Source organism: Pseudoalteromonas sp. OANN1, from assembly GCF_024124685.1.
GTDB lineage: Bacteria > Pseudomonadota > Gammaproteobacteria > Enterobacterales > Alteromonadaceae > Pseudoalteromonas > Pseudoalteromonas piscicida.
The window spans coordinates 1-230,686 of record NZ_JAMXSE010000001.1 but is presented as its reverse complement, the minus strand read 5'-3'; the positions used below and the strand labels follow the sequence as shown (position 1 = coordinate 230,686).

Genomic DNA, 230,686 nt, shown 5'->3' with positions numbered 1-230,686 from the left:
GTCCTCTAAAGCGAGCAGACACTCGCAGTGGTTAACACAATTTGCTATCGCTAGAAAGCCTGCCTCGGCTATGGCTTGGGCATTGATTGCTTTATTGCGAGTAAAACGGTAAGCCGCTTCAATATCTGCTGGAGAAGTAGGTGATTGCACGAGAGGTTGCCCTAACTTAGTTAGAAGTTTAGAGGCCAATACAATCAATCTTTTTGCTCTGCGAATATCACCTAACTTTGCTTGAGAAAATGTTTCTGATGCCCATTGCTCTGAACTTTTTGAAAATACCATAACTAACCTCGTAGTTATATCAAAACAGATCAGATCGAGAACAATCAGCTAAGTTCAAAAAATCCCCGATTTTCATCGAGAGATTTGTGTATGAAAGACAGTCTGTTGATGCCTTTGTTTTCTTATTTATAATTGTGTTTTTTTCAATTTTTTATTTTTGAAATTTCTGGGTTTTATGCTTTTCCTTAACCAAGGCTTTTATAGTTATTATGTGTTTTACTTTGTATTTTATGTGTTCCGTATTTTTATTGCTGTTTTTTATTTGATAATCCAGATTTGTTTGTTTTTATTTTGCTTTAATTGTTAATTTTTTGTTTTTTTATTTTGGTGTTGACTGTGTTTTTTTGTTGGGTTTAAATACGGTAAATTTCTATTTGGAGTTCTGATTTGGGTGGTTTTAATAAAATACTGAAAAGTACTTTTTTTGTTTTTTTTTCTTTCTTTGCGTTACAAGTTGAGAGTGCGAGCTTTAAGCTAGATAAAACGAGGGTTGTTTTTGAAAAAAATGATAGAAGAGCCGAATTTAGAATTTATAATGACTCAGATAAGTTACAAAGTTTCAGAGTCAATTTGACTGAAATGCAAATGCATGAAGCAGGCCATTTAGAAATGGTAGATGAGTATCCTCTATCTGCGAAAGAATTTTTGCGAATTGGACCACGAATCGCGCGTGATATACCTCCGAAGAGCTTTGCTCGAATTAGATTAATAAAAAAGAGTGTAAGAGAAAAAGGCGAGTTTCGCTCACATGTTTTAGTCGAATCTTTAACATCAGAAACGGTTAAGCAAGTGTCTGGGGTATTTGTTCAGCCTAATATAAAATATATCATTCCTGTTTTTATACGCAATTATTCTGACGAAGAGAGAGCGAGCGTGGCGCTCAAAAATCATTTTTTTGATGATGCTGATGGAAAATTAAAATTAACTTTCTTACGAAAGGGACTTGGCTCATTTAGTGGAAACTTAGTAATAAAAGATGAGGAAGGGAAGGAGCTATATCGTGCCAATCAAATCAGTATTTACCCAGAGTTAAATCAAAGAACTTTTAGAACGGAACTAAAGCGAGAGCAGGTAAGTGGTACTTTATCTATTTTAATGGAAAGTTTAGAGGAAGATGTAGGTTTGCAGTACCAAACCAAAATATAAATTTTAAATGGAATTTTTATGAAAAAATCTATTTTTGTTGCGTTATTTTTAATCACTCCAGTTATCAGTGCTTATGCAAAAGAGTTTGGTTTGTCGGTAACTTATGAATCTTTAAAGTCAGCCTTGGAAATTGTCGAAGTCAAGGCACTAGAGTTCCCAGAATTATTATCCGACGGCAGTACTAAAGAAGGAGCTAGCTGCAAAGCCTCAGGCATGCCTAACCCTAGCAGCTCAGTACAGTCTTTGTGTCCAGGCCTTATCGGACAGCCAGGAACTTATGAGATTATTGGTGCTGCTAATGCTACTGTCGTGTTGACGCATAGCGCTGATCATACAATTAATGGCTTGCGACTATCTACAAATGAACAGGCGGTGCCAATCATTAGAACACTGCAATTGGATGCTTCGGGCAAAGCACGCTATGTCGCGCAAAGCATGATCACGTTGGTAGATAAAAGTACTGCGAAATCAAATGACTATCATTTTATCTTTGATATCTCTGTTGCATATCAATAATAATGAAGAACTGCTCTTAACTATATAACTTAAAAAGGAAATATATATGAAAAAGCTATCGACACTTGCCTTAGCACTTGCTCTTTCTGCAACCGCGAGCGCTGAACAATATACAGTGCAAGTCACTTTGAAAAAGGAAGAGCTGCCACTAACCATAACACAAACTCAACAAATGGCATTTCCAGAGCTTGTTGTAACTCGTGCAACGAATTTAGGCGCATTTTGTACTTCACAGCCTCGTCAGCCTGGACGTGTACCTGCGGAAGACAGATTATGTGGTGGTGCAGGTGCATATGCTCACTTTAATTTAGGCGGTGTACCGTATGCCGACGTAACATGGACAGTTCCAGCGCAATCTCAAGAGCTAGACGGTTTGCGTTTTACTGTTGACGAGTTGACCTCTTCAACTCACCCTGAACATCAAAAGTTGGGCGCAGATGGTAACTTGGCATTAAGCCAATTTGGCAAGATCACACTGATTGATCACGCTGCAGCGATGCAAAGTGCAGGTGAAAAATCTTTCACTTATGACATTATCGCGGCATATCAGTAAACCTATCAGATGCTAGCTACAGTCGTAGCTAGCATATCTTCTTTGTCTTCAATAGTGCGCGTTTGAAAACCAATACATTACGTTCTCTACTGCTACTAATTAGCATACTTTATATATCAGTGAGCTCTGCTCAGGAGCAGGTAGATTATATTTTTGCTGATCTAAAAATAGATGAGCGTCTAGTGCAAGGTGAAATAGAGCTAGTTACCCGAGATTACCAGCATTACTATATATTATTAGATACCTTTAATCAGCAATTGGCGTGTACGTTAGAGCTTGATGTTAAAGAGGGACGCTTACACGGCGAATTTTGGCAGAACACAATAGATGTGTTACTTGAACCAAATCTATTTACTATAGAAGATGGGGATGTTTACGTATCGATCGAAACATTACGAATCTTGTCGCTGGAATATAAATTTAACCAAGCAAAGCAATGGTTGCGCATTACAACACATGGTAAACATCCCAAAACGCAAGAGCTAATCGCTCAGCAACGAAAAGAGTTAATTGCGGCGATAAAAGAGCACAGACAGTCTAGGTTGATAAAAGATAATGATTACCGACTTTTCACTTTGCCAAACATAGATATAAACCTTGCATTGAAACATAAAAACACGGTTAACCATCAGGTATATACTCAACTTTCTCAGGACATCCTATTTCATCAGGCGGATATCCAGTTAAGCCACAGCGCTGAAAGTGACCTGAGAGGTGAAGCGCTTTTATCCCGAAAGTTACAAATAAATGCTGTGCCTATGACATATAAGGTCGGCGATATGCGAGTTTCTCAAGCGACATTTTCGTCCAATGTATCAAAAGGTGTAGGGGTATATTTTGGACAAGATGAAAGAAGTAGTCAAAAGCTTAGGGAAAATATCAGCGGGTATGTTATGCCAGGTACTGAAGTGGCCTTATATCAAAATGATTATCTACAAGACTTTATGGTGGCAAACGATGATGGGTTTTACGAGTTTAAAGAACTTAATTTTAGAGACAGTCGGGTACGCTATCAACTTTTCTTTACCTACCCTGATGGCCAGCAAGAAAGAAGGGATATTGAGCGTCCCAGCAGGCTCGGTCTTCGAGCGGGGCAATGGAGTTCTGAATTTACCATGATTGATTCTGGTACACGCTTGATAGGAGAAAATAGAACGAACACTGGACAAAAGTTTGCGATGGCAAACGCAACTTACATTGCTAATCAGTCTACTTTGATGCGCTTCGGATCGGAATGGACTCATGATGAAAGCCAAAATAGAGTACTACCGTTTTCAGATATAGAATGGCGCAGTAATGATGGGTCAGCGTTTATTGGTAAATTAGGCTACGGCGAGAAGCTTGTTTACGACACTCAGCTAAATTTAGCGCTGGATAAACATATGTTATATATGCATCGTAGTCGCAAGGAAGTTATCGAAGATACGATTCAAAGCCAATCTTACAGTTACACGTACACTGAAGGTACATTTAAGTTTGACAGTTCCTACTATGAAGGAAAAAGCAATAATTTTGACACCGTAGAACGAACCGTGGAGATGAAACTAGGTTACTCGACAGACACATCGAGCCATTTATTTAGTTGGAATAATCAAATAGGCGGCTCTAAGGCAGAAAAAGTGTCATTCGTCTCTTCATTAAGTAGCCGTTGGGGGTCCATTAATCTTTCGGCTAGCAGAGAGTTTCAAAATCAGGCCACTGATCAGCTTACTTTGTCATATAATCGCTATATGCAAGGTTATAATATTTCAGCCTCACTCCGTCACGATAGTAACCGACATGATACGACTGCAAAATTTAGAGTTGCAAAATCGTTTAATACTGCGGCGTTGAGTCTCGCGTTATCCCATAGTACCCAAGGAGATACAGTTGCAACATTAAGCCTTTCATTTTCGTTCCATGGGAAAGCTCCGATCGCAACTTTGAGTAGTTCTTCACTACGACGAGGTAGCCTGGTTAACAACTTTGCATTTTTAGATGAAAACTATAACGGTTTATGGGATAAGGAGTTATCAGAACCTTTATTAAACGGAGTAAAGCTTAGAACAGCAAATCAGCGACCAAAAGAATTTTTTGACGGAGAGAAATCATACTTAGTGGGCATTGATGCTTATGATCCAATCTTATTTCAAGTGGATGCGGAAGCGCTAGATAATCCTTTTTTAGTATCAGCTTTTCCAAGTGTGCAGCTAGAGTCCCACCCTGGTGGAGTTATTGACGTCGCTTTACCTTTTTATCAAGTCTACGAAGCCGAAGGTGAAGTATTGAAATATTCAGTGAATGGAATAAAGCAAAGAAATAGCGGATACGTACCAATGGAAATCGTTGATATCAATGACGGTAAGATGATTAGAAAAGTATCTACAGAACAAGATGGCTTCATAATTATTGACCGATTGAAGCCGGGGAAGTACTTAATGAGGGTGCCAGAGCAGTATTTACAAGATCAAGGTTTACAATGCAGCGGTTGTGAACAAGTGATTGATACAAACTTAGCACAGGATTATATTGTTTACTTAGCTCAGATTAAGTTGTTTGAAGCGGAAAAATAAGAGTATTGTCAGTGTTATTTTTAGAGTGGCTAGTTTTCATTGAATAATAAAAAGCCGCACAGTTATGGCGGCTAAGTGCTATTTTAACATATGCTAACTGTGATATTTTTCACACGCTTCTAGCGTATTTTCGATTAAGCTTGCGACGGTCATTGGGCCCACACCACCTGGCACTGGGGTAATAAAGCTCGCGTTTTGTTCTGCGATGTCGTATTGCACGTCACCTACCAGTTTGCCTGATTCTAAGCGATTAATACCTACATCAATAACAATCGCGCCTTCTTTAACCCAGTCACCCGGAATAAACTCAGGTTTACCTACGGCCACAACCAATAGATCGGCACGACGCACATGGGTTTCGAGGTCTTGCGTAAATTTATGGCAAACGGTTGTAGTACAACCAGCAAGTAGCAGCTCTAGTGACATAGGGCGACCAACGATGTTTGAAGCACCAACCACAACAGCATGCATGCCTTTATAATGAACACCGGTAGAGTCGAGTAGGGTGATGATCCCTTTTGGCGTACAAGGTCTCAGTGCTGGCATTCTTTGGGCAAGACGGCCTACGTTGTATGGGTGAAAGCCGTCGACGTCTTTATGAGGATCAATACGCTCTAACACTTTTTCTGCGTCTAGGCCTTCAGGTAGCGGCAATTGTACTAAGATCCCATCAACTTCAGGATCTGCATTAAGCTCATCAACAAGCGCAAGTAATTGCTCTTCGCTTGTGTCACCTGGTAAGTCGAAAGATTTAGAAACAAATCCGACTTCTTCACAGGCTTTACGCTTTGAACCAACATAAACTTGGCTCGCGGGATCCTGGCCTACTAATACCACAGCCAAGCCAGGCGCTCTTAGACCTTGCGCTAGTCTGTCTTGAACTCGTTGTGCAACAGTAGAACGAACTTGTTTCGCGATAGCTTTGCCATCAATGATGTTTGCCGTCATGATTGACCTATATTAAGGGTTAAAAAACTTGAACGATGATAGAGCCTTTAAATTCTTCTATACAAGCACTTTCATGTATTGATGAAATGATTGCTTATAAAGATGAAAAATGGGGTCGCTCTATTTATATGTCCCTTTAGTTACTACAAAGGAGGACATTTGCCCGCTATTTTCTCAAAAAACAGCCAGTCCGCCAAGTTTGCATTGCGTAAAAGCAAAGGTTTTCATGATCTGTTCTACAAGAAGCGTTCAAAAATTGTTTAAGTCAGCTGTTTTATCAACAATTTGTGGCAAAATTAGGCAGTTGAAACAAAAACTAAAAAAAATATTTGACCTACTTCGGGCAAATCACTATTATGCACCCCGTTGCCAACGAGGACTCACCGATAAAAAGGTTCTTAGTTCTCCAAGGTCACAGTCGGCGATTAGCGCAGCTTGGTAGCGCACTTGGTTTGGGTCCAAGGGGTCGCAGGTTCAAATCCTGCATCGCCGACCACTTTTAAAATAAGAAGTAGCATGAAGATGTTTACGAGTTTGCGCCCTTAGCTCAGCTGGATAGAGCAACGCCCTTCTAAGGCGTCGGTCGAAGGTTCGAATCCTTCAGGGTGCGCCATCTTATTTTAATCCACATGTAGTGGCGGCTGTAGCTCAGTTGGTAGAGCCCTGGATTGTGATTCCGGTTGTCGTGGGTTCAAGTCCCATCAGTCGCCCCATATACATGCCAAAATTAGTCGGCGATTAGCGCAGCTTGGTAGCGCACTTGGTTTGGGTCCAAGGGGTCGCAGGTTCAAATCCTGCATCGCCGACCACTTCTACAAAATATATATGTTCGGCGATTAGCGCAGCTTGGTAGCGCACTTGGTTTGGGTCCAAGGGGTCGCAGGTTCAAATCCTGCATCGCCGACCACTTTCTCTCTAGTATCTCATTCATTTATTTCAAATTTACTAACTTTTAATCAATTAGCACCAATATGCCTAATTATTTAACCTGATTGCTCGACTCCGTCGTTGAATAGGTTATAATGCCGCGTCTATTAATTAACGTAGTGCCCGTAGGGCAGGCAACAAGCGTCACATGCAACGGAGAGTTTGGCAATTTAGCCGAAGGCCCATAAAAAGCATGATGGTTGTCTTGTTAGTAAGGAAGGCGCTTTGTCGCCCAAAAATGAAGATTGAGGTAAATCATGCAAGTTTCTGTTGAGACGACTCAAGGCCTTGAGCGCCGTCTGACCATCACCGTTCCTGCAGAGAACGTTGAGACTGAAGTTAAAAAACGCCTACAACAACTGTCAAGAACACAGCGTATCGATGGCTTCCGCCCTGGTAAGGTTCCAGTGTCAATCATCACTAAGCGTTACGGCGCAGCTGTACGTCAAGAAGTTGCTGGCGATCTGATGCAGCGTAACTATATCGAAGCAATCATTGCTGAGAAAATCAACCCTGCAGGCGCACCATCTTTTGCTCCTAAGTCACTAGAAGCTGGTAAAGATCTAGAATTCGATGCAACTTTTGAAGTATACCCAGAAGTTGAACTTAAAGATCTAGACAAAATCGCGGTTGAGAAGCCTGCAGTTTCTGTAACGGATGAAGACCTAGCGAACATGCTTGAAACGCTTCGAAAGCAACACGCTTCTTGGACTGAGAGCGATGCTGCAGCTGGCGAAAAAGACCGTGTAACGGTTGATTTCGTTGGTACAATCGACGGTGAAGAGTTCGAAGGTGGTAAAGCTGAAGACTTCCCTCTAGAGCTTGGTCAAGGTCGTATGATCCCAGGTTTTGAAGACGGTATCGTTGGCAAAAAAGCAGGTGAGGAAGTTGTTTCTGACGTCACTTTCCCTGAAGAATACCACGCTGAAAACCTAAAAGGTAAAGCGGCTCAATTCACAATCACTGTGAAGAAAGTTGAAGTTCAAGAGCTTCCTGAACTAACTGACGAGTTCGCAACTAAGTTTGGTGTTGCTGAAGGCGGCGTTGACGCACTTAAAGAAGAAGTTAAGAAGAACATGGAGCGTGAGCTAAACCAAGCGGTTAAAGCGAACGTGAAAGATCAAGCGATCAAAGGTCTTCTAGAAACTAACGAAGTTGAAGTGCCAAAAGCACTAATCGACCAAGAAATCGATGCACTTCGTCAACAAGCTGCACAACGTTTTGGCGGCAACGCACAAAACATGCCTGAGCTTCCTGCTGAGCTATTCCACGAGCAAGCAGTAACTCGCGTGAAAACTGGCCTACTACTAGGTGAAGTGATCAAAGCGAACGACATCAAAGTTGATGAAGGCAAAGTTGCTGAACTAATCGACACAGTTGCTTCTGCATACGAAGATCCAAGTGAAGTAGTGGCATACTACAAAGCAAACGATCAGCTAATGCAGCAAATGCGCAACGTTGCGATGGAAGAGCTAGCAGTTGAAGCAGTACTTGCTGCTGCATCTGTTTCTGATGTTGAAAAGTCATTCGACGACATCATGAATCCACAGGCTGCTCAATAAGTCTTTGAAGAAATCATTGACTTACAGCTAAGCTGAAGTTTAAATGGCTCGAGTTACTCTAATAGAGAATTCGGGCCATTTTTGTTTTTAAGCCTTGATATTGAAGCATTAAGTACTTATATCTTGAGGCATGGCTTATTTTATTAGCTATACTTATTTTACGAGTCAGGTTTCGTTGAGTATTACTGCTACAGTTATATCTACTCGTTTCAATTCGCTCAAAAAAGTATTAGCCTAAACACCGATCACAGAATGTTTTTATGGACCGCGCTAAGTCCAATAAAATTGTTGCGAATACGCAATAGATTCTGTGCTAATAAGGAATAAAAAACATGAATGATGGTATGATCGATCCAATCAATGCGTTAGTACCTATGGTCGTGGAGCAAACGGCTAAAGGCGAGCGTTCTTATGATATTTACTCACGACTGCTAAAAGACCGTATTATTTTCTTAACTGGTCAAGTCGAAGACCATATGGCCAATCTAATTGTGGCGCAGATGCTGTTCTTGGAATCAGAAAGCCCTGACAAAGATATATTCTTGTATATCAACTCGCCAGGTGGTTCTGTGACTGCTGGGATGTCAATCTACGACACGATGAATTTTATCAAGCCTGACGTTAGTACGGTTTGTGTTGGTCAAGCTGCGAGTATGGGGGCATTTTTGCTATCTGGCGGTGCTAAAGGTAAACGTTATTGCTTGCCAAACTCGCGTGTGATGATCCACCAACCTTTAGGTGGTTTCCAAGGTCAGGCTTCTGATTTTGAAATTCACGCCCGTGAAATCTTGGCGATCAAAGAAAAATTGAATCGCTTAATGGCGGAACACACTGGTCAACCTTATGATGTGGTTGCGCATGACACAGATCGAGACAACTTTATGACTGCAGATCAAGCGTTAGAATATGGCCTGATTGATGCGGTTCACTCTCGTCGAGAGCTTAAGTGATTATGAATTAGCCGATGAATTGAATTCATCGGCTTCTACTGTGCCAAAGCCAAATTTCTTTGGTATAGTTAAAAGAAATACGATGTTATCTAGAGATAACAGCAATTGAATGAGGTAGCTGAATGTCAGACACTCCAACAGACGGCGATAAGAATAGCAAGCTACTCTACTGCTCATTTTGCGGTAAGAGCCAGCATGAAGTTCGTAAGTTAATTGCCGGTCCATCTGTCTATATATGTGACGAGTGCGTTGAACTTTGTAACGACATTATTAGGGAAGAAATCAAAGATATTGCGCCTAAGCATGACGCGTCTGATAAATTACCTGTGCCAAAAGAGATCAGAAATCACTTAGATGATTATGTGATAGGTCAAGACCACGCTAAAAAAGTCTTGTCTGTTGCTGTTTATAATCACTATAAGCGCCTGCGTAACCAAGGCGGCAAAGGTGATGTAGAGCTTGGTAAGAGTAATATTCTACTAATTGGTCCAACGGGTAGTGGTAAAACCCTTTTAGCAGAAACGCTTGCACGTTTACTTGACGTTCCATTCACAATGGCAGATGCAACGACATTAACCGAAGCCGGTTATGTGGGTGAAGATGTTGAAAACATCATTCAAAAGCTTCTGCAAAAATGTGATTACGACGTAGAGAAAGCACAGCGTGGTATCGTTTACATTGACGAAATCGACAAAATTTCAAGAAAATCTGACAACCCATCAATTACCCGTGATGTGTCAGGTGAAGGTGTACAACAAGCACTACTAAAACTGATTGAAGGCACGGTTGCATCTGTTCCGCCACAAGGTGGTAGAAAGCACCCGCAACAAGAGTTTTTACAAGTAGATACTTCTAAGATCTTGTTTATCTGTGGTGGTGCGTTTGCAGGCCTAGATAAAGTCATTGAGCAGCGTAGTACAATAAATACTGGAATTGGGTTTGGTGCTGAAGTTAAATCTAAAGACTCTGAGCGCTCATTAAGCGAAACGTTTAAAGACGTAGAGCCTGAAGATTTAGTTAAGTACGGCTTAATTCCTGAATTTATTGGTCGTTTGCCTGTAGTCGCGACTTTGACTGAACTAGACGAAGAAGCACTAATTGAAATTTTAAATGAGCCTAAGAATGCACTTACTAAGCAGTATGCGGCGCTATTTAAGATGGAAGGTGTTGACCTTGAATTCCGTGAAGATGCGCTACGAGCGATTGCTCATAAAGCGATGGAGCGTAAAACGGGTGCCCGTGGTCTGCGTTCGATTGTTGAAGGCGTATTGCTTGATACTATGTATGAGCTTCCTTCACTAGAAGAAGTGAGTAAAGTCGTCATTGATGAAACAGTGATCAAAGGCGAATCAGACCCTATTATGATTTACGAAAATAACGGTAAAGAAAAAGCGGCGTCTGAATAGCTCAGTATGAAATTGAAAAAAGGAGCCTAGTGCTCCTTTTTATTTCTTAGTCCACATCAGATAGAAACCAATATGGTCAAATGGCTATAACGATCAAAGGCAATAGTGAGACAAGTTTTTAGGGTGAATTTTTTATACATTTCACCATGGTAAATTGAGTGTCAACACTAAGCTTTTTATATGTTAAATTGATCTCTACTTGATGCGGATTACTATAAACTATTGAACTTTATCTGCGTTATCCCCATATAGCTCAGTATTCCCAAAATTAATTGAAGTGCGAAGAGAACATAATGACGCTTGAAAGAACGGATCGAGTAGAAATTCCTGTGCTAGCGCTACGCGATGTAGTGGTGTATCCGCATATGGTGATCCCGCTGTTTGTAGGTCGAGAAAAATCAATAAAATGCCTAGAAGCTGCGATGGACAATGACAAGCAAATCTTTTTAGTTGCGCAAAAAGACGCCTCAGTTGATGACCCAAGCACTGATGATGTCTATCAGACTGGTACCATTGCAACGGTACTACAGTTACTCAAACTACCTGATGGCACAGTGAAAGTGCTGGTTGAAGGTACTCAACGCGCAAAAATAGATGAGTTTCTAATTACAGACGAATATTTCTTGGCGCAAGCTCAGTATATTCCATCTCAGGATGTAGATGAGCAAGAGCAAGACATATTAGTTCGCAGCGCAATTAGCCAATTCGAAGGCTATGTGAAGCTAAATAAAAAGATCCCACCAGAGGTACTAACGTCAGTATCGGGTATTGATGAAGCTGCACGCTTAGCGGACACGATGGCTGCTCATATGCCAATTAAAGTACCTGAAAAACAAAAGGTGCTAGAAATTAACGATGTGACCGAACGCCTCGAGTATTTGATGGCGTTGATGGAAGGCGAGATTGACCTACTTCAAGTAGAGAAAAAGATCCGCTCACGCGTTAAAAAGCAAATGGAGAAATCCCAACGTGAGTACTATCTGAATGAGCAAATGAAAGCTATTCAGAAAGAACTTGGTGAGCTGGATGATGTACCTGACGAATTTGAAGCCCTGAAAAAGCGTATTAGCGAAGCGAATATGCCGCAAGAAGCGGAAGAAAAAGCGCTTTCAGAGCTTAACAAACTTAAAATGATGTCACCTATGTCTGCGGAAGCGACGGTTGTGCGCTCGTACATTGAGACGATGATCAATGTACCTTGGAAAAAGCGCTCAAAGGTGAAAAAAGATCTAGCTGGTGCGCAAAAGATACTTGATGCGGATCATTATGGTCTTGAGAAAGTGAAAGACCGCATTATCGAGTATCTAGCGGTACAGCAGCGCACCAATAAGCTTAAAGGTCCTATCTTATGCTTAGTCGGCCCTCCAGGCGTTGGTAAAACCAGTTTAGGTCAATCTATCGCGCGTTCTACGGGTCGTAAGTACGTACGTATGGCGCTCGGTGGCGTGCGCGACGAAGCTGAAATTCGCGGGCACAGACGAACTTATATTGGCTCAATGCCGGGTAAACTGATCCAAAGCATGTCGAAAGTTGGCGTGAAGAACCCACTTTTCTTGCTGGATGAAATCGATAAGATGTCATCGGATATGCGCGGCGACCCTGCATCGGCTCTACTAGAAGTGTTAGATCCAGAGCAAAATAGCAACTTTGCAGACCACTATTTAGAAGTGGACTACGATCTGTCTGATGTTATGTTTGTTGCGACTTCTAATAGCTTTAACATTCCAGGTCCATTATTAGACCGTATGGAAGTCATTCGTCTTTCTGGTTACACCGAGGACGAAAAGCTGAATATTGCCAAGCAGCACTTAATTCCAAAGCAAGTGAAACGCAATGGATTAAAAGAGTCTGAAATCAATATTGAAGACAGCGCGATCATTGGCATTATCCGCTACTACACGCGTGAAGCGGGTGTCCGTAATCTAGAGCGCGAAGTTTCTAAGTTATGCCGAAAAGCAGTTAAGAACATCTTGCTAGATAAAAATGTTAAGCAAGTTGTGATTAACCAAGAAAATCTTGAAGACTTCTTAGGTGTACAACGTCACGATTACGGCAAGGCGGAAGACGGCGATAGAGTTGGTCAAGTTACTGGTCTTGCATGGACGGAAGTAGGGGGTGACTTACTCACTATCGAATGTGCGGCAGTACCAGGTAAAGGTAAACTTGCTTACACCGGCTCGCTGGGCGATGTGATGCAAGAGTCAATTCAGGCGGCAATGACGGTAGTGCGCAACCGTGCTGACAAGCTTCGCATAAATGATGATTTCTACGAGAAACGTGATATTCATGTTCACGTTCCTGAAGGTGCAACACCAAAAGACGGTCCGAGCGCTGGTATTGCGATGGTAACAGGCTTAGTATCAAGCCTTACTGGCAATCCAGTACGTGCAGATGTTGCGATGACAGGTGAAATTACCCTGCGTGGTGAAGTTCTGCCTATCGGTGGTCTGAAAGAGAAATTATTGGCAGCGCACCGTGGTGGAATTAAACGAGTTTTAATACCGAAAAAGAACGAGCGTGACTTAAAAGAAATTCCTGAGAATGTTCTTGAAGGGCTTGATATTCATGCGGTGTCATGGATTGATGAGGTATTATCACTGGCGTTAGCGCACCCAATAGACAGTTTTAGTGTGGAATCGCAAAAAAACTAAGAAAAAAGCCAAAAAATTGAGTGAAAAGGCTTTTCAAATCTAAAAGGTGTGTTAAGTTAGGCACTGTATTCAAGCCTGCTGGTTCGGAAGCCCCGTAATCACTAGGCTTGAGAAAGATTTCGAGAATTAGAGAGTCGCTGTGATGTCTCTAAATGAATAGCAAAAGTTACCAGTAAGAAGTAACTTTTGACAATAACTATGGAAGAGGATGATATTGTGAATAAATCTCAATTAATCGATCAAATCGCAGCTGATGCTGACATTTCTAAAGCGGCTGCTGGTCGTGCGCTAGATTCATTCATTGAGTCTGTAACGGGTGCACTAAAAGACGGTGACTCTGTTGCACTTGTAGGTTTTGGTACTTTCTCAGTGCGCGAGCGTGCTGCACGTTCTGGTCGCAACCCACAAACTGGTGAGACTATTCAAATCGCAGCAGCTAACATCCCATCTTTCAAAGCGGGTAAAGCGCTTAAAGACGCAGTAAACTAATTCAATTTGAATTAGGCGGTGCAGAGTCATCGCGAACTGCTTCAAGATAAAAGGCGTATCTGCTAAGATACGCTTTTTTTATACCATCACTAATCTGATTGGTGTAATGCTTAACCCAAATCTAGCAAACACAAAGTGCTTAGGTGCTTTGACTTAGATAAGAGAAACAATAAATGCTTGAAAAGATCAGAGAAGGCTCGCAAGGCCCGGCGGCTAAAATCGTATTAGGTTTAGTCATCTTATCTTTTGCGTTAGCAGGGATCGGTGGTTACCTAGGTCAAACCACAGAGCAGCCTGTCGCAGAAGTGAACGGAGTAAAGATTTCACAAACTAAGTTTTCTCGTGCTTACTCAAATGAACGTGCACGACTAGAGCAACAGTTTGGCGAATACTTTGCACAGATTGCAGCCGATCCTAATTATATGGCCCAAATTCGCCAAGGTGTTGTTGACCAATTAGTACAACAAGAATTACAAACCCAACTAGCCAAAGAGCTTGGTCTTCGTGTAAGCGATGAGCAGGTTAAAAAAGCGATTGTTGAAATGCCATATTTTCAAATTGGTGGAGAATTCAGTAACGACCGTTACCTACAAGTTATCCGTCAAATGAACTTCCAGCCAGATAGCTTCCGCGAATATCTTCGTGACGAGATGACTCGTGCGCAGTTAATCTCTGCGGTTGCAGGCACTGATTTTGTATTGAAAAACGAACTTCAGCAATCTATTGCGCTACAGCAACAAACTCGTGCTATCGACTATGCAGTATTAAGCAAAGAGTTGGTGAAAGATGAAGTGTCAGTATCAGATGAAGAAGTTCAGAACTACTACGACTTGAATCAAACTCAGTTCCAAGCTCCAGAATTAGTCGCGGTTAACTATATCGAGCTAAAAGCTGAAGATTTAGCGCCTGCAGAACCAGTGACTGAAGAAGCGTTAAAAACGTATTACGAAGAGCAAAAAAACCAATATCTTGAACCTGAAAGACGCCGCGTGTCACACATTCTTGTTGATGCAAGCGAAGATGCTGAAGCCGCTAAACAAAAAGCAGATGAAATTCTGGCTGAATTGAATAACGGTGCTGATTTTGCCGTTGTTGCAGAAGAAAAATCTGACGACGTGGTGAGCGCTGAGCTTGGTGGAGACCTAGACTGGATTGAAAGAGACATGATGGATCCGGCGTTTGAAGATGCAGCATTTACACTTGCCGAGGTAGGTGATGTATCTGAAGTGGTTGAATCTGAGTTTGGTTTTCACATTATCAAGCTAACAGACATTCAGCGCCAACAGGCACAATCTTTTGAAGACGTAAAAGACGACCTTCGTGCAGAGCTTGAAAAAGCTGCCAAGATCGATGCGTTCTATCAAAAGCAAACCCGTGTAGCTGAACTTGCTTTTGAAATGGCTGACTCGCTACAAGACGCTGCTGAAGCCGCTGGCGTTGAAATCAAATCAACTGAGCTGGTAAGTCGTAATGCGCTTCCTGAGCCACTTAATTCACCAGCGATAAGCAATACTATCTTCACGCCAGAGCTGCTAGAAGACCGCGTAAACTCAGAAGTGTTAGAAGTTGCACCTGAGCATATCGTAGTCGTCCGTGTTGCTGAGCATAAAGCGGCTGCGACGAAGCCTCTTGAGGAAGTCAGCGCGCAGATCAAAACGCAGTTGAGCAATGAAAAAGCGTCGACATTAATTGCAGAGAAAGCAAAGTCGCTATTTGAGCAACTACAAAGTGGTTCTACTTTAGCTGAGATTGCCAAAGCACAAAGCATCGAAGTGAAGAGCGTGACTGAGCTTAAGCGTCGTAGCTACGACGTGCCACCAGCAATTGCAGCTGAAGCATTTAAATTGCCTCAGCCTGGTGTTGCAGAGACAGAGTCTGCACTTGTAGAGCTTGGTAATGGTGACTCGGCATTTGTGGTGCTGAAGTCAGTCACAACGCCTGAAGTTGATGGCAAGGTTGATGCACAGCAGAAGCAGTCAATCACCGCTTCTTACGCAAACAAAAACTATCTTGAGCTACTAGCAGCACTTGAAGCTAAGTCTGAAGTAAAAAGACCACAGTTACAGGTCACAGAGCAGCAATAATCGCTTTTAGATAGAAAAAGGGCGCCAACACGGCGCCTTTTTTGTTTTTGGCCTCTCACTATATACTTGTTTGTTGAATTTTATTTGCTAGTGAGTATATTTGTTGTTAATTTCATAAGTGGTTAATTTATAATAATAAATTCCTAGTTGTTCCTATGTTGACAAATATTGTTCTCTTATTTAACATGTCCGATTTTCGGAACGGTGTATTTTAAATAGGAACTTTATGAAATATAGATATAGCGCATGGATTGTAGCCTTATTGCTATCAATATCGGGATGTAACAGTGACAGTAAGACTGTTATAGAGTTACCTGTAGAGGGAGGCCAAGGAGATAACACTTCAACGGACAATAATGGAACTAATACTGATAACTCCTCGGATACAGATAATTCAGATAAAGATAATACCAATACCGACGATTCAAATTCAGATAATGCTAATTCTAATAATCCCACAAAAGAAACAAAAGAAGAGGTAATTAAGCGTATTCTGAGCGCACAAGGAGCAGAAAGCACTACCTCTCTTGCTTTAAAAGATTTTGAGATTGCTGAATTTGGATGTGTAACCGCGACAAATCTATCTGTAATTCAGGGATATTTTAATACGACACAAGATGAATTACAGTTGGCGGCTCTCAAACATCGATTATGCAAAGTTGTCGAGCTTTTTGAATTAAATAGTAAATCTTTACTCACACCTAATAGACTGAAGGAAGTTGGACTTCGGGGCTTATTTTTTGAAGATGGTAAATTGGATGAGTGGGCATATGATGAGCTGATTTTAACGATACCAGAGAGCCACTTTGAGTATGCTGCGCTTCAGGGAGCAGTTGAGGACTTCCATCATAATCAAAGCTCTGTTTGGCCTAAACAGATTAATATTTCTTTTGACGATGGTGGCGCATTAAACTCTATCCATGACCACCTTGACCTATTTGATAAATATAACGCAACATTTACCTATTATGTTAGCCATTACTCCACTATTGATCATTCAAAAGTGGCTGATATAGAAAACCGAGGTCACGAAATCGGTCATCATGGAGTAATTCATCGTCATGCGAAGATTTACTCCGAAGAAAATGGTGTTCAGAAGTGGATAGCAGACGATATCACACCACAACTTGACGCGATGAGAAGAGATGGCTTGACGGTAACGTCTTATGCGTACCCATTCGGAGCTTATACGAAAGAAACTGATCGTGAAATCAAGAAATATTTTACTCATGTACGTAAGTTTGCTTCTTGGTCTTCTGTTATTTATAGAGGTGAACGCAGTGATAGACCAATCACAACGGGATTATCTATGGACTCACATCGCTTTGATTTGGACAAGATCCAGAATGCGATTGATACCTTAAAAGGTGGTGAGACGCTATATTTAGCAACGCATGTCATTGGCAAAACTGGGAATGAGTGGTATATCACTCCAGAAAATCTTGAAAATGTATTGGCTTATGCAAGTGCGAAAGGGTTAAAGTTTTGTCATACCAGTGAGTGTATGAATTTTAAGGGTAACACGACTAATTAATCTGAACTGCGGATAAATAATGCCTTGCTAGCAGCCAGCTTTAGCAGGACGCGGAAACGGTGTTACCTCTAAAATTCTCTTGCTAGACAAGGGGGGTATATTAAGGTGAAATTTAAAAACAATAAGTTAGCTCATTCCTTATCCAAACCTAAGGTTAACTAAAAGGGTGATTGAATAGGGCGGTCAATATTATAGCCGCCCTGATATTCAAAATAGAGTCAATACGGCCCTTGCTACGGCCTGCGAAGATTGATAATTCTGCCCTGTCACTATTCGGCTATCTACCTTGATAAAAGACGCATCCCGCTCTCCATACACAAAACTCCCTCCAAGCTCTTCCACTTTAGGCTGAATTTGAAAAGGAAAATGCTTGAAATAGGCTCTATCTGGATTTTCAAATGCGGTAGGGTAACCGGTGATTTGCTTTCCTTTGATGAGATACTCGCCATTTTTCAAGCGCAAATTAACGATACCTGCTGTACCATGGCATACGGCGGCAACAACACCTTGGTTTTGTTCATATATATGCATAGCAATACGCTGTAGAGTAGGGTTTTCCGCTACTTCATACATGGCATTGCTGCCGCCAACATAATAGATTGCCGCATATTGGCTAGGGTCGACTTCAGCTGGGCGCATTGTGTTGCTGAGCGCATACATATAGTCAGGTTGGTAAAGGTACTTTTTATGTTCGCCGTTTGAAGTATTTATATAGCTCAGGTTTAACGCGCCACCTTGTGTGCTGACGAAATCAACAATTAGTCCTGCTTGAGTAAATACGTCATAGGCACTGAATAGCTCTTCGAAGCTCGTGCCAGCTGGCAGCTTGCTATCGCCATGAAAGGCCTTGCTTGATGCGACAATGAGCACCCGGCGACCTAAGTTCGTTACTTGCTCGGAAGTTAGCGTGGTTTGCTGCGCCGATTTACTGATGATTTGCCATGTGCCAGCTATTTTCTTTAGGAGTAGGTGATCGATGTACTGCACGTTTGACTTCAATATATCAATACGGATTTTGGCCTGTGCAAGGTGGTCATTCACGCTGATATTTAGAATTTTGGCGCGCCTGCCAGTGTCTTTTTTAGAGCCTTTATACCAACTCAAATACTCTTTCAACGGGACTTGCCACATCGCTTGGTCTGACTTTTCTAAAATAAGCATCGCATCGGGATGAAACGCTTTTCTTATCATTTCAGGCTGGTTATTCGCGGTGCCACTGATGTAGTAGTTTAGTGTTGCAGTAATTTTAGCGGTCTCATCCTCAAAAGCGATGGCGATGCTGGTTTGGATAAGTAGTAAAAATAACAATGGTACTAGTTTTGATAGGGTCATATGTTTCTCCTGTAATGACTCAGAAGAAACATAAACTTATTGAATTAAAGCAGTCACCTAGAGTATGTTTTAGGAGTCTGAGAGTATGTTTTCGGAGTGCTTAAAGCTATTTGGAGAGTACCCCGTGAGCTTCTTAAATGCGGCAAAAAATGTGGATGCAGAATTAAAACCACACTCCAGTGCAAGGTGTTCCAGCGGCATGTTGGTGATCGAAAGCAAGTGTTTCGCATATTCAACTCTCAAGCCATTGAGATATTGTTTAAAGTTACAATGATAGTGACGGTTCACTATTTGCGATAATTTGTTGTGGCTTGTTCCTAATCGTTTAGCTAATCGGGGTAGCGTTAAATCCGGCTCAGTAAATAGCTTGCTTTCTGACATTAGCGACTCAAGTTTGGCTACGAGCTGATTATATTCATCGTCGCTTATGTGCGTATTGGCATATTTCTTTTCATTAGCAGTTGGTTTTCGTAGTAATTTGGGTGCGAAAAGGATACTTAAATAGAGCACAAAACTGAACGTGAGTGCTCCTGTGATGTAAGAAGTGAATGACGAAAAGAAATACGCGGCCCAAATGAGCCAGCAACCGCAGATCACAACCAAAGATAGATGAAACTCGGCGTTGTTATTTGCGCTTTTAGATGTTGTTAAGCAGTAAAAAGTATAAGAACTTATCAGTAAATAACCTAGCCAAAAATAGGATGTGCCTTTGTAACCCCAAGTTTGCCAAATTTCAGGGTGAAGTTGATAGGGCATAAATATACCAAATCCAATAATAAAGCCGCTTAAAGCCAAAAAATGCATTGTTAGATAACGATTTCTGGTTTTACTGTAGCTTGCAAGTACAAAATTGAGCAGGCAGGGGCCAAGCAAAAAGTAGGCACTCAAACCTATTTGTAGAATCGTTTTATCCAGCTCTGGGTTAAAGTAAAAAAGGACTGATTTACCAATTCGAATGCAGAGTAAAATGAGCAGCACCGACACCCAGCGCAGTGCCTTTGCCTCCTGAAATTTTACTAGCAGTAGGGCGCTGAGAATAAAGCCGTTAAATACTCCAACAAGTGAGAAGAAAAATAACAGATGGGCGCTAAAATCCATTTCTCATTCCCTCGTGAAATTAAGCTGACAGCAGCTTCTGCATAGTTTTAGATTTTGGAGTATTGAACACACACTCCGTTTCGCCATATTCGACGACTTTGCCGCGATTTAATACCAAAATCTCATCACTCATGTGACGAACCAAACTCAAATGATGTGTGATAAGCACGTACGCAAGTCCCGTTGCTGCTTGTAATTCCAGCAGCAGATTCACAGTTTGTGCGCGTACGGATGGGTCTAATGATGACAACGCTTCATCCAATACCAGCACTTTAGGGTCTAAAATAAGGGCTCTCGCTAAGGCAACCCGCTGTAACTGCCCACCACTAAACATATGAGGATAATAGTCTATGTGTTCGCCAAGTAGCCCGACGCGACTGAGTGTGATGCGGATTTTCTTATAGCGCTGCTCTTCGGTGAGTTCTGTATTGTATTGCAGACAATCATCAAGTATGTCCCCAATGGTGAGACCCGGGTTGAGCGAGCGAGTTGGGTCTTGAAAAATAAGACGAATAGTACGGCAGTCATGATTGCGAATACCAGCGTCTTCTACAATTTGGCCGTTTAGTAATATTTGTCCAGAGTCTGCCATGTCGGCACCGGCAAGTACTTTGGCGAGCGTACTTTTACCAGAGCCGGTCTCGCCTATAATTGCGAGGGTTTGTCCGGGAGCAAGCGCAAACGACACATCTCTGAGTACCTGCAACGAGCGGCGTCTGAACAGTCCTTGGCGAGAAGTGTAGGACTTGTTTAAAGACTGTACTTTTAAGACGGGTTGCATTTTTGCTTCACCTTAATTAACGGAAAGTGGCAAGCGTAACTATGACCATGCGAGCGACTTTGCCTTGGCGTGACGACACATTCTTTTTGCGCTTGAGGGCATCTAGGCCCCAAGCGACATCCTATGGGTAAATGCTGTAATGGGGGAATAGTGCCTTTCAGGGCATAAAATGCTTCTTTATGGCCGAGCCCTTGACCAAAGTCCGGCAAACTCTTAACCAGCGCTTGGGTGTAGGGATGTAATGGCTGTTTAAAAATAGCCTGAGTAGGGCCTGCTTCAACCATCTGTCCGCAGTAGAGCACATGCATTGCATGAGACCAGTCGGAGATCTCTTCCAGCTCATGCGAAATCATTAATATCGACATGTTCTTAAGCTGGTTTAATGCCTTGAGCAATCGAAATACTTGCGCACGGGCGGTACTCTCAAGTGCGGTGGTAGGCTCATCGGCAATAAGTAGTTTAGGGCTTCTGGCTATGGCCATCGCAATCATGATCTTTTGACACATCCCCTCAGAAAGTTCATGTGGGTAACTGCTACAGATCTTTTTATCGTCTCGGATCCCTGCTTTGTGCAATAGCGCTCGAACCTTTTCTTTTCGTTCTTTTCTACGACCAAAAAAGCCACCTTTTAAGCCGCTATCGGGAATAGATTCCGCGACTTGGTCGAAAATAGTGGCGGTTGGGTCAAGGCTTCGACTTGGCTCTTGGTAAATCATCGCAATATCTTGGCTGACGAGCTTTCTGCGCTTTTCTGAAGACAAGCGCATAAGATCGACACCACGCCAATGCATGCGGTCTGCGGTTACTGTCCAGCGCTGATTGAGCACCCCCACAATGGCTTTGGCGATTAGACTTTTACCAGAGCCAGACTCGCCGACAAGCGCATGTACTTCGCCTTCCTTAAGGCTAAGGTTGACCTTATCAACCGCGCGAATAACACCGTCTTCGGTACGTAGTTCAATGGTGAGGTTCTTAATGTCTAGTAATTGCATTAATCTGCCTTACGTTGTTTCAGTGCTTCACGCAGTCCATCACCAACCAAGTTGGTAGAAAGTACTGCCAAAAAGAGCAATACACCTGGGAGGCCTACAGTCCAAGGCGCGAGATAAATTAAACTTAAGTTTTCTTGTAGGATAGCACCCCACTCGGTAGATGGAGGCTGCGCACCGAGCTTTAAGAAACCAAGTGCCGCAATATCCAAAATAGCAGTCGACAGCGCCATGGTGAAGATAACCACGATATGCTCGTAGATGTTAGGCAGTATGCCACGGACGAGCAGTTTCCAGCGTGTTGCACCATCAAGCTTAAAGGCGATGATATAGTCTTTACTCAGCTCAGTGACCACTAAGTTTCTAATCGAGTGGATGTATTGTGGCAATAGCGCGAAGATAATCGCCCACACCGTATTCATCAAACCTGGCCCTAATATAGCAATGATGATAATGGCCAGCAGTAACGAAGGAATGGCGAGCGTAATATCCAATAAGTGATTAAGAAAGCTAGATTTCAAGCCTCGACTGGCGCCAGCAAGCGTACCAAGTACGACGCCGAGTGCGGTGGTAACCAAGGCCGCAATGATAGATAAACCAAACGTGTATGTTGCCCCGTTCATTAGGCGCGATAAGATGTCTCGTCCCAAATCATCTGTACCAAGTATAAAGCGCACATCGCCATCATCATGCCAAGAAGGTGGCAGCAACAGGGCATCAGCATGCTGCTGGTTAACACCATAGGGCGCGATCAGCGGAGCTGTTAAAGCCAATACCGTCAGGGCAACAAACAGCCATAAACCCACTAGCGCAACGTGATTTGAGCGGAATTTGCGCCATAACCTAAATAAAGGTGAGCGATTTGACTCTTCGGTAAATAGGTTAAACTTTGCCATGAGCCTGATTCCTTGCGAGCGGATCGAGTATTGAGTGAATAAAATCAGACAACATGTTGGCAATAATAACAAAGAAAGACACCGCAAGTAGTCCCCCTTGGATAGCTGGGAAATCACGTTGATAGATGCTTTCAATTAACCATCGACCGATCCCAGGCCAAGAGAATATTACCTCAGTGATCATCGCAAGTGTGATGAGCGTGCTAAATTGGAGACCAATTTGCTTTATCACTGGTAGCAGCGCATTCCTCAGCGCGTGGTGGATGATCAGCTGGCTGCGATTAAGGCCTTTTGCTCTAGCTGTTTTAATATAGTTCTGGTCGAGGACTTCGAGCATAGAGTCGCGAGTAAAGCGGATTAAAACTGTCGTTGGATACATAGCCAGCACAACGGTTGGCAGCGCTAAATGATGAAGTGCATCCCAAAATGCGGCACCGCCATAGGGGAAACCTTCAAGATAAATATCAATCAGAATAAAATGAGTAACGGGCTGTATTTCATAAAGTAAGCCGATTCTACCGGACATGGGGAAAAGCCCAAGACCCAGACAAAATGCCATAATAAGCAGCAGGGCTAACCAAAAAACTGGAATGGAAAATCCCATCAAGCTTAATGAGTTAATGAGCTTATCTGGCCACTTTTTATGATAAGCGCTGGCTATTACTCCACTTGGTACGCCAATAATGACTGCAACCGTCAAAGCGTATAAGCATAGCTCAAGCGTTGCTGGAAATAGATGTTTCACATGAGAAAGCACGGGTTGGCCCGACGATAAAGATAAACCCCAGTCGCCTTCAAACATACGAGCCATAAACGCGCCATATTGCACAAAGATATTTTCTTCAATACGGTATTTTTCAACTAGCGCCTGCGTTTGGGCATAACTTGAGTTGACTTCGCCACTGAAGTTGGTGATCAACTCACCTGGGAACAGGTAATTGAGGGCAAAAGTAAAAATCGTCAAGGTAAACAACATAAAGCAAAGCAAGCTCAGTCGTCGATAAGCGTATTTTGCGAACATGTTAGTCTCTCCTTGCCTCAGCGAGCGAAATACCACCAAATGGACGTAGTGAGACGCCCTTAATATCAGAGCTAGTTGCTTGGAACCTTAGCCCGTGAGCAATTGGAACGAGAGGCAATTGCTCAATGACCATTTTTTGTGCTTGCTGATAATAGTACTTTCTTTCTTCCATATCGTTGGTGTCTAATGCTTGAGTGAGCAATAAATCAAACTCCGGATTACACCAGTTGGAAGGGTTTTTGCCACTAAATGTTGCAGTGCAGCTCAATAATGGGCTGAAGAAATTGTCTGGATCAGGCGTATCTGCTGCCCAGCCTAATAACACGCTATCGTGCTCATGACGGCCAACGCGTTCAATAAAGGTATTCCATTCGTACTCGACGATTTTGGCGTTGACGCCAATATCACGTAAATCACGTTGAATAAGCTCAGCCATTTTCCGCGCGTTAGGATTGTAAATTCGCGACACCGGCATGGCCCATAAGGTCATGGAAAAACCGCCCTCAAGACCAGCCTGTTTCAAATACTCTTTGGCTTTTTCAGGGTCATATGTTGGCATTTTTTGCTGTGCTTCAAATGCCCATGAAGAAGGGGGAAGCATCGAGCGGGCTAAAATCCCATTGTTGTAAAATACCGCTTGCATGATTTTTTCAAAATCTATGCTGTGCGCCAGCGCTTTGCGGACCAGTGGATTATCAAATGGTGGCTTTTCGGTGTTGAATGCCCAGTAACCTATATTCAGATTTGCGGCCTTTTCAACTTCTATGTCTTTTCGTTGCTCCAGCACGGTGAGCTGGGTAGCACTGGGATGCGCCGTAATATCACATTCTTTTGTTAGCATTTTCGCGATGCGGCTAGTGCCATTGGTGGTGATATCGTAGACCAATTGCTCCATGTATACTGGGTGTTTCCAGTAATGCTCATGGCGATAATATCGGATCAGGTTATCACGTAAAAATTCACGATACTTATACGGGCCTGTGCCGACGGGCTTTTGATCAAAATCTTGCTTATGTTCAAGCTCTATAAGCTGAACGGCATATTCTTTAGAAAGAATGACGGCGAAGTCGGTGGCGATATTGGATAAAAAGCTACTTTCCGCATTGAACAGATCAAAGCGAACGGTATGTTCATCCACTTTTTTTACTTGGCGGATCAGTTGGTCGAGTCCAATACTTTGAAAATAAGGATAATTTGCATCACCAACAAAGTGGTATGGATTGTAAACATCAAATAAACGGTTAAATGAGAATACCACATCATCGGCATTCATTTTTCTTGTTGGGGTGAAGTAGAGGGTATCGTGAAATTGGACATCATCCCTCAGGGTAAAAGTGAAAGATTTACCGTCTTCGCTGACCTGCCAAGACGTTGCCAACTCTGGTAAGAATTCGCCGCTTTCAGGATCAATACTGATCAAGGTGTCATAAAGCTGATTGGCAATAATATCAATCGTAGACCCTGTTGTGGTCACTTGTGGATTAAATGACACAGGGTTTGCCTCTGCACAATATACTAAGCCTTGTGACTTATCATTCACTTTATTTGGCGTCTGATCTGTACAGCCAAATAAAGCGGTACACAGCACACCAAAAAACAATTTACGCACCACTATGCCTCTTGTTTTTGGTTTTGGTCCAGTAGGTTGTATTTTTTCAAATAACCTCTCAGTTGATGATACGTCAAACCAAGGTTTTGTGCAGTTTTCTTTTGATTAAATTGACTAAATTCAAGCGCTTTTTGCAGCATTGTGATTTCATAGTCGTTGGAAAGCGATTTTAAATCACAAGGGAAGTCGAATTCGAGGGCAGGATCTGCCTGTTGTTCGTTACTCGGTTGTGCTGCAGGCAAAGGCTCAACTTTATGAGTGGCTGAAGTTGCTGGCTGGGCGCTTGACGCTTTGATCCGTTGACTCGGCCTAAATGGACTAGCAAAGGGGTCAAACACAATATCATGAACCGGAATTTGGTCATTGCCATGACGATATAAACTACGCTCCACCACATTTTTGAGCTCACGGATATTACCGGGCCACGGGTAATCAAGCAGTTTCTCGATGGCTTTGCGGGTAAAGCCGCTAAATAACTCCCATCCTAAATCCCGAGCCATATTTATCGCAAAATGTTCGGCCAATAATAAGATGTCTTCTTTTCTCGCTCTTAATGGCGGTAAGGTGATGACGTCAAATGCGAGGCGGTCCAATAAGTCGTGTCTGAACTTTCCAGCATCGGCGAGTGTGGGGAGATCTTCATTGGTAGCGCATACCAGTCGAGTATCTACTTTTACGGTTTGCTTGCCGCCAACTCGCTCGAACTCACCGTATTCAATTACACGTAAGAGCTTTTCTTGCACCATTGCAGAGGTATTAGCTAACTCATCCAAAAACAGTGTGCCACTGTTAGCGCGTTCAAATCGACCTTCATGGCGCTTGCTTGCACCAGTAAAGGCACCACTTTCGTGACCAAATAACTCACTCTCTAAGAGGTTTTCGTTTAGGGCTGCGCAGTTTAGTTTGACGTATTCCTGATCCCACCGCTCTGAGAGATAATGCAAACGTGCCGCAATTAACTCTTTACCTGTGCCACGTTCGCCAATAATAAGCACGGGCTTTTCTAAAGGAGCGAGCTGTGAAACCTTGTCTAGCACAGCTAAAAAGCTGTCAGATTGGCCTAATAAATTATCCTGTTGGCGAAAACGGCTCATATTGCCTAACTCTTAGTGGTTTTTACTAATAACTAGTGTATTTCAAAAAAAGGGATAACTAAAGACTTTTTAAAGATAAAATAACCTTATGATTTTATTGTGTTTTTAAATTTGTTAAAGTTGGCAAGCTATTTGATACATAGACAGTAAGCAATTTAGCTATTAACCAAAGAGGTAACCACTATGGGAATTTTTTCTCGTTTTGCAGACATAGTGAATTCTAATATCAATGCTATTTTGGATAAAGCCGAAGATCCAGAAAAAATGGTTCGCCTAATTATCCAAGAAATGGAAGATACACTAGTCGAAGTAAGATCGACCTCAGCAAAAACACTCGCTGAGAAAAAGGAGTTAACACGCCGTCTAGATCAGCTAAAAGCACAGGTAGATGATTGGCAAACCAAAGCAGAGCTTGCACTAAGTAAAGAACGTGAAGATTTAGCACGTGCTGCTTTACTTGAAAAGCAAAAGTCTGCGGAGGATGTTGCAGCCCTTGAAAAAGAGCTAGAGCATGTAGACACGCATATTGAAAAGCTGCAGCAAGAAGTCAGTACATTACAAGATAAATTGGCCGACGCAAAAGCGCGCCAAAAAGCGATTGTTCTGCGCCAGCGTTCAGCTGAATCTCGTTTAGAGGTGAAAAAGGCACTCGACAGCAGTAAAGTAGATGATGCACTAAATCGCTTTGAGCGTTATGAGAGCAAAATCGATGGCCTAGAGTCACAAATCGAATCTTACGATCTAGGTAAGAAATCTTTAGCGGATGAAATTGCTGATCTGCAAAAGAACGAAAAGATTGATGACGAGCTTGAACAGCTGAAAAAGAAAATGGCTGAAAAGTGAAAATAGCCGCACCTACTGTCAGGGTAGGTGCTAACCAACTACAATAATAACAGCCAGGTTGAAGGCAGGAGAAGATTATGTTTGACGCAGAAGTTTTGATGGCTCCGTTGATTATTTTTATGGTCATCGTGGCACCACTTTGGTTAATTTTGCACTACCGTAGCAAAAAGCAGGTAAGCCAAGGGTTAAGTGAACACGAGCATCGTCAGCTTATCGAATTAGCCAGCAAGGCAGAAAAAATGGCAGATCGTGTTGAAACGTTAGAAGCTTTACTTGATCAAGAGTCACCACAATGGAGACGCAAGTTATGAGTAGACTAAAGCGAGAGCTATATCGTGACCCAAGTCGCGGCAAGGTAGCCGGAGTATGCGCAGGTCTTAGCGATTACTTCAACATGGAGTTATGGCTGGTTAGGATTTTATTCATCACAGCCGTGCTATTATCTGGTGGTCCATTATTTATCGTCGTGTATGTGGCTTGCTGGTTTATTTTAGATAAACGTGAAGTGACACCAAACCGTTCGCCTGATGCGAAAGATGAGGATAAAGTATCGGTGAAGTTTAAGGTGTGGCAAAAAGGCGAGCCGCCAAGACAGGCACTTTATGACCTAAAAGACAGATTATCACGACTTGATGGTCGCATTCAGAACATGGAACGCTACGTAACTTCCCCTGAATTTACGGTTAGCAGAGAAATTGACAAGCTATAAGGCGGTATTGGCCGCCTTGGCATTTTCTTGAGGGGCACTTTTCTACTTATGACTACGTCACGTTTTCGAACCCCATCTTCCCTAGATAAGTTAAAACAACAAGCCAAAAAAACGCTCCACCGCTCTTTTGATAAGCATATCAAGCTTGCCGTGACCGGGTTTAGTGGCAGCGGAAAAACTGCATTTATCACGGCTCTTATCAAGCATCTGACTACCCAAACGAGCACCGACAACTTACCGTTTTTAGATGTCGTGAGTGAAGGTCGTCTTGTTGCGTGTCGTCCTGAGCCGCAGAAGGCACTGGCGGTACCAACTTTTGACTATCAGCAAGCGATAACTTGTTTGTTGGAAGAGCCGCCAACATGGCCTGCGTCAACCAAACGTATCAACACCTTAACACTGGCGTTTAGGTATCATAGTGAACGCGGACTCAAACAGCACTTAGCGCAAACCCATACACTATACCTTGAACTATATGATTACCCAGGTGAATGGTTAATGGACTTGCCGCTACTTAAAATGACTTTTCCCGAGTGGTGTGAGCAGCAATTTGCATTATTAAATAAGCCTAAATATCAGCCATTTGCACAAACGTTTTTACAGCTCCTCGAACAGTTTGATGGGACGGAAGCTGTGGATGAAAGTAAGCTAAAAATGCTTGCACAAAGTTACCATGCGCTTTTGGCGCAGCTGCAGCGGGACACGCGTTTATCTAACTTGCAACCTGGCCGAGCGTTGATCCCGGGCGACCTTGAGGGAGCGCCAATATTGCTGTTTTTCCCGGTACAAGTTCACCCAAACGACATTACCCAGCATTCACAATATCAACAGCTTGTGGAGCGTTTTGAAGCCTACAAAAAGCAAGTCGTCGCACCTTTTTACAAAGATTACTTTTGCCAGTTTGACCGCCAAGTCGTGTTAGTTGATCTGTTGGGCAGCTTAAGTGATGGTTATGACACACTGAAAGAGCAAGAAGTTGCGTTAAAGCAGATCCTCGCCATGTTTTCTCACGGTAAAAGTGGCTTTTTGTCTCGTTTATTTAACCCAAAAATAGATAAGGTGCTATTTGCCGCCAACAAATGTGATGGTGTCTTGAACGAGCAGCAGACCAATTTGACAAGGTTGTTAAATGAAATGCTGGTGGACAGCGCCAATGAGCTTCGCTTTAACGGGGTAACAGTGGACACGATGTCTCTTTCTTCGGTGAGAAGTGTTGAGTCAAGGGCGGTGAAAGAGGGGACGCAACATCTGCAATGTATTTACGGCAAGCCAGTCGGCGAGCAGCAGTTTATTAATTATGTGCCACCAACCCCGCCTGATCACGTCCCAAAAGCGCAGGCTTGGCCTCAAAATGGGTTTGAGTTTTTAGCGTTTGAACCGCTAACTGCGAGGCAAGGAAACTTATTGCATATCAGGCTTGATCATGCTTTGCAGTTCTTAATTGGAGATAAATTAAGATGACAGATCAGACAAAATCTTACCAAGGTTCGGGTAGACGCTTAAATATCGACACTGAAAGCCAAGATGAGTCTCAACATTTGGGTGGTGAAGGCAAAGTTCTCGGCAATGAGCTGGTTGTGAGTGAGAGCCTTGATACTGTGCCTGAACCCGAGCTACCGAAAATTGAACGTATTTACGAATCGCCTTGGCGATTCGGCTTTAAACAGTGCTTTTTGTTCGCGCTATTAGTACTTATTATTGTGGAAGCAGCACTGACCTTGATAGAAAGCTATGAGCAAAATATTCTGCTGTTTAGTTTATACACCACCGTGTTGTCCCTTGGTTTACTTGCGCTATTTAAGTTCTTATTTTCAGAAGTCATCGCACTTAGCAAGCTTAAACAACATCAGCAAATTAAGCATGATGCCCAGCGCTTATTACAAAGCGATCAGATCGGCGAGGCGCGAGCTTGGCTTGCGCCGCTATTAAAAGCGCACCCAGAGCAAAAGGTTGCCGCATTTGAAGAAGCATTACAGCCTCACCACACAGACAAAGAAGTCATCACTTTATATGAAAAAACTTTGCTCCGAGGCCAAGATGCTGAAGCTAAAAAGCTAATCCAAGAGCATGCGACAACATCGGCGCTCTTAGTTGCTTTAAGTCCACTTGCACTTGTGGATATGCTGGCGGTGCTTTGGCGCGGAGTCGTGCTGGTGGAAAAGATCAGCAAACATTATGGTATTCGATTAGCGTATCGCAGCCGCATCACGTTGTACAAAATGTTGTTGAAGCAAATGGTGTTTGTTGGCGCAAGTGAACTGGTAAGCGACCTTGCTGCTACCAGTGTGGGGGCTGAATTACTTGGCAAGCTTTCTACCCGTTCAGCACAGGGCTTGAGTGCTGGGATATTCACAGCTCGTTTGGGCTATAAGGCGATGGAACTTTGTCGACCATTACCACGCTTGGAGCACAAACAAAGCCTTTTGAAAAGTGCGATTAGCTCAGTCGTTGATGTGCTACTAAGGCGTAGCAAAAAAGACTAAACGGCAACAATTTTATACACCTCTTTAAGTAAAATAGGCTAGTCACAATAAGTGAACTAGCCGTCTCCCCATCTGGCATGCTTGTCTATTTTTCTAAACTGCCCTACATATTGGTTATTACACAAAAACGACGCTAATCAATTCACTACCATGTTTATTTGGTTGGCAATAATAAAATCAGCAGGCAAGTATGAAAAAATTAAGAGATGACAGTCAGTGTATTCACGGACCCAATCATTTTGACGACCCACATGGGGCGTTAACCGCTCCTTTGTATCAAACCTCAACATTCCACTTTAAAGACGCAGCGCAAGGTGCGGCACGTTTCGCTGGAGAAGAGCCCGGTTACATCTATACTCGTTTAGGCAACCCTACGACGCGAGAGCTAGAAGAAAAAGTAGCCCGACTTGAGGGAATGGAAGATGCTGCGGCGACCGCCACAGGTATGGGTGCCGTGTCTGCATCGGTGCTGAGCTTTTTGCAGCAAGGCGATCATATGATTGCATCAAGCGCATTGTATGGCTGTAGCTTCGCACTATTTGCGCATATGTTGCCTAAATTCGGTATTGAGGTGTCATTTGTTGACTTAACCGATGAGCAAGCGTTACGTGATGCGGTACAGGAAAATACAAAACTATTGTTTGCTGAAACGCCGATCAACCCTAACATGACGGTATTAGATTTGAAAATGTTAGGGGAAATCGCTAAACAGCACGAGCTCCTGTTTGTCGTTGACAATACTTTCATGACACCGCTTTTACAAAAGCCTGTGAATTATGGTGCTGATCTTATTGTGCATAGCGCAACCAAGTACCTAAATGGTCATGGGGATGTGGTAGCAGGGCTCGTGTGCGGTTCAAAAGAACACGTAGAACTTATCAAATTAACTGTGTTAAAAGACATTGGCGCTACAATCAGTCCTCACGATGCTTGGTTAATCAATCGAGGGTTGAAAACCTTAGCTTTACGTGTACAACGCCACTGTCAAAGCGCACAAACGGTAGCAGAGTTCCTAGAAGCGCACCCTAAAGTGAATAAAGTCTACTACCCAGGTTTACCTTCGCACCCGGGCTACCAATTTCTTGGCGAACAAATGAAAGGTGCTGGTGGAGTAATTGCTTTTGAAATCAACGGCTCGCTAGAGCAGGGTGAACAATTTATCAATGCGACTGAGCTGTGTACGTTAGCGGTAAGTCTAGGTGACCCAGAAACGCTCATTCAACATCCGGCATCAATGACACACTCTCCTTATACACAAGAGGAAAGGTTAGCTGCGGGAATTTCCGATGGACTAATTCGGATTTCAGTGGGGCTTGAAGACGTAGAAGACATTATTGACGATCTTAAGCAGGCGTTTGATAAAATATAGCTGTAAGTTAATTTTTACAAAGGGGCTGTTTATAGCCCCTTTTTATTATGTGTGTAATTTTAATTTTACAGGTGTGTATTTTGTAGTTTACGAAAATGCTTGTTGTGCGAAATGTGATAAACATGCTCACTATTAAACTTTCCTTCACTTTTACTTAGTATCAAAGTCACAAGTTGAAGCGCTCCGAACCATCAACAGGACGGCAATTGAAATTGCAAGATCATAAACTCGGGGTGAAGTAAGTGAGAATGTAAAATGGCTAAAGCAAGTAAATATGTATCTAAGCAGCCAGATGAAAATGGCGTTATTGCTTGGACAGATGAAGAGAATCAAATTTGGTCAGAGTTAGTTGCACGTCAGCTAGCGTGTATCGAAGGCAAAGCCTGTGATGAATATTTGGCAGGTCTTGAGAAAATTAATTTACCAAAAGACCGTATTCCACAACTAAGTGAGTTAAACGAAGCACTAGCGAAAGAAACGGGTTGGCAGGTAGCGCCAGTACCGGCACTGATTGATTTTGATGAGTTCTTTCGATTACTTGCCAACAAACAGTTTCCTGTAGCGACCTTTATTCGCTCAAGAGAAGAGTTTGATTACCTGCAAGAACCAGATATCTTCCATGAGATTTTTGGTCATTGTGCAATGCTAACGAATCCAGCATTCGCCGAGTTTACACACAAGTATGGTCAACTGGGCTATGCCGCTGAGAAGAAAGATCGCGTATACCTTGCACGCTTATACTGGTTTACCGTTGAATTCGGTTTGATGCAAACCGAGCAAGGTTTGCGTATCTACGGTGGCGGTGTGCTATCAAGCCCAGGTGAGACTCAATATGTTTACTCTGACAAACCAGAAATTAATCCGCTTAAAGTGTTAGATGTGTTACGTACACCTTATCGCATCGACATTATGCAACCTGTTTACTATACAATTAACTCAATCAACGACTTATTTGAGATCTCTAAAATGGATATCATGTCGCAGGTTGAACAAGCAAAAGAGCTAGGGTTATTTGAACCTAAGTTTCCGCCAAAAGAAAAACTAGCAAGTTAAGGAATTATCAATGTCTGATTTAAGTGCACAAAAATGTGAAGCGTGTCGTGCGGATGCGCCTAAAGTATCAGATGAAGAACTAGCGGTTCTAATCAAACAGATCCCTGATTGGGTACCTGAAGTACGTGATGGTATTATGCAGCTTGAGCGTGTTTACAAGTTTAAAAACTTTAAACAAGCAATTGCGTTCACAAACAAGGTAGGCGATATGGCTGAAGAAGAAGGCCATCACCCAGGTCTACTTACCGAATGGGGTAAAGTAACGGTAACGTGGTGGAGCCACTCTATTAAAGGTCTTCATAAAAACGATTTTATCTGTGCCGCTAAAACCGACGAAGTATTCGCAGAGTAGGTCGACATTTATGTCGACAAATATCGATAAATAGCAATAAATATCGACAATCCCATGTAATTTTTCGACCTACAAAATAGAAACGGCGCTGAACAAGCGCCGTTTTTATTCATCATTTAGGATAAAAGCCAAGCAAAGCTTTGTCTTTTCGTTTTCCAACCAAATACAACTAACGCTAGCAGAAATAAATTAATCTATTTCTTATCCCGCCCTCAGGTTACGTAAACGTAGGGCTAATTATGCCGTTAGTCCACAAGATTGCGGTTGCAGCAAGAATGATGACTAACAGCACTAGGCCACAAGTCACAACCGAGCTGGCATATATAAAACCACGCTCTTCAGGAATATGCATCAGAATAGGCACGCCCGTATAAAGCAGATAAACGGAGTACGCGAGTGCAACCATCCCAACCGATACGACAAACCAAAGCTCAGGATAAAATGCCGCAAAAGCAGACATAAACATTGGTGTTGCCGTGTAAGCCGATAACTCTAGAGTCTGTGTATAGGTCGGTGTTGAGCCAAAAGTGATGGCCATCCAGTGGGCGAGATACGCCAGTATAAAGACGCCTGCGATTAATGCGCAGTACATTGCAACACCAATTAATATTGCCGACTCATGAGTTAAATAGACAGCATCCCCAGTACCAACACTCCAGCCTAAGTAGACTGAAGAATAGTACCCCATAATGCTTGGGATCAGCGCAACAAGTGCAATATGTGACAAACTGTAAAACATGCTTTCGTGACGGTTATCGATTGTTTGCCACTCTTCGTGCGGGTGAGCATATAAGCCCCAAAGATGATTAAAGATCATAGTTAGCCCCTCAAATATAGGTTTGTACTATTTTTGTACAATTCAATTAAGTTATGAGAGATGAGTTAATTTTTGTCAAGAAAATGTAGTTGAATAGCAATATTACTATTTTCAGAATAGTCTAAAACTTCTTGGGGAATAGCCTTGTGGTGCACCTTGCAGCGAGAAGTTATGATAAAATGGCGCAAACACATTAGTCTTTTGTTGTTATGTTAGAAAAGTACACAGATTTACTTACGCCTATTAACCAATTTTTAGGCTGTGAAACCCCGCAAGCTTGGATTGAAAAAGCAAAGCAAAGCGAGCACTTACCATTATTGCTTATCGATCATATGCATTGTGAGTTAAAAGCGGCGCAAAGTGCGGCCTTCTTAATTCGTAAATATGCAATAGATGATGCGTCTGCAAAAACATTGTTAAGTTGGTTGCAACCTTACGAAGATTTTATTTATCGCAGTGTTGGTGATGGCGAGTTTTCAGGCAGTAAAAATGAATTGATCGGTGAGCTAACTGCACGACCTGAATATGCCTACAATCAAGATATTTTGAGTAAGATGGTGAGGCTTATCAAAGAAGAGCTACATCACTTTGAACAGGTACTGGAAATCATAAGGGCACGTGATATTCCTGTTGAGTACGTACAAGCATCTCGCTATGCGTCTGGAATGATTAAACACATTCGCACTTATGAACCCGCAGCTCTGGTTGATAAACTGATCATTGGTGCCTACATTGAGGCTCGTTCATGTGAGCGTTTCGCTAAACTTGCGCCACACTTAGATCAAGAAATTGCTAAGTTTTATGTGTCGCTATTGCGCTCTGAAGCCAGACATTACCAAGACTATATTGATTTGGCGCATCAAGTTGCCAACGCAACCGATCCTAAGCGCTGTGATGTAGCTGGGCGCATTCAACTATTTCAACAAGTAGAAAACGAGCTTATCAGCTCGCCGGACCCCGATTTCAAGTTTCACTCAGGTGCGCCTATTTAAGCACTACATTTATTCAAAAGGATGGCAAAGGAGCTGCTGTTTACCGCTTTCGTCAACGACGATATATGAGCTTTGTGAATACCAATCGCCAAGTACAGTACGTACCTTGCCATCTTGGTAGGTGTGCACTTTTGGTCTGTGGGTGTGGCCATGGATCATATTGTTTACGCCATGTTTTGCGAACATGTGTGCCACCGCTTCTTCGGTGACATCTAAAATCTCGAGGGGCTTGCCTTTTTGGTTTTCAATGCTCTTACGTCTTGCATTTACAGCGACTCTGCGACGATACCAAAGTGGCATAGCAAGCATCAGTCTTGGCCACCACCAACCGCGACTCTTCCTGCGAAACTTTTGATAGGCTTCGTCTTGTGTACACATTTCGTCGCCGTGCAAAATCACCGTTGGTGTGCCGTATAGATCTATCACCGCTTGTTCAGGGAGCAAAGTCATTTGGCATTCGTCAGCAAAGGCTTGTTTGATTAAAAAATCACGGTTACCGTGAATAAAAAAGACTTGAATGCCAAGGTGACTCAAGCTTCGCAGTTTTTGTGCAATACTTAGGGCGTAGGGGCCTTTTTCATCGTCTCCAATCCACACTTCAAAAAAATCACCCAGAATATATAAAGCGTCGACATCAGCGGTCATATGATGGTCGAGAAAAGCGAAAAATGCGTCGGTGATATCAGTGCGGTGCTCGGTTAAATGCAAGTCGGCGATAAAATAGGTTTTACCCATGGGACCTCAAAACTAATAAGGCCAGCATAAATACTGGCCTTGAATAAAAAGTAGTATATTACTCAGCAACGTATGCTTTTTCGATGATCACATCTTCAAGCGGTACGTCTTGGTGGAAACCAGAAGAACCAGTAGCAACACCTTTAATCTTATTTACTACGTCCATGCCTTCAACAACTTCACCGAATACACAGTAACCCCAACCTTGCGATGTTTCGCTTGAGAAGTTAAGGAAGTCATTGTCGTTAACATTGATAAAAAATTGTGCAGTTGCAGAGTGTGGATCTGGCGTACGTGCCATTGCTAGAGTACCCACTTTGTTTGCAACACCGTTGTTTGCTTCGTTTTTGATCGGTGCTTCAACTGGTTTTTGTTCCATACCCGATGCGAATCCGCCACCTTGAACCATAAAGCCGTCGATTACACGGTGGAAAATAGTACCGTTATAAAACTCGCTGTTTACGTAGTTTAGGAAGTTAGCTACCGTTTCAGGCGCTTTGTCAGCGAAAAGATTAATACGGATTTCGCCGTGATTTGTTTCTAAAACAACCATGTTAGTGTCCATCGTGTTGAATGATAAAAGCCTATTTTATATCAACTGGGCTTTTGTGAAAAAGCATTCCTTGAAAATCTGCGTAAAAAATCAAAAAACTGCTGTAATTCGTTATTAAAATCTAGAGGCGCTGCTATGCAGGTGGTATGATTAAAAGCACTTTTGTTAAAAAATGAACCGTACTTAGGAAGAAAACTACATGTTGCAGATTTTCAACACACTCACTCGCCAAAAAGCCCCTTTTAAACCGCTCAAAGAAGGCAAGGTTGATATGTACGTGTGTGGTATCACTATCTATGATTTCTGTCATGTAGGACACGCACGCACTTACGTTTCATTTGACGTAATGAACCGTTATTTACGTTATTTAGGTTATGACGTCACGTATGTGCGTAATATTACTGACGTGGATGACAAAATCATTAAACGCGCCGCGGAAAACAACGAGTCGATTAATGACCTAACGGTTCGCATGACTAAAGCCATGCATGAAGACTTTACCGCATTGAACATGTTACCTGCGGATATTGAGCCGACGGTAACAGGGCATATGGACGAAATCATCGAGATGATCGCGCGCTTGATTGAAAAAGGCCATGCTTACGTTGCGAAGGACGGGGATGTATTGTTTGATGTTTCAACGTTTGAGCAATATGGTCAGTTATCTCAGCAAGATTTAGAAATGCTACAAGCGGGTGCACGCGTTGAGGTAGCGCAAGACAAAGATGATCCGCTCGACTTTGTATTGTGGAAAAAAGCCAAAGCGGGTGAGCCTGCGTGGCAATCTCCGTGGGGCGAAGGTCGTCCAGGTTGGCACATTGAGTGTAGCGCAATGAGTTCAAAGCATTTGGGCGAATTTTTTGATATTCACGGTGGGGGGTCAGATCTGCAGTTCCCGCACCATGAAAACGAGATCGCTCAATCTTGCTGCGCAAATAACGGCCGTTATGTGAACACTTGGATCCACACCGGCATGGTACAAGTTAACAAAGAGAAAATGTCTAAGTCTCTTGGCAATTTCTTTACCGTACGTGAAGTGCTTAAAGCCTTTGATAGAGAAACAGTACGCTATTTCTTGATCAATGGTCATTATCGTAGCCAGCTAAACTATTCACAAGAAAACCTTGAACAAGCACGTTCGTCGCTTGAGCGTATTTACACTGCGCTACGTGGCGTTGAACTGGTGGAAATCGAGCTTAAAGGTAATGCTTACGCTGAACGTTTTGAGACAGCAATGAACGACGACTTCAACACGCCAGAAGCACTGCCAGTGATTTTTGAATTATCAAAAGAAGTGAATCGCTTAAAAGATAGTGACGCAAAAGCTGCTGGTGAGCACGCGTTTATTCTTGTGAAACTGGCGGAAATCTTGGGTATTGCGCAGCAAGACCCTGAATCTTTCTTACAGGGCGAACAAGACGACGACGAAGTGGCGCAAATCGAAGCATTGATTGAAAAGCGCCGCAGCGCTCGTGAAAATAAAGATTGGGCTGCAGCGGATGAAGCGCGTGATGCGCTAACTGCTTTAGGCGTTGTGTTAGAAGATAGCGCGGGCAAAACAACTTGGCGTAAAGCTTAACCTTCTTGGTACCAACACGATACGCAAATAAAAATGCCTTCACATCAATCGGTGTGAAGGCATTTTTATTTATAACACTACTATTATTTTTAAGGCGTTAATGTCGCCTTAAACTCAGGTGCTTTGCGTGCATTAGTCAACTGCTCGAAAGCATAGGCAAGCTTGATTAATTTCGCTTCGCTATAAGCCTCAGCGAAGAAAGAAATACCCAGCGGTAGCTCATGATGAAAACCCATCGGCACTGTAATGCTTGGATATCCTGCAATCGCGGCGGGAGATGACGAAGAGGCGGAGAAATTATCACCGTTAATGATATCGATACTCCAAGCTGGGGTATTAGTTGGTGCGATAAATGCGTCAAGGCGATGTTCTTGTATTATTTTATCAATGCCTTGTTGGCGGGCAAATTTTTTAACCAAAGCTTGGGCTTCTTGATATCGGTGTTCCGTGATATCGCCTTTTTTTGCAGCTTCCTCTATCAAATATTGGTCAAAGTACTTAATGGTGGAAGGGTGTTGCTGGTTGAATTGGATGAGCTGGTTTAAGTTTTTTACTTTTACCTGCTCTGGTGTCGTGGCAAGGTAAGCATTGAGATCATGCTTGAAGTCATAGAGCAAAATATCCAATTCGGCGGAGCCTAACGCTTCCAGCTCAGGTAAGTCTAACCCTTCAATTATTTCTGCGCCATTTGCTTTCATGGTCGCAACGGCTTTTGCAAATACCGCTTGAACTGCAGGCGGAAACTGACCTACATGACTGGTGATAGCAATTCGTTTGCCTTTGAAACTGGCGGTATTTAAGCCTTGAGTAAAGTCAATCGGCTGTTTTGCATCGGTAACGATAGCATTGAGTAACAAAGCGGCGCCCATCACCGATTTTGCCATAGGACCAGCGCTATCTTGGCTATGACTGATAGGAATAAAGCCTTCGCCAGAAACCAAACCGACAGTCGGTTTAATACCTACAATACCATTATGTGCTGAAGGACAAACAATAGAGCCGTCAGTTTCCGTGCCAATGGCGAGCAGTGCAAGACCTGCTGAGACGGCAACGGCTGAGCCTGAACTTGAGCCACATGGTGTTCTATCTAACACATACGGGTTTTTGGTTTGACCACCGAGCGTGCTGTAGCCGCTCGAGCTGAAACTTGATTTAAAGTTTGCCCATTCACTTAAATTGGCTTTGCCAAGGATGATAGCGCCGGCTTGTTCTAACTGGATGATAAGCGGTGCAGCTTGGGTTTTGACATTGTGTTGCAGGGCGAGCGCACCTGCGGTTGTTGCCATTGGCGCTCTGGTGTCGATATTATCCTTAACTATAACTGGCAGGCCATGAAGTGGCCCTCGATATTTTCCCGCGAGTAGTTCGTCGTCAAGCTTTTTAGCGTCTTGTAAAGCATTGGGATTGAGCGTGATCACGGCATTGAGCATAGGACCACTATCGTCAAGTTGTGCAATTCTTTTTAAGTAAAACTCAGTGAGTTGCGTTGCCGATAAAGTTTGATTTTGTATTTTGGTTTGCACTTCGAGCGTGGTAAGGTCCGCAAGCGATTGACTATAAGCTGGCAACGCAAGCGCGAGACAAGTGGTTAAAGCGAGTAGGGATTTTTTCATGACGTATTTTACCAATCCGCAGTAGTATTATTGTTATTTATTTGTCCTTTATTTAGTCACGAGCCCTGTAAAAGGTCAAGCGAGAAGCCTGAACAAAGGCGTCTTTAAAACTTGTATTTTTGCTGCTAGCCACACACACTTAACTTCACGAGATAACAAAAAATATAACCATGATAAAAGCACCATTAGATATAGACGTAGATATTCCGTGGCTTGATCAAAAGCTATTTTCATTAGGTAAATTTTCATTAGAGGTGGGAGAGGCACTCTCATTTATCGCTGTGATCGTTGCGACTTTGGTGATCTCTAAGATCCTGCGACTAGCATTTAATCGTCTCGCTTCAAGGCAAGGGGTGATCCAGCATACTTCCGCCTATGTGATAGGCAGGATCATTCACTACATCGTGTTATTTATCGGTCTTATTATTGCGCTGACGGCCTTAGGAATAGAGATCACTGAATTAGCGCTTGTTGCCAGTGCACTCGGCGTTGGGATTGGTTTGGGGCTACAAGGTCTGGTGAATAACTTTGTCTCTGGTCTGGTGTTACTGCTAGAGAAAACCGTCAAAGTTGGGGACTTTGTTGAGCTGACCAATGGGGTGGTTGGGGAGGTGATAGCCATTCACATGCGCTCAACTTGGATCCGTACAAATGACAACGTCGACCTACTTATTCCTAACTCGGAAATGGTGTCAAATACAATTACCAACTGGACAATGTCGGATAAATATCGTCGTTTCCGTATTCCTTTTTCGGTGGCCTATGGCAGCGACAAAGAGAAGGTGAAGCGTGCCGCATTGGAAGCGGCCAAAAATGTTCAATATACCTTGAATACGCCGGGGCGAGAAGCAACGGTATGGATGACAGGGTTTGGTGATAGTAGCTTGAATTTCACGTTGGGAGTTTGGGTGCAACCTGAGCAGGTAAAGCGGCCAACGGCACTGGTCTCTGATTACCTTTGGGCTATCGATGATACCTTTCGAAAATATCAAATCGAGATCCCGTTTCCACAGCGCGATCTTCATTTACGCAGTGGCTTTTCTATGGAAAAGCCTGATGAAAACTGAGGGTAGAATAACGGCTAGGGTGCTAGCCGTTATTGAGTTTACTCACTGAATGATTTTAACCACTCGTTGCGGAAATGGAATTTCGATTTCCGCATTTTTAATCGCGGCAAACACCGCTTTATTCACTTCTAATTTAGTTTCGATAAGTGAAGTCGTAGGCACCCAGTAGCGGTAGCTCAATATCACTGCACTGTCGGCAAATTCCTCAATCCCCACCTGAGGCTTAGGGTCTTGACTGACCTTTACATTATCAGCGAGTACCTGATTGATAAGTGTTAATGCGCCTTGATAATCAGCATCATAGGCTATCCCTATTTCACCTTTAACCAGAGAGTTTGCAAACGAGTTATGGAGAATTTCTCCCACCACATGTTTATTTGGGATAGTGATCTCTACTTTGTCTTCGTTGATGAGCGTGGTATGTCCAAGCTCAATCATTTTAACTTGGCCGTTAACGCCTTTGATGCTGATGGTATCGCCAATCACAAATGGGCGGGTAGCAATGATGGCAAGACCAGCGCCATAGTTTGCTAGCATACCTTGTAGTGCAAGACCTGCACCTAAAGACGCGGCACCGATGGCGGCAACAAAAGGTGTGATACTGATGCCAACCTTGCCAAGAGAAATAATCACAAACATGGCGATGATAAGGACTTTTATCACATTGCCAATAAAGTTGGTTAAAGCAGGATCGATATTGTGTTTTAGCATCAAGTTTTCAGTCGCTTTAGACAGCTTTCTTGATAACCACAAACCGAGAAGGAAGATGAATATCGCAGCGAGCAATTGGAAACTGTACGTCACCAGATACTCTCGAATAATGTTGTAATAGTGTTCTATTTGCTCGATTTCTTGATTGATCACAGTCGTATCCCGAGTTATTAAATTAGAGTAGCCAACCAATGATAAAACAAAGGCACCCAAAGTGCAGTTATCATGGCGGTAATTGTCATCGCCGCCGAAGCAAAAGCGCCAGCCATGGGATGATGCTCTATCGCTGCGGCTGTGCCTATTGCATGGCAAGCAACACCAAGCGCAGTGCCTTTCGCTTGCATATGGTCAACTTTACACCAGTGCAAAATATGTAGTCCAAACACGCCACCAAATACACCAATTAGTATCACCATAATCGCTGCAATAGCGGGGATCCCCCCGAGATAATCACTAATGAGTAGGGTGATTGGTGTTGTAACCGACAGAGCTGCCATTGAAGCTGAGAGCTGCGGATCGGCTGCAAAAAATTGACAGATAAGAAAAGCGCTTAACGTAGACAGTGAAACACCCAACCAACTGGTTAAGCACAATGCAAAAAATACCGGTTTAATTTGGTGAAATTGTTTATACAAAGGGTAAGCGAGTGCAACGACCGCTGGTTCTAACAAGTAATGAATTGGTAGCGTTGCTTGTTGATATATCTTGTAGTCGAACTTCGTGAATAGTAGAAATGCCGAAATGGCCAAAATGCAGATCAGCACAGGGTTTAATACCGGTAAGGAGATACGCTGATATAGTTTGCGTGCACTAAAAAATAACAGCACAGTGAGCGCTGACGCCATAATCATATTAATCACGAAACTTTATGCTCTTAACGATAGGGCTTAACAATACAAGACTTATTGTTGGAACACCAACTAGCAATAACAGCAGCATAAGCCAGTGGGATTGAAACAAACTGAGATGCTCTACCAAGCCCACTCCGGCGGGAATAAAAAACAGCGCCATATATTTTAAGATGGGTTCTGCTGCGGGGGCTAACCATTCTACTTTAATGATTTTTGTGGCAAGGAGTATTACGAGAAACACCATGCCAAGTAGGGCGGCTGGGATCTGTAAAGCACTAAGCTGAATTATCCATTTAGCGCTAAAGAGACACGCCAAAATGATGGCAAAGCCTAGTGCAAATCGTAATATCAACTTCGCTCTGTGTACCATTAAATGTAAATCCTCAGCACTGCAATGGCGCTAACATGTATGATGCCTAATTGTACGCTCTCGTATTGCGATGACCATTATACTTTGGGCAAACAAGCATTCAACCTAACGTTACCACTTCATGCGAGGCAAAAATGGCTTTTTATTCTCATCAGCTACAGAGACATTCTTCATCGCAATTTTGGTATTTTTAGCGGCGAGCAATTTAATTTGTGACCACGTTTCTATCCATAACAGTTTACGGGCGGGCTGGTTGTAGGCTCGATTATGCACTTTCTTAATTGCTGCAATGGCATCGGGCGAGCGTGCGCTAAACTGAGTGAGTAACTCTGAGAGTCTTGCGTCAACATCATCACAGAGCTCGGTAATGAGACCGTCCTTTAGTGCTTGCTGGGCATCTATTCGCTGTGCATGGATTGTCATCAGCAGTGCCTTATCCTTGTTCATTGTGGCAGGCAAAAGTAAGCTGCCACCCATGTCAGGGCAAAGTCCCCATTTGGCTTCCATAATGGCAAACTGTGCACTGCTGTCGGCTAAACGAATATCCGCGCCTAATGCAATATGACAGCCTCCACCTAAACAATTGCCTGTGATCTTGGCGATGACAGGAACAGGCAAAGTTTGCCAGCCGAGTACGACTCTTTGTACTAAGTTAGCATTGCCAGGTAACCATTTTTTAAGTAGCTTGATGATCCCAGAAGGTTTATTCAGTACGCTTTTTACATCTAGACCAGCACAAAAATGTGCGCCTTCTCCTTGGATCACAACAGCTCTAATTGATTTGCTTTTTCTAATTTTCTTTATCGCATTATCTAAACCAACAAACATTTCAACAGACAGCGCGTTTTGTTTTTCTGGCCGAGATAAGGTCACAAATGCGATGTTGTTCGCTTCGGAAAATGAAATCATGATGAGATGCTCCCTGCGGGTTTTATGCGATAGTTTTAGAGTAATAACTCAAAAGCGACGTAACATTCAACTTTTACTGATAATTTGTTCGCCATTTAGCGTTATTTTCTGTTTGATTATCGCGACTATGTATTTATGTTTTACCTCATTTTGCTATCATTGCGCCAATTTTAAAACAACAGGCTAGCGTCCATGACAGCAAGACTTTGTAGCATAGAAGAAGCCACTCACCAAGCATATGATATCTTCCTTGAGTTGGCCCCTGATAATCTTGAAGAACACGATATCAATATGTTCAACGAACATCGCGAAGATCGTGGTTTCATTGAAGAAAGTGAGCCGGACGAGAGTTGGTCGAGCATAACTGCTTATGAACAAGAAGCAGAACCAGAGCACTTCGTTCAGGTTTTGGTCGGTATCGAGTTTGATGACTCAGATCAGGTGTACGCAAAGATCCTAATTAGCAGAGATTTAGATGCGCCGTTTTGTCATATCATTTGGAAGCAATAACCGGAAAGTAGTTGTCAGTGCCGTTTTTTAGAACTTTCGCTTTATTTGCAATTGGCTTGGTTTCGCTACCAAGCTTAGCTACGGATCCATTCGAAGATTTTCACGAATATGGCAAAATGCCCGATGACGAAATTCATCAAAAGCACAAGGGCGAAATGCTGTACGGTGACGTTGAATTTGGCTTTATCGTTAATAAAGGTAATACGCAAAACACGTCATTTAAGTTAAAAAGTAATCTTTACCAAGATTTCCCCAAGTGGCGTAATCAATTCAAATTCAATGGCCTTTATCGCCGCGAGCACAATACAGAAACGGATGTTGAGGATGTCTCTGCGTCGCGCTACTTTGGCTCTGCGCAAGGTAACTACAAACTAGGGGACGATAACGCCTCGTTCTTTATGTACGGCGACTATGAGCGTGACAGGTTTAATGGCAAGGAATACACCACAACATTTGCGCTAGGTTATGGCAATCGTGTGTATGAGGGACGAAAGAACACGGTAGATATCGACATCGGTCCCGGTATGTCTATCTCTCGTGTGGACAACGAAATCGAGCTTGAGCCGGAAGAAGATAGAACCGAGCAAGGCCAGCTTTTGCGTATGGCATTGCAGTGGGAAAGAAACGTTTCAAAGCGTACCCGCTTTAATCAAGACGTCAGTTTTGAGCAATCGCTGTCAGGTTTAAACTCCCGATTGTTTGCTGAGTCTGCGCTAGTCACACAAGTGATTGGTGGTATTGCGCTGAAGTTTGCGTTTATTTACCGTTATAATTCGCAGCCAGAAAATGAAAAAGAAAAGGTAGACACCGAACTTGGTGCTACATTAGTTTACAGCTTTGATTAAGAAGACTATCGATGTATAAAAATACACAGTTTGCATGGGTTATATGGCTGTTTCTAGCCTTTATCGCCAGTTTTACCATATTGGCAATTTTCCTAACAGGTAGCAATCTCGCCTTTGTCAGCTTTTTGGTGATCCTCGCGCTTGTTGCGTTTATTTTTTACGGTTTAACCATTCAAGTGAACCAAGAGCAACAAACGTTAAGCTGGTGGTTTGGACCGTCGGTCGCCAAAATGACCTTAAAGTTTGACGATATCGATTATGTTCAACCCGTGACTAATTCTCTACGTCATGGCATTGGCATGCGGATCAGTACAGACGGTTGGGTATACACAGTTGCTGGATTCAAGGCACTCGAAGTGGTGATGAAGGACGGCACTAAATATCGCTTAGGAACTAATGACCAAGCCAACTTGGTTACGGCAATGGAAAGTAAACTTAAACAAGAAAAAAGCGCTGAATGATCAGCGCTTTCTATTAGTAACTTGACTAATCTTAGTGGTCGTGACCACAACCGCCTTCGCCATGAACATGCCCGTGGGCAACTTCTTCAGCTGTAGCTTCACGTACTTCAAGCACTTCAACGTCAAAGTTCAGCGTGATCCCAGAAAGCGGGTGGTTCGCGTCAACGATGACTTCTTCGTCTTCGATACCAATGATCACAACGATTTGGTCGCCTTCGTCGGTGGTCGCTCTAAATTGCATACCCACTTCGATTTCCATATCTTCAAACATTGATTTAGGAACCGCCTGAGTCAGTTCGTCAAAGCGTTCACCATAGCCTTCTTGTGGCTCGATGGTCACACTGAAAGTGTCACCAGCTTGTTTGCCTTGTAGGGCATCATCAAGACCTGGGATCAGATAGCCTGAGCCAAGCATCGCTATCACAGGCTCATCATCAAATGTGCTATCAATCGTGTTGTTGTCTTTGTCTTGAACTGAGTAGTGGATTGTCACTACCGAGTTAGGGCCAATAATCATATAAGATCCCGTTAGTTGTCTTCTAAAGAATAAGGTAGAGGTTGAATAGTAAGACTCACCTCTGGTGAATTTTTTGCTCTTAGCACCGCGTCTTGTGGTGTGTCATTTGGCATCACAGCCAGCGCATAATAACGGCCGCTGTGAGCATCAAAGGTTTGTTGAATAACCTTGCCACCACGACGCCAGTTGTCTTCAATCTGCAGCTCAATGTCTGCCTCTTCGATGCGCTCTGCAGCATTGCCTGTCACTATGTACATGGCACGTTTGTTTTTACCAAGATAGCGCATACGAGCTACGGTTTCTTGACCAGTATAGCAACCTTTCTTAAAGCTGATCCCGTTAAGGGCTTGAAGGTTAACCATTTGTGGTACAAATTCGTCCACGTGATCTGCATCAAGGCTTGGCTCTCCTGCTAAAATGCTGGCCGCAATAAACGGTGCTGGATTGCTTTGTTGTTCCACGTCCGCGGGTAAACTTGCGCCTTCGAACGCGATGAAAACAAAGCGCTCGTCTGCGAGTTTTAGCAGCTTGCCGTTGGCAACATCCACAGCACTTGCGTCAGACGAAAGCTCAACGCCAAAGGCAGTAGCAAGCGCTTTACTGTCCTGAGTCATTAAGCCAAAGACTTCGCAGTCAGCAAAATCAATGTCAACTTTGGCAAAAACGCCGTACTTTTTTAGCTCACGAAGTGATGCTTCAGCTTCGGCTACACCAGCAAGCATTAAGTAGTCGTCTTGATAGCGAGTTAAGCGCGACACAGACCAAAGCTTGCCTTTAGGGCTACAATGCCCAGACCACATAAAATTATCTTCTTTGATAAGGTTAATGTCTTGAGTAACCTGACCGTGCAAATAGCTAAGTTTATCTTGTCCTGAAATGCGAATAACCTTGAACGGAAGCGCATAAGCACGAGCAATTGACATAATATTGATCCCTATTAAAGTGTTTTCGTAATGTTACCGTAAAATCATAAGTGGAGATAGGGACGGACGATTTCAATGTGCCATTTCTATAAGTTTTATGGCATATGTTCTGCACAGTGGGTATAATTTTCTCAATAGTTTATGAGGGGTTAATCAGTTTATGGTTGAGTTACTGCCTAAAGCTCGAGTTAAATGGGCTTGCCGTCGTGGCATGTTAGAGCTGGACGTTATTTTGGAGCCGTTTGTTGAGCAGGCTTATGACGCGCTATCCGACGAAGGTAAGTACGTGTTTCAGCGTCTAGTTACCTGTGAGGATCCAGATTTATTCGCTTGGTTTATGGGTCATGAAGAATGTCCAGATCCAGAGCTAAAACGCATGGTTAAGTTAATCCTTGATCGGATCCGCGTGTAGAATCGACTTTCAACACAATCTTCAGAACCACGCCTTCTTTGTGGTTCTTTTTTCTTGCCTCGCTTTTATCCTGTTTCTGCTGTTTCCTACGCTGTGGTGGTTAGTGGCAATCGTGTTTGCCGTGACGGGTTATTGCAGTTGGCAAACTGTTCTATCTCGTACGCCAAAAGCGGGTACTGTACTCATGCTCCCAAAAGAAAACTTCATTGAAATACAGTCGCAAACGATAAATTGCAAAGGGCAGCTTATTGGTGCGACCATATGGTTTGATAGTCAAATAGCGCTAAAAATCATGGATGCGAACCAAGCTAAGCAGCAGATATTTTTGACTCGACAGGCAATACCAGAAGCGGACTGGCGTTTACTCTGTCGCACTGCGCTGCAAGCCAATTAGAAACAGCGACCAGAGCATGGCGATAAAAATCAGCACATGCTCTACATGCAAATATTATTATTTTGTCGGTGACAAAACGGTCGGTGTGGAGTTTTCAGCCATGTCTGGGAAGTCAATGGTATAGTGCAGTCCACGACTTTCTTTACGTTCTAACGCGCTGCGAATAATCAGTTCAGCTACTTGTACTAAGTTACGTAATTCAAGCAGGTTGTTACTCACTCTGAAGTTGGCGTAATAATCATGGATCTCTTGCTGTAATAACTCAACGCGGCGTAGCGCACGTTCTAACCGTTTAGTTGAGCGAACAATGCCAACATAATCCCACATAAACAATCTAAGTTCGTGCCAGTTGTGGGTAATCACTACTTCTTCGTCCGAGTCGCTGACACGGCTTTCGTCCCAATCTGGTAACTTAGATGGCTCAGGACGATTATCGATTTTAGCTAAAATATCTTTTGCGGCAGCGTGGGCAAACACAATGCATTCTAACAACGAGTTACTCGCCATGCGGTTTGCGCCGTGTAGACCTGTGTAAGCCACTTCGCCGATTGCATATAAATTGTCGATGTCAGTACGACCGTTAAAGTCAGTCATAACACCACCGCAAGTATAATGCGCCGCTGGCACTACGGGGATTGGCTCTTTGGTGATATCTAAACCAACACTTAAGCACTTAGCATAAATCGTAGGGAAGTGCTCTATGATGAACTCTTTGTCTTTATGTGAGATATCAAGATAGACGCAATTTGCGCCCAATCGTTTCATCTCATAATCAATGGCACGGGCGACCACATCGCGAGGGGCGAGTTCTTCGCGCTCATCGAAGTCAGGCATAAAACGTGTGCCGTCAGGACGTTTAAGCAGCGCGCCTTCACCGCGCATGGCTTCGGTAATTAAAAAGTTTTGTAGCTCAGGGTGGTATAAGCTGGTTGGATGAAATTGGTTAAACTCCATGTTGGCCACACGACAACCCGCACGCCACGCCATTGCGATGCCGTCACCCGAAGAAACATCTGGATTTGAGGTATACAAGTAAACTTTACTTGCGCCACCCGTCGCTAAAGCGACAAACTTAGCCGAGATGCTCTCAACTCTATCCGCTTTGCGATTATAGACGTAAACGCCTTTGATATCGCTTGAGTCGCCATGTTTATCTTTGATGAGATCGATGGCGTTGTATTGCTCAAGTATATTAATTTTTGGGTGTAACTGCACTTGGCTAATTAATGTGGTTTGAACGGCTTTACCCGTTGCATCAGCTGCGTGCAATATACGACGATGTGAATGCCCACCTTCGCGGGTTAAATGAAAGCGCTCTTTCCCTTTGCTATCCACTTCCATATCAAATGGTACGCCTTGTTCAATCAGCCACTTCAAGCAATTTTTTGCATTTGATGCGGTGTAGTGCACCGCATCGCGGTCACACAAACCAGCGCCTGCCGCAAGTGTGTCTTCGACATGTGATTCAATACTGTCATTTTTCTTATCGAATACTGCGGCAATGCCACCTTGAGCATAAAGTGTGGAGCCTTCTTTTAACGCCCCTTTGCTTATCACGGTAACCTTACAGTGGTTTGCCAAAGAAAGCGCAAGAGAGAGTCCAGCAGCGCCACTACCAATAATGACTACATCAGTATTGTGGTGAGTCGTATTTTTCATATTCGAAGATCTTTACTGTTTTTGCGTTTAATTCTGCTATTTATACCACATCTGCTATCATAGAAGGCAGAGAGTTTGTTCCGTTTAATGAGAATCATTTAGAACATTTTGTGTGACTGCTAATGGAATAATGCGAAAAAGCAGCCAAGAACTAGTACGCAAAGATGGATGAATTCGTTTATTTTAAAAAAAAATACAAAAAAACAGAACTTTTTATTCAGTACTAAGTCAGAGTAGCTGTGAATGATGGCAACTAGATACGATTTAGAAAAGCAAAAAGAGGAGTACCGGCTCGAATGAGCGAGCAGGATTTAGATCTAGATATAGTTAAACGCGTTCAACAGGGAGATAAAAACGCATTCAACCTGTTAGTTGCCAAGTATCAAAATAAAGTCGCAGCGCTAATTTCTCGTTATGTAGCGAATCAAGGCGATGTGGCAGATGTGGCACAGGAAACGTTCATTAAAGCTTATCGAGCGTTGCCTAACTTTAGGGGCGAGAGCGCATTTTATACTTGGTTGTATAGAATCGCGGTTAACTGTTCAAAAAATTATTTGGTGGCGCTTGGTCGAAAGCCGCCAGCAAACGACGTAGATGCGGAAGAAGCTGAGTTTTATGATGGTGCAGACCAATTAAGATCGAACGCTTCACCGGAAAATCTATTGTTAAGCGACGAAGTGAAAGCAGTGATTTTCAAAACTATCGAGCGCTTGCCTGACGATTTAAAAACCGCAATTACTTTGCGTGAAATCGAAGGCATGAGCTACGAGGAAATCGCTGTCATTATGGATTGTCCTGTAGGTACAGTTCGTTCGAGAATTTTTCGCGCAAGGGAAGCGATAGATAACAATTTGAACCCATTAATAGGTGAGTCTTAATATGGCACAAGCTGAAAAACAAGTGACAGAAGATTTAACGACATCGCAAATTTTTGACGGTGATCTGTCACTCAACGCTGAAACTGATGTTCGTTTAGACGAACAAAAGTTTGCTCGGTATGCCTTGATTGGTGATGTAATGCGTAGTCAAAAGCAAGACACACCTTGCATTGATATCACCAGCAGCTTTGCGGCGGCACTTGAACAAGAGCAAACGTATAGTGAGCCGGCCGTTGAGCAAGTGAAAGAAACGACGCCGAAGAGTAATGTGATTGAGCTAAGTGCATGGCGTAAGCCGTTTGCGCAAGTGGCTATCGCGGCAAGTGTGTCATTGTTTGCTGTGCTTGGGGTTAATACGCTAAGCACTGACACGACTTTACCTGCGGGCGATGCGTTACAGTTGCAATCTACTCCTTTTGCTGGAGGCGTTTCTCCTGTGAGCTTATCAACTGAGCCTGCGCTTGAATCAGCGGCTAAAGGCATTAGAGAGTTACAGCAACAACGCATTGGTGCATTGGTGCTAGAGCATCAAAGGCAGTCTCGCATGGCATATGCGCTGCAGCAATCTGGTGAAAACAACACAGCTGAAAAGCAAGAGGAAAAAGAGCAATAAATGAGAGCACTGTTAGTTGTAGTAAGTGTATTTTTCTCTAGTTGGCTGTGGGCAAATGAAAGCGTATCAGCCAAACAACTGCTAAAAGACATGGCCGAAGCGGTGCATCATAGAAACTTTGATGCATCGTTTGTCGTGGTGAAAGGAAAATCTATGGAGCCTTACCGTTGGCTTCATGGTAACCAAGATGGGACTGAATTTGAGCTTTTAAGTTTGCTCAATGGTGCTGGACTTGAAATGATCCGCATTGGTGACAAAGTGACTTATTTTGAACCAAAGTCTGAGCCTTACACCATCCAAACAGATTCGATAGCAGGCCCTATTCCCGAAGTTTTATTCAAAAATATCGACAGCCTCAAAGAAAGCTATGATTTTGTCTTAGGTGGTAAAGGTCGGATTGTTGACAGACCTGCTCAGCTTGTCAGATTAGAAGCAAAGGACGACGCTAAATACAACTATTGGTTGTGGATCGATACCGAGTCATCTCTGTTGCTAAAATCCGCTTACGTAAACCAACAAGGCGAGTTGTTAGAACAGCTTCAGCTTACCCATATCAGCGTGACTGAAACCCCAGCCGAGCAATTGTTAGAACTTTCCCAAAAGCAGTTTCCTGAAGCCGTATCTGGATTGTTGAAGACACTTGAGAATGGCACGAAAAACAATTGGCAAATTGGTTGGTTACCTCAGGGCTTTGAGCTGCTAAAATCTGACAGACATAAGTTAGATTTAAACAATGAGCTGGCAGACTACTACTTGTTTTCCGACGGCCTTGTCGATATTTCGGTATTTGTACAACGTCCTTTACCGGGCCAGCGCCCAAGTGGAGCGCTTTCGTCAGGTGCGACAACGGTGTACGTACACAACACTGGTGCCTTTGACGTATCCGTAGTTGGAAATATTCCAGCAATGACCGCAAAAGCAATCGCTGAGTCTGTGAAAAGACCTTTATGATAGAACAAACTCTGACAGTTGCCGCCATAAAAGGCGCAACTGTCTACTTAGAAGCACAGCCAAAACCCGCTTGTGAAGGCTGTAACGGCAAATGCGGCTCCCAAGTATTTGCCAAACTCTTTGGCACCCACAAAAAACAATTCCCTGTAGATTTGACGGAATCTGTCGAAATTGGCCAAAAAATTAAGTTGGCATTAGACGACACTAATGTGGTGAAACATGCGTTTTATGTTTACATGATGCCATTGCTTTTTGCTTTTGCCGGCATGTTTATCGCGGCCCTCGTACTTGGTCTCAATGAACCTTTGCAGATACTTATTGCATTTACGAGTGCTGCACTCGGTTTATTTTTCGCCAGAGTCCAAGGGGATAAACTCAAACATCAGGTAAAAGTGATAAAAATTTACCCAATTAGCCTACCAATAACGCAAATAGATGGTGATTGTACTAAATAAAATGTAAAATCGAGGCCTTAATCTCTATTTGTGACTAACAGAAGTATTGAATCCAGTATATGAAGCATATCCGTAACTTTTCTATTATTGCCCACATTGACCATGGAAAATCGACGCTATCAGACCGCTTAATCCAAGTTTGTGGAGGTTTAACAGACCGCGAAATGCAGCAGCAGGTACTGGATTCGATGGACATCGAACGTGAGCGCGGTATTACCATCAAAGCACAGAGTGTAACGCTTAACTATCAAGCAAAAGATGGTGAAACCTACCAGCTAAACTTTATCGATACACCGGGACACGTTGACTTCACTTATGAAGTTTCGCGCTCTCTAGCCGCTTGTGAAGGTGCGTTATTGGTTGTTGATGCGGGTCAAGGTGTAGAAGCACAAACACTAGCGAACTGTTACACTGCACTTGAGATGGACTTGGAAGTTATTCCGGTTCTGAACAAAATTGACTTACCACAGGCTGATCCACTTCGCGTTGCCGAAGAAATTGAAGATATCGTTGGTATTGAAGCATTAGAAGCGGTTCGTTGTAGTGCGAAAACGGGGATCGGCATTGATGAAGTGCTCGAAGTGATCGTACGTGATATTCCGCCACCAGAAGGTGAGCCAAATGCGCCACTACAGGCACTGATTATCGATTCATGGTTTGACCCGTACCAAGGCGTAGTGTCATTGGTACGTATTAAAAACGGTGAATTAAGAGCGGGCGAGAAGATCAAGATCATGTCTACAGAGCAAGCTCACCAAGTAGATAAGGTTGGTATCTTTACACCGAAGCAGACTAATACCGGGGTGTTGAGAACGGGTGAAGTAGGTTTTGTTATCGCAGGTATCAAAGACATCCATGGAGCACCAGTTGGTGATACCATTACCATGGCTCGTGATTCTGCAACAGACCGTTTGCCTGGTTTCCAAAAGGTGAAGCCTCAGGTATACGCGGGAATGTTCCCAATTTCATCTGATGACTACGAAAACTTCCGCGATGCGCTTAATAAATTGAGCCTCAACGATGCATCACTATTCTTCGAGCCTGAGAACTCAACAGCACTAGGTTTTGGTTTCCGTTGTGGCTTCCTTGGTATGCTCCACATGGAGATCATTCAAGAGCGCCTTGAACGCGAATACGACATGGATCTGATCACCACAGCTCCAACGGTAATCTATGAAGTAGAAACTAAGCACGGTGTGGTGAAAATCGATAACCCATCGGATTTACCACCGGTAAACGACATTATTGAAATTCGTGAACCAATCGTTGAAGCAAATATTCTCGTTCCGCAAGAATATTTAGGAAACGTGATCACGCTGTGTGTTGAAAAGCGTGGTATGCAGACCAAGATGACCTATCACGGTAAGCAAGTTGCGTTAACCTATGAATTGCCTATGTCGGAAGTGGTGATGGATTTCTTTGATAAGTTGAAGTCTACCAGCCGTGGTTTTGCATCACTAGATTACAACTTCAAGCGTTTTGAAGCATCAGACATGGTGCGTGTGGATATTCTGATCAATGGCGACCGCGTTGATGCGCTTGCAATAATTGTTCACCGCGATGGTTCACAAACGCGTGGCCGTCAGTTAGCTGAAGCGCTGAGAGAATTGATCCCTCGCCAAATGTTTGATATTGCTATTCAAGCTGCAATTGGTAATCACGTTATTGCGCGCAGTACAGTTAAACAGTTACGTAAAAACGTAATCGCGAAATGTTATGGTGGTGACGTGAGCCGTAAGAAAAAGCTACTGCAAAAGCAAAAAGAAGGTAAGAAGCGTATGAAGCAACTTGGTAACGTTGAAGTGCCACAAGACGCATTCTTAGCAATATTGAAAGTAGGTAAGTAACAGGAAATACAAATGGCAGGTTATTTTTCAATTTTATTGGTGCTACTCACGGTCGGTTCAGGCCTTATTTGGTTGATCGATCATTTGGTGTATGCACCAAAAAGACAAGCTAGGCTTGCTATTGCGCAAGGTGCGTCTGACACTCAGTTGGATGCCGACATCATTGCGGAAATAGCACCTGAACCTGCCATTGTTGAAAACGCGAAATCAATTTTTCCTATGATTGCCGCAATCACGATTTTCCGGTCGTTTATTTTTGAACCGTTTCAAATTCCATCAGGCTCAATGATGCCAACCTTATTGGATGGCGATTTTATTCTAGTGGAAAAATATGCTTATGGGATTAAAGACCCCGTGTGGCGTAGCAAAATTGTTGAAACGGGTACACCTGAGCGTGGTGATATTGCGGTGTTCAAGTTTCCGCTAGACGAGCGTATTGATTTCATCAAACGTATTGTTGGTTTACCGGGCGATCATATTGTTTATCGCAATCGTCAGCTTTACATTAAACCTAAGTGTGAAGACGGGCAGAGCGAAGCAAACGGGTTGACGTGTGGCGAATATAATAAGATTGATGTAGATATTGTAAATCGTGACGAGTTTACGCAAGGCCCAATGCAGTTAGTGCGTCTAACCGAGCATTTGCCAAACGTAGAACATGATATTTTAATTAATCCTGAAGTGTTAGAGTTAACCGATCGCTACTATCAACAACCAGGTACTCGCCGCGATGAGTGGGTAGTACCAGAGGGAAGTTATTTTGCGATGGGTGATAACCGTAATAACAGCCAAGATAGTCGTATGTGGGGTTTTGTACCTGATGAAAACTTGGTTGGAAGAGCGGTATTTATTTGGTTAAGTTTTGATTTTGATAATGGCCCAGACAGCATTTTGCCAGGGTGGGTTCCAACTGGTGTTCGTTTTGAACGCCTAGGTAGTATTCAGTAAAAATGAAAAGAAACGTAGAAGAACTTTATAATAAAATAGGGTACAACTTCTCTGATAAGGCGCTGCTTGAGCAGGCTTTGACGCATCGCAGTCACAAAGGCCAGCACAACGAGCGTCTCGAATTTTTGGGCGACTCTATTTTAAGCTTTGTGATTGCAAATGCTTTGTATCACAAGTTTCCAAAAGCGCGTGAAGGTGATTTAAGCCGCATGCGTTCAACGTTAGTGCGTGGTCAAACGCTGGCGGAATTCGGTGTGGAATTCGCGCTGGGTGATTATCTGCGCCTAGGTCCAGGTGAGCTGAAGAGCGGCGGTTTTCGCCGTGAGTCAACGCTCGCAGATGCAGTAGAAGCCATAATTGGTGCCGTTTTCTTAGACTCTGACATCGATGTGTGTAGAGATTTGGTACTAAGTTGGTACGAATCACGCTTAACTGCGATTTCACCTGGTCATAATCAAAAAGACCCGAAGACGCTGCTGCAGGAGTATCTACAAGCTCGAAAGTTACCTTTACCGGGCTACACTGTAATAGATACCAAAGGGCAAGCTCACAACCAAACATTCACGGTCGAATGTATAGTGGAAGGGATGGAAAGTATAATTTCAGTAGGCAGCTCGCGACGTAAAGCTGAGCAAAAAGCTGCCGAAAAAGCGCTTAAGATATTAAAGAATGACGCTTGATACACATTGCGGCATGATTGCCATTGTCGGTAGACCTAACGTAGGTAAATCGACACTATTAAATAAATTGGTTGAGCAAAAGGTAAGTATTACCTCGCGTAAACCACAAACCACTCGTCACCGCATCATGGGGATCCATACAGAGGGTAACTATCAAGCGGTGTACGTTGATACGCCAGGACTTCATATTGAAGAAAAGCGTGCAATTAACCGCTTAATGAACCGAGCAGCATCAAGCTCAATCGGCGATGTTGAACTGGTTATTTTTGTCGTAGAAGGGACGCATTGGACGCCTGATGACGAAATGGTACTGGCTAAAGTTAAAGACAGCGGTCGTCCTATCTTGGTGGTGATGAATAAAACCGATCAGGTAAAAGATAAAGACTTGTTGATGCCACATATTCAGTGGTTGAGTGAACAGGGGGATTTTATCGGGATCGTACCTATCTCTGCGAAGCAAGGTAAGAACGTTGAAATGATCAGAGAAGAAGTGCACAAGCGTTTACCTGCGTGTGAATTCTATTTCCCTGAAGATTATGTTACCGATCGCTCGATGCGTTTTATGGCCGCAGAGATCGTGCGTGAAAAGTTGATGCGCTTTATGGGCGATGAGTTACCGTACTCGGTGACGGTAGAGATCGAACAGTTTAAGTGGCAAGACAACGGCGTTTGGCAGATAAACGCATTGATCCTTGTTGAGCGCGAATCGCAAAAACGCATGGTGATCGGCAACAAAGGCGAAAAGCTCAAAGTTATCGGTCGCGAAGCGCGTAAAGATCTTGAGAACATGCTAGACAACAAAGTCTATCTCGAATGCTGGGTTAAAGTGAAATCTGGCTGGGCAGACGACGAACGTGCTCTTCGTAGCTTAGGGTACGGAGAAGACTGATTGGATAGCGACTTTCGACAGGCCTATCTGTTACATCGCAGACCTTACAGCGATTCTCAGGTACTGCTTGACGTGCTGGTCGAAGGCGTTGGACAACTTAAAATGCTTGCCCGAGTAAAGGGCAAGCAATCCCTCAAACATAATGCCCAGTTGCGGCCATTTTCATTACTTTTACTGCAATATGCAGGCAGATACGATTTTAAATACCTAAACCGTTTTGAACCCACAGACAATCAAATCCAACTCGTTGGGCGGCAGCTATATTGCGGCTTGTATCTCAATGAGCTAACGCAACGCGTGGTACCAACGAACGAACCGCTAGAGCAGATCTTTGCGCTCTATCAACTACATTTAATGCGTTTGGCTCAAGATGAAGATGTGGAACCTATCTTACGCAGCTTTGAGTTGCAATTGTTGGGTGAGCTGGGTTTCGGGGTGGAACTGGAATTTGACGCTGAAGGTAATCCAGTGCGGCCAAAAGCCGCGTATAAGTACGTATCTGAGTACGGTTTTATTGCAGTCGGTCGTGAACCTGATACGATACCGGGCAGTATGTTATTGGCCATTGCCAATCAAGATTTCCAAGACCTTGCCGTGAGAAGGGCGGCTAAGCTATTAACACGAAAATTAATGGCACCGCTGGTTGGTAAGCAAGGGCTGAAAAGTAGAGAACTATTTATTTCAAAGAAATAATACCAATTTAATCAAAAGTATAAATCGGTAAATTGGTATCGCGGTAATAAGTGGGTGATCCACTTGCTACGTCATATTATCAAGGGATAAACGATGAAAGATATTTTACTTGGCGTCAACGTAGACCATATTGCAACGCTTCGTCAGGCGCGTGGCACTAGCTATCCTGATCCAGCACATGCAGCTGCAGTAGCTGAGCACGCAGGTGCCGACGGCATTACTATTCACTTACGTGAAGACCGTCGCCATATTCAAGATCGCGATGTTTACGTGATGGCAAAAACCCTCCAAACACGTATGAACCTAGAAATCGCAGTGACTGACGAAATGCTCGATATCGCTTGCGAAGTAAAACCTGAATATGTTTGCCTAGTGCCAGAGAAGCGCGAAGAATTAACCACGGAAGGTGGCTTAGACGTTGCGGGTAATCTAGATAGGATCACAGCGGCAACTCAGCGCCTAGCTGATGCAGGTATTAAAGTAAGCTTGTTCATCGACGCGGATAAAAAGCAGCTAGATGCTGCAAAGCAAAGTGGTGCGCCTTACATTGAGATCCACACAGGTGCTTATGCTGATGCTGAGAACGACACCGAAATGACCGCTGAGCTTGAACGCATTCGTGAAGGCGTTAAGTATGCTCATGGCCTAGGCCTTATCGTCAACGCCGGCCATGGTTTGCATTACCATAATGTTAAACCGATTGCACAAATGCCAGAAATCTACGAACTTAACATTGGTCATGCCATTGTTGCTCGAGCGGCAATTGATGGACTGGAAAAGGCAGTACGAGATATGAAGCGTTTGATGTTAGAGGCAAGACAAGCATAACGCTTAGTGGTAAAGAAAACGAAAGGGCTGTGCAGCCCTTTCTTTTTGCCTTGTAATCAGGCTAATACAAATGGTATCAAAATGAAAAAAATGGTGTTGGTCTTTGCAAGTTGTGCCCTTGCACCACAACTTAGCGAAGCGACAGAGAACAACGAATTTGAAATCATCACTACTACGGCATCTAGATTGGCTGAGACAGCAGGAGAGCGCCCTGTAAGCCTCTCTTCGCTCACAGAAGCTCAATTAGATGACATAGGTGTCACACATATCGAAAAGGCGTTGAGGCTCGTTGCTGGCGCAAATATACAGCATGGTAATGGTCAAGAGTATCTGCCTGCATTGCGTTCACAAGTGCTCTCTGGTGCAGGCGCATGTGGCGGCATTTTAATGGCTGAAGATGGTATTGCACTCAGAGCCGCAGGCTTTTGTAATATTAATGAACTCTTTGAATCGCATTTTGAAGCCGCTGAGCGTATAGAAGTGCTAAAAGGACCAAACAGCGTATTGTATGGCTCCAATGCGGTGCATGGAGTGGTTAATGTGATCACTTCAAACAGCATTCAAAAGACACCTAGGGTAGCATTAGATATCGGCTCCTATGGTTATAGCCGAACCCGGATACAAGCTGGCGATAAAGCCCTTGGCTTGGGGGCTGCGTTAACCCTTACAAAAGATACGGGTTATCGTGACGACGAAAGCGTCGAGCAACAAAAGTTGAGCGTCAAACATCAATATGAAGGCGAGAAGATTGGTATCGTATCTGGGATGACATACACCCACTTAGATCAGCAAACTGCGGGTTATATAACAGGAGTGGACAGCTATAAAAATAAGCAATTGGCAAAGCAAAACGAAAACCCTGAAGCATTTAGAAAGGCTGAGTCATTTAGAGCTTGGACAGAAATAACCGGGCACTTTGATGATAGCAACACCGTGATGATAAAACCTTATGTACGCTGGCAAGAGATGGAGTTTGTTAAGCATTTCTTGCCGGGTAAGCCGTTTGAAGAAAATGGTCAAACTGGTGTGGGGCTGCAAACGCTTATACACACTGAGTTAAGTGACTCAATACAACTAGATTGGGGAATGGATGCAGAATATACCCAAGGCGAGATGTTGCAGTATCAGCCTACGCCGACTGAAGGCTCTGCATTTTTACACTCGACTATTCCCACAGGAAAACACTACGACTATGAGGTAGATGCAAGGCAACTCGCGCCTTTTGCAAATCTCAGTTGGCGACAGGGTAACTGGTTAGTTGAACTGGGCGGTCGTTTTGAGTCAATGAAATACGATTATCGCAACTTTTTGCCTACTGGGCGTACCAAAGAAGATGGTTCGGTGTGTGCAATGGGAGGATGCCGTTATAGTCGCCCAGCCAGTGGCAAAGATAGCTTTGCTCATTTTTCACCAAAATTTGGCTTAAGCTACGCGTTTACTGAACTGCATATTGCCTATGCTAACGTGTCCAAAGGCTATCGCGCACCACAAACTGCTGAGCTTTACCAATTGCAGCGAGAGCAGCTAAAAGCATCGCTAGAGGAAGAAAAGGCGGACAATATCGAACTTGGCCTAAAGGGGAGTGCAGATAGCCTTGACTATCAGGTCGCGATTTATGACATGGAAAAAGAAAATTTGATCTTCCGAGATAGTGACTTTTTCTATATCAACGATGGTCGTTCAAGACACCGAGGTGTGGAGTTGGAGCTGAGTTATTCATTTTCAGCACATTGGCAACTAGATCTCGCCGCAACGCGTGCCAAGCATACCTATGAACAAGATAATATTCTTGATGGCATCAATATTAACGGCAACGATCTAGATTCAGCACCAAGGAACGTCATTAACGCCCAATTACGCTGGCAAGCACTGGATAATCTCAGTTGGTCTTTGGCTTGGCATCATGTAGGAGAGTATTTTACTGACCCCGAAAATCTTCATCGTTATTCTGGTCACGACTTGCTGAGCTTACGAGGAAAGTGGCAGGTAAATCCGCATTTGGCGTTGACGATGAGAGTGAAAAACCTAACCGACGAACGTTATGCTGAGCGTGCCGATTACACTTCATTTAGTGGTGAAAGGTACTTTCCAGGAAGACCAAGAAACATTCTGGTTTCACTGGACTACCGCTGGTAATACATGAAAAAGGGAGCAGAAAGCTCCCTTTGTGAAACTATCGTGATATTTAGTCGTCTAGCGAGCGAAGTAGTGCATTGATCCCAACTTTTTCGCGGGTTTGCTGATCTACTCTTTTCACAATAATTGCTGCATACAGGCTATGAGAGCCATCTTTGCTTGGTAGTGAACCTGGTACTACCACCGCACCGGCTGGCACGCGACCATAATGGGTTTCGCCTGTTTCACGGTCGTAAATACGAGTACTTTGTGAAATATAGACACCCATGGAGATAACCGCACCTTCTTCAACAATCACACCTTCTACGATTTCAGAACGTGCGCCGATGAAACAGTTATCTTCAATAATCGTTGGATTGGCTTGTAGCGGTTCTAATACGCCACCAATGCCCACACCGCCAGATAGGTGTACGTTTTTACCGATCTGTGCACACGAGCCCACGGTTGCCCAAGTGTCTACCATAGTGCCTTCGTCGACGTAAGCACCAATATTAACGTAAGACGGCATAAGGACCACGTTCTTACCGACAAAGCTGCCCTGACGCGCTACCGCGTTTGGTACTACGCGCATACCCCCTTGTTGGAACTGCTCTGGCGTATAGTCTGAGAATTTTAATGGTACTTTGTCGTAAAACTGGTTAACGCCATCGCTCATTGGTTGGTTGTCACGAATTCTAAAAGATAGGAGTACCGCCTTTTTCAACCATTGATGTACGACCCACTCACCACTAATTTTTTCAGCAACACGCGCTGCACCTGAATCTAGCATTTCCAAAGCGTTGACAATCGCTTGTTTTACTTCGTCTGATACCGTGCTTGGAGTAATGGTATCGCGGTTTTCCCACGCGGTTTCAATAGTCGTTTTTAAATCAGACATAAATTCCTCGTTAATCTGTTTCTGCATTTAATTTTTTGAGTAGGGCGCGATGAAGCTCAGCTTTTTGTACTTCATCTAGTGCCTTGTAATCTTTGTTTGAGACGACGAAAAAGTCTTCTGCGCGTTCGCCGACGGTTGTAATGCGCGCGGCATGAATATGTAGTGAATAGGCCTGAAATACCTCAGCAATTTTAGTCAGTAACCCCGGAATATCAATGGCCTGAATTTCAATTAGGCTGCGATCGTCGCGTGCATGCGGGCGCAGTATAATTTTAGGTTTGATATTAAAGTCTTTAAACTTCTGTGAGCGGTTTTTCTTAACCCGGATCTTTCTTTTTGGATCTTTCAGTAAAGTTTCCAAGCCTTTTCTTATCCCAGCTGCTCGGCCAGTACTGAGTGGGTCGCCATTCACTTCTAAGATAACAAAACTAAAGACAACATAGCCATCTTTTGTGGTCATGACCTGAGCATGCTGGATCTGTGCTTTCTTAGAACCAATTACACTGACCAATTTGGCGAATAACGCAGATTCATAAGGACTGTATACGAATACTTGCGTCCCGCCATGCATGGGCTTGTCAGAGACGATCACGCTTGGCTGACTTAAATCATCAGACTGTAATAAGTGCTCAGTATGCCAAGAGATCTGCTGTTCACTAAAGGCAGTAAAATAATTGGCCTTAAAGCGTGACCAAATAAGGTCAATGTACTCTTCGAAGTAACCCAAATTAATCAGCCGTTGCTTGGCTTGGCGCTTCTTATCACGGATCTGATCGCGCATATCCATTGGGTTTTCAAGGCCCAAGCGCAATGCCCGTTGAGTATGTAGATATAGCTCGCGTAAGAGGGTGTTTTTCCAGTCGTTCCAAAGGTTGTCGTTGGTGGCACGAATGTCGGCAACCGTTAAGCAATAGAGATAATCTAGCTGACGTTCGTTTTTCACTTTTTGTGCAAATTCAGCAATAACATCGGGGTCGTTAATATCTTTACGCTGGGCTGTGACAGACATCAGGAGGTGATTTTGCACCAGCCAAGCTACCAATTTAGCGTCGGAAGCGGTAAAGCCGTGCATTTTGGTAAATGCCATGGCGTCAACGGCACCAAGCTCGGAATGGTCGCCACCTCGGCCTTTGGCAATATCGTGAAAGATCCCTGCTAAGTAGAGTAGCTCTGGTTTGTCCATGCGGGCAACAATCTCAGAACAAATCGGGAATTCACTAATATGCTCTTTATCGAAATAGCGGTAGATGTTATTGATGAGCTTATGGGTATGCTCATCTACCGTGTAGGCGTGAAACAGATCGAACTGCATTTGACCAAAAATATTACGCCACTGCGGTAAATAGGCGGCGATGATCCCGTGTTTATGCATCAGAGTAAACGCTCGCCCCATGCCATTAGGGTGTTTCAATAACCTTAGAAAAGCGTCACGACAGCCTGCGTAATCTTGCAAGTCGCCTAATAAACGGCGTCTGACTTGGCGCATAGTACGTATGGTACTTGGGTCGATCTGATTGATTTTAGGGTTGTCTGCTATATGTTCAAAGAGGACAAACAAATTCTCTCGACGGAAAAAGACCGAGGGGTTCTTAACGCGAATTTTATTGCCAATACGCTCAAAGTTTCTGTCGAGTGGCACGGCTTCTTGTTCCAACTGCTCAGGAAGAATACTTTGTTCGAAATAGGAGAGCAGCATCTGGTTCATTTCGCGCACTCGGCTCATGATCCTAAATAAGCGTTTCATCATACGCTCAACTGAAGCTTTACCTTCAGAGCCGAAACCGAGGAGCTCTGCGGCATGTGGTTGATGGTCAAACAGTAAGCGGTTCTCACTGCGACCAGCGGCCAAATGTAGTGCAAAGCGAATGTTCCACAGGTTTTCGATGCACTCTAACAGCTCTTGATATTCTTCATGGGTCAAATAACCGTGATTGATTAACTCTTCCAAAGTTTCAGCGCGGAAGTGCTTTTTAGCGACCCAAAAAATGGTTTGCAGGTCGCGCAGGCCACCGGGGTTTTCTTTAATATTAGGCTCAAGGTTATAGGCGGTACCATGGCATTTTTTATGGCGAATATTCTGCTCATTGACCTTAGCGATAAAAAAGTCACTAGATTGCCAAATTGGGGTTTCAACGATATGCCGTTTGAGGTGTTCATATTCAATATGGTTACCACAAATGAGGCGGCTTTCCAGCAGGCTAGTGGCAAAATGAACGTCATTTTGTTTTTGTTCTAGGACTTGTTCATGGGTTCTTACGCTATGACCGATATCTAGACCTAAATCCCATAGATAAGTGACAAAACGCTCTAAACTGCTGGTCACTTTTTCACAGGGAACGGATTTGGTCAGCACCAAAAAATCGATATCAGAGAACGGGTGTAACTCACCACGGCCGTAACCACCAATGGCGATTAACGACAAGTCTGGTTGATGCGCCAGTCCAGTTTCATTAAACAGTTTAATCAACAATCGGTCGATAAATTCAGCGCGAGAGTTAATTAGATTTCTAACGGGTTGCTTGGCAAATTGATTGCTTAACCATTTGTAGAAAAAAGCAAGACAATCACGGTAATCGGTAAGTTCTTGTGCTTCATCAAGAAGCGTCTTCACTTTGTTCGGTAATGCCACTTAGGATCCTGTGTCATGCGCGCAAAAACAGTAGAGTCCTGTTTTACACTAAATAAATAAGAATTGCGAGTGACGGGGAGGTGAAGGGTCAAGGATTGGGCAACTAGCATCGCGTGTAACTGATATCTAAACACAAAGGGGTTGTAACCACTGTAGCGTGAGTTGTGCAATAAAAAAGCCAGCAATCTGGCTGGCTTTGATAAATGCTTTTTGCAATTAAGCTGAATGCGTAATAACGCGGTCTATCGTTTCGTCATTGCGCAGCGTTAAAATCTCAACGCCATTATCTGTGACAAGCAGCGTGTGTTCCCACTGCGCCGAAAGACTACGGTCTTTGGTAACGACAGTCCAATCATCTTTTAGTAGCTTACATTGGCGCTTACCTGCGTTAACCATAGGCTCGATAGTTAAACACATACCGGCTTTAAGTACCTCGCCAGTGCCTGGTTTGCCGTAGTGCATTACTTGTGGCTCTTCATGGAATTCTTTACCAATGCCGTGACCACAATATTCACGCACGATAGAGTAGTTAAAGCCTTCTGCATACTTTTGAATTGCAGCGCCAATATCGCCCAAACGCACGCCCGGCTTTACCATTTTTATCGCAAGGTATAGGCTCTCTTGCGTGATTTCGCTTAAGCGCTTACCTTGGATAGTTGGTGTACCGACGTAAAACATTTTTGACGTATCACCATGATAACCATCTTTGATCACAGTGATGTCGATATTGATAATGTCGCCTTCTTTTAGCGGTTTATCGTTTGGGATACCGTGACAGATAACGTGGTTAACTGAGGTACAAATAGACTTCGGAAAGCCGTGATAATTTAGCGGTGCAGGAACAGCACCTTGCTCATCAACAATGTAGTTGTGACAAATGGTGTTTAATTCGTCGGTGGTCACCCCTGGCTTAACATACGGCTCGATCATTTCCAGTACTTCCGCGGCTAAACGCCCGGCAACACGCATTTTTTCGATTTCTTCAGGGGTTTTGATCACAGCACTCATTTAGACTCCAAGTCAATTTAGATGAACATTTATTATGCACAAATTTTACGCATAAGATTGAGTTAATTCTTTATATATGGTATAAAGCGCGCCGTCTTTTTACAAATAATTCTTCCTCACACGATGAGAGTGAATGTTTGTAGTTAAGACAACACACTTATTAATATTAACACACACACATATCGACACATACACTTGGGTGCATGCAGTTATAAAAACTTCGTGTTGGTGCTATGGGATATGTGGAGGCCTAACCCTAACTTTTAGAGGAAAAATACAATGGCAAACGTTTCAATGCGCGATATGCTTCAAGCTGGTGTTCACTTCGGTCACCAAGCACGTTACTGGAACCCTAAGATGAAGCCGTTCATCTTCGGTGCACGTAACCGCGTTCATATCATCAACCTAGAAAAAACTGTTCCTATGTTCAACGATGCACTTAAGTTCTTACAGAACGTAGCATCTAACAAAGGCAAAATCCTTTTCGTAGGTACTAAGCGCGCTGCAAGCGAAGCAGTTAAAGAAGCGGCTATCCAAAGTGAGCAGTTCTACGTAAATCACCGTTGGTTAGGTGGTATGTTGACTAACTGGAAAACAGTTCGTCAATCAATCAAGCGTCTTAAAGAGCTTGAGACTCAAAGCCAAGACGGTACTTTCGAGAAGCTTACTAAGAAAGAAGCGCTAATGCTTACTCGTGAAATGCAAAAGCTTGAAAAAGGCCTTGGCGGTATCAAAGATATGGGCGGTCTTCCAGACGCTATCTTCGTTATCGACGCTGACCACGAGCACATCGCTATCCGTGAAGCTAACAACCTAGGTATCCCAGTAGTATCTGTTGTTGATACTAACTCAAACCCAGATGGTGTTGATTTCATCATCCCAGGTAACGACGACGCTATCCGTGCAATCCAGCTATACACTGGTGCAGTAGCGACGGCTATCACTGAAGGTCGTGAAAGCAACATCGTTGCTCAAGCAGAAAACGACGACTTCGTTGAAGCTGAGTAATTACCTGATTAGGTATTAGCTGTCATCAAGTCTTCATCAAATTATTGGTGAAGACTTGATATTCTTTATAAGCGATTAACTGCTTATCCCGTTGTTTGCCAAGCAGACCTTGAAAGATAACGGATTTTTATCAAATTGAGGCGAGCTGTACTTGATTTGATATTCAGCCAACCAAAGGTTGGTTTTATCAAGAACTGAATTCAGATTTGAGGATATTCTAATGGCTGTAACTGCTGCCCTAGTAAAAGAACTTCGTGAGCGCACTGGCGCTGGCATGATGGATTGTAAAAAAGCACTGACAGAAACTGGCGGTGATATCGATCAAGCAATCGAAAACATGCGTAAAAGTGGTGCTGCTAAAGCTGCTAAAAAAGCAGGCAACATCGCTGCTGAAGGTACAATCATCATCAAGCAAGGCGAAGGTTTTGCTGCACTAGTAGAAGTTAACTGTCAAACTGACTTCGTAGCAAAAGATGCAAGCTTCCTTGCATTTGCTAACGAAATTGCTGACGCAGCTGTAGCTGAGCAACTAACTATCGAAGACTTACAAGCTAAGTTTGAAGAGACTCGTGTTGCACTAGTAGCTAAAATCGGTGAGAACATGAACATCCGTCGTGTTTCTTACATCCAAGGTGACAAGCTAGTTGCTTACCGTCACGGCGAGCGTATCGGTGTTGTTGTAGCTGGTGATGCTGACGAAGAAACACTTAAGCACGTTGCAATGCACGTTGCTGCTTCTAAGCCAGACTACCTAAACCCAGAAGACGTACCTGCTGAAGTAGTTGAAAAAGAAAAAGCGGTTCAAGTTGAAATCGCAATGAACGAAGGTAAGCCAGCTGAAATCGCTGAGAAGATGGTTGTTGGTCGTATGAAGAAGTTCACTGGTGAGATCTCTCTTACTGGTCAAGCTTTCATCATGGAACCTAAGAAATCAGTGGGTGACTACCTTAAAGAGAAGAATGCATCTGTTTCTTCATTCGTTCGCCTAGAAGTAGGTGAAGGTATCGAGAAGAAAGAAGAAGACTTCGCAGCAGAAGTTGCAGCACAAATCGCTGCAGCAAAAGGCCAGTAATCACTTATTGTGATGCCTAATGACGTAAAAGCTGACATTAGCTTTGCGTCATTGCTGAAAATTCTCTAAAATAACCGCGCATTTATGTCTAGCATAAGCGCGGTTATTTTTTACCTCACTTTTAATTGGCCCGGATATTATGACTATCAATAAAAAACCTGTTTTTAGACGCGTTCTTTTAAAGCTTAGTGGTGAAGCTTTAATGGGAGATGAAGGCTTTGGTATCGATCCAAAAGTATTGGATCGTATGGCACAAGAAATCAAAGAGTTAGTAGAACTCGACGTAGAAGTGGGTTTGGTTATCGGTGGCGGTAACTTCTTACGTGGTGGTTCACTTGCAGAAGCGGGCATGAACCGAGTTGTGGGCGACCACATGGGCATGCTAGCGACCGTCATGAATGGTCTTGCGATGCGTGATGCGCTGCACCGTGCTTTTGTAAACGCACGTTTGATGTCTGCTATCCCGCTAAATGGCGTGTGTGATGCTTACAATTGGGCGGAAGCAATTAGCCTATTAAAATCTGGCCGTGTTGTTATTTTCTCTGCAGGTACGGGCAACCCATTCTTTACCACGGACTCAGCAGCATGTTTGCGCGGTATCGAGATTGAAGCGGATACCGTGATTAAAGCCACTAAGGTTGAAGGGGTATTTAGTGACGATCCGGTGAAAAACCCAGATGCTACGCTATACCGCACGTTGACTTACAACGAAGTTATCGACAAAGAATTGAAAGTGATGGATTTAGCTGCATTTACATTGGCACGTGACCACAATATGCCAATCAGCGTATTCAACATGAATAAACCGGGTGCATTGAAAAATGTCATCATGGGTGAAGAGGAAGGTACCCTTATCTCTTCTCAAGCAGCAGAATAACCTGACGACTATTTCAGCAACTCGTAGTTAAGTAGCGAATCTCTAAATTGCGAGTATAATCTGGCATAACAAGAACAGACTAGGAAAGTATTGTGATCGAAGATATTAAAAAAGACGCTCAAGAGCGCATGAAAAAAAGTGTGGCTGCGCTTGGAAGCCAGCTTTCTAAAATCCGCACAGGTCGTGCACACCCTGCGCTACTAGATGGTATTTCTGTTTCTTACTACGGTGCAGATACACCGCTAAACCAAGTAGCAAACGTAACGACGGAAGACTCTCGTACACTGGCTATCAGCGTATTCGACAAATCGCTTGCACAGGCGGTTGAAAAAGCAATCATGTCTTCTGACTTAGGTTTAAACCCAATGTCTGCAGGTACTGTGATCCGTGTTCCACTTCCTCCACTAACTGAAGAGCGTCGTAAAGATCTCATCAAGATCGTACGTGGTGAAGTTGAAGGTGGGCGTGTTGCAGTACGTAACATTCGCCGTGATGCAAATGGTGATATTAAATCATTGCTAAAAGACAAAGAAATTTCTGAAGACGAAGCGCGTCAAGCTGAAGATGATATCCAAAAATTGACTGACAAGTTCATCAAAGAAATGGATACACAACTAAGTGCGAAAGAAGCAGAGTTGATGGAAATCTAAATGTCTATGTCCTAGCGTTTATGTTTACGCACTGTTTACGTATTGCAGAAAATTCTGCTTTGTTTCTGAGCAGTTAGCGTTTTTTGGGCTGGGTACACTGACAAATTTATTAGGTTTGAAGCGCCGCCTAGGGTATACTAGGCGGCGTTTTTTTTCACTTAAATTGGAATTATGGTTTTAGAAGCAGAGGTTATTTCGCAGCAATCATTGCCAAAACATGTTGCGATAATAATGGATGGCAACGGTCGTTGGGCTCAAGCTCGCAGGCGTCCTCGCGCCTTCGGACACAAGAAGGGCGTCGATTCGGTTCGCAGTGCTGTACAATTCTGTTCCAAGTTAGGTATAGAGTCTCTGACGCTATTTGCCTTTAGTAGTGAAAACTGGCGTAGGCCAGAAGATGAAGTCAGCACGTTAATGGAATTATTTATTTATGTGCTGTCTAAAGAAGTTAAAAAATTACATAAGAACAACGTAAAGCTAACCATTATTGGCGATCTTTCTCGTTTTCCTGACAGCCTCCAAAAGCGTGTTCATGAAGCTCAAACATTGACCCAGGACAATACAGGGCTTAACTTAAACATTGCAGCAAATTACGGTGGACGTTGGGATATCACACAGGCAGCACAACACCTCGCAAAACAAGTTGCAGCAGGTGAATTGCAACCAAGTGATATAACCGAAGATGCCTTGACAGAGCAGATGACGATGGCCGATCAAGCGAATCTCGACTTGCTGATCAGAACGGGAGGCGACTTCCGCATCAGTAACTTCTTGCTATGGCAAGCTGCGTATGCCGAACTCTATTTTACCGACACGCTTTGGCCTGATTTTGACGAGCAAGCATTCTCTGAAGCCATTGCTTGTTACGTGTCTAGAGAGCGACGCTTCGGATGCACAGGAGAGCAAATAAAGCAGCTCCTCGCAGAGAAAGACGCAACAAGTTAAGGGTTCAAATTTGTTAAAACAACGTATTCTAACGTCAGCGGTGCTTGCACCTCTGGCTCTACTTTTGGTGTTTTATACACCGCTGGCAATGTTTAGTACGATTGCCGCACTAATCGTTTTGCTTGGTGCATGGGAATGGTCGGCGCTTGCGGGCCTTTGTCAAAAGCGTCAGCGTTTTACTTTCGTTGGCGTTATGGCGGTGTTAATTCTATTGCTTAACACCCATTGGCCAATACAGGATTTATGGCAGCAAGGGCGTTTAGTCGCTGATGCTAATTACGTATTTACGCTCGCTTTTGCGTGGTGGTTGGTTGCTACTTTCTTGGTGATTAAATACCCACGAGCAGCTCGTGCTTGGAATGAAGGGATCATGATGCGCTCCATCGCCGGTGTACTGACGCTAGTCCCGCTGTGGCTTGCGTTAAACGTGATGCGTAGTGCCGGATACGAAGATGGCGAGCACATAGGCTCAGTCCTTATCATGGTGGTATTGGGCATAGTGTGGAGCGCGGACATTGGCGCTTACTTCGCTGGAAAGAATTTAGGTAAGCATAAGCTTATGCCTAAAGTGAGCCCTAATAAAACGATTGAAGGTCTTGTTGGTGGCGTGATCACCGCAGTTGTTTTTGTGTTAGTGTTTTGTCACTTCGCCGCAATTGATCTCAATATGTGGCCAATTTACGCTGCAATGACCATTATTATCGCGCTATTTTCTGCCGTTGGTGATTTGCTTGAAAGTATGTTTAAGCGCGAAGTAGGTCTTAAAGATTCAGGCCGTTGTTTGCCAGGTCACGGCGGTATTCTAGATCGCATTGATAGCTTAACGGCTGCAGCACCCATTTTTGCTTTTTGCTACGCTTGGACGGTTGTGCTATGAGCGAGCAAAACTTGGTAGTACTGGGAGCGACAGGCTCTATTGGACTATCAACCTTAGACGTCGTTAGCCGCAATAAAGAACAATATCGTGTATTTGCCTTAGTCGCAGGGCAAAACGCGGAAAAGATGGCTGAGCTTTGTTTACGTCATCAGCCTAAATACGCGGTTATGAGCTCTGAGCACGCAGCTCGGCAACTTTCTCAACGTTTGAGGGGCACTACTACCACCGAAGTACTCCATGGCGTTGAAGCAATGGCTGAGATGGCTCGCCATGTGGATGTGGATATCGTGATGTCCGCAATCGTTGGTGCTGCAGGGTTGTTACCGACACTAGCGGCAGTCGAAGCGGGTAAAAAAGTTCTGCTGGCGAACAAAGAGTCGTTAGTAATGAGTGGCCAGCTGTTTATGGATAAAGTAAAAGCGCATGGTGCGACTTTACTCCCTATCGACAGTGAACATAATGCTATTTATCAGTGCCTACCAGCGACCATTCAAACGGGACAATCTTCAAACCTAAGTCACAGCGGTGTTAGTAAGATTTTATTAACCGGTTCTGGTGGACCTTTCTTGCAGCGCTCATTGGCTACCTTAGCTTCAGTAACAGTCGAAGAAGCGGTTGCGCATCCTAATTGGTCCATGGGCAGAAAAATCTCTGTCGACTCTGCGACTATGATGAATAAAGGGCTAGAGTTTATTGAGGCTAAGTGGTTATTTAACTGCTCGGCTGACGATATTGAAGTGGTGATCCACCCACAAAGTATGATCCACTCTATGGTGCAGTATCGCGACGGCTCGGTGTTGGCACAAATGGGGCAGCCAGACATGCGAACGCCGATTGCGTATGGGCTTGCCTACCCAGAAAGAATCGACGCGGGCGTTGAACCATTAGACTTTTCTCAGATTGTCGATTTCACTTTTACCAAACCAGATTTTAACCGTTATCCCAACCTCAAATTAGCGATTGACGCATGTCGTAGTGGTCAGGCTGCAACAACAACAGTGAATGCTGCAAATGAAATCGCCGTTGCGGCATTTTTAGAGGGTAAGATAGGGTTTTGCGATATCTATCGAGTCAATGCCTTAACGCTTGAGCAAAGTGAGCTAAGCGTATTAGAATCCGTTGAGTCTATTATGGAAACAGACCGAACGGCCCGCCACCGAGCGCAGCAAATTATCGCCACATTGAGGTAACTATGTTTGAATTTTTCTGGCACTTAGGCTCATTTATTCTTGCTTTAGGGATTTTAGTTACCGTTCATGAATATGGCCATTTTTGGGTTGCCAGAAAAGCCGGCGTTAAGGTCTTACGTTTTTCTATTGGTTTTGGTAAGCCTTTAGTCAAGTGGTATGACAAACATCAAACCGAATACGTTATTGCCGCAATTCCACTTGGCGGCTATGTCAAAATGCTCGATGAACGCGTTGATGATGTGCCAGAGCAGGAGCGCCACCTTGCCTTCAATAATAAGCCAGTACTTTCTCGTATCGCTGTGGTAGCTGCAGGCCCCATTGCAAACTTTTTGTTTGCCATTGTCGCGTTAGCGGCAATGTATATGGTAGGGGTTCAATCAGTAAAACCCGTCGTTGGTGGTGTGACACCAACCAGTATCGCGGCGGATGCTGGATTTCAATCTGGTGACCACATCATTGCACTGAATGATGAGTTAGTACACTCATGGCAAGACGTCACGTTTGAATTGATGGCGCATTTAGGTGAACCATCTCTGGTTGCCAAAGTACAAGATGAAAAAGGTAGTTTGGCTATTCGCTCGCTACGTTTGAGCGATTGGAAACTGGAAAAGCAAGATGAAGCGCCACTGACCTCAGTCGGCATTACGCCTTATAGGCCACCGCTGACGCTGCAGCTCGGTTATATCGAAGAAGGTGCAGCTGCCGACAAAGGTGGCTTACAAGTAGATGACACGCTGGTTGCGATAAATGGTGACAAACTGGCATCGTGGCAACAGCTGGTGAGCCGAGTTCAAAAATCTGCAAATCAAGCCATAAGCATTGATATTCTGCGCGATGGTCAGCCACAAACCCTAACGATAACACCTCAGGCAAAAACTTCACCAGAAGGTGTCGTACAAGGCTATTTGGGCGTTGTGCCTGTGATGGAAAAATGGCCAAATGGTTATATTGAAACTAGACAATACGGCATCCTAGATAGTATGGTGCTTGGCATTCGTAAAACTTACGACTTGATTGCCTTAAGTTTCGACATGATCGGCAACTTAATCACGGGCCAAGTCTCGGTAAAAAACTTAAGCGGGCCTGTGGGGATCGCGGTTAGTGCCGGAAATAGTGTTAGTTACGGGTTAGTTGCATTTTTAGGCTTCTTAGCGCTTATCAGCGTGAATTTAGGAGTTTTTAACTTATTACCGCTCCCTGTCCTAGATGGTGGGCATTTAATGTATTACTTAATTGAACTAATTCGCAGAAAACCAGTCTCTGAAAAGACACAAGAGTTTGGGTTTAAGATTGGAGCGGCGCTTCTTCTTGCCTTAACGTTTTTTGCACTATTTAATGATGTTTCTCGGCTTTAAGCCGTGCGGTGCTAAAAAGCGCACATTATATGCAATTTAAATGTTTGCATTTTTGTTCAAGCATACAACGGATAACATAATACAAAAGCTGTAACGTTTGAATGTTGTGATGTAATGGGCCTTAGCGTATCGCGCCAAAATTGTTGTAAAGGATAAAGATAATAAAATGCCTATAAAAAAACACATTGCAGTAACCAGTTTACTGGGCGCTAGTTTTGCTGCCTTAGGGCAAAACTCCTTTATCGTAGAAGATTTAAAAGTAGAAGGGCTGCAGCGCGTTGCACTAGGTGCTGCATTGACACATATTCCGATCAACGTTGGTGACAATGTCGATCAGTTTACTATTTCACGCACAATCAAGGCGTTATATAAGTCTGGCCACTTTGACAACATTGCGGTATTCCGTGATGGTAATCAGATTATTTTTAAGGTTAAAGAACGTCCAACTATCAGCTCAATCGAATTTGATGGCAACAAAGACATCAAAGACGAGCAGCTAAACGAGAGTTTAGAGCAGCAAAATATTCGCCAAGGTGAACCGTTAGACAGAACGGTACTTGATAGTATCGAAAAAGGCTTAACGGAATTCTTCCACAGTATTGGTAAATACAACGCTAAGGTTGAGGTGAGCATTGTTGAATTGCCACGTAACCGTGTGAAGCTGATGCTGAAGTTTGAAGAGGGTGATGCTGCTTCTGTACGTCAAATTAACCTCGTTGGTAATGAGCTGTTTTCGGACGAAGAACTTCTTAACCTAATTGAATCTCAGCAGGACTTACCTTGGTGGCGCTTCCTCTCTAATGACCGTTATCAAAAACAAACCATTGAAGGTGATTTAGAAAAGATCCGCAGTTTTTACCTAGACCGTGGTTATTTACGTTTTAATATTGATTCAACACAGGTTTCAGTAAGCCCAGAACGTGAATCAGTTTATGTTACGGCGAACATCACCGAAGGTGAAAAATATACCGTTAAAGGGTTTGATTTCATTGGTGACTTATTAGGTCGTGAAGACTTAATTAAAGGCATAGTACCACTTCGCGCTGGTGAGCTTTACAACGGCTCAGTTGTAACGGCAACGGAAGATTTCATTAAGAGTTATTTGGCGCGTTTTGGTTACGCCAATGCGGAAGTACGAACTGTTCCAGAAATCGATGATGAAAACAAAGAAGTACAATTAACACTATCTGTTGATCCTGGAAAGCGCGTATATGTGCGTCGTATCGTGGTTAACGGTAACCAAAATACAGCAGACGAGGTATTACGTCGTGAAATGACGCAGCTTGAAGGTGCGTGGTTGTCTAACCAAAACCTAGAGCGTTCAAAGCTTCAAATTCAACGTTTGCCATATATGGAATCGGTAGAGTTTGAAGTCAAGCCAATTCCTGGTGTTGAAGATCAGGTTGATGTTGACTTTAAAGTAAAGGAACAGCCAGCAGGTAGTTTCCAAGCGGGTGTTGCTTATGGCTCTTATGCGGGCCTTCAGTTTAACATTGGTGTTAGTGAGTCTAACTTCTTAGGATCTGGTAACCAAGTTGCTTTCAATATCAACACTTCGCGTGGTTCTGAGCGTTATAGTGTGTCTTATACCGATCCTTACTTTACGCCTGATGGTGTCTCGCAAGGCAGCAGTATCTTCTACAGTAAGTTCGATGCGAGCGAATTTGGGATTGTAGATTACAAATCGACGAGCTACGGTATCGGCACTAACTTTGGTTTTCCAATCAATGCGATTAACCGCGTTAACTTTGGTATTCGTTGGATTGAAGAAAGCCTTTCGCAAATTTCAGACTTTGAGCAAACACGAGTACTTCGTGAGAGCTTCTTAAACGAAAGCGATCCAAATGCCGATTATGACTTCACTAAATATGAGTTAAGTGCAGGTTGGTCACGTGTAACGGTTAACCGTGGTATGTTCCCAACAGCAGGTTCTCGTCAAAGCTTGAACTTAAGTATTACTACACCAAACTCAGATCTTAATTTCTTCAAGATCAATTACGATTCACGTTTTTACTGGCCAATCAGTAATGACCATCGTTGGGTATTTTCAGCGAGAGCGGGTTTAGGCTATGGTAATGGTTATGGCGAGACCAATGGCTTTGAGCAAGTGTTGCCATTCCAAGAGTTCTTCCGTATTTCAGAGCAAGAACTACGTGGTTTTGACCGAAACACAATTCTACCTCGAGCGGTACAGCGTGCGCCTAAGTGTATTCCGGGCACACCTAAACCAGATGGTACAACAGGTAGCTGTATTGGCGGCGATCAGCAATTTGATACGCTAAATCTAGGTGGTCGTATCGGTGGTAACGCAAAAGCACTAGCAGGTCTTGAGCTTATCGTACCAACGCCATTCCTAGACGAAGAAAACACGAGCTCAGTAAGAACGAGTTTCTTCGTCGATGCGGCAAACGTTTGGGATACTGAGTTTGATGTAGACCGTTATAACAACTTGCCAGAAGATCAATACAATCTACTTTCTGATTTCTCTGATCCATCAAGGTTCAGAGTATCAACGGGTTTATCGATTCAGTGGATCTCGCCTATGGGACCTATGCTGATCAGTTTCGCTTACCCACTCAAAAAAGAAGAAGAAGACGATACGAAGACGATCAGCTTCAATATCAGTAATACATTCTAAGGAGTTTTATTGTGAAAAAATTTATTAAATCATCAACACTAGCCATGACTGCAGCACTAATGATGGGTGCTTCAGGTAGCGCATTTGCACACAAAGTAGGCATCGTAGACATGCAGGAAGTGTACAAGCAAATTCCACAAATGGCGAAAATTGAACAGACACTACAAGCTGAGTTCGCTGAGCGTCGTCAAGAGCTTGAAAAAATTCAAGGTGATATTCGTTTCGAAGCTGAAAAGTTTAAGCGCGAAGCAACGACAATGAGTGAAGAGCAAAAAGAAGCGCTTCGTGAGAAGATCCAAGGCATGCAAAAGACACTTGCTGAAAAAGGTCGTCCACTAGAACAAGAAATTAAAGTTCGTCAAAACCAAGAGCTTGCAAAAGTACAAAAGCTAATCGTAGATGCGATTGAGTCTGTTGCTAAAAAAGGTAAGTTTGACGAAGTTAAAGTAAAAGATACGACAATTTACTTCAATCCTGATAAAGTAGCCGACCTTTCTGAAGACGTGGTAAAAGCGGTTAGCAATAAGTAATGACAAAACTTCACACCTTATCTCAACTTGCTGAGTATCTAGGTGCTCAGCTGCAAGGTGATGGCGATAAATCAATTCGAAATATCGCCACTCTCGCACAGGCAAAAGACGACCAAATCGCGTTTTTAGCCAACAGCAAATACCGTGGTCAGCTTGAAAGCACGACTGCGGGAGCCGTGATCTTGAGTGAAAAAGACGCGGATTATTTTGCGGGTAATAAACTCATTATCGCAGATCCTTATGTAGCCTATGCAAAACTTGCACAGAAGCTAGACTCAACACCTAGCGCAGCATCAGGAGTTCATCGTACAGCAGTTATCTCTGATACCGCAACACTTGGTGCAAACGTCAGTGTGGGTGCGAACGCTGTAATTGAAGATGGCGCTGTGATTGGTGATGATGTTGAGATAGGGCCAGGCTGTTTCATTGGAAAACATGCCAAAATAGGCGCAAAGACTAAACTCTGGGCAAACGTAACCGTCTATCATGAAGTACAGATAGGCGAACAATGTCTATTCCAGTCAGGTGCCGTAATAGGAAGTGATGGTTTTGGCTACGCCAACGAGAAAGGCGAGTGGGTTAAAATCCCTCAAGTTGGCACCGTAATTATTGGCGACCGTGTCGAAGTTGGCGCGAGTACTTCTATTGATAGAGGTGCGCTAGAAGACACCATTATTCATAGCAACGTCATTTTAGATAACCAGATCCAAATTGCCCATAACGTTGAAGTTGGTTACGGTACAGCCATCGCAGGCTGCACGGTACTGGCGGGCAGTGTTAAAATCGGCAAGTACTGCCAAATTGGTGGCATGACAGCAATCAATGGTCACAACGAAATTTGTGATGGGGTTGTCATTACTGGTATGAGCATGGTTACTAAAGGAATTACTGAGCCAGGGATCTATTCTTCTGGTTTACCTCACCAAACGAATAAAGAGTGGCGTAAGTCTATTGCACACTTACGCAATTTATCTGACTTTAAGTCGCGCCTGAAGGCACTTGAGCTGCTGACAGCACAGCTTAAAGATACTGATGTAGAATAAGGAAGCTATTTTGGCTAACGAATTAAACAGCTTTGATATCCAAGAGATTTTAAAACTTCTTCCGCACCGCTACCCAATGTTGCTTGTTGACAAAGTGGTAGACTTTAAGCCTGGCGAATATCTTCACGCGATTAAAAACGTGACGATTAATGAGCCTATTTTCACGGGTCACTTTCCAGAACAACCTATTTTCCCAGGTGTGTTGATCCTAGAAGCGATGGCTCAGGCAACCGGTTTACTTGGTTTTAAAACGGTCGAGAATCGCAGCGAGAATGAACTATACTTATTTGCGGCAATTGATAATGCACGTTTCAAACAACCTGTTCTACCGGGTGACACGATGCATTTGCACGTTAAGTTCGAAAAAGAACGCCGTAATATCTGGAAATTCAGTGCTGAAGCTAAAGTAGAGGGCAAGACTGTGTGTTCAGCTGAAATTATGTGTGCTAGAAGAGAGTTTTAATGGCTATTCATCCTACCGCAATTATCGAATCAGGCGCGCGTTTAGGCGAGAATGTTTCTGTAGGCCCTTATAGTTATATTGGCAATGACGTAGTCATTGGTGATAACTGTAAGATTGAATCACATGTTGTGATCAAAGGCCCATCTGAGATTGGTTCAGGCAATCACATTTTCCAATTCGCGTCAGTAGGGGAAGCCTGCCAAGATAAAAAGTACAAGGATGAACCAACTAAGCTAATTATTGGTGATAACAACGTTATTCGTGAGTGTGCGACTATCCATCGTGGCACAATTCAAGACGAAGGGATCACTCGAATTGGTAGCAACAACCTATTTATGGCTTACACCCATGTGGCACACGACGCGGTTATTGGCAGCAATGTGATTTTCGCCAATAATGCGAGTGTAGCCGGACATGTACATATTGGTGACTGGGTTATCCTTGCGGGTAATTCAGGTGTACACCAATTTTGTAAAGTGGGTTCACATGCCTTTATTGGTATGTACTCTGGTGTGAACCAGGACGTGCCGCCATTTGTTACAACGACTGGCACGCCAGCAAGACCCGTTGCAATTAATACTGAAGGCTTAAAGCGCCGCGGCTTTGAGTCTGATGAAATCATGGCAACAAGACGCGCATACAAAACGTTGTTCCGTAAGGGGCTGCGTTTAGAAGATGCGTTAGAAGCGCTAAAAGAAGATGCTTCTGAGTTCGCAGCAGTTCAGCAAATGATTGATTTTATTGCGACTTCTAATCGTGGTTTGATCCGCTAAACTTGAACCGCAATACAGGTTATACTTACGCCATACATTTTGTATGGCGTTTTTTTATACTGAAAAATAACAATGGCTAACGAAAAAAATATCACCATTGGCGTGGTCGCAGGAGAGTTATCGGGCGATATACTCGGCGCAGGCCTGATAAATGCGCTAAAACTTCATTACCCCAATGCCAATTTTGTCGGGATAGGTGGTCCTAAAATGCAACAAGCTGGTTGTAAAAGCCTGTTTGACATGGATGAACTGGCTGTCATGGGGTTAGTCGAAGTGCTTGGTCGCTTACCTCGCTTGCTAAAAATTAAAAAGCAGTTGGTGAACTACTTTATTGATAATCCTCCTGATGTATTCATCGGTATCGATGCGCCGGATTTTAATTTGCGTGTTGAAAAACCGTTGAAAGCGGCAGGAATTAAAACCATTCAGTATGTAAGCCCGAGTGTGTGGGCGTGGCGTCAAAAACGCATCCATAAGATTGCTGAAGCGACTAACTTAGTGCTGTCTTTGCTGCCATTCGAAAAAGCCTTTTATGATAAACATGAAGTGCCTTGTACATTTGTGGGTCATACGCTAGCGGATGAAATTCCACTTGAGCCGGACACTGCAGGTGCACGTGCTCAGCTGAACTTAAGTCAAGATGATACGGTTTTAGCACTGCTTCCTGGTAGCCGGGGCTCTGAAGTTGGCTTATTGAGCCGCACTTACCTTGCGACTGCAAAAAAATTAGTCGATAAAATTCCTAACTTAAAAATAGTCGTGCCTTTGGTAAACGAAAAGCGCAGAGCGCAGTTTTTGGAAGCCTTGCAAGAAGTCGCGCCAGAATTGAACCCAATTATGCTTGACGGTCAGTCAGCACTGGCAATGCAAGCAGCGGATACTGTTTTACTGGCCTCGGGTACAGCCACACTTGAGGCGATGCTATATAAAAAGCCAATGGTGGTAGGGTATAAGTTAAATCCTAAAAGTTATTGGATTTTTAATACCTTTTTTACCTTTAACATCAAATACTTTGCTTTGCCGAATTTATTGGCTGACGCACCACTTGTGCCTGAGTTTTTACAGGCAGAGTGTAATCCTGACGCACTCGCTGATGCACTTTTCCCGATGTTAAAAGGCAATAATAGCAAGCTTGTTAGAAAGTTTTACGAGATACATGAGAACATTCGCCTAAATGCCAGCAAACAAGCTGCTCAGGCTGTAATGGAGTTAATAGATGCAAATTGAACGTCCTGATGTGCAGTATATTGCAGGCGTTGACGAGGTAGGACGTGGCCCGTTGGTGGGTGACGTTGTGACCGCCGCCGTCATTTTAGATCCAACCAAACCAATCGTAGGCTTAACCGACTCGAAAAAACTGTCAGAGAAAAAGCGCATTGCATTGGCAGAAGAAATAAAAGAAAAGGCATTATGTTACTGCATTGCGAGAGCATCAGTTGCAGAAATTGACGATTTGAATATTCTTCACGCAACAATGTTGGCGATGACACGCGCAGTTGAAGGATTGGAAATTCAACCTGATCATGTATTTGTTGATGGAAATCGTTTACCTAAGCTGAGTGTTTCTGCAACTGCAGTTGTAAAAGGGGATAGCCTAGTTGCCGAGATAAGTGCGGCATCCATATTGGCGAAAGTCACCCGAGACAATGAGATGCTAGCACTCGACGCGGAATATCCTGAGTTTGGTTTTGCAGGCCACAAAGGTTATCCAACCAAAGCCCACTTTGCCGCGCTCGAAGCACATGGTGTTACTCCGCATCATCGTACAAGCTTTAAGCCTGTGCAACGAATTTTGGCCGAGAAGGAGTAAGCATGCCAGCCCCGCAGTTTGTCCATTTGCGTGTACATAGTGACTTCTCAATGGTGGATGGTCTAGCGAAGACCAAACCAATTGTGGCAAGGGCCGAAGAGCTTGCAATGCCTGCGCTTGCCATCACCGATCAAATGAACTTATGTGGTTTGGTGCGTTTTTATGGTGGCGCACACGGGGCAGGGATCAAGCCAATAATTGGTGCGGATTTTTGGCTAAAGTCAGATCAATTTCCTGATGAACCAAGCCGAATTCTCGTTCTCGCTAAGAACAATCAAGGGTATAAAAACCTCACCTTGTTGATCTCCGATGCGTATCTTCGTGGTCATGTATTCCATCGCCCTGTAATTGATAAAGAGTGGCTTGCAAAATACAAAGAAGGGCTGATCCTTATCTCTGGCGCGAAAGATGGCGACTTAGGTAAGGCCATCTTAAAAGGCAATCCTAAGCTAATTGAAGAAACGCTGGCGTTTTACGAGCAACATTTTAGCGACCATTTTTATATTGAGCTGCAACGCACTGCACGTGCACAAGAAGAAGAATATCTCCATGGTGCTGTAGAGGTCGCGGCTGCGCGTAATATACCGGTTGTGGCGACGAATGAAGTGGTGTTTTTACATGAGAAAGACTTTGATGCCCACGAAATTCGCGTTGCTATTCACGACGGTTATACATTAGAAGACAAAAATCGACCAAAGCGCTTTTCTAAAGAGCAATATTTAAAGACTTCTGAGCAAATGCAAGCGCTCTTTAGTGACATTCCAGAAGCTTTAGAAAACACCGTAGAAATCGCTAAGCGCTGTAACGTGACGGTACAGCTTGGCACCTACTTCCTACCAGATTATCCAACTGGCGATCTGGCGATTGAAGATTTCTTGGTAAAAGTATCGCGAGATGGTCTAGAAGAACGTTTGCAGTTCTTATTCCCTGATGAAAATGACCGCAAAGAAAAGCGTGGTGAGTATGACGACCGTCTGCAGGTTGAACTCGACGTTATCAACCAAATGGGATTCCCAGGTTACTTCTTAATCGTAATGGAGTTCATTCAGTGGAGTAAGGATAACGGCATCCCTGTAGGTCCTGGTCGTGGTTCCGGTGCCGGCTCTTTGGTGGCATATGCGCTTAAGATCACAGATCTTGACCCACTTGAATTCGATCTCCTATTCGAACGATTCCTTAACCCAGAACGGGTTTCGATGCCAGACTTTGACGTCGACTTCTGTATGGATAGACGAGACGAGGTAATTGACCACGTTGCTAAACTGTACGGTCGAGACGCAGTATCTCAGATCATCACCTTTGGTACGATGGCGGCAAAAGCGGTAATTCGAGACGTCGGTCGTGTGCTTGGTCACCCTTATGGCTTCGTAGATAGGATCTCCAAGCTTGTACCTGGCGACCCTGGTATGACACTTGCCAAAGCGTTTGATGTTGAACCTCGCCTGCCAGAAGCTTACGATAGCGATGAAGAAGTTCGTGAACTGATTGATAAATGTCGCATTCTTGAAGGCTGTACGCGTAACGCGGGTAAGCACGCCGGTGGTGTTGTTATTTCGCCTACCACCATTACCGACTTTGCAGCGCTGTATTGCGACGAAGAAGGTAAGTTCCCAGTTACCCAGTTTGATAAGAACGACGTAGAAACCGCAGGTCTGGTTAAGTTTGACTTCCTCGGTCTAAGAACGCTAACCATTTTGCAATGGGCGCTCGACATGGCGAACGAACGCCTTGGCAGAGAAAGTCGTGAGCCGATTGATATCGCTGCGATCCCATTGGATGACCCTGCAAGTTTTAAAGTGTTACTAGACGCACAAACAACTGCGGTATTCCAGCTGGAATCTCGTGGTATGAAAGACTTGATCCGTCGCTTGAAGCCAGACTGCTTTGAAGACATGATCGCACTGGTTGCGCTATTCCGTCCGGGTCCTTTGCAATCGGGCATGGTAGATAACTTTATCGACCGTAAGCACGGTCGTGAAGAAGTATCGTATCCAGACGCACAATACCAGCACGAAAGTCTACAACCTATACTGGAGCCGACTTACGGGATCATCCTTTACCAAGAACAGGTAATGCAGATAGCGCAGGTGCTTGCAGGTTATAGCCTAGGTGGCGCTGACTTGCTTCGTCGTGCGATGGGTAAGAAAAAGCCCGAAGAAATGGCGAAGCAACGTGCAACGTTCGAAGATGGTGCTAAAGATAATGGCGTCGAAGGCGAACTTGCGATGAAAATCTTCGACTTGGTAGAAAAGTTCGCGGGTTACGGCTTTAACAAATCACACTCCGCAGCCTACGCGTTAGTGTCGTACCAAACGCTATGGATGAAGACCCATTTCCCTGCCGAGTTTATGGCGGCGGTAATGTCAGCGGATATGGATAACACCGACAAAATCGTAACCTTGGTAGATGAATGCGAAAACATGAAGTTGACGCTGCTACCACCAGACGTGAATGCCGGTGTCTACAAATTTGCTGTAAATCGTCAAGGTGAGATCGTCTATGGTATAGGAGCGATTAAAGGCGTAGGTGAAGGTCCAGTTGAAGCGATCCTTGAAGCGCGAGCCCAAGGGGGAGAATTTAAAGATTTATTCGACTTCTGTGCGCGAGTTGATTTAAAGCGTCTAAATAAACGCGTGATTGAAAAGCTAATATACGCAGGAGCGCTTGATAAGCTTGGCCCAGATAGAGATCAGCCTGGGCGCGCGACTTTACTGGCAAGCTTAAAGGATGCCATGAAGTCGGCAGAGCAGCATCACAAAGCCGAATCACTTGGACAGAGCGACTTATTTGGTTTGCTTGCGGTTGAGCCTGAGGAGGTTGAACAAGCCTTTATCAAAGCCACGCCGCTTAGCGATAAAGAATGGTTAAATGGGGAAAAAGAAACCTTAGGTCTTTACCTAACTGGCCACCCAATTAATCAATATCGCAAAGAATTAAAATATTATACCTCTGGCAAGTTAGTTGACTTACAACCCGGTAATCGTGATACGGTAGCAACCGCGGCGGGACTGGTTATCAATGCTCGTACCTTGATAAACAAAAAAGGAGCGCGTTGGGGACTTATCACTTTAGATGACAAAAGTGCCCGAATTGATGTACGCTTATTTCCTGAACAGTTTGAAATGTACCAAGAAATGCTGCAAATTAACCAAATCTTGGTAATATCTGGACAGGTCAGCTTTGATAACTTCTCTGGTGGCATTACAATGACCGCAAGAGAAATCTCTACCATTGCTCAGGCGCGAGAAAAGCGTATTAGTGCAATAAAAATGACGCTAAATATGGCTCAAATTGACGCGAACTTCTTTGATAATTTCAAAAAAGTGCTAGAACCATATAAATTTGGAACGTGTCCGGTAAAAATTAAATATCAGCGTCCTGATGCATTAGCAGAGTTAACATTAGGAACACAATGGTGTGTGACGCCAAGTGATGAGCTTTTAACTCGTTTATCACTGTTGGCGGCGCAGGAATTAGAATTAGAATTTAACTAAACAGGTAGTTTAGAGCATGAGCCTCAATTATCTTGAATTTGAACTTCCAATCGCTGAATTGGAAGCAAAGATCAAAGAATTACAAAACGTTAGTCGCTCTGGCGATTTAGATCTTAGCCTTGAAGAAGAGATCAGCCGCTTAAAAGACAAAAATGTTGAGCAAACAAAGAAAATTTTCGACGGTTTAGGCGCTTGGCAAGTGTCTCAATTAGCACGTCATCCGCTTCGTCCATATACTCGTGACTATATTGAACGCATTTTTACCGAGTTTGACGAGTTCGCAGGCGACCGTACTTTTGCTAACGATCCGGCTATTCTTGGTGGTGTTGCACGTCTTGACGACAAGCCAGTAATGATTATCGGTCAGCAAAAAGGTCGTGACACGGCTGAAAAAATCAAACGTAACTTTGGTATGCCAAAGCCTGAAGGCTACCGTAAAGCATTGCGCTTAATGGAAATGGCTGAACGCTTTAAGATGCCAATCATTACTTTTATCGATACACCGGGAGCCTATCCGGGTGTAGGCGCTGAAGAGCGCGGTCAAAGTGAAGCGATTGCACGTAACCTTAAGGTGATGGCGGCGCTAAAAGTACCAACCATTTGTACCGTAATTGGTGAAGGTGGCTCTGGTGGCGCATTGGCTATCGGGGTTGGTGACAGAGTAAACATGCTGCAATACAGCACGTATTCTGTAATTTCACCTGAAGGTTGTGCTTCTATTCTTTGGAAGAGCGCAGACAAAGCGTCACTTGCCGCTGAAGCTATGGGTGTATCAGCCTCTCGCGTAAAAGAGCTGGATCTTATCAATAACATCATCGAAGAGCCGCTAGGTGGCGCACACCGCAATTACGATGCGATGGCGAAAAACCTGAAAGTGCAGCTTAAACGTGACTTGGCTGATCTTGAAGCACTAAGCACCGAAGAGATGTTAGATCAGCGTTATAAGCGCCTGATGTCATTTGGTTATTGTTAATACGGGTTTCTGCTCGTATTGATATCAATGCTAATTTAAGTTAAAAAGCCGCTATTGAGCGGCTTTTTTTTATTGATTGTAAGAAAACATGATTAATAGTCGGGTTTACCAACAAGTAGAGTCAAGTTTAAAGGTATTGAGTTCCAGCCTTGACGCCAAAGGGTTGTGCATTGCTTTATCTGGTGGTGTGGATTCGGTTGTGTTGCTCCATCTTTGTCGAGAATATGCAAATAAGCATAACATTGCACTCCAAGCGGTTTATGTTAATCATGGCTTATCTCAGCACGCTTCGCAGTGGCAGCAATTTTGCCAATCACTTTGTGAAACACTCAATGTTCCCTTTGTTGCAAAACAGGTTTCGATTACTCGGAAAGCCCGTACTAGCCTTGAAGCGCAAGCACGCGAAGCTCGCTATCAAGCATTAGATGACGCGGCCAAAGCAGGTTTTGCAATCGTACTTGGGCAACATGCCGATGACCAAGTAGAAACTTTCTTACTGAGATTAAAGCGTGGGTCAGGGTTACTCGGGCTTGGAGCGATGAGAGCGATAACTCAGCTGGCATCTGGGCGATATTGTATTCGTCCGTTACTTGCCGTTAGTCGTGGCGAGATTGAAGCATTTGCACAGCAGTGTGGCCTTGAGCATATTACTGATGAGTCCAACGCCGACGATGCGTTTGACCGTAACTTTTTACGCAATCAGGTGATCCCGTTACTTACCTCTCGATTCAATGGTTTTGTAGGTAACACACTGCGTAGTATCGATATTTTACAGCGCCAACAAACCATAATTGATGAGGTGAGTGAAGAAGATTTGCAAAAGTGTCGTTGTCGGATGGCGCTAAACATCACGGCTTTACAACAGCTCTCTTGTGCAAGAAGAGATAATGTCATCAGACTGTGGTTATCAAAGCTGGGCATAGAGATGCCGAGTCAAAAACAGTTGGATGAAATTGTACAACAGGCGTTTTCATCACGCCAAGATAGCCAACTTGAAATACGTTTTAAGCAAGGCGCGGTGAGGCGTTATCGTGATGCACTTTATTGGGTAACGGAAACTAGCCAAAAGCATGATATTGAGACCGTGAATCTCAACGAACTCAGCGGGCAAAGTACACCTGTCGCTATGCAAACGGGCAAGGGGCTCCGCAAACCTTTCTCGGACGAAATCGTTAGCATTCGCTACGGCAGACTTAAAGATAAAATCAAACCACAGGGCAAACCTGGCTCTAATACCTTGAAACATTGGCTAAAAGATTTACACATTCCAAGCTGGGAGCGTGATTCTATTGCGGTTGTTTATTACAATGATACACCGGTTGCGGTGAACGGACTGTTTGTGAGTGCCGAGCACGCAGAGGATAATGGCATTATTTGGGTAGTAAAAGATGACTGAAAGTAAAAAAATTGGCCAACAGTTAGCGCAAAAAGCGCCTTATGCGGTGGTGTTCACTGCGGTGGTGTTTATCGTACTCTTTATGTCGAGTGAAGTGGTGTGGCTGAATCAAATATTTGCTTCGGCATCTGGCATTATCAGTATTGTGTTTTTACTATTGTATTGGCATGGTAAGGGCGGAATGTATTTTATTCTTGGTCTACTTGCGCCAATGCTTGCGGTGATGTTTTCAGAGTTACCCGATTTCCTTGCGCTTGCATGGGTAATAAATGGATTTTTTAACGGCGCGGCGCTTGCCCTGATGGCATACCTATACTTAGGAAAAGATGCTCAGCGTTAACGCATAACACTGAGCAAAAGGGGAAGTGGTTTTTTTATACTGCGCGAGCGCAGTTTCGTCCGGCTGCTTTTGCGCGGTATAAGCCGCTATCCGAACGAGCAAATATATTGTCGGCAGTATCATGGCTCGATGCCAGCGTAAAGCCAATGCTTGTGGTCACCGTGTATTTAGCCAACATGCTCGACTTTCTTACGGCTTCCATAATTCTTTCTGCGATCACTTTGTTGGTCGTAAACGCAGGGTCGTCAATTAAAATGGCAAACTCATCACCACCGAACCTAAATACCGAATCAGTTGCGCGTGTTGAGGTTTGCAAAATACGTGAAAACTCAACCAACACTTCATCACCGGCTTTATGGCCATGAACATCATTCACCTGCTTAAAGTTGTCTAAATCTAAAAGCATTAAGCTGAAATTACGATGTTGACGACGGCATCGTTCAAGCTTTTCTTCTAAGTTGTCAGCAAACTGACTGCGATTGTAAAGTCCAGTTAGTGAGTCCTTGGTTGCTAGTTGCAACACACGGTTATACATCAAAGCGTTACGCATTGGGTAAATTAAACAGGCGTGTAATTTTGACAATTTTGCCTTGATAGCTTCACTAAATGGAAACTCACTGAAATACACCAGCTGGCCTAAGTGTTCTTTTTCGAGCTCAAGATCAAACGTACTAGCCGGAAATTGGCTATCGCTGTCCTTCATCTGAAAGACACCAAGGCTACAATGGAACTGGAGCCCCGAAATTTTTGAAATTCTTGCCACGTGCTCCGCGTAAATAGTCAACAGCTCTTCAATGTTGAGTGTTGTCTGAAGTTTGTCGACTAATCGCGCGTAGTGTTCACCGCCTTGCGTACTATACTGTTCAGAATTGAACGGCAAGTAATCGCCTCTGGTCGGCAATCTCTGTGTCAAAATATGGACATTTTCCATATTTCTTCCCCTTAAATACAACAATACATGATTAATATGCGAACTTTGTGCCAAAAATTTAAACTGGCTTAAAAACAAACGCTTGCTATATTTAAGAGAAAGAAAAAGAAATCCACCTTTATTCCCCGTCAATTTTTTCGCTCAGGAGGCAGATTGCAAAGTATCTTCGCGCAGGTTTTTGCCTTGCTGTTATGTGCAGTGATTTTAGTCTGGTCCTTTAAGCGGATTGGCTTGCCGCCTATTCTGGCTTATTTGCTCACTGGAGTCATTGCAGGCAGTCACGGCATTGGATGGATGAGTGACAGCCAAGAAATCCACTTTATGGCCGAGCTTGGGATCGTGTTTTTACTGTTCAGTTTAGGGCTTGAATTTTCCGTGCCAAAATTAATGGCAATGCGAAACGTAGTATTCGGTTTAGGGAGTTTGCAGGTCATCGTTACCACGATCATTGGTATGTTTGTGTTGCGTTTTATGCAATATGAGTGGGTGGGTGCATTTGTGATTGCGAGCCTCATTGCTCTCTCTTCTACAGCGGTTGTGGTTAAGCTGTTAAAAGAGCTGGGGATGCTCAACACACGCCATGGTCAGCTCGGTATTGGCATGTTGTTATTCCAAGATATTGCCGTTGTGCCACTGCTCATCGCGTTTCCGCTTATTTCCTCTGCGAGTAATTCAGAGCTGGCGTCAGCGCTTCTTTTTGCGTTTGCCAAGGGAGCGGTTGTGTGTCTGGTTTTATGGGCAATAGGTAAGTGGTTACTACCTAAAATATTTAACGAAATCGCATTAGTAAGAACAGATGAGCTCTTTGTTTTATCTACCTTGGTTGTTGCCCTGTGCGCGGGGTCGCTCACTTATGCGTTCGGACTTTCAATGGCGCTCGGCGCATTTTTAGCGGGCATGATGTTAGGGGAAAGCCAATATCGGCATCAGCTTGAGGCAGAAATTAGACCGTTTCGAGATATTCTAATGGGACTCTTTTTTGTCACAGTGGGTATGCAACTAGATATTCCTTATGTGCTCGACCAGTTTATTTATATTGTTGCAGCACTTGGCGCTGTGCTTGTGATCAAAGTGTTGATCATCGTTGGCGTTGCGCAGTTAATGGGAGAGCGTAAAAAAGACGCTTGGGGCGCTGGTATTTTGATCTGGCAAATGGGGGAATTTGGCTTTGTATTGGTTGCTCTTGCCAGTAAACATCAATTATTAGACAAGAATGAAGTGTCCTTCTTGATCACGCTTGGCGTGTTGTCTATGGCGCTAACGCCTTATCTTATTAGTAAAACCGCGTATATTCTCAATATCTTGGGAATAGAAAAAGACTGGCAACCCGAAGCGCCAAGTGGTTATAACGCGGCTGATTTAAAAAATCATGTTGTGATTTTTGGCTACGCGCGTGTTGGTCAAACTATCGCACGATTTTTACGTCCAGAGGCTATTCCATATATTGCGGTAGAGCGCAACCCGCAAATTGTACAAGACGCACAAATTGCGGGTGAGCCCGTGTTATTTGGTCATGCGGCACAAAAAACGCTGTTAAAGTCAGCAAATATTGATAAAGCGCGCTTGGTTATCATTACCTTTGATGACTTTGAACAGACGCAGGTGGTTGTTGACGCCATTCGTCGGCGTACCCACGAAGTGAAGATCTTGGTACGCATGAAAGATGACAGCTACATGGAGCAATTAAAAGCCATGGGCGTCGCAGAAGTTGTGCCAGAAACTTTAGAAGCAAGTTTGATGCTGGTTTCTCATGTGTTGTACATGTCTGGCGTGCCAATGCGCAGGATTTTTCGTCGCGTCAGTAAAGAGCGAGAAAATCGTTATCCGTATTTACATGGTTTTTTTGCTGGAGACAGCAGTGATCTGCATGAAGTCACAGGCGAGCGACTAGAATATTTGCATGCCATTGCTTTGCCTGACCATGCATTTGCCGTTAACAAGTCAATCGCTGAGCTTGAGCTCAAGGTTAAGCGCGTTGATATTACTGCATTAAGACGGGACGGCGAAGAAATTGCTCAACCAGATGAGCAAACCATTTTACGCGTTAATGATGTTTTGCTGTTAAAGGGGAAACCCCGCCGCGTTGAACGTGCGGAGCAGTTTTTACTCGATGGCCTGCCATAATAACGTTTCTTAAATTTGTGCTTTTTTAACAGATCGCCGCGTAAAGCGTCTCCTACGACACGGGGTAGGAGCAGGTTCACCCTGCGATCTTGCGTATTGTTTTTTGTTGTCACTGCTCGCCGCGTAAAGTGTCTCTTACAACACGGAGTAGGAGCAGGTTTCCCCTGCGTCTTGAGTATTGTTATGTGGCCACTGCTCGTCGCGTAAAGTGTCCCCTACAACACGGAGTAGAAGCAGGCTTTCCCTACGTCTTGAGTATTGTTATGTGGCCACTGCTCATCGCGTAAAGCGTCCCCTACGACATGGAGTAGGAGCAGGTTCACCCTGCGATCTTGAGTGTTTTTGTTGTCACATATCGCCGCGTATAGCGTCTCCTCCAACACGGAGTAGGAGCAGGTTCACCCTGCGATCTTGAATGTTGTTTTTGTTGTCACAGGTCGCCGCGTAAAGTGTCTCCTTCAACATGGAGTAGGAGCAGGTTTACCCTGCGTTCTTGCTCTATCTATGTGCCTTGATCATCAGGTGTATTAAATGACACGATATGCTTTTGCATCAAATGCATTTGAGTAAACAAAAAGGTTTCACCGTTAAAATCTGCCAAGTAACGGCTGTTACTGGGTACCTCTGCAAGGTGTTGATATATCCCTGCACTGAGATGATAAGACCATAGTTGGTTGTCGTTGTTTACGCCGTACAATATACCGTCTTTATAAACGGCAAATGGCTGCGCTAACTGAGCGCGTAACGCATTGATCTCAGTCGGTATAGGAGCTGTGTTTGTGTTAACAAGCCAAAAACGCTGATTCATATCTTGATACAGAAAATGCTCACTATCTACTTGCGTGGCCCAAACTACATTTTCAGAAACAATGAGTGAGGCCTCTTTGGTATCTTTATTAAGAATGTAAAGCCCCGCGTTTCCATTCTCCCTTGCTGTGACCAACAACGTTTTCGGCGTTAGCCACTGCAGGACAGAATCAATGGCAAGCGAATTAGCAATGAGGTTTTTTTCACCATTTAAAGACCAAATAGTGAGTCCCTGTTGTGTTGTGCCCGCTATCTCATTACCCGCAGGAGACCACACAATTCGTTTGCTGATATTGTCTTGCTGTGAATCGGTAAGCTGTGAAACACCTTGGTCATTGTAAAGCCATAATTGCCTTGAACCAGTACGTGTAGATGTAAAAGCAATATGATCACCATGAGGTTGAAACTGAGGGTTGTCTTCCTTCATTGTTGTTCTGGCTATCTTTGCTGCCGCAGCGGTTTGGTGATTTCGTATTTGAGCAAGACTTAAGGTAAAAATATCGGTATCGGCATTTATCTGTGTCGCTAAGATCTGTTTTCCATCAGCTGAAAAAGAAGCCTCTCTTAGATTCTTTCTGCCCCCAGTATCAAGAGCAATCATTCTCCCGTTGGTTTGCAGTTTATAAAGTCCGTTGGTCGTCGATGCGAGCAAATACTCGCCGCTTGGGTGGTAACTGACTTCAATTGGCTGCAATGGTGACAATTCGTGCGGTAGTACTATCTTTGCCGTGATCGTTGGCGTCTTATCGGGATTGTAAATATTCAGGTGATGAGAGTTGTGCTCATCAATGCTTACCATGGCGAAAACATTTTGATTTGCAAGGTAGTCAAGAGTGTAGTTTTCAAAGTTTGGCAAATACTCGGTAGTGCGGCTTTTTCTTGTTTTTAAATCAAAAAGGTAGGGCACTGCTTGTTTAGGACGCAAATGAGATAAGTAACTTATCTCGCCATTTTTCATCCAATTTGCACGCCACATGGGCTTTTCTTGGCAAGCGATAACGGCATGTGGATTTTGTGGTGAGTTGATTGCGGTATCGACATCTAGTGTGTTTAAAGACCAGCAAAAGGGAGACGTCTCTTGAGCCTTGCAATGACTCCGTTCGGTAAAAGTTAGTTGCTTTGCGTCGTGTGACCAACTTGGTTTTCCGTACACGCCTTGGCGAGCGGTTAAGCGAGAGGTGTTGTGCGAGGCTAGATTTTTTACCCAAAGCTGACTATGGCAATTATCGCTAAAGCGCTGAAAAACAATCCATTGGCCATCAGGTGAGTAGCTGGCATTTGCATCCCATGCGTCACTTGTGGTCATTAGAGTAAAAGTAGGTTGAATAGGTACTCTGGGGTTGGTCTCTGGTTGAATTATAACCGTAAAGAGATAAGCCGTGATAACTATGGCTAGGGCCGCTACACCAAGTTTTGCAGCGCGTGGGCGAGATTTTTGAGTCGCTTTATGCGCGCTCGGCTTATCGTTTATCGACGTAACGGGTGCCTCTAAACTATAGCCTTTTTTACTGTGCGTTTTTATAAACTCTAACTCACTATCAGCATATTTGAATACTTGGCGAATTTGGAAAATGCAGCGCTGCAATGTATTGGGAGAAACAACTCTGTCGTGCCAAACGGTGTTAAGTAGTTGCTCAAAGCTCACCACTTCTCCTGGTTGTTTTGCCAATTCACAAAGCACCGCTATTGCTTTAGGGGGGAGCGCATAAGTCTGTTGGTCGATAACAATATGATTGCGATTTACATCTACAAGGTGATCTGCAATCAAAAACTGCTTTAATTCCATTTTAAAATTCTTTTTTCAGCGAATTATCAGCGAAAAATCAGCAAACTTTGCTGTTTTATCGCCCTGTTTTTTCCTAATGTAACACACTGATAAAAATAAACTAAAAAGGAAAGTCATGCGTTTTATTATTTTGCTAGTGTTAATGCTACTTGCTGCATTGAGCAAGGTGTATGGGCAAACATTAGAACAACAAGCCATCACGATTGGGTCTAAAATAACCTTTGCATCTAAGATATTAAGTGAGAATAGGGAGGTCATGGTTTATACGCCAAATGATTATGACCCTAAGAAACAATATCAAGTGTTGTACTTACTCGATGCTGAATTCTTTTTTACCCAAACCGTGGGTATTGTGGAGTCTTTGGTTAGCACTGGAAAAATACCTGCTACCATCGTTGTTGGGTTGAAAACCACGGTGAGAACTAGAGACTACTTACCGCCAATTAACGGTGAGCCCCAAAGTGATAGACAGCGTTGGATTAAAGAGAAGTTTCCTCAATTTGGCAAGACAGCCGAATTTACAGCCTTCTTAACTCGGGAGTTATTTCCTTTCATTGAGTCGCAATATTCACTCAAACCTAATCGTACGTTAGTAGGGTATTCCAATGGTGGGATCTACGGACTACACACCTTTTTAAATAAGCCAGAGATATTTACCAATTATCTGCTCGTTAGTCCGCCAGGTTGGTGGGGTGAGGAAGAGCTGGATCAGCAATTTAAAGCACTTAGCAACTCAACGCATGATTTACGTCGCAATCTGTATATTAGTATCGCAGGGGAAGGTGGCGACTTTTACACCAACGGTATGCGAGTTGCGTCAAACCTGAAAGCACTCAGATCAAAAGAGGTAAATTGGCAATTTAGCCTTAAAGAATTGGAAACGCATCAAACTACGTTTTATCCAAGTCTCTATGAAGGATTAACGAAACTTTTTGACGATTTCTACTTTGAGCTCAATGAAGAAGCCGGAAAATATGCGCATATCTCTGATATTGAAGATTATTATCTAAAGCTTTCTAAGCGCTATGAGTTTGATGTGTTAGTGCCAGAGTCTATATACAGAGCACTTGCTGACGCGCAAACCAGCCATAAACGCCTAGACGCTGCGCTCGCGACTTTAAATGCATTTGTCACGCGTTATCCCGACTCGTCTTATGCCCATGCCAGCCTAGGCCATGGATATTTAGAGAACAAAGCGTATAACAAGGCGCTGAAAAGCTTTAATCACGCCTTGCAACTTGCGAAAGCACAGCAAGTCGACGATCCGTCAGTATATGATTATTTCGAAAGCATGATAGCTCAAGCAAAAAGCAAAATCGTGCAGTAAGCTATACAGATCGCCGCGTAAAGCGGCTCCTACAACACGGAGTAGGAGCAGGTTCACCCTGCGATCTTGTGTGCTGTTTTTGTTGTTACTGCTCGCTGCGTAAAGCATCTCCTACAACACAAAGTAGGAGCAGGTTTACCCTGCGAGGTTGTGCTATGTTCTGTTTTTGTTGTTACAGATCGCCGCGTAAAGTGTCTCCTACAACACGGAGTAGGAGCAGATTTACCCTGCGATCTTTTATGCTTTTACTACCTATCTGTCGAGCTTGCTCAATAAATGCTGCTTAACGGTGGGCCATTCTGAGGCGATAATCGAATACACAACGGTGTCTCTTAGCTCGCCGTTTCTACCGAACTGGTGGCTGCGCAAGATACCATCGAGCTTGGCGCCAAGTCGCTCAATGGCATTGCGAGAGGCATGATTAAAAAAGTGGGTTCTAAACTCTACGGCAATGGCGTCAAAATCTTCAAAAAGTTGCTGTAACAGCAAAAACTTACACTCCGTGTTAACCGCTGTTCGACGCACTTTATCGCTGTACCAAGTATAGCCTAGCATGGCACGGCGATTGGCTATATCTGCATTGTAATAGCGGGTGGTTCCCACGATTTCGTTACTGCTATTTAGCCTTACCGCATACGCAAGGTTGCCTTCAGATGCTTGGCTTATCGCAGTGTTAACATAGCGCTCCATATCGTCTGGGGTGGGGACATTGGCATACCAAAGCTTCCATGCTTCACCATCTTTTACTGCCTGTTGCAGGGCATTAATATGGGTTGTTGATAATGGTTCAAGGGTAACATGGTGTCCTATCAGTGGTTTATCAGTTGGCCACATGCGTTACTACTTCCTTATTTTGAGTATTTTGATGGTATCTTGTTTTGCAAGAGATACGGCTAAATGATTTGCGTCAGTCACAAAAGCCAAGGCCGATATATTGGCTAAGGGATTGGTCAAATCATCAAAAGTTGCGATATGTGTGAGCTTGCCCGTTGCGGTAACGCTAAACTCTGCAATACCAGAGCTACTCTCAGAGGCTGCGAACAACCTTTTGCCATCAGCAGCAAGTAACAAGGTGGAGACACCGTTAAGTGGCTTGCCAACTTGGTTTGCATCAATGGTCTGAAGCAAATGATATTGGCCGTTTTGTTGACGCTCAAATGCTAAAATGCTGTTACTGCCCGCCGCTGCAACATAAAAAACAGTGAAATCTGAGCTTGCAACCAAGGCTTGTGGTTTACTGAGTGCGAGCAGGTTAGTGTCGTTTTTAACGATGCGCTGCTTAACAGTATAAGTACCTTGTTCCTGTTGCCACAGCGTAATGACATCGCCTTCATAACCTGCGACGATAAGCGCGTTAGCCTCTTTATTTACTAGCACATCCACAGGCCCACCCATATCAGTTTGCTCAGCGCTATCAATTGGGCCGAGCCACGTCACGCTGTTTGTAGGAGTGATCCTAAAAGCAGTGACGGTATTGCTTTTATAACTTGGGATAAATGCATAGCGCTTGTCGCCACTTAAACTAATTTTCCAAGGTGCAAACAAGCTAAGGGTGTCATGAGTAGAGGCATTTTTGGTTGGATCAAACACCAATTTGTAAGACACTTCGTCAGAAAAGGTTTGCACAAGGTTAAACTTACCCGCTTTATCTTTTGCAAACACATTTAATGCACCATCGTAAAAGTTAGTGTTAAGAATGAGGTTGCTATTGACGAATACCGCATCGGATGCGCCAGTAAGTAAAAGCGGATGCGCGTCGCTCGATTGAAAGAGTTGCTCTTGGACTAGCTGTTTATTTGCATCAAGCGTAAATGTAACCACTGCGTTATCGTCGCCACTTACTGCAACGGCCTGCGTACCTTGGTGATTAAAACGCAGCTGCCTTGGATTATCTAAGCCGCTAAACCCAGCGGTGTTATTTTGGATGATTTGAACAACATCGAACGTTTGGCTGTATGCGCTAAATGAAATTGACCCAAGTGCGATAAGCAAAAGTGCGCTTATAGTAGGTTTATACATCTTTACTACCTATTTTTATTATTGTAAATCTTACTTGAGCTCCAAAAACTCTCTCATTTCGTCCAAGCGGTTTATGCCGTCTTCAAATCCAAGCTCAATGAGTTTTTGTGTATAAGTACGCTCAAACAGCAAGTAACTCGTTAAACTCGACGGCGAATGCTTTTTAACCCCCATGGTTCTGAGCAACAGCTTGATTGCCAACGGCATATCTTCGTAATAATGATCTGCGACTTCATTAAAATTAACCGTTGGCTTGATGAGCATATGATCTACTCGCCTAAGCTCTTTGTGCTTTTCTCTGGCCGGTAGCAAACTTACCGTACGGTTGACGCGGTCGAGCCGTTCGATGTCTGAATTTAAGGTATCGCTAAACACACTGTCTAGCAGGTGACCGGCGACCACAGACATTCCTGGAAAATGCGGTTCATAACCGAGCGGCTGTGGTAGTTTAGGCTGCTCAACACCGATCACAAAGATTTTATCCGCACCTAAGTGAATGGCAGGGCTAAGCGGGGAAAGCTGGTGGATAGAGCCATCACCATAGTAATGATGCTTAACGCGCACGCTTGGAAACACCATAGGTATAGCCGAACTTGCCATGAGTAAGTCGAGCGAAATTGTGCCCGGAACGCCTTCGCGCTTTGAGCGCTGCCAAGGTTCAGCATTGTTCGCCTGATAAAACGCCACTGATTTACCAGTAGAATAGCTCGAAACCGTAATCGCGATTGCATCAAGATAATGGCGGTGTAGGTTGTGATCGATGCGATTTAAATCAAGCACATTGGCCAGCAGCTTTCGAAGCGGCGAGTTATTTAACAAGCTGGCTGGTGGCTGATTAAGGTATTGCGCTTGAAAGCTGCGCATCATATTGGCAAATAAATGGCCGTATGCACCCGTAAACGAGCTTTTGTACACCATGTCGGTGCTAAAGTTCTTCCAAATATATTCAACTTTTTTCACCGCAAGGTGAAAGCAAGATGCGTAACAGGCAATCCCCGCCGAGTTAATTGCGCCGGCAGAGGTGCCAGTAATGATTTCAAAAGGGAGGGGAGAAGTACGAGGCATACTCTGCGCAAGCGCCTTTAATACCCCGACTTGATATGCGGCCCTTGCACCACCTCCAGTCAGTAGTAAGGCAATTTTTTTATCACTCGTTCTGTGCTTTCTCAAAAGAGGCCATCCTGCTGTTAAATTTTATTAATTTAAATTTGGTCTTTTTATGCGTTATTTATCTTTGTTGATGTTGTAATGCTTTAGGTGCAAAGAGTTGATAACTCCAGTAAATGCGTTATTTTTAGTAGTAAAGTGCCACTTTGCCCTTAAGCCGCTTATAGGTTGTATTATTTATTCTAGTTGAACCTAGCTAAAACCCAAGTTGTCTGAGTGCACATACCCGCGCAACATATTAGGCTATTATTTTGAAATTTAAGCACTAAAGCGCTATGGTGGCACAAACAAATTTTAACAAACTAGCGGTTTAATTTAGTCGCTAATTGGCGCGATTTTGTATTTAATAAAGTGGCAATTTAGCTTAACTTCAATGTACTGAACTTAAGTTCGGTGCTCAAGTATTTTTATTAAGATCAAATGTTTGAACAAGGTGTAGCCAGAGTTTGCACCACAACGCATTTTTTTAGGGTTTCAGCGCGCATTAAGTTATTAGTCAAGTATTTGGTGATAGTTTTACATTAACGCGTATCAACAATGACGAAGAGGGAGTCCCCATGTCAGAGAATCATCAAGAAGGTAATAAAAGACCTTCTAACAGCCAGTTGTTATTTGCCGCAGTAGTTGTACTAGCGTTGATTATTGTGGCTGTATTTGTGCTAGCACAAAAAGACACTCCATCGACGGAAAACCAAAAGGTAAAACAAGATATTGTTGTGCCTGAACAAACCGAAACGCCACTGGTCAATACCGCAAGAGAAACACCACCTGAGCAAGTGGTTGAGCCTGAAGTAACCTTGCCACCGCAACGAGAGCAAATCGAGCCAGAGCAAGTAGAACCGGTTGAACCTGAAGTAACGCTACCACCGCTTTCACAAAGTGATACAGAAATTAAAGAAGCGGTATCGAATTATCTTTCTAATCAAGCGGTAAAATTGCTGGCAGATGACGACGTGATCCGCCGCACGGTAGTTTATGTAGATAACCTAGCAAAGGGTAAAGTGGCAGAAAACCACGCACCAGTGGTGAAGCCGCAAGATGGCTTTAGCGTAATTGATGACGACATTATTATTACCGATCCTAACAGCTACGAGCGTTACACACCTTATGTCGCCATGTTCGACACCATGAGTACCGCGCAAGTGGTTAGACTATATGACCAATACAAACCATTATTTGAAGAAGCATACGAAGAAATAGGCTACGAAGGAGATGCATTCAACGGCACGTTAACGGATGCAATCGACGAGTTGTTGGCAACACCCATTCCAGACACCGCACTGCCTTTGGTAAAAGACTCAGTTACCTATAAATATGCTTATGCAGAATGGGAGCAACTTTCTCCGGCGCAAAAACAGTTTTTAAGAATGGGCCCTGAAAACATGAAGAAAGTGAAAAAGCGCCTAGAAGAAATCAAAATTGCGTTGAACAAATAAGCGCACAGCCTCATAAAATCCACAAAAGCTTGGCAAACTGTTTAAACATCACCCAGTTAGTCAAGCTTTTTGACTTTTCCCTTGCATCCCCCTGCAATCTTCGAGATAATTCTTCCCGCGCCAAACAAGGCCCTCAATGGTAGTCTTATTGGTCCTCTCGCAACAATAGTACGTGAATCTGGTCAGGTCGGGAACGAAGCAGCCACAGCGTATGACTTGTGTGCCGGGATGTGGCTGGTAAGACTGCCACCCAAACCTCTATATGTGTTGTTTGAAGTATAAGTTGTCATATTAGCCCTTCAAACCTGTCAGAATTTGCATAATAACCTGTCATAGTCTAATTATTAATGAGCACAACTCGTTGGATCTAATAATGATTAGGCGGAAGCTCAAACATTCCAGAGTAAAAAACTTATACAAATTTGCCAGCGCAAAGAACAATTGTATGTGTTTAGTCGAAAGCTCACTTGAGTATGATGCATGCTTTCATTTTGAATACTCCCCTAAAATAAAAAGTTTTGAAGCGCAGCCCCTAGGTTTCATGTATGAATTTGAAGGGAAAAGCAACAGGTATACACCTGACTTTCTGCTTACCAATACATCAAATAAACAGCAACTGATTGAAATTAAGCCTAAATATAAAACGGAAAGCTCAGATTTTATTGCTCGATTCACTCAAAAACGCAAAACAGCTAGAGAAGATCTCGGAATTGATCTTGTCTTAGTGACAGATGCACAGATTTGTATTGAACCCATGCTGGATAATCTTAAGCTATTACATCAATATGCAGGGTATCAAGCACTTACAGAGTTACAACTTACTATTCTTAATCTACTTGCTCGTTATAAAAAACTTCGTGTTGGTGAACTTACCCAACTTATCAAAGTAACCGTGGGTGATATCTTTTCTTCAATTTGTAGGCTGTTAACTCTTGGTAAAATTAGCTCTGATCTTTCTTCTAAGCTCAGCTTAGATTCACTGGTATGGCGTGATGAATAAAGATGATTTTGGTTTTGAAGATGAGTTTACTAATGAGCCTGCACTATTTAAGCCCATTGAGTCGAAGTCAATTAATCGAGACTTAGCTACATATCCTAAAAACATCCAACAAACAGCAGTTGCTCGAACTAAATATTTGCAATGGATTTCAAAACGATTGATTGGAGGATGGACGGAGAAAAACTTAACGTTGTTGTTAAAAGATATCCCAAGCTTTGAAGGTGAAAAGGTTCCATCATGGCGAACGCTAGCAAGATGGCACAAGTTATATGTAGAGTCAGGCGGAAACATACTTTCACTCGTTCCGAGGCACGACCGCAAGGGCAATAGAAATACACATTCAGAGACAGACAAATTTTTTGAGATGGCGTTAACTCGATATCGCACAAAAGAGCGCCTATCTGTTGCGGCGGTGTATAGATATTACAAAGATCTCATAACATTGGAGAACGATTCGGTAATCTCTACGCCTTTAAAAGCTTTGTCTTACAAAGCATTCAAAAACAGAATAGATAGCTTACCTCAATATGATCTGATGGTGGATAGATATGGCAAACGGCTTGCAGATATTGAGTTTGCCACAGTTGATAGTCACACCTTACCCCTACGGCCTTTAGAAAGAGTAGAAATTGATCACACTCCATTGGATGTAATTTTGCTTGATGATGAAACACTCGTGCCTTTGGGGCGGGCCAATCTAACATTGCTGATGGATGTATATAGCCGGTGCATTATTGGATTTCATATTGGTTTTAAAAGCCCGGGCTATGTCGCTGTAATGCAGGCTATACGGCAAGCAATGATACCAAAGGAGTCTATCGTAAGTAGATATCCTGATATAACAGGTGATTGGCCGTGTCATGGAAAGATAGGTACTTTAGTGGTTGATAACGCCTGTGAGTTTTGGTGTGACTCGTTAGACTCTGCTTGCCGTCAGGTAGTTACAAATATCCAATTTAACAAAATAGAACGTCCTTGGCATAAGCCTTTTGTAGAAGGTGCATTTAAGACGATCAACAATAAGTACAATGGTGATATCCCCGGGAAAACCTTCTCAAACATAGCTGAAAAGCATGATTATGATCCAAAGAAATATGCTCATGTTCGGTTTAGTACATATGTTCATCAGTTTCATAAGTGGGTTATAGATGTTTATCATAAGGAGCCTGATTCACGTTACCGCTATATACCATATGAATTGTGGCAAGAAGGGAATGAGAAAACGCCAGTGTATACGTTAGATGCTCAAGAAATAGAAGATTTAGATGTCGTTCTAGGTATTACCACTGAGCGCACCATACGCAAAGGTGGTATTACATATGAACACATTAGGTATGATAGTGATGAGCTTTCTAGCCTGCGAAAGCTAATGGCACGAAAAGAATCAAGAAAAGTAACTATCAAAATAAATCCAAACGATCTCTCTGAAATTTACGTATTTATAAAAGGTGAAGATGGCTATATTACGGTGCCAAGTGTGAGCCCGAAGCAAGAACAAATTCAAGGCCTTTCGCTTGATATGCATAAGATAAATGTTCGCCTTTTAAGAGAAAATACTTATGAAAAAGTTGATGAAGTAAGTTTAGCTAAGGCTAGGCTCTACATTAACGAGCGCATTGAAGAGGAAGTAAAAGAAGTTTCCCAAGCCCTCAGAAAAGCAAAAGTTAAAGGTGTGAAAGCAATTGCTAGAGCTAAAAATATTAACAATGAAAACCTGACCTCTATTGCAGCTCCAGCCTTACCCCCTAAAAACAAAGAAGAGATAAAAACGGTTCAGCCAAAAGACGATGACAACTGGGATGATTTTGTCTCAGATCTTGAGGCGTTTTAGTTATGCTGACCGAGGCTAAAAAGGCAAAACTCAATCAATTCAAAGCGGTGTTTATTGAATACACCATACCAAAGACCATCATAAACGATTTTGACAAATTGCGTTTGCACCACGACCTTGCAGGTGAAAAGCCGTGCATGATGTTAAGTGGCGATACTGGCTGTGGCAAATCGGCACTGATTCAACATTATTACGATAACAACCCACCACACTTTGCTGATGGTAGGCGCAAAGTACCTGTACTGCTGAGCCGAATACCGAGTAACCCATCAATTGAATCCACCTTAAAGCAGTTACTGCACGACCTTGGACAGTTTGGTGCTAAATCTAGCAAACGACTTAAACATGGCAATGAAATAGCGTTGGCTGAAAGTTTAGTTGAGCAATTAAAGCGTTCAGGTACAGAGCTAATTATTATTGATGAGTTTCAAGAGCTTGTTGAAAACAATCTAGGCAAAAAGCGCCGAGACATCGCCAACCAGTTTAAATACATCAATGAAAAAGCGGGGATCTCCATTGTACTAGTCGGTATGCCTTGGATAGATCAAATAGCCGATGAGCCTCAGTGGTCATCACGTATTTTTATTCGCCGCTTTATTCCTTACTTTAAAATATCAGAGAAAAAAGAGCTTCAACTATTTATTCGTGTTCTTAAGGGGTTTGCAAATCGATTGCCATTTTCAGACAAGCCTCGTTTTGAGGATTTGGATATCGCATTATCACTTTTTGCCATTTCAAATGGTTGCCTTAGAAAGCTGAAAAACTTCTTAGACTCAGCACTTACTGAAGCACTCATCTGTGATGCAGTAACGCTCAACAAGCAATGCTTAAGTTCTGCGTTTAAGGCATGGCGGCCAGAACTCGACAATGTATTTGAGATGAATGTTAATAAAATTCAAGGCTGTGAGGTGGAACAGTATTCCACGTTTAAACCCGATGGGCCTCATGATGAAGATCCATTTATAGATACCCAGTTTTGTAAGAAAGTGCCGTTGGTGCAGTTGTTGAAGAAGTGAATTGTACAGACGCCAAAACGCAAAGGTTTGACTTTAGCTTACGCAAATAAGATAACATTAAAAATCAACAGCTTTTAACTCAAGAGTTAGTTTGCACTTCATATATCAAAGCAGTAAGGAGCTTATGGAAAACTACATAAACTTAAACAGAGCTTTTGCTTTGATACCTGAAAATCAGGAAAAGGAATACCAAGATGAGTGGGGTTCTTTTTTTGGTAGTTCTAAGGAGAAAGGTTGGCGCGATGTACTAAAAGAATACCGTTGCATCATACTTGCAGAGGCAGGAGCAGGCAAAACCGAAGAGTTTAGGCAGCAGGCTTCCAATTTGATGAAGCGAGGTGTTACATCTTTTTTTATTCGTATCGAAGACATTGATAGCGACTTTGAGGAAGCGTTTGAAATAGGTTCTCAGCAGGAGTTTAGAGAGTGGTTAGATGGGAGTGGCGAAGCTTGGTTTTTTTTAGACTCAGTTGATGAAGCTCGATTAACAAACCCAAATGCTTTCAAAAAAGCTATTAATAGATTCGCCACATGCATCTCAAATGCTAAACACCGAGCGCATATATTTATTTCCAGTCGACCTTATGCGTGGAGGCCAAAAGAAGATAGAAGTATTGTAGAAAATAAATTATATCTACCTCAGTGCCAGAATACGAAAGAGCCTTCAGTCCATGATGGTGCCGAGGCCGAGAATGATCTTAGTGCGTTAACCGTGGTGATGCTTAAGCCGCTAGATAGTGACAGAGTAAAAAGTTACTGTGAAGCGCGTGATGCACAGAGTGTTGACTCTCTTCTAGAAGAAATAGAACGGTTGAATTTGTGGGCCTTAGCAGAGCGCCCTTTTGATCTGGAAAACATCATTGATAAATGGCGAGAGGCAGGCGTTCTTGGTAGTCGAATAGATCTTTTAAAGCACAATATAAAATCAAAATTGACCGAACAACACTCTGTTGATAGAGCCGGCAGCCAACACTTGGTTTTGGAACAAGCCTTAAATGGGGCCCGTAAGCTAGCGGCTGCAGTTATATTAACTGATACCGCTGGCATAGTTATTCCAGATTCAATATTAAAACTGAAAGGAATACACGCCTGTGAAGTATTAAGTGATTGGGCTCCAAAAGATATTCGAGCACTACTAGAACTGGGTATCTTCAATGATATTATTTACGATACGGTTAGATTCCGTCACAGAGAAATCAGAGAGTTATTAGCAGCAGAGTGGTTTTACTCTTTGCTGCAATCTGGAGCTGGTAGAAGCTCAATCGCCGCGCTTTTTTTCAAGGAGCAATATGGCGAACAAATAATTACACCAAGGCTTCGCTCAGTTTTAAGCTGGTTGATTCTATTTGATGATACTTTCTATCAGCAGGCAATAAGTATTGCACCGGAAATAGCTGTTGAAGGCGGCGATCCAGCCATATTGCCACTACCGACACGAGAACAGTTGCTAGAGAAGATTGTGTTTGAAATTGCAACTAATGAAGATGGCCGTGGTGCTAGAGACAATTCTGCTATAGCAAGAATTGCCGGAGAAGACTTAACACCTAAAACGGTCGAATTAATAAAAGAGTATTTTGATAACGATGATGCCATTTTTTTTCTGGGGCGTTTAGTATGGCAAGGAAAAATGGTTGATGCTTTAGCGTTGTTTGAGAAAATTGCTCAGGATGCTAACAGAGATAAATATGCCAGAGTAGCTAGTGTGAGGGCAATTGCAACATTGGCTGAACCCAACCATAGTGCAGAATTATGGGCTAAATTAAATAACTCAGATCATGCTATTGAGCAACGTCTATTAGCTGAACTGTTGGAAGAGGCCTGCCCTAATGTACACAATGTTGAACACCTACTAAAGTCCCTTGAAGTAATTGATTGTGATAAAAGAAAAAGTGACTTCTACTCTTTGCGCAATGCAATGGATGACTTTATATGTAAAGTTACAATTGATAATAACGCTGAGGTGCTAAATAAGCTACTAGATGGCTTGGATAGGCTGTTTAGGTGTACACCATTCATAGACGATGAATATTGCAAGGTTTCAGCAAATCATGCTTGGTTGATTAGTTATGCCGCATTGATGTTGGAAAAAATGATTGAATCAAAGTGTGAGTTGGCTTTGTCACAAAGAGCCTTGTCTGTACTAATCTATATTTCACAAGTTAAATCTTGGGGATATAGGGAATATGATGATTATGAAGATAGTCTAGGAGAGCTAATCCCGAAGTGGTCAGCACTGAATGATGCTTTATATTGGGAGACTATACATCAAACACGGACTCACCTTCAGAGAGAAGGGCAAAGTGTTACAGATAATTGGGATGTGTCTAGTCACAATTGTTTTTGGGAGTTTGATGAAAGTTCATATACAAGACTATTGAATAGTATTCCTAGTCTAGAGTTTCTGGACGATCAGTTGGTCGCGTTGAGTACGGTGATTAGACTTTACTGGTGGGCCGATAAACCTAAAAAGATATTAGATGAGTTGAAAGTAGCAGCTCAGACTAACTCTTCCTTGCAAGGGTTAATGCAAGCAAGGCTTGGTCCAACACTAACTGAAATTAGTGACACTCAAAGGCGACTTTATGCCAGAAGAAAAAGGCAAGAAGTTGTAGAAAAAAAAGAACAGCAGCAACGGCAAGAGTGGATCCAGAGCCTACGTAGTGCACCAAATCAACTCGTGGCGAAATCGCTTCTTAACAATGGTGAAATATCCAATAACATTGTATGGCTTTACTCCGAAATTGTTCAAGAAGGGCTAATTACGACAAGAACAGGTGGAGCTGATTGGCAAAAACTTATACCTGAGTTTGGTGAAAAAGTGGCAATGGAGTACCGAGAAATAGCACAAAAGTTATGGCGCAGTTTTAATGTGCCTCTGCAGTCAGAGCACAGGTCGTATATAAATAGTCACTCTTATGCTCTTATTGTTGCCCTTGCTGGCCTTGAAATCGAATCGCGCGAGTCATCAGCATTCCCTCATAACCTCTCAGACACCGAATTAAATCAAGCATTGAGGTTTCTAGGTAAAGAACTCAATGGCTTCCCTAGTTGGCTTGAAGATCTATTCAAAGTTTATCCATTAGCAACGACTGAGGCGATGGCAAAAGAAGTCATCTGGGAGCTTGAATATGCCTCTAAAGATGACAAAGTGCACTACATATTAAGTAATATACTGCACCAAGCTCCATGGGTACATGAAGCTATTGCTCCCGCGATATTCGACTGGCTATATAACAACCCAGAAAAAATCATTAAGTTTCCAGAGTATTGTGTCCAGATCATGGTTGGTGGGAAATATCCTAGAGAAGCTCTGGTCGCATTGGCAAAACGCGAGATAAGCAGAGGAACTCCTACTGAAATTCAGGCTCGTTGGTACGCCATGTGGGTCGACTGGGAAGCCGAGCAAGCAATACCAGAGCTTGAAGTGTGGTTAGAAGGGTTATCTGTTGAGCAAGCTAAAGTTACCGCTGAAACCTTTGTAGCTTATTTGGTTGGTGATAGAAGTGGTCGCGGGGGAATTGGGGGCATGGAAACATACATTACCCCTCGATACTTAAAACAACTTTATATTTTAGCGTATAGGTTTATCCGAGCTGAAGATGATATCGACAGATCTACAGGTGGGGCTTACATGCCTGGACTTCGAGATGATGCACAAGCTGCTAGACACCGCCTTTTCTCACTACTATCTGAGTTACCAGACAAAGCTGCTTATGATGCGATGAAAGAGTTAGAACAAGAGCATCCAGAACCTAATTACCGTCATTGGATGAAAAAGCAAGCATATAAAAGAGCTGAAGCCGATGCCGATTTGGAGCCATGGAGTTGTGAGCAAGTTTGTCAGTATGCTACCTATCAGTTAGTCACTCCAAGAACCCATAAGCAGTTGTTTGAGTTGGGAGTCTTGAAACTGAAGAACATGAAAATTTGGCTAGAGCAAGGAAACGATAGCCCATGGAGAACTTGGCAAAAGGCCGAGCAAGAAAATGAGGTGCGCAACTTAGTAACTGGTTGGCTTAATCAAAATTGCCGAGATCAATACACAACTGCTCAAGAACCTGAATTAACAAATGGTCAAAGAATGGATATTTGGCTCAACAGCAACTACGTCAATGCGCCAGTACCTATTGAATTGAAATTATTAGACAAAAGCTGGTCAGGAAACCAGTTGTGTGAGCGACTAAGAAACCAATTAGTTGGTGACTACCTCAGAGCCAATGGAGCATCTTGTGGTGTATTTCTCTTGGTTTCAGCCAATACAAATAAGAGTTGGCAAATAGATAACCAAAGTGTTTCTCTTGATGAATTACGTGATGCGCTGATGAATTATTGGACTTCAATATCCAAAGAATATCCAACAGTTAGTGCAATAGAAGTGATTGTCATAGACCTGAACCGAAGGGGGGCAGCTAGTGCACATTAAAATGCATAATACAGGCTTGCTCAATTTCTACCTCTACTTTACGGTTTCGAATAGTACGTTTATTTACTGTTCGGTACGGGCAACGAATGAGCTCCGGTAGATTAAAACCTGCCAAGGTTATATGAGTTTGTGGAAAACTGACATGATAGAAAAATTAATAATTTTGATAATAGGTAGTTGCTTAGGCTTCTCTTTTGCCATTTTAAAAGATTGGATTAATGAGAGGGGGAGGTTGAAATCTGAACAATATTATCTAGCGATTATTGTAACAGCTTACCTTGAAAACTTCCTATCCAAATGCACTGAAGTCGTATGTGACAATGGTAAATTAGATGCTGAGGGTGAGCGCCGTGTTACAGCTGAGCAACCTGAGCTTTCTCTAATAGATTTAGATGTAAATTGGAAGTCATTAGACAAGGAGCTTTTATATGACCTGCTGCTGATTCCAGAGAAGGTGAATGATGCAAAACTGAAAGTTTCTGAAGCTATTGAATATGCTTATAACCCACCAGATTTCGATGAAATATTTGATGAAAGGAAATTGCAGTATTCAAAGGTAGGTTTATTGGTTTGCTCATTAATTGAGCGCCTTCGCAATACTTGCAACCTTCCTGAAAAAGAAGCTTCGAAGTGGTCGTTTGAGCAGGTTTTTAATGAAGTAAAAACGGAAGTCGAAACCTCTATTAAAAACCGTAAAAGGATTCAGTGTGACACGGATAAAAAGCTTATGCGAAGTATTGAAAAGGACAAGTGAGCAGTTTGATAAGGCTAGAGCTAGCCACAATTTAGGTATAGCTCTCAAAATATTCGAGTGATTCACGTTTTAGCTGTTTTGCTTTAAGTTGAGCCTGTTGCAGCTTATGAGGGCTTGGCTCAGGGAATGATAGCCACTTATAAGGATAGCTTCCTTTTCTAAACAATCTGCAAAGTACTGCAGAGTTAGGCACAGGTTTAAAATCTCGTAATGCACTGTTATTAAAAGGGAAGAGTATATAAAGTTTATTACCTTCCTTTCCTTTTTTGCTCAGCATTTGGCAAGTCGCTAATATGTAGTCATCAGTCTCGATAATCACATTGAAGTTGTTGAAGTTCCAAGAAGCAGCATTGAGTACTTTCGCTTGTAATTTATACTCTCTGGCCCCGATAAATGTTGTAAATGGGAACTCTTTTGCGGGTAAACCGATAGCGCTATTCCTAGTCAGGTTATCAATTGCTCGCTTGGTTATTTTTTTCTTGCGCTCTACTTCTAGGTCTAATGCTCGTTGGGCAGCGAGCCGTTCAGCTTCGACCTCTTTTTCTATCTCATTTTTGAGAGCGTCATCACACCAGCAATAAATCCAATTTGAGTAAAGCTCTATATTACGAAGCGCATCAATAACAGCTTCCAAGGGCTGCTCAATGAATTGAGATAGGTCGACTTCTAGCGTTGGTACTTTGTTGCTTTTTATAAAGTTTACTTTCTCATCGCTACAGGGAGCAGTGACTTTAACTTCGATGAATATTTTTCCCACAGATGTTTCCAGTTCAACATCCATTTTGTATTTATCCAAGGGCGACTCTACCGAACCTTGTAAGATTTTGACGGGTTTTGGAGGCCGTACTTTGGTTTTATTCATGTGTTTACATTCAACGGAAGGAAGTAATATTTGCTCTTGAGCGGCTAAATATTCTTGCGCGAACCTATGTAGAGCAGTCATTAAGCAAGAGCTTTTCTCGGGCTTTGAGGTGTGCGCAAAGGAGTGTGCTTTTATCTTCCCTCTGTTTCTTGCTATGAGTTTATCATCACAGCCAGGACATGTGCATTGACATAACTTGCCATTTGGAACGTCATTAATTGAGACTAGTTTACCTAGTTTGTTGCGTGCAAAAATGAGCAATGTTTCATTCCTTGCGCTCTTTATTACAGTCGATTTAAAAATATACTTAAAAATTACGCCTTACTTAACTAAGTATTCCTTAGTACCAAAGTGGGCGCTATACTAAGAGAATCTTAGCTATTGAAGTTAGTAGCTAAGGTACTCATGGAATCACCAACGCCCTTACGCCTTAAAGAAGCCCGCAAAGCTGCTGGCTACACACAACAGCAGCTAGGCATTGCTTTAGGTATGGAGCCCAACACGGCCAGCGCAAGAATGAACCAGTACGAAAAAGGTAAGCATGCACCAGACTTTACAACCATGAAGCGTATTGCAGATGAATTGGGCGTGCCTGTCGCTTATTTTTATTGTGAAGAAGATAAACTAGCCGAACTAATACGTGGGTGGAGTAATATGAGTGGAGATGCGAGAAATCAAATTATTCAAATAGCGAAAGATAACTCTGGTGAGTCAGATTTATCGTGATGAACTTCACAGCTAACACTCAAATTGAGTTGCAAGAGATACTCGAGAAGCTAAAGGTAAAAGTTTTGCCACGAGGAAAAGGTAGGACTTCAGAGCAATGTGAGCAATGGGTTTTTCGTGAATCATTGAATCTACTTTTTTGCTTTAACAAGGTGCAATTACCGCTCAATGTGACAAAAAGAGAAAAACCGGATTTTCACGTTGAGATGGCTGGAGCTAATTATGGAGTTGAATTAACTGAAATAATCCATCCAGATCACGCTAAGGCTTTGACTTTGCCGCAAGCAAACGTGGTAGATCCTTCACTTTTTAAGTGGAAACAACCGCAGAGAACGAAGCAAGAATTAAAGGAAGTTGCTTCGAGGAATCAGCTGACCGGTGCTCCTTGGATAGGAGACAGTGTTGAGCGTGAGTTTGCCCAATCTGTTTACGACACCATTTTGAAGAAGCATAAAAAACTCAAGTCACATTATACTCAATACCCTTCAAACTGTTTGTTAGCTTATCATAATCATTCAAGCCCATGCCTAAGCTACGAAAAAGCCCTTAAATTTACCGAAGAAAAGCTTAGCTTATACTGGGGAGATGGTTTTGATTTCGTTCTAGTTTTGAAATATAAAAGCTTGTTTATTTTTTCCAAAAGCAAAGCGTTCATATTAAACCCAAATGAATTTGACGAAGTAATAAATACGAACTAAACCTAAACTAAGCTTTCCTTAGTTTAGGTTTAAAATGCAACTCCTTTCTCAAACAACTCCTTACCCTGATGAAACCATTGAAAGCTACTTGCTTCGTTTGTCACAAGACAATGGTTACCTTGGTTTTGCTGATATGGCTGATATTTTGTGGGATTGGCTGGTAACGCTAGATCTCGAGCTTGAAGGGGCTTTTCCAAATGAGTTGCAATCGGTTGATGTGTATAAGGCGTCGCAATCGAGTAATTTTCGAGTTCGAGCGCTGCGGTTGGTTGCGCAGTTAGCAAGGATTGAAGCGTATGAGCTGCTCAACTTGTGTTGGCTCCGCAGTAATACACAGTTTGGTGCTATTACGGCGGTTTCTCGTGGTGGGTTATTAGTGCCTCGTCAGTTACTTCGCAAGTCTGGGATTCCTGTTTGCACGGAATGTTTAAATCAAGATGCGCACATACCTTACCTTTGGCATTTAAGAGCCTATAAAGCTTGTCATAAGCATAATCAGCAGTTAACTAGAATATGTGGGCAATGTGATGCTGAAATTGATTACAGAGCGTCTGAGGCGTTTTTAGAGTGTGAGTGTGGTGCTGCAATCAAGCAAGGCCCAAAGGCAAATCAAGCAGATTTAAAATTGGCAAATGCCCTTGCAAGTCATGCTGCTGCAAAGCTCGTTGGGCTTCTGGCTTGGTTTAGCCAGTGGCAATCTATCAGCTATGATGACGATGAGTTTAGCGAGTTGTTTGTAAGCTACTTTTCTAACTGGCCCAGTGGGTTTGAGGATGAACTAAGTAATACCGCTGAACTTGCTAAAGTAAAGCAGCTTAGACCGTTTAACCACACCGCATTTAATGATGTATTTGGTAGCTTGCTTAAAGACAGCAAACTGGCGTGCGCTGGCTCACACGGCTATAACACAGTGCAGTTGGCCATCATTGCATTTTTAACCAAGCTTGTTGAGCAAAACCCAAAGAAAAAACACCCAAACTTAGGTGATCTACTACTCTCTATGCTCGATGCCGCCGTAATTCTTGGCACAAGTACCGAGCAAGTGTTTAGGTTATACGAAGAGGGCTTTTTGGCAGCTGCTCAGCAACCTAAAAAGAATACGTTTTTAAAGTCTAGCGATAACGTGTTTTACCTCAGACAGGTTATTGAACTACAACAGTCTTTTGCACCGAACATGCCTAATAACCAACAACAATTTGTACCACCATGGTGATCAATGGAACTGCACACTCTACTTCAAAGTACCTCAAGCAAAGAGCTTACCCAAACGCTACGAGCCGCATTTGCACCGTACTCTGAACATGTTGATATTACAGGGAATGAACCTCAAGCATTGGTGATTCTAATTAACCTCACCTACAAGCGAAAAGACATCAAAGACTTAACGAGCGTGAGTGCCGCCAAAGCCGCGTTGCGTGATGAGCAACACCTTAAAATTTGTATTGATGAAGTAAAGTGGTATCACACTCATAATTTGAAGTACCCAGATATTCGAGTCAGCCACCAAAGGCTATTGGCGCAAGTAGTTGATGATGGGTTTAGGGTAGTCAGCAGCGCCAGTTACCCAATGCAATTTGGCTGGTCGCACGACAGCGCTAAAATCAATCATGCTAAGTTGTTTTTAACAGGCTTTGTTTGGCGTGGTGAACAAGTGTGTTTGGCACAGCTGCTTGCAAAACAAGAGGGCTTTTGGGTAGCACAGTTTAGAGCGCTAGGGTTACTAAAAAGAGATGTGATTGCAGTGTGTGAGCAAATAGCTGCGCAGCTCCCTAATGAAGAACTGCCCGAGCAAATTAGTAATTACACCCCTCAGTTACTTATTCCAATTGAACATGACTACTTAAGTATTTCCCCTGTTGTGAGCCATGCCGTTTTAGCTGCGCTGCAAATGGCAACGCGCAGCGGTTTGCTTAAACGTGGGGTTATTGAGCACAATCGACCCGCAAATGTGGGAGAGCTGCCTAGCGTACTGGGCGGCAGAGTGAACGTGCTTAAGTATTTCGCCAAAACTTACAGTGCGACAACCGTTAACGACTACTACAGCCAAGACGATCAAAGGCTTTTTAATGTGGCGGCATTAAATAGCAAAACAGTGACTGAGGCTTTGCTGGTGCTATCAAAGTCAAAGCAGTTTAATACGCTTAGGCAAAAGCGCTTGGCACGTATTGCTGCAACTAAAGCGTTACGAACAGCACTTTATGGATGGTTAGAAAAGCTCATAAAGTTGGCGCAAAACGAAGCGATAAATAACTCAGATCCTGAGCCAGTAAAGCTTTTAGCCACGCAAGAATTTAAGCAGTTAGAGCTTGTTTTAAGCCAAGAGTTAAACAGGCAAATGAGTGGGCTTAAATGCTTAAAGCGTTACGCTTATCACCCAGAACTAATGCCTATCTTAAAAGCGCAACTTAGCTATGTGCTATCGCATCAAAATAATCAAGAAGATGAATTTGAGGCGGAGCATATTCAGTACGTGCATTGTCAGAATTTACGCGTCTATAACGCCGAGGCAATGCCGAATCCTTACCTAATGGGTATGCCGTCAATCACCGCACTTGAGGGTTTGGGGCATCAATTTCAACGTAAGCTGCAAAAGTTGCTGGGCGGTGGCGTACATGTGATTGGTGTGGCCGTGTATGTTCGCTCGTACCAATTGCACAACAACAAGCAGTTACCAGAGCCCAACAAACTCAAAAAGGATGGTCAAAAGCGTGTGCCGCTGCGCTCGGCAATTATGCAAATACCTAAGTGCGATATATGTTTTGATTTGGTGTTTAGGGTGCAAACCAACAATCAAGCCGTTGCTAACGACTTGTCTGAAAACCTGCTAAAAGCGGCATTTCCATCGCGCTATGCGGGTGGTACGCTCCATCCGCCATCGTTATATGATCAAGTGGATTGGTGCCAAGTTTATGCAAAACCACAGGCATTGTTTGAGCATATTCGCTCTTTGCCTAAAGGTGGTTCGTGGCTTTATCCAACCTCGGTCGAGGTAAGCAGTTTTGAGGAACTGGCTGAGCAGTTAACGCTGCGACCTACTATGCGGCCAGCTGCACTGGGTTACTTAGCTCTTGAAGAACCAAAACCAAGGCAAGGCTCAATCACCCAGTTACATTGCTATGTTGAGCCTGTTATTGGGTTGCTTGAATGTGTAGATGCGGTTACTGTTCGGCTCTCTGGTGCTCGGCATTTTTTTAATCATGGGTTTTGGGCCATACATTGCAAAAAAGCATCTATGCTTATGAAAAAAGCCAAGTTTGAGTACGACTAATGAAACTCCCGCGCCAGCTCTCATACACCCGCTCGCTCTCGCCAGGTAAGGCGGTATTTTTTTATAAAACGACTGAAAGCGATTTTGAACCACTACAAATTGAACGGCAAAAGATCCGAGGTCAAAAGTCAGGGTTCGCCGAAGCCTATAAAAATGAAGCCACACCCAAAGAACTTGCACCGCAAGATTTGGCGTTTGGTAATCCGCACACCATAGAGCTTTGCTATGTGCCGCCCACCGTGCAACAACTCTATTGCCGGTTTTCACTCAGAGTAGAAGCAAACAGCCTAGAACCTAACGTATGTGGAGAGCCAAAAGTAAGTTATTGGCTCACACGTTTTATGAACACCTACAAGCAGCATGGTGGCTTTGGGGAGTTGGCAAAGCGCTATGCCAAAAATATCCTCATGTGTGAGTGGCTATGGCGAAACAAAACATCACCCAATGTGGATCTAGAGATAGTTGGCGAAGGGTTTGAACCTATCAGTATTACCAAAGCAAACCGTTTACACTGGAATGGCAAATGGCGCGAGGCTGAAGATGCGTTGCATACACTCACAGAAGTGATCCAAACAGGGTTAGAAGACCCTTACAGTTTTTGCTTTTTAGAAGTAACCGCCAAGCTCGACACCTACTTTGGGCAGGAGATTTACCCAAGCCAATCATTCGCAGAAAAAGATGACTTAGCAAGAACTTACGCTTATACCCAAGTAGCGGGTAAAGACGCAGCCTGTTTTCATTCTCAAAAGGTAGGGGCTGCCATTCAAATGATTGATGACTGGTACGATGAAGACGCAAACAAACGGTTAAGGATTCACGAATATGGCGCAGACTACAAAAACGTGATTGCCAGACGCGCACCAAGCAACCGTTTAGACTTTTATTCACAGCTACAAAAAGTGGCTATATACGTAAAAGAAATGGAGCAAAGCGGCCTAAAAAACCAAGAGCAAGCCAGCCATATTCACTACATAGCAGCCGTTTTAATCAAAGGCGGGTTATTCCAAAGGACCAAAGAATGAGCCGAGCATATTTCACCATTACTTACCTACCAACAAATTGTGATGTAACCCTATTAGCAGGCCGCTGCATTGGCATATTGCACGGTTTTATGAACAAACGAAGCTGCAACCACATTGGTGTAAGCTTCCCTAAATGGACCGACAAACACCTAGGTAATCAAATAGCTTTTGTGAGTGAAGATAAAACCACACTTAAAAACCTAAGCCAGCAAAACTATTTTGAAATGATGGCCCACGACAAGCTATTTGAAATAACTGCCATAAAGCCAGTACCAGCTGAAGCCACTGAAATTCGCATTATCCGTGATCACAGTCTGGATAAGTTATCTATGGGCGAAAAACGCCGCCGAATGGAACGCGCAAAACGCAGAGCCGAAGCTCGCGGTGAAGAATACATCCCACAGTACGTGCCGACCGGCACAGAAATTAGCGCATTTCACAAAATCCCCATCGCCAGCAAGAGCAATCAAAATGACTTTGTACTGCATCTAAGGTTAGAGCCAACAAATTCAATACAAAGCACATATAACAGCTATGGCTTTGCAACAAATGAAGAGCACAAAGGCAGTGTTCCGTTGTTAACCTTTTAAATAACAATAGCTTTAGGAGTGCAGCTGTATATCAAAGAGTTACGAGCTGTTGGTAAAACAAAGGTTATTTGCCGAAAGTAGGTTTAATCGTATGGAATTTATAGAGTTTTAAGCTAACTTTAATAGTGACCTGCCGAATAGGCAGTTGGAAATACTACAGACCGCCAGGAGCTATCTGTCATGGTGTGACCTGCCGCATAGGCAGTTGGAAATTAGCATTGAGGGTGGTGCAACAGTTGCTCAGTGTGACCTGCCGTATAGGCAGCTGAAATTAGGCCAGGAAGTAAACAACCACATCGTATGACATATAACTGCCGAAAAGGCAGAGGCCAATTCAAAAGCCCCAGAATTTACTGGGGTTTTTTGTTTTACGTACAACTAGCGTGCTACAAATTGATGCTTTTTGGTTGTCATATTTGTTTTTTATGTAAACATAGTGTTTTCTTAGGATTGCCCACCAATGCAGTGAAACTTTGTATATGGGATAGGGTTGAAGGAGAATCGATGGAAGTTGATGGGAAAATAATTGCTGCTTTGATAACACTATTTGGAATCTTTTTAACAACTTTGTTTGGGGTTGTGGGGTATTTTTTCAAAGTAATGCAAGACCGCCAAAAGAGCGCTAGAGTAGTGTTGTATTTATTACTAGAAATTAGATATTCACTATTAAAGTCTGCTTTTAACCCTCGCGCTGCTGCTAAGAAATACATGGTGTATTCGCAGAATAAACTAAGGAAAGTTAGCAACGAAACAAGTTGGGAAGATCACAGCCTTAATGAGCTATTTGAAAAGCTTATAATTCAATATTTAACCAATTTAAATAATTCTCAAAAATTAGATATCAAGGTTAGGCTATTAGAGCCATATGAAAAAGCTTTAAGTGAACTAGCTACTATAAACCCTATTCTTGCGTATAAGTTGAAAGGGCATGATCAATTAGAGCAGCTCATTTCTCATGTCGATGAATATTTAAAAAATTTAAACGTTCTATCAGATGAAAATTTAGGGCAAGAACTGGAAAAACAGCTAGTTCATGAGTGTTCAAGTATGATGAACGAAGAAGCTATAGATATTGTTTTTGAAAGACTTGAAGCTGATATTTTATTAGTTGCTAGAAGTTGTTCAAAAGAAGACTTCAAACAATGTAAAGCGCTACTTGATGAAGGGAGTAATCGAGATAACCTAGTCGACTTTGAGCAGTTAGATGACTTCTTAGAGCCTGTGTTTTCTAAAATTAGCTCCGAAACTCTACAGAGCAAAACCTTCTCCCAAACGCCCACTAATTCATTGGGTGTGTAAAGTGATACGATCAATAGAATATTGGCAACGAGATCTAGCAAAAGCAGCTCACAAGTTACTTATGCGAGTCATTCAAAGACAGTGGCGAGAAGCATCTTATTATTTATTGGAGAAAGAACTCTTTACTGGCTTTTTTGCAGCAAGGAAGTTACTTGAGTGCGGTAATTTTAAAGATAGCTGTCACAATAAAAAATATAAGGTTATTGAACTGCCATTCTCAAATAAAGAGCTCCGGTCCGAAAAGGATCAACAAATTGCGATTGAAAAAGGTAAAGCAGTTGGACTCACAGCTCGTGAATTAAGTAATCAGTTTATTCATAGCTATTATTTTACCCCTATAATCCTTGATGGTATCTTAATCGGTTTATTATTAGTTCATATTTCAGAATAAAGTCTGGTATTTATTTTATAACGATTTTTGAAGTTGTTGAGTTATTTAGAAATGTTGCAGGAAAAAACGGGGTCAGTGATTGGTTTTTAAATATTACAGCGTGCAGTGTAAATGTAATCCGTTTGCTTTTAAGGGTGACATAGGTAAAGTGTTTGAATATATTGAAAATTCAAAATGCAACTGATTTTAACAGTATTTTTACACGGCAAATAATTATCTATTCTAGAGAGAATGAAAATAGATGTGGGTGTATTTAAATAATGAAAATGAAAGCAAAAGTTTATGAGCGATGGGTAGACATAAATACAAACCCAGATCGTATTTGTGATTTAAACCTCAGAGGATGCCAGATTACAGACGAAGACATTGAGATACTTGCTAGTTCAGGGGTTCTTCAGCTTTTTTCGGAAATTGATCTATGTTGCAATTTTATTTCTGATAAAGGAGTTATAGTTCTTTCCCAGTCTAAGTCTTTAAAATCTCTTTCACGACTTGATCTAAGCTTGAACACTATTGCAGATGAAGGTTTCCGAGCTTTAGCCAATTCGAGCTACCTTACTTCACTGAAGTTTTTAGATATGCGTGGAAATCCGTCCAAAGGTCCAGGTGCAATTGAGCTCGTAAATTCAAAGAATATGAGGTCAGTAGCTGTACTTAAACTTAACTATCTAAAGCTAGAAGTATTAAAAGCACTTCTTCACTCTAAAAATATAAGGGCACTCTCTGAGCTGTATCTGGGTTGTGAATGTGGCGATACCGCAATTAAAAGTATCGTTGAGTCAGGGTTTTTAAGACAAATTAAAAAGTTTACTTTTGAAAGCGATTTTAGTGATGAAGGTATTATAGCATTAGCGAACCACGAACATTTACAGTCAATTTCTACGCTTGTACTGGACCAAGGTTTTGAGGGGGGGCAACCTGATGAAGGCTCCACCCCTGAAGCTTTCAATGTTCTATTGAATTCAAAGTATATAAGTACGGTTGCTACTTTTACATTGATTCGATGCGGTTTTACTGACGACAACATTCAGTCGTTAGTAAAATCAAAGTATATGAAAAATATTCAAAAGCTGAAAATTAATGAGTGTAATATAAGCTCCAACGGTGTAAAAATTTTGGCAAACTCAGACCTTATGTCTCAAATGTTAGAGCTTGGACTTTGCGAAAATTTTACGATAGGTGACAAGGCCGCCATAGCATTAGCTAACTCTAATAAAGTTAAAAACCTTAAAAAACTAAGCCTCCAGGACAACGATATTGGTATTCAGGGAGCTAGGGCACTGGCTCGCTCGAAAAATCTTCAGGGACTTATACATCTAGACCTTCGAAACAACAACTTGGCTGATATACCAGAAAATATGCATGACGATATATCGGCACTCAGAAGGTATTTTCAACTAGAAAATTTAGAAGCAGAAAAACCACTCCCCTTCTTGAGAGCTCTTATTATTGGTCAACCAATGGTAGGAAAAACAACTTTGTTTCGTGCGTTGAGCGATGAGCAAATTGATTTTGGCTCTTTATCTAGAACGCAAGGTTTTGAACGTTCAGTGATTTCTATTCCTGTTGAAAGAGTAGGCCAACCTTTGATCAATGTAAGGCTAAACTTAATGGATTTAGGTGGGCAGGAAATTCAAATGATGGCCCATAGTTTATTTTTTAAAGAAAGTGCGTTGTATCTGATTGTTGTAAATCAAGATACTCAAGGTAGTGAAGTACGGTTTTGGTTAGAGCATATTGAGAGCAATATACCTGAGCCATTGGATGCCACAATATTACCAATAATAAACCCTTCTATAGGCCAAAAGAGACAAAACATTTCAGCTAACTATTTGCATGAACTGTACCCAGAATCAAAAAAACGATTTAGAATTTCAGACCAAGTTTTTTTTCATTTAAACACAGAGGAAATGAAGTCCAAGTTGTGTGTGACAGCTGATGCAGAGAACATAAAAAAGGCAATAAGTTCGTCGTTATCGCATTTTTCATTTAAAACAGGGTTTGGTGTATATATAGAAATTTCTGAATATATAGAAAGTAGTTTAATGGACCTCTTTCCTGAGCCTTTCTATGAGATTCGAGCTTTCATGCAGGTAATTAAATGTGATAATAAAATTAATAAACTGTTGGCTAGCACTCTAACAAAAGCTGGAATTTCTCTAGATGAGTTACCTGAGTATAGGAAAGACACTCTACGTTATTTAGACTATATGGGTACGATAACAATACTCGGGAATAGAGGAATAAATAATGAAAATGAAGAAAAGTGGGTAATTGTTCACCCAGACCTAATACAAAAAGGCTTGTATTGCTTATTTCCACCACAAGATGAATCCTGCGAAAACTTTCATTATAAATCAGAATTTTACGGTAAGCTTATTAGTCGTGAACAGAAGCTCGGCATTGCAGGTTTAATCACTGTAGAAGATTTCAAAAAGTTAGTTCATTATGAATTCCGTGACACTGCTTTGTTTTATGAAGATTCTCATCAGTTTTCAAAAGATTTGCTCGATATATTAAGTAACAAGAAATTGGGTTTCATGATACCACTAGATAGAGAAAGATATATGATCCCGGCTTATACCGAGCATATTTTTCCACACAACGAAGAATTGTTAACAAAAAAAGTGCTTGACAGTTGGTCTAAGGCGCAATACGCATACGTTTTAGAGCTCGTCCATAAAGGAAATAATATTTTATTTCCGAAGTACTTTTTGTACAAACTCATGGTGCATTTTAGTAAAGGTGCTAAGGGACGAGCTACAAATTATCTTGATGGTTTGGTGTATACTTGTACTGACTCAATTCAATCTAACCGATTTATACTTAAGTGTGAAAACAGTTCTGAAATTTATGTCGAGTTAATAGGCTTGAAAGGAAGAATTTGGTGCTTTGGCTTTACCAAGGATCCAGAATTAAGTCACAAGGTTGGTGGTTTAGCAAAAGAGGTTTACGATAATATTTTTAGATACTTTTATAGTGAAACAGGGAAAACCCAATCAAAAATATGTCAGTCAATACCTTGTCCTGCATGTTTGGAACATCTAGTTAAAGAATGGAATCAAAACAGAAGTCAATCTAACTTTTCACTACAGGACAGCTGTATGTTTGTTAATGGAGAAGAAGAGAGCTATTCATCTGGATATTTTCAATGTAAGAAAAAAGGAAAGCGTTATCGCCCAAGTGAGTTAAAAGAGTATTTATATGGGCGCAATCTTGCTGGACAATGCCCCGGTGCTCAAAACTTTGAAGAAGTAGCTAATTATACGGCAATAATTTATGAGTTTCTTCATGACCAAGGATTAAGTAAGCCTTTTAGCAGCAAAGGAGACGCACTACCTAATTTGTTTGCTGGAAAAGGTACAGGGGTATCTGAAAAGTCAATTGCAAAACTTGTAAGGTGGCATTATGAGCATAGTACTGAATCAATGCCTGAGGAGAATACAATAAGGAAAGCTATGGAACACTTAATTATTAGTATTCCAATATTTAGGGTGTGGGCTGGTATTAATACAACCAGCAAGAAAGTAGCTCTAGAGCTCTACTATGGCAAGATAAAGCACGTTGCTTTAGAAATTAAATGCAACTCTAGAGAACTAATTTTGGTTTGGGAGCAAACCTATCCATTGGTTGAAAAAAGGAAGGTAATTAAATGTCTAAGGGATAAGTGAAAATGAGAGAAAGTCAATTGGATCACTTAACTGATAATGTGGGTTTGCTAATTCTCTCCAAAGCGCTCGACGTAAATTCAGGAGCATATACACACGAATTTTTTTGGCTTTCCACGCTATGCAATGACACGTTCCTAAACTCGGATAACCAGCTCAGCCGTGGAGCTTGTATAGGAACGTTTGGCGATTGTAGTCATCAAGCACGTTCAGCGTTCTAAAACGATGCCTTATGCTAGGGTAAGCAGCTGAAATTTATACACAGACTCACAGTGTAAACAAATATTTTCGAAAAATCCGAAAAATCCGAAAAATCCGAAAAATCCGAAAAATCCGAAAAATCCGAAAAATCCGAAAATTTTCCGGATTTTATCTTCGTGATTTTGGAACATCACTAATTCATTATTGAACATGAGCGATGCACATCGTTTACGCACCCAAAGAGCTCAATGGGCATTTTCAATACTTAAGTTATCGATTATATCGGAAGAGGTAATTATTATGTGCAACAATAAACTTACACTTAAGAGAGATTTTGTTCAACTGGAGTCATATCCAGAAGTGTTAAAGATACGAGGCATGGTAAAAAAGGAGATGTCTAGATTAGTCGCAGGGAAAAATGCTTCTAATAATTTGCTGCGAGGAATTCGTTGGGGAATAAGAGTTAATGATAGTTTTCAATGGACTAAGCGAAACACTTATTCACTTCCAGTGAGTTTAAACTCTGAAGAATCGGGTAAGACTAGGGAGTTCACACTTATTTCTGATGAGTTTATCAGTCATCCAGTTATTCAGGCTGTCCTCAAAAGTAAATTTGAAACTTGGGCATTCTCAGAAAAATCTGACAGTAGAGCTTTTGAAGTACAAGTATCCCTGATTGGTTATGTTGCTACTTTAACGAGTACCGCATTTCCGGCTCCAGTATACTTGCATCAAGATATGGTTGATGGTTCAGTAACTGTTTTATATATTGATGGTAAAGTAGATGGAGGAATTACCAGAGTTTTTGACCTAAATGAAGACATGATTGTGGAAGCTTCTTTAGGAGAGGGGGAATCTATTTTTATGGTTGATGAGCAGACAAAGCATGTTGTTACGCCAATTTCAGTTGGGTTAGGTTCAGTATCGGGAGTGGCAAAACGGCTGTTGATGATAGTGCGGTTTCAGCCCGTAGGCAGATAACGCTGTACTAAATATCTATATTTTATTGTCCTTAAATGTCATTATGAGCCCTGCAAATGTTAGTGGGGCCATTATATTTTATGATGCACTTTGTTAACATGCAGGGCTAATATGTAGTTTAAAGTTGGGCCTCATGAAAAGAGGTTAATTTATCAAAGTCACTTTTTACATTCTTTTACTTCACTTTTATGCCAAGTTATACTTCCATCAAAATGCTAAGTCATTGAAGTAATGATGATGCCTTTATGCAAACTTAGACTACAAACTCCAATATGTGTTGTTTGAAGTGTAAGTCTTATTAATAGCACTTAAAACTATACTAAAACATACTAATTCCTATTCTTTTAAAGTAAAAAACTAATTCTTAGTTCATTAGATCAATAGCACTTCTTATACTAATCTACTAAAACTCTTCAGCACTAATTGGTTTCGTTACCGTGTTAGTCAAAGTTCTTGCGCAGGTTAAAACAGATAATTCAGGCTTATTGATTGAAGTACCTGTGTTGCTTAGCGAATATGGCGTATTCGATCCCTTACTTGATTACGTTATAAGCCAGTCGCACATTAAAAGTTTGCCATGGATGAATCGCATTACGTTTGCTTGCCAATTGTTACTCGAGTACATGGAAGCCAACACAGGATTATTTTCAGACGCCAGCAAGTTATTTCAATCATTTGTAATGCGTTTGTCACTGGGTACCATTAGCCCAGAAGGGAATGATCCATCGGGTTTATATTGGCTACCTCGCTCTACAGCAAACGTAAATCAACTTTTATCTGCGCTAAATGGCTTAACGGATTGGCTCGCCAATAACAGAAATACAACTAGCTTAAATCCATTTGAACAAGCCAGCTCTCATCAAGAACGCCTTAACTATGCTGCATGGTACAAACGCAATCAGTACAACTTTTTAGGCCATATCAAAAGCAACCCTTTACCCAGTGTGCTTAAAACCGTGCGCAAGGTACGTGGTAAAAAGGATGTGCTTAAGGTTGACGGTGATGCCATTTCATTTCCAGAAAAGCTCTTTAAACCCTTTTTTATTCAAGGTTTAGGCAAAGCCAGAGATAAGCGCGTGGCACTGCGTGATCAGCTTATTGTGTTGCTGATGCATGGCACCGGTGTACGCGAAAGTGATGCTTTGCACCTTTGGGTGGATGATGTGTTTTACGACCCAGAAAACCCAAGTGGTGTGATAGTACGTTTGTATCACCCCGAAGATGGCAGAGCACCAAATAACTGGACTGGCCGCAAACGACAAAAAACACGCGCAGCGTACTTGGCTGAGAACTTCAACTTAATTCCTCGTAACCGCATGACGGGTACCGGCCGAATTGGCTGGAAAACCAAAGTAGTTGATGATGACGAAAACTACATTCAACTGCACTGGTTTCCTGCCTTTTACGGCGAGCTATTTGCCAAGTTGTGGCAGCAATACTTACTTTACCTATTACCGTTGCCAAGAATGCACCCTTACGCATTTGTGTCTTTTTCGCAAGCGCATGAAGGCCAATCACTCACCCTAAACGCGTTTAACCAAAGTTATAAAGCGGCCATGGCTCGCATCAACCTTGTTGTGTCAAAACCCGAAGGACGAACCCCGCATGCTCACCATCATGCTTATGGCAGACGCATGTCGAGCGCGGGCATTGATCCAAGGCTGATCAAAAAGGCACTCCACCATGCTTCGTTGTTATCACAAGCCGTATATACCCAACCCAGTATTAGAGATGTGACGTTGGCATGTGAAAGAGCGTCAAAAAACCTTGATGGTCAACACTATGCCGAGTTTAAAGAAGACGTCAGCGTGAGCTGGCAAAACGTGATGGAATCGGGCTTTGAAGATATTGATCCAGATGGGCTATTTAGCGGTAAGTACCCTAAATTAAGGAGATATAAACCATGAAAACACAGGATTATGAGTTCAATTGGTTTATCAAGAAAAACGGCTCAGGTTGGGAAACATGGCGGGAGTTGGCCTCTGCTTGGCTTGAACAAAAGCAATACGGCATTGACCACTCACGCGCAGCAATTTCACGCTTTTTAGATGAATACCTGGTACCGCGATTTATTATCGACCCCATTGAGCTTTTTACACTGGCAGATCAAGACTACAACAAATTTCTTATGTCGTTTGAGCTGAACGAAGGCTACCGTGTTAGGCAAAACAACGATGTATGCCGATTTATTGACTGGATAATTGACACCTACTACTCAGAACCAGATGACAATGGCGATCCTGTGCCGCTATTTCAAAACCCTTTTGATAAAGAGCAAAACCCCGTAAGGCGGCAGGAGACGGTCTACAACGCTTTACCCTATGTCTACATTAAACAACTGCGCCGCATATTATGCCCCGCGCCTCGAGGTCACTTTAAGCAATGGCAATGGGCCATAGACTACAGTGAGATTTTCTTCACCAATGCTCGTTTTTTAAAAGATTGGATTTTGGTTGATGAGTCGGTGATAGACACAGCAGACCCCGATTGTGTTTGGCAAAAACACACGCTAGATAAACAGCGGCAAATAAGAATTGATGGTGCACTGAGAACCTTAGAAAAGGGTGACAGCATTTACTTAATTTGGTCGCCTGTTCGTGCCATGGCTTTGTATCTTAAATTGCAGTTACCTTTACGAACCTTTCAAGTACGAATGCTGGACTCGGGTGAGGCTGATACTTGGCGTTACAGCAATGGCGAGTGGCAAATGAATACGCAACATCATTTTGCTGAAGGCTGCGATAAGCGCCCATGGCAAAAAGGGGTATTCCACCGCATTATTACGCCAGATATTGGTGATGTGATGACGGGCATGTACATCAACACCAAAAAAACCGCTGATAGAAACAAAGATGAAATAACTCGGGGATACGTGATCCCGTGGCAACATGAAGAGGTGTTGTATTGGCTAGAAAAGCTAAGAAATTGGCAAGAAAAGTACAACCCAATCAGTAAACCCACCTCTATTTACGACTTAGATTACAAGCATTTTGGTAGCACTAAAACCAAAATTCAGCGCAGTGAAATTGGTGATATTTGCTTTTTGTTTCGCAATGCTGCTGCGTATCGTAAGCGCGAACGGCGCATGCCAATTACAGATGGTTATGTTAACGCGCTTTGGGTGGCTTTGCTTGCCCAACTCGAGCACGATGTGGCGAAAAAAGAGCATACTTTAAGAGATGGTGCCAAAGTACATTTTGTAGACCCTAAAAATGCCAGAAGGCCGCTATTTCCTTTGCATGCATTACGCGTTTCTTTGATCACTTGCTACGCCATTGAGGGGGAAATACCCACACCAATATTGTCAAAGCTGTTGGTTGGCCACAGTCGTTTAATCATGACTTTGCACTACACCAAGCTCACGCCTGTGATGATGGCCAAGAAAATGCGCGAGGCCGAAGGAAAATAATCGACAAAGAAGACGATAGCTTGCAGTCATTCCTAGCCAATAAATCTATTGAAGAAATCGGCCTGCAAGCGGCGTTCAAAGACATTGAATCGCTACAAACTGCATTGAGAGTGCGTAACCCCGCTGGGTGGCAAGAAAAGTCGATAGGTATTTGTTTAGCGGGAGGCAACACCTCGCCCTTGGTTGAACATGCTTCTATTGCTGGGTGTTGGAATGGCGGCGATAAACTCAAAAAGGCGAATCGAAACCAAGCCGATCTACACGCGCCAGTACCCCACGGCATAGAAAACTGTATTCGCTGCCGCTGGTTTATTACCAGCATCCGCTATATTCAATCGCTTACGGCTCACTTTAATAACCTAAGTTATCACGCCACGGAAGCGGCCAAAATTGCTGCGGAACTCGAGGGCGAGCAAGCGAGTTTGTTGGATGAAGAATACTTTTGTGAAGTCAATGGCACTCCTTTTAGTAAGCGCGACCAGCTAAACAGCATAGACAGGCGTATTGAGCGACACAAAACCGAAGCCGATGAATACTGCAAAGACTTAGTAGCGTGTTTTCAAGTGATCCGTAGGGTACTAAGTATTGAACAAAATCGGGAAGAGCACGACTGCAAAGACAAAGTAATTGCGCTTGGCTCGGCACAAGACATATCACCATTATTTAGCTTTTTAGACACGAAATCTGAGTTTAGGCAGCTGATCCAAATCTGCGATGACGCAGAAGTATTTGCAGACTTAAAAGATGACTTAAAGAAAACCACGGCCATTAATCACAGATCAAACATGCTAAACACCATGCTAATGCGCATGGGCTACCAACCAATCCTGATGCAGCTCGACGACGAAGCGCAGCTTAAGCTTGGTAATGTGATGGTCAATGCCATGCTAAATGCCACTAAAGAGCCAGACAAAAGCAAAGCCATGACAATGCTTTCAACTTACCTTGATACTGAAGCTTACTTGAAAGACGCAGGCCTGCTCGAGCAAGGTGTACAAGCGATTGAAAGTAACACAGGCATTAGCATCAGAACATTAGCAAGCATGGCAACAGCCACTTTAGGAGTGAAGAAAAATGGCTAATCCAGTTGACCCAACCCTAGTGCTGCAAGAGCTATGCGCAAGCGCCACCGCAAGAACCGCCAATGCTTTAACGGTATTGAATGCAGTGCTTGAGCAACAAAGTAAGATAACGCCTCTCGACTTTTCTATGGCAACGATCGGGCGGCTGTCTAAAGAGCAAGGCGGCCCATCAACACAAACCATCCGTAATCGCACAGGTAAGCATTTTCAGCAATTAATTGAGGCTTGGGCAGCCTATGCAGGCACAACGTGTAAAAAGCCGCTCTCAGTGCGCCAAAAACAGCTATTGAACAGCAACGACCAACATATTCTGGATGCTATCGATGACCCAGTGATTAGAGCCGTAGTAGGCTCACTGATTGCCGAACGAAACAAATACCGTGACCAGCTCAACACATTAAAAGCCAACTCAGACTTGTTTATAGACAGAACCAAAGGCGATAAAACCAACACCACACTTGAAAACAAACAATTGGTACCGCTGGAAGTTGAAGCCATTAAAGACGCAATTTCTGATGCGTTTTTTAACAAGCAAGGCTGGGAGGTTATGCCTACAGGTCAAGTAAAAGATGCTAAGGGAAACGAGATCTATAAGCGCGGGTATGTGAATGGGATAAAAAAATTTTTTAATTGCCTAAGTTAAAATCTTTGTATTATTGTGCGTAATACATAGTGAAATTGGCTAGTAAAGGATATCGATGATGCAAAACTTCAGAGATACCGATTCAGGTGATGGGTTTCTGTATCACTACACAAGCATTGACACGGCTTGTGACTATATTCTTAAAGATAATCGCTTACTCCTAAACTCTCTTCATAAAGCAAATGCTCCAAAAGATTGTAAAACTTGGTTTCTGAGTGCTTACACGAATGATCACGAAAGATATGGCCTAAAACATGGCCTTAGAGCAGCTGAAGAGCTCAAGAAAGTTGTAAGGATGACTTGTTTTACACAAGATCAACTTCAAGAAAACCCTCCGAGCAAAATTATACTAGATATAAACCGCTGTGAATTCAACAATCCTCAAATGTGCCATTATTATGGGAAGGCTAATACAGGGGTATGTTTGAAGTGATTTTGAACGAAGATAAAAACAAAAAACCTGAAGAATTTATAGAGCTGGACCCACATGAGTGGATGTTTTGGGATGATGAACAGTTTAACGAATGGCGGCGACTAAATGATTACCCAAGAATTGTTCAGTTTCTAGAAAATAGTCTTCCAAAATTTAATAACTGGCTTTTAGACCAATCAATATCAATAGAAAGCTTGCTTTATCATGGTCCTGCGAGGTTTGTCAGATACTATGGGCAGCGAATAAATTATATTGAATATGAGGAAAACTATCCTTTTGGAGTCAAAAAGGTATTGCACCGCTTTATCGTAGATTCTGATTTAATACATGAGCCTGAGGGTAAAAAAATACAGAGTAAGACCTCATTTTTTAGTTATTTTGACTGGGCTATTAATGAAAACATCTCCGATATTGAAGATATAATTTTTCATTTTACTCCTCGAAATCGTACATCAGCAGAGGCTGATTATACAAATAGTAGCTCTAATATTACGCTAAATATTCCACGGTACATGCCGGATATATCGATGGAATCGTTAATGGCTGGGGAAGCGGCCAGTCCTCCTAGGCTTGAGCTATTAAAGCTTGGTGGGAAAGGTGTGGCTGTGGAGCAAGGACTAATAGGTCTTAAAAACTTAGAGTTTACAAACTTAGACAACCTAGTCTTAGCATCACCAGTGATTACCAGCTATCAGCAATTCCTGTTTTGTACTCTTCGTAACTTTAAAGTGGTTGGTGATTTACATGCCGCAACTTTCTATCAGTCTGTTGCAGAAATAGCTGTATCTGACGGCAAGTTAGCTAACTGTAGTTTTGAATATGGGGAAACTGAAATTAAAAAAGAGTCTTTTTTGTTTAAATGTAGGGTTAAGGAGGAAAAGTTTGCATTAAGTGCGTCTGAGTTAACAGATTGTCAAATAGAATACTCTAGCATTGTCAAATTCTCCCAAACTTTAAAAAAAGCTTTTCATCACGATGCGAAAATAGCCTATTCGCGGCTGGGATATCCTGATATTGCAGGAGAGCACTTCTTTTTAGAACAGAAAGCAAAAAGGGCAAGCTTATGGCATAGCTTTATTTATTTTGATAGTAAGAGGAATTTTAAAACTGAATTGTTATCCTTACTAGGGTCTTCATGGATGTATTTGCAAGAGCTCTACTGGGGATATGGTGAGCGCCCATTTAACATTATAAAGTCAGTTACCTTTATTCTTATTACTTTTGCTTTGATAAATTATTCCTGCAACCAATCCTCAACATATTCAGATATTTCAAATTCTTTACTCTACACCGTTCAGTCTTTTACAAACATTAAAGTTGTTGATATAAAACAGGAAAGTGAGGTTTTAAATCTCATTGGGGCTATCTTGTCACTCTGTGGTCTACTTTCCGTTGGCTTATTGGTAGCGTCACTATCAGCCAAATCGAGAAAGTATAACTAGACACGGTAAACGAGACAGCTTTTCTGTAAGTTTATTTTTGAGATAAAACATCAGACACAATTCTTTTACACAGGGAGTCCAAATCACGAAAAATGCTTTCTCTATTGATTCCGCATTTGCTTAGCTGAGCTAGGATTGCGTGTTCAGCCCCTTTTTCAATATGTATACATTTCAAAATATCGCTTCGGTTGTGTCTTTTTAAAAATGTATCTAGTGGTTCATTATTGTTGCCATGAATCGTAAATGCACTGTGCTGCAAATCCATTCTGCCATCTAAAGAGCTAGCTTCAATTGCCAGCGGATATTCCCAAGTAAATGACTTTAAAGAATTTGATGGTGAAAGCAAAAAGAGGGGATATGGTAAATACTCATCTAAAGAGTACGATTCAATATCAGTTGTTTCGTCATCACTTTTTGCAAAGTTAGACCATAACAAGCCTCCTTCAGCGATATAGTCAGGGTTTCCTGCTTCATGAGCGTTAAAAACTCTTCTGTTGCCCATTTGCGAAGGGCAATATATCAAATTCAATCCTGTCACTAATTTATTTAGGGCGTGTGGATCAAGAACCCATATTGCCCTTTGACCTTTTTCAGATAGAGGTTCTTGGGTAACGGCGAAGAACAACGCGACCAGAGGCGAACGTGACCAGTCTAGTAGCCTAGTTGGCAGACCATGGTGCTGCATTAGAGCGTAAACTTTCCATGGGTTGTGGCTCTCTGTTTCGGAGTATTTGCCATAATCACGGAGAAACCTGTATGCAACAGTGTCTTCTTTCGTCTTATCTAGCCCACGCCATTCAACTTGTGAACTGGGTTTGAAGTTGAGATCACCAACACCTCGGTACCAAAAATCGATATCGTGGTCTGCTATCAGCTCTAAGAATTGCCCCACACTTGAAATCACTAAATTTTCCTTATGATTGTCTACCACTAAAAGCTATTTTTTTAATTTAATAGCTTTATAAACTGTATTCCTAGAGAGTTTTAGCTCTCTAGCGATTGCTGCAATAGGTTGATTTTGCTTGTACAAGCGGTGGATATCAAGTTTTACGTTTTCAGATATTGGCTTGCGGCCTTTGTATTTACCGGCTTTTTTTAGCCGCTGCAATGCCCTCAAGCTGGCGCTCTTTTCTGATATTGAGTTCAAACTCTGCGAACACGGCGAGCATATCTACAAAGGCTTTGCCTGAGGCTGAGTCGGTTGAGATGGGTTGTTCTAGCGCTTGTAGCTGAATATCGTTGGATTTTAGGTGGTTCACTAAAGTTTGTAAGTCGAGTACGGAACGAGCGATACGGTCGACTCGAGTCACAATTAAGGTGTCACCCGCACGAAGGTAGCTAAGTAGTGCTTGAAACCTGTCGCGTTTGGTGTTCGATGCTGAAGCCATATCGGTAAACACCTTGCCACAGCCAGTTTCCTCAAGTTTGGCTATCTGTATATCTAAAGACTGATCTGTAGTCGAAACTCGCGCATATCCAATCTTACTCATGGCAATTGTTCATTTAGCATCTAGACTAAATAAACATAGTGCGTACTAACGCCTTAAACCACCCTAAATGAACACTTTTAAGCGGTATTGGTGGTGTTCAAGTAGGGTATACGCTATTTGAACTATGATTTGCAGTTGCTTTAGGAAACGCCACCATAATGGACTTGCAAAACCCCGACCTGATTTTAGTAAAACGCCTATCAGAACACTCATGCTCTTACTTTGCGGTTGAAAGCGTTGCGGGAACTGATGTGGTGTTGACGGACATTGAAAGCGGCGGGCGTTTTAATTTTGCGAAGCCAAGGCTTGAGCAACTGGTGTCAAACGGCCAGCTCAGAACCATCGCACGGCGTGAGCTACCAACCAAATTAACCTTTAAACCACTCAGTAACGTTAAAAAGCCAAAAGCTGAAACTGCCGAAGATGTTGCATCCAGAAAAGAAATGGAGCGATGCTATAAGTATGTGCAAGGCGCAATTGAGCAAAGTGTTCCAGCCTATACCGAGAAATGGTTAACCCCATTTATTGCCCAAAAGGCGGCGGCGATAAACGACAGCAGCCCACCGTCATGGCGCACGCTAGCCCATTGGAAAAAAACTTTTGTGGAAAGCGGCTGGGATAAAAACGCATTGATGCCAAGGCATAAAGCCAAAGGCAATCGAACCAAGCAACTACCTCAAGAAGTACATGACCTCATTGATGAAGTGATAAACGAATACCTGCGCATCCATACGGTAGTGAGGTATCAAAAGGTGTATGACCAGTTTCTAGAACAGCTTGATACGCTTAATGCAGAAAGACGTGAGGCTGATTTAGTTGAGCTAAAGCCATGTAGTTATAGATGGATAGTGAATAGGCTTCAAAATAGGTAGAAATGACCTGAAATAGCTAGAAGCAGGTTTTCACCTTGCCTAATTTTGGCTGTTTATTTACAAGTTTCTCGTATAGCCAGGAAAACGAGCGATTTGGTTCGTTTTCATCCCAAAGCTTTTTGTAGCAATAAGTTATCCGCTATGATAAAAATTCCTTAAGTAGAAACTCGTGGCGATTCACGACAAATAAACGCCCAAATCGCTCGTAGATCGAGATTGTTAGAACTACAGGAAATAAACTTAGTGCAATTGCCAAAAAGAGACCCTAAGCACGTAACTGAAACAAAATCTTTCAAGATTTTCTCAAGAAATATGCCCGATAACTGGATTATTAGGGAAGTATCGGAGAGGGATTACGGCATCGATTGCTATATAGAGTTAGTTGATAACAATGATCAGCTAACTGGCGAGCTGATTTCTATACAGCTAAAAGGAATAAGAACAATAAAATGGACAAAATCAGATCACTACACCTTCTCAGGGATAAAAATATCAACAACAAATTACTGGATGAAGTTTCCGACTCCGGTATTTATTTGCCTAGTTGATGTCGATTCCGAAGAAGTGTTTTTCACTCCCGTGAAATCGACTGTTAGAAAAAATTTCTATAGTTACATCAAGCAAGATGATTTCTCATACAAAGTACACAAAAAAGACAGTCTAAGCCAGCTATCTCTAGAGGCGTTTTTGATTTCATATTTCACAGAAAAATCATGGAAAAGTCTTGAGCTAAATATTAATTCATTCTTGTCTAATTGTCATAGATACAAAGAATTTATCGAAGAAAATATAGGTAGAGACTACTTCATGGGAGTGGACATCGGTAGGGTTATGTATTTGAAGGTTTTTTTCGAAAACATAAGGTTCTTATGCTTACACTTCCAAATTGAGTGGAAGTTAAAACCAATTAATGAATACTTCAAAGAAAGCCAGAAAGCGTTTGGAGATCATTATGATATTCATGAACACTACATTGAGCTGATAGTTAAGCAGCTGGAAGAATATCTATCATTACTGGCGCTAAAAATTAAAGACCATGTTTCTATTGATGAAGAAGAGTATTGGCACGCCAAAGATTCACAACTATTTAATTTAGTAATCAATATAGACAATGAGGGAAATATCCCTGAATTCATATGAGCACTAGTTCTAACAATACCAAGCACGGTGACGATTTTTCGTGTGGCTTCGCCTCCACTACAAAGCCGTCCGTGTTGGGGGCGTTGAAGATCCGTTTTTGGCACAAAGCACGTCAAAATGCCTAATACAGTTGCACTGTTATGTAAGTGACCCCTTTTTTTTGGGTACTAATTTTTTACTACCATATCTTATTGTTTTAATTGTATTTTGTATGTTTAGTACACTTTCCACTATAAATTTGTAAGTCACTACAAACTCCAATATGTGTTGTTTGAAGTGTAAGTCTTATTTATAGTACTCAAAAGTATACTAAAACATACTAATTCCTATCTTTTTAAAGTAAAAAACTAGATCTCAGTTCATTAGAACAATAGCATTTCTTATACTAATCTACTAAAACTCTTCAGCACTAATTGGTTTAGTTACCGTGTTAGTCAAAGTTCTTGCGCAAGTTAAAACGGATAATTCAGGCTTATTGATTGAAGTACCTGTGTTGCTTAGCGAATATGGTGTATTCGATCCCTTACTTGATTACGTTATAAGTCAGTCGCACATTAAAAGTTTGCCATGGATGAATCGCATTACGTTTGCTTGGCAGCTTTTGCTCGAGTAAATGGAAGCCAACACAGGGTTATTTTCAGACGCCAGTAAGTTGTTTCAATCATTTGTTATGTGTTTATCACTGGGTAAAAATATGGCAAATACCATCAGTACTTTTTGTAATGCGCTGTAATGTCCTTACTCATTTTTCGTTTCTATACTTTGTGCGCAGCTTGAGGGAAGGTCTTCAAGCACAAGTTCGAAAGAAGGAGTTTGTTTATGTCCAGTCCAGCGAATGTCACAATTAAGAATAGAACAAATCAATCAATTACTACGAAAGTCACTCGAGACTCTTGGGTTGAGGGTGATGGCAGTTCAATTGATGGTAAAGTCATCCCTCGAGGTGAACATGGCGTCTTTCAGGTGGTCGCCAAAACAGGCCATCATGGTGAGTTAGATATTGATTTTATTGGCGGAGACAGCGGTAACGTACTCGGTACTTTGGAAATATTGAGTATTAAAGATCCTCAGGAAGGCGTAAAGAGCCTTGCAGTAAATGCTAACCAAAGCGAAATAGATGTGTCAGCAATGGGATATAGAAGTTCGCCCAATGATGACGATTTACGAAGAATTAATTTCTTAATTGTCTAGCCGTTAATATTGAAAAGAGTAAGGCAGTTTTGTGTCACTAAAATCTGGTTTGTGTAGTGAAAATATCACAACTGACCTATACCTTAACTTCCTCATTAAAGTGGCATAGAGTTAACTTTCTCTATGCCAGCATGTCTTATACAGTATTTTAGTCTTTTAAAAGCGGTCGTAAATGTTGTTTTCTTTTCTCCTTGAGAAAATCAGCACAAATGTTAATGTTTTCTAAATTAGACATTTACCACTATCAAGGACTGAAACAGTGAAGATCAATTCACCACTAGTTAATTCGCAGGTCAATTTAGCCAGTAACTTAACCGCTAAAAATGAGGCTAAGGCGCATAACATCGAACCTCAAGCACCAGAGAAGGAGATGAACGCTGCGGCATTGTCAGCCGAAAATACGCCAGTATTAACTGAAGAAGAAATCCAAAAATTAAAACAAGAAACTTTTGAGATTAGCAAACAAAATTATAAAGTGATGGGAGAGACGCAAGAGGCGTTTGCAACCACCTTAAGCGAGTTTGAAAAATTTAAAAAAGAACAAAGTAGCTTAAATCCAGGAATTGATTTGAGTTCTTTAGATTTATCGCAAGAGGAAGATGGCACACTAAAACTTGTTGGTGGAAGTGTAGACGGTAAATTGCGTGAGGATCTTGAGTCTATAATTAACGAAAACAATAAGCTAAAAAGTGCCTATAAACAGGTACATGAAGGACTTGCACAAATTGTTCGATTCTCTGGTGCAGATCGGCAAGGCATAGAAGCAAAGGATCTTTATGGCAATATTAGGTTGAATGAGTTAAGTAAAAGCTTCGAAAACCAATTCCATGATACGGGCTTTGGTCAGGATTATCATACACTTGAGGACAAAGTGAATAGCCACCCAATGCTGTTTGCAATGAAAATGAACGAGGCAATATATCCTAGAATTAACATAAATGTGTAATTGAGTATCGATAGCTTGGGTAAGTCTCACATTTTGTATGACGCTCAAAAGTTGAAGATAGTGATGAACGGGCGCAACTACAATACTCCAGAGTCTAAAATATCAGAGACTGCTTGTGTAAAGCCAATCGGCAAAAATTCGTTAAAATGAAATTCACTTATAAACTATGACGTTAATAAACTTTGTAGCAGAATCTAAAGCTCTATAACCATGCTTTTGCGCAGCACTAAACTTGGTTTTCTGATCAGTTTTAAGGAGATGCCAAGCACCGTCATAAAAAACTTCAAGTTGACCTTCTAGAACATGAACAAGCTCTTCTGCAACATTATCATGCGGCTCTCTTAAGTGTTCATCATTTGGAATGAGAGAAATGACAAACACCTCGGTATTTTTGCTCCCGTTAGATGAATAAACAGGAGCAAATATAGAGCCTTCTTGGTTGATAGAGTTATTCGAATTCTGCGGGTCGCTCGGATCAAGTAACATTGTGTACTCTATGCCAATACCCTGCGCCAACTTCCACAATAATTCAACTGTTGGACTAGACTCAAACCTTTCAATTTGTCCTAACATCGCCTTGGAGATGCCGGTCATGTTGGCCAATTTATCTAGGCTTAGGCCTCTCTCTTTTCTGATGTCTTTTAATCTAACACCTAGGTTTTTGGAAATTTCCGATTTAACTTTCATTATGTTGTGCGTTATTGCGTACAGTGATATTGTGTACACTATAACGCACAATGCAGCACTTATCTATTCAGAAGGGAATTACATGCCTAGTAAAACTTTTGTTTGCTTCGTTTATTTACTTTGTTTCATCAGCTCTGTCAGTGTAGCGTCAGAATATACGCCTTTAGACAACTTTATCGTTAAAGCCAAGTCCGTGACTAAGTCGGTTTCAGGCACATCCGTTGTATTGATTAAGGGTGGTCAAATTACTCACGAAGTTCACGTTGGTATGGCGAATGTTGAAAAGCAGATCCCTGTCGATACAAATTCGGTTTACTACTTCGCTTCGACAACTAAAGCGATAATGGGGCTGGCGACATTACAGGCTGAAAAAGAAGGTTTGCTTTCTAAGGACTCTACCTTGAGGCAGCTATTTCCAAACGTTAAGTTTTCTTATATCAATCCTGACAACTACTCAGTCAGAGATTTATTGTCTCATCGCTCTGGGTTAACAAATGACGCGATGACATGGACTTTTTCTTACACCGGAAACCATGACAAAAAGCAACGGCTTCATTTTGTTTCCTCGCTAAAACAGCACCCAAAAATTAAAAAAGGTGAGTTTGGTTACACAAACCTTGGATACAATCTTTTAGCTATATGGTTTGATAAGAACTATGAAGGAGGATGGCCCAACGCGATTAAAGAGCTAGTGCTTTCACCAGCAGGAATGAAAAATTCAACAGCAGATGTTGACCAAGCGAGATTGCAAAATTGGCCTATTCCAAGCCCATATTCATATAAATTTCGAAGTGGTCAATCTGAGATTTATATGAATAAAAACAATGCGACTTTGTACTCAGTGGGTATCTTTGCCAGACCAAATGATTGGGGTAAGTTGATAACCCACTTGTTACCAATAAATGCAGAGCGCTCAGCGTTTCCCAAGTCGGTTGTAAGAGCGTCTCAACAACTACTAGTCAGTGATATCGATAGCTATTTTTCCGGCTATGGATGGGGGTGGATGCACTCAAAAGTCGCTGGTGAAAGTGTGTTAATGCACACAGGGGGATTTGATGGCGCTTCTGTTCAAGTATCTTACGCTCCCGAAAAAAACCTTGGTGTCGTTGTTGTTCATAACGAAAGTGGACTCATTGCAAATGAGTTAAATGGCAGAATAACTGAAATCGCTTATAAAATGTTAACTAATCAAGATGTGAGTAAGCTTATTGAATTCCATCAAGAGGAGATGACTGATCTTGCTGTTTATGTTGAAAAAGCAAAGGCAGCAATTGCCGCAAAAAGAGAAGACTTGTCAAAACGCCGGAGCATATCACCTTCGCTTAAATTATCACTTGAAGGTGTATACGAAAACACGGATGTTGGACAGTTGACTATTAAACAGAGAGACGGCGATTTACATCTTGCTTGGGGGGATTTACAGAGCAAGGTTTACAGTGGACAAGCAGATAATGAATTTATAGTAGAACTTAGACCGGGTAAGTTCTACGAACTAACCGCTGATAAAAGCATGTCCATTATCGAATTAAAGGATTGGCAATTCCAAAAAGTTAGGTAATTCAGAGGCAAAGTTAGTTGGAATCTAGATGCAAATTGGTGTGACAACGTCAAAGTTGTGTAGCGGATATGCCGGCAGCCCCTTTTGGGGCTCGCATTAGAGTAACCAGTAGCTCCAATTTCAACCCCAAGGCTTGTCATAGAACTAGTGTATATAGTCATCAATTAGCTTGCGCCAAGCATCGGGCTTACCGTAATAGGCAGTATGCGGAAGCTTTACGAACGTTTCATGCTTTTCAAGGATAAGGGTTGGGTAGCCAGTAACCTGAAGCTTTTGCATTAATAGACGGCTTTGCGCGATTTCTGTTTGCTCAGTACCTTGATTTGCCAGCATAGCTCGTTGCCAGTGGTTTTTATCTAGCCCAAGCTCTACCGCGAGTCCTTCTATGACTTCAGCTCGGTTAACCTGTTTGCCCGCTACATAGTGGGCATGCTGAATAGTTTTAAGCATGTTAAGTGGCGCTATGCCTAATTGCTCAGCGGTTATGATGGCACGAGCGGTGATGTATGAGTCAAGGATCATCGACTCGTTACTTTTCACTCTTTGGATGTAACCTTTGCCAAACTGCGCGCCTGTTATGCTGGCTATACGCGCATCACTTGTGAGAATGTGATTGCGGAACGCTTTCTCTATAGATTGATTGGCAATCATACCTCCAGGATGCAGTTCAAGCTTGAAGTCACTGTTGGCTGCAATCGCATCCAACAGTGAAGTCGCACCGTAACACCAGCCACACATGGGGTCGAAGAAGTAGTGCACTTTTACCATTTCATCTCTCCCATATGTACCTTAGCACCAATACCCAACGCCATCGGTAATCCTGCATCAGGGTAGCGTGCAGACATACTATCAATCAGTTCAGCGCTATTTTTGCTGCTGCTTTTTGCCTGACTGAAGTCGCTTAAATACTGCTGCGAGTAGCTTATGGTACTTGCATCAAGTTTGGTGCCTGCTTTCATGTGGCCAGGTATTACAATCTCTGGTTTCAGTGCTTTTAACTCTTTTAATTGGCGGCTCCACGCTTGTTGACTGTGTTGGGATTGCGCATCGGCCATCCATAAGTGCACATTACCGTAGACTGCAACATTGCCCAGAACCGCTTTACTTGACGGGATCCATAAGTAGGGGCGGTGTGCCAGCTCAGATTGTGTACCGTGGATCTCTATTTTGTGCCCATCGACAAAGAGTGTACTTCCCTCTACAACTGTTGGGATGTATGGCTTAACAGGTGCATTTTCCCCCATTTTTGGTGTCCAGAATGCTAATTTACCCGCGAGCTTTTCTTCAATCACTGCTTTTACGGCCGCTGTGGTTAGGATCTTAGCTTCTGGGAACAAAGCGTGTAGTACTTCCGCGCCAAAATAATAGTCCGGATCAGCTTGGCTGATAAAAATCGTTTTTAGGGTTTTGCCGCTGTCGAGTACTTTGGCAGCTATGCGTAGTGCATCCGCTTTGGTAAAACCCGTATCTACGACCATTGCTTCACTCTCTCCAATCACCAGTGTTGAGTTAACGTGGAAGCTGTTTTTGTCAGCGTTATAAACATCCAGTGTAAGTGGGGCGGTGTTTGCTGCCATCGCATTGCTTGCGAATAAAATCGATGCTGCTATCAACGTTAGGTGTTTCATATCTTTTGCCTCAATAGGTTTAGTACGGAGCAGATGATATGAAATTGATAGGCTCAGAAAAACATGCCAAACTAAACATCATTGTTTCATAAATCGAGCAAATTAATGGATAAACTCATCGCTGCTAAGGTCTTTGCCGACGTTGCAATCACAGGTAGCTTTACCGCGACGGCTGACAGGCTAGATATGTCTCGCCCTATGGTAACTCGGTACATTGAAGCGATGGAAAGCTGGCTAAACATTCGTTTATTACATCGCACCACGAGAAAAGTGTCTTTAACGACAGCAGGGGAGTCCTGCTTGGAAGAAGTAAGACAGTGGCTGAGGCAAGCTGACACCATAACCGGCTTGGCGAATACCAGCGGAAAACTGTCTGGTACGGTTCGACTAGCAACCAGTATGTCTTTTGGCTTTTCTCAACTAGTGCCCGCTATTCAACAGTTTATGTCAGCACATCCTGACGTAAATATTGACATTGATTTGCAAGATTCTGTGGCCGATCTCACTGAAAGTCAGATAGATCTGGCTATTCGTATTGCCTCTGCACCGGACCCTTCTTTGATTGGTAAATCAATTGCAGTATGTAGCTCAGTTATCGTGGCGTCGCCGCAATACCTTGCGAATGCAAGTGAAATCAAAAAGCCAGATGATCTAGCTGAGCACTCGTGCCTTGGGTATAAGAATTTTCAGCAGCATATTTGGCATTTGCGCAAAGGTAACTCACAACAGTCGGTAGCCGTAAACTGCCGTTTAACTGCGAACGAAGCAACGGCTTTATTGCACGCAGCGTTAAATGGCGCTGGTCTGGCAATTCAACCCACTTATTTGGTTAACCGCTACATCAAATCTGGCGAGCTTAAGCCGGTACTACCTGATTGGAAGCCAAACGATATGAATATATACGTGCTCTATTCTTCGAGAAAGTATATGTCTCCAACCGTGAGGGCATTGATAGACTATTTGTCTCACTATTTTGCCAGCACGCCATGGTGAAGTGTTGTACGGAATTACCACGGGCTTCTATATGGCAATTAACGTTGAAATAAGCACTCTCTCAAATTTGATAACGCGCTACACTGAAAACAGCGATTTGTTTCGTTTATGTGCTCTGCCATTACTCTGCTAAGATAAATTAACATTACACGGTGTTAATTGTGAGGTTTAGGAATGAGCCGAGGAAGAATTTTAGAAATATTAAACCAGCCTTTTGTACTTTGGTTTTTGTCCTCTGTAGTGATCGGTTTTGTATCTTGGCAATATGCTGAGATTCAGAAAAGTTCCGCTGAAGAAAAGGTTCAAAAGCAGACCCTGCGAAAAGCAAATCTTGAACTAAATCTACTTCTTCAAGATATTAAATTTGGTGCTGAACAAGGTGAAAATATTAACATTAGTCATTTAAGTGGAATATTACTTAAGATGCAGTACAACGCAGTTCATCCCGGTAATCAATTATATTTTCCTTCTCTGCAAAATGTGATGTTAGAGATTGATTCGAGATCAGGAACTGATGGACTGGAGAAATTCCAAGTCAGAGTGTTTGACCACCTTAAGATAATATCGAATTCAATAAATAGGATAGTGACCCCATACTTACCGCCAAACCGACCTATTTGGTTTTCTCTCACAGATCAAGAAAAGAGTAATCTACAAAGCCTATCCTTACTCACCGAAGAAGTTGGTGTGTATTATAAAAAGGCAGCGACCACTAAGTAGCCTGAAAATGAAGAGCTTGGGACGGATGAATGAACTTAGAATATTTACTGGCTCCCCATTAGTTCAGAAAATTAAAAATCCAAGTTAAACATAACTATTATTCTGGTTATTCTCACGAGTTCAGCTTTGATGACTGTGTTCGCTATCAGTGCTCCTTGGGCATTAAAGGCCTTTATAGTTATTCGAAGCAGGAAATATGCGAATAACAATAGCTAATATTTCGATCCATAACTCTCAGTTATCGCTATTTCTCAATTACTTTTTACTTAAAACTAAGCCCAGCTAGTTGCTGGGCTTGGCATACTTAGCAGATGTAAACTGTTGGGCAAAATTCAGGGGTGGTATAGCATGCGCCGTAGTCTTTACTGTAAGCGCCGGTTCCGCCTGCTATTTCTTTCGTTTGTTTAGCATCTAGCGCTTTGTTTGCGTTAAGGTTTTTTAATTTTACTTTTTTCAGTTTCATGTTGTATCCAGTTATTTTGTTATCTTTGATTATTCGGTAATGTAGATAAATACCTATTTCTAAGTACTTATCTGTTAAATAATGTGTTTAATTTTTCAACACATTTCAAGCAGGGATGGCAAATAACTTCAGTAGATCTTTTAGTTGTTTGTTTTTTAAGTTGTTTATTATATTGAATTTTTATCAAGTAAATAAAAATGACAGCGCTAGACTTTTGTGCATGTCAATCTTGTTGATTGTGCAACCTATATTCAATCAATTGTTGCAGCAAATAGCTGTATACGCCTTACACATTAAAAGAAGCAATGCTAGTATCCTAATTAGGATAACAATCGAGTTGATAAAAAGTAGGGGAGCTAATGGCACTATCATTTCAGACCTTAAGGTTGCATATTATTGAGGCTAACGACGATTTTCCGGCACTCGAGCGTGAAAGGCTGATAGAGCAAATTCCCCATATCCTGAGTTCTAATGTGGTTGAAAACCTTCCCCCTTATTTTCATGGTATTGATTCAGAAAAACAGGCCGAAAACTGGTTTCAGCGTATGTGTTCAGAGAGCCGCTTACTGCAAGTTAAGCTTGGGCAGCATGAGACAATAGGCTTTTTGTTTGTTTATGTTGACAACGAAAGTGATGCGCATATCGGTTACTTATTGGCTGAAAAACACTGGGGCAAAGGTTACGCCAGTGAATTGCTGCAAGGGTTTATCCAGGCAGTTATCAGTGTAGAGTCTTGGAGTACCCTAATTGCGGGAGTGGAGCAATCCAACCATGCGTCCATTCAGTTGCTCAAAAAGCTGGGGTTTTCCCAGCAATTGCATGATGAAAACAGTCCACTTTTCTTTGAATATGAGATCCATCGCGTCTGTTAACCTCTGCGGTATGTCTTTTATTTCCCTGAGTGTGCTTTGGTCATAGCGCTCGGCTTGTCGTTAGTCCATCGATTGATAAAAGTAAAAAATATAACAATTGTTGTTATTTTCTTGTTAATGTAAGCGCTTACATGTTAGGTTTAACATTCAACATACGATTACACCGCGCTGAAAGGTGTGTAGTAAAGCTCGTGTGTTTGAAAAGCGCTATATTTTTCAATTGTTCGGGGTTGTTATGGATTGAAATGTAAGCGCTTTCATTTCTGCGGTTTATGAAGTGATTAAAAGGATCCGTGTTTTAGTGGTTGATCGCTAAAGCAGTTTTATACATTACATTTGGAGACATAAAGTGAAAACGAGTAGCAAGTTAATCGCTAAGCTCGCAAACATTAGCGTTATCAGTCTGATTGTTTGTGCGTCTTCGCAAAGTAACGCGGCTGTGGGGAATTTACTTTGGGAAGATAATTTTAATAATTTAGATACCAACACATGGAACATAGATGTCGGTGACGGTTGTGACCAAGGGATATGTGGTTGGGGTAATCAAGAATTACAATGGTACAGTGAAAATAATGTCTATATTAGCGACATTGTAGGCGAGGCAGGAAACAAAGGCCTTGTTCTTGAAGCAAAAAATCAGGCGATAGGGGGCAAGGCATTTACCTCAGGTAAGATCCAGAGTAAGAATAAGCTTGCAGTGCAATATGGCATGATAGAGATCAGAATGAAGGTATCTGATGTCGACACGGGGCTTTGGCCTGCACTTTGGATGCTAGGAACGAGTACAGCTAGCTGGCCGGCAAAAGGCGAAATCGACATCATGGAGATGGGCCAATCTCAAGCCGCTCGCAATGATGCAGGCTTTCCCGGTGCGCCAAGCAATAACTATACAGGCTCAAACTTAATTTTTTATGCAGATGCCGCCTGTAATGAAGGTAATCCAACCTGTGCAGCAAGTGTGGCATACAAAACCGATAATGCACATTTGTCCTCAACTCCCTTAACCAACCGCTTTGTTATCTATCGTACTTATTGGACCGAAGAGGCGATCCGTTTCACAGTTGAGGATAATGGGGTCGAATATGATATGTTCGATAGCCCGTTTGCCATTAGTGAAGAGTCAAACGAATTCAACGCGCCATTTTATCTATTGATGAATTTAGCTGTCGGCGGGTTATTTACGGACGCGCTTAGCAATGAACAGGTGAACGCGCCACTTCCTGGGAAAATGGTGGTGGATTATGTGCGTATTTATGAGCTAGATGGTCAAGGTGAAGTGTTCAGCGGCAATGTCACTAAGCCCGAAGTTGGCACCTTTGGTGTTTTTAGTGAGGGGTCAAGCGATAATCAGTTAGTGCCGGGAAGCAACGCGGATATTTATGTGTGGAACCAAAACTCACTCACTCAGGGTAATACCCCTGCCTATGAAGGCAATGAGGTGATTGCATGGCAGTATTCGCCATCGCAGTGGTTTGGAGCCGGTATTCAAAGCCGCCAAGCGCGAGATATGAGCAACTTTAGGGATGGTTACTTAAATTTTAAGATTAAAATTCCTGCGGATGTGAGTTTTAGAATTGGCATTGCTGACACTTATACAAATGAGAGCTGGATCACATTCCCCGCGAACACCAATCAGTATGGCCTTGTTCGTGATGGTCAATGGGGTGAAGTACGTATTCCAATCACTGAGTTAGCGGGTAGCTTAGTGGCATTACAATCAATTAAAAATCACTTCAATATTGTCTCTGTCGCTGGGCAAGAACCTAACTATTCTTTTCAAATGGCAATTGACGATATTACCTGGACAGGGGGCGGTAGCGCGCCTGTTGATAGCGATCAAGATGGTGTTGAGGATAGCGTCGACCAGTGTCCAAATACTCAGCCAAATGAAGAAGTTGATGCGAATGGCTGCCCACTGAGTAATTTACCCGATGGATTGGAGCAGGTCTCTCTGGATACCTTAACTTTCTATGTTAACACTACCGGCTGGGCGGATGTTCATTATCGAGTCAACGGCGGTGTGCAGCAAAATGTCCGCATGCAAGTGATTAATGGTCGCAATGAGCTCACAATATCTGGGCTAGAAGTGGGGGATGTGGTTAGTTTTTGGTTCACTTACCTACAGGAGGACGGAACTGTCGTAGATACCGCAGAGCAGGCCTATATACTTTCAGAATCCTCAGCTGGTAATGATAGCGATGGTGATGGCGTGAATGATGGTATCGATCAGTGTCCAGATACGCCTGTGGGGGATGTGGTAAACACCGATGGATGTAGCATTTTAATCACTGAACAACTTCGTATCGAAGCGGAAGACTACAGCAACTATTTTGATAACGATGCAGGAAATACAGGTGGCGAATATCGCAATGATGATGTTGATATTGAGCTGACCAGCGACAACGGCGGTGGTTACAACGTGGGTTGGACGTCGGCGGGAGAGTGGCTTGAATATCAGGCTAATTTAGGCGCGGGAAGCTATAACTTGACCGCGCGCGTTGCCTCCCAAGTTGGTAACGGAGCGTATAACGTTCTTGTGAATGGTAATCTAGTTGCCAGTACCGTTGTGCCTGCTACGGGTGGCTGGCAAACCTTTATTAGTCAAAATATTGCGTCGATTACGTTAAATGAGGGCGTACATACCGTTCGTGTTGAAATGGCGGGTGGCGAGTTAAATCTAAACTGGCTTGAGTTCAATATCGCTGGTTCATCTAATAATGATAGCGATAACGATGGTGTGCCAGATAATCTAGACCAATGTCCCAATACACCAACGGGGCGCCAAGTCGATAGCCAAGGTTGTGAGATCAGCTTTGGCACTATTGTGCCACTTTATGATTCAACAACACCTTTAGAGCAAGCAGTGAGTTATGACCGTGGAGATGCGCTAATTACGCGTTTTGCTGATCGCGGTCGAGACCGCCATGCAAAAGAAGACCAGTTTCAAATCTATGACCATTATTTATCGCATTACTGGACGCATCGTACCGCGCAATTTGAAATCGCTGATTTTGTTGCAAAAGGCGGCTCACGTATTGAAGTGACCTTTATTACAGAATGGAAACTCGGTGCGCGCGAATTTCGTGCTTGGTATCGTGGATTAGGCACAGTTGCTGAGTACCACGGTAATTACTTTGGTGGCGGTGCGGTCGTTGAGCTTGATAATGGCAGTTATGATACGAACTTTAATAAGATAAGTGATTCAGGTGATCAATATCGTTACAGAGTGATCATTGATGACTACAGACCGCTAAATTGGGACCCTGCGGCAGGCTTTTTGCCTCTTGAAGTTGGTCAGCGCATGGAGTTTGAAGTTAGCCAATTTCTTGATGCGCCACCAGAAGGACGAGAAAATTATTATGGTACAACGTATTTATACATGGTAGGTGAAGGGCTTGTCCCATGGAAAACCGTTGGCGACTTTGCTGATCCATCATCACAACGCGAAGATTCTTACCCGATTGCAGAAGCGGGGTGGTTAGGAGGCAAAACCACATTGCCATACAATTACACTAATGAGCCTGATAATCACTTTATGCAAATGGCGACCAATTTATCGAGCCAAAATGGACAAGCATTTGTTCAGGGGCGACGTGTTCACCACAGTAGTTTTGTTAATGGTGAGCACGATGAACGCAACGGAGAAAATGGCGTGTTTAGTGCGGTGGTTGGAAAGTCAGGGCCACACTATATCAACGACAGTTGCGCAGCTTGCCATGTTCGCAATGGTCGTGCGGCTCCACCAGCTATTGGCGGCTCATTGGCAAAATGGGTGTTTAAAGTGGCCGATATTAATGGCAACACCCATCCCTTATTGGGGAATGTGTTGCAGCCTAAAAACACAGGCATAGATACTGAGACACAAGGCGAGGGAGATGTAACGATTGCCTCGTGGACTGAAAATAATGGTTTGCGTTCGCCCAATTACCAATTTAGTAAAACCACTCCAGCACGTTATTCAGCGCGTATCGCGCCTCAGCTGGTGGGCTTGGGCTTACTTGAAGCGATACCAGAGAGTGCGGTGTTAGCCTTGGCGGATGAAAACGACAGTAACGGCGACGGCATCTCGGGCAAAGCGCAGCGCGTGAACGACCCTATTACTGGTCAAACACGGTTAGGACGCTTTGGCTACAAAGCTGCGGCGGCATCAATTAAACACCAAGTCGCTAGTGCATTTAATACGGATATGGGAGTAACCAACTCGGTATTTCCAAATCCTGACTGTGGGACATCACAATCAAGCTGCGGAGCTGGCGGTGTAGAAGTGTCTGATCAACATCTTACTGAGTTAAGCAAATATATCGCTTTATTGGGTGTGAGAGCGCAGCGTGGGCTTGACGACCCTGAGGTACAATTAGGAAAGGCACGCTTTACTTCAATTGGCTGTGAAGGTTGCCATACAGCAACATTTGAAACCAGTGAGTATCATCCATTTGCGGAGTTACGTGCGCAAACGATCCATCCGTATACCGATTTATTACTACATGATATGGGCCCAGGCCTTGCGGATAACTTAGGTGAAAGCATCGCGAGCGGTGCTGAGTGGCGAACAGCGCCATTATGGGGGATTGGATTGTCTGCTTGTGTGACAGGTGGTGTTGATAATGTGTTAGGTGGGCAAGGCAATGAGTTTTGTACCGCTGAGCCAAGCTATCTGCACGATGGTCGTGCGCGAACGATTGAAGAAGCTATTTTATGGCATGATGGTGAAGCGCAAGCAGCGAGGGTGGCTTACGAAAGTTTGTCAGCAAATGATAAATCAGCCGTGTTGGCATTTTTAAACTCATTGTAAGTTTGTGCATCAAAGATCACGAAAGTTATGAGCTTTGATGCACTTGAAGTTGTTATTACAGTGCTTAGTCTTACAGCGTGTAATGGAAACCGATGGCGATACCGTCGTCTTCGGTTTGTGACATTTGTGCTTCTTGCGCTGCATCGGCGCTTGAGAAGTCACTAAAGTCCTTACGCGCTTCAATGTACAAAATAGTGTCTTCAGACATAAAGTAGTGTGCGCCTATCACGGCAAACTGACGCTTAAAAACATCATTAGGATCAGCATTAAAGTTTGGTTGGATCACATAGTCATCGCCCGCATCAAATACGTTATAAGCGATAAATGTACGCACGTCATTATCAAAACGGTAGCTAACAAGCGACTCTAATCCAACGGCATCCTTGATTAAGCGCCCTAAGTTATCTGTATCGTGGTTTTCGTTTTTATTGATGTTTGCAGCTGCATACCAACCTGGTTTATAGAAATCGCCATAGGTAATGCCGACACCATAAATTAAATCTTTAACCGATTGATTTCGACCAGCAGCATACACAATATCAAACTCGCCGCGGTTAACACCGGCTGTGAGGGTTAAGTTTTCTGTTGCTGCATAGGTAAGTGACGCGCCGTAGGTTGAATTAAACTCTACCATTTGTGCTGCGCTATCCCCTTGATTAAACAGGGTTTCACATGAGCTGCTGGAAATATCAACGACATCACAAGTATAAAAATCATCAGATTTTAGCTGAGCTTGTACAGCAAAGCTCAATTTACCAAATTGATTACGGTATTGCAGTACTTTATCACCACGACCGGTGCCATTAATCGCACCATCATCTTTGTTATAGGTATAAACACCTGCGGCATTACCATCCCAAACTAGGCTGTAGTTGGTGCTGTATACCACGTCGTACCAAGCGCCCCATTGTTTTCCTAGGGTAACTTGGCCGTATTCATCGTGCTTAATCCCAACATAACCTAATCGGTTATATAAAAACTCATCTTGTATTGATTCGAAGCGGTTGCTGTAAACAATATCACTACTACCAACAGGGTTTACACCCCATTCAAGTAATGCGAAGGCCTGCCAGTTGTTTTTCAATTGGCGTTTAAAGTCAAAGTTAATACGCGATGCGCCGTTTACCAACTCAGTCTCGCCTTGAGTGTTAATAACTCGAGCATCGATAAAGCCGCCAATCGTGACACTATTCTTTTCATCTTTGAATATCTCGATAGCGTTTACTGATGGAATAGTAGTCACGCTAGCGATAAGAGTGGCAGCAAGTGTTCTTTTCATGAATTACCTTGTTTCAATGTTGTTGCTAAATAGGGTTAAATTAGCTAAAAAATGGAGATTATCAAAGCTAAAATACAGGCAAAAGTGAAAAAATATCAAGAAAATAACGTGGTTTTTGGTAAATTTATTCATTTTCTGTTCATTGAGTCTAAATATCAATGAGTTAGGGGAGTATGCGTTCTGAGATTATTGATTTATTTTACGCAATAAATGTAAGGGTTTATAGCAATATCTGCGTTTTGTTACAGAAAGATAGCACAAAAGGTGTAATTCAGCGAAAAATCAATAAAACATCATGTTTTTGGTAGATAGACTTCTGTAGTCTTCCAATTAGATACACAACTACAAAAGGGAGATTGAGTAATGCTTGTTAAAAAAATTGGTATCTCAAAACTGGCTTGTTTTTCCACCATTATGTTGTTTTTTATTCATGAAGTTCAATCATATAGCGAACCATCAACAGAGTCATATGGTATTATATATGGTTTTAAAGACGGTAATAACAAAGCGATTTACTTAAGTGACCAAGATGGTAAATCGCCAGTAAAGATCGTGAAAGCCACGTCAAGTGACGGCTATCCTGCTGTCTCACCATCAGGAGAAAAAGTCACCTTTTACGGTAAATACGATAACTTCAAAACATGGTCAATTCATACCGTTGATATTACTGGCCGCAATATGAAAAGATTAACCAGTAAAAAATATGTGTGGGATAGTGCACCTGCTTGGTCTTTGGATGGAATGACGATAGCGTTTGGCAGAGAATATGAAAATAAGGAAGGCGTTTGGCAAGAAGAAATTTGGTTAATGAATGCAGATGGTAGTGAACAGCGCCAAATTAAAAATCTTGAAGGTCGTGCTCCAGAATTTATGCCAGATGGGCGATTACTATATCAATCTAAAGCCAGCCCAAGCCAAATTAGCATTGCCAATTTGGATGGTAGTGAGGTTATTCAACTCACTCAAGACGACACTGATAACATGTCTCCTCAAATTTCCCCAGATGGCAAAAAAATAGCCTATCTATCTAATAGAGATGGCAATCAGGAGGTATATGTCATGGATATTGATGGAGCCAATAACAAGCGACTTACTCGTAATGACATTCAAGAATGGGATCCATCTTGGTCTCCAGACGGCACAAAGGTGTATTTCGCTTCAGAGAATGTATTTGGCTTTTATGATGTCTTTTCTATAAATGTGGATGGCACGTCTATCAAAAAAATACTTCAAAACAGCTCGCAAGCGACAGTTGTGCCAGGTCTTGACCAAGAAACGCTACAAAAGTTAAAGAAAACAAGTGAGCGCCAGTAGACCTGTGCGCTGACCGCAGCTTAAGTTATTTACTTTTGCTGTTGTTGGAGACGACCTAAAAAAGGAAAAGAAGCATCGCGATATTGTGACTAAATCTGGTAATGTTCTACAAAATATTAATAACACCTACGCCCAATTAAGAGAACGTTATAATTTTACTATATTGCCAAGATCAACTCGTTGGAATAGTGTTAATAGGCTCGGCTTCATTAGTACGTATTTGATTAGACAAGGCCGAGTCATAGAAGCGATAGAAGTCGCAGAACGTTACACCGAATATCAACCTAAGTATTGGCAAGCCTATGAGTCTTTAGCAAAGGCGTTTGAGGCGAATGAGGATAACTTGCAAGCGCTGCAAAACGTCAAAATAGCCGTGCGGCTAGTTGATAATAAAGTAAATAAAAGCCTTCTATTGGCATACATTAATCAAGGCGACAGAGTAAATATGCAGCTACGTTCAGTGAAATCATTAACCCTAATTTGTTTGATGCTCTTTTTGATGGTTTTAACCGCCTGCAACAACGATAGCAAACTAGACTTTGACGCATTTGTTGAGAAAAAACTAACAGATTTTCTGATTGAGGAAAATGCACAAGTTGCCTCCATCGCCATTGTGAATGACAAGCTTAACTATCAAAAACAGTTTGGCGAGTTTCCTGATGGTACAAAGCCACACCATGACACCGTGTATGAAATTGCATCCATCACTAAAACTTATACCGGGTTGTTGCTTGCCAAGGCGGTAGTAGATAAAAAAGTACAACTAGATGAAGATATTAGGGTGTACTTGCAGGATGGTGATTATCAAAACCTGCAGCATCTAGGCAAACCTATCACTTTGCGTCATCTCGCGACTCACAGGAGTGGGTTACCGCAAGATTTTGCATATACAAGCGCAGATATAAAGTCTGGCAAGGCTTTTGAGCTGTTCTCTAACTATTCAAAAGCGAAGTTTTTTGAAGATTTAGCTCAGTACCAACTTACCTCAATGCCTGGTGAGACATTTCAATACTCCAATGTTGGCGCAAACCTGACAGGGTATATTTTGGAAAACGTGTATAACCAACCATTATCTACACTTGTTGCGCAATTGATCACGGAACAATCGGGTGAAGAACACACAAGGTTTCGTTTAGAGCCCAGTGAGATAAGTAAAATAACGAGAGGGGTAGATAGAAACGGCAAAATTGCACCGTTACTCAGTCCACACTCGTTTGCTGAAGGCGGACTAACATCCACTGCAGCTTCGATTGCCGATTATATGCAGTATTTACTCAGCACCCAAGCAGAAGAAGTGCTGTTGTCGCGCACCTTATTAACAGAAACCAGCAGTGAACATGGCCATGCATTTTTTTGGAATACATACGAGTATCACTCAGCTAATCCTATGTTCTATCACAGTGGAGGCTCTATAGGTACTTCCACTTGGCTTGCGCTTTATCCAAAGCAGAAGTTAGGAATATTTATTGCCACAAATGTTTCAGCGAACAACACGCAAGGGAAATTAAATGATATTGCCAATGCGATTGTTGAAAAGTATGAGCAAGTTGGACAGTCAAAATGACAAGCGAATGTAGTTTCAAAGTATGGCAGACCATATTGAATATGTTGAGCGTCGCCTTTGCAGACTTAAGCATATACTAGGAGGTATCATGAGTTGGAAATGCAAAAATTGTAGTACTGAGATTGAAGAAACAAGTTTTGAAGTTTGTTGGAACTGTGGTTGTGAGAAAGGAAAAGAGAGCTTACCAGAATTAAAAAGTCCGTCATTACAATGCCTTCGTTGTGACTCCTCTATGGTGAAATTGGGCTCCAAAGAGTTCCATGAAGGATCACGATGGGGGGCTTTAGGTAATTTGGGTGAGTTACTTGTTAGTAGACAAGCACTTGATATGTTTGCCTGTAAAGCTTGTGGTAAAGTTGAGTTTTTCATCCCGAGTGAGAAAGAAAACAAATAACCAAAATTACTATTGCTAGCTTTCGCAGTGGGTTGTGCGCTAAGTTACTGATTTTGGGCTCAGGGTTAGTAGTTGGATAAGATATGAGTTTATTTGCATGGATACTCTCTCATGTCACGCTGGCGGCATTTTGGCTTTGGATTTTAAATTTTGGTGGAGCTGAAAAAATAGAGGGATGGAAGTCGTTCTTTATCATAGGGTGGTTTGCTGCGCTATGGACTGCTGAGCAATTGCGTTTGTATGCACTGTGTATTCTCGTACTACAAGTTCCTTGGTTTATTGCAGGCCTTTTGATACCACAATGGCGCGGCTTTGCAGTGTAACATCAATTTGCTTAATTAAGTGCTCTACTTTGAGGCGAGAAAATCTTGTCGATAACAAGACAAAGATTTTGCTATTTAGTTATTCTAAATAAGAAACCTTTAACGCAGTTAGCGTCAGATTTACTCCTTCAAATTGAGCAAGTATTAAGACAAACTGGTGTCATTGTCAGGCTTTGTAAAGGTGCTTGGATTATGCTGTTACTTAGTGCAATTATATTTAATTGAAAACTACACCGGCTCTAATAAATAAAAGGACAGTTTATGAAGCAGATGAGCATTCCAATTGTTTTATTTTGCGGCTTAATAATTTGCGATAAAAGTTATGCCCAAAACACTTACGGTTTAGGACAAAAGCCACCGGGATTAACACCCGAATTATTTGCTCCAGGTGTCGTTTCTACGGATGAGCACCGTGAGACTGAAGTGTTGTTTTTGCCAGATATGTCAGAGCTTTCTTTTACTCGCTCTGGTGGAGAATATCAAAAACCAACATGGATTGTGATGCAATATAAAAACAATCAATGGATTGAAAAATCAATACCTGAAGCAGATAAAAAAGCATATCAGGAGCAATTTAGCCCACCGGTTTCACACATACAAAACATCGAGCCTTTTAAAGATATTCCAATCAGAGGTTATACTACCTCAGCAAAAGGGACACACTACTTTTATGTCTTAGATTTGAAAGACGGCAGTGGGCATTTGAGTTATTCACGGCTTGTTGATGGCAAATATGAAACACCGCACAAAATGAGTAAAGCAATTAATCAAGGAAAGTACATTGCTCATCCCTACATAGCGCCAGATGAGTCTTATATTATGTGGGATGCTGAAAAGGAAGGTGAAAACACGCCTGATATCTACATTAGTTTTCGTAACCAAGATGGCACATGGACAAACGCAATAAACATGGGAGATGCGATTAATACGGCTGCGTACGAGCAACGTCCTAAAGTATCACCAGACGGAAAGTATTTATTCTTTTGGCGAGGTGATAAAAAAGTCAAAAAAGACGGCACGAGTTACTGGAAAGGTAATCCATACTGGATGGATGCGAAGGTTATTGAAACGCTGAGACCAACACGGTAGCACTCAATTATTCTTGGTTATACCACCACTAAAAACCTAGACTAACAGCCGCAATCCGGCCATTTTTTAGATGCAGTCAAAGTGCTATTTCGCGCAGTATAAAGAACCTTCACCATACTATTTATCGCGGTTTGAAGTTGTCTCTGTGTTGCGCTTTGAATGTTAAGGAGCAATATGCAATTTCCAGAATTTGAAACACCACGCTTGAAGCTTACAGCACTATCCACAAGCGACAGTAATGCTATTTTTGAACTATTTTCAAACCGAGAGGTAGTGAAATACTACGATTTAGAGGCGTTCAGTGAGCGGTTACAAGCTGAAAAACTCATTGATTTCTTTCATTCTCGATTTGTTAGCGGTGTTGGGATCCGTTGGGCTATCCGATTAAAAGGCACCGAGCAGCTTATAGGTACGTGTGGCTTTAACTCATGGAACCCGGCGATGAAAAATGCAGTTATCGGTTATGATTTGATGCCGAAATTTTGGGGAAAGGGTTATACCACTGAAGCATTACATCAGATTATCTCCGCCGCGTTTGGTGGTTTACTGGGATGTGGCGCACTGAATCGAATTCAAGGAGATACGGTGCCGGGGAATCATGCATCAGAGGCTGTGCTAGAAAAGTTAGGTTTTAAAGCTGAGGGGGTTAGACGACAAAGTGGATATTGGAAAGAACAATTTCACGACCTAACGTGCTTTGGGTTATTAAAGTCAGAATTTAATCGCTGAGCCAATATTTTTTAAAGGAAAGGCTATGGACATCTGGACACTACTTTTATTTATCCCAGCGTGCTTTGCCTTGAATATGGCACCAGGTCCAAATAATCTTTTAGCGCTAAATAATGCTCGTCGTTATGGTTTTCGTATAGCTCTACTTGCAGGACTTGGAAGGCTCGCCGCATTTTGTGTGATGATAGCGCTTGCCGCGTCAGGCCTTGCAGTTGTGCTGTATACGTCGGAAATATTGTTTCTAGCCATTAAAACTTGTGGCGCGCTCTATTTATTATGGATTGCTTATAATTTATGGCGCTCAGACGTTAGTCCAGTTTCAGATGATGTCCGCAATCTGAGCATTATCGGACTGATGAAACAAGAGTTCGCCCTTGCTGCGGGTAATCCAAAAGCAATTTTGATATTTACCGCTTTTCTCCCTCAGTTTGTCGATGTTGCAAAAAATGTGACAGAGCAATTTTCACTATTGGGGGCTACTTTTCTCGTTTTGGAAATAGTGGCTATCGCTATGTTCGCTGTTATTGGGCTGTATCTAAGGCAGTGGTTTAGTAAACCTAAACTGGTTAAACGTTTTAATCGTGCATGTGCTTCATTTTTGGCGCTATCTGGCGGCAACTTACTGTTGAGTAGACAGTAGCGATGCCAAAGTTAGTGACTCGCCAGCCCACAAAGTGATGCTACTTCTCAATTCACTCATCTGGCCTTGCGTGTGCTTGACAATAACCGAGCATTACATGAAAGTATCGTTATGAATATAGAACTATTTCTCACAAGTACACGAATTATTACCATTCCTTAGGAGTGGTGGTTTTGTGTGCTTTTTTAATGAACCCACCAAAATAAGGTGGGTTTTTTGTATCTGCCTTGTGGGGCCACAGCAAGGAGGTTACATGAAGAAAGTAGCAGTTTTTGGTAAACCGGGAAGCGGCAAGTCTACGGTGAGTAAAAGACTGGCCGCGGCAATACACATCCCGTTATATCAATTAGACTCGATGCTTTACCAAGCAAATGGCGAGTTTGTTGACAGAGCCGCTTTTGATAAAGCACATCAAAACATATTGAATACTGATGCGTGGATCATTGACGGCTTTGGTCCGTTAGATGCATTTAAACAGCGCTTAGATGCAGCAGATACCTTAGTCTACATCGACTTACCATATCGAGTGAGTTATTGGTTTGTGATAAAACGTCTTTTAAAAAGCATGATCACTAAGCCTGAAGGCTGGCCAGATGGTAGCTCAGTGTTTAAAGGGACGATTGCCAGTATTAAAACGTTAAGGCGCTGTCCACAATTTTGGAATGAAGCATTCTTATCGCAGTTAGAGCAAAGCGCGCAAACCAAAACACTCTATGTGATTAAGTCGGTTGCGGCGCTTGATAGCTTTGTACGCCAACATGTGAAGTAATACCACAAAGGGTACATGTGAGTAATGTATTGATTTGATTTGCAGCCTTTGGTGTTACGTCTTTTTAGCTGGACATGATGAATAATAAAACTTGTAGCAGTCTTACCCACACTAAAACAGTAATAAATCATCATATAATCGCAGCCATTATTTACCTTTGTACCTTTTTTGTTGTCCTGTATACTTAGCCAGTTTGATAATTGCGCATGGAGAGGTGCATGAGAAGAGTTGTAATATTTAATAAGAAAAAGCATTTTTTTTGGCCACGACCAGACGTTAACTCACTCAACCAAGAGATTGAGCAGATAGAGCAAGATGGTTGGAAGGTGGTGTCTGTCACGGCTAACTGCGATTTTTTAGGTTATATTAGTTCTTTTACAATCTTAATTGAGTCTTAATTTGTCTGCCGTGAAGCTTGAATTAGCTTCACCGGCGTGCTAATTTTCTCTCGCTCTGGTGGACGACCTCCAGAACTTTCTTTTACTGGCGGGGACGACCCCATTTTGGAGTTGTCATGAGCTGGTTGCTACTTGCTTTTGCAGGTTTATTGGAAGTCGTTTGGGCTATTGGTTTGAAATTTACCAACGGTTTTACGAAGCCTGTTCCTTCAATTATTACTTTAGTGGCGATGGCCGCAAGTTTCTACTTTCTCAGTGTTGCACTACGAACTTTACCGCTTAGCGTTGCTTATTCCGTCTGGGTTGGCATTGGTATGATAGGGTCGATTATTGTTGGCTTTGTCTATTTTAAAGAGCCGTTGTCATCACTTAAGCTACTCAGTTTACTGTTGATAGTGATTGGGATTATTGGTCTAAAATTATCCTCTCAGGGTTAAATTACAGCTATAGTTAACCGGAGTTTAGGTTAGATAATTCCACTTTAGATGAAAAGGAAATTCGATGACGATTGAACTGAATATGGCGGGCTTACATACGCTTGTCGAGACTACCCTCACACCACTTAAAGACTATCATGGTGATTTGTTACCTTGGCGCGGGGAAATAGCAGAAAGCCATAGCTTTGCATTGGAGGGTATAACCGCAAGTGTTACTGGTGACACTAAGGTAGAGCTTATCAACGCGAGCACTGCCATAGATGAAGACGGTATTATTGGTGAGCAAAAAGAGATTAATGCAGATCTCGAACCTACCACAACACTTGCCTATAGTGACGAGGCATGTTGGATAAAATACAGCACACACATTGACTTTGATCTCACCGGTGCTTCCAAAGCGGAGCTGCTTGGGATCAATACAGATGGGCAGGCACAATGTAAACTAGCAGCCTACCTTTGCCATCAACCACATGAAGCTGTGGGTCTTGCCTTAGGCCGCGACCTTGCAACTATGCCGGTTATTTTCGATGTTGAGGATGTTAAGTCTCTGGCACCTAACAATGCATTAATGATGGAAACGGCGGGGGCGTTAACGGTGAGCGCCAATTTTAGGTGGTCAGATATAATCGCGCAAAATCTCGATATGTTTAGCCGCTGGTTGGATCAAGGAGAATTACTTGATATTAACCTTGATTCGGCTTTGAGTGCGGACCTTGATATCGAGATCCGTGGTGGCTTTCGTGTTGTCTTTTCTAAACGCTTGGATAAACCACAGCATACTTTCCTCGCAATTAAAAAATCAACATTGTCGAATACCGCTTTAACAATCACTGGGGGAGTGAACGCCAAATTTGCCGATCAAGCCGGATTTAAGCAAGCTTATTCGAGTATTTTGACAGGGATATTCAATGCACCTTTGGATAAGGTTGAAGAAGTCCTATCGCTTGTCGCAACAGACTCTCTCGACGAAGCACAAAAAGACCTGATCTTAAGATTAAAAGATCGCTTACAGCTTGATCCACTAACGGACAGTTTAGAACGACTCCAAATTGAGCTGCTGACCATTAAAAAAACGGTGTTAGCAAATATTGAAACGGCTGCAAAGCTAAAAGCCGAGCTAAGTGTTCAGTTTGAATATACGCGTTTATCCAGTCATCAATCGCTGCTTGAGGCGAGGTTAACTACCAAAGGCCTAGAGCAGGTGCATCTTGATGCGTTATTTGGGCGGGTTGGTACTATCACTCAGCCTAGTTACCAAGATGAAATCGAGATAGAACGCTTCTTCTTTCAAACCAGTACTGAAATCAAGCAAGCCTATGGGTTCAATTTAGGCTTTGGTGCTTGGTCGGCCATGAGCCGTAACAGCTATTCATTTAAAACCATTGAAACGAGAGACAAGCTAAATAGAGTGCAACTTGCTACGCTTGGAATGCGTGGTTATCAAGATGATATTAATGGCGATAAATGTCATTACTATCTCAGCTTTGATGCTCAGATGGTGGCCTTTTCAACATCAACGCCGCCTAAGCTACGTGAGTTTACGTTGGGTCTGACGCTCGTACATGAACAGCAAGAGGCGAGTGTGACCAGTAACGAGCTAGACCACTTGGTCGATGATTTATCGGTATGGGGTATGATCCCAGAGTTTGAATATGAGGATACAAAACACCGATTGAGCGAGATACTCAAAGATGCCGATAATGTGCGAATCGTTAAGTCCTTACATCTTGACCATGACGCGTTTGTTCAGTTACTGCCTTTATTAGGTCGGTTTGATAGTCGAAGACTGGCCACCTCGCTTGCCGCTGCATTACCCATAAATCATAAAATACTTCCTGAGCGGGCAACTATAGAAAATCGAGTGAAATTATATGATGCGATTTTTGAGGCATTGTTAAATTCGCAACTTAACTCTCATAACGAAGTGGCTCTGGCGACATATCAATATCTCAAAGCAAAGGGATGTCGAAAACTTGCATGTAAAGAGCGGGATTGGCGCAGGCTAGGTGCGAGCAAATTCCAAACCCTAGCAGGAATAGTCGAGTTGCATCCGCGGATTTTGCAGGACATTAAAAACCTATGCGATGGCTTTGCGCAACTTAATCTCGCTTATCACCAAGAAGGGAATTATTCTGTGCTTGAAAAAGCATTTAATCTTTTTGATGATATGGGCGAACATGGATTCTATAACCGCTTTTTCGCCCACTATGTATTGCAATGTACACGCATTTTTCCTCAGTCACAAAATGGTACCAAAGTGACGGTGAAGCTAGAGTTTGTTAAAGACGGTAAAGAAATTGATGTGCTTTGGGGCAAACGCTAGGGGTTATTGCGCTAGCTTCGCTCTGAACTTGAACAGCCATCACTCTTCTTTAAGATCATTGCTTAATTTTCTCTTCAGTTTTGCTACTGCATCATGTTGGCAATCTAAGCCCATATACAAGTAACACCTTGTAATTGTGGGTAACTTTTATTTGTTGGACTTACGGTCGGTTAGATAAAGCGAGATCAGTCCATGTAAAGGCGGTTTGTATCCATATGAATGATGTAGTTACTGACAAAGTACGGTTTACTTTTAAAAACCATCCCCTAGGATGTGCTGAAGAATTTATTGTTGCGACGGCAGTAGGCGATAATATTTATCAGATAAAAGGTGCCCCGCTTTTTGCTTTTGGTGTTAACTATGATGACCACGTTTTGGTTGCACCAGATACCGAAGGTTCTTTAGACGCAATCGATATAGTGGCTCGAAGTGAGTACCACTCTTTGCGGGTCTGCTTTACAAACGAGTTGGAAAATGCCAAAAACATAGAGCTACTTCAAGAGCTTACTCTATCTGGCGTGGAGAGCGAGCAATTTGATGATGGGTGCTTTGCGTTGACGGTTTCACCGCAAAGAGAATATGAATCTTTTATTGATATCCTGCATTATTATCAGGAGCTTGGAGTATTGAAGTATGAACTTGCCGGCGAGCCCCACGATAACTTTGATGGTAAAACTGCGTAACTAAGTGGAATTATCTAATTCTTTATAAATGCAGTGGTTTAGTGTTCAGTTTTATGTTTCACTTGGAACTTTAATAGGCACGGTAATTTACTATCGTACTTAATCTAGGATAATGGCGAAATCTTAAGGAGACACAAGGATGGCTGTCAATTTTGTTGGAGGATGTTTATGTGGGCAGATCCGTTTTACCGCGATTGGCGTCCCTCGTAACCCTCATACCTGCTCATGTAACATGTGCCAAAGGCATAGCGGTGCACTAACCGTTGCATGGGTAGAGTTCGGAAGTGAAGAGGTCAGTTGGGATGGACCTGGCGGTGCTCCTAAGGTGTGGCGTTCATCGGATTATTCATCGCGCGCTTTTTGCCCTGATTGTGGTAGCACATTAGGTGCAATAGATGACGCGCCTGTCATTGCATTAGTGCTCGGCGTTTTTGATGGCAATAGTCGTAAAACCCTTGAACCCAAATCTCACTCTTATATTTCAAGAAGGCCAAAATGGTGGTGTGTAGGATGCAATTAACCTCTGTGCTGTATGTGAGTAAATTATGACTTTTTACGCTATCGAAGATGCGTCGTGGTCTGAGATCTTAACGCTACAAAATCAGGCGTATCATGATGTTGCGCCGGAAACTGTGGATATTCTAAAAAGTAAATGGATGCGCTCGCCAAAGAGTTGTTTTGTTTTTAAACAACATCGAGCCGTGAATGCCTATTTACTGGCGCACCCTTGGTACGATGAAAAGCCGCCGAGTTTGTTTACATTATACCAATCTACCTAAATACTTGCTCAATTTGAAGGAGCAAATCTGACGCTAACTGTGTTAAAAATTTCTTATTTAGAACAACTAAATAGCAAAATTTTTGCCTTGTTATCGACAAGATTTTCTTGCCTCAAAATAGAGCACTTAATTCAGCAAATTGGTATTACTTCCTGAACAACCACCTAGTTCGTCGTTGTTTCTACATGACCTAGTTGTTTCACAAGCCGTATCTGGGCAGGGAATAGGTGCCTTGATGATTAAACGCTTAGTTGAGTTGGCGACCCAAACGGGGTACTGTCGCATTCGGCTCGTGGCTGTGCAAAATAGCGTGGGGTTTTGGTTGAAACTAGGCTTTGTCTCAAAGCCAATTAAGGTATGCAAAAGTTATGGTGAAGATGCGCAGCTGATGGAAATGAAAGTGTAAGGTGCGCCAGCTAAGGTTGGAAGTCATGAAAGTAGCCATACGGTAATTTACGATGATTAAAAAAAGAGTAATTATATTCTCGCTGCTGTTTGCATCTAGTCACGGCAGTGCTGATGAATTAAAGCCATTCACAAGCGATGGTTGTAGTGCATTTCCTGATGGTACTTTGGCGCAAAATGAACTGTGGTTGGGCTGTTGCACGGCACACGACCTTGCCTACTGGAAAGGTGGTACCGCTATAGAGCGCGAAAATGCCGACATTGCCTTGCAAAAATGTGTTGCTGCGGTAGGTCAAGAAGAAGTGGCAACCTTGATGTTAGCGGGTGTGCGACTTGGTGGGCTTCCTTATTTACCTACGCCATTTCGTTGGGGGTACGGGTGGTCTTATCCTAGACGCTACGCCGAATTGACCGCTGAAGAGATAGAGCAAGTAAATAAGCACATGGCAAAACTAGCATTAGACAAAAAATAAATTGACGCAAAGTCAAATTCTGTATACTTTCTCCGCGATGTTTCAATGAGGGCCATACAGTCAACTCGTCAACCCAATATTAGGCAGATCCTCACATGCATTAAGTGCCTGTGATTTTAACCTTTTGTTCTGAATTTGGGAAACGGATAAGACTGCATCAACCGCTGTTTATAGCCGACTTTGCGTCCCTTTTTTCCGCTGCTCAAATTCCTTTGATTTGGGAAATTCGCATGGCTGAGCCAAGTGCAATTAGCATCATTCCCCCAGTCGTCGTATTGACGCTTGCAATTATCTTACGTCGTCCTATCTTGTCCCTTGTTTTGGGGGCGCTTGTAGGACTCGCATTGTTAGACCCAGCCACCGTATTGGCAAATTTTGCTGATGCTTCGCTAAAAGTGATGGGCGATGAAACCATCGGCTGGCTTATTCTGGTATGTGGTACGTTTGGTGCCTTGATAGCGCTGTTAGTGCACACCGGCGGTGCCTTAGCATTTGGCCGCAATGCACTGAAAATGGCAAAAGGGCCAAAGTCGTCTTTGCTTATGACTTATTTTTTGGGTGTGATCATTTTTATTGATGACTACCTCAATGCGCTGACGGTTGGTGAGACGATGCGTCGCGTTACCGATAAGTTTAAGATTTCTAGGGAAATGCTTGCTTATGTAGTGGATTCAACCGCTGCACCTATCTGTGTTTTAGTACCGCTTTCGACTTGGGCGGTGTTCTTTGGTGGCTTGTTGGTCGATAACGGTGTCGCGGGAGAAGGACAGGGGATCAGTACGTATATTCAGGCCATTCCTTACATGCTGTATGCTTGGGTGGCCGTAATTATGGTACCACTGGTGATATTTGGTATTGTGCCTCTGTTTGGCCCAATGAAAAAAGCAGAGCTTGCAGCTAAACAAGGACAACCCGCGCTTGAGCAGATAGATTTGGAAGAAGTACATACACCGGATCACTATGCTGCAAAAGCCATTGAGCAAGAGTTCGAACAAGCCGACACTCAAGGCAAACTGGTTAACTTTTTGGTGCCTATTGGTTTGCTGGTGGCGTTTACGGTGTACTTTGATATTGATGTATGGAAAGGTTTGTTAGCGACTTTGGCAGTGACTATCCCATTTTATATGGTGCAAAGGTTGATGCCGCTTGCAGACATGCTTGAGCAAATGATCAATGGTTTTAAATGCATGCTACCTGCGATAGGAACGGTAATCGCCGCATTTATCTTTAAGGATGTGTGCGATCAACTGCTATTGCCACAATATGTAATAAATGCACTGAGTCCTTATATGACAGCTGGTTTACTGCCTGCGATGGTGTTTTTATCTATGGCTATTTTGGCCTTTGCAACTGGCTCTAGTTGGGGGATCTTCGCCGTGACTATTCCTATCGTGATGCCTTTGGCCATTGCTGTTGATGCTAATATTCCTCTGGTCATAGGCGCGTTGTTGTCGGCATCATCATTTGGTAGTCAGGCGTGTTTCTACTCGGATTCTACGGTATTGGCAGCTCAAGGCTCAGATTGTAACTTAGTCAGTCACGCCATCACTCAGCTACCTTACGCGTTGATTGCGGCTGCAATTGCCTTTGTTGGCTTCTTGATTATTGCATAGTCGCGGGCAAGTTTTAGGGTTAGTTCTGCTAACCCTTCAAAGCTAACCCTTCAAAGCTAACCTCTCAAAACTCTTGTAGTTTTACTTACTCTATTGCTCAAGTCTTGCTAGGCTATATAACCAGATCTTAAAAGTGTAAGGATAGCTATGTTCACACCTCGCAAGTTGGCCGAAAATTATCGCGAACTGATAAGCAGTATCGGTTTCTATCCCTCTTTACTTGCAGTTGCATTTTTTATTTTTGCGCTCATAACCACGGCACTTGAATATGCAGCTCCTATCAGCAACTTTAAAGAGCTTATAGCGATTGTACTGGTCGACAGTGAAGAGAACGCACGAACCATTTTAAGCACGCTTGTGGGTAGTATCATCTCATTGACGGTATTTAGTTTTTCAATGGTGATGATTGTACTGAATAATGCCAGTGCAGGGTTATCACCTAGAGTACTGCCGGGTCTTATCACCAGAAAGTCGCACCAGCTGGTATTGGGGTTTTATCTCGGCAGTATCATTTACGCCATCATTATGCTGATAAACATTCGTGGCGTGGGCGATGGTGAAACTGGGATCCCGGCGTTAGGGGTTTTATTTTCGCTAGTGTTTGGATTGATCTCATTAGGTTTTTTTGTGTTTTTTATCCATTCAATCTCCCGTGCCATACAGGTTGATAATGTGCTAAATGATCTGTTTAACAACACCAAAAATGAGATGAAGAATATTATCACCAAACAGCAAGAGCAGCCTTTTGATAACTTTCCTGACTTCTCGAGTTGGCATAATTTACCCAGCACAGAAGAGGGGTATTTTAAGGGAGTACACAGTGACAAACTGTGCGCGTTGTGCGAGCAACATGACTTAAAAATATATATTGCTGTTAAACAAGGGGTTTTTACCGTTAAAGGCTACCCATTTCTTAAGTGTAATAAGGATCTCAGTGAAGATGAGGCGCTACATGATGCGTTACTTAGCTGTTTTATTTTTTATGTTGAAGAGTACATCAGCGACCATTATCGCTATGGTTTAACACAAATCTCGGAGATTGCAGTGAAGGCCATGAGCCCAGGGATTAATGATCCCGGTACTGCGGTAAAGGCGATTGATATGCTGAGTATTTTACTTATCCAACGTTTGGATATTTGCGATGTGAACTACTCCTTTAAACACGCTAAAAATGAGCCGCTTTTATATATCCACGAAGCGTCTTTTGATGAATTACTGCATGATAATTTTACTCCGATAAGAAACTATGCCAAGACCGATGGCTATGTCATGGTCAATGTGTTGGAAGCGTTTAAAAATATACTGTTTCGCTCGAGTGCGGATCAACAGGCGACGGAAAGTTTATTTAATTACTTAGAGGCCATCATCGACGATGTGCGTAATACCATTACTAATCCGTTTGACCGTCAACGGATCATTGAAATGCTTGAGGCTATTGAGAAAATTAATGGCGATAAAGGAGAAGCGCTTATTACACAATTTACACGAGAATAAGCGCGAACTTTTTTAATTCAGCGCAAGCTTAGCGAGACCGGCGGCAATGGCAGAAAGTGAGAGTAGTCTCAGTAAAATGATAGCAATATCAGAGCTGCCGCCTGCAGACGTATTTCGATAAACTAAGGGATAGTCAAAGAATATAAGCAAGTAGAGTAAGTCAAAAAAACCGATCCGGGTGCCATTGAGTTCTACTTTTGTACCATCTTTTAATAAGATTTCGGCAAAGCATAAATTGGCCGTGGTTTTTATTCTTCCGCCTTTTCGGTCTTTCAATAGTAAGTAATGAAAGGTGATTTCAGTAATGTCTTCTCTAGCAATTTTTTGCGTACCAGTTACCTTTGTTTTTATCGCTTTGGGCGAAATGGTTAATTCGTTTTTCGACACGTCCATCACCCATTGAGAGCCAAAGCCAAATTTTTTGTACAGCATGACTCTTTTAGTGAAAAAGATAATTAAAAATGCGATTAAACAAGCAGGAAAAGCAATATAGCGTGGGTAATCACCATCAATAAAGGACGCAGTGATAGCCAAGGCGAAGACGAGTAATGCAAATAAAAACTCAGCGCCACCAGAAAGCATGCCCAGCGCAGCGATAGATTTGAGTGACACCCGTGACTTATCGTTCAATTCATTTTTGTTTTTTAGAGTCACATATTTGAACCACACTTTATCCGTGAGTGATAAATCGAGTGTGTGTTTAGCCAACGACATAGGGCACCTCCTTGGTATTAATAAAAGCAATGATCCTGGTCCATTTATATCGCATTTCCATGAAACTTGGAAATCTTTCAACTGGTTGCGTTGTGTTTTGACTAATAGATTGGTACTTTTTTTGATTACCAGTTGGTACAATTATGGGAATGTTTGGGAAGCGGAATATATGATCCAAAAATTAAACAATCGCGATGTGTCGATGGCGAGAGAAATTTTCAATGTATTTCAACGCTCATACAAAGTAGAAGCTGAGTTTATTGGGGCGAGTTATTTTCCGCCTTTATCTCGAACGATAGAAGATATATGCGGTGCGACGAGTCACTTTTATGGATATTTTGAAAATCAAAATCTTGCCGCAGTCATTGAAATTGTCATTTTTGAGAAAACGCTAGAAATAGATAGCCTGACCGTTGATCCCAGTTATTTTCGCAAAGGAATTGCGGGTGAACTCCTAAGTTTTGCGATGTCGGAGTTTGATGTCGAAAAGGTGATTGTAGAAACTGCAACGGCAAACGCGCCCGCTATTACACTCTACCAAAAATACGGTTTTGTTGAATACAAACGCTGGTTGCCCGGACATGGCATTGAGAAAGTAGCACTGGCGGTGGATGTTTGTAGCCAGCACTCAAAATATTAGTAAGTTTGTTCTACCCAATAAATTTATCTATGTATATCATAGTGTTGGCATATCAATGACGCCTAGATGACGCAATAATAAGGAAGATCTCCAGTTATAGTTTTATCAACAATATAGAGGAGATCAATTATGGAAATGCAAATAAACAAACAACTAATAAAATTGAAAAGAGTAGAACGGGCATGGAGTCAATCTGAATTGGCACAGGTTTCTGGGTTAAGCCTGCGAACGATACAACGCATCGAAAAGTCAGGAGCAGCATCGCTCGAGTCGATAAAAGCACTTGCTGCGGTTTATGAAGTTAACGTGATGGAAATTCAACTTAAGCCTGAGTCAAAAGGCACCAAATTAAAACGCAAAGCTGCCGCATTTCTTGCAGGCACTGCAGTGATGGCAGCCAGTATTTTTACCTTAACGGCTTCAGCTAAACCCGTGATGATTGACCTTATGCTAACCTCTCAAGGACAAACGCTGGCTGATGTTCAGGTTTTGAATGAAGAAGGCGCATTCAGCGAGTTTGTTTTTTCAGATAAGCTAAAAATTCGTCTTACTTCAACCGTTGAACAAGAAAAACAAGTGAAAATAGTGACCGAGATTTACAGTTTATCTACCGAGGGTCAAGTACTTGTCGCTTCCCCTAGTGTTACGGTTCAACATCAAAAACAGGCTGAAGTACACTTTGATGATTATCAGCTTGTGTTGTCACCAAACCTGTAATGTAAAAAGAGAGTTACCTCAACAGTTCCTTTTAGCACTGAACAATTTTTGTTACATGTTTAAGGTTGGGGTATTACAAAAAATTCAGTAAGTTAAAGCAAACTTACTACATCATTTTTTATCTCAATCCTAAACAAGGACATTTATGAATAGGGTAATTTGTGCTTTGTCGTTGCTCGGTCTTAGTTTACCTAGCATGGCTATTGTTACTCGCCACGATGTTTCAAACACACAATATCTTGTAGATCAGGCGCCAGAGTTTTTAATTGATATGCCGGGCGAAGGTCATGGTGTTTTGATTAATCCGAATTGGATAGTGACGGTTGCACACCTTATTTTTTCTGACTATAGAGGAAAAGAAATTCTGATCCATGGTAAACCCTTTATCATCGAAGAAGTCATAATCCATGAAAATGCGAGAAAGCCCGACAGTAAACTGTTTAAAGGCGACGCTAAACCATTAATGGAATTTAACAAATCGACCAGCGACATCGCATTAATCAAGCTAGCTGAGAAAGTGACCCAAGTTGATCCAATCGAACTGTATCGTGGAACTGAAGAGCTTGGAAGCACGGTGACGGCTTTTGGTCGAGGGTCAACAGGTGATGGGAAAAATGGTTCTATTTACGAAACCAAGCGAGAAAAAGTGTTACGGAAAATGGAAAATCGGATTGATAACGTTGAGGGAAATTGGATTTCAATGACGCTTGATGACGGCGATAAAGCTTTACCGCTAGAAGGAATTGATGGTTCTGGCGATAGTGGCGGCCCTTTAATAATGATGGTGGACGGCAAGCCTGAGCTAGCAGGGCTATTTAGTTGGGATTATGTTGAAGGCGATTTACAGCAGTTTAAACACGGTCTTTATGGTGGGAAGTCCTATCAAGTAAGAATCTCTCGCTATGTTGAATGGATTGAGGAAGTGATGGCAAAAAGCCGATAGAATCAATCAGGGGGCTTAATAAGCCTCAAAACAAATAATTCATAGTTGCTTGCAACGATAGGCAATATAAATTGATTATTATTGAGAGTGGCAAGGATGCTGGTTGTTTACAACCGGAATTATCACGGTTTGTTGCAGTGTTAAAACCCATTTTTAATCAAAGAGTTTGATTCAGTCACCTTCAATTTATTGAAGGTAGGGTTGAGCTTTTCTGTTGAAGCAAAGAAATAGCAACACTTAGCGAAGTATAAATTGTCATGTAAACTTGATGTTACTCAACTTATGGTATGTTATATTGTATCTAAAATGGTGCAAGGTTTATTTTATGATCACAATAACGGATGGGCCACTTCATCTTTACCAAGTGGAGCAAGGTGGTATTTTGGTTACAGGCATTTTGGCCGAGCTTGACGTTTCAGTGTTACCTGAGCAAGCGATTCTGCCTCACGAGTCGGTTTCGGTTACCCATGCTATGGCGCTGAAAAAGCGTGTTCAGCTCGAGAAGTTGCTGTTACCCCCGTGTCTTTTGGTCGGAAAACTTAATTTGGACAAGGTGCGATGGCAAGCGGAATGTGTTGAAACTGCGCAGTGGCACAGTGATTGCGGTGAGTGTACTCATCGCCTCTATGCTGTTGAAAATCGTCACGTGCTACATGAATTCAGACAGCAGATCGCAATGCACCAACAATGGCTAATTGCTGATGGACATCACAGGATGTTTGCTGCCAGCCAACGTCATGCGCCTCAATCTCGGATGATGGCATGGTTAGTTCCACAGCAAGATGCGGTGATAACGAGTTTCGCGGTGCAGGCATCTTACACACAAGCTGTAGATGTTACTAAATTCAAACAGCACCTTAGCGATTTTGATATCTGTGAATCCTTGGAGACTGAGGCCGATTATACTATTTGGTTGGGGAAAGCGGCTTTATGTTTTGCTCTCCAACGCGCGACAAGCGATTCTTATCTTATTCAGACCCAGTTGCGTAGAGCACTGCAGGCAATACCAGCGTTTGAGGAGCTGTGGTCTAAAAATAAAGTTGAGCTAAGTGATGACGCTCATATTGTAACCGCCATCTGTCGCGCCCCCATAATTGAAGACATCTTTGCTGCTGCCAAAGCAGGTAAGTACTTTCCAGAAAAGTCGACCTTGTTTACGCATAAGGCCGACAGCCAAGTGCTTTACCATTTAAATCAGCAGGCAGCTTGTGCTTAAAAGCCCTCAAAGAGGGCGATACTTACAACTGTTTAAAGGCTTCAAGCACCCTAAGGTTTTGCTCAGGAAGTCCAATACTTACTCTCACAAAATGATCAAAACCTGATTCTAGCCAAGGTTTTATCATTATTCCTTGTTGCAGCAGCAAAGATGCGACATGCGCAGACGGCTGCTTGACATCAATAAATAAAAAGTTAGCTAGACTTGGCGCGACAAAATAACCCAGCTCAGTGAGGGCGGCGCTGAGTTTTTCCCTCTCGCTATTCGTTTGCGTGACCGTGTCTGCCAAATAGGAGGGATCTTGCAATACCGCGATCGCAGCAAGTTGTGCTAGTCGATTTACATTGTACGGTGTACGTACGCGGTGCAAATAATCCGCCAGTTGGGCATTTGCCATTACGCCGTAACCCACTCTAAGCCCTGCAAGGCCATAGGCTTTGGAAAAAGTCCGTAATACCGCGTAGGGGCGGGGCTGTGTTTGAAGTAGCGCTAAGCCGTCAGTAAACTGTTTATGGCCTTGTGCATATTCGCAGTATGCTTCATCAATGACGATAATCGTATTGAGCGGACAGGCATCAATGAGGCGCTGCAAATTATTAGCATCAAACGTACAACCTACAGGGTTGGATGGGTTGGCAAGCATAAGCATTTTTAAGTCTGGGTGGCATGCGATAGCATCGAGCCAATCATCAATTCGATAGGACAAATCGCTTTGCATCGGCACCTCTAGTACCTTTGCCCCCATCATATTGGCGTAAATACCATGAAGCGCAAAAGTAGGCTTGGCCACTAACACTTTATCGCCTTGACTGAGAAAGGCTTTGCAGAGCATTGAGAGTACATCCTCAGAGCCGTTGCCGAGTACAATTTGCGCTTTGGCAACGTTAAGTTTAGTGGACAGGCACTCACTGAGCTCTGTGCATTGGCTGTCTGGATAGCAGCTAGCAGTATGCAGTTGTGTTTTAAAAGCATTAAGCGCTGCCGGACTCGGCCCTAAAGGGTTCTCATTCACCGAGAGGTTTATCATATTGGGGTGAAGATTGCGCGCTGTTGCTTGCTCAAGGGTTTGTCCTGCACCATAGGGCGGCAGTGCAATGACTTCTTTGCGGGCTGGGTTTGGCATTGTCGTTGTCATGCGTTTTGCTCCTTGAGTGATGTGGGCTCAAGCAAACGGTTAGCCCTATGATTAAAAAGCCAAATCTCAGATAGCGCTGTGACCGCAAGCCCTAACATTAAAGCGTACCAAACGCCCAAAATTCCCAAAGAGAAAAACTCTTGAAATAACCACGCACCGGGAAGACCAATACACCAATAGCCAATTAAAGACAGCATTAGCGTGCTTTTCACATCGCCAAGTCCACGCAAGATACCGAGCCCAATATTTTGCCACGCGTCAAAAAACTGCAAAAAGGCGGCAATAACGAGTAGTTCTATGGCGATAACAACGACGTCGGAGTTTTGTAATTCTTCTGCACTTAAAAATGGCAGCAGTACAAATTCGGGTACGAACAAATAGATTAAGGCGAAAACAGACATGACCGCTGCACCGCAAATAATGCCCAAATTGCCGATGCGTTTAGCATGATGAAAGTCTCCCGCAGCATTGGCTTCACTGATGTAAATAGAACAAGCAGATGAAATGCCGGCAGATACCATAAATACGATGTACACCATTTGGCTAACCACGTTGTGGGCGGCTAAGGCATTAACGCCGAGTGTTGCCACAAATAGCGCCAGCACGGTGAAAAAACCAGCTTCAAGGCCGTAAGTTGCGCCAATTGGCACGCCCATTTTCCATGTTTTACTAAGTGCTTCACGGTCGGTTTGCCAAAACTTTATAGTGAGGTAGGGGCTGAGTACGTCATCGCGCTTGGCAAATAGTACAAACAGTAAAAACGATAAATACAGCACGATACACGTGGCGGCTGCAACCCCCACAAAGCCGAGTTGTGGTAGGCCAAACTGACCAAAAATTAGACCGTAATTGAGCACGATAGTGAGTACAACAGATACACCCGTTATTAACATCAATGGCCCTGGTCTTTTTAATCCAACACTAAAATGCCGCACGCTTTGAAACCAAAAACAGGGTAATAAGCCCAAAGCGACAACGGTTAAATATTGGGTCGTCAAATTGGCAATTGCCTCGGATGTACCGATAAACCTTAAAAATGGCTCTATGGCAAACATCGCGGCGGCAAACAGTAGACCCAAAAATGTTCCGATAAGCATGCTGGCGTTAAAAAGAGGAGTGATCTGATCTAGTTTTGCCTTGCCGATTGCATCAGACACCAAATTACCCGTTGCCGTGACTACGCCCGTTCCCATGGTTCTAAATTGATTAAAAATACCAATGGCGAGGCCGCCAGCAGCCAGCTCTAATGGGCTCAACATACCGAGCATGATAAGATCTATCGTTGCAATTGCCACGTAGAGCAGATTGGTCAGAATAAGCGGCCCTGCGAGCTGGCTTACTTTAAAAATATCGGTGCGCGCTGAAGCTACCATAGGGTTACTTCCTCCACGTTTTCTTGTGTGATGGCAAAGTCCGCAACGGCTCGTCCGAGCGCCACGTCAGTAATGATCATGCCGCTGTTATAGACAAAGATAATTTCATCAGGGTGAGTTCGTGCCGGTTTTTCACCATTTAGTATTTCAGTCAATGTCGCATCAACGGTGGGTAGCTTGCCGTCCTCGTCTAATAAATCGTCTCCGGTGACCTTCATTTGTTCTGCATCCGTTGTGAGCAACCTATCAGCTCGGTGTAGCACTGATTTTTCGATTCCATAGCCAACCAAAATCACCACTGCGCCGGGTTTCAACCATTCATATTTAATGTTTTCTTTGGCGGACAACCCAGTAACGGCAAGGATCACATCTGCTTGTCTTACAGAAGCTTCTAAGTCTTGTGATACCGCAACTTGTCGCTGTGGGTGATGCTCTTGTAATTTTTGCTGAACCGCTTCTAAACCTGCTTGATAGCTGCCATGAACGGTTAGGTTTGTGAGTTGTGGTAATGCCGTGACGAGCATAGGTAAAGCGATTTGCCCTTGAACACCTGTGCCTACAACCAACGCATTTTTGGCATCTGAATGAACGGCATATTTTGCGAACAAGGCGGAGGTGGCTGATGTGCGCATAGGGCCTAGTTCTTTTACATCCATTAGGGCCACAGGGTGGCCTGTGGCATCATCGCAAAGGAAGATAAAAGAGTAAAACTGATATTGGTTACGGCTTCTGTCAGGGTCGTATTCGTAGACTACCTTAAACCCGACAGTATTACTTGCAGCATCTCGGCCAGCCATACTATAGGCGATGGAGCGGCCATCTTGTGGCGTCATAATCACTTTAAGTGGGTTGGCAGAGTCGGGGTGATGCAGTGAGCGAAAGGCATTTTCCACCACCTCAATGACTTTACTATAAGGGAAATCAAGTTGCGCCAGTCGGGCTTCGTTTAGTATCGGCAGAACAGTTTGTTGAGTCATAGTTAGGCGCTCGCGGTTGGTTTATATTGCATTAATAGCTCATAGAGTTCCTGCTCGATGTTAATATCGATAAGGTCGTGCTTTGCCATCCAATCATCATTGAATACGGTATCGAGATATTTCTCGCCACCGTCACAAACGAGTACTACAAATAAGCTATCGGCGGGGGCGGTTTTTAACGCCTGTAGTGCTTCGTATATCACCCCTCCAGCCGAACCACCGACCATTAGGGCGTAATGCTTGGCAAGGTATCTGGCGGTATTAAACGCTTGTTTGTCAGATACCTTCACGCCTTTGTCGATGAGTTCATACTCAATAACTGGACCTATCTCAGCGCCTTCCGGCGTCCCCGTTCCTGATTGATGATAATTCAGTCCTGGTCCACCAAAAATCACAGAACCCACAGGCTCAACCCCAATCGTTGTGAGTTGATGACAACCTAAGTCGCGCAAAGCCCTTGTTGTGCCGCATAGCGACCCACCTGTGCCAACCGCACCGACAAGGTGAGTAATGTGTTCACCAAGTTCATAAAAGACCTCTTGCGCCAGTCCTGTATAGCCGCGGCTATTGGCAAAATTATTGTGTTGGGCGGTCCAAAATGCGCCTTGCTCTTTTGCCAGCTTTGCGGCCATTGCATCTCGAATATCAGTCGATAAGCTGTCGTCTCCGGCTTCGCTAACACAGATCACTTCCGCGCCAAAAGCTTTCATATTACTGATTTTCTCTTTTGCCGCATGGTTATCCACAAGAGCGGTAAAACGATAGCCACGCTCCGCTGCAAGCAGTGCAAGACCAACGCCGGTATTGCCGGAGGTTGACTCAACGACCCAGCCCCCCGGCTTCAGTTGGCCACTGGCTTCTGCTTCATCTAACATAGACTTCGCCATTCGGATCTTAGCGCTACCGGTGGGGTTGAACTGCTCAAGCTTAAGATACAGTTTGCTACCGTTTGGTAGGCTTAAAAACTGCATTAGCGGGGTATTACCAATGCTTTGCGATACCCTTAAATAAGGGGTTAGGTGCAATGTTGAGGCGAGCGAATGCTGCGCATTTATGTTCATAAATAGGCTCCTTTACGTTGTGTTATTGGGTGTTTTTTAGCTAAGTAGTTGCCAAGAAAGTCTGTTGTTCTCCCACGTTACGGCGATTTTTCGTGGCAATGGCATTGAGTGAAATTCGGATTCATTTGAATCCATTTGGTATCCTGCGGTGTTGAGGTAAACCATTAAGTCATCGCGCTGTGGTAGTTGCGACAAGGGGATAAACCGCCAGCTTAGCATGTCGCTATCTAGACAGGTTGCACCGCCAAAAGCCACGCGATACGCTCCTTGTTTGCGGTTTGAATGTGCCGTGAGTAACAGCGGACTCGGCAAGTATTCACTTTCAAACCACTGTTCTGACAGCGATAAGCTTGAGCCCGAAAGTGTAGCGATATGACAGTCAGATGTGCCTAGGTGCGGCTTTGTCCCTTGCACTTTAAACAAGCTAATACCAGCTTCATCGAGCAGTGCTCGGCCAGGCTCGAGCATTAATGTAAGGCTCCTTTGGCGTAATGCTGCTAATGCGGTTTGTCCATGTGTGTTCTTCACTGCCAAAATAGCGTGTAAGGTATCCGCAGGGCTTTGCTCATTATGGTAGGGATAAAACCCTGCAAAGGTTTTACCTGCAAAAAAGCATTCAAAGTCCAAGGCTTGTTGCCACTGCTCATTTTGTAGATAGGAGACGGGCAAGCCACCGCCAATATTCACTTTTGATGGCGACAGTCCTATTTGCCTAGCCTCGTCTATCGCACCGACTAAAGTATGGATGCTCTCGCCACGTGCTTGTGGGCAGTATCCGCTTAAGTGGCAGCTAAATCCTTCCAAGCTTACCCACTCCTTGTATTCTCGGCACTGGGCCAATAATGGCGTAAGCTGGCACAGTGAACTGCCAAAGCGTGAGGCTTTAGTTGGTTGTGTTTGTAAACGCAGTAGCACCCGTGCAGGGCGCTTTCGCTGGCGGGCCAGTGTAATGACGGAGTTTAACTCAGCACTTGAGTCAATAGCGATAAGCGCTTGATGTACAAGCGCTAAGCTAAGTAGTGCATCTGATTTATGCGGACCAGATACACCAATTTTTTCACCTTGAATACCACCGCTTAGGGCAAGTTCAAACTCTTGCACACTAGCCACGTCTATTCCTATATCGTGATTAGACGCGACTTGAGTAAAACATTGGGCTTTGTTAGCTTTTTTTGCAAAATAAATCTCATGCTCAAGCCCAAGCGTTATAAAGTTGGCTTGCAGGGTTTCGATATTTTCCGCAAAACGCTGAGGAAACACTAAATGTAGCGGTGCTCCCAATGCCGCTGCCCATTCAAATAACTTGGCTTGATGCTCCGCGAGCAGGCTTTGCGTTTGTGGATGCAATTTTGCAGTGAAGGCGTCACTCATACGACTAACACCTCTTTGTTGTTTGCACTGTCTAACTTGTTGACGTGGCGTTTTGCTATAAAGAGTAAGCCAACGGCTAGTAGCAGCAACCAAATTAGTGGCGTGTAGTTGTTCACAGGTGTGGCAAAGTCATTGCTAAATTGAGGAATATTCGCAAGATCCGTGAGCGTTGGCTTTGCGCTACAACCCTCACAAGGTGCAAAATCGCCTCTTTGATTGGCTTTGGCAATTTCGTTGGCAAAGAAACCTTGTAGTGCTTGATGATGAGCTTCAACTTCTTCCATAAAGGCGTGATGACGTGCTAATCCATTGCCCGCTAAATCAACCAACAGTGTTTGTGCGATGAGTGCGGGGGAGAGATATTGTAGCTTTTGCGCATTATGTTGCTGTGCTTGTTGCGCCGTAAAAAATCGTACATCTTGGGCTGCCATTGCGCGTTCGACAGAATTAATAGTAGCAATTTTTTTGGTGGCGTAATCGCTGGCACCACTGCCATTTTTTGCAAGCTCTGGATGATCTTGAAAATACTGAGCTAAAGTCTTTTCACTCGCTTTTTGGGCTTCGTCGCTGGCGGCACGGAGGCTATCTATATAGTGAATTCGTGAAGGCGTTGGGTCGAGTAAAGCGATGCTGGTATTGACCAAAGCTGGGACCACAATTACCAAGGCGAGCCAACAGGTGACTAAGGTGGCAGCATTGTTTGCCGCACTTTTGGCTCTGCTATTTACCCAAGCGGTTAAGGCAATCCAAAAGCCACAATAACATAGTGCGATAAGGTTATAACTCAGCAGTTCAATCACCCCTAGCTGCTCTCGTATTGTTATTAAAAGCAGGCTACTAATACTTAAAAATGGCAGCACAATTAACGCACTTCGTAGCAATAATTGATATGTCAGAAGGCGGGTCGCGCTGCCTCCTTGCAGCATCAGTAGTCTTAGCTGCCCATCTTGGCGTTCACTTGCCAAGGCATTAAAGCAAATGCCAATAATGAGCAATGGCAGTAAGTAGACAATCACAAAACTTAAATCGAACTGGCCTAACAACAGAGATAGCGGGTGAACATAGTCATATTGATGAACGATGTGCTGTTTCTCTTTGATTAGCATCTTAAAATAGTAAGGTAATACGTCGGCTTGCCCTGTTGCGATTGGCGACGTTGCAAGCGGGGTTTTGGTGGCGTAATTTTGCATCAAGTAAAAAGCCTGCCCGCGCAGGTCGTATGGGTCTTCCCACCACTTATAGTCTGCTGTGCTGGCGAGTCTTTCGGGTAATCCAGCTTTGGCATCTTGGATGGCCTGTTGCTGCATTTGCTGTGCGGCAAGTACCACGTCATGCTGTTTTTTAGCAAAGTAATGGGCGTTAAGAAATGCCACTAGCGCGAGCATGCTGGTGGTTAATAACAGCGCGAGTACGAGCTTTTCTCGCCAGAGGTTTTTAAACTCAGTAGCTAACATTAAGCGTTTCATCTTTGCTCCTCCAAACGCAGCTTTTTAATCGCGAAGAAACTCAATAACACCAGAGCGATTAGCCAAAAGCTCAGGCTAAACAGGCTGATAACGTAGTGAGGCAGGTAACGAATAACATTGGGGTATTGGAATGCGAACTTTGGGATCTGCTGCCATAATTCCTCGCCCGCGGTGTAATGTCCGTCCGCTTTGTGACCATGATCTCTTTGATTAAAGTTAAGCACCTCTTGCATCATACGGCGGTGCTGCTCTGCCGCATTCTCAAATGCTTGCTGGTGGGTAAAGTCGCTGGCGGCGGTGGCCATCGACAGCGTTTGTATTGCGATAAACGGCGTTAACATCCCTGCAAGTTGATAGCTTTGTGATTGCGCTTCTAGTTGAGCTAAACGCGCTGAAAATAAGCGGTCAAAGATTTTATCAGCGTATTGTTCACCAAATTGGAGTTGTGCTCCGGCATAGTCAAAGGGCAAGTCTTCCACATTGCTGACTCCATATTGAGTCAATGTTTGCTGCTTGAACTTTGCGATTGCTTCAACTCGTGCTTCGGTATAAACCTCACTTTCAAGTTTTGCTTGAAATGCTTGACCTGAACCTTGTGGATAAATAGTCGTTGCGATATTCATTGCCAGTTTTGGTAGTAAAAGCGTTGTGAGGGCCCAAATGATTAACAGCGTGATTAATGCGCGCCTTGCTGTTGGAAATAAACTCGAAATGGTGGTGGTGAGTAGCGACCAAAGCAATAAGTAAACCAAATAAAATAGTAAAAATAGCCCACTTCTGAGTGTGTGAGGCTCCGTGCTTGTTAGTTGGCTATAAAGTAAAAAAAGCGCAACAGGTAACAAAAATAAGCAAGAAATAGCAAAAAGCAGCGCACATTTGGCGATAAACAAGTTAGCTGGACTCGCGCCCGATGCGAGTAGTTGTTTAAGGGTGCCTTGCTCACGCTCTCGGGCAAGTAGTGGGTAGCCAATTAATATAATTAATAGCGGCAGTAATACTTGTAGCACAAAGGCGGGTGATAAGCTGCCAAAACGTGACATCGGCAAATTATCTTGCGCACTTCTAAATATACTATCGTTACGAATATGAGCTTCAAGCCTCAACACATTCCCTTGGTATGCTTGTAATCCCGCATCGAGTGCCGCCAGTGGGGTGGTGGGTTTGACCACATAAATACCGTAATGGGCGGCGGAATGGGGGCCTTTTTCACCTTGATTTAGCCAGCGTAATTGCTCTGACTGGGACACTTCAGTAACGGCTTGCTGATAGCTTTGGTGGCTTTTAAAACCAGTCAAGCAGGCAAGCAAGAGCAGTAATACTGCAATGCCTCCAAGCCAAAGCCCTTGTCCCTGCCGCTTGGTATCGAGCCATTCCTTTTTAAATGTCGTTTGAAACATCAGACACCCACCTTGATATGTTTGAGGTAAACGGATTCAAGTTGGACTTCTTGCAGTTGCTCATAGACTAAAGTATCGACTAATTGCCCTTGATTGATAATTGCCACGCGATGGGCATCTTCTTGAGCACGGTATAAGTCGTGGGTCGCCATTAAAATCGCGACGCCTTGCTTTGCTAATGACTGAATGAGCTGGCTAAATTCATGGCTGGCTGAAGGATCAAGACCTGATGTAGGCTCATCTAAGATCAATGCCTTGGCTTGCTTTGCAAGGGCAATGGCTATGCCCACTTTTTGTCGCATCCCTTTTGAATAGGTTGCAACGGGTTTGTCTACAGCGTGACTTGGCAGTTTTACTTCACCGAGCAGTGTGCGAAAGGCCTCGTCGGTCTTTTCTATGCTGGCCATTTTGCTGAAATACGCGAGATTCTCAAGTCCGCTAAGTCGCGGATAAAGCGCGACTTGTTCAGGAATATAAGCCAGTTGCTGCCTTGCCGTTACTACGTCATGCTGTGGATTAATTCCAGCGATGGTGATTTCCCCAGCATCCGGTTGTAAAAAGCCCAGTAAGCAATTAATCGTGGTGGTTTTACCTGCCCCATTTGGGCCTAGCAGCGCTAGAATTTCACCTTGATGTACGCTCAAGCATAGTCCCTGTAGCGCTTGGTATTCACCAAAGCGCTTTTGCAGGTTATTGATTTGAATAACAGGTGTAGTCATGAATTATCCTTAAAAGCTCACGCTTAATGAGGCGATAAAAGTGCGGCCACGACCGGGAGCGACTCCCCAATCTATGCCTTTGGCACCGCCAGATAGCCAATATTCTTTGTCGAACAGGTTTTCGGCTTTGAGTCGAAGCGTGGTGTTAATGTCAGTAAAGTGGTACTTCGCGCCCAAGTCGAAGCGCGTGTAGGCTGGTAACTGTAGGGTGTTATTGACGTTTTGTTCGCGTTCACCAACATGGAAAATACCCGCATTGATGCTTAATGCCTCCCAAAATGGCAACTGGTAGTCGACATAGAGATTCGCTTGAAATTCTGGCACATTGGCTGGGGTGTTGCCATTAAGCGCGGGCTCGCCGTCAAGCTTATCTAAGCTGGGGTCCATCAAGGTGATGGATGCTACGGTTGCAAGGCCGTGAGCGAATGAGCCACTGGCATTGAGCTCAATACCTTTATGTGACTGGACACCGTCTTGCACGAAATAGTTAGTAATGTGATTGTGGTACTCCAACATTTTTTCTATTTCGAAAACGGCTATCGAGTAGTTCATGGTGTCCGTTTGGTATTTTATACCGGCTTCAATTTGCTCGCTTTCTTGGGGGCCGAGTGATTCTCCTTCATTTATTGCACCGCTGCCGATGACTGCAACGCCGCCTTCCCCCGCGCCTTCTGAGTAACTGGCGTAAAACGCGAGCTGATCGCTTGGGTTGTAGTTAAGGCCTATGATGGGGGTATTAAAAGTTCGGTCGTCTAATGTGGTTTTAGTTTGGCCTGGTAGAGTTTGCTCTTTTTTGTATTGAATATGACGCAGCCCTAAGGTGGCATAAAATACATCGTTAAAGTGCAAGGTATCTGTGATAAACAACGCGCTTTCAGAGGCTTCAGTTTTGGTTGGTTCTGGATAATCAGGGAACTGCGGTTTACTGCTATGAATTGGATTGAAAATATTGCCAACGGGGTTGGTTAATTCAAACCAACGACCATCCTTAGACTCATAATCACGAATACTAACGCCGACGACTAGTTCATGTTCAATTGCTGCGGTGGTAAGCTGACCGCTGATAAAACTATGTGCGGAGAGCGTGTCATACGTTTCGTCTGGGGTAATGTGGATAGCGGCAGACAGCACATTACCTTGTGTATCAACCGAGTAGATATCAGGAAAAACGGTAAACCTATCATTACCAGAAAGCGCAGCTTGGTTTACCCATTGCCACGTGTCGTTCAACCAAAAATCAGCACGTGCGGCTAGGTTATAAGACTCGGTTTCATACTTTGCCCAAGGTTGTCCGAGTAATACATCACTGGTGTCGACATAGGGCGGTAATATTTTACGGTCAGGATCATTGGGGTCGCTGGCAAGTCCTATCAAAGGCTGTGATACAGTGCTTTTGTCTTGGAAATCGCCGTCTAATCGGATAAATAGGCGATCTGATACTTGCCAATCCAGTGCTGCACTAAAGAAATAGCGCTCTAAGTCATCACCACCGGTAAAGTCACCGTTTTTCTCTGCTGCTGCATTAATACGATAGCCGAACGTTTGCTCGTCAGAAATTGGCCCACCGAGATCGATGTGTAAATATTTTCCTCCACGGCTACGTACTTCTGTTGTGACATCCAAAAAGGCGTCCATGGTTGGGCGCTTTGTCACATAGTTGATTGTACCGCCGGGGTTGTTAAAGCCTGATACGAGACTTGACGGGCCTTTGACGATATCAATGCGTTGAATATTCTCCAGCGGTACATCTTGGTAGGGGGCAAGCGCTAAACCGTCGCGTCTTAGACCGTTGGTCCAATCTAGCTGAAAGCCACGCAGACTCACAAAGTCGAAAACCGTACCAATTGAGGTGTTTTGAACAGAAGCATCGTTGGCAAGCACTTCGCCTAGCGTTTTTACTCTTTGATTGCTGATCAGTTCTTCAGAAAATGATTGAATGGAAATAGGAAGAAGCTGCGGATCTTTCATCCCCAATGCCGAAGCATTCACGTCTCTCGTGCTGTAAAGAGGTGCGCGAGTGCCATGCACATCAATTGTTTCAATGGATTGTTCGGCAACACTAAGTGAAGAATATAAGCTACTAAGCACGCTAACTGTCAGGAGTGACCTTGTCATTTTGTTATTCCAACTGCAAAAACGAATGTGAAAAGAACCATCATTTATTCGATATAAATGATTACTTTTAAAAATGTTATAACGTAACGATCTTAATCATGTTTTTGTGTGCTTGAAAAGAGGGAAGTTATTGCCAAAAGGTTATCCCTGCATCTTTTTGTTGTGGAAAATAAAACAAATGTGGATCGTTCAAAGTAACAGCTTTACGCATTGATAAAAGTGTAAGTCTTAATGAGTGTGATTTTTTCAAATAAAAATCGTTCTCATTAATTTTTTTAAATGCGGGGCGTTGAATTTTTTGTTGTGAATTTTTGTATAAAAAACAATGTGAAAGTTTGTAAATGACTTGCGTGTTATTCAGTACATCGAGCTTAATCTCACTGAATAACGCCGAACATTTACTTAGAGAAGTGTTTGCTGCTTGATAAAGGTAACGAGTTTCTCAGCAATGTCTTTATGTTCTGAAGCGGTGGGGTGCCACACACAGCCTTCTAATGGTGAGTCGAATGTATGACTGTATAGTTTACTGATATCTTGCTGATTAAGCCTTGCAATTGCATCTTGAGTTGCTGGAATAATAAAGTTATACGGATATGCTGGACGAGGCATATAAATAATGGGAACCGCAGGGTATCTTGTACGCAGCTGTTTGGTGAAAACGACCATTGTTTCTACCCACTGCGTTTTAACTTCACCAATAGTTTGCCAAGGCTCTGCAGGGGTTGGATCGGTACTAAAGTCATTGGTGCCTACTTCAATGACAATAAGCTGTGGAAACTTGTCTTCAAAGTCAGTGTTGTCGGTAAATACTGCTGACATTTTGTCATAGTAACTACGCAGCGTATGATGTGGCTGATTGCCACCCCAATTTCGAATTAAGCCTAAACCTGAGTATGAAACTTGGGTAAAACTAGCGCCCAACTGTTGCGCGCTCATATATGGAAAGGCTTTACGGGCGTTACTTAAATCAAGGATTTCGCTCCATTCACACTGTCTTTGGGTGGACTCACTGCCAAAGCCTGCGCTAATTGAATCGCCAATAAATAAGATATGGGGCTGTGACTGCTGGATTGAGTCTAATTTTCCGTCTACATCAACACTTAGGATCTGGGTATTGTGTTCGTAGTGCTCCCAGCGTTTAACGAGTTCAATTGTGACGGTTTCTGCCTTTGTACTTTCAAATAGTGTGAAGGTCTCAGCGACTCCATTGGCGTTGGTCTTTAGCTTTTTTGTAAATTTGCCATCAATTAATACATCGAATTGATCGCCATAGCCCATCAACTCGATACGAAAGGCGCGACCGGTGAGCTTAGTATGCAGCTGGCTGCCGGGCCAATTAAAACTCACACTGCCATCGGCATAGTTTTTACTGACGCGTCCTTCATAATGAATCGCATGATGGGTCGCTGTGTGATTTGCGGCACCGGCGACACTTCCAGAAGCTAATAAAGCTACCGTAACTAACGTTCTTAACATGTTGTATTCCTTGTAGGGTGATTCATTGAATAATGTAACTGGTTTAAATGGGTTGTGAGTGAATTTAGGCTTGAAAATTATTCATTTAACGAAGGGGAAAATAGAATATATCACTGGCAGGAAGAGAGTTGCTCAGGTACATTACTCTATGTAATCAGGTAAAGGAGAGGTAGCTGATGACCATTGTAGAACAGATAGTTGCTAGAGATATTGAAGCGGTTATTGTATATGAATCTGAGCAGGTGATTGCGTTTGCCGATCATGACCCCATAAACTTTGGCCATATCTTAATTTGCCCCAAATCCCCTTATGGAACACTTCTTCAAGTCCCAGAATCCATACTGGCTGAAATCCACAGCGTTGCGCGCGACCTTTATGTGCGAATTGAGCGTAAATTTTCCCCAGATGGGATTACGCTGGTGCAAAACAACGGGTACTTTAACGAATTAAGCCACTACCACTTGCATATTTTCCCCCGCTATAAGCAAGATAGTTTTGCGTTTGGACGTGATGAACTCAATGTTAAGCCTCAAGAGGTTTTGCGCACCTCACTTGAGGGGTTATAGATGCTAGGAGAAGTATTAATCAAGATTGCTGTAACGCTATTGCTTTGTATGTCACTCGTCTGGACTTTGTTGCCTTGGGCGTTTGGGTTATTAAATTTCCAAAACAAACATGGCGACCCACTCTACAAAATTGGCCGTGTGTGTTGGTGGGTAATGGTTGCTATGCACGGCGTATTTGCTATTGGTATTTGGTTTTTCGATGCCAGTTTAAGTAAGTTAATATTTAGCCTAGCTGCAATGCATTTCTTTTTTGGGATAACGTTTGCCAGAAATGTAAGCACGCAATAAATCAAAAGGTCATAAGTGAAGATTACCATCAATGCGATTCAGGGCGAGGATGCGGATGCCATTGAAAGGTTAGGGCCTGTTGATCTTTCAAGTTTGTTTTTACAGCAGTTTGATTGGTATTTATACAAGGCAGAGCCTGCGTAGCATAGTTATTCTATGTGAGTCAGGCGATAAAGACTTTGTGCTCCTGCAAAGTCACCTTACCCCACATCCTTGTGGGGCAACACAGAGAAAATGCCAATCAAGCGCTGCCCTTTGGGTTCATCTGAGTGCGCTTTGTTCATTGTTGCTCAACTTTTGCCTAGATTACTAGGCGGCAAGTCGAGCGTCGCGACCAAAACACACTCAGAAGAACAAAAATCAAACTGCAAAGGTCAACAGGCCCTAATGCGTGAAGTTTCAGAGGCTGACGTCTTACCCCATTTTTCGCAGCTTGGAAGAGATACTTATTTAAACGAAATATTACCTGGAGTGACTCAGGTGATGTGCAACGCCAATTTTGTCGGTGCCAAGGCGTTACTAAACGGTGAGCTGATTGGATTTGCTTTATTAAGAGATGGTAACTATCTCACCCATTTATTTGTTGCCAAGTCAGCCCAAGGTAAAGGAGTTGGTCGGCAACTATTAGATACTGTGCTAGCGAGTACATCTGCAGCTCAAGTCTCATTGTGCTATTGTGCTCATCGCTTAATGCAGCATCTTTTTATACTGCGCTAGGTTTTCAAGCGACAGGGCAAGAAGCACAGAAAAACGGTATTAGATTTATTCCAATGAGGTTAGATCGAACTTAAGCAAGGATATTTTACGACATGGGTTGGGTTGTAAAAAATCACAAAAGTAAATTTTAAGTAATTTAAAATGCGACTACACTAAATCGACATAAGAAGAATATCTGCTAGATCAAGATCTAAGGAACGAGTATGCCAACACCTCAACCAGGCACTGTAGTGAGCAATGCACAAACTAGGGCCGCTAATTTAACGACGACAAACAGCAGTGAAGTGCCAGCGACTAAACAATTTGTAGTGAATGCCACCGGCAACTTATTTATCGCAAGTACGCTAAACAGCACCGCAGGTGGAAGTGTATTGCCGCAAGAAGCTGAAAATGCGTTTGGTGAAGTCAGCGTATTTTTTGCCGCACTCACAAAAGCGATGGCAGAAGCTGGGACAAGTCTGTACGACTACGATGCACTCAATAAATTAGTGTCAAGCTCAGGATTGTTTGTCAAAGTGACAGATAGCAATATTCAATTTGAAAGTAAGCAAAGTGGCGTCACTTTATCAAGCCAATTGATCCAGACTTTACTAGGGCTCAGTGGTAATTTAGCCTCCATAGGTAAATCATTGATGGATATGATCGCTGGTATGGGGCAAGCCTCGGTAAGTATCAGTGCGAGTTCCGACAGCCAAGACAAAAAGGTCGGCACCATCATTTTTGTCTGTGAATATCTGCTTGGTGCAATTTCTATTGCGCCCATTGTCATTTCAGCGGATGCCAATGATGTAAAAGCCATTTGGCAAGCGGGCCCTTGCTTACAAGGCGGGCATACAGACGTGCAGTTAAGTCTGTGCAAATCAGTCTACTTATTTGTGCCACCAGCATTTGTCAAGCAAGCGGCATCGCTCAACGAGGCGATGTCAGACCCTGAATTTAATAATCTGATTGAATCAATGCGAAGTGTCATAGCCGCTCCGCCGCAAACCACGGCAGCCAGTAAAACGACTAAAAAGGACAGTTAATGTTGGGAGTAAACAATGTTCTCAACTTGGTTTAGCAAGCAAGATAAACCGTCAAAACCGCAATCACAGCCAATATATACCCCAATTACTAAACATTATGTGTTTAATGAAACGGGTAATATCATGTTGTGTGCCACGGCGGATAGCATTCAGAGCTTTGACACTGACTTAAAAAGTGCATTCGTTGATATTAGTGTGTTTTTTGCTGCAATGACAAAAGCGGTGACGTCGACAACAAATCCGGTGACGGGGAAGCCGTTTTCAATATTTAACTACCAAGCTGTGAAAAATATTTTGGTAGAGTCAGGGCTTTTCATTGAAACCAATGTGGAAGAATGCACTTTTAGTCACGATGGCGTAGGTAATACGCTCGGCAAAGCGCTGTTTCAGCACGTCTTAAATCGAGAGTTTTCTGAAAAGCAGCTGCCTTTCGCCAAGTCCATGTTTAATGGTATGCAATACCAAAGGGCGAAGATGGCAGAGCAATCTGAGATGACGGAAGCGCAGCAGCAGCTTTGCCGCAGTGGTAGCATCTTTTTTATTGGTGAGCTGTTGATGGGGGTGCCACAAACGTCGGCAATTTTGCTTAGTATCGAACCACAAAGTATTGCCCAGTCGACAGGCGATACCGAAAGTGACTGGCAAGATTTATTTTCGTTGGCTGGGTTAGATGAAGACAAGCATCAGCCCAAGCACATCGTGCGTCATTGGAAATTTAAAAAACGTACTTATCTATTTGTACCACCGCAGTTTATTTCTCATGCGGTGGCTGGACTTGGTGAGCAAAGCAATATCGATTTTGAGGAATACAGTCGCAAATTGGCGCAAAGTATTACTCCTAATCACAGCGTTAGCTAACTTCAAATAGTATAATCTTAAAGCGCCTTAGCTAACTCGGTTAATGCGCTTTTTGCTATGTCTAAATCAATTTGCTCCGTTTGCCAATTACTGAGCGCAGCACGGATCACCTTCTGTCCTTGCCAACTTCCTGGGCTGACAAATATACGGCCGTCCGCATTAATGGCATGAAGGAGGGCAGTTGTTGCTGCGTCATCTTTGCCGCTTGGCTTGAAAAGCACCACGTTGAGCTCTCCGTAGTAGACTAATTCATAGTCTGGAGAATCAGAAAACCAGTCTGCAAGTTGTTTAGTTTGCGCAATATTTTTGCTTACCCATTGACGGATCCCGTCTTTACCATAGGCAAGTAATGACATCCAAACGGGTAATGCCCTAAATCGACGAGAGTTCTCTACACCCATCGAAAAAAAGTCGGGGTCGGCTTTTGATGTGACTAAGTAAGGAGCTGGAACGTCGCAGCTTTCAACCAAGTAGTGCAAATGACGAGTGAGAAAGATCCCACAGTCGTATGGCACATTGAGCCACTTGTGTGCATCCAAGGTAATACTATCGGCTAACTCAAGCCCCTTAGTGCGACCTTCTGAGCCAGAAACCAGACGGTCGAAAATGCCAAATGCAGCATCAACATGCAGCCAAGCTTGGTGTTTATCGCATAGACGGCGGATCTGCATTAAATCATCAAAATTAGTACCGGTAACCGTGGCGGCACTGGCGATGACAATTTTTCCTTTGGCGTTACTTTTTGCAAGCGCTGACTCAAGCGCTGCAATATCCGTAGCTTCATTGCCTACTTGCGTTGCGACTCTCGTGATTTGGTTGCGGCCTAGGCCTGCAAGACCAAGCGCTTTAATCATACTCGCATGGGGCGTCGCACAAAAAACCTCAACTTCCAAACCGAAGGCTCCATCTTCTGCCACATTGATCCCTTGTTGATGCCCTGCAAACTGGCGTGCTATGACTGCACCTAAGTAATTTGCCGCTGTCGCCCCTGTAGTAAAAAGGCCATCAAAGCTTGCTGGTAGGTCGAATAATTCGGTTAGCCAGCGAATGGCCTGCCGCTCTATACTGGTTGCAATGGAGCCATCACCCTTTGAGACATTTTGGTCATAGGTTGACACCAGCCAATCGGCAAAGGTGGCAACAGGCGTTGCGCCGCCGGTGACAAATCCCCAATACCTAGGCCCAATACTGGTGCTTAAGTTTGGCACTACTTGTTTACTAAAAATCTCTATCAGAGACTCAAATTCAATTCCTGATTCTGTGAGTGTGAGGTCGGGCGGAGCAATATCTCGACCTGCGACTGGGCGGCTATTACTAGACTGTATAAATGCCTCGGTAAGTTTAGAAAATTCAGTGAGCAATTGGGGTAATGCTTGCCATTGGTTGTGTGTCATCGTCATGTGCCAATCCTATTTGTGAACGAATACTGGAATTACAGTGTAACTTCGATAAAAATGCAGTACAGATACAGAATTCTTGGTTGTTAAGGATACAGATGGCGAGAAAGTTTATTACATTAAGTGAGCAGGTGATTACAGAGATAAACGCCGGTGAACGTCAAGTCGGTGAAAAAATGACTTCACTTAGGATCTTTGCCAAGCAGCATGGCGTGAGCATGAGTACTGCAATTAGAACCTACGAGGAACTACAGGATAATGGCTTTTTAGCTTCTCAAGAGAAATCTGGTTTTTATATTTGTAAACCGATAGCGAAAAATAGTGACATTGACTTTGCCACGTTTACGAGTGAAGTGAAATCGCCTAAAAGTGCGTTAAGACCCTCTGTCGTAGGGCTCAATACGATGTTATCGACGGTGCAAGTAGCGCCCGAGTTGATGCCCATAAATCGCTTGACTAAGTTTATAAAGCAAGCGTTCGACTCTCCTCAGTATCACCATTTTCATTATCCAAGCGCGATGGGACTGATGTCGCTTAGAGAGAATTTAACCAAGCACTTTAAACAAAAGGGGTTGGCGCTGAATCCTGATAATCTCGTGGTGACAGGCGGTTGTATTCAAGCCGTGATGGCGGGACTGCAGGCTGTTACAAAAGCGGGGGATTGTGTGGTCGTGCCATCACCTTGTTATCAAGGTTTATTGCAACTGCTTGCAACGCTACAGCTCAAGGTGATTGAGATCCCAACAACGCCCGAAGGACTTGACCTGGAAGCCTTGGAACAGGTCGTGACAACGCAAAGGGTGTCAGCGTGTTTGCTTACGGCAAACCACCAAAACCCAACGGGGCACAGTCTATCTGTGCAACAAAAAGCGTGGCTTGCGGATTTTGCTGCGCAGTATCAAGTGGCGATTATTGAAGACGACGTCTTTGGGGAGCTGAGCCATAATCACACAATGCCTTTACCGATAAAGGCGTGGGATAAAGCCGGATATGTAATTTGGTGTAGCTCAGTGTCTAAGACGTTAGCGCCGGGCTTGCAAGTTGGATGGTGTGAAGCTGGGCGTTATCAAAGCCAAGTGGCCGCGCTCATGCAGGCATTTCACGGCATGCCAAATCAATGTTTACAAATGGCGGTATCACGCTTTATTGAGACAGGACATTACCAGCGCCATTTACGTACGCTTAATCGCACCTTAGCGGCACATTGCTTCGCTTACCAAAGCTATTTGAAATCGCGTTTACCAAAAGGCTGTAAAATATCTTCCCCTCAGGGCGGAATGGCATTATGGCTGAAACTGCCTAATATTGACTGTGATGCACTCGCTTTACGGCTCGCTGAACTTGGTGTTGAAATTCGCCAAGGCAGCTTATTTACAAGTCGTGAGTTGTATCAAGATCATCTGCGGATCAATTGCGGTTGGCCGCTTGGTGTGGCAAAACCTTGGTTAGATAAGCTATGTGATTGGGTACTTCATAATTGCGCCAAATTATAGCGTTAAGCTCGGTTCATATAATACAACAAGGAATTAAAAAATGACTGTATTACTCAACGCAGAAACCCAAGTAAATAGCGAAGCGCTCAATGCCATTGCACATATGCCAACCAAGAGTCTTGGCGTATTACTCGATAGCGACTTTACGCGTAAGCTTTGCGATAAAGACTTTATGCGCATTGCTGTTTTGCTGGCACAAAAGAGTTATGAAGAGGGCGGTTGCCCAATTGGCGCGGTTATTGTTGATAACGAAACCAATCAAATTGTAGGTAAAGGACATAATACGTTAGTACAAGAGAGCCACCCATATAACCATGGTGAAACCTCGGCAATTCGAGATGCGGGACGGATTGATTTTAGTAAAACCACTTTGTATACCAGCCTAAGTCCTTGTGATGTATGCGCAACCTTACTCTATATGCGTGGCTTTCAGCGAGTCGTGGTGGGGGATATCACTAATGCGTCAGGCAATGAGCCGTTACTTGAAAGCAAGGGCGTACAGGTTGATATTTTAGAAGATGAGCAAGGTATCGTACTGTATCAACAATTTCGTGCTGAAAAGCCAGAACAAGATTTAGAAGATTGGCAAGGTCTGGCAGCGGTAAGCGCAGGTCATAAGTAAATGACTTTACCCATAGCGAGGCAAAGCCATTGCTACATGATGTAGTTGATTATCAAATGAAATACTTTTGAGGCAATATAGCCATTGCTACGGATTGAATTGCAATGCAAATACGGGCACACTGATCGAATGATTATTTAATTTATTGAGATAAAATGATCCGGAAAATTTTATTCCTTATGGCGCTACTTGCATCAACCAAAATAATTGCTTCGCCACAAGAAACGGTGCACTTTGTAGCGGAAGATTTGCCTCCCTATCATTTTATTAATGGCCAAGGAGAAGTGGATGGTGGCCTAGTTGAGCTTGCTCAAGCGGTAGCAGATAAAGCAAATGTTACTGCTAAAATTAGCATAATGCCGATGGCACGTGTGTTACACGAATTAGAAACAAAACCTAATGTGGTGTTGTTATCTTGGCTAAAAACACCAACTCGAGAAGTCTATTTCCGCTTTTTGGGTACTGTGTGCCATACGTCCGCATCACTCATTGGTCTGAAACAATCTCAAACGCCTATAAATGATCTTGATGCTGCAAAGCGGTATCGCACCGGAACCATACGCGGTTATTATAGTGAAACCTTTCTCAAACAAGCTGGTTTTTCTGAAGGCTATGAGTTGGTTTTAGTGTCAAACTACCAAAGTCTTTGGAATTTATTGTTTAAGGGCCGGATTGATTTTGTCCTAACCAACACATTAACACTCGAGAAAGAACTAAATGCCCTTAAACTGGACCCAAAAGCAATTGAGCATAAGTTACTTCTTGAGCATTTCCCAAGTGAGTTGGCTCTGGCGGTGAATGCAGAGTTTCCCAATGAGCTTGCGAACCGCTTGCAGCACGCACTAGCGGAATTAAGTCAAAGTGGTCAGCAACAAGCTATTTTGGAGCGCTGGAAAATTCACTAAATTGAATGCAGCCGCTCGGTTTCGTATGTTTCTAAATTAGTATAAAGTGTGTAGACATAAATTTAGCGCATTAAGGATAGGCGTGATGCTGCAAGAGTTGGTGAGTTATTTTGGCATACTAGCAAGTATATGGATGCTAGTAGGGGTATATGGCGTTGCCAAGCGTTACCCAAATTATAGTCACAAAAATCAATTTTGTAGTGAGTTAGGCGCCAGTGGTAGCCCAACAGAGCGATTGTCTCCTGCAGTTAATAATTACCCCTTAGCCCTGCTATTTTGTAGTTTCGGTTTTTATATCATCTTGGTACCCGAAGGGAACTGGGCATTAGGTGTTATTGGCGGTTTGATTGTTTGTCATGGTCTAGCAACTGCTGTTGCAGGTTTCTTTCCTATGGATCGGGATCCATACACAACCTCGCCAAGTCGAGCGTGTAATATTCATTCTTTCGCAGGCATGGTAATGCTATTAAGCTTACTTATCGCCCCTTTATTGGTTTGGTTTGTAAGCCCGTTAAATTCACGATTTGCTTGGTTTTCTACCGTTTGTGTATTGATTTGTGTCGCTTTTAGCTATCAGCTTGCCAACGCTTACAAGCAAAAGCGTAATAGTGGGCTCTATCAGCGATTAAGTTATGGCACTCAGTTAGTTTGGCTGAGTGCACTGTGTTTTATAGTGTAAGGTGTTGATAAGCCGATAAAATGGCTTGCGCTTCGGGTTTGCCTTTGGCAACACGTGCATAATGATCCAGCGTTTTCTCTAAATAGCGTTTGGAAAGCGTTCCTTGTTGCCAAATCGCTTCGCCCAACGGGGTTATGGCAGCGCCAGTCTTACCTGAAGTGAGATAGAGCACTTCGTAAATACGCCGATTTTCTTCAACCAGTGACTCATGAACCACCTTAAGTGGCAAAGATTGCAAGTTTTGCCTCAGGGTATAATGATGATGAACTGGGCAAAGCAAGAAATCGACCTCGTCACGCAAATTGCAGCAAAGGCTTGTCATCAGTTCTGCGGTTAAGTCGCCACCAACACCTGCGATGATCACTAACTGCTTGCCTGAGTATTGTGCAAGAGGGAGCTTCGCAACGTCTTGAGTGTAAAGGCTATAGCGCGTTTCAGCTTCTGGAAAGAAGCGTGCGAGATCCAATTTTACTTTAGCGATAAGCGCTGGGACTACATCAACAAAGTGTATGTGCGCTTGGCTCGAATCTAAAAATTGTGCACCAAGCTGGCCATGATCGCAGCAGCAGTCCCAAATATGTTGATAGTCTTCAGTAACAACATCATGCAAAGTTTGTAAGCGTTTTCCAAGCTTCAAGTGGATTCCTTTTATTCAGGCGTAGGTATGGTGGCGCGTTGCACTAAAGTGGTTAAGTAGGCGATGAATAAGGTAGATTGCACAGAGACTTACCGTAATTGCAACGCTCACTGAACTGAAGCGATACAGTGCGCTGTAGATTAAATCTTGATTTGGTGCGAGAGATTGACCAAACAAGATCCCAAAAGTGGTAATAATACCAAAGCCAATCCCAGGAGCACCACCACTTAACAAGTGGTAGCGACTAAAAATGAAGACTAAGATCCATAAAATCAAAATTGGAAAAAGTAAAATTTGGCTATAGGTTTGCAGTAGGATTTGCGCTGCTAACGCCAAGTTACAACCTATCAGCGTGCCAACTGCACGTTGCCAGCCCGCTGTGCCCGCCGCTTTCCAACTCAGTGGAAAGAGGATTAATATTGATGCCGCTTGGGCGGAAACGGAATCTTGTAAATCTAGGATTTGGAATATCATAAATGAGAGTGTGGCTACGGTGGCGCACAGTAAGACTTCATGGCGAATACTTGCCGCGTCTTTCGCTGGCCGTGGCGGTAATTGACGCACAGTAACATCCGGAAATAACCAATGCATTACATATGCGGTTGCGATACTAATGATAATAGCCAGAGAGTTACTGGCTATGAGTGAATACAAGCCACCACTGGTTGAAGCATAACTGGCAAAATGAAGTTGGATTGATAGTCCCACCACACTCATTGCACCAAATAAGAAGTTAACGCCTTTGCTCATTTGCAAAAACAAAAAGGCAAATAAGGCAAAGGTGAGTAAGGACATTAACGCAGGGTGGAAGCCAAATAGCCCTTGTAGCACCAATACCGAAAAGGCACAGACCAACCCACTTAAGATAAACTGGCGCACTATATGTGCGTTTAACATTGGTACTAAGCCAAGTAGCAGCATGGGATATACGGTAAAAAAGATACCGTACGGCCAGTTGAGCAGTTTGCTTAGTGCAAAGCCTAGCGTACTCCCAGTTGCAATACGCAGCATCTGTCTGAGGTCATTGGCGTTTAGTGCAACTTTCATATCAATAAACGTAGTGAAGTAGACTGACGAATTTGATTTGCGCTTGTGCAAGGGTTGCAAGCAGAGAGCTTTCAGGCAGAACTTGAACAGTCGCTCTGGCACCACTTGCTAGTAAAGGTAATGGCTCATCAAATGCTAAATGAACGCGTTGACGCTGCGCATCTCGCACCCAGCGGTTGGAGGTCTCAACGGCAGCCAATTGGCCGTCGGCATTGAGCTGTCCATCACTGACGCCAGCAGAAAATTCATGGATCACGGCAGGGTATACTTTGCCCGGTAACGCATCAAAGCTCACTAGCGCTTGTTCGCCAAGTTTGACGTGGTAAAGCGATTTTTCTCTGAAATCCGCAGCTAAGTCAACATTGTCCGAAACCAAACTGGTTAGACTCACACCCGTTCGAGCATAGGTTCCCGTGGTGATCTGTAAGTTACTAATGATGCCATCATGGGGCGCGCGGATTTCGGTATAGCTGAGTTGCAATTTAGCCTGCTCTACGGTATTTCGTGCTTGCATGAGTGCAATATTCTGTTCGTCGGTTGCACCACGTTTTACTTCAAGCGCATGTAGATTAGCTCTGAGTGCACTGAGCTGTGACTTAGCCGTCGCAAAATTTGCTTGAATTTGATCTGATTCCTGCGTTGAAATTGCGTGTTGTGACAGCAAAGATTGGCTGCGTTTATAAAGTCGCTGTTGCTCATCATACTTGGCTACAGCAGCCTCTATTTGTGCTTGCTGGGCAACTATCTGTGCGTCTAATTGTTTGTTCTGTTGATTAACTTCTGCTAAAGCAAGCTCAGCCTTAGCTAATGCTAAACGATACGGCGCTTCATCGATAGTAAGTAGTAGTTGCCCTTGCTGAACGCTTTGGTTATTGCTGACATTTACTGCAAGCACTTCACCACTGACTTTAGGCGTCACTTTGGTTACTTGATGATACACACGTGCCTGAGGCGTCATTGGTATATAGAGATCAGCAAAGATAAAATAGCTAAAGCAGAGTGCAAAAAGGGCGATTGAAACCTTTACGTAGCGGGAAAATTGCTGATCTGGACTAAGTTTACTCACTGGTACTCCCATTTTCAGAAATATTGTCACAACATTGCTGAGCATTGTTCTCAAGTTTGACCAAAGCATGTGCAATAGCATTGAGCTCGTCATCGCTAAGCTCATGATATAAAAGTGCCTTCACTTCACTGATCCGCATCTTTAGCTGCGCTAACTGGGCTTGCCCGTGTTCGGTGAAGTAGATTTTACGACAGCGTTTGTCTTGCTTATCAATGCGGCGCTCAATCACATTATTCTCTTCTAACTGTTTCATCGTGCGAGTCAGGCTCGGCATTTCGATATCTAAACTGCACGCCAATTGGTGTTGTGTGCAGCCTTCACCCAAATGATGAATATGCATCATGGCGGTCCAGCGTGGCTGGGTAAAACCGAGTGGCTCTACAGCTTGGGTTACGGCTTGACGGCAAATTCTATGGACTCGGCCTAACTTGCCACAGAGACTGAGATCGAGCGTTTCATGAAATGGAAGTGACGACATAACTTAGATACATTTACTTAGCATGCTAAGTATTTTAAATTAGTTAGCATGCTAAGTAAATGCTGCATGTTTAGGTTATTGCAATATTAGTTTTAACTCTCTGAATTGGCGGTGCTTATTTTTAGTAAAAATCGCACATAGTGAATACAAACGTGGCTAATTACAGCGATCGCAACAACAAGTTCAAACCAAACTAGGTACTGCAACACACTTAACCAGCCTGAGCTTAAGTGTTCGCTGCCGGGCCAAGTGACGACTTTACTAATGGCGGTGACGCCGATGACTAATGGAAAGGTATATGCTGCAAAAGCGGGACTAAATGGCAGTCGCAGAAGCTGAATAAAAGCAAGGTATATCGCTAGGGTCATAATAATAGCAATACTCAGTAGGGCAAATACCACACCAGCCGCTGGCATTGGGTGGACACTTAAATATCCTGCCAAACATAGACTCGCAGGCGCTGCCATGACTGCAATTGTAGGTTGGGTTTGCTGTGGTATGGCACTGCCTCTACACAAACGGTAAATCATGAACGGTAGCAGCAGTAAGTAAAATATCACTCCCAAGTACCAAAGCCCCATAGCCAAAGGTTGCAACGCTGACATGCCGTTAAAGGTAACATCGGCAACGACAAACCCAACAGGGGGAATAAACCAACTTGGCACTAGCTGGTTAAGCTCAAAATTGCGGCTGCGAAAATACACGAAGCTGGTTAGCAACCCTAGGTGAAGCACAATGGCGAGTAGCCAAACCACAGTTGCAATAAGGTGAGAATAGGCCGCGATGCTATGAGAAATCACCATGATTGTCATGGCGCTGGTTGGTAATACACTCCCAACCACTGGATCTGCGAGATCTGCTCTTAATAGAGCTGGTTGATGAATAAACTTAAGCACTAACAGCAATAAAATAAAGCCAGCCAGCAGTGCACTTAAAGGTTTTAACACAAAAAATGTGGGAAAGAGGTTACTGATACACCAGCCTAAACTAGCTAGCCCAAGAGCAAGACCAGACATCGGGGTGGGGATATTGGCGGTGAGTTTTTTACCATAAGAAAGAAGCGTAGCCATGCGTAATTTCACAACAATTGTTCGGTGAAGGGATAATACGCTTGCGCTTCAATTAAGAATATCTGAATATATTTAAATTAGTGTTCAATAATTCTTAACGTCAATGATAACCCTTAAGCAACTCAATGTATTTACGGTAATCGTGCAAGAGCGTTCGATCACGGCCGCAGCGGATAAGCTATGTTTAACTAAGGCAGCTGTTAGCATGGCACTAGCGGAGTTAGAGCGTCATCTCGAACAACCATTATTTGATCGTGTAAATAATCGATTAATGATAAATCCTGCCGGAGAGTTATTACTACCGCATGCGCATCAAGTGCTTGATAGATGTCGCTTCTTAGAGTCCTTATTTAAAGGAAGCGAGAGGCTATATGGCGAAATTAAAATTGGTGCCAGCGATACCTTAGGCAATCATTTGCTGCCTCCCATGTTAGCGGCTTTTCAGCAGCAAACAGGGCATACGCAGCAGCAGTTGTTTATAACCAATACGGCGAAAGTGTGCGCCATGCTTCGTGATTACGAATTAGACATTGGTTTTGTTGAAGGCCGAGTGATAGGCGAAGATTTAGACATCATGCCTTGGTTTGAAGATGAAATGTGTATCGTAAGTGCAATGGACTTTGCGGTAACTGACTTTCAAATGCTGATACAAAGTCAATCTCGTTGGCTGTTGCGGGAACAAGGCTCCGGCAGTCGAGAATTTTTCTTAGCGAATATTGCAGCGCAGCTTACGTCGTGGCGAACCGCGTTTGAGTTAAATTCTACCGAGGCGATTATAAATGGTGTTGCGGCAGGGCTCGGTTTAGCGTGTATCTCAAAATACTCCGCTGAACATGCCATAGCACAGCAACGAATTAAGGCGCTTTCAGGTTTAAAAGCCACACCGAGGCAGTTTTGGCTGGTGACGCGTAAAGATAAATTTCAAAGCCCAATATTAACGCGACTCATTGACTTTGCGACGCACTGGCGTTGAACTTGCCTGCCGACTCAACACAGCTTGCAATGGGCATAAACTTCACAATCGCTGAATGAACTTTCTAAAACCTCGGGTCTTATAGACAATAGCATATTAAGAGGTTAGATATGTCATTCAGAACTATCGATTATTCTATTTCAGGCGTGTTAGCAGTGAGCTTATTACTGCTTGGCATTTCATTTTTGTTTGGCGCTGGGCCAAGTACTATTTCAGGCACCTTTAGCTTTTACGGGTTAACAGAGTGGGTGCCTGTTGCCACACTTGGTATTGTATTTGGCTTTGCGTTAATGGTTGCCGCGGGTCTAGTCATTTTACAGCAATGTAAGATTATTCCTGCGGCGTGGCCGCTTGCCTTAATCGCCATCATTAGTTTATTTACTTTGCTGACGTTGTTTGCCGAAAACCGCTGGATAGCAGCCCATGGCGGCTTTCCCGTTATTGGTTCTGGGCAAGGGGTCATCAAGTATTTTGCGTTAATACCCATCGCACTATTTCTCTACTGCCGTCATCATATCAACACGCGAACGCTCGTATGGGCGAACTATTTCCCGGTGGCATTGGTTTTAGTCTGGATCGGTGGAATGAAATTTCTTGAACTCGAAGCAAAGGCAATCGTGCCGCTAGTAGAAACTTCACCGTTTATGTCTTGGATGTATGAGTTGTTTACCGTGCAAGAAGCCTCAAACGTGATAGGCACCTATGACATTTTGATAGCAGGCTTGCTCGGCATTGGCATTTGGTTCAAACAGCGAGTCTTGATTGGTGTTGCAAGCCTTGGATGTCTTGCGGTATTTGTTATGACACAAAGCTTTTTGTTTACCGCAGTCGGTGCGTTTAGCGACATGAGCTTGCTTGGTGGTTTGGGACAATTTGTGATTAAAGACTTGTGGTTTATCGCCAATATCATGGTGATGGTATTTTTGACATTGGAGTCCAGCTCGGCTGAGTCTATAGAGCCAGCGGTCGCGTAAATTTCATTGTGATGCAGCCCTGCTGCCAAAAGAGCGTGACCTGAGTTGCGCTCTTTTTATTTTTATCATATATGCCAGATGTGCCAAGTGAAGTTTTTTCTGAAAATAGTCCTGTCGGCAGTGAAAATTAAATGTGAATAAGTTAAGGTCATAAAAAGTTGATATCAGTGGTCTAAGCTAGATTATCAAACGTATACAGCAAGATGCCATTGGTATTAAGTGGCAAAGTGAGCAAAGTTTAAAAGCTGCATGCATTGAAATGGTGTATGTATCGAAGTAGCAAGTTTAAAGAAGATAATTGTATGGAAAGACCAAATACATTAAAGCCAATCTGGCTTTCAGGTGGCGATGTAGAGAAAAAGCGCGCTGAGATCAAAGCATACTTCAACAATAGCTGGCAGCAGTACGAATCATTATTTAGCAATATCAACAATGACGACGCCTATTTTGTGAAGGCTGAGCGGTTACGGCATCCTCTCATTTTCTATTTCGGTCATACCGCTTGTTTTTACGTTAATAAGTTGATGTTAGGGAAATATATCACTCAACGTGTTAATCCACACATTGAATCTACCTGTGCAGTTGGCGTAGACGAAATGTCTTGGGACGACCTTGATAGCAATAATTACGATTGGCCAACAGTGCCAGAAGTGCGTGCTTATCGCCAACAGGTGAATGCGCTTATTAACGGGTTAATCGATGAGATGGATATTACTCTACCAATCACTCAAGAGAGCCTTACGTGGGTTGTCCTAATGGGTATTGAACATGAGCGTATTCACCTAGAAACCTCTTCTGTGATAATGCGGATGCTGCCGCTGGCTGACCTGACTTTACAACCCGGTTGGGATGCGTGTGATGAGTACGGTGATGCACCTGACAACAACCTAATCCCTGTAAGTGGTTGTGATGTTCGGCTTGGTAAACCTGAGTCAAATCAAACCTACGGTTGGGATAACGAATATGGTGTACAAGATGTCAATGTGGCGCCATTCAAGGCCAGTAAGTATGTGGTCTCAAACCAAGAGTTTTTAACCTTTGTCGAAGCTGGTGGCTACAATCAGCCTGAGTTTTGGACGGCTGAAGGTCAAGCTTGGCTGGCTTCAACTAAATCAACCATGCCGCGCTTTTGGGTAAAAAAAGACACAGGCTTTTGGCAACGAAACTTAGCTGAGGAAATCCCATTACCTCTCAATTGGCCAGTCGAGGTTAATTACCTTGAAGCGAAGGCTTTTTGTAATTGGAAGTCTGATCAAAGTGAGCATTTCGTGCGCTTACCAACAGAAGCTGAGTGGCAAGTACTGCGCGATAAGCTCGATGTTGACTTGCCGACATGGAGTGAAGCGCCGGGAAACATCAACCTTGAGGTATGTGCTTCAAGCTGTCCGGTTAACCGTTTTGAAACTGAAGGTTTATTCGATATCATCGGCAATGTTTGGCAATGGACGGAAAGTCCGATCGACGCATATAGCGGCTTTAAAGTGCACCCTTTATACGATGATTTCTCGACCCCCACTTTTGACGGTAAACACAATCTGATCAAAGGTGGCTCTTGGATTTCTACAGGCAACGAAGCCGTGCGAGATTCACGTTATGCCTTTAGACGGCACTTCTTCCAACATGCCGGATTCAGATATATCGAAAGTGAGAGCCCACAAGTGCCAGTACAAAAGGTCAACCTGTGTGAAATGGATGCGGACGTCGCCAATGTGCTACATAGCCACTACGGCAAGCCTGTTATGCATTTTGGCAATCCATTGCAAAGTGTTGTTTCACAGCTAATGGTGCATTATCAAGGTAATACAGATAAAGCGCTGGACTTAGGTTGTTCGGTCGGTCGTGCAAGTTTTGAATTAGCCAAACACTTTACTCAAGTAGATGGCATTGATTTTACTGCGCGCAATATTCAACATGCTTTGGCACTAAAAGAAGGCACGCCGGTACGCTTTGCTACTGAGATAGAAGGTGAAATTGTGGACTTCCACGAAGTGTCTACTTCGCAATTGGGATTTAATGAACTCAGTGAGCGTATTCATTTTTGCCAAGGGGATGGTCATAACCTTAAACCACAATTTGCAGAGTATGACTTAATCTTGTGTCACCGTGTTGTGGAATACTTATATTCACCAAAAACCTTTTTAAACCAAATTAAATCGCGCTTGAATGCAGGCGGGATCCTTGCCATAAGCTCAGCCTATCAGTGGGACAAGGCGCTAACCCAAGCACAAAACTGGTTGGGCGGTTATAAGGTCAGTGGTGAGAATGTCACGGGCCGTGATGGTTTAGAAATTTTACTGGGGCGAGATTTTGAACTGTTGGCTGAAGATGAAGTAATGTCCGCCACAAGCAAAAACGCACGTAAAGTTGAACTAGAGCGATGCCAACTTACGCTTTGGCGTCTTAAATAGTCGTTGATACCCATGCCAGCCAAAGTGCTGGCATGATTTTTTTAGGTTAAAGAATGGAATTAGTATTACCCGATCACATTAAGTTTAGTCAAAGCTTGGCTGCTCCCATCGATATCAACTTGAGTGATTCCTGTGCTCAAGGCATCACGCTTGGTGAACTTATTGAGCTTGGTGGCGGCAAAATGCCAGATATTGCACTGGGTTATAATCCGATTGCGGGCAGTGAAGGGCTAAAAACGGCGATTAAAGCTTATCATCTTTCGACGACTACATGTGTAGATCTTAATCAAATCGTGACGTTTAGCGGCGCTCAAGAAGCTATTTTCACCACGATGGCGCAATTACTAGACTCACAAGATGAGGTGGTGGTCTGCACACCAAGTTACCCATCGCTTGCAAAACTCCCCAAACAGTTTGGCGCTATCGTCAACACGGTGACATTGCGAGAAGAGGACAACTGGCAGTTTGATATAGAAAGACTCAAAAACGCAGTGACGACAAAAACCAAACTCATTATCGTCAACGCTCCTCATAATCCAACGGGCGCAGGCTTGACTGACAAAGAAGTTGGACAAATACAGCAGCTAGCAGAGCAGTGTGGTGCTTACATTTTAAGTGATGAAGTATCAGCACAGAGCCATGGCGATGACCGTGCCGTAAGTGGGCGTTTTTTAGCTTATCCGCGGTCGATTACGTTAGGCGTATTATCCAAAAGTATGGGCTTACCTGGCATCCGAGTAGGTTGGGCAATTTGCGGTTCGAAAGCACTAGCAGATGCGCTGCTGGCCGGTAAAAGCTACTTAAGCATTTGTGGTAGTAAAGTGGATGATCTATTGGCAAGAACCGCATTACTGCATAGTGAAACTATTTTAGCGCATAATGCGAACATCATTGCAAATAACGTCCAATTGATGCGTGAATTTGTCAATTTATACTCGCAAAAAGTCGCTTGGGTTGAGCCGCATGGCGGGGTGTTGTCTTTGCTGAAGATTAATTCAGTAAGGGATTCTGAAAAGTGGTCACGTCAATTTGCAGAGACCTCGAACACGCTATTGTTACCCGCAACGTTATTTCTATTGGAGAGCGAGTGCCACTTTCGTTTAGGAACGGGTAAGCGTAACTTTGCCGCTGGTTTGGCAAGGCTCGAAACATACCTCTAAATTAATCCAGCATTCAAACTAAGCGTCTATGATAGGTAGTGTTATTTTCAATTAATGCAGGAAAGGAAAAACCTATGGTAAACGTTAAACATTTAATGGCTGGCTTTTTGGCCGTCATGCTTAGTGCATGTGCTTCAATGGGCGATGGTGACAAGGTTGAAAAGCAACGTGCCATCCTAGATATGAAAAACGATGTACTTACTCAGCTTTACAGGAAAAAGCCGGATACGCGTTCGCAAATTGCGGCAGCGCCTGGTTATGCTGTTTTTTCTAATGCCAATATTAATCTGCTATTTGTTGCAGCTGGAACAGGTTACGGTGTTGTACACGATAAGGCGGTAGGAAGTAACACTTATATGAATATGGCTGAAGGTGGTGTAGGCCTTGGTCTAGGTGTAAAAGATTATCGTATTGTGATGGTATTCCATACTCCTGAAGCAATGAATAAGTTTGTTACTTCAGGCTGGACGTTTGGCGGAAATGCAGATGCTGCAGCGAAAGCCGCTAAAAAAGGCGCATCGGTAGAAGGGGAAGCCTATTATGGCGATGTTACAGTGTACACCTTTACTGAAAGTGGTTTGGCGCTGCAAGCAACAGTAAAAGGCACTAAATTCTGGAAAGATAAAGAACTAAATTAATCTGTTCTAATAACGATTTTAGAGAAAAGCCCCGCAAGTCGGGGCTTTTTGTGTATTACTCTTTGATTTCTGTGGCGTTGACACTTTTCTCAAAACGCCTATTTAGCAATTGGCAGACGATAGTTAGCACAATGGCAGCGAACATAAAGCTTGAGAATGGCAAAGGTGACTCAGGAACCGCGAGTGCAAGTAAAGGGCCGACCAAAGCGCCACTACCAAATCGTAGCGTGCCTATCACCGCGGTAGCGGTACCGGTTTGATGTTCAAAACTCAGTAATATCAGTGCATCAGCGTTGCTGGCAATGATCCCCAAACTCATCATCAAAGGTGCAATGGCAGAAGCTAGCACCCAAACCGAGACTGATTGGCTACTGAGTATGACTAAGATGGTAGAGCAGACGACACCAATCGCGAGACCGATATTGAGCATTCTCCTAGAACCAAGCCTTGGTACTAAACGCGTGTTGGCAAAGTTACCGAGCATCAATGCAATCACATTCATGGCGAATAACACTCCAAACAGCTGCTCCGACACGCCATAATACTCAAGATAAATAAATGAAACTGAGGTTAAAAAACAAAAGAATGCGAATGATGCCAGCATCGAAGAAAGAATATCGTAGCGGGCCTTCTTTTGTGTTAACACAATACGATAGCTTTTTAAGAAAAACGATAAGCTAAGCGGTACATCCGCTTTGGTCGGAATTGCAATACAGAAAAACTGTAATGCGATGATAACGAGTACAGCATAAACCGCTAAAAACCAAAAAATGGCGTGCCAATCAAAGTACAACAAGATCAACGCACCAAGAGAGGGAGCAATTAGTGGCGCTATCATCATGATCATCGAGACATAAGACATTCCTTTAGCTGTGTGCTCTTTGTAGTAATAGCGGATCACACCAGGTACAACGACCGTTGCTGCGGCACCACAAAATGCTTGAACGACCCGCAAGAAGCAAAACATATCGATGTCATTCGTTAGCGCAAGCCCAATTGACGATGCGGTAAACCCGACCAAGCCCCAAATAGCTAACGTCTGTCTTGAGAATCTATCTGCAAGGGGGCCAAACACCATCATGCCGACAGCATAGCCTGCTAAATAGCTACTAAGAGAAACCTGTACTTGCTCAAGCGGGCTATTCAAGCTGTTTGCAATCGCAAGCATTGCGGGGAGATAGAGGTCAATGGCCAAAGGCGTTATTGCGACAATACTAGCCAATAATGGCAATAGTATTGCGGGGAGTGTTGATGACTTCATATGTTGGTATTGTAACCTTATTAATGTTAAGCAGAATATATACACCAATCAGCGACGCTTTATATGGAGATGGAGCTCGGTGCACTAGAGGAGAGCAACGAAAAGACGGCGTTCTGATCAGCAGAAGTTCATGAAAAATTTTTTATATTGTACTAAGTTAGTCTCGTTAAGTGACGAAATTGCGGTAAACTTAGAGAAACTTAAGTTATAAAATAAGAAAAGGAACAAGTTATGAAAAAACTGGTTCTCGCGATAGCCGTGGCAGCAACCCTTGCAGGCTGCAAAACATCGCCTACCGGACGCACTCAGTTAGCACTCTATTCCGAGCAACAAATGGACCAAATGGGTGTTGCAAGCTTTGAGCAAATGAAGCAAGAGCAAAAAGTCGATACTGATGCTAAAACCAATCGCTACGTTAAGTGTATTGCAAATGCCTTAATAGCACAACTCCCAGCAAACTACGCAAACCAGCAATGGGAAGTTGTGGTATTTGAAGATGATTCTGCCAATGCATTTGCGCTACCCGGCGGTAAAATTGGGGTTCATACGGGGATCCTCAAAGTTGCAGAAAACCAAGATCAACTTGCGGCGGTTATGGGTCACGAAGTAGGGCACGTTATTGCTGAACACGCTAATGAGCGCGTATCGCAAAATAGTGTGTTGCAGTTTGGCCTGCAAGCAGGTGCGGCGGTGCTTGAAATGAATAATATCGAATATCGCAATGCCATTATGCAGGGATTAGGTCTCGGCGCGCAGTACGGCGTTGCGTTGCCATTTAGCCGCTCTCATGAAAGCGAGGCGGATGTTATCGGCTTAGATCTAATGGCAAAGGCTGGCTTTAATCCTGAAGGCTCTGTAGCGCTTTGGCAAAATATGGCGAAAATGAGCGAACAGCGTCCACCAGAATTTATGTCGACGCACCCTGCGCCTGAAAATCGAATTAAGCAATTACAAGCCAACATGACAACTGCCCAAGCAACCGCTAACAAAGCGCGTACGGGTGGTTTCGCACCAAGCTGTAAACGCTAATTTCTCAAAACACCAATTACACTTAAGTTAAGTGTAATTGGTGTTGCCTTCTATTTCACACATCAGCATAAATAGCCGTAACTCTAGCTCAAGTTGATGATAGTGAGGCTCCATATGCTGACAAAGCTTATAAAAGGCCTTTCGCACTACTCCTAACAATAAAATCAATCAACTATACCGAGAGAGTTTAAGTAACTAAGTAACACAAGGATAATATAGTGTTTTATTGTTGACAGTTGTCAGTGATCTACAATACTGGGTATACATCAATATAAAAAGGCCTTTACATATTGAATCCGGTCGCTATTAAATCATTACCAGCCGTACAAAAGGCACTATCACCTGCATTTAGGAAGTTACTCTTAGATAACGCCCCTAAAAAGAGTAAGAACGTAGTGGTGAATAATTATTCAGCATACATTTCAACCTTTCAAGGCGCTGGTTATGAAGCTTTAGACATTCTAAGTAATCCTGAATCTTTACTGAAACAATTACGTGGATTTGTAGGCTTTATGTACTCGCAAAACGATTGCAAACAAGCATATGAATTGACACGAGTAGTCTATAAAACTTTTGAAGCCGTTACTAACCATGAAATCGATACACCTCAGCTTTCATATACTAGAGAGAATGGCTTCATCAAGCAGTGTATCGCTGAGTTCAAAAGTTTACGGGTTTGCACTGCGCGCTTAGCGTATCTTGATGGCTGGAAACTAAAGTCAAAGGAGGGCAAAGCTTTTAATTTTCCAATAGGTGATTTTCATGAAGTTTTTGGTGATGAATTGACGTCTGAAATTTATTTTCATACTTGCCAGTACTGTAAAACACAGAAAATAACTTCTCTGTCACTTGATGTTTATTTATTGACCGATCTTCTAAATTCATTTACAAGATATTGCAGCAGTGCTGATGATTTGCGTGCTCAACTCAAAGCGAATAAATTGAGTGCTTTTCTTGAGAAGGTTATGTGGTGTTCATTTAGTCGTCATATAGTGAAAGGCAATAAAAGCGCAACCTTTTTTGTCTTTTGGACAAAAGTGATTAAGACTTTCAAAATTTGTTTTATTGATAGTGGTTTAATTGATGAACCCATTAGGCCTGTCTTAACCCCCTTATTCAAAGAAGATTCTCACCCTATAGCCAATATAGCTACTGGCGGTAAGTTAACATCTAGTGAAGAGCAGCTTTGGCTTGCCGATATTCCATTGCATATAAAGGATGAGGCCGTCATCCAAATCATTGAGGATAGGTTGCGAACGAGTGAAGAACATGTTCGTGCAGCTTATCATTCCATTTTTGTGCGCATAAAAGGTAAGCACGAACGTAACCTTGTGTTGGCAAAAACAGGTAAAGTGAAGCCTATCCAAGTTGCTGCTGGCGGAGTTAAAAGAGCTGAACATGTACGTGTGGGACGTGATCATTTAGAGAATAGTATAGCCACATTCTATAAACATGGTATTGGCGCAGCTGTTACAAACCATCTTACATTTTTTGGTGGTAATTACCCCAATGAGGACAGGCTTTCTTTCTCTGAACTAGCGGATGAATTAAACCTACCTACTACTTCTACGCTAGGTGCACTTTGCACATTGTTAGTGTTAGAGCACCCTCAACTCACTCCTTCTGCACTTGAGCATTGGGAGTTGTTTGATAAAAACGGAAAAATGACCGGATATAAGCAAGTCGGTTGTAATTATGTAATTGTTGTTTATAAAAACCGCAAGGGTTCGGCAAAAGCTCAACAAGATATTATTCTTAACGAATACAGCCGAGCCATTGTGAAGACGTTAATCAATCATACTGGACTTGCTCGACAGTATCTAAAAACTAATCCAAGTACAGAGGAGTATCAAGAAAGCGCGTGGCGTTATATGTTACTCAAGGCTAATTTGGAAAAGGCAAACTGGCACGTTAATTTTGGTAGTGATTTACGTTCGGTTGCCATGAATAGTGACTATAGACAATGGGTGTATAACCACTCTTGTAATATGAATGAAGCCGATAAATTATTGCTATCGAAGTTGGTAGGCTTACGTTCAGGCCGTAGACTCCGAGCAATTCGTACCTATATTAAAACCAACTCTTTGCGCGAAGTAGCAGAGGTGTTGGGACATGAAACAGTGAATGTTGACCTATTAAACAAGTACCTTCCCTCTGCGCTAATGGATTTTTTTAATGCAAGATGGATACGCCAATTTCAAAATGCACTTATTTACATCGCAATGCAGGAATCAGAAGAGCTTTTTGAAGCGGTTGATATTAAACCTGAATACCTCGATGAATTTCTACAAAACCATGGTATTCACGATATACCTAAATTGTTTGGTAGATTCAGAAATGATGCAACCTTGTCTCTTGTTGGGAGTAGAGAGTCTCAAGCACGATTCGATGAGGTAACTTTGACTATCACTGAGAATGTGATGAGAGTTCTTATTGCCATAAAAAGCATTGTTGAGCGGTCAAAAGAAAAGCGTGATGGTCAAGCCTTTCGTGACATTGTATCAACTTGGTATGAGGCTGCTACGCTCATTCTGAATGAAGAGGCTCGAGAAGACACAATCAATGCAGAGCGTTCAAAGCTTATCTCGAGAGCAAAGGAGAGCCCACTTGACCTTCAGCTCATCGCTGGAGCGTTAACATGCTAAAACTGATAGTAAATAACTTAAAAGAAAGAAAAATCGGACTTCATGAACTAAACAGTGAAGAGTTAACAGAAGCGCTTCACTACGCCGTTGAAAGTCAAGACTTCGTTTTACAACGTGAAATTGGAAATCATTTTACCCACATTTACGATCAGGCTTATGAAATGCCTTATTGGTTTAAAAGTAGTTATGATGATGAAGTCACAGTCATGAACTTCAATAAAAGGAATAAGGTTGTTGACTGGTCATCAGTGACGCTTGATGATGGTTTGTTACTCACTCATTCGAAGCACAAACCTCTGCTCAATAGTTTTAAAAATTGGTTACTTGCTGTGTCTGATCCTCTTGAAAATGGAGGTTCGGTTATCACTACTACCACAGTACAAAGTAGGGTATCTAAAGTCCTATCATTAATTGATGCTATTTTATTACGCTCAAACGAACTCGAGCTAAGCCAACATCACCTTAGCCACATTACCGCTGACTTTTGGTTGTCTCTTTTTAAAGAGATGTGTGAGGACGGACCAAACAATGGAATATATGAATTTAAAAGCCGTACAATAAATTTAGTTAAAACGCTTGGGAATAGTATTACACAAAAGCAGTTAGGTGCCTTTTTAGTCAAATACCCTTTTGTAAGTAGAGATATAGCAGAAGAAGACTTAATTCTTCAGCTAGCGAAAGAAGATCGCGTTAAGGCATGCTGTTGGCTTTACGATCAGGGTTATTACAAAGGTAAATCAGGGACTACGGTTACAGGCGCTGTGCTTTCGAAACTACTGTTTGAAGGGAAGATAATATCAGAGTTAAACATTCCAGCATATCCTGAGCTATGGCTTTCCGAAAAAGTGCGATCCACTGAATATCCTCCTCTTAACACCGAAAGCCCAGAAGCGTCAGCAGCTGAAGTGACAATTCAAACCTACATATCAATGGCTAAGTTGATTAACACCAATATATTCAAGGACAACTCAAGTTCACCTTCCATTGAGGCGACAAAGTCACTTTGCATAAGAAAAATTAATGACCTAGTTAAGTTGAAACCCAAAGCTCGTACCCAAACCTTATCCCCTGATGTGGTCTTTAAACTCACACGCCAATCTTTTGAATTTACTCTCAAATATCAACAAGAAATTTTGGATGCTTGCTTGTTAGCTCTATCAGAAGGAGCTGCCAAAAATCCGAAAACAGGAAGTAACAAAGAGCGACCCAAAAAAAGATTGGGTACCTTCAATCCTAGTATCCATCAAAATATGTCAGTAACTGAGCGTGGCCATTTTATGAAAAACAAAGTAATGGGTATGTTGGATAAAAAAGGGGTTAAAGCTATGGGTATTCGACAGGTTTTACCTTTTGAAACTCTAGCTGCTGATAAGTATGAAGCTATACGGAATCATGAGAGTTTATTTGAGCTTTACAGCATACTCATGGGGAGCTGCCAGTATCTCACCGGTATCATTACTGCGAGACGACAGGATGAGTTAATATCATTAAAAAGTAGTGGTAATCTATCTCCAAATTTAAGCCCATTTGAACATGAAAATATTGATTACAACCTCATTTTTAGACTCAAAAAGTCTGGAAATGGGGGAAAGATATCTTCTAACAAAACCATTGAAAGACCTATTACAACCTCCATTGCTAAAATTATCTGGCGAATCGAAGTATTTAACGAGTCAGCTATATCGCGAGGGATAGTTAAGGGTAAAAGTACAAACCTTTTTAATAATTTAGACGCAAGAATGTGTCACTTAACTAAAACTACCGTTAGAAGCTTTAATGCACACTTCGATTCGATATGTGATTACTTTGAAACCCCCCTTGTTCAAATGAATAATGGAGAGCTAAGACGACAGTATGTGAGGCAACATCAATTACGTAGATTCTTTGCCTTGTTGTTCTTCTGGCAAAAACGTTTCCGAGGATTTGAAGCCTTACGATGGATGCTCGGACATACTGATATGTCTCACTTATATCATTATATATCTGGTAATGAAGTGGGCGATATCCTCAATGGAGTGAAGGCCAGTGTTATCGTGCAAGGCGTGCTAAATAAGGATGGGGAGCTAGAAAAGCTTAAAAGTATTGCTGAGTTAAAAGAAACGCTTGCTAAAAAATACAATGCTGAGGTAGTAATTATTGATGATTTGGAAAGCGTCATCGACTTGGCAGATGACGAAGACATAACTGTTCCTCACATTGATCAATTAAAAGCAGAAGCAAATCTGGAATCGAACTTAGAAGAGTTACTGAAAACGGGTGAAATCAGCTTGGAACCTAACTTTTTTACAGTCACCGACGAAGACGGAAAGGTTAGAGAAACGTTTAACTTAGCATTCCAAGTAAAAGCAATGTAAGAAAAGTAACGATGAAAAAGAATAAAGAAAATAATCAAAGATCAATTCTGGCTACCGAAGCTCTGTTACTGGAGATCATCAAATCGCCAGATGAGTTTAAAAACAATAATTACTTAGTAAAAGCGCTTAAATCACAAGGTGGCTTAGCCAAGTATGAAAATGCTGAACGGCACATCGGCTCTCTTGCAATCAATACAGTCAAAAGTCTTTCAGAGCTGTTGTTAGATGACGGTTTCGCTGGTCTTGATAGACTAAGAATTAATGCTCGCACTGCCATAGAGAAAGCTTTAACAAGAAAAATAAAAAAGAGCAATGAAGAGAGCGCACGACAAAAGCTTGCATCAACTGAAGAACTGCTCGCCATCACTCAGCAAAGTAACTTCTTATTGAATATAGTTATTAAAGAAATGCGAGCAAATTTAAAAGCAATGGCATTTCAAGATGGAACTGATGAAGAGCGTTTAAAGCGCTACAAAGATATTAATAAGAGGGTTGAAGCGCAACTTAATTATGCAAATTATGGCGAAGTTTAATGCCTGTAACTAAATTAAAAGACTTTTCTCGTTGGTCACATATTGGGTTTGATGGCAAATTAACATGTTATAAACCAAGGGACGTTCCCTTTGTCACCTATAAAAATGGTGTTCCCTGCTATGAAGCCAATATGTATATTCATAAATTGCTAGAGGAAGGGCTAAAATACCAGACAATCAGGACGTATGCTAACTGTATTGTAGCTCTGGTCTATCATGTCGAAAGTGCAACTCATCTTAACCGTTTTAGTGATTTATCTGACGCTACTTTTCGCCTCTTTATACAGGGGTTGCAAAGTGAGAAGCATCCTAATGGTGAAACGGTTAAAAGTAACAATAGAGTTTTGGAAGTTGGCATTCGATGCCTGAAATTTCTTGAGTTTGTCCAAGAGTACCATGATTTGAAACTATTTATTGGCGTAGACAAAGCGAATGCCATAACAGTGGTCGAAACTACTCACAAAATTTCAATTGAGGGAAGTAGGTACAAGAAAGAAATAACCACGACTTCTCATATTTGCCTACCTAGCAAAGATGCGGTTAAAAGACGGTTACCAGTTGGTGAGAAAGATGCACTAAAGGTATGGAGTTTTATACAAACCAATAAAAATAAAGCCGTTCGCTATCGTGATATAGCTTTGTATCAATTAATGGAGCAGACAGGTGCTCGTGTAGCAGAGCTTCATCTCGTAACCGTGGACGACTTCAAAGAAGCTAGAAGTATGAACGAGCCGTGCCTTAAAATGCATACGTTAAAGCGTAAGGACGAGCAATCTTCAAGACATGTGCCTATTCCCCATACTCTTGTAACTGATATTGCTCAATACATGAAGTATCGCCGAAAAGTTATGAAGGAGAAAGGGCTAACTGGAGGTAAAGATCATGGTTTCTTATTTATATCGACAAAAACAGGTGAGCCTTTTAAAGCTGACTCATGGACTACCTACTTAAACAAGTGGAAAAAGGATTTGGGAATCAAAGGCGCTCTACATCCGCACCTTTATCGCCACGCTTTTATCACAAACAAACTTATTGAAATTATTCAGCAACATGTAGATATTATTAATGCTGATGATTTTCGAAAACATTTGCTTAATACCGAAGCCTTCAAATTACAGTTAAGAGAGTGGACAGGGCATACGCAATTGCACTCCCTTGAGACGTATATTCACTTAGCTTTTGCAAAAATGCGAGGCTATGATAAAGCTTATAGTGCAGTTGCACTATCTGCATCTGTAGGAGTGGTTGAAGACCAGCTAGGTCGTATTGAAAAGCAAATTCAGAATCACGAACTAAACTTTACAGAAGCCCTTGCATCACTGAAAAGTACAATAAAGGCGTTTAGGCTAGATATTGAACAGGCTAAAATTTGAATGGACACCAGCTAATACTTTAGTTGGGAGGTTATTAAAATGAAGACAGGCTAATTCAGCTGAATTTACTAATTTGGCGAGGTCTTTCGTTTGCGAACCAACTCACTTAGTAACTTGATTTTCTCATCTTCAGATAGTTGTTCGAATAATAAAACAAACTTTGCCATTTGATCGCTTTCGCAAAAGAAGTAGTTTAGTGGGACGCCCAACTCTTCAGCTATTCGCTTTAAAGTTTGCAAATCTGGTGTATGTCTGCCTTTTTCATAATGGTTCATACGCCCACTCGCAGAACTCGGCTCCAGACCAATTCTAATTCCCAAGTCTCTTTGAGAAATTTTTGCTCTTGTCCTAGCCTCTTTAAGCCGAACCGGGAGGGGGTTAATAAAATCCAAAGGTTAATCATAATAAAAAGCTGGTACTTAGATTCTCTAAGTTTTACTCTATCATGTATACTTAGGAATCCTAAGCCACTATCGAGGAATATAATTGTGAGTAAGACTTACTCAGATGAAATAAAGTTATCAGCGACAAGAAGGGTATTGTCCGAAGGAGAGCGGGTTGCAGATGTTGCTAAAGATTTGAACATAGGTCAGAGCACTTTGTATCATTGGATACAATCAGCGAAGCAACTAGAAAACTCGAAATATAGCTTGATTGTTAATTCACTTGAAAAACGTCTAGAAGAGTTATCAAGAGAGCGAGATATTTTGATTAAAGCTGCGTCAATATTTGCTAAAGAGCTTCACTAATAGATTTGATTAGAAGCGTGAGCAAAGGCTATGGAATTGGTTTGGAGGAACTAGTTTGCTTTGTGGCAGAAGCGGACTGGACTTTCGGGCGAAATTTTTCTACCTACTACGAGTTACAACTTTTCAATTGCGTATTTCAATAGTCATCCTCTGACTTTATTCCATAGAGCCATTAACGAATAGGTTGAATAGTTAATGCGGTATGGAGTAGCAAATAAAATTTTGTTTTGAGAAACGAAGTTCCAAAATGGTAATTAAGTTCGGTAAATTTGAGAATATCACTTAATCTATAACCAATTATGCAATAACATGCTTTCCTAACTAAAATGAAAAACACGATATTAAACTCAAGGGACTGGCGATGAACTTACATACGAACCTACGAGGTCGACTGAGAAATACTTCTTTGCCAAGAAATCATGGCTTGATGCCAGTATTTGAGGCGGTTGTTAACTCTATTCACTCTATTGAAGAAAAAGGCAACACAGACCAAGGCAAAATAACTCTAACCATAATTCGTGAACCACAAGAGGTGATGGATATTAGTGGTGGGTCTTGTGCGCCTATTCTTGGATTTAAAGTCGTAGATAATGGCTGTGGTTTCAACAATATAAACTTTAACTCCTTCCAGACCTTAGATTCTGACCACAAGATAGATAAAGGGTGTCGTGGTGTTGGCCGCTTATTGTGGCTTAAGGTATTTGACCAAGTAAGTGTATCTAGTGTCTTTTCTGATCAAGAAAGTTTTAGCCACCGTGAGTTCGCTTTTAACAGTAGCAACGGTGTACATGGCGAGAAGGTTTCGCCGTCAAAGCAGAATCAAACTGGCTCTGTAGTATCACTTAATGATTTTGATAAGGCGTATAGAAAAGCAGTCCCATCAGGTACAGAAACAATTGCTAATGCGCTGCTAGAACACTGTCTATGGTACTTTGTTCGTGAAGGTGGTGTACCTAAGATCTTTGTTGAAGATGGTTTAGAAACCGTCAGCCTATATCAGTTGTTTGATGAGCACATGCACTCACAGGCAGCACATGAACAGATTGAAATTCTTGGTGAGATGTTTGAGCTTACGCACATCAAGTTCAGGGCTTCTGTTAATAAGAAGCACCAACTGTCTCTATGTGCTGCGAACCGCTTAGTAAAAGAAGAGGGAATTCAAGGCAAACTTCCTGGCCTTTATCAGAAGATTTCTGATGACTCTGGAGAGTTTGTTTATACTTGTTACGTATCGTCTAAGTTCTTGGATGACAACGTTCGGGCAGAACGAACATCATTTGAAATAGCGGAAAGCTTTGATGGTCTCTTTGCTAACCAAGAGCTTTCACTAAAGGTAATTCGTGAAGATGTTCTTAAGAGAGCACAAGCTTACCTTAAAGATGTTTTAGAAGAGAATATCTCAGCGGGTAAGCGTAGGATTGATGAGTATATCGTGACCCAAGCTCCTCGTTATCGCCCAATTACTAACTACATCGAAGAAAAAGACTTGATTATTGACCCGGATAAGTCTGATAAAGATGTTGAGTTGCATCTTCATGAGCAATGGTATGCAGTAGAGCGTCAGTTGCTATGCGAAGGTCAGCATATCATGACTCCAAAACGTAATGAGCAAGCGGAAGAATATGAAGAACGTATCCAGAGCTATTTACAAAAAGTAGAAGACTTGAAAAAGTCTGACCTAGCCAATTATGTATCTCATCGTAAAGTTATTATCGATTTGCTAGAAAAGTCTATCGAGCGTACTTCTGAGGGTAAGTATGCTAAGGAAGAAATCATCCATGAGCTAATTATGCCAATGAGAAAAGAGTCAAGTGAAGTCTTCTTAGACTCTTGCAACCTATGGCTAGTTGATGAGCGTCTGGCATTCCACAATTATTTAGCATCCGATAAACCACTCTCTGCTATGCCTATTGTAGATACTAGCAGTGCTAAAGAACCTGATTTACTCGCCATGAACATCTATGATAATCCAATGCTGGTGTCGGATAATAAGTCTATGCCGCTTGCTTCTATTACTGTGGTCGAAATAAAACGACCTATGCGTAACGATGTTAAGGCAGGAGAAGATAAAGATCCTATTGAGCAAGCACTTGGCTACCTAGAGAGAGTGAGAGATGGTGAAACGAAAACACCGCAAGGTCGCCCTATTCCACATGCTAGTGACATTCCAGGTTATTGCTACGTGATTGCTGACCTCACACCATCTTTGCTTAAGAGATGTAAGATGCTAGACCTGCAAGTGACTCATGATCATCTAGGTTACTTCGGTTACAACAAAGGCTTTAAAGCATATATCGAAGTTATTTCGTTTGATCGCTTAGTTAACTTGGCGAAAGAACGAAATAAGGCATTCTTCGACAAGCTTGGCTTACCAATGAGTTAACAAGCTCCGTAGCAGAAAGAGGACAGTTTATCCTAATTATTTGTATTCTGGAAAATCTGCACACAATGCGCCACTAGATTTGGCTGTGCTCGGTAGGTTATTTGAATATGGGGTGAGAAGCAACCAGGACGAATAAGTTGTTTATATATTCGATTGTGGGCAATGCAGTTATACATCCAATTTAGAAAAAACCATATCAAACGGTCAAAGTAATAACGTTTCGCTTTTACCAAACGCCAGAACCGAATAACAATCGTATCTTAAGTGCCAAATAGCAGACCTTCAAGTGTAACTCGTTTCTGCCCCTTAACGATTTAGAGCTAATAGGTTAAGGTCGCTTAAGAGCGAAAAACGGGCACTCAAAAATATGCGATCAAACTAGTTTGATCGCATATTTTATGGGTTACTTTTTCATTTGCTCTTGCTGCCAAGCCCAAATAGGTGGTTTAACTAATAATTTTATCCGATAACTCCAACTTGGCGCATTCCACAGTTGCTTAGCTAGTTTAACGTAACCACTAAAGAAAACCTTTACGGGGTTAACACTGTTTATAGAGGGGTATACACCGTAAGTGACTTTCTCTTCTTCTTTTGCAAAGGTACCAAACATACGGTCCCAAATGATAAAGATACCAGCATAGTTTTTATCTAAGTATTGTCTATTGGTTGCATGGTGTACGCGATGATGAGAAGGAGTGTTAAATATCGCTTCAATCGGGCGAGGTAATTTTTTCACTGTCTCAGTGTGAAGTAGCGTTTGGTATACCTGTACAATCACTTCCGATATGAAAATAATAAACGGATTAAAGCCAAGCACTGCCAGAGGTAAGTGGAAGAATAACGGGAATAACCAATCTAAGGGGCCGTGACGGTAAGCTACCGAAATATTAAAGTGCGTTGAGCTATGGTGTACGGTGTGTGTTGCCCAAGCAAAGCCGTTCTTATGAAGAAAGCGATGCTCCCAATAATAAGCAAGATCAGCTAAGACAATACAGCAAACAATAGTCCAGGGTGTTAGCGGTAAATCGACTAACCTAAAGTTTTCGTAAACATAGAAAAACACGCCAGCATAAGCAGCAGCAACCAATGCTACTAGCATAATAAATGCCCCTAACGTAATAAAGTTAGCGACACTATCGCCAAGCAAATTACGAGTGAACTTTTTTTTAACAGCGTAGCGAATCATTTCAACGACAAAAAGCGCTAATGCAATCACTAAAAACCAATCATCGATAAAGGTTTCTAACCACCAAATATCATCGGTGCTGAAAGTAGATGTTAAGAATTCCATCATGTGCTCCTAAAGATATTTAACCAGTACTTCGGTGGCTATTGGTTGGCTATTTTTATCTAAATAGTGAACCTCTACCACTGAATGTACACGCTGTCGGTAATCGATTTTTTGCCAAGCCTTCGTGAGCTCAGTTGTTGTATAGGCACCTTTGATCAACAATTGCTGATAATTACCATTTATTTGCGTTGTTGCTTTGGTTGAGGGTTTAATAATGTCTGCTGCATAACCAATAGACACGTCAGCCGACTGATAATCTTTACTGAAGTTACGATAATAAACATAGACCTTGTTAGGCTTTTCCATCAGCCTAGTATGTAAGAGCGTTTTATCATCGAACGATTGCCAAAGAGAGGCGATGTTATTTATTGAAACACGCTCGCTAACCCCTGTAATAGTCAGATTAGACAAGTTATTTTTATGACGAGAGGTTTCTGATTTCTGCTCGTTAATTTCAGATGATTTTACTTTTACGTTTGAACTGATGTTTTGTTTAACCTGTTTTGCTGTTTCTTCTAACGTTTCAATTTCTTTCGACGCTGATTGCACTGGCACCGATATTGTATTTGCTTCAGCAGAAGGGACCTGTAATAGGGCGATGCCCCATACACAGGTAATAATTAAACCTGTAGTTAATAAAGAACCGAACAACTTCATGGCTACTCCCCAAAAAATTTGATGACTTGAGTGATGCAAAGCGTATTCGAATAACTTTAAATTGTCAATGTGAAAATAAATATGTTTTAGCTTGCAGACAATGTACTACACAGTAATTTGGCACTCAGCTTTAACTGATGAACTTGTTCGATTAATTTTAATGGCAGTAACGATTCAGCCATTAAATAACTGGCATAAATTCCATGACTTACAAGGTTTACCTTTTCATCTCGGGCATCAGGGAAATCCACCTTAAGCGCATCAGATACGTATTGGTGGAACTCTAACATGATATGTTGTTGATCTTCTTTTATGGCAGGAAGCCGTTTCGCTTCAGAGAATATCGCCTCGCCAATAATTGTGGCATTAACTCGGTCAGCTGAACCCACAGTAAACAAAGCTTCAATCATGGCTTCACCTCTATTTGCAGTAGGTAACCAGGCGACAATTTGTTGCCACTGCTCACTGTATTTATCGCGCCACCGCTTACTGAGAGCACAAATAATATCGTCTCTATTACCAATGTAGTGGCGCAAAATCGTACGTTTCATGCCGGCAGTTTCTGCAATGTTTTCCAGAGACGTTGCCTGAATACCATATTTCAATATACATACTTCTAGCGCATTGAGAATTTCTTCAATTCTCTGGGGTGCCAGACTTGGGCGTGCCATAACATATCTCTTTAATTTTCATTTTTTAAAACTATAGCAATCTTTTTTAAATTGTCACATTGACAATTTATAGGGTGTCGATCTAAAGTGTAAATTGTCAATGTGAAAATATATTTCTGCTTGTGTCTGCTTGCGTAAACACTTTATGCAGATGTGGGAGGAGTATTATGAGTAAAGCATTTTGTTATTTATTAGGCCTAGCACTGATAGGGTGCGGTGATCGCTCAACTAAAAATGAAAATGAGCAACGGGTAGTAGAACCTAAGCCACCAATAAAGGTCTCACCACCAGAAGTTTTAGCCGATTTTGTTGGCTTTGAGTCAGCGCCAGTTCGACCAATTGCAAAAACGAAAGGTGGCAATACCTTATTAGTAACTAACACCTCAAACAACACACTTGAGCTGTTTGCAATGAATGACGCAGGCGAAGTTGAGTATAAGGAGTCGGTTGATGTTGGTTTAGAGCCTGTAGCGGTTGCTGTTCACGAAAATTATGCTTGGGTAGTAAATCATTTATCTGACTCTGTCAGTATTGTCGATTTATCCCAAAAACCTGCACGCGTTGTACGTACTTTACTTGTTGGTGATGAGCCTAGGGATATTGTTTTTGCTAAAAATAAGGCATTCATTACCACAGCACATCGTGGACAACAACGAACGAGTCCAGATCTAGTTAATGTTAAAGGTGCTGGAGATCCTAAACTCCATACGGCAGGGGTTGGTCGTGCAGATATCTGGATATTTGATGCCTTAAATGTCGGTAAAAACTTGGGAGGCAGGCCGTTAGAAGTTGCTTCTATGTTTGGTGATACATTAAGAGGGCTTGTTGTTTCACCTGATCAAAACACCGTTTACGCTGCGGTGTTGAATTCCGGCAATCAGACTACGGCTGTTCATGAAGCGGTAATGTGTAATGGCTTTGAAGATGATGAATATGGTGGTTACCCTTGCCAGGTACTTGATGGCAAAAGCTCGCCAAATGGCTTAGCTGACGGTTATCTACCTGGTGGAAGGACAGCGCCAGGGGTTAACGCAGATGGCGAATATCAGCCGTGGACCAGCATGATAGTGAAATACGATCGTGAATCTGGACAATGGCGCGATACCAAAGGTCGCAATTTTTCTAACGGCATTCGCTTTCATTTGCCAGATAACGATGTGTTTGCAATCGACACTGACAGTCATCATATAATCCGTTCGTATAACCATGTTGGTACAACCTTATTTAACTTAGCGGTAAGTCCAAAAACGGGTGAGTTATTTGTATCAAATACTGATGCAAATAATGCGACGCGATTTGAAGGGCCAGGTGATTTCGCTGGCTCAACGGTTCAAGGCAATATTGCAAAAAGCCAGATTAGCGTGATAAACCCTCAGACAGGCGCGGTTAAGGCAAGACATTTAAATCGCCATATCAACTATCAAGACCTAAAGGGAAATGGCTCAATTAAAGAACACAGTTTGTCTACGCCGTTGCAACTTGCGGTATCTAATGATGGACAATGGCTATATAGCGCAGTAATAGGCTCAAATAAGGTCGCCGTTTTACCGACGATTCTATTGTCTGATGATCAATATTGGGATGGCGACGGAGAAGAGTTTAATCCGTTGCATTTAAGTAGTCGTTATATGTCTGTTGAAGGTGGTCCAGCAGGGCTTTTACTTAACGAAGAAAAGCAATCACTTTATGTGTTCACCCGCTTTGACAATAGTCTTGTGCGGGTTGACCTAAACAGTAAACAAGAAGTACAACGAATTGCGATGCCGACAACTGAGCCAGAAGATTACATGGCGGGTCGTGCGATGCTTTACGACGCCAATCGCTCATCTTCAAATGGGGAATCTTCTTGTGCAAGTTGCCATATTTTTGGTGATACCGATCATTTGAGTTGGAACTTAGGTAACCCAGATGCTAGCAATAGCAGTAATCCGCAGCCATTTCCAACCGATAATCTATCTGAATTAGGTTGTTTATTAGTAGGACCTGATGAGTCTAGTTGTCAATTGCTAGAGATAATCAACGGCAATGGCGACAAGCGTAGCTTCGCATCGATGAAAGGCCCTATGGCCACACAAACTTTACGTGGTATGCAACACCATGGACATATGCACTGGCGTGGTGATCGTTCAGTCGGCTATTTTGGTAACGATGTTGAGCAAACGTTAGATGAGCGAACTTCATTTAAAAACTTTATCGTTGCGTTTGAAGGCTTACTTGGCTTGGATATCGAATTGCCAACAACTGTTAGTGCTGGTGATAAATCAGCACAAGTGATTGAACTTGAACAAGATATGGATAAGTTTGCCGACTTCATGCTAAAAGTCGCTTTACCACCTAACCCTATCCGCGGTTTAAACAACTCATTATCTACTTCAGCTCAAGCCGGAGAAATGTTCTTCCATGGCGAACGTCGTGCAGACGGTGCTGCTGAAGATACGCCGCTTAACGGTGACAGTGTTGATGGCGTTAACTGTGAGGGCTGCCATGGTGTCGATCATTCACAAGGCTTTTATGGTAGTCGCGGCGAAATTGCCCATGGTGGAGAAATTCAAATCTTAAAAGTACCTCAGCTTAGAAATTTGTATACCCGAGTTGGCATGTTTGGTTTACCTGATAGAGAAGGCTTTCTTCCTTCACATACTAAAGAGCACCAAGGTGATCAAATCCGTGGTTTTGGCTTCTTACATGATGGCGCCACTGATCAATTACTAAACTTCTTAAAAGGGGGAGTATTCGATAATGGTGAAATTGGTTGTCCTGAAGGCGCTGACGAACGCTATGGTTGTCACTTTAACGCAGGTGAGATAGGTATTCCTGATGAAGAAACTCGACAAGGTTTGGTGGACTACATGATGGAGTTTGATAACGACTTAGCGCCAATTGTTGGTCAGCAAGTTACATTAAATAGTCAAACCGCTGGTCAAGTTGGAGCAAGAATACAACTGTTAGAGCAGCGTGCTACAACACCATTTGTTTCTAAATTATTAGGCGGTGAAGTGACAGAATGTGACTTGATTGCTTTAGGTGTAATTTCAAATGAAAAACGTGGTTATTTCTACGATACAACGCAGCAAAAATATCGCAGTGATAAAGCCTCTGAGGCGCTTTTATCTTCAGATGAACTGATTACCTTAGCAACATCTAAACAAAATAGCTTAACCTTAACTTGTACGGTCCCAGGCAAAGGTTGGCAAGCTGCGCTAGACAATAATTTAGACGGCATTTTGAATGCAGATCAAGGTTTGTAAAAAAGGCTGAAAGTAGAGGAGAATGAATGTGTTGATGAGTTTACCTTATAGTTATTGGTTAGGCATTGTTCTTGTGCTCTGGTTATTAGTCGATTTAGTAAGAGGGGTTGCCTATATTTGGCACCCTTATAGTCGAGCAGATCAGCCTGGTATGTATTGGTTGACCATGTTGGTCTGGGGGTTGGTGGCGGCTTCATGTTTTATCTATCCTCACTGGCCATTTTATTAACCTTTAATCTTCAAGACTGATGACCGTAAGCAAATAGGAGCAAGATATTGAATCAAAATTTATTTTCTGCACAAGACTATACCGATGAGCAAATATTCGCTTTAGAGCAGCAAGAAATATTGTCGAACACCTGGTATTTTTGCGGCTTGGCTGAAGATTTAAGCCAGCCCAACGAGTACTTAACCGTGCAGGCGGGTAACAACAATATTTTGGTTTATCGCAATGAACAAGGTGAATTAAGAGCGCTGCATAATATTTGCCGTCACAGAGGAATGCAGTTAGTTGAAGGTAAGGGCAAGTTAACGCGCATCATTTCTTGTCCTTATCATGATTGGACCTATAGCCAAACAGGAGAGTTAAAATCGATGCCAAAGCAAAAGCAAGATTTTGAAGGTGTAGATAAGAAATGTTTATCGTTAAAACCGGCTCAAGTAGGAGTTTGGCGAGGTATGATTTGGGTGCACCCAGATATCAATGCGGTGTCACTATCTGAATTTTTTTCGCCGATGGACAAGCACCTCGCACCTTACGAAGTGGAGCGTTTGGTTGAGGCTAAGGAATATGTCATTGAAAAAACTATCAATGCAAACTGGAAGCTGGTAGTAGAAAATTATATAGATCATTACCATCTTGCACAGCTTCATGCAGGTACGTTAGCCATGTATGACCATCAACGCGCTGAGTTTGGTTTTGCCGGGGAGCATTTTTACTTTTGGGAACCTTTAACCAAAGATTACCGCGCTGATATTGCCAAAAATTCACCATATCCGATGTTACTGGATAAAGACGATGTGCGACTTGGTGCTTGGGTACCTATGTTATTTCCATGTACAGGTTTGGCTGAAACGGAATCAAGTTGGTCAGTATTTCAGATTATTCCGTTAGCGGTTAACAAAACTAAAGTGGTGATTCGCAGTAAAGTGAAAGATTGCTCAATTATGGAATACCTTAAACAGGCAAGCGTTTCTTACAGTTACTGGCAACGAAAGGTGAAGGGCAAATATCAAAGTCTTGATGAAACACACGCTTTAGGTAGCGGTGATTTTATGAAAGAAGACATCTATGTTTGCGAGCAGCTACAAAAGTCGCTTGCTAGTCCTTATTTTGAGTTTGGCCCGTCGGCAAGTCATGGCGAATTGCCGATTCGGGAGTTTCAGAAAAGAGTTTTGTCGCGATTGTCAGCTGAAGGTAAATCTTAGATATCTTAAGGTTTGCTTCTGGCACAAAGCACGCATTCATCCCAACTCACAATTGTCCAAAAATGAGTTAGATTGACCGTCTATTGAGAGCTTATAGTTCCTTGCAGGTGAAGTCTAAACTAGTTCTTCTAAGCTGTAAGCTTAAATATGGGCTACTACAATTCAGCAATAGCTATTGAGTACTCCGCTATTTAATATACTTCTCGGTGGGTCAAGTTTGGTAGCACATTCTTCATGGAGGAAGAGAATTTTAAAGTGAGCCATTACGTTTATAAATCTAGCTAAATTGGGCGTAAATTCGGCTCAGGTAATAAGCGTTATGCGGTTATAGCCCTAAGTTTGCGGCAACCAAACTTATCTAAGCCTTGGCAGTCACACTCATTCAAATAAACATCAAATTTTTATTTTTATTTTTATTTTTATTTGTAAATTTGACCTTTTAATTCTAGTTGAGTTAGGTATACACGCATTTCAAACTCTAGCTGGTGATAGTTAGGGAGCATGTGCTGGCACAATTGATAAAATGCCTTATCGTGTTGCTTTATTCTGATGTGGGCTAACTCATGAACAACAATCATTTCTAAAAACACTTCAGGTGCTGTTTTGAAAATATCACTAATTCGTATTTCATTTTTACTCTTTAACTTATTTCCCTGAACTCTTGAAATAAATGTATGCGAGCCCAGAGCGTTATTTACAGCATGGATTTTTTTATCGTAAATAACTTTACTTAATGGAGAGGACTTCCGTAAGTGAGTGTTCTTTAAACTTAGGACGTATTCACGAAGCAATTTATCGTTTTTAATATCATGCACTTTGGGATGCTTCTTAAGTAAAAATTGACCTAGTGTATCTTGTTCAATCATCGTTCTGACTTGATTTTGCACTTCAAGTGAGTATGACGATAGATACTTTAACGGAGCTAATTTTACTTTTGAAGATGGCATTCTTTGTGTTTTTTAGCTTAGGAAGATGAATAAAGAAAATTGTACCTTACTTATTTTTATTCTGATAGTGACAACAGCTAATCGGTGAGCTCTCGATAGCGTTATCTCATCGTTGAGCGTAAGGTCAAAAATTTAATCTTTATTCCAGACACAAATGAAAGTTCATGATTTTATTTCTAATGAGCTAAAAAGTTAGTGATGTTGACCCTCAATCGTTATACATATGTTGACAACATTTAGCCGATAAGCCGATTGTTAGGAATAGTTATGGTCTTTCTCTTTAAAGTGCGCTAACTCGTGTACAACCAATGCTCGTAGTACCGCCTCGGGAGCGTGTTTTAACTGTGCTGCGATGTGTATTTGGTGCGACGTTTTTTGTTTTTGCCCGTGTCGTGTGGTTTTGAACGTATGGGTTCCTAACGCATTCAATACCATATTGTTGCGCTTCTCAAACTTGGCCTGCGATACCCGTGGGGTATTTTTTAAGTACTGCTGTCTTAATCCTTCCACATATTCGTAAAGTAGCTTATCGCTTTTGATTTGATGCGCTTCAGGATAGCGGCTTTTGAAAAAAGCACTGAGTCGCTTGCTCTCTATTAGCTGAGTGACTTGAGTCTGGACTTGCTCTGAGTAGTTTAAAAAATAGGGATGGGACATTAAAACAGCGCCTCTTGCTTTGCTTCTTTTTCAGCGGGGAATGGATTGCTTACTTGATGATGTATCTCTAAATCAGCGATAAATTGTCTTGCTAAAAATGGTGCATCAAAATTGTCTGCGGTATGGAAAAACACATAAGGTGATTTACCTTCGCTGAGCCATTGATTAAGTTTAGTTAACCAAGGTTGATAAAAGTCTCTATTAGACTCAAGCTGAGAGCAACCAACAAATCGCAGAATAGGGCTGTCTCCAGTGGCAATAGCATGCACAGGTAATCGCGGCTTTTTTTGCTGTGCATCTACTATCGCAGGGGTACTGGCAGGCTCGCTAAAGAGTGCGCGAGTATCCATCACGATGCGGTTGTAGTTATTTTCGATTAAATATTGGTTGTATCTGCGCTCAGCATCGCCTTTGCGATAAAAGTCCCAATGCCGTACTTCAACACCAACAGTTAGCGCTTTGGGCAACCAAGATAGAAATTGTCGCATTTTATTTTTATGTTCAGGCGCAAACTGTGCAGGTAATTGCAGCATTAACACGCCTAATTTAGGAAACAGCGGCGCCATGTTTTTACACCAAGTCAATAATTCATCTTGGCAGTGGCTAAGTGCCATTTCATGACTAAAACGCTTAGGAATTTTAAACGTAAAGCGAAAGTCATCGGGCACTTGTTCTAGCCATTTTAATACGGTCTGCGGATTTGGATCGGCATAAAAAGTCGTATTGCCTTCAACGCTATTAAAAATTTGGCCATACTCTTTGAGCATATTTGTGGCACTACAATGGCTGGAAAATACTCGACCTTTCCAGTGTGCGCTACTCCATTGTGGGCAACCCAGATACAACATAGTGATCAAAACAACGATTAAATGTGTGAATAGTGTATCAGATCCTTAGATTGAGGATGACAATGCAGCGTATTTTTATATAATTGGCGGTTATTGAAAATGAGTCTTAGCGACTGGCTTACCAATACGGTGAATTCATATTGTGTGGTGAGAAGTGATTAGTCGTAAGAGCAAACTGGACTGACAGGAATTTTATGCGCTCTATATACTGCGGAAAACTAAATAAGAGCCATGTAGATCAGGAAGTTGAACTATGTGGTTGGATCAATAAACGTCGTGACCTTGGCGGCCTAATCTTTGTCGATTTAAGAGATAGAGAAGGGCTTGTGCAAGTGGTATTCGATCCTGAAGTGGAAGGCTTAATGGATAAAGCGAATACGTTGCGCCAAGAATTCTGTGTTCAGATCAAAGGTGTTGTCCGTGCGCGTCCTGAAAGCCAAGTAAACAAAGACATGGCAACCGGTGAAGTTGAGATCTTAGGCACTGGCTTAACCATTATCAACCGTTCAGAACCATTACCGCTTGACTTCAATCAGCAAAACTCTGAAGAGCGTCGTCTTAAATACCGTTATTTAGACCTACGTCGTCTAGAAATGAGCGATCGCATTAAGATGCGTGCTAAAGCGAGTAGCTTTGTGCGTCGTTTCTTGGATGAAAATGCATTCTTAGACATTGAAACGCCAGTACTAACTAAAGCAACACCTGAAGGTGCACGCGACTATCTAGTACCAAGTCGTGTTCACAAAGGCAGTTTCTATGCGCTACCGCAGTCGCCGCAGCTATTTAAGCAGCTGCTAATGATGTCTGGTTTTGACCGTTACTATCAAATCGTAAAGTGTTTCCGTGATGAAGACTTACGTGCCGATCGCCAGCCTGAGTTCACTCAGATAGATATCGAAACGTCATTTATGAGCTCAGATCAAGTTCGTGGCGTGACAGAAAAAATGATCCGTGAAATGTGGCAGTCTTTCCTAGACGTTGATTTGGGTGAGTTCCCTGTGATGCCATACAGCGAAGCGATGAGCAAATATGGTTCGGATAAACCAGACCTACGTAACCCGCTTGAGCTTATCGACGTTGCAGACATCGTAAAAGATGTTGAATTTAAAGTACTAAGCGGCCCTGCTAACGACGAAAAAGGTCGTGTTGCAGTACTATCAGTACCTGGTGGCGCACAACTTTCACGTAAGCAAATCGATGAATACACTAAGTTTGTAGGTATTTACGGTGCGAAAGGCCTCGCCTGGATGAAAGTGAACGACCGTGATGCGGGTATCGAAGGCGTACAGTCGCCAATCGCTAAGTTCTTGAATGAAGAAGTGATCAATGCACTACTTGAGCGCACAGGCGCAAACACAGGTGACATTATTCTATTCGGCGCAGACAAGCGTAATACTGTAAACGAAGCGATGGGCGCGCTACGTCTGAAGATTGGTCTTGATTTAGAAATCACTGATCTAACTAAATGGGCACCACTTTGGGTTGTTGACTTCCCGATGTTCGAAGAAGACGACGAAGGTAACCTACACGCGGTACACCACCCGTTTACTGCGCCTAAGGGCGTATGTGCTGCGGACCTTGAAGCAAATCCAGCAGGTACACTTTCTGATGCATACGATATGGTACTTAACGGCTACGAAGTCGGTGGCGGTTCGGTTCGTATTCACAACAACGAAATGCAACAGGCGGCGTTCAGAATTCTAGGTATTGAAGAGTCTGAGCAGCAAGAGAAGTTTGGTTTCTTACTCGATGCTCTGAAGTATGGTACGCCTCCGCACGCAGGTTTGGCATTCGGTCTTGACCGTTTGGTGATGCTACTGTGTGGCACCGACAACATCCGTGACGTTATTGCGTTCCCGAAAACAACGCAAGCGTCGTGCTTGATGACTGATGCGCCAAGCCCAGCAAACCCAGATGCGCTAAAAGAGCTTGCTATCTCGATAGAAAAGCAGTTAGCAGAGCAAGGTGAAGGCGAGTAAGTTCGCCAACCTGATGTAAAAGAGGCGACTTTGGTCGCCTTTTTTGATCAGATGAACTAGCTTATAACTGGTAATCTATACAGTATTTTGGCATTATAACCAAAAAACCAAGAGACGATGCATTTGGCTGTCATTTTAGGAATTGATCCGGGGTCAAGATTTACAGGCTATGGTGTGATTGCCCACCAAGGTGCAAAGTTCCAATATTTGGGGAGCGGTTGCATTAAAGTTGGTGAGCATGACTTTCCCACTCGATTAAAAATGATCTATCAAGGGATCACGCAGCTCATAGAGCAGTTTTCGCCGAGCGACTTTGCGATTGAGCAAGTGTTCGTTGCGCATAATCCAAGTTCAGCCTTAAAACTTGGTCAGGCGCGAGGTGCGGCCATTGTTGCAGCGACCATGCAGTCAGTGGTTGTGAGTGAATATTCGGCAAGGCAAGTTAAACAAGCCGTTGCGGGTACCGGTGGTGCAGACAAAGCCCAAGTACAGGAAATGGTAAAGCGCATATTAAAATTGCCTGGCACACCCCAAGCAGATGCAGCAGATGCGTTGGCGGTGGCGATTTGTCACGCGCACTCAAGGCAAAACTTAATAAAAATGGCAGGTGCAGCGCGTAAAACCGTAAGAGGAAGGTTGAGATAACCATGATAGGAAAATTAAGCGGAACACTGTTAGAAAAGCAGCCACCAGAGATATTAATTGATGTTGCAGGTGTAGGCTATGAAGTGCAAATGCCTATGACTTGTTTTTATGAATTACCGAGCGTGGGCGAGTCGGTTTCAGTATTTACTCACTTTGTGGTACGTGAAGATGCGCAGCTACTGTTTGGTTTCAATACCAAGATCGCACGTGCATTGTTTAGAACGTTAATTAAAGCGAACGGAGTCGGTCCAAAGCTCGGACTTGCAATATTATCGGGCATGTCTGCGGAGCAATTTGTTAGCTGCGTGAATCATGGCGACGCAACGACTTTGGTTAAGATCCCAGGAGTTGGTAAGAAGACCGCTGAGCGCCTAGTGCTTGAAATGAAAGATAAGCTAAAAGACTTTGGCAATGACTTACTCACACCGTTTAGCGATGCCGCTGTACTTGCGCCGCAAGAGCATCCGACGGTAAGTGATACCCCAGCAGATGAAGCGATTGCAGCCTTAATGGCATTAGGGTATAAACAAGTTCAAGCACAAAAAGCGGTAAAAGCCGTAAACAGAGAAGGCATGACGACCGAGAGTATCATTAAAGACGCTCTTAAATCGATGATGTAACTATGATTGAAGCAGATAGATTAATTGAACCTGAGATCCAAGGTAATGAAGATTTAGTTGATAGGGCGATTAGACCTAAATTACTAAATGATTATACCGGTCAGCCACATGTCAAAAAGCAAATGGAAATTTTTATAGCAGCGGCACGTTCAAGACAGGAAGCCTTAGATCACTTGCTGATATTTGGTCCGCCGGGTTTAGGTAAAACCACGCTTGCGAACATTGTCGCAAACGAGCTTGAGGTTAATATAAAAACCACCTCGGGACCTGTGCTTGAAAAAGCGGGAGACTTGGCCGCATTGCTCACTAACCTTGAAGAAGGGGATGTGCTATTTATCGATGAGATCCATCGTTTAAGCCCTCAGGTGGAAGAAATTCTCTATCCCGCTATGGAAGACTACCAATTGGACATCATGATTGGTGAAGGCCCAGCAGCACGCTCGATTAAACTGGATTTACCGCCTTTTACTTTAGTTGGTGCAACGACACGTGCCGGCTCGTTAACCTCACCATTGAGAGACCGCTTTGGTATTGTGCAGCGCTTGGAGTTTTATTCGGTTGCAGATTTGTCTTCGATTGTGACTCGCTCAGCGTATCATTTAAATCTAGAGATCAGCGAGTCGGGCGCAACTGAAGTGGCGCGTCGAGCGCGCGGTACACCACGAATTGCAAATCGTTTACTACGCAGGGTAAGAGACTTTGCTGAAGTGAAGGGCGATGGCTCTATCACTGAAGAGATTGCGCACTTAGCGTTGGATATGGTCGATGTTGATAAATGTGGCTTTGATTATATGGACCGCAAATATCTGCTGGCAATCATAGAAAAGTTTACCGGTGGCCCGGTTGGTTTGGATAACCTTGCTGCGGCAATTGGAGAAGAAAAAGAAACCATCGAAGATGTGATAGAACCATTTTTGATCCAACAAGGCTTTATTCAACGCACGCCAAGAGGACGTATAGTCTCTGATAAAGCTTATATGCATTTTGAGCTAAGCAAGCCAGAATAATTCAAGGAGGGTAACGAACACCTTTATTCTTCATAGCCGAGTATTCACTTGGCTATTTCATTTCTACACTCGCTTATCGCAAATCACGTGTGCATAAATCCATTATTTTGTATCCGCTCAATTCAAGCAAGATTCATTACTGCTGAAGTAATTTACCTGAGCTTCGGATAATTAATGCCTTTCTAGCAGCCAGTTTCAGCGCTAACTGCGTTGAATTTACTTCCAATAGCCTGCTATTGGTGCGTAAATTCGCCTAGTTTCCCCTAAAACTTTCTGGCTAGACAAGGAGGTAAATTAAGTTTCCCCTTAACAACAAGGAGTGAGAAGCTTTCTTATCCAAACCTCAGGTAAATTTATCTCGACCTGTGTGGGCTATACGTTGCTTAAACTATTTGTAGATTGTCTCGTCCTTTAAACCAAGTGCTAAATAAAAACCGCAAAATGACCGAGTGCTAAAGAAAACGTGGATCGTAATAAGGAGCTTGCACCAAATTTCAGGCAAAAAAAAGCCCGCAAATAATGCGGGCAAAACAACAAGTTGAAGGAAGTAATCCAGGGAACAAGATGAGTTACCTTGGGTTTTATCCACAAAATGCGTCATCTTAGCAATACGAAAAATCAGAATCCTATTGCAAGTAACTGTGCTTTGCTGAAACTTCAGCTGCTCGCTCAGTACAAGGTGTATATTAAAGAGGTTTTGGTTTTTCATCAAACTAGAAAAATTCTTTTTTCAGATAAAAAAAACTAATGCAAGAATTTTTTTGAGGTTAAAAAGTGAGCTTAAACGTGGCGATGTATTTATGTAAGTTTATGTAAAATATGGTTTTGTATGTTAAATGCGCAAAATGTAAATATTAGATAATCTGTTGTTAATTGGTAAGACCAATCTGTTTTTTGAGGTTTTATTCTCTATTTGTGCATAAAACTCCTATTTTATGCAGTTTTGGGTCATATTTAGAGGCTGTGATGGAGATTGTCGAATTTGCTTAAGTTTGGGTAAAGCAAAAGGAGTTACACTGTTTTGCTCTATTTATCGTCAAATACAATGAATTCGCAGTATTGAGATTGTAAGGTATTTGTAGTGTGGTTAAACTAGCTGAACCTTTTGGTAGTAAATCTAGTCTATCTCTAGATATTGCTCGGTAGAGCGAAAGAATATAAATGGCTACCATTGCCGAAACACTTTTGGGAGTATAATAACGTGGAATCGGGACTAAATTTTGTCGATCTAATTTTAAAAGCCAGTTTTTTGGTACAACTTGTTATGTTGACCCTGGTGGGATTGTCTGTTGCTTCTTGGGCAATTATCTTTCAACGTAAAACAGTCATTTCTCAAGCCCAAAGCCAATCAAAGAATTTCGAGCAAAAATTTTGGTCCGGTATGGATCTTAGCAAACTCTATAATGAAATAGCTGCAAGGACTGGTAGTGCGTCAGGACTAGAAGCGCTATTTGTATCCGGCTTTAAAGAGTTTGCAAAGCATAAAAAAGGCAATATCCAATCTCCTTCAATTGTTGTTGAAGGTACTCACCGTTCAATGCGTGTCGCGCTTTCTCGTGAAATTGAAAAGTTAGAATCAAGCCTTTCTTTTTTAGCAACAGTTGGCTCTATCAGTCCTTATATCGGTCTATTTGGTACCGTTTGGGGGATCATGAATGCTTTCATCGCGCTTGGCGAAGTGAAACAAGCAACACTGCAAATGGTTGCACCAGGTATTGCTGAGGCTTTGATTGCAACAGCCATGGGTCTGTTTGCGGCAATTCCAGCGGTTATGGCGTATAACCGATTTGCCAAAAATGTAGAAAAGCTAGAAACTCAGTACATTAACTTTATGGAAGAGTTCGCTAATATTCTTTATCGTCAGGCTGCAACACAAGTAGAGGCAAAACAAAATGTATCAGCGTAAGAGACGTCGTCCCGTCGCGGAGATCAACGTCGTTCCTTATATTGATGTTATGTTGGTGCTGTTAATCATCTTTATGGCAACGGCTCCACTTATCCAGCACGGCGTAAAAGTAGACTTACCTCAGATGGAAGAGTCTGAATTGGTTGAAACCAAAGACTCGCCACCGATTATTGCCACCATTGACGCTGAAGGTCGCTATTTTGTGACTGTTGGTACGGATCCTGAAGCACCAATGGATGCAGTAGAAGTAGCTGCGGTAATTAAACTTAAGTTAGAACAAAATCCAGATACCCCTGTAATGATTAAAGGTTCAGGCAGAGTGTCGTATCAAGAAGTACTTTATTTAATGGATTTCTTGAAAAAAGCGGGTGTTCCTTCTGTTGGCCTAATGACTAAATCATTTGAGGATGAGTAATGAGTTCATTATCTAGCAGCGTAGTTAAGTCAGTATTGCTTCATGGCGCAATTGGCGGTCTGCTATTTGCTACGGCAAATTTTCAAGTTGATACACCTACTGTGATGGAAGTCACCTTAAATCCACAGCAAAAAGATCAAAAGCCTGAAAGGGCCGTTTCTGCGGTGTCGGTTGATCAGCAAGCGGTTGAGAAAAAGATTGCGGATTTAAAAAAGCGTGAAGAAGAAAAGCAAGCTGCTGAAGATCGCCGTATTCGCGATCTTGAACAGCGTGCGCAGCAAGCTAGAAAAGACCGTGAAGCCGAAGCGCGGCGCATTAAAAAGCTGGAGCAAGAGCGTCAAGCTAAGTTGGAAGAGACTCGCCAAGCTGAGGCGCAAGCCAAACGCGCTCGTGAAATAGAGAAAAAGCAACGAGAGCAGGCTGATAAAGCGAGAGCTGAGAAAGCTGCTGCGGAAGAAGCGGCTAAAAAAGCTGCGGCCCAGCGCCAAGCTGAGGAAGATCGCTTAAGAAAGGCAGAAGAGGCGAGGAAACGCCGCGAAGCTGAGGAAAAACGAAAAGCGGAAGAAGCGGAGCGTCAACGCCAAAAGGCACTTGAAGAACAAATGCTTCGTGACCAGCTTGCTAAGGAGCAGGCAGCAAGAGCGAAGATCCGTCAACAGCAAGTATTGAGCGAAGTGGATAAGTTTAAAGCACTTATCATGCAACGCATTCAAGCAAACTTACTTATCGATGAAACAATGAAAGGTAAACAATGCCGAGTAAACATTCGTCTAGCCTTTAACGGCCTTGTGACGCATGTAGAGTCATTGGGCGGCGATAAACTAGTTTGTGAAGCTGCTATCCGTGCTGTGAAAATGGCAGATACTTTACCTGTTTCTAAAGATAAAGACGTGTTTGAGCAGCTTAAGAATATCAATTTAACAATTAAACCAAATTTTTAAAGGACGAACATGCTAAAGAAGTTCACAACCTTATTGCTGGTTTTTACTCTGGGTGTATCACAGTTTGCGCAAGCCGCACTTGAAATTGTGATAACAGAAGGGGTAGACAGTGCCAGACCTATCGCAATTGTACCATTTAAATATAATGGCACTGGTGAAATGCCGTCGAGTTTAAGTGACGTTATTTCTGCAGACTTGATGCGCAGTGGTAAATTTAAGCCTGTTGCCGAGGCTGACATGCCTCAATTGCCAACAACTGACTCGGAAATCGACTACGCTGCATGGGTTGATGCCGGGGTTGAAGCGGTAGTTGTAGGCACCGTGACCCAGCAATCTGCTGGGCGTTACTTGGTAAAGTATGAACTGATTGACGTGATCAGAGCACAGCTTACCGGTGGTGAAACTCGCATTATGTCAAATGGTCGCTTAATGCAAAGCGATGACCATGTGCTTGAAGGACGGCAAAGTATTGTCAGCGGTACTGGCTTTAGAAACTATGCGCACCAAATTAGTGATGTAGTATATGAAGCCTTAACAGGTGAAAGAGGCGCATTTAGAACTAAGATTGCCTACGTTATCGTACGTGACGGCCAAGATAAACCATACCAATTGGTTGTTGCCGATTATGACGGTTACAACGAGCAGGTGTTATTGCGCTCCAAAGAGCCGTTAATGTCTCCTGCATGGTCGCCGGATGCAAACAAGCTTGCGTACGTGACTTTTGAAAATCGCCAATCGCAAATCTACATTCAAGATATTTACACCGGAAAACGCGAACTGATCACGAGTCACCCAGGTATTAATGGCGCGCCACAGTTTTCTCCTGATGGAACTAAATTACTTGCAGTACTCTCTAAGGATGCAGGTGGAGCGACAGAAGTATACCTAATTGACCTGAAAACTCGTCAAGAAACACGCTTAACTCGTCATCGTAGTATAGATACTGAGCCTTCTTGGCATCCAAACGGTCAAGAAATTGTGTATACATCTGAAAGGGGTGGTAATGCTCAGATTTATAAGTTAAATTTAAAAACTGGTAGGTCTAAGCGAGTTACGTTCGACGGCGACATGAACTTAGCAGGTTCGATCACGCCAGATGGTAAACGTCTGATTATGGTTAACCGTACGCTGGGCCGTTACCATATTGCGAAAAAAGAATTAGATTCCGGGCTGTTTCAAGTGCTAACTCGTACGAGACTAGATGAGTCTCCGAGTATTGCACCAAACGGTTCGATGATAATATACAGCACCTTGCACAATAATAAGCAGGTATTGGCATTGGTGTCTATGGATGGTCGTTTCAAGGCAAGGTTACCTGTCTTGGACGGTCAAGTTAAGGCACCAGCCTGGTCGCCGTTTTTACAGTAATTTTGCTGGTTAGATTTATAAAGATATAGGAATATACTCGATGCAACTTAACAAAACTCTAAAAGCCTTAATGGTCGCGTTGCCAGTGATGACACTTGCAGCATGTAGCTCATCTTCAAGTGTTGATGAGGGCGCGGCTAGCGAAAGCAACCAAGCGGCAACCACACAGGACAACACTGTTGACGTAAACACTATGTCTCGCGAGAAATCTGCTGAAGAAAAACTACGTGAGAAATATGAAGCCCTACGTCAAGAACAGATCGTTTACTTCGATTTCGATAAATCTACTATCCAGAGCAAATATGCTGAACTACTTCAAGCGCACGCTGATTTCCTAGTGAAAAACCCAAGCGTGAAAGTACTTGTTGAAGGTCACGCTGATGAGCGTGGTACGCCAGAGTACAACATCGCACTAGGTGAAAGCCGTGGTAAATCAGTTGCTAAATACCTTCAAAGCCTTGGTGTTTCTGACAGCCAAATCTCTGTAGTGAGCTATGGTGAAGAAAAACCAATGATTAAGTCACGTACAGAAGAAGCGTTCGCTAAGAACCGTCGCGCGGTATTAGTGTACTAAGAAAGAGTTATTATGAAGCCGAATACTATTTTGGCAGCATTCTTACTCATGAGCGGGAGCGCCCAAGTTTGGGCTGCTCCCGCTCCTGTTTCAGAAGCTGCAAATTCAAATCAAACACTAGAAGAACGTGTCTCTCAACTTGAGAGTATGATGAGAACCCGCAATTTGCTGCAGGCTGAGTTACAGCAACAGCTTAATCTTTTGCAAGAAGAAGTAAGCCAAGTGCGCGGTGTGACAGAAGAGCAGAGTTATAAGCTTGAAAAAGTGCTACAACGTCAACGTGAGTTGTATCAAGAGATTGAAAATCGCGTCAGTCAAGCTTATGACCAGTCACAATCCACCGCAGCCGCGGTAACGCCTGATGTTACGCCAGAGCAAGCATTCAGCAGTAATCTGTCTGAGAATGAAGCGTACGACCGTACAGTAAACATGATAATGAAGGATAAGCGCTACGATGCAGCAATCCCTGAGTTTCAAAGTTTCTTGCAGCAGTATCCAAATTCGGTGTATGTGCCGAATGCGCATTACTGGTTGGGTCAGCTATTCTTAATAAAGTCTGACGATGGTAAAGCTAAGTCTTATTTTGCAACCGTTGTTGATAATTTCCCTGAATCGAATAAACGTCCAGAAGCGATGTTAAAGCTGGGTACTATTTTACATAAACAGGGACAAGCAGCAGAAGCGAAGACGCTCCTTAATAAATTGATTAAAGAGTATCCAAGTACGACTCCTGCAAAATTGGCAACAGAGCGTTTAGCGAAGATGTAATTATCACTTTTTGAGCGGAGTGCCTTAAAATTAGGCGCTTAGTCATAAAAAGTGAAAAAAACTAGCTATTTCAGTTGCACTCAAAATTTAAATAAGTATTATAAGCGCCCGCAGCAGGCGATTGGTAACAAAAAACTGCTGCGTTAAGTGGGTCATTAGCTCAGTTGGTAGAGCAGTGGACTTTTAATCCATTGGTCGATGGTTCGAGTCCATCATGACCCACCACTTTACAAGCTTCAGAATTCATATTTGAGCGGGTCATTAGCTCAGTTGGTAGAGCAGTGGACTTTTAATCCATTGGTCGATGGTTCGAGTCCATCATGACCCACCACTTTATAAGCTTGCGAATTCGATTTTGAGCGGGTCATTAGCTCAGTTGGTAGAGCAGTGGACTTTTAATCCATTGGTCGATGGTTCGAGTCCATCATGACCCACCACTTACAAGCATACGAATTCGATTTTGAGCGGGTCATTAGCTCAGTTGGTAGAGCAGTGGACTTTTAATCCATTGGTCGATGGTTCGAGTCCATCATGACCCACCACTTATAAGCTAGTGAATTCGATTTTGAGCTGGTCATTAGCTCAGTTGGTAGAGCAGTGGACTTTTAATCCATTGGTCGATGGTTCGAGTCCATCATGACCCACCACTTATAAGCTTGTT

212 protein-coding genes, 9 tRNA genes, 1 other RNA gene and 1 pseudogene (1 of these 223 cut by a window edge) are annotated in these 230,686 nt (G+C 42.8%); 159 read left to right on the top strand and 64 right to left on the bottom strand.

Translation table 11 applies throughout. The features are described 5' to 3' along the window. Positions 1-282, bottom strand: partial view of a transposase DNA-binding-containing protein gene (locus NH462_RS01105; RefSeq protein WP_253103337.1) — the 5' portion only. Its footprint begins 174 nt before the window's first position; only the first 282 of its 456 coding nucleotides appear in the window; its start codon is at positions 280-282; its stop codon lies beyond the left edge, outside the window. 387 nt (positions 283-669) lie between these two features. On the opposite strand from NH462_RS01105, the gene NH462_RS01100 reads away from it, so the two are divergent. From NH462_RS01100 to NH462_RS01085, 4 genes are all read left to right on the top strand, one after another. Beyond that, positions 670-1,428: a hypothetical protein gene (locus tag NH462_RS01100; protein ID WP_253103335.1), complete on the top strand. Its 759-nt coding sequence runs from the start codon at positions 670-672 to the stop codon at positions 1,426-1,428. 18 nt (positions 1,429-1,446) lie between these two features. Further along, positions 1,447-1,944 carry a hypothetical protein gene (locus NH462_RS01095; protein WP_253103333.1) on the top strand — a complete coding sequence of 166 codons (498 nt, stop codon included), beginning with the start codon at positions 1,447-1,449 and terminating at the stop codon, positions 1,942-1,944. Between the two features lie 46 nt (positions 1,945-1,990). Beyond that, positions 1,991-2,497 carry a hypothetical protein gene (locus NH462_RS01090; protein ID WP_253103331.1) on the top strand — a complete coding sequence of 169 codons (507 nt, stop codon included), beginning with the start codon at positions 1,991-1,993 and terminating at the stop codon, positions 2,495-2,497. Between the two features lie 62 nt (positions 2,498-2,559). After that, on the top strand, positions 2,560-5,049 hold the full coding sequence (locus NH462_RS01085; protein ID WP_253103329.1) for a hypothetical protein: 2,490 nt from the start codon (positions 2,560-2,562) through the stop codon (positions 5,047-5,049). A gap of 93 nt (positions 5,050-5,142) precedes the next feature. Here the strand turns inward: NH462_RS01085 and folD are convergent, their stop codons facing one another. Continuing rightward, positions 5,143-5,997, bottom strand: coding sequence for a bifunctional methylenetetrahydrofolate dehydrogenase/methenyltetrahydrofolate cyclohydrolase FolD (folD, locus tag NH462_RS01080; protein ID WP_253103327.1), 855 nt, complete (start codon positions 5,995-5,997; stop codon positions 5,143-5,145). A 419-nt stretch (positions 5,998-6,416) separates the two neighbouring features. On the opposite strand from folD, the gene NH462_RS01075 reads away from it, so the two are divergent. The 12 genes from NH462_RS01075 (at position 6,417) to NH462_RS01020 (ending at position 17,600) form a co-directional block, all read left to right on the top strand. Continuing rightward, positions 6,417-6,493 (top strand) — tRNA-Pro (locus tag NH462_RS01075). A 40-nt stretch (positions 6,494-6,533) separates the two neighbouring features. Continuing rightward, positions 6,534-6,610 (top strand) — tRNA-Arg (locus NH462_RS01070). A gap of 24 nt (positions 6,611-6,634) precedes the next feature. Then, positions 6,635-6,710, top strand: a tRNA-His gene (locus NH462_RS01065). Between the two features lie 19 nt (positions 6,711-6,729). After that, a tRNA-Pro gene (locus NH462_RS01060) sits at positions 6,730-6,806 on the top strand. Positions 6,807-6,827: 21 nt separating this feature from the next. Further along, positions 6,828-6,904: transfer RNA gene (locus tag NH462_RS01055), tRNA-Pro, on the top strand. A gap of 277 nt (positions 6,905-7,181) precedes the next feature. Beyond that, positions 7,182-8,486 (top strand): trigger factor, encoded by a 1,305-nt coding sequence (tig, locus tag NH462_RS01050; protein WP_017216126.1) that lies wholly within the window; start codon positions 7,182-7,184, stop codon positions 8,484-8,486. A 332-nt stretch (positions 8,487-8,818) separates the two neighbouring features. Further along, positions 8,819-9,436 (top strand): ATP-dependent Clp endopeptidase proteolytic subunit ClpP, encoded by a 618-nt coding sequence (clpP, locus tag NH462_RS01045; protein ID WP_010371147.1) that lies wholly within the window; start codon positions 8,819-8,821, stop codon positions 9,434-9,436. Positions 9,437-9,558: 122 nt separating this feature from the next. Then, on the top strand, positions 9,559-10,842 hold the full coding sequence (gene clpX, locus NH462_RS01040; protein ID WP_253103326.1) for an ATP-dependent protease ATP-binding subunit ClpX: 1,284 nt from the start codon (positions 9,559-9,561) through the stop codon (positions 10,840-10,842). 293 nt (positions 10,843-11,135) lie between these two features. Beyond that, a complete protein-coding gene (gene lon, locus NH462_RS01035) occupies positions 11,136-13,493 on the top strand; it encodes an endopeptidase La (RefSeq protein ID WP_017216125.1) in 2,358 nt (785 codons plus the stop codon). Positions 13,494-13,709: 216 nt separating this feature from the next. Next, positions 13,710-13,982: a nucleoid-associated protein HU-beta gene (gene hupB / locus NH462_RS01030; protein ID WP_010371157.1), complete on the top strand. Its 273-nt coding sequence runs from the start codon at positions 13,710-13,712 to the stop codon at positions 13,980-13,982. Between the two features lie 173 nt (positions 13,983-14,155). Beyond that, positions 14,156-16,066: a SurA N-terminal domain-containing protein gene (locus tag NH462_RS01025; protein WP_253103324.1), complete on the top strand. Its 1,911-nt coding sequence runs from the start codon at positions 14,156-14,158 to the stop codon at positions 16,064-16,066. 226 nt (positions 16,067-16,292) lie between these two features. Continuing rightward, entirely contained in the window at positions 16,293-17,600 is a 1,308-nt protein-coding gene (locus tag NH462_RS01020) for a polysaccharide deacetylase family protein (protein ID WP_253103322.1), read from the top strand. 207 nt (positions 17,601-17,807) lie between these two features. Here the strand turns inward: NH462_RS01020 and NH462_RS01015 are convergent, their stop codons facing one another. The 8 genes from NH462_RS01015 to pspF form a co-directional block, all read right to left on the bottom strand. Next, a complete protein-coding gene (locus tag NH462_RS01015; RefSeq protein ID WP_253103320.1) occupies positions 17,808-18,932 on the bottom strand; it encodes a nuclear transport factor 2 family protein in 1,125 nt (374 codons plus the stop codon). 69 nt (positions 18,933-19,001) lie between these two features. Further along, positions 19,002-20,030, bottom strand: a complete 1,029-nt coding sequence (locus tag NH462_RS01010) for an AraC family transcriptional regulator (protein WP_010371166.1) — start codon at positions 20,028-20,030, stop codon at positions 19,002-19,004. 19 nt (positions 20,031-20,049) lie between these two features. Beyond that, positions 20,050-20,811 (bottom strand): ABC transporter ATP-binding protein, encoded by a 762-nt coding sequence (locus tag NH462_RS01005; RefSeq protein WP_010371169.1) that lies wholly within the window; start codon positions 20,809-20,811, stop codon positions 20,050-20,052. Next, the gene (locus NH462_RS01000; RefSeq protein ID WP_010371173.1) at positions 20,796-21,803 is read right to left on the bottom strand and encodes an oligopeptide/dipeptide ABC transporter ATP-binding protein; all 1,008 of its coding nucleotides are present in this window, start codon (positions 21,801-21,803) and stop codon (positions 20,796-20,798) included. Before NH462_RS01000 ends, NH462_RS01005 begins: the two co-directional genes overlap by 16 nt. Further along, positions 21,803-22,696 (bottom strand): ABC transporter permease subunit, encoded by an 894-nt coding sequence (locus tag NH462_RS00995; RefSeq protein ID WP_010371175.1) that lies wholly within the window; start codon positions 22,694-22,696, stop codon positions 21,803-21,805. The genes NH462_RS01000 and NH462_RS00995 overlap by 1 nt, the downstream gene beginning before the upstream one ends. Continuing rightward, the gene (locus NH462_RS00990) at positions 22,683-23,717 is read right to left on the bottom strand and encodes an ABC transporter permease subunit (RefSeq protein ID WP_010371177.1); all 1,035 of its coding nucleotides are present in this window, start codon (positions 23,715-23,717) and stop codon (positions 22,683-22,685) included. Before NH462_RS00990 ends, NH462_RS00995 begins: the two co-directional genes overlap by 14 nt. Position 23,718: 1 nt before the next feature. Beyond that, positions 23,719-25,302, bottom strand: a complete 1,584-nt coding sequence (locus tag NH462_RS00985; protein WP_253103518.1) for an ABC transporter substrate-binding protein — start codon at positions 25,300-25,302, stop codon at positions 23,719-23,721. Between the two features lie 26 nt (positions 25,303-25,328). After that, entirely contained in the window at positions 25,329-26,420 is a 1,092-nt protein-coding gene (pspF, locus tag NH462_RS00980) for a phage shock protein operon transcriptional activator (RefSeq protein ID WP_253103318.1), read from the bottom strand. Positions 26,421-26,603: 183 nt separating this feature from the next. Between pspF and pspA the strand changes: the two genes are divergently transcribed. From pspA to NH462_RS00940, 8 genes are all read left to right on the top strand, one after another. Continuing rightward, the gene (gene pspA / locus NH462_RS00975; RefSeq protein WP_010371188.1) at positions 26,604-27,263 is read left to right on the top strand and encodes a phage shock protein PspA; all 660 of its coding nucleotides are present in this window, start codon (positions 26,604-26,606) and stop codon (positions 27,261-27,263) included. Between the two features lie 77 nt (positions 27,264-27,340). Continuing rightward, a complete protein-coding gene (gene pspB / locus NH462_RS00970; protein ID WP_010371190.1) occupies positions 27,341-27,574 on the top strand; it encodes an envelope stress response membrane protein PspB in 234 nt (77 codons plus the stop codon). Beyond that, the gene (gene pspC, locus NH462_RS00965) at positions 27,571-27,972 is read left to right on the top strand and encodes an envelope stress response membrane protein PspC (RefSeq protein WP_010371193.1); all 402 of its coding nucleotides are present in this window, start codon (positions 27,571-27,573) and stop codon (positions 27,970-27,972) included. The genes pspB and pspC overlap by 4 nt, the downstream gene beginning before the upstream one ends. A 48-nt stretch (positions 27,973-28,020) precedes the next feature. After that, positions 28,021-29,433, top strand: a complete 1,413-nt coding sequence (locus NH462_RS00960; RefSeq protein ID WP_253103316.1) for a YcjX family protein — start codon at positions 28,021-28,023, stop codon at positions 29,431-29,433. Continuing rightward, a complete protein-coding gene (locus NH462_RS00955) occupies positions 29,430-30,455 on the top strand; it encodes a TIGR01620 family protein (RefSeq protein ID WP_253103314.1) in 1,026 nt (341 codons plus the stop codon). Before NH462_RS00960 ends, NH462_RS00955 begins: the two co-directional genes overlap by 4 nt. Positions 30,456-30,645: 190 nt before the next feature. Next, entirely contained in the window at positions 30,646-31,824 is a 1,179-nt protein-coding gene (locus tag NH462_RS00950; RefSeq protein ID WP_017216112.1) for an aminotransferase class I/II-fold pyridoxal phosphate-dependent enzyme, read from the top strand. A 255-nt stretch (positions 31,825-32,079) separates the two neighbouring features. Beyond that, positions 32,080-32,877 (top strand): phenylalanine 4-monooxygenase, encoded by a 798-nt coding sequence (phhA, locus tag NH462_RS00945; RefSeq protein WP_010371198.1) that lies wholly within the window; start codon positions 32,080-32,082, stop codon positions 32,875-32,877. Positions 32,878-32,887: 10 nt separating this feature from the next. After that, positions 32,888-33,229 (top strand): 4a-hydroxytetrahydrobiopterin dehydratase, encoded by a 342-nt coding sequence (locus NH462_RS00940; RefSeq protein WP_010371199.1) that lies wholly within the window; start codon positions 32,888-32,890, stop codon positions 33,227-33,229. Between the two features lie 217 nt (positions 33,230-33,446). On the opposite strand, the gene NH462_RS00935 is transcribed toward NH462_RS00940, so the two are convergent. Then, complete coding sequence (locus tag NH462_RS00935; RefSeq protein ID WP_010606742.1) at positions 33,447-34,046, bottom strand: Yip1 family protein; 600 nt, start codon at positions 34,044-34,046, stop codon at positions 33,447-33,449. A gap of 209 nt (positions 34,047-34,255) precedes the next feature. Here NH462_RS00935 and miaE point away from each other — a divergent pair, with 209 nt between their 5' ends. Further along, the gene (gene miaE / locus NH462_RS00930) at positions 34,256-35,038 is read left to right on the top strand and encodes a tRNA isopentenyl-2-thiomethyl-A-37 hydroxylase MiaE (RefSeq protein ID WP_253103312.1); all 783 of its coding nucleotides are present in this window, start codon (positions 34,256-34,258) and stop codon (positions 35,036-35,038) included. Between the two features lie 9 nt (positions 35,039-35,047). Here miaE and NH462_RS00925 read toward each other — a convergent pair whose 3' ends face one another. Then, a complete protein-coding gene (locus NH462_RS00925) occupies positions 35,048-35,773 on the bottom strand; it encodes a UDP-2,3-diacylglucosamine diphosphatase (RefSeq protein ID WP_253103310.1) in 726 nt (241 codons plus the stop codon). Between the two features lie 58 nt (positions 35,774-35,831). Beyond that, the gene (locus NH462_RS00920) at positions 35,832-36,326 is read right to left on the bottom strand and encodes a peptidylprolyl isomerase (RefSeq protein WP_010371206.1); all 495 of its coding nucleotides are present in this window, start codon (positions 36,324-36,326) and stop codon (positions 35,832-35,834) included. Positions 36,327-36,525: 199 nt separating this feature from the next. On the opposite strand from NH462_RS00920, the gene cysS reads away from it, so the two are divergent. Continuing rightward, entirely contained in the window at positions 36,526-37,905 is a 1,380-nt protein-coding gene (gene cysS / locus NH462_RS00915) for a cysteine--tRNA ligase (protein WP_010371207.1), read from the top strand. An 89-nt stretch (positions 37,906-37,994) separates the two neighbouring features. On the opposite strand, the gene NH462_RS00910 is transcribed toward cysS, so the two are convergent. Beyond that, positions 37,995-39,518: an amidase gene (locus NH462_RS00910; RefSeq protein ID WP_253103308.1), complete on the bottom strand. Its 1,524-nt coding sequence runs from the start codon at positions 39,516-39,518 to the stop codon at positions 37,995-37,997. 170 nt (positions 39,519-39,688) lie between these two features. Between NH462_RS00910 and NH462_RS00905 the strand changes: the two genes are divergently transcribed. Continuing rightward, complete coding sequence (locus tag NH462_RS00905) at positions 39,689-40,585, top strand: mechanosensitive ion channel domain-containing protein (protein WP_010371234.1); 897 nt, start codon at positions 39,689-39,691, stop codon at positions 40,583-40,585. Positions 40,586-40,627: 42 nt separating this feature from the next. Here NH462_RS00905 and NH462_RS00900 read toward each other — a convergent pair whose 3' ends face one another. The 4 genes from NH462_RS00900 to NH462_RS00885 form a co-directional block, all read right to left on the bottom strand. Continuing rightward, positions 40,628-41,449, bottom strand: coding sequence for a mechanosensitive ion channel domain-containing protein (locus NH462_RS00900; protein WP_253103306.1), 822 nt, complete (start codon positions 41,447-41,449; stop codon positions 40,628-40,630). 17 nt (positions 41,450-41,466) lie between these two features. Continuing rightward, entirely contained in the window at positions 41,467-42,147 is a 681-nt protein-coding gene (locus NH462_RS00895) for an LrgB family protein (protein WP_248694142.1), read from the bottom strand. Position 42,148: 1 nt separating this feature from the next. After that, the gene (locus NH462_RS00890; RefSeq protein ID WP_010371242.1) at positions 42,149-42,517 is read right to left on the bottom strand and encodes a CidA/LrgA family protein; all 369 of its coding nucleotides are present in this window, start codon (positions 42,515-42,517) and stop codon (positions 42,149-42,151) included. A 111-nt stretch (positions 42,518-42,628) separates the two neighbouring features. Further along, complete coding sequence (locus tag NH462_RS00885) at positions 42,629-43,426, bottom strand: crotonase/enoyl-CoA hydratase family protein (protein WP_253103304.1); 798 nt, start codon at positions 43,424-43,426, stop codon at positions 42,629-42,631. 192 nt (positions 43,427-43,618) lie between these two features. On the opposite strand from NH462_RS00885, the gene NH462_RS00880 reads away from it, so the two are divergent. The 3 genes from NH462_RS00880 to NH462_RS00870 are packed head-to-tail and all read left to right on the top strand — an operon-like array spanning position 43,619 to position 45,242. Next, entirely contained in the window at positions 43,619-43,936 is a 318-nt protein-coding gene (locus tag NH462_RS00880) for a DUF440 family protein (RefSeq protein WP_010371248.1), read from the top strand. 17 nt (positions 43,937-43,953) lie between these two features. Beyond that, a complete protein-coding gene (locus NH462_RS00875) occupies positions 43,954-44,781 on the top strand; it encodes a DUF481 domain-containing protein (RefSeq protein WP_010371252.1) in 828 nt (275 codons plus the stop codon). Between the two features lie 11 nt (positions 44,782-44,792). Beyond that, positions 44,793-45,242 (top strand): hypothetical protein, encoded by a 450-nt coding sequence (locus tag NH462_RS00870; RefSeq protein WP_017216102.1) that lies wholly within the window; start codon positions 44,793-44,795, stop codon positions 45,240-45,242. A 31-nt stretch (positions 45,243-45,273) separates the two neighbouring features. Here NH462_RS00870 and NH462_RS00865 read toward each other — a convergent pair whose 3' ends face one another. Together NH462_RS00865 and ygfZ are read right to left on the bottom strand one after the other, a co-directional pair. After that, a complete protein-coding gene (locus NH462_RS00865; RefSeq protein WP_010371256.1) occupies positions 45,274-45,759 on the bottom strand; it encodes a peptidylprolyl isomerase in 486 nt (161 codons plus the stop codon). An 11-nt stretch (positions 45,760-45,770) separates the two neighbouring features. Then, positions 45,771-46,682, bottom strand: coding sequence for a tRNA-modifying protein YgfZ (gene ygfZ / locus NH462_RS00860; RefSeq protein WP_010371258.1), 912 nt, complete (start codon positions 46,680-46,682; stop codon positions 45,771-45,773). A gap of 160 nt (positions 46,683-46,842) precedes the next feature. Between ygfZ and NH462_RS00855 the strand changes: the two genes are divergently transcribed. Continuing rightward, on the top strand, positions 46,843-47,094 hold the full coding sequence (locus tag NH462_RS00855; protein WP_010371260.1) for a succinate dehydrogenase assembly factor 2: 252 nt from the start codon (positions 46,843-46,845) through the stop codon (positions 47,092-47,094). After that, positions 47,075-47,488 (top strand): protein YgfX, encoded by a 414-nt coding sequence (locus NH462_RS00850; RefSeq protein WP_306768213.1) that lies wholly within the window; start codon positions 47,075-47,077, stop codon positions 47,486-47,488. Before NH462_RS00855 ends, NH462_RS00850 begins: the two co-directional genes overlap by 20 nt. A gap of 57 nt (positions 47,489-47,545) precedes the next feature. Here the strand turns inward: NH462_RS00850 and nadB are convergent, their stop codons facing one another. Then, positions 47,546-49,147: an L-aspartate oxidase gene (gene nadB / locus NH462_RS00845; RefSeq protein ID WP_010371264.1), complete on the bottom strand. Its 1,602-nt coding sequence runs from the start codon at positions 49,145-49,147 to the stop codon at positions 47,546-47,548. Between the two features lie 296 nt (positions 49,148-49,443). Here nadB and rpoE point away from each other — a divergent pair, with 296 nt between their 5' ends. The 11 genes from rpoE (at position 49,444) to NH462_RS00790 (ending at position 60,065) form a co-directional block, all read left to right on the top strand. After that, positions 49,444-50,025, top strand: a complete 582-nt coding sequence (rpoE, locus tag NH462_RS00840; RefSeq protein ID WP_010371267.1) for an RNA polymerase sigma factor RpoE — start codon at positions 49,444-49,446, stop codon at positions 50,023-50,025. 1 nt (position 50,026) lies between these two features. Continuing rightward, on the top strand, positions 50,027-50,638 hold the full coding sequence (locus NH462_RS00835) for an RseA family anti-sigma factor (protein ID WP_010371270.1): 612 nt from the start codon (positions 50,027-50,029) through the stop codon (positions 50,636-50,638). After that, positions 50,639-51,589 (top strand): MucB/RseB C-terminal domain-containing protein, encoded by a 951-nt coding sequence (locus tag NH462_RS00830; protein WP_010371273.1) that lies wholly within the window; start codon positions 50,639-50,641, stop codon positions 51,587-51,589. It begins immediately after the preceding gene. Continuing rightward, positions 51,586-52,044 (top strand): SoxR reducing system RseC family protein, encoded by a 459-nt coding sequence (locus NH462_RS00825; protein ID WP_010371278.1) that lies wholly within the window; start codon positions 51,586-51,588, stop codon positions 52,042-52,044. Before NH462_RS00830 ends, NH462_RS00825 begins: the two co-directional genes overlap by 4 nt. A gap of 59 nt (positions 52,045-52,103) precedes the next feature. Beyond that, the gene (gene lepA / locus NH462_RS00820) at positions 52,104-53,891 is read left to right on the top strand and encodes a translation elongation factor 4 (protein WP_017216097.1); all 1,788 of its coding nucleotides are present in this window, start codon (positions 52,104-52,106) and stop codon (positions 53,889-53,891) included. 12 nt (positions 53,892-53,903) lie between these two features. Continuing rightward, positions 53,904-54,839 (top strand): signal peptidase I, encoded by a 936-nt coding sequence (gene lepB / locus NH462_RS00815; protein WP_010371286.1) that lies wholly within the window; start codon positions 53,904-53,906, stop codon positions 54,837-54,839. Positions 54,840-54,841: 2 nt separating this feature from the next. Then, positions 54,842-55,519: a ribonuclease III gene (rnc, locus tag NH462_RS00810; protein ID WP_010371291.1), complete on the top strand. Its 678-nt coding sequence runs from the start codon at positions 54,842-54,844 to the stop codon at positions 55,517-55,519. Further along, positions 55,509-56,408, top strand: coding sequence for a GTPase Era (era, locus tag NH462_RS00805; protein ID WP_211866560.1), 900 nt, complete (start codon positions 55,509-55,511; stop codon positions 56,406-56,408). Before rnc ends, era begins: the two co-directional genes overlap by 11 nt. Beyond that, entirely contained in the window at positions 56,409-57,101 is a 693-nt protein-coding gene (recO, locus tag NH462_RS00800) for a DNA repair protein RecO (protein WP_010606763.1), read from the top strand. It begins immediately after the preceding gene. A 93-nt stretch (positions 57,102-57,194) separates the two neighbouring features. Next, positions 57,195-57,929, top strand: coding sequence for a pyridoxine 5'-phosphate synthase (pdxJ, locus tag NH462_RS00795; protein WP_253103302.1), 735 nt, complete (start codon positions 57,195-57,197; stop codon positions 57,927-57,929). A gap of 81 nt (positions 57,930-58,010) precedes the next feature. Further along, entirely contained in the window at positions 58,011-60,065 is a 2,055-nt protein-coding gene (locus tag NH462_RS00790) for a TonB-dependent receptor (protein ID WP_253103300.1), read from the top strand. A 49-nt stretch (positions 60,066-60,114) separates the two neighbouring features. On the opposite strand, the gene dapD is transcribed toward NH462_RS00790, so the two are convergent. The 3 genes from dapD to map form a co-directional block, all read right to left on the bottom strand. Next, the gene (dapD, locus tag NH462_RS00785; protein ID WP_253103298.1) at positions 60,115-60,942 is read right to left on the bottom strand and encodes a 2,3,4,5-tetrahydropyridine-2,6-dicarboxylate N-succinyltransferase; all 828 of its coding nucleotides are present in this window, start codon (positions 60,940-60,942) and stop codon (positions 60,115-60,117) included. 10 nt (positions 60,943-60,952) lie between these two features. Continuing rightward, positions 60,953-63,571, bottom strand: coding sequence for a [protein-PII] uridylyltransferase (gene glnD, locus NH462_RS00780; protein WP_010371310.1), 2,619 nt, complete (start codon positions 63,569-63,571; stop codon positions 60,953-60,955). Between the two features lie 216 nt (positions 63,572-63,787). After that, positions 63,788-64,579, bottom strand: coding sequence for a type I methionyl aminopeptidase (gene map, locus NH462_RS00775; protein ID WP_045964223.1), 792 nt, complete (start codon positions 64,577-64,579; stop codon positions 63,788-63,790). A 279-nt stretch (positions 64,580-64,858) separates the two neighbouring features. Between map and rpsB the strand changes: the two genes are divergently transcribed. The 19 genes from rpsB to NH462_RS00680 all read left to right on the top strand — a co-directional run bounded on the left by rpsB (position 64,859) and on the right by NH462_RS00680 (position 86,013). Further along, complete coding sequence (gene rpsB, locus NH462_RS00770; protein ID WP_010371318.1) at positions 64,859-65,587, top strand: 30S ribosomal protein S2; 729 nt, start codon at positions 64,859-64,861, stop codon at positions 65,585-65,587. 220 nt (positions 65,588-65,807) lie between these two features. After that, positions 65,808-66,659 carry a translation elongation factor Ts gene (gene tsf, locus NH462_RS00765; RefSeq protein WP_010371321.1) on the top strand — a complete coding sequence of 284 codons (852 nt, stop codon included), beginning with the start codon at positions 65,808-65,810 and terminating at the stop codon, positions 66,657-66,659. Between the two features lie 139 nt (positions 66,660-66,798). Continuing rightward, the gene (pyrH, locus tag NH462_RS00760) at positions 66,799-67,536 is read left to right on the top strand and encodes a UMP kinase (RefSeq protein ID WP_010371324.1); all 738 of its coding nucleotides are present in this window, start codon (positions 66,799-66,801) and stop codon (positions 67,534-67,536) included. A gap of 92 nt (positions 67,537-67,628) precedes the next feature. Next, entirely contained in the window at positions 67,629-68,186 is a 558-nt protein-coding gene (gene frr, locus NH462_RS00755) for a ribosome recycling factor (protein WP_010371327.1), read from the top strand. A gap of 171 nt (positions 68,187-68,357) precedes the next feature. Continuing rightward, positions 68,358-69,131 (top strand): isoprenyl transferase, encoded by a 774-nt coding sequence (locus NH462_RS00750; protein WP_017216092.1) that lies wholly within the window; start codon positions 68,358-68,360, stop codon positions 69,129-69,131. A gap of 10 nt (positions 69,132-69,141) precedes the next feature. Next, the gene (locus NH462_RS00745) at positions 69,142-70,008 is read left to right on the top strand and encodes a phosphatidate cytidylyltransferase (RefSeq protein ID WP_253103296.1); all 867 of its coding nucleotides are present in this window, start codon (positions 69,142-69,144) and stop codon (positions 70,006-70,008) included. Continuing rightward, positions 70,005-71,198 carry a 1-deoxy-D-xylulose-5-phosphate reductoisomerase gene (gene ispC / locus NH462_RS00740; protein WP_010371336.1) on the top strand — a complete coding sequence of 398 codons (1,194 nt, stop codon included), beginning with the start codon at positions 70,005-70,007 and terminating at the stop codon, positions 71,196-71,198. Before NH462_RS00745 ends, ispC begins: the two co-directional genes overlap by 4 nt. A 2-nt stretch (positions 71,199-71,200) precedes the next feature. Beyond that, positions 71,201-72,553: a sigma E protease regulator RseP gene (gene rseP, locus NH462_RS00735; protein WP_253103295.1), complete on the top strand. Its 1,353-nt coding sequence runs from the start codon at positions 71,201-71,203 to the stop codon at positions 72,551-72,553. 166 nt (positions 72,554-72,719) lie between these two features. Beyond that, a complete protein-coding gene (gene bamA, locus NH462_RS00730; RefSeq protein WP_253103294.1) occupies positions 72,720-75,191 on the top strand; it encodes an outer membrane protein assembly factor BamA in 2,472 nt (823 codons plus the stop codon). 11 nt (positions 75,192-75,202) lie between these two features. Then, complete coding sequence (locus NH462_RS00725) at positions 75,203-75,721, top strand: OmpH family outer membrane protein (RefSeq protein ID WP_017216087.1); 519 nt, start codon at positions 75,203-75,205, stop codon at positions 75,719-75,721. Beyond that, positions 75,721-76,764, top strand: coding sequence for a UDP-3-O-(3-hydroxymyristoyl)glucosamine N-acyltransferase (gene lpxD, locus NH462_RS00720; RefSeq protein ID WP_039497143.1), 1,044 nt, complete (start codon positions 75,721-75,723; stop codon positions 76,762-76,764). The genes NH462_RS00725 and lpxD overlap by 1 nt, the downstream gene beginning before the upstream one ends. A gap of 10 nt (positions 76,765-76,774) precedes the next feature. Continuing rightward, positions 76,775-77,227: a 3-hydroxyacyl-ACP dehydratase FabZ gene (gene fabZ, locus NH462_RS00715; protein WP_010371351.1), complete on the top strand. Its 453-nt coding sequence runs from the start codon at positions 76,775-76,777 to the stop codon at positions 77,225-77,227. Beyond that, complete coding sequence (gene lpxA, locus NH462_RS00710) at positions 77,227-78,000, top strand: acyl-ACP--UDP-N-acetylglucosamine O-acyltransferase (protein WP_017216085.1); 774 nt, start codon at positions 77,227-77,229, stop codon at positions 77,998-78,000. Before fabZ ends, lpxA begins: the two co-directional genes overlap by 1 nt. 72 nt (positions 78,001-78,072) lie before the next feature. Beyond that, a complete protein-coding gene (gene lpxB, locus NH462_RS00705; RefSeq protein ID WP_017216084.1) occupies positions 78,073-79,227 on the top strand; it encodes a lipid-A-disaccharide synthase in 1,155 nt (384 codons plus the stop codon). Beyond that, complete coding sequence (gene rnhB / locus NH462_RS00700) at positions 79,217-79,810, top strand: ribonuclease HII (RefSeq protein ID WP_253103292.1); 594 nt, start codon at positions 79,217-79,219, stop codon at positions 79,808-79,810. Before lpxB ends, rnhB begins: the two co-directional genes overlap by 11 nt. A 2-nt stretch (positions 79,811-79,812) precedes the next feature. Beyond that, entirely contained in the window at positions 79,813-83,304 is a 3,492-nt protein-coding gene (gene dnaE / locus NH462_RS00695) for a DNA polymerase III subunit alpha (protein ID WP_069018614.1), read from the top strand. A 16-nt stretch (positions 83,305-83,320) separates the two neighbouring features. Further along, positions 83,321-84,277, top strand: coding sequence for an acetyl-CoA carboxylase carboxyl transferase subunit alpha (gene accA, locus NH462_RS00690; RefSeq protein WP_010371368.1), 957 nt, complete (start codon positions 83,321-83,323; stop codon positions 84,275-84,277). Between the two features lie 88 nt (positions 84,278-84,365). Beyond that, the gene (gene tilS, locus NH462_RS00685) at positions 84,366-85,673 is read left to right on the top strand and encodes a tRNA lysidine(34) synthetase TilS (RefSeq protein ID WP_253103290.1); all 1,308 of its coding nucleotides are present in this window, start codon (positions 84,366-84,368) and stop codon (positions 85,671-85,673) included. Further along, positions 85,666-86,013, top strand: a complete 348-nt coding sequence (locus NH462_RS00680) for a hypothetical protein (protein ID WP_039497156.1) — start codon at positions 85,666-85,668, stop codon at positions 86,011-86,013. The genes tilS and NH462_RS00680 overlap by 8 nt, the downstream gene beginning before the upstream one ends. Before the next feature lie 34 nt (positions 86,014-86,047). Here NH462_RS00680 and NH462_RS00675 read toward each other — a convergent pair whose 3' ends face one another. Further along, positions 86,048-86,944, bottom strand: a complete 897-nt coding sequence (locus NH462_RS00675; RefSeq protein WP_010371382.1) for a GGDEF domain-containing protein — start codon at positions 86,942-86,944, stop codon at positions 86,048-86,050. 153 nt (positions 86,945-87,097) lie between these two features. Here NH462_RS00675 and NH462_RS00670 point away from each other — a divergent pair, with 153 nt between their 5' ends. Further along, complete coding sequence (locus NH462_RS00670; RefSeq protein WP_253103287.1) at positions 87,098-89,068, top strand: monovalent cation:proton antiporter-2 (CPA2) family protein; 1,971 nt, start codon at positions 87,098-87,100, stop codon at positions 89,066-89,068. A gap of 502 nt (positions 89,069-89,570) precedes the next feature. Here the strand turns inward: NH462_RS00670 and NH462_RS00665 are convergent. Then, positions 89,571-91,661: a winged helix-turn-helix domain-containing protein gene (locus tag NH462_RS00665; RefSeq protein ID WP_253103280.1), complete on the bottom strand. Its 2,091-nt coding sequence runs from the start codon at positions 91,659-91,661 to the stop codon at positions 89,571-89,573. A 115-nt stretch (positions 91,662-91,776) separates the two neighbouring features. Between NH462_RS00665 and NH462_RS00660 the strand changes: the two genes are divergently transcribed. Further along, the gene (locus tag NH462_RS00660; RefSeq protein WP_010371386.1) at positions 91,777-92,988 is read left to right on the top strand and encodes an alpha/beta hydrolase-fold protein; all 1,212 of its coding nucleotides are present in this window, start codon (positions 91,777-91,779) and stop codon (positions 92,986-92,988) included. A gap of 252 nt (positions 92,989-93,240) precedes the next feature. Here the strand turns inward: NH462_RS00660 and NH462_RS00655 are convergent, their stop codons facing one another. The 3 genes from NH462_RS00655 to NH462_RS00645 are packed head-to-tail and all read right to left on the bottom strand — an operon-like array spanning position 93,241 to position 96,177. After that, positions 93,241-93,822: a GNAT family protein gene (locus tag NH462_RS00655; protein WP_253103269.1), complete on the bottom strand. Its 582-nt coding sequence runs from the start codon at positions 93,820-93,822 to the stop codon at positions 93,241-93,243. Positions 93,823-93,828: 6 nt separating this feature from the next. Next, entirely contained in the window at positions 93,829-95,007 is a 1,179-nt protein-coding gene (locus NH462_RS00650) for a beta-propeller fold lactonase family protein (protein ID WP_253103267.1), read from the bottom strand. Between the two features lie 30 nt (positions 95,008-95,037). After that, positions 95,038-96,177, bottom strand: a complete 1,140-nt coding sequence (locus tag NH462_RS00645) for a patatin-like phospholipase family protein (RefSeq protein ID WP_253103265.1) — start codon at positions 96,175-96,177, stop codon at positions 95,038-95,040. A 554-nt stretch (positions 96,178-96,731) separates the two neighbouring features. On the opposite strand from NH462_RS00645, the gene NH462_RS00640 reads away from it, so the two are divergent. The 7 genes from NH462_RS00640 (at position 96,732) to NH462_RS00610 (ending at position 106,634) form a co-directional block, all read left to right on the top strand. Then, positions 96,732-97,610 carry a DUF3014 domain-containing protein gene (locus tag NH462_RS00640; protein ID WP_010371393.1) on the top strand — a complete coding sequence of 293 codons (879 nt, stop codon included), beginning with the start codon at positions 96,732-96,734 and terminating at the stop codon, positions 97,608-97,610. 146 nt (positions 97,611-97,756) lie between these two features. Beyond that, positions 97,757-97,853, top strand: an RNA gene (gene ffs / locus NH462_RS00635) — signal recognition particle sRNA small type. 202 nt (positions 97,854-98,055) lie between these two features. After that, positions 98,056-98,610, top strand: a complete 555-nt coding sequence (locus NH462_RS00630) for a Tn7 transposase TnsA N-terminal domain-containing protein (RefSeq protein ID WP_253103263.1) — start codon at positions 98,056-98,058, stop codon at positions 98,608-98,610. After that, entirely contained in the window at positions 98,603-100,441 is a 1,839-nt protein-coding gene (locus NH462_RS00625; protein WP_253103255.1) for a Mu transposase C-terminal domain-containing protein, read from the top strand. Before NH462_RS00630 ends, NH462_RS00625 begins: the two co-directional genes overlap by 8 nt. Before the next feature lie 2 nt (positions 100,442-100,443). Further along, complete coding sequence (locus NH462_RS00620; RefSeq protein WP_253103253.1) at positions 100,444-101,457, top strand: TniB family NTP-binding protein; 1,014 nt, start codon at positions 100,444-100,446, stop codon at positions 101,455-101,457. Between the two features lie 124 nt (positions 101,458-101,581). Beyond that, positions 101,582-105,880, top strand: a complete 4,299-nt coding sequence (locus tag NH462_RS00615; RefSeq protein ID WP_253103251.1) for a hypothetical protein — start codon at positions 101,582-101,584, stop codon at positions 105,878-105,880. A 142-nt stretch (positions 105,881-106,022) separates the two neighbouring features. Then, complete coding sequence (locus tag NH462_RS00610) at positions 106,023-106,634, top strand: hypothetical protein (protein ID WP_253103249.1); 612 nt, start codon at positions 106,023-106,025, stop codon at positions 106,632-106,634. A 31-nt stretch (positions 106,635-106,665) separates the two neighbouring features. Here the strand turns inward: NH462_RS00610 and NH462_RS00605 are convergent, their stop codons facing one another. After that, positions 106,666-107,496, bottom strand: coding sequence for a hypothetical protein (locus NH462_RS00605; protein WP_253103247.1), 831 nt, complete (start codon positions 107,494-107,496; stop codon positions 106,666-106,668). Positions 107,497-107,901: 405 nt separating this feature from the next. Here NH462_RS00605 and NH462_RS00600 point away from each other — a divergent pair, with 405 nt between their 5' ends. The 16 genes from NH462_RS00600 (at position 107,902) to NH462_RS00525 (ending at position 127,349) form a co-directional block, all read left to right on the top strand. Next, complete coding sequence (locus NH462_RS00600) at positions 107,902-108,222, top strand: helix-turn-helix transcriptional regulator (RefSeq protein ID WP_253103245.1); 321 nt, start codon at positions 107,902-107,904, stop codon at positions 108,220-108,222. Then, positions 108,219-108,920: a hypothetical protein gene (locus NH462_RS00595; protein WP_253103243.1), complete on the top strand. Its 702-nt coding sequence runs from the start codon at positions 108,219-108,221 to the stop codon at positions 108,918-108,920. Before NH462_RS00600 ends, NH462_RS00595 begins: the two co-directional genes overlap by 4 nt. A 34-nt stretch (positions 108,921-108,954) precedes the next feature. Then, positions 108,955-110,133, top strand: coding sequence for a TniQ family protein (locus tag NH462_RS00590; RefSeq protein ID WP_253103241.1), 1,179 nt, complete (start codon positions 108,955-108,957; stop codon positions 110,131-110,133). Between the two features lie 3 nt (positions 110,134-110,136). After that, positions 110,137-112,188 (top strand): type I-F CRISPR-associated protein Csy2, encoded by a 2,052-nt coding sequence (locus tag NH462_RS00585; RefSeq protein ID WP_253103239.1) that lies wholly within the window; start codon positions 110,137-110,139, stop codon positions 112,186-112,188. Next, positions 112,188-113,210, top strand: coding sequence for a type I-F CRISPR-associated protein Csy3 (gene csy3, locus NH462_RS00580; RefSeq protein ID WP_253103233.1), 1,023 nt, complete (start codon positions 112,188-112,190; stop codon positions 113,208-113,210). Before NH462_RS00585 ends, csy3 begins: the two co-directional genes overlap by 1 nt. Continuing rightward, entirely contained in the window at positions 113,207-113,800 is a 594-nt protein-coding gene (gene cas6f, locus NH462_RS00575) for a type I-F CRISPR-associated endoribonuclease Cas6/Csy4 (RefSeq protein WP_253103231.1), read from the top strand. The genes csy3 and cas6f overlap by 4 nt, the downstream gene beginning before the upstream one ends. A 504-nt stretch (positions 113,801-114,304) precedes the next feature. Then, a complete protein-coding gene (locus tag NH462_RS00570) occupies positions 114,305-115,099 on the top strand; it encodes a hypothetical protein (protein WP_253103229.1) in 795 nt (264 codons plus the stop codon). A gap of 61 nt (positions 115,100-115,160) precedes the next feature. After that, positions 115,161-115,490: a hypothetical protein gene (locus NH462_RS00565; RefSeq protein WP_253103227.1), complete on the top strand. Its 330-nt coding sequence runs from the start codon at positions 115,161-115,163 to the stop codon at positions 115,488-115,490. A 260-nt stretch (positions 115,491-115,750) separates the two neighbouring features. Continuing rightward, positions 115,751-119,161 carry a GTPase gene (locus tag NH462_RS00560; protein WP_253103225.1) on the top strand — a complete coding sequence of 1,137 codons (3,411 nt, stop codon included), beginning with the start codon at positions 115,751-115,753 and terminating at the stop codon, positions 119,159-119,161. A gap of 408 nt (positions 119,162-119,569) precedes the next feature. Next, the gene (locus NH462_RS00555) at positions 119,570-120,340 is read left to right on the top strand and encodes a 2OG-Fe dioxygenase family protein (protein WP_253103211.1); all 771 of its coding nucleotides are present in this window, start codon (positions 119,570-119,572) and stop codon (positions 120,338-120,340) included. Positions 120,341-120,777: 437 nt separating this feature from the next. Further along, the gene (gene gmtY, locus NH462_RS00550; RefSeq protein WP_253103210.1) at positions 120,778-122,247 is read left to right on the top strand and encodes a gamma-mobile-trio recombinase GmtY; all 1,470 of its coding nucleotides are present in this window, start codon (positions 120,778-120,780) and stop codon (positions 122,245-122,247) included. Further along, the gene (locus NH462_RS00545; protein WP_253103208.1) at positions 122,244-123,749 is read left to right on the top strand and encodes a VPA1269 family protein; all 1,506 of its coding nucleotides are present in this window, start codon (positions 122,244-122,246) and stop codon (positions 123,747-123,749) included. The genes gmtY and NH462_RS00545 overlap by 4 nt, the downstream gene beginning before the upstream one ends. Before the next feature lie 20 nt (positions 123,750-123,769). Beyond that, entirely contained in the window at positions 123,770-124,831 is a 1,062-nt protein-coding gene (locus tag NH462_RS00540; RefSeq protein ID WP_253103206.1) for a hypothetical protein, read from the top strand. Continuing rightward, positions 124,824-125,474: a gamma-mobile-trio protein GmtX gene (gene gmtX, locus NH462_RS00535; RefSeq protein ID WP_253103204.1), complete on the top strand. Its 651-nt coding sequence runs from the start codon at positions 124,824-124,826 to the stop codon at positions 125,472-125,474. The genes NH462_RS00540 and gmtX overlap by 8 nt, the downstream gene beginning before the upstream one ends. Before the next feature lie 55 nt (positions 125,475-125,529). Next, entirely contained in the window at positions 125,530-125,907 is a 378-nt protein-coding gene (locus NH462_RS00530) for a hypothetical protein (protein WP_253103203.1), read from the top strand. Beyond that, positions 125,895-127,349: a hypothetical protein gene (locus tag NH462_RS00525; protein WP_253103201.1), complete on the top strand. Its 1,455-nt coding sequence runs from the start codon at positions 125,895-125,897 to the stop codon at positions 127,347-127,349. Before NH462_RS00530 ends, NH462_RS00525 begins: the two co-directional genes overlap by 13 nt. A gap of 31 nt (positions 127,350-127,380) precedes the next feature. Here the strand turns inward: NH462_RS00525 and NH462_RS00520 are convergent, their stop codons facing one another. From NH462_RS00520 to NH462_RS00515, 3 genes are read right to left on the bottom strand one after another with little or no spacing between them, the layout of a single operon-like run. Then, on the bottom strand, positions 127,381-128,253 hold the full coding sequence (locus tag NH462_RS00520; RefSeq protein WP_253103199.1) for an FRG domain-containing protein: 873 nt from the start codon (positions 128,251-128,253) through the stop codon (positions 127,381-127,383). Positions 128,254-128,286: 33 nt separating this feature from the next. Continuing rightward, complete coding sequence (locus NH462_RS22975) at positions 128,287-128,379, bottom strand: helix-turn-helix domain-containing protein (protein ID WP_366033145.1); 93 nt, start codon at positions 128,377-128,379, stop codon at positions 128,287-128,289. A 52-nt stretch (positions 128,380-128,431) separates the two neighbouring features. Then, entirely contained in the window at positions 128,432-128,839 is a 408-nt protein-coding gene (locus NH462_RS00515) for a recombinase family protein (RefSeq protein ID WP_253103197.1), read from the bottom strand. 158 nt (positions 128,840-128,997) lie between these two features. On the opposite strand from NH462_RS00515, the gene NH462_RS00510 reads away from it, so the two are divergent. From NH462_RS00510 to NH462_RS00490, 5 genes are all read left to right on the top strand, one after another. After that, positions 128,998-129,711, top strand: a complete 714-nt coding sequence (locus NH462_RS00510) for a hypothetical protein (RefSeq protein WP_253103195.1) — start codon at positions 128,998-129,000, stop codon at positions 129,709-129,711. 243 nt (positions 129,712-129,954) lie between these two features. Then, positions 129,955-130,851: a DUF4365 domain-containing protein gene (locus NH462_RS00505; RefSeq protein WP_253103193.1), complete on the top strand. Its 897-nt coding sequence runs from the start codon at positions 129,955-129,957 to the stop codon at positions 130,849-130,851. 427 nt (positions 130,852-131,278) lie between these two features. Next, positions 131,279-131,464, top strand: a complete 186-nt coding sequence (locus tag NH462_RS00500; RefSeq protein WP_253103191.1) for a hypothetical protein — start codon at positions 131,279-131,281, stop codon at positions 131,462-131,464. A 206-nt stretch (positions 131,465-131,670) separates the two neighbouring features. After that, entirely contained in the window at positions 131,671-132,042 is a 372-nt protein-coding gene (locus NH462_RS00495; protein ID WP_253103189.1) for a hypothetical protein, read from the top strand. Between the two features lie 259 nt (positions 132,043-132,301). Next, positions 132,302-132,988, top strand: a complete 687-nt coding sequence (locus NH462_RS00490; protein ID WP_253103187.1) for a hypothetical protein — start codon at positions 132,302-132,304, stop codon at positions 132,986-132,988. 153 nt (positions 132,989-133,141) lie between these two features. Here NH462_RS00490 and NH462_RS00485 read toward each other — a convergent pair whose 3' ends face one another. Then, the gene (locus NH462_RS00485) at positions 133,142-133,675 is read right to left on the bottom strand and encodes an XRE family transcriptional regulator (RefSeq protein WP_253103185.1); all 534 of its coding nucleotides are present in this window, start codon (positions 133,673-133,675) and stop codon (positions 133,142-133,144) included. 82 nt (positions 133,676-133,757) lie between these two features. Between NH462_RS00485 and NH462_RS00480 the strand changes: the two genes are divergently transcribed. Next, the gene (locus NH462_RS00480) at positions 133,758-135,233 is read left to right on the top strand and encodes a serine hydrolase (RefSeq protein WP_253103183.1); all 1,476 of its coding nucleotides are present in this window, start codon (positions 133,758-133,760) and stop codon (positions 135,231-135,233) included. A gap of 144 nt (positions 135,234-135,377) precedes the next feature. Here the strand turns inward: NH462_RS00480 and NH462_RS00475 are convergent, their stop codons facing one another. Both NH462_RS00475 and NH462_RS00470 read right to left on the bottom strand, forming a co-directional pair. Then, on the bottom strand, positions 135,378-136,001 hold the full coding sequence (locus NH462_RS00475) for a DsbA family protein (RefSeq protein WP_253103181.1): 624 nt from the start codon (positions 135,999-136,001) through the stop codon (positions 135,378-135,380). Further along, positions 135,995-136,861: an MBL fold metallo-hydrolase gene (locus NH462_RS00470; protein ID WP_253103179.1), complete on the bottom strand. Its 867-nt coding sequence runs from the start codon at positions 136,859-136,861 to the stop codon at positions 135,995-135,997. The genes NH462_RS00475 and NH462_RS00470 overlap by 7 nt, the downstream gene beginning before the upstream one ends. A 105-nt stretch (positions 136,862-136,966) precedes the next feature. On the opposite strand from NH462_RS00470, the gene NH462_RS00465 reads away from it, so the two are divergent. Further along, entirely contained in the window at positions 136,967-137,854 is an 888-nt protein-coding gene (locus NH462_RS00465) for a LysR family transcriptional regulator (RefSeq protein ID WP_253103177.1), read from the top strand. Between the two features lie 174 nt (positions 137,855-138,028). Further along, positions 138,029-138,574, top strand: a complete 546-nt coding sequence (locus NH462_RS00460) for a hypothetical protein (RefSeq protein ID WP_253103175.1) — start codon at positions 138,029-138,031, stop codon at positions 138,572-138,574. Positions 138,575-138,878: 304 nt separating this feature from the next. Here the strand turns inward: NH462_RS00460 and NH462_RS00455 are convergent, their stop codons facing one another. After that, entirely contained in the window at positions 138,879-139,037 is a 159-nt protein-coding gene (locus tag NH462_RS00455; RefSeq protein WP_019647551.1) for a hypothetical protein, read from the bottom strand. A gap of 359 nt (positions 139,038-139,396) precedes the next feature. Here NH462_RS00455 and NH462_RS00450 point away from each other — a divergent pair, with 359 nt between their 5' ends. Together NH462_RS00450 and NH462_RS22850 are read left to right on the top strand one after the other, a co-directional pair. Further along, the gene (locus NH462_RS00450; RefSeq protein WP_010377451.1) at positions 139,397-139,909 is read left to right on the top strand and encodes a GNAT family N-acetyltransferase; all 513 of its coding nucleotides are present in this window, start codon (positions 139,397-139,399) and stop codon (positions 139,907-139,909) included. Positions 139,910-140,258: 349 nt separating this feature from the next. Further along, a complete protein-coding gene (locus tag NH462_RS22850; protein ID WP_366033061.1) occupies positions 140,259-144,701 on the top strand; it encodes a di-heme oxidoredictase family protein in 4,443 nt (1,480 codons plus the stop codon). A gap of 70 nt (positions 144,702-144,771) precedes the next feature. Here the strand turns inward: NH462_RS22850 and NH462_RS00435 are convergent, their stop codons facing one another. Beyond that, the gene (locus NH462_RS00435) at positions 144,772-145,980 is read right to left on the bottom strand and encodes a porin (protein WP_253103173.1); all 1,209 of its coding nucleotides are present in this window, start codon (positions 145,978-145,980) and stop codon (positions 144,772-144,774) included. A 363-nt stretch (positions 145,981-146,343) separates the two neighbouring features. Here NH462_RS00435 and NH462_RS00430 point away from each other — a divergent pair, with 363 nt between their 5' ends. The 18 genes from NH462_RS00430 to NH462_RS00345 all read left to right on the top strand — a co-directional run bounded on the left by NH462_RS00430 (position 146,344) and on the right by NH462_RS00345 (position 161,407). Then, entirely contained in the window at positions 146,344-147,294 is a 951-nt protein-coding gene (locus NH462_RS00430; protein ID WP_253103171.1) for a DUF5050 domain-containing protein, read from the top strand. Between the two features lie 220 nt (positions 147,295-147,514). After that, positions 147,515-148,858, top strand: coding sequence for a serine hydrolase domain-containing protein (locus NH462_RS00425; protein WP_253103169.1), 1,344 nt, complete (start codon positions 147,515-147,517; stop codon positions 148,856-148,858). An 88-nt stretch (positions 148,859-148,946) separates the two neighbouring features. Further along, positions 148,947-149,252, top strand: coding sequence for a hypothetical protein (locus NH462_RS00420; protein ID WP_253103167.1), 306 nt, complete (start codon positions 148,947-148,949; stop codon positions 149,250-149,252). Between the two features lie 83 nt (positions 149,253-149,335). Beyond that, complete coding sequence (locus NH462_RS00415; RefSeq protein WP_017216044.1) at positions 149,336-149,575, top strand: hypothetical protein; 240 nt, start codon at positions 149,336-149,338, stop codon at positions 149,573-149,575. A 261-nt stretch (positions 149,576-149,836) separates the two neighbouring features. Next, positions 149,837-150,664 (top strand): hypothetical protein, encoded by an 828-nt coding sequence (locus NH462_RS00410; protein WP_253050131.1) that lies wholly within the window; start codon positions 149,837-149,839, stop codon positions 150,662-150,664. A 174-nt stretch (positions 150,665-150,838) separates the two neighbouring features. After that, the gene (locus NH462_RS00405; RefSeq protein ID WP_253050128.1) at positions 150,839-151,393 is read left to right on the top strand and encodes a GNAT family N-acetyltransferase; all 555 of its coding nucleotides are present in this window, start codon (positions 150,839-150,841) and stop codon (positions 151,391-151,393) included. Between the two features lie 25 nt (positions 151,394-151,418). Next, positions 151,419-152,033, top strand: a complete 615-nt coding sequence (locus NH462_RS00400) for a LysE family translocator (protein WP_010377476.1) — start codon at positions 151,419-151,421, stop codon at positions 152,031-152,033. Between the two features lie 253 nt (positions 152,034-152,286). After that, positions 152,287-152,802 carry an adenylate kinase gene (locus NH462_RS00395; protein WP_253050125.1) on the top strand — a complete coding sequence of 172 codons (516 nt, stop codon included), beginning with the start codon at positions 152,287-152,289 and terminating at the stop codon, positions 152,800-152,802. A gap of 218 nt (positions 152,803-153,020) precedes the next feature. Further along, the gene (locus NH462_RS00390) at positions 153,021-153,200 is read left to right on the top strand and encodes a hypothetical protein (RefSeq protein ID WP_010377480.1); all 180 of its coding nucleotides are present in this window, start codon (positions 153,021-153,023) and stop codon (positions 153,198-153,200) included. A gap of 116 nt (positions 153,201-153,316) precedes the next feature. Next, the gene (locus tag NH462_RS00385; RefSeq protein ID WP_010377482.1) at positions 153,317-153,637 is read left to right on the top strand and encodes a multidrug efflux SMR transporter; all 321 of its coding nucleotides are present in this window, start codon (positions 153,317-153,319) and stop codon (positions 153,635-153,637) included. Between the two features lie 64 nt (positions 153,638-153,701). Then, the gene (locus NH462_RS00380; protein WP_253050122.1) at positions 153,702-155,960 is read left to right on the top strand and encodes a hypothetical protein; all 2,259 of its coding nucleotides are present in this window, start codon (positions 153,702-153,704) and stop codon (positions 155,958-155,960) included. Between the two features lie 215 nt (positions 155,961-156,175). Continuing rightward, positions 156,176-156,643 carry a DUF4265 domain-containing protein gene (locus NH462_RS00375; RefSeq protein ID WP_010377485.1) on the top strand — a complete coding sequence of 156 codons (468 nt, stop codon included), beginning with the start codon at positions 156,176-156,178 and terminating at the stop codon, positions 156,641-156,643. A gap of 139 nt (positions 156,644-156,782) precedes the next feature. Continuing rightward, entirely contained in the window at positions 156,783-157,163 is a 381-nt protein-coding gene (locus NH462_RS00370; RefSeq protein ID WP_253050119.1) for a GFA family protein, read from the top strand. Between the two features lie 25 nt (positions 157,164-157,188). Further along, a complete protein-coding gene (locus NH462_RS00365; RefSeq protein ID WP_253050116.1) occupies positions 157,189-157,422 on the top strand; it encodes a hypothetical protein in 234 nt (77 codons plus the stop codon). 139 nt (positions 157,423-157,561) lie between these two features. Next, on the top strand, positions 157,562-157,828 hold the full coding sequence (locus tag NH462_RS00360) for a GNAT family N-acetyltransferase (protein ID WP_366033055.1): 267 nt from the start codon (positions 157,562-157,564) through the stop codon (positions 157,826-157,828). A gap of 52 nt (positions 157,829-157,880) precedes the next feature. Further along, the gene (locus NH462_RS00355) at positions 157,881-158,300 is read left to right on the top strand and encodes a hypothetical protein (RefSeq protein WP_253050110.1); all 420 of its coding nucleotides are present in this window, start codon (positions 157,881-157,883) and stop codon (positions 158,298-158,300) included. 230 nt (positions 158,301-158,530) lie between these two features. Beyond that, positions 158,531-159,913, top strand: a complete 1,383-nt coding sequence (locus NH462_RS00350) for a Na+/H+ antiporter NhaC family protein (protein ID WP_045964166.1) — start codon at positions 158,531-158,533, stop codon at positions 159,911-159,913. Positions 159,914-160,060: 147 nt separating this feature from the next. Further along, a complete protein-coding gene (locus NH462_RS00345; protein ID WP_253050107.1) occupies positions 160,061-161,407 on the top strand; it encodes a DUF2254 domain-containing protein in 1,347 nt (448 codons plus the stop codon). 12 nt (positions 161,408-161,419) lie between these two features. Here the strand turns inward: NH462_RS00345 and NH462_RS00340 are convergent, their stop codons facing one another. Next, positions 161,420-162,121 (bottom strand): hypothetical protein, encoded by a 702-nt coding sequence (locus NH462_RS00340; RefSeq protein ID WP_253050104.1) that lies wholly within the window; start codon positions 162,119-162,121, stop codon positions 161,420-161,422. Between the two features lie 169 nt (positions 162,122-162,290). On the opposite strand from NH462_RS00340, the gene NH462_RS00335 reads away from it, so the two are divergent. The 4 genes from NH462_RS00335 (at position 162,291) to NH462_RS00320 (ending at position 165,637) form a co-directional block, all read left to right on the top strand. Further along, positions 162,291-162,761 carry a GNAT family N-acetyltransferase gene (locus NH462_RS00335; protein ID WP_010377500.1) on the top strand — a complete coding sequence of 157 codons (471 nt, stop codon included), beginning with the start codon at positions 162,291-162,293 and terminating at the stop codon, positions 162,759-162,761. A 129-nt stretch (positions 162,762-162,890) separates the two neighbouring features. Further along, positions 162,891-163,478, top strand: coding sequence for a helix-turn-helix transcriptional regulator (locus NH462_RS00330; protein WP_253050101.1), 588 nt, complete (start codon positions 162,891-162,893; stop codon positions 163,476-163,478). Between the two features lie 145 nt (positions 163,479-163,623). Continuing rightward, on the top strand, positions 163,624-164,421 hold the full coding sequence (locus NH462_RS00325; RefSeq protein ID WP_253050098.1) for a trypsin-like serine protease: 798 nt from the start codon (positions 163,624-163,626) through the stop codon (positions 164,419-164,421). A 325-nt stretch (positions 164,422-164,746) separates the two neighbouring features. Further along, positions 164,747-165,637, top strand: coding sequence for a DUF1015 family protein (locus NH462_RS00320; protein ID WP_253050095.1), 891 nt, complete (start codon positions 164,747-164,749; stop codon positions 165,635-165,637). A 22-nt stretch (positions 165,638-165,659) separates the two neighbouring features. Here the strand turns inward: NH462_RS00320 and hisC are convergent, their stop codons facing one another. The 10 genes from hisC to NH462_RS00270 all read right to left on the bottom strand — a co-directional run bounded on the left by hisC (position 165,660) and on the right by NH462_RS00270 (position 178,727). Beyond that, entirely contained in the window at positions 165,660-166,772 is a 1,113-nt protein-coding gene (gene hisC / locus NH462_RS00315) for a histidinol-phosphate transaminase (RefSeq protein ID WP_253050092.1), read from the bottom strand. After that, positions 166,769-168,145: an MATE family efflux transporter gene (locus tag NH462_RS00310; RefSeq protein WP_010377509.1), complete on the bottom strand. Its 1,377-nt coding sequence runs from the start codon at positions 168,143-168,145 to the stop codon at positions 166,769-166,771. Before NH462_RS00310 ends, hisC begins: the two co-directional genes overlap by 4 nt. Beyond that, the gene (locus NH462_RS00305) at positions 168,139-169,122 is read right to left on the bottom strand and encodes an ornithine cyclodeaminase (RefSeq protein WP_253050089.1); all 984 of its coding nucleotides are present in this window, start codon (positions 169,120-169,122) and stop codon (positions 168,139-168,141) included. Before NH462_RS00305 ends, NH462_RS00310 begins: the two co-directional genes overlap by 7 nt. 2 nt (positions 169,123-169,124) lie before the next feature. Next, a complete protein-coding gene (locus NH462_RS00300; protein WP_010377512.1) occupies positions 169,125-170,183 on the bottom strand; it encodes a cysteine synthase family protein in 1,059 nt (352 codons plus the stop codon). Between the two features lie 36 nt (positions 170,184-170,219). Then, entirely contained in the window at positions 170,220-171,554 is a 1,335-nt protein-coding gene (locus tag NH462_RS00295; protein ID WP_253050086.1) for an alanine racemase, read from the bottom strand. Continuing rightward, positions 171,551-173,020 (bottom strand): DUF3526 domain-containing protein, encoded by a 1,470-nt coding sequence (locus NH462_RS00290; RefSeq protein ID WP_253050083.1) that lies wholly within the window; start codon positions 173,018-173,020, stop codon positions 171,551-171,553. The genes NH462_RS00295 and NH462_RS00290 overlap by 4 nt, the downstream gene beginning before the upstream one ends. Beyond that, positions 173,017-174,417 carry a DUF3526 domain-containing protein gene (locus NH462_RS00285; protein WP_253050080.1) on the bottom strand — a complete coding sequence of 467 codons (1,401 nt, stop codon included), beginning with the start codon at positions 174,415-174,417 and terminating at the stop codon, positions 173,017-173,019. The genes NH462_RS00290 and NH462_RS00285 overlap by 4 nt, the downstream gene beginning before the upstream one ends. Then, positions 174,417-175,136: an ABC transporter ATP-binding protein gene (locus tag NH462_RS00280; protein WP_010377520.1), complete on the bottom strand. Its 720-nt coding sequence runs from the start codon at positions 175,134-175,136 to the stop codon at positions 174,417-174,419. Before NH462_RS00280 ends, NH462_RS00285 begins: the two co-directional genes overlap by 1 nt. 9 nt (positions 175,137-175,145) lie before the next feature. Then, positions 175,146-177,251, bottom strand: a complete 2,106-nt coding sequence (locus NH462_RS00275) for a TonB-dependent siderophore receptor (protein WP_253050077.1) — start codon at positions 177,249-177,251, stop codon at positions 175,146-175,148. A 402-nt stretch (positions 177,252-177,653) separates the two neighbouring features. Further along, the gene (locus NH462_RS00270; RefSeq protein WP_253050073.1) at positions 177,654-178,727 is read right to left on the bottom strand and encodes an SGNH/GDSL hydrolase family protein; all 1,074 of its coding nucleotides are present in this window, start codon (positions 178,725-178,727) and stop codon (positions 177,654-177,656) included. 176 nt (positions 178,728-178,903) lie between these two features. Here NH462_RS00270 and NH462_RS00265 point away from each other — a divergent pair, with 176 nt between their 5' ends. The 7 genes from NH462_RS00265 to NH462_RS00240 all read left to right on the top strand — a co-directional run bounded on the left by NH462_RS00265 (position 178,904) and on the right by NH462_RS00240 (position 182,181). Beyond that, the gene (locus NH462_RS00265; RefSeq protein WP_253050070.1) at positions 178,904-179,293 is read left to right on the top strand and encodes an HIT family protein; all 390 of its coding nucleotides are present in this window, start codon (positions 178,904-178,906) and stop codon (positions 179,291-179,293) included. Beyond that, complete coding sequence (locus tag NH462_RS00260) at positions 179,294-179,581, top strand: hypothetical protein (protein WP_253050067.1); 288 nt, start codon at positions 179,294-179,296, stop codon at positions 179,579-179,581. A 15-nt stretch (positions 179,582-179,596) separates the two neighbouring features. Then, the gene (locus NH462_RS22845; protein WP_290442321.1) at positions 179,597-179,725 is read left to right on the top strand and encodes a hypothetical protein; all 129 of its coding nucleotides are present in this window, start codon (positions 179,597-179,599) and stop codon (positions 179,723-179,725) included. A 90-nt stretch (positions 179,726-179,815) separates the two neighbouring features. Continuing rightward, a complete protein-coding gene (locus tag NH462_RS00255; RefSeq protein ID WP_253050064.1) occupies positions 179,816-180,298 on the top strand; it encodes a GNAT family N-acetyltransferase in 483 nt (160 codons plus the stop codon). Beyond that, on the top strand, positions 180,250-180,372 hold the full coding sequence (locus NH462_RS00250) for a GNAT family N-acetyltransferase (RefSeq protein ID WP_253050060.1): 123 nt from the start codon (positions 180,250-180,252) through the stop codon (positions 180,370-180,372). The genes NH462_RS00255 and NH462_RS00250 overlap by 49 nt, the downstream gene beginning before the upstream one ends. 129 nt (positions 180,373-180,501) lie before the next feature. Then, positions 180,502-181,323, top strand: coding sequence for a hypothetical protein (locus tag NH462_RS00245; protein ID WP_253050057.1), 822 nt, complete (start codon positions 180,502-180,504; stop codon positions 181,321-181,323). A 15-nt stretch (positions 181,324-181,338) separates the two neighbouring features. Further along, positions 181,339-182,181 carry a hypothetical protein gene (locus NH462_RS00240; protein ID WP_253050054.1) on the top strand — a complete coding sequence of 281 codons (843 nt, stop codon included), beginning with the start codon at positions 181,339-181,341 and terminating at the stop codon, positions 182,179-182,181. Positions 182,182-182,198: 17 nt separating this feature from the next. On the opposite strand, the gene NH462_RS00235 is transcribed toward NH462_RS00240, so the two are convergent. Next, positions 182,199-183,581, bottom strand: coding sequence for a pyridoxal-dependent decarboxylase (locus NH462_RS00235; RefSeq protein WP_010377540.1), 1,383 nt, complete (start codon positions 183,579-183,581; stop codon positions 182,199-182,201). 95 nt (positions 183,582-183,676) lie between these two features. Between NH462_RS00235 and NH462_RS00230 the strand changes: the two genes are divergently transcribed. From NH462_RS00230 to NH462_RS00215, 4 genes are all read left to right on the top strand, one after another. After that, on the top strand, positions 183,677-185,071 hold the full coding sequence (locus NH462_RS00230) for a PLP-dependent aminotransferase family protein (protein WP_010377542.1): 1,395 nt from the start codon (positions 183,677-183,679) through the stop codon (positions 185,069-185,071). Between the two features lie 40 nt (positions 185,072-185,111). Then, positions 185,112-185,693, top strand: a complete 582-nt coding sequence (locus tag NH462_RS00225; protein WP_017216008.1) for a nucleoside deaminase — start codon at positions 185,112-185,114, stop codon at positions 185,691-185,693. Positions 185,694-185,848: 155 nt separating this feature from the next. Further along, positions 185,849-186,598 carry a transporter substrate-binding domain-containing protein gene (locus NH462_RS00220; RefSeq protein WP_248694209.1) on the top strand — a complete coding sequence of 250 codons (750 nt, stop codon included), beginning with the start codon at positions 185,849-185,851 and terminating at the stop codon, positions 186,596-186,598. A gap of 85 nt (positions 186,599-186,683) precedes the next feature. After that, positions 186,684-187,277, top strand: a complete 594-nt coding sequence (locus tag NH462_RS00215) for a DUF998 domain-containing protein (protein WP_010377549.1) — start codon at positions 186,684-186,686, stop codon at positions 187,275-187,277. On the opposite strand, the gene NH462_RS00210 is transcribed toward NH462_RS00215, so the two are convergent. The 5 genes from NH462_RS00210 to NH462_RS00190 all read right to left on the bottom strand — a co-directional run bounded on the left by NH462_RS00210 (position 187,267) and on the right by NH462_RS00190 (position 191,575). Beyond that, complete coding sequence (locus NH462_RS00210; RefSeq protein ID WP_253050051.1) at positions 187,267-187,914, bottom strand: tRNA (adenine(22)-N(1))-methyltransferase TrmK; 648 nt, start codon at positions 187,912-187,914, stop codon at positions 187,267-187,269. The genes NH462_RS00215 and NH462_RS00210 overlap by 11 nt on opposite strands. Before the next feature lie 15 nt (positions 187,915-187,929). After that, the gene (locus NH462_RS00205) at positions 187,930-188,961 is read right to left on the bottom strand and encodes a DUF2955 domain-containing protein (RefSeq protein WP_039497279.1); all 1,032 of its coding nucleotides are present in this window, start codon (positions 188,959-188,961) and stop codon (positions 187,930-187,932) included. Position 188,962: 1 nt separating this feature from the next. Continuing rightward, positions 188,963-190,027 (bottom strand): HlyD family secretion protein, encoded by a 1,065-nt coding sequence (locus tag NH462_RS00200; protein ID WP_253050048.1) that lies wholly within the window; start codon positions 190,025-190,027, stop codon positions 188,963-188,965. After that, positions 190,020-190,505, bottom strand: coding sequence for a MarR family transcriptional regulator (locus NH462_RS00195; protein ID WP_010377559.1), 486 nt, complete (start codon positions 190,503-190,505; stop codon positions 190,020-190,022). The genes NH462_RS00200 and NH462_RS00195 overlap by 8 nt, the downstream gene beginning before the upstream one ends. 92 nt (positions 190,506-190,597) lie before the next feature. After that, positions 190,598-191,575, bottom strand: coding sequence for a TDT family transporter (locus NH462_RS00190; protein WP_253050045.1), 978 nt, complete (start codon positions 191,573-191,575; stop codon positions 190,598-190,600). Between the two features lie 103 nt (positions 191,576-191,678). Between NH462_RS00190 and NH462_RS00185 the strand changes: the two genes are divergently transcribed. The 5 genes from NH462_RS00185 to NH462_RS00165 all read left to right on the top strand — a co-directional run bounded on the left by NH462_RS00185 (position 191,679) and on the right by NH462_RS00165 (position 197,728). Then, the gene (locus NH462_RS00185) at positions 191,679-192,548 is read left to right on the top strand and encodes a LysR family transcriptional regulator (RefSeq protein ID WP_010377563.1); all 870 of its coding nucleotides are present in this window, start codon (positions 191,679-191,681) and stop codon (positions 192,546-192,548) included. 110 nt (positions 192,549-192,658) lie between these two features. Continuing rightward, on the top strand, positions 192,659-193,522 hold the full coding sequence (locus NH462_RS00180) for a DUF417 family protein (RefSeq protein ID WP_253050042.1): 864 nt from the start codon (positions 192,659-192,661) through the stop codon (positions 193,520-193,522). Between the two features lie 302 nt (positions 193,523-193,824). After that, positions 193,825-195,930 carry a 5-histidylcysteine sulfoxide synthase gene (ovoA, locus tag NH462_RS00175; protein WP_253050039.1) on the top strand — a complete coding sequence of 702 codons (2,106 nt, stop codon included), beginning with the start codon at positions 193,825-193,827 and terminating at the stop codon, positions 195,928-195,930. Between the two features lie 53 nt (positions 195,931-195,983). Next, positions 195,984-197,090 carry an aminotransferase class I/II-fold pyridoxal phosphate-dependent enzyme gene (locus NH462_RS00170; RefSeq protein WP_253050035.1) on the top strand — a complete coding sequence of 369 codons (1,107 nt, stop codon included), beginning with the start codon at positions 195,984-195,986 and terminating at the stop codon, positions 197,088-197,090. Between the two features lie 74 nt (positions 197,091-197,164). Continuing rightward, positions 197,165-197,728, top strand: a complete 564-nt coding sequence (locus NH462_RS00165; RefSeq protein ID WP_253050032.1) for a YSC84-related protein — start codon at positions 197,165-197,167, stop codon at positions 197,726-197,728. Positions 197,729-197,783: 55 nt separating this feature from the next. Here NH462_RS00165 and NH462_RS00160 read toward each other — a convergent pair whose 3' ends face one another. Next, complete coding sequence (locus tag NH462_RS00160; RefSeq protein ID WP_010377573.1) at positions 197,784-198,989, bottom strand: Bcr/CflA family multidrug efflux MFS transporter; 1,206 nt, start codon at positions 198,987-198,989, stop codon at positions 197,784-197,786. Between the two features lie 231 nt (positions 198,990-199,220). Between NH462_RS00160 and NH462_RS00155 the strand changes: the two genes are divergently transcribed. Continuing rightward, the gene (locus NH462_RS00155) at positions 199,221-200,018 is read left to right on the top strand and encodes a M48 family metallopeptidase (protein ID WP_010377574.1); all 798 of its coding nucleotides are present in this window, start codon (positions 199,221-199,223) and stop codon (positions 200,016-200,018) included. 27 nt (positions 200,019-200,045) lie between these two features. Here the strand turns inward: NH462_RS00155 and NH462_RS22970 are convergent. Then, positions 200,046-200,159: pseudogene (locus NH462_RS22970) on the bottom strand (metal-dependent hydrolase); the annotation flags it as partial. Between the two features lie 149 nt (positions 200,160-200,308). On the opposite strand from NH462_RS22970, the gene NH462_RS00150 reads away from it, so the two are divergent. Genes NH462_RS00150 through NH462_RS00135 form a run of 4 tightly spaced genes read left to right on the top strand, consistent with a single transcriptional unit; the run spans position 200,309 to position 206,923 of the window. After that, on the top strand, positions 200,309-202,663 hold the full coding sequence (locus NH462_RS00150) for a hypothetical protein (protein WP_253050029.1): 2,355 nt from the start codon (positions 200,309-200,311) through the stop codon (positions 202,661-202,663). Continuing rightward, on the top strand, positions 202,657-205,017 hold the full coding sequence (locus NH462_RS00145; RefSeq protein WP_253050026.1) for a hypothetical protein: 2,361 nt from the start codon (positions 202,657-202,659) through the stop codon (positions 205,015-205,017). The genes NH462_RS00150 and NH462_RS00145 overlap by 7 nt, the downstream gene beginning before the upstream one ends. Positions 205,018-205,028: 11 nt before the next feature. Then, positions 205,029-205,550 carry a hypothetical protein gene (locus NH462_RS00140; RefSeq protein ID WP_253050022.1) on the top strand — a complete coding sequence of 174 codons (522 nt, stop codon included), beginning with the start codon at positions 205,029-205,031 and terminating at the stop codon, positions 205,548-205,550. Further along, a complete protein-coding gene (locus tag NH462_RS00135) occupies positions 205,550-206,923 on the top strand; it encodes a site-specific integrase (protein ID WP_253050019.1) in 1,374 nt (457 codons plus the stop codon). The genes NH462_RS00140 and NH462_RS00135 overlap by 1 nt, the downstream gene beginning before the upstream one ends. Before the next feature lie 68 nt (positions 206,924-206,991). On the opposite strand, the gene NH462_RS00130 is transcribed toward NH462_RS00135, so the two are convergent. Continuing rightward, on the bottom strand, positions 206,992-207,315 hold the full coding sequence (locus tag NH462_RS00130) for a helix-turn-helix domain-containing protein (protein WP_253050016.1): 324 nt from the start codon (positions 207,313-207,315) through the stop codon (positions 206,992-206,994). A 96-nt stretch (positions 207,316-207,411) separates the two neighbouring features. On the opposite strand from NH462_RS00130, the gene NH462_RS22965 reads away from it, so the two are divergent. Both NH462_RS22965 and NH462_RS00120 read left to right on the top strand, forming a co-directional pair. Then, positions 207,412-207,672, top strand: a complete 261-nt coding sequence (locus NH462_RS22965; RefSeq protein WP_169371678.1) for a transposase — start codon at positions 207,412-207,414, stop codon at positions 207,670-207,672. A gap of 361 nt (positions 207,673-208,033) precedes the next feature. After that, a complete protein-coding gene (locus NH462_RS00120) occupies positions 208,034-210,055 on the top strand; it encodes a hypothetical protein (RefSeq protein ID WP_253050013.1) in 2,022 nt (673 codons plus the stop codon). A gap of 403 nt (positions 210,056-210,458) precedes the next feature. Here NH462_RS00120 and NH462_RS00115 read toward each other — a convergent pair whose 3' ends face one another. The 3 genes from NH462_RS00115 to NH462_RS00105 all read right to left on the bottom strand — a co-directional run bounded on the left by NH462_RS00115 (position 210,459) and on the right by NH462_RS00105 (position 212,674). Beyond that, the gene (locus NH462_RS00115) at positions 210,459-211,346 is read right to left on the bottom strand and encodes a sterol desaturase family protein (RefSeq protein WP_253050010.1); all 888 of its coding nucleotides are present in this window, start codon (positions 211,344-211,346) and stop codon (positions 210,459-210,461) included. A gap of 9 nt (positions 211,347-211,355) precedes the next feature. Next, a complete protein-coding gene (locus NH462_RS00110; RefSeq protein WP_253050007.1) occupies positions 211,356-212,003 on the bottom strand; it encodes a hypothetical protein in 648 nt (215 codons plus the stop codon). Positions 212,004-212,089: 86 nt separating this feature from the next. Next, a complete protein-coding gene (locus NH462_RS00105; protein ID WP_253050004.1) occupies positions 212,090-212,674 on the bottom strand; it encodes a TetR/AcrR family transcriptional regulator in 585 nt (194 codons plus the stop codon). 167 nt (positions 212,675-212,841) lie between these two features. On the opposite strand from NH462_RS00105, the gene NH462_RS00100 reads away from it, so the two are divergent. The 3 genes from NH462_RS00100 to NH462_RS00090 are packed head-to-tail and all read left to right on the top strand — an operon-like array spanning position 212,842 to position 217,350. Continuing rightward, a complete protein-coding gene (locus NH462_RS00100) occupies positions 212,842-215,922 on the top strand; it encodes a hypothetical protein (protein WP_253050001.1) in 3,081 nt (1,026 codons plus the stop codon). A 22-nt stretch (positions 215,923-215,944) separates the two neighbouring features. Then, positions 215,945-216,151 (top strand): hypothetical protein, encoded by a 207-nt coding sequence (locus tag NH462_RS00095; RefSeq protein WP_253049998.1) that lies wholly within the window; start codon positions 215,945-215,947, stop codon positions 216,149-216,151. A 47-nt stretch (positions 216,152-216,198) separates the two neighbouring features. Further along, positions 216,199-217,350 carry an aromatic ring-hydroxylating dioxygenase subunit alpha gene (locus tag NH462_RS00090; protein WP_253049994.1) on the top strand — a complete coding sequence of 384 codons (1,152 nt, stop codon included), beginning with the start codon at positions 216,199-216,201 and terminating at the stop codon, positions 217,348-217,350. A 419-nt stretch (positions 217,351-217,769) separates the two neighbouring features. Here the strand turns inward: NH462_RS00090 and NH462_RS00085 are convergent, their stop codons facing one another. The 3 genes from NH462_RS00085 to NH462_RS00075 all read right to left on the bottom strand — a co-directional run bounded on the left by NH462_RS00085 (position 217,770) and on the right by NH462_RS00075 (position 219,802). Continuing rightward, a complete protein-coding gene (locus tag NH462_RS00085; RefSeq protein WP_253049990.1) occupies positions 217,770-218,297 on the bottom strand; it encodes a YgjP-like metallopeptidase domain-containing protein in 528 nt (175 codons plus the stop codon). A 255-nt stretch (positions 218,298-218,552) separates the two neighbouring features. Beyond that, complete coding sequence (locus tag NH462_RS00080) at positions 218,553-218,954, bottom strand: YgjP-like metallopeptidase domain-containing protein (RefSeq protein ID WP_253049987.1); 402 nt, start codon at positions 218,952-218,954, stop codon at positions 218,553-218,555. Next, positions 218,954-219,802 carry a DUF72 domain-containing protein gene (locus NH462_RS00075; RefSeq protein WP_290442318.1) on the bottom strand — a complete coding sequence of 283 codons (849 nt, stop codon included), beginning with the start codon at positions 219,800-219,802 and terminating at the stop codon, positions 218,954-218,956. The genes NH462_RS00080 and NH462_RS00075 overlap by 1 nt, the downstream gene beginning before the upstream one ends. A gap of 194 nt (positions 219,803-219,996) precedes the next feature. On the opposite strand from NH462_RS00075, the gene aspS reads away from it, so the two are divergent. The 14 genes from aspS to NH462_RS00005 all read left to right on the top strand — a co-directional run bounded on the left by aspS (position 219,997) and on the right by NH462_RS00005 (position 230,567). Next, positions 219,997-221,781 (top strand): aspartate--tRNA ligase, encoded by a 1,785-nt coding sequence (aspS, locus tag NH462_RS00070; protein WP_253049984.1) that lies wholly within the window; start codon positions 219,997-219,999, stop codon positions 221,779-221,781. Positions 221,782-221,904: 123 nt separating this feature from the next. Then, positions 221,905-222,426 carry a crossover junction endodeoxyribonuclease RuvC gene (gene ruvC / locus NH462_RS00065; protein ID WP_010605128.1) on the top strand — a complete coding sequence of 174 codons (522 nt, stop codon included), beginning with the start codon at positions 221,905-221,907 and terminating at the stop codon, positions 222,424-222,426. Between the two features lie 2 nt (positions 222,427-222,428). Beyond that, positions 222,429-223,046 carry a Holliday junction branch migration protein RuvA gene (ruvA, locus tag NH462_RS00060; protein WP_253049981.1) on the top strand — a complete coding sequence of 206 codons (618 nt, stop codon included), beginning with the start codon at positions 222,429-222,431 and terminating at the stop codon, positions 223,044-223,046. A 2-nt stretch (positions 223,047-223,048) separates the two neighbouring features. Then, positions 223,049-224,053 (top strand): Holliday junction branch migration DNA helicase RuvB, encoded by a 1,005-nt coding sequence (ruvB, locus tag NH462_RS00055; protein WP_010377587.1) that lies wholly within the window; start codon positions 223,049-223,051, stop codon positions 224,051-224,053. Positions 224,054-225,254: 1,201 nt separating this feature from the next. Then, positions 225,255-225,959 (top strand): protein TolQ, encoded by a 705-nt coding sequence (gene tolQ, locus NH462_RS00050; protein ID WP_253049978.1) that lies wholly within the window; start codon positions 225,255-225,257, stop codon positions 225,957-225,959. Then, a complete protein-coding gene (gene tolR / locus NH462_RS00045) occupies positions 225,946-226,374 on the top strand; it encodes a protein TolR (protein WP_010377593.1) in 429 nt (142 codons plus the stop codon). The genes tolQ and tolR overlap by 14 nt, the downstream gene beginning before the upstream one ends. Further along, positions 226,374-227,315 (top strand): cell envelope integrity protein TolA, encoded by a 942-nt coding sequence (tolA, locus tag NH462_RS00040; RefSeq protein ID WP_010377595.1) that lies wholly within the window; start codon positions 226,374-226,376, stop codon positions 227,313-227,315. Before tolR ends, tolA begins: the two co-directional genes overlap by 1 nt. A gap of 9 nt (positions 227,316-227,324) precedes the next feature. After that, positions 227,325-228,683, top strand: coding sequence for a Tol-Pal system beta propeller repeat protein TolB (tolB, locus tag NH462_RS00035; RefSeq protein WP_010377596.1), 1,359 nt, complete (start codon positions 227,325-227,327; stop codon positions 228,681-228,683). 40 nt (positions 228,684-228,723) lie between these two features. Next, positions 228,724-229,257 (top strand): peptidoglycan-associated lipoprotein Pal, encoded by a 534-nt coding sequence (gene pal, locus NH462_RS00030; RefSeq protein WP_017215988.1) that lies wholly within the window; start codon positions 228,724-228,726, stop codon positions 229,255-229,257. A 12-nt stretch (positions 229,258-229,269) separates the two neighbouring features. Beyond that, positions 229,270-230,025, top strand: a complete 756-nt coding sequence (gene ybgF, locus NH462_RS00025) for a tol-pal system protein YbgF (protein ID WP_253049975.1) — start codon at positions 229,270-229,272, stop codon at positions 230,023-230,025. A 149-nt stretch (positions 230,026-230,174) separates the two neighbouring features. Next, a tRNA-Lys gene (locus NH462_RS00020) sits at positions 230,175-230,250 on the top strand. A gap of 30 nt (positions 230,251-230,280) precedes the next feature. Beyond that, positions 230,281-230,356: transfer RNA gene (locus NH462_RS00015), tRNA-Lys, on the top strand. A 30-nt stretch (positions 230,357-230,386) separates the two neighbouring features. Continuing rightward, positions 230,387-230,462: transfer RNA gene (locus tag NH462_RS00010), tRNA-Lys, on the top strand. A 29-nt stretch (positions 230,463-230,491) separates the two neighbouring features. Next, positions 230,492-230,567 (top strand) — tRNA-Lys (locus tag NH462_RS00005). Positions 230,568-230,686 lie beyond the last annotated feature (119 nt).

Bases quoted from the DNA above. Each gene is read 5' to 3' on its own strand.
- NH462_RS00100 (WP_253050001.1), top strand. From the start codon at position 212,842: ATGAGTAAAGCATTTTGTTATTTATTAGGCCTAGCACTGATAGGGTGC.
- tsf (WP_010371321.1), top strand. From the start codon at position 65,808: ATGGCTGTAACTGCTGCCCTAGTAAAAGAACTTCGTGAGCGCACTGGC.
- NH462_RS00375 (WP_010377485.1), top strand. From the start codon at position 156,176: ATGAATGATGTAGTTACTGACAAAGTACGGTTTACTTTTAAAAACCAT.
- NH462_RS00560 (WP_253103225.1), top strand. From the start codon at position 115,751: ATGAAAATGAAAGCAAAAGTTTATGAGCGATGGGTAGACATAAATACA.
- lpxD (WP_039497143.1), top strand. From the start codon at position 75,721: ATGACAAAACTTCACACCTTATCTCAACTTGCTGAGTATCTAGGTGCT.
- NH462_RS01010 (WP_010371166.1), bottom strand. From the start codon at position 20,030: ATGGATTTTAGCGCCCATCTGTTATTTTTCTTCTCACTTGTTGGAGTA.
- NH462_RS00300 (WP_010377512.1), bottom strand. From the start codon at position 170,183: ATGAACATAAATGCGCAGCATTCGCTCGCCTCAACATTGCACCTAACC.
- NH462_RS00350 (WP_045964166.1), top strand. From the start codon at position 158,531: ATGGCTGAGCCAAGTGCAATTAGCATCATTCCCCCAGTCGTCGTATTG.
- NH462_RS00380 (WP_253050122.1), top strand. From the start codon at position 153,702: ATGACGATTGAACTGAATATGGCGGGCTTACATACGCTTGTCGAGACT.
- NH462_RS00255 (WP_253050064.1), top strand. From the start codon at position 179,816: ATGCCAATCAAGCGCTGCCCTTTGGGTTCATCTGAGTGCGCTTTGTTC.
- NH462_RS00410 (WP_253050131.1), top strand. From the start codon at position 149,837: ATGAAGCAGATGAGCATTCCAATTGTTTTATTTTGCGGCTTAATAATT.
- NH462_RS00615 (WP_253103251.1), top strand. From the start codon at position 101,582: ATGGAAAACTACATAAACTTAAACAGAGCTTTTGCTTTGATACCTGAA.
- NH462_RS00325 (WP_253050098.1), top strand. From the start codon at position 163,624: ATGAATAGGGTAATTTGTGCTTTGTCGTTGCTCGGTCTTAGTTTACCT.
- NH462_RS00590 (WP_253103241.1), top strand. From the start codon at position 108,955: ATGCAACTCCTTTCTCAAACAACTCCTTACCCTGATGAAACCATTGAA.
- NH462_RS00415 (WP_017216044.1), top strand. From the start codon at position 149,336: ATGAGTTTATTTGCATGGATACTCTCTCATGTCACGCTGGCGGCATTT.
- NH462_RS00565 (WP_253103227.1), top strand. From the start codon at position 115,161: ATGCGAGTCATTCAAAGACAGTGGCGAGAAGCATCTTATTATTTATTG.
- NH462_RS00855 (WP_010371260.1), top strand. From the start codon at position 46,843: ATGGTTGAGTTACTGCCTAAAGCTCGAGTTAAATGGGCTTGCCGTCGT.
- ovoA (WP_253050039.1), top strand. From the start codon at position 193,825: ATGGAAAGACCAAATACATTAAAGCCAATCTGGCTTTCAGGTGGCGAT.
- NH462_RS00630 (WP_253103263.1), top strand. From the start codon at position 98,056: ATGTGTTTAGTCGAAAGCTCACTTGAGTATGATGCATGCTTTCATTTT.
- NH462_RS00950 (WP_017216112.1), top strand. From the start codon at position 30,646: ATGAAAAAATTAAGAGATGACAGTCAGTGTATTCACGGACCCAATCAT.
- pspC (WP_010371193.1), top strand. From the start codon at position 27,571: ATGAGTAGACTAAAGCGAGAGCTATATCGTGACCCAAGTCGCGGCAAG.
- NH462_RS00940 (WP_010371199.1), top strand. From the start codon at position 32,888: ATGTCTGATTTAAGTGCACAAAAATGTGAAGCGTGTCGTGCGGATGCG.
- NH462_RS00880 (WP_010371248.1), top strand. From the start codon at position 43,619: ATGACAGCAAGACTTTGTAGCATAGAAGAAGCCACTCACCAAGCATAT.
- map (WP_045964223.1), bottom strand. From the start codon at position 64,579: ATGAGTGCTGTGATCAAAACCCCTGAAGAAATCGAAAAAATGCGTGTT.
- rnhB (WP_253103292.1), top strand. From the start codon at position 79,217: ATGCAAATTGAACGTCCTGATGTGCAGTATATTGCAGGCGTTGACGAG.
- ybgF (WP_253049975.1), top strand. From the start codon at position 229,270: ATGAAGCCGAATACTATTTTGGCAGCATTCTTACTCATGAGCGGGAGC.
- NH462_RS00510 (WP_253103195.1), top strand. From the start codon at position 128,998: ATGGACTTGCAAAACCCCGACCTGATTTTAGTAAAACGCCTATCAGAA.
- NH462_RS00105 (WP_253050004.1), bottom strand. From the start codon at position 212,674: ATGGCACGCCCAAGTCTGGCACCCCAGAGAATTGAAGAAATTCTCAAT.
- ygfZ (WP_010371258.1), bottom strand. From the start codon at position 46,682: ATGTCAATTGCTCGTGCTTATGCGCTTCCGTTCAAGGTTATTCGCATT.
- NH462_RS00215 (WP_010377549.1), top strand. From the start codon at position 186,684: ATGCTGCAAGAGTTGGTGAGTTATTTTGGCATACTAGCAAGTATATGG.
- NH462_RS00990 (WP_010371177.1), bottom strand. From the start codon at position 23,717: ATGTTCGCAAAATACGCTTATCGACGACTGAGCTTGCTTTGCTTTATG.
- lepA (WP_017216097.1), top strand. From the start codon at position 52,104: ATGAAGCATATCCGTAACTTTTCTATTATTGCCCACATTGACCATGGA.
- NH462_RS00660 (WP_010371386.1), top strand. From the start codon at position 91,777: ATGCGTTTTATTATTTTGCTAGTGTTAATGCTACTTGCTGCATTGAGC.
- pspA (WP_010371188.1), top strand. From the start codon at position 26,604: ATGGGAATTTTTTCTCGTTTTGCAGACATAGTGAATTCTAATATCAAT.
- NH462_RS00655 (WP_253103269.1), bottom strand. From the start codon at position 93,822: ATGTGGCCAACTGATAAACCACTGATAGGACACCATGTTACCCTTGAA.
- NH462_RS00165 (WP_253050032.1), top strand. From the start codon at position 197,165: ATGGTAAACGTTAAACATTTAATGGCTGGCTTTTTGGCCGTCATGCTT.
- NH462_RS00570 (WP_253103229.1), top strand. From the start codon at position 114,305: ATGGAAGTTGATGGGAAAATAATTGCTGCTTTGATAACACTATTTGGA.
- NH462_RS00910 (WP_253103308.1), bottom strand. From the start codon at position 39,518: ATGAAAAAATCCCTACTCGCTTTAACCACTTGTCTCGCGCTTGCGTTG.
- NH462_RS00270 (WP_253050073.1), bottom strand. From the start codon at position 178,727: ATGTTAAGAACGTTAGTTACGGTAGCTTTATTAGCTTCTGGAAGTGTC.
- NH462_RS00865 (WP_010371256.1), bottom strand. From the start codon at position 45,759: ATGATTATTGGCCCTAACTCGGTAGTGACAATCCACTACTCAGTTCAA.
- NH462_RS01095 (WP_253103333.1), top strand. From the start codon at position 1,447: ATGAAAAAATCTATTTTTGTTGCGTTATTTTTAATCACTCCAGTTATC.
- NH462_RS00320 (WP_253050095.1), top strand. From the start codon at position 164,747: ATGATCACAATAACGGATGGGCCACTTCATCTTTACCAAGTGGAGCAA.
- pdxJ (WP_253103302.1), top strand. From the start codon at position 57,195: ATGAAAGATATTTTACTTGGCGTCAACGTAGACCATATTGCAACGCTT.
- NH462_RS00625 (WP_253103255.1), top strand. From the start codon at position 98,603: ATGAATAAAGATGATTTTGGTTTTGAAGATGAGTTTACTAATGAGCCT.
- NH462_RS00585 (WP_253103239.1), top strand. From the start codon at position 110,137: ATGGAACTGCACACTCTACTTCAAAGTACCTCAAGCAAAGAGCTTACC.
- NH462_RS00825 (WP_010371278.1), top strand. From the start codon at position 51,586: ATGATAGAACAAACTCTGACAGTTGCCGCCATAAAAGGCGCAACTGTC.
- NH462_RS00610 (WP_253103249.1), top strand. From the start codon at position 106,023: ATGATAGAAAAATTAATAATTTTGATAATAGGTAGTTGCTTAGGCTTC.
- NH462_RS00905 (WP_010371234.1), top strand. From the start codon at position 39,689: ATGATAAAAGCACCATTAGATATAGACGTAGATATTCCGTGGCTTGAT.
- csy3 (WP_253103233.1), top strand. From the start codon at position 112,188: ATGAAACTCCCGCGCCAGCTCTCATACACCCGCTCGCTCTCGCCAGGT.
- NH462_RS00995 (WP_010371175.1), bottom strand. From the start codon at position 22,696: ATGGCAAAGTTTAACCTATTTACCGAAGAGTCAAATCGCTCACCTTTA.
- NH462_RS00400 (WP_010377476.1), top strand. From the start codon at position 151,419: ATGGACATCTGGACACTACTTTTATTTATCCCAGCGTGCTTTGCCTTG.
- NH462_RS00545 (WP_253103208.1), top strand. From the start codon at position 122,244: ATGAAAACACAGGATTATGAGTTCAATTGGTTTATCAAGAAAAACGGC.
- NH462_RS00650 (WP_253103267.1), bottom strand. From the start codon at position 95,007: ATGTATAAACCTACTATAAGCGCACTTTTGCTTATCGCACTTGGGTCA.
- pspF (WP_253103318.1), bottom strand. From the start codon at position 26,420: ATGAGCCGTTTTCGCCAACAGGATAATTTATTAGGCCAATCTGACAGC.
- NH462_RS00260 (WP_253050067.1), top strand. From the start codon at position 179,294: ATGCTAGGAGAAGTATTAATCAAGATTGCTGTAACGCTATTGCTTTGT.
- NH462_RS01015 (WP_253103320.1), bottom strand. From the start codon at position 18,932: ATGACCCTATCAAAACTAGTACCATTGTTATTTTTACTACTTATCCAA.
- NH462_RS00830 (WP_010371273.1), top strand. From the start codon at position 50,639: ATGAGAGCACTGTTAGTTGTAGTAAGTGTATTTTTCTCTAGTTGGCTG.
- NH462_RS00370 (WP_253050119.1), top strand. From the start codon at position 156,783: ATGGCTGTCAATTTTGTTGGAGGATGTTTATGTGGGCAGATCCGTTTT.
- NH462_RS00555 (WP_253103211.1), top strand. From the start codon at position 119,570: ATGAGCGATGCACATCGTTTACGCACCCAAAGAGCTCAATGGGCATTT.
- dapD (WP_253103298.1), bottom strand. From the start codon at position 60,942: ATGTCTGATTTAAAAACGACTATTGAAACCGCGTGGGAAAACCGCGAT.
- NH462_RS00890 (WP_010371242.1), bottom strand. From the start codon at position 42,517: ATGGTACACAGAGCGAAGTTGATATTACGATTTGCACTAGGCTTTGCC.
- NH462_RS00195 (WP_010377559.1), bottom strand. From the start codon at position 190,505: ATGTCGTCACTTCCATTTCATGAAACGCTCGATCTCAGTCTCTGTGGC.
- nadB (WP_010371264.1), bottom strand. From the start codon at position 49,147: ATGAAAAATACGACTCACCACAATACTGATGTAGTCATTATTGGTAGT.
- NH462_RS00390 (WP_010377480.1), top strand. From the start codon at position 153,021: ATGAGAAGAGTTGTAATATTTAATAAGAAAAAGCATTTTTTTTGGCCA.
- NH462_RS00140 (WP_253050022.1), top strand. From the start codon at position 205,029: ATGAAAAAGAATAAAGAAAATAATCAAAGATCAATTCTGGCTACCGAA.
- bamA (WP_253103294.1), top strand. From the start codon at position 72,720: ATGCCTATAAAAAAACACATTGCAGTAACCAGTTTACTGGGCGCTAGT.
- lpxB (WP_017216084.1), top strand. From the start codon at position 78,073: ATGGCTAACGAAAAAAATATCACCATTGGCGTGGTCGCAGGAGAGTTA.
- NH462_RS00475 (WP_253103181.1), bottom strand. From the start codon at position 136,001: ATGGTAAAAGTGCACTACTTCTTCGACCCCATGTGTGGCTGGTGTTAC.
- NH462_RS00675 (WP_010371382.1), bottom strand. From the start codon at position 86,944: ATGGAAAATGTCCATATTTTGACACAGAGATTGCCGACCAGAGGCGAT.
- NH462_RS00420 (WP_253103167.1), top strand. From the start codon at position 148,947: ATGAGTTGGAAATGCAAAAATTGTAGTACTGAGATTGAAGAAACAAGT.
- NH462_RS00240 (WP_253050054.1), top strand. From the start codon at position 181,339: ATGTTCTCAACTTGGTTTAGCAAGCAAGATAAACCGTCAAAACCGCAA.
- NH462_RS00395 (WP_253050125.1), top strand. From the start codon at position 152,287: ATGAAGAAAGTAGCAGTTTTTGGTAAACCGGGAAGCGGCAAGTCTACG.
- NH462_RS00870 (WP_017216102.1), top strand. From the start codon at position 44,793: ATGTATAAAAATACACAGTTTGCATGGGTTATATGGCTGTTTCTAGCC.
- tolR (WP_010377593.1), top strand. From the start codon at position 225,946: ATGTATCAGCGTAAGAGACGTCGTCCCGTCGCGGAGATCAACGTCGTT.
- tilS (WP_253103290.1), top strand. From the start codon at position 84,366: ATGATTAATAGTCGGGTTTACCAACAAGTAGAGTCAAGTTTAAAGGTA.
- NH462_RS00265 (WP_253050070.1), top strand. From the start codon at position 178,904: ATGACCATTGTAGAACAGATAGTTGCTAGAGATATTGAAGCGGTTATT.
- NH462_RS00310 (WP_010377509.1), bottom strand. From the start codon at position 168,145: ATGGTAGCTTCAGCGCGCACCGATATTTTTAAAGTAAGCCAGCTCGCA.
- rpsB (WP_010371318.1), top strand. From the start codon at position 64,859: ATGGCAAACGTTTCAATGCGCGATATGCTTCAAGCTGGTGTTCACTTC.
- tolB (WP_010377596.1), top strand. From the start codon at position 227,325: ATGCTAAAGAAGTTCACAACCTTATTGCTGGTTTTTACTCTGGGTGTA.
- NH462_RS00515 (WP_253103197.1), bottom strand. From the start codon at position 128,839: ATGAGTAAGATTGGATATGCGCGAGTTTCGACTACAGATCAGTCTTTA.
- miaE (WP_253103312.1), top strand. From the start codon at position 34,256: ATGTTAGAAAAGTACACAGATTTACTTACGCCTATTAACCAATTTTTA.
- NH462_RS01020 (WP_253103322.1), top strand. From the start codon at position 16,293: ATGAAATATAGATATAGCGCATGGATTGTAGCCTTATTGCTATCAATA.
- NH462_RS01025 (WP_253103324.1), top strand. From the start codon at position 14,156: ATGCTTGAAAAGATCAGAGAAGGCTCGCAAGGCCCGGCGGCTAAAATC.
- NH462_RS00235 (WP_010377540.1), bottom strand. From the start codon at position 183,581: ATGACGATGACACACAACCAATGGCAAGCATTACCCCAATTGCTCACT.
- NH462_RS00525 (WP_253103201.1), top strand. From the start codon at position 125,895: ATGTTTGAAGTGATTTTGAACGAAGATAAAAACAAAAAACCTGAAGAA.
- aspS (WP_253049984.1), top strand. From the start codon at position 219,997: ATGCGCTCTATATACTGCGGAAAACTAAATAAGAGCCATGTAGATCAG.
- NH462_RS00185 (WP_010377563.1), top strand. From the start codon at position 191,679: ATGATAACCCTTAAGCAACTCAATGTATTTACGGTAATCGTGCAAGAG.
- NH462_RS00245 (WP_253050057.1), top strand. From the start codon at position 180,502: ATGCCAACACCTCAACCAGGCACTGTAGTGAGCAATGCACAAACTAGG.
- NH462_RS00385 (WP_010377482.1), top strand. From the start codon at position 153,317: ATGAGCTGGTTGCTACTTGCTTTTGCAGGTTTATTGGAAGTCGTTTGG.
- NH462_RS00085 (WP_253049990.1), bottom strand. From the start codon at position 218,297: ATGCCATCTTCAAAAGTAAAATTAGCTCCGTTAAAGTATCTATCGTCA.
- tig (WP_017216126.1), top strand. From the start codon at position 7,182: ATGCAAGTTTCTGTTGAGACGACTCAAGGCCTTGAGCGCCGTCTGACC.
- NH462_RS00110 (WP_253050007.1), bottom strand. From the start codon at position 212,003: ATGAAGTTGTTCGGTTCTTTATTAACTACAGGTTTAATTATTACCTGT.
- ispC (WP_010371336.1), top strand. From the start codon at position 70,005: ATGAGCGAGCAAAACTTGGTAGTACTGGGAGCGACAGGCTCTATTGGA.
- NH462_RS00340 (WP_253050104.1), bottom strand. From the start codon at position 162,121: ATGTCGTTGGCTAAACACACACTCGATTTATCACTCACGGATAAAGTG.
- NH462_RS00355 (WP_253050110.1), top strand. From the start codon at position 157,881: ATGATTAAAAAAAGAGTAATTATATTCTCGCTGCTGTTTGCATCTAGT.
- NH462_RS00345 (WP_253050107.1), top strand. From the start codon at position 160,061: ATGTTCACACCTCGCAAGTTGGCCGAAAATTATCGCGAACTGATAAGC.
- NH462_RS00330 (WP_253050101.1), top strand. From the start codon at position 162,891: ATGGAAATGCAAATAAACAAACAACTAATAAAATTGAAAAGAGTAGAA.
- cysS (WP_010371207.1), top strand. From the start codon at position 36,526: ATGTTGCAGATTTTCAACACACTCACTCGCCAAAAAGCCCCTTTTAAA.
- NH462_RS00665 (WP_253103280.1), bottom strand. From the start codon at position 91,661: ATGGAATTAAAGCAGTTTTTGATTGCAGATCACCTTGTAGATGTAAAT.
- lon (WP_017216125.1), top strand. From the start codon at position 11,136: ATGACGCTTGAAAGAACGGATCGAGTAGAAATTCCTGTGCTAGCGCTA.
- rnc (WP_010371291.1), top strand. From the start codon at position 54,842: ATGAAAAGAAACGTAGAAGAACTTTATAATAAAATAGGGTACAACTTC.
- NH462_RS00750 (WP_017216092.1), top strand. From the start codon at position 68,358: ATGGTTTTAGAAGCAGAGGTTATTTCGCAGCAATCATTGCCAAAACAT.
- hisC (WP_253050092.1), bottom strand. From the start codon at position 166,772: ATGACAACGACAATGCCAAACCCAGCCCGCAAAGAAGTCATTGCACTG.
- NH462_RS00305 (WP_253050089.1), bottom strand. From the start codon at position 169,122: ATGACTCAACAAACTGTTCTGCCGATACTAAACGAAGCCCGACTGGCG.
- NH462_RS00275 (WP_253050077.1), bottom strand. From the start codon at position 177,251: ATGACAAGGTCACTCCTGACAGTTAGCGTGCTTAGTAGCTTATATTCT.
- NH462_RS00290 (WP_253050083.1), bottom strand. From the start codon at position 173,020: ATGAAACGCTTAATGTTAGCTACTGAGTTTAAAAACCTCTGGCGAGAA.
- lpxA (WP_017216085.1), top strand. From the start codon at position 77,227: ATGGCTATTCATCCTACCGCAATTATCGAATCAGGCGCGCGTTTAGGC.
- rseP (WP_253103295.1), top strand. From the start codon at position 71,201: ATGTTTGAATTTTTCTGGCACTTAGGCTCATTTATTCTTGCTTTAGGG.
- NH462_RS00280 (WP_010377520.1), bottom strand. From the start codon at position 175,136: ATGACTACACCTGTTATTCAAATCAATAACCTGCAAAAGCGCTTTGGT.
- ruvA (WP_253049981.1), top strand. From the start codon at position 222,429: ATGATAGGAAAATTAAGCGGAACACTGTTAGAAAAGCAGCCACCAGAG.
- NH462_RS00790 (WP_253103300.1), top strand. From the start codon at position 58,011: ATGAAAAAAATGGTGTTGGTCTTTGCAAGTTGTGCCCTTGCACCACAA.
- NH462_RS01000 (WP_010371173.1), bottom strand. From the start codon at position 21,803: ATGCAATTACTAGACATTAAGAACCTCACCATTGAACTACGTACCGAA.
- pyrH (WP_010371324.1), top strand. From the start codon at position 66,799: ATGACTATCAATAAAAAACCTGTTTTTAGACGCGTTCTTTTAAAGCTT.
- NH462_RS00925 (WP_253103310.1), bottom strand. From the start codon at position 35,773: ATGGGTAAAACCTATTTTATCGCCGACTTGCATTTAACCGAGCACCGC.
- NH462_RS00680 (WP_039497156.1), top strand. From the start codon at position 85,666: ATGACTGAAAGTAAAAAAATTGGCCAACAGTTAGCGCAAAAAGCGCCT.
- NH462_RS00285 (WP_253050080.1), bottom strand. From the start codon at position 174,417: ATGTTTCAAACGACATTTAAAAAGGAATGGCTCGATACCAAGCGGCAG.
- NH462_RS00470 (WP_253103179.1), bottom strand. From the start codon at position 136,861: ATGAAACACCTAACGTTGATAGCAGCATCGATTTTATTCGCAAGCAAT.
- NH462_RS00620 (WP_253103253.1), top strand. From the start codon at position 100,444: ATGCTGACCGAGGCTAAAAAGGCAAAACTCAATCAATTCAAAGCGGTG.
- NH462_RS00455 (WP_019647551.1), bottom strand. From the start codon at position 139,037: ATGAAACTGAAAAAAGTAAAATTAAAAAACCTTAACGCAAACAAAGCG.
- clpX (WP_253103326.1), top strand. From the start codon at position 9,559: ATGTCAGACACTCCAACAGACGGCGATAAGAATAGCAAGCTACTCTAC.
- pal (WP_017215988.1), top strand. From the start codon at position 228,724: ATGCAACTTAACAAAACTCTAAAAGCCTTAATGGTCGCGTTGCCAGTG.
- NH462_RS00160 (WP_010377573.1), bottom strand. From the start codon at position 198,989: ATGAAGTCATCAACACTCCCCGCAATACTATTGCCATTATTGGCTAGT.
- NH462_RS00155 (WP_010377574.1), top strand. From the start codon at position 199,221: ATGAAAAAACTGGTTCTCGCGATAGCCGTGGCAGCAACCCTTGCAGGC.
- NH462_RS00640 (WP_010371393.1), top strand. From the start codon at position 96,732: ATGTCAGAGAATCATCAAGAAGGTAATAAAAGACCTTCTAACAGCCAG.
- NH462_RS00115 (WP_253050010.1), bottom strand. From the start codon at position 211,346: ATGGAATTCTTAACATCTACTTTCAGCACCGATGATATTTGGTGGTTA.
- NH462_RS00960 (WP_253103316.1), top strand. From the start codon at position 28,021: ATGACTACGTCACGTTTTCGAACCCCATCTTCCCTAGATAAGTTAAAA.
- dnaE (WP_069018614.1), top strand. From the start codon at position 79,813: ATGCCAGCCCCGCAGTTTGTCCATTTGCGTGTACATAGTGACTTCTCA.
- era (WP_211866560.1), top strand. From the start codon at position 55,509: ATGACGCTTGATACACATTGCGGCATGATTGCCATTGTCGGTAGACCT.
- NH462_RS00335 (WP_010377500.1), top strand. From the start codon at position 162,291: ATGATCCAAAAATTAAACAATCGCGATGTGTCGATGGCGAGAGAAATT.
- NH462_RS00885 (WP_253103304.1), bottom strand. From the start codon at position 43,426: ATGATTTCATTTTCCGAAGCGAACAACATCGCATTTGTGACCTTATCT.
- cas6f (WP_253103231.1), top strand. From the start codon at position 113,207: ATGAGCCGAGCATATTTCACCATTACTTACCTACCAACAAATTGTGAT.
- NH462_RS00460 (WP_253103175.1), top strand. From the start codon at position 138,029: ATGAGCCGAGGAAGAATTTTAGAAATATTAAACCAGCCTTTTGTACTT.
- NH462_RS00465 (WP_253103177.1), top strand. From the start codon at position 136,967: ATGGATAAACTCATCGCTGCTAAGGTCTTTGCCGACGTTGCAATCACA.
- rpoE (WP_010371267.1), top strand. From the start codon at position 49,444: ATGAGCGAGCAGGATTTAGATCTAGATATAGTTAAACGCGTTCAACAG.
- NH462_RS00530 (WP_253103203.1), top strand. From the start codon at position 125,530: ATGATGCAAAACTTCAGAGATACCGATTCAGGTGATGGGTTTCTGTAT.
- NH462_RS00120 (WP_253050013.1), top strand. From the start codon at position 208,034: ATGAACTTACATACGAACCTACGAGGTCGACTGAGAAATACTTCTTTG.
- NH462_RS00895 (WP_248694142.1), bottom strand. From the start codon at position 42,147: ATGATTATGGCGTCAGCGCTCACTGTGCTGTTATTTTTTAGTGCACGC.
- NH462_RS00495 (WP_253103189.1), top strand. From the start codon at position 131,671: ATGTCCAGTCCAGCGAATGTCACAATTAAGAATAGAACAAATCAATCA.
- tolA (WP_010377595.1), top strand. From the start codon at position 226,374: ATGAGTTCATTATCTAGCAGCGTAGTTAAGTCAGTATTGCTTCATGGC.
- gmtX (WP_253103204.1), top strand. From the start codon at position 124,824: ATGGCTAATCCAGTTGACCCAACCCTAGTGCTGCAAGAGCTATGCGCA.
- NH462_RS00170 (WP_253050035.1), top strand. From the start codon at position 195,984: ATGGAATTAGTATTACCCGATCACATTAAGTTTAGTCAAAGCTTGGCT.
- NH462_RS00605 (WP_253103247.1), bottom strand. From the start codon at position 107,496: ATGAATAAAACCAAAGTACGGCCTCCAAAACCCGTCAAAATCTTACAA.
- NH462_RS00205 (WP_039497279.1), bottom strand. From the start codon at position 188,961: ATGAAAGTTGCACTAAACGCCAATGACCTCAGACAGATGCTGCGTATT.
- NH462_RS00920 (WP_010371206.1), bottom strand. From the start codon at position 36,326: ATGGTTGTTTTAGAAACAAATCACGGCGAAATCCGTATTAATCTTTTC.
- NH462_RS00955 (WP_253103314.1), top strand. From the start codon at position 29,430: ATGACAGATCAGACAAAATCTTACCAAGGTTCGGGTAGACGCTTAAAT.
- NH462_RS00430 (WP_253103171.1), top strand. From the start codon at position 146,344: ATGCTTGTTAAAAAAATTGGTATCTCAAAACTGGCTTGTTTTTCCACC.
- NH462_RS00225 (WP_017216008.1), top strand. From the start codon at position 185,112: ATGACTGTATTACTCAACGCAGAAACCCAAGTAAATAGCGAAGCGCTC.
- ruvB (WP_010377587.1), top strand. From the start codon at position 223,049: ATGATTGAAGCAGATAGATTAATTGAACCTGAGATCCAAGGTAATGAA.
- phhA (WP_010371198.1), top strand. From the start codon at position 32,080: ATGGCTAAAGCAAGTAAATATGTATCTAAGCAGCCAGATGAAAATGGC.
- NH462_RS00180 (WP_253050042.1), top strand. From the start codon at position 192,659: ATGTCATTCAGAACTATCGATTATTCTATTTCAGGCGTGTTAGCAGTG.
- NH462_RS00450 (WP_010377451.1), top strand. From the start codon at position 139,397: ATGGCACTATCATTTCAGACCTTAAGGTTGCATATTATTGAGGCTAAC.
- NH462_RS00075 (WP_290442318.1), bottom strand. From the start codon at position 219,802: ATGTTGTATCTGGGTTGCCCACAATGGAGTAGCGCACACTGGAAAGGT.
- NH462_RS00365 (WP_253050116.1), top strand. From the start codon at position 157,189: ATGACTTTTTACGCTATCGAAGATGCGTCGTGGTCTGAGATCTTAACG.
- NH462_RS00600 (WP_253103245.1), top strand. From the start codon at position 107,902: ATGGAATCACCAACGCCCTTACGCCTTAAAGAAGCCCGCAAAGCTGCT.
- NH462_RS01005 (WP_010371169.1), bottom strand. From the start codon at position 20,811: ATGCAACCCGTCTTAAAAGTACAGTCTTTAAACAAGTCCTACACTTCT.
- NH462_RS01090 (WP_253103331.1), top strand. From the start codon at position 1,991: ATGAAAAAGCTATCGACACTTGCCTTAGCACTTGCTCTTTCTGCAACC.
- folD (WP_253103327.1), bottom strand. From the start codon at position 5,997: ATGACGGCAAACATCATTGATGGCAAAGCTATCGCGAAACAAGTTCGT.
- NH462_RS00935 (WP_010606742.1), bottom strand. From the start codon at position 34,046: ATGATCTTTAATCATCTTTGGGGCTTATATGCTCACCCGCACGAAGAG.
- lepB (WP_010371286.1), top strand. From the start codon at position 53,904: ATGGCAGGTTATTTTTCAATTTTATTGGTGCTACTCACGGTCGGTTCA.
- NH462_RS00190 (WP_253050045.1), bottom strand. From the start codon at position 191,575: ATGGCTACGCTTCTTTCTTATGGTAAAAAACTCACCGCCAATATCCCC.
- NH462_RS00295 (WP_253050086.1), bottom strand. From the start codon at position 171,554: ATGAGTGACGCCTTCACTGCAAAATTGCATCCACAAACGCAAAGCCTG.
- NH462_RS00405 (WP_253050128.1), top strand. From the start codon at position 150,839: ATGCAATTTCCAGAATTTGAAACACCACGCTTGAAGCTTACAGCACTA.
- NH462_RS00480 (WP_253103183.1), top strand. From the start codon at position 133,758: ATGCCTAGTAAAACTTTTGTTTGCTTCGTTTATTTACTTTGTTTCATC.
- NH462_RS00145 (WP_253050026.1), top strand. From the start codon at position 202,657: ATGCTAAAACTGATAGTAAATAACTTAAAAGAAAGAAAAATCGGACTT.
- NH462_RS00135 (WP_253050019.1), top strand. From the start codon at position 205,550: ATGCCTGTAACTAAATTAAAAGACTTTTCTCGTTGGTCACATATTGGG.
- NH462_RS00485 (WP_253103185.1), bottom strand. From the start codon at position 133,675: ATGAAAGTTAAATCGGAAATTTCCAAAAACCTAGGTGTTAGATTAAAA.
- NH462_RS00095 (WP_253049998.1), top strand. From the start codon at position 215,945: ATGAATGTGTTGATGAGTTTACCTTATAGTTATTGGTTAGGCATTGTT.
- NH462_RS00080 (WP_253049987.1), bottom strand. From the start codon at position 218,954: ATGTCCCATCCCTATTTTTTAAACTACTCAGAGCAAGTCCAGACTCAA.
- clpP (WP_010371147.1), top strand. From the start codon at position 8,819: ATGAATGATGGTATGATCGATCCAATCAATGCGTTAGTACCTATGGTC.
- NH462_RS00835 (WP_010371270.1), top strand. From the start codon at position 50,027: ATGGCACAAGCTGAAAAACAAGTGACAGAAGATTTAACGACATCGCAA.
- NH462_RS00230 (WP_010377542.1), top strand. From the start codon at position 183,677: ATGGCGAGAAAGTTTATTACATTAAGTGAGCAGGTGATTACAGAGATA.
- accA (WP_010371368.1), top strand. From the start codon at position 83,321: ATGAGCCTCAATTATCTTGAATTTGAACTTCCAATCGCTGAATTGGAA.
- pspB (WP_010371190.1), top strand. From the start codon at position 27,341: ATGTTTGACGCAGAAGTTTTGATGGCTCCGTTGATTATTTTTATGGTC.
- NH462_RS00435 (WP_253103173.1), bottom strand. From the start codon at position 145,980: ATGAAAAGAACACTTGCTGCCACTCTTATCGCTAGCGTGACTACTATT.
- NH462_RS00220 (WP_248694209.1), top strand. From the start codon at position 185,849: ATGATCCGGAAAATTTTATTCCTTATGGCGCTACTTGCATCAACCAAA.